Annotated in this window: 193 protein-coding genes (1 of these 193 running past the window's edge); 91 read left to right on the forward strand and 102 right to left on the reverse strand. The window is 58.5% G+C overall.

Annotated features, from left to right (window positions below; translation table 11 throughout):
• Nucleotides 1–1,508, reverse strand: partial view of a tRNA(Met) cytidine acetyltransferase TmcA gene (locus SIC15_RS18805; protein ID WP_412536665.1) — the 5' portion only. The gene continues 652 nt to the left of window position 1, outside the view; the window shows 1,508 of its 2,160 coding nt (coding positions 1–1,508); it begins with the start codon at nucleotides 1,506–1,508; its stop codon lies beyond the left edge, outside the window.
• On the reverse strand, nucleotides 1,508–1,885 hold the full coding sequence (locus tag SIC15_RS18810; RefSeq protein ID WP_412536666.1) for a DUF2237 family protein: 378 nt from the start codon (nucleotides 1,883–1,885) through the stop codon (nucleotides 1,508–1,510). The genes SIC15_RS18805 and SIC15_RS18810 overlap by 1 nt, the downstream gene beginning before the upstream one ends.
• A 38-nt stretch (nucleotides 1,886–1,923) precedes the next feature.
• Here SIC15_RS18810 and SIC15_RS18815 point away from each other — a divergent pair, with 38 nt between their 5' ends.
• The 3 genes from SIC15_RS18815 (at nucleotide 1,924) to SIC15_RS18825 (ending at nucleotide 6,171) form a co-directional block, all read left to right on the forward strand.
• The gene (locus SIC15_RS18815; RefSeq protein ID WP_412537635.1) at nucleotides 1,924–4,245 is read left to right on the forward strand and encodes an ATP-dependent helicase; all 2,322 of its coding nucleotides are present in this window, start codon (nucleotides 1,924–1,926) and stop codon (nucleotides 4,243–4,245) included.
• Between the two features lie 160 nt (nucleotides 4,246–4,405).
• Complete coding sequence (locus SIC15_RS18820; protein WP_412536667.1) at nucleotides 4,406–5,614, forward strand: OmpA family protein; 1,209 nt, start codon at nucleotides 4,406–4,408, stop codon at nucleotides 5,612–5,614.
• A gap of 98 nt (nucleotides 5,615–5,712) precedes the next feature.
• Complete coding sequence (locus SIC15_RS18825; RefSeq protein ID WP_412536668.1) at nucleotides 5,713–6,171, forward strand: DUF4124 domain-containing protein; 459 nt, start codon at nucleotides 5,713–5,715, stop codon at nucleotides 6,169–6,171.
• Here SIC15_RS18825 and SIC15_RS18830 read toward each other — a convergent pair.
• The gene (locus tag SIC15_RS18830; RefSeq protein ID WP_412536669.1) at nucleotides 6,128–7,402 is read right to left on the reverse strand and encodes a methyltransferase; all 1,275 of its coding nucleotides are present in this window, start codon (nucleotides 7,400–7,402) and stop codon (nucleotides 6,128–6,130) included. The two genes, SIC15_RS18825 and SIC15_RS18830, sit on opposite strands and share 44 nt — an antisense overlap.
• Here SIC15_RS18830 and SIC15_RS18835 point away from each other — a divergent pair.
• The gene (locus SIC15_RS18835; RefSeq protein WP_412536670.1) at nucleotides 7,401–8,129 is read left to right on the forward strand and encodes a tRNA/rRNA methyltransferase; all 729 of its coding nucleotides are present in this window, start codon (nucleotides 7,401–7,403) and stop codon (nucleotides 8,127–8,129) included. The genes SIC15_RS18830 and SIC15_RS18835 overlap by 2 nt on opposite strands.
• Nucleotides 8,130–8,254: 125 nt before the next feature.
• Here the strand turns inward: SIC15_RS18835 and SIC15_RS18840 are convergent, their stop codons facing one another.
• The gene (locus tag SIC15_RS18840; RefSeq protein WP_412536671.1) at nucleotides 8,255–9,526 is read right to left on the reverse strand and encodes a D-amino acid dehydrogenase; all 1,272 of its coding nucleotides are present in this window, start codon (nucleotides 9,524–9,526) and stop codon (nucleotides 8,255–8,257) included.
• 17 nt (nucleotides 9,527–9,543) lie between these two features.
• Nucleotides 9,544–10,377 (reverse strand): polyphosphate kinase, encoded by an 834-nt coding sequence (locus SIC15_RS18845; protein ID WP_136631172.1) that lies wholly within the window; start codon nucleotides 10,375–10,377, stop codon nucleotides 9,544–9,546.
• 129 nt (nucleotides 10,378–10,506) lie between these two features.
• Between SIC15_RS18845 and SIC15_RS18850 the strand changes: the two genes are divergently transcribed.
• The 3 genes from SIC15_RS18850 (at nucleotide 10,507) to SIC15_RS18860 (ending at nucleotide 14,207) form a co-directional block, all read left to right on the forward strand.
• Nucleotides 10,507–11,316 (forward strand): TatD family hydrolase, encoded by an 810-nt coding sequence (locus SIC15_RS18850; protein WP_136631173.1) that lies wholly within the window; start codon nucleotides 10,507–10,509, stop codon nucleotides 11,314–11,316.
• Nucleotides 11,313–12,521, forward strand: coding sequence for an HD-GYP domain-containing protein (locus SIC15_RS18855; protein WP_136631174.1), 1,209 nt, complete (start codon nucleotides 11,313–11,315; stop codon nucleotides 12,519–12,521). The genes SIC15_RS18850 and SIC15_RS18855 overlap by 4 nt, the downstream gene beginning before the upstream one ends.
• Before the next feature lie 69 nt (nucleotides 12,522–12,590).
• On the forward strand, nucleotides 12,591–14,207 hold the full coding sequence (locus SIC15_RS18860; protein WP_136631175.1) for a Na/Pi cotransporter family protein: 1,617 nt from the start codon (nucleotides 12,591–12,593) through the stop codon (nucleotides 14,205–14,207).
• On the opposite strand, the gene SIC15_RS18865 is transcribed toward SIC15_RS18860, so the two are convergent.
• The 8 genes from SIC15_RS18865 to SIC15_RS18900 all read right to left on the reverse strand — a co-directional run bounded on the left by SIC15_RS18865 (nucleotide 14,177) and on the right by SIC15_RS18900 (nucleotide 22,487).
• Nucleotides 14,177–16,456 (reverse strand): PhnD/SsuA/transferrin family substrate-binding protein, encoded by a 2,280-nt coding sequence (locus tag SIC15_RS18865; protein WP_153637402.1) that lies wholly within the window; start codon nucleotides 16,454–16,456, stop codon nucleotides 14,177–14,179. The two genes, SIC15_RS18860 and SIC15_RS18865, sit on opposite strands and share 31 nt — an antisense overlap.
• Nucleotides 16,453–17,412, reverse strand: a complete 960-nt coding sequence (locus tag SIC15_RS18870; protein ID WP_412536672.1) for an ABC transporter substrate-binding protein — start codon at nucleotides 17,410–17,412, stop codon at nucleotides 16,453–16,455. The genes SIC15_RS18865 and SIC15_RS18870 overlap by 4 nt, the downstream gene beginning before the upstream one ends.
• A gap of 103 nt (nucleotides 17,413–17,515) precedes the next feature.
• Nucleotides 17,516–18,424 carry a lysine exporter LysO family protein gene (locus SIC15_RS18875; protein ID WP_412536673.1) on the reverse strand — a complete coding sequence of 303 codons (909 nt, stop codon included), beginning with the start codon at nucleotides 18,422–18,424 and terminating at the stop codon, nucleotides 17,516–17,518.
• Between the two features lie 25 nt (nucleotides 18,425–18,449).
• The gene (locus tag SIC15_RS18880; protein ID WP_069182219.1) at nucleotides 18,450–18,818 is read right to left on the reverse strand and encodes a hypothetical protein; all 369 of its coding nucleotides are present in this window, start codon (nucleotides 18,816–18,818) and stop codon (nucleotides 18,450–18,452) included.
• A gap of 12 nt (nucleotides 18,819–18,830) precedes the next feature.
• Nucleotides 18,831–19,151 (reverse strand): DUF2288 domain-containing protein, encoded by a 321-nt coding sequence (locus SIC15_RS18885; protein ID WP_412536674.1) that lies wholly within the window; start codon nucleotides 19,149–19,151, stop codon nucleotides 18,831–18,833.
• A 97-nt stretch (nucleotides 19,152–19,248) separates the two neighbouring features.
• A complete protein-coding gene (locus SIC15_RS18890) occupies nucleotides 19,249–19,644 on the reverse strand; it encodes a response regulator (protein ID WP_069182221.1) in 396 nt (131 codons plus the stop codon).
• Complete coding sequence (locus tag SIC15_RS18895; RefSeq protein ID WP_412536675.1) at nucleotides 19,645–20,808, reverse strand: response regulator; 1,164 nt, start codon at nucleotides 20,806–20,808, stop codon at nucleotides 19,645–19,647.
• Entirely contained in the window at nucleotides 20,805–22,487 is a 1,683-nt protein-coding gene (locus SIC15_RS18900; protein ID WP_412536676.1) for a diguanylate cyclase, read from the reverse strand. Before SIC15_RS18900 ends, SIC15_RS18895 begins: the two co-directional genes overlap by 4 nt.
• Nucleotides 22,488–22,584: 97 nt before the next feature.
• Between SIC15_RS18900 and SIC15_RS18905 the strand changes: the two genes are divergently transcribed.
• Genes SIC15_RS18905 through SIC15_RS18915 form a run of 3 tightly spaced genes read left to right on the forward strand, consistent with a single transcriptional unit; the run spans nucleotide 22,585 to nucleotide 29,152 of the window.
• Complete coding sequence (locus SIC15_RS18905) at nucleotides 22,585–24,393, forward strand: ATP-binding protein (protein ID WP_412536677.1); 1,809 nt, start codon at nucleotides 22,585–22,587, stop codon at nucleotides 24,391–24,393.
• Nucleotides 24,368–27,199: a PAS domain-containing protein gene (locus SIC15_RS18910; protein WP_412536678.1), complete on the forward strand. Its 2,832-nt coding sequence runs from the start codon at nucleotides 24,368–24,370 to the stop codon at nucleotides 27,197–27,199. Before SIC15_RS18905 ends, SIC15_RS18910 begins: the two co-directional genes overlap by 26 nt.
• A 3-nt stretch (nucleotides 27,200–27,202) precedes the next feature.
• Nucleotides 27,203–29,152 carry an ATP-binding protein gene (locus SIC15_RS18915; protein ID WP_412536679.1) on the forward strand — a complete coding sequence of 650 codons (1,950 nt, stop codon included), beginning with the start codon at nucleotides 27,203–27,205 and terminating at the stop codon, nucleotides 29,150–29,152.
• A gap of 25 nt (nucleotides 29,153–29,177) precedes the next feature.
• Here SIC15_RS18915 and SIC15_RS18920 read toward each other — a convergent pair whose 3' ends face one another.
• The 5 genes from SIC15_RS18920 to SIC15_RS18940 form a co-directional block, all read right to left on the reverse strand.
• On the reverse strand, nucleotides 29,178–29,717 hold the full coding sequence (locus tag SIC15_RS18920) for a ferritin-like domain-containing protein (RefSeq protein ID WP_069182226.1): 540 nt from the start codon (nucleotides 29,715–29,717) through the stop codon (nucleotides 29,178–29,180).
• A 79-nt stretch (nucleotides 29,718–29,796) separates the two neighbouring features.
• The gene (gene acnA, locus SIC15_RS18925; RefSeq protein WP_412536680.1) at nucleotides 29,797–32,559 is read right to left on the reverse strand and encodes an aconitate hydratase AcnA; all 2,763 of its coding nucleotides are present in this window, start codon (nucleotides 32,557–32,559) and stop codon (nucleotides 29,797–29,799) included.
• Nucleotides 32,560–32,819: 260 nt separating this feature from the next.
• Nucleotides 32,820–34,340, reverse strand: coding sequence for a methyl-accepting chemotaxis protein (locus SIC15_RS18930; protein WP_412536681.1), 1,521 nt, complete (start codon nucleotides 34,338–34,340; stop codon nucleotides 32,820–32,822).
• Nucleotides 34,337–34,924, reverse strand: a complete 588-nt coding sequence (locus tag SIC15_RS18935; protein ID WP_412536682.1) for an SCO family protein — start codon at nucleotides 34,922–34,924, stop codon at nucleotides 34,337–34,339. The genes SIC15_RS18930 and SIC15_RS18935 overlap by 4 nt, the downstream gene beginning before the upstream one ends.
• A gap of 167 nt (nucleotides 34,925–35,091) precedes the next feature.
• Nucleotides 35,092–36,915, reverse strand: a complete 1,824-nt coding sequence (locus tag SIC15_RS18940) for an ABC transporter ATP-binding protein (protein ID WP_412536683.1) — start codon at nucleotides 36,913–36,915, stop codon at nucleotides 35,092–35,094.
• Between the two features lie 144 nt (nucleotides 36,916–37,059).
• Here SIC15_RS18940 and SIC15_RS18945 point away from each other — a divergent pair, with 144 nt between their 5' ends.
• A complete protein-coding gene (locus SIC15_RS18945; protein ID WP_412536684.1) occupies nucleotides 37,060–38,514 on the forward strand; it encodes a hypothetical protein in 1,455 nt (484 codons plus the stop codon).
• A 120-nt stretch (nucleotides 38,515–38,634) separates the two neighbouring features.
• Here the strand turns inward: SIC15_RS18945 and SIC15_RS18950 are convergent, their stop codons facing one another.
• Nucleotides 38,635–40,083, reverse strand: coding sequence for a rhomboid family intramembrane serine protease (locus SIC15_RS18950; RefSeq protein WP_412536685.1), 1,449 nt, complete (start codon nucleotides 40,081–40,083; stop codon nucleotides 38,635–38,637).
• Between the two features lie 323 nt (nucleotides 40,084–40,406).
• Between SIC15_RS18950 and SIC15_RS18955 the strand changes: the two genes are divergently transcribed.
• A complete protein-coding gene (locus tag SIC15_RS18955; protein ID WP_136631189.1) occupies nucleotides 40,407–40,847 on the forward strand; it encodes an OmpA family protein in 441 nt (146 codons plus the stop codon).
• Between the two features lie 83 nt (nucleotides 40,848–40,930).
• On the opposite strand, the gene SIC15_RS18960 is transcribed toward SIC15_RS18955, so the two are convergent.
• The 5 genes from SIC15_RS18960 to SIC15_RS18980 all read right to left on the reverse strand — a co-directional run bounded on the left by SIC15_RS18960 (nucleotide 40,931) and on the right by SIC15_RS18980 (nucleotide 45,121).
• Nucleotides 40,931–41,332: an MAPEG family protein gene (locus SIC15_RS18960; RefSeq protein WP_069182234.1), complete on the reverse strand. Its 402-nt coding sequence runs from the start codon at nucleotides 41,330–41,332 to the stop codon at nucleotides 40,931–40,933.
• Nucleotides 41,333–41,334: 2 nt separating this feature from the next.
• A complete protein-coding gene (locus tag SIC15_RS18965) occupies nucleotides 41,335–41,577 on the reverse strand; it encodes a GlsB/YeaQ/YmgE family stress response membrane protein (RefSeq protein ID WP_069182235.1) in 243 nt (80 codons plus the stop codon).
• Nucleotides 41,578–41,672: 95 nt separating this feature from the next.
• Nucleotides 41,673–42,371, reverse strand: coding sequence for a lysophospholipid acyltransferase family protein (locus SIC15_RS18970; RefSeq protein ID WP_412536686.1), 699 nt, complete (start codon nucleotides 42,369–42,371; stop codon nucleotides 41,673–41,675).
• 48 nt (nucleotides 42,372–42,419) lie between these two features.
• Nucleotides 42,420–43,010 (reverse strand): class GN sortase, encoded by a 591-nt coding sequence (locus SIC15_RS18975; protein WP_412536687.1) that lies wholly within the window; start codon nucleotides 43,008–43,010, stop codon nucleotides 42,420–42,422.
• Nucleotides 43,007–45,121: a marine proteobacterial sortase target protein gene (locus SIC15_RS18980; RefSeq protein WP_412536688.1), complete on the reverse strand. Its 2,115-nt coding sequence runs from the start codon at nucleotides 45,119–45,121 to the stop codon at nucleotides 43,007–43,009. The genes SIC15_RS18975 and SIC15_RS18980 overlap by 4 nt, the downstream gene beginning before the upstream one ends.
• Before the next feature lie 193 nt (nucleotides 45,122–45,314).
• Here SIC15_RS18980 and pdsR point away from each other — a divergent pair, with 193 nt between their 5' ends.
• Genes pdsR through SIC15_RS18995 form a run of 3 tightly spaced genes read left to right on the forward strand, consistent with a single transcriptional unit; the run spans nucleotide 45,315 to nucleotide 49,376 of the window.
• Nucleotides 45,315–46,016, forward strand: a complete 702-nt coding sequence (gene pdsR, locus SIC15_RS18985; RefSeq protein WP_412536689.1) for a proteobacterial dedicated sortase system response regulator — start codon at nucleotides 45,315–45,317, stop codon at nucleotides 46,014–46,016.
• A gap of 3 nt (nucleotides 46,017–46,019) precedes the next feature.
• Nucleotides 46,020–48,050 (forward strand): ATP-binding protein, encoded by a 2,031-nt coding sequence (locus SIC15_RS18990; protein ID WP_412536690.1) that lies wholly within the window; start codon nucleotides 46,020–46,022, stop codon nucleotides 48,048–48,050.
• An 18-nt stretch (nucleotides 48,051–48,068) separates the two neighbouring features.
• Nucleotides 48,069–49,376, forward strand: a complete 1,308-nt coding sequence (locus SIC15_RS18995; RefSeq protein ID WP_069182241.1) for a DUF3422 family protein — start codon at nucleotides 48,069–48,071, stop codon at nucleotides 49,374–49,376.
• On the opposite strand, the gene SIC15_RS19000 is transcribed toward SIC15_RS18995, so the two are convergent.
• Entirely contained in the window at nucleotides 49,377–50,168 is a 792-nt protein-coding gene (locus SIC15_RS19000; RefSeq protein WP_291904606.1) for an ATP-binding protein, read from the reverse strand.
• 83 nt (nucleotides 50,169–50,251) lie between these two features.
• On the opposite strand from SIC15_RS19000, the gene SIC15_RS19005 reads away from it, so the two are divergent.
• The 3 genes from SIC15_RS19005 (at nucleotide 50,252) to cysK (ending at nucleotide 54,694) form a co-directional block, all read left to right on the forward strand.
• Nucleotides 50,252–50,695: a methylglyoxal synthase gene (locus tag SIC15_RS19005; protein WP_104321209.1), complete on the forward strand. Its 444-nt coding sequence runs from the start codon at nucleotides 50,252–50,254 to the stop codon at nucleotides 50,693–50,695.
• A 109-nt stretch (nucleotides 50,696–50,804) separates the two neighbouring features.
• On the forward strand, nucleotides 50,805–53,678 hold the full coding sequence (locus SIC15_RS19010; protein ID WP_412536691.1) for a transporter substrate-binding domain-containing protein: 2,874 nt from the start codon (nucleotides 50,805–50,807) through the stop codon (nucleotides 53,676–53,678).
• A 44-nt stretch (nucleotides 53,679–53,722) separates the two neighbouring features.
• Nucleotides 53,723–54,694 carry a cysteine synthase A gene (cysK, locus tag SIC15_RS19015; protein WP_069182244.1) on the forward strand — a complete coding sequence of 324 codons (972 nt, stop codon included), beginning with the start codon at nucleotides 53,723–53,725 and terminating at the stop codon, nucleotides 54,692–54,694.
• A gap of 39 nt (nucleotides 54,695–54,733) precedes the next feature.
• Here cysK and SIC15_RS19020 read toward each other — a convergent pair whose 3' ends face one another.
• The 24 genes from SIC15_RS19020 to tssB all read right to left on the reverse strand — a co-directional run bounded on the left by SIC15_RS19020 (nucleotide 54,734) and on the right by tssB (nucleotide 85,794).
• Complete coding sequence (locus tag SIC15_RS19020) at nucleotides 54,734–56,044, reverse strand: glycerophosphodiester phosphodiesterase family protein (protein ID WP_412536692.1); 1,311 nt, start codon at nucleotides 56,042–56,044, stop codon at nucleotides 54,734–54,736.
• A 93-nt stretch (nucleotides 56,045–56,137) separates the two neighbouring features.
• A complete protein-coding gene (locus SIC15_RS19025) occupies nucleotides 56,138–56,395 on the reverse strand; it encodes a YdcH family protein (protein WP_069182247.1) in 258 nt (85 codons plus the stop codon).
• 118 nt (nucleotides 56,396–56,513) lie between these two features.
• A complete protein-coding gene (locus tag SIC15_RS19030) occupies nucleotides 56,514–57,368 on the reverse strand; it encodes a DNA ligase (RefSeq protein ID WP_412536693.1) in 855 nt (284 codons plus the stop codon).
• 76 nt (nucleotides 57,369–57,444) lie between these two features.
• Entirely contained in the window at nucleotides 57,445–57,873 is a 429-nt protein-coding gene (locus SIC15_RS19035) for a DUF4124 domain-containing protein (RefSeq protein ID WP_412536694.1), read from the reverse strand.
• A gap of 179 nt (nucleotides 57,874–58,052) precedes the next feature.
• Nucleotides 58,053–58,454: a PIN domain nuclease gene (locus SIC15_RS19040; protein ID WP_412536695.1), complete on the reverse strand. Its 402-nt coding sequence runs from the start codon at nucleotides 58,452–58,454 to the stop codon at nucleotides 58,053–58,055.
• Entirely contained in the window at nucleotides 58,451–58,645 is a 195-nt protein-coding gene (locus SIC15_RS19045; protein WP_412536696.1) for a type II toxin-antitoxin system VapB family antitoxin, read from the reverse strand. The genes SIC15_RS19040 and SIC15_RS19045 overlap by 4 nt, the downstream gene beginning before the upstream one ends.
• Before the next feature lie 203 nt (nucleotides 58,646–58,848).
• Entirely contained in the window at nucleotides 58,849–59,487 is a 639-nt protein-coding gene (locus SIC15_RS19050) for a hypothetical protein (RefSeq protein WP_412536697.1), read from the reverse strand.
• A 364-nt stretch (nucleotides 59,488–59,851) separates the two neighbouring features.
• On the reverse strand, nucleotides 59,852–63,268 hold the full coding sequence (locus tag SIC15_RS19055; protein WP_412536698.1) for a hypothetical protein: 3,417 nt from the start codon (nucleotides 63,266–63,268) through the stop codon (nucleotides 59,852–59,854).
• A gap of 15 nt (nucleotides 63,269–63,283) precedes the next feature.
• Nucleotides 63,284–64,045 carry a DUF4123 domain-containing protein gene (locus tag SIC15_RS19060; RefSeq protein ID WP_412536699.1) on the reverse strand — a complete coding sequence of 254 codons (762 nt, stop codon included), beginning with the start codon at nucleotides 64,043–64,045 and terminating at the stop codon, nucleotides 63,284–63,286.
• Nucleotides 64,017–66,122, reverse strand: coding sequence for a type VI secretion system Vgr family protein (locus SIC15_RS19065; RefSeq protein ID WP_412536700.1), 2,106 nt, complete (start codon nucleotides 66,120–66,122; stop codon nucleotides 64,017–64,019). The genes SIC15_RS19060 and SIC15_RS19065 overlap by 29 nt, the downstream gene beginning before the upstream one ends.
• 116 nt (nucleotides 66,123–66,238) lie before the next feature.
• Nucleotides 66,239–69,832 carry a type VI secretion system membrane subunit TssM gene (gene tssM, locus SIC15_RS19070; RefSeq protein ID WP_412536701.1) on the reverse strand — a complete coding sequence of 1,198 codons (3,594 nt, stop codon included), beginning with the start codon at nucleotides 69,830–69,832 and terminating at the stop codon, nucleotides 66,239–66,241.
• A 32-nt stretch (nucleotides 69,833–69,864) separates the two neighbouring features.
• On the reverse strand, nucleotides 69,865–71,304 hold the full coding sequence (tssA, locus tag SIC15_RS19075; protein ID WP_412536702.1) for a type VI secretion system protein TssA: 1,440 nt from the start codon (nucleotides 71,302–71,304) through the stop codon (nucleotides 69,865–69,867).
• Between the two features lie 34 nt (nucleotides 71,305–71,338).
• Entirely contained in the window at nucleotides 71,339–71,986 is a 648-nt protein-coding gene (gene vasI / locus SIC15_RS19080; RefSeq protein ID WP_222465615.1) for a type VI secretion system-associated protein VasI, read from the reverse strand.
• A complete protein-coding gene (locus SIC15_RS19085) occupies nucleotides 71,983–73,557 on the reverse strand; it encodes a sigma 54-interacting transcriptional regulator (RefSeq protein WP_412537636.1) in 1,575 nt (524 codons plus the stop codon). Before SIC15_RS19085 ends, vasI begins: the two co-directional genes overlap by 4 nt.
• 178 nt (nucleotides 73,558–73,735) lie before the next feature.
• Nucleotides 73,736–76,372 (reverse strand): type VI secretion system ATPase TssH, encoded by a 2,637-nt coding sequence (tssH, locus tag SIC15_RS19090; protein WP_412536703.1) that lies wholly within the window; start codon nucleotides 76,370–76,372, stop codon nucleotides 73,736–73,738.
• 10 nt (nucleotides 76,373–76,382) lie between these two features.
• Nucleotides 76,383–77,210, reverse strand: a complete 828-nt coding sequence (icmH, locus tag SIC15_RS19095) for a type IVB secretion system protein IcmH/DotU (RefSeq protein WP_412536704.1) — start codon at nucleotides 77,208–77,210, stop codon at nucleotides 76,383–76,385.
• Nucleotides 77,211–77,213: 3 nt separating this feature from the next.
• Nucleotides 77,214–78,548, reverse strand: coding sequence for a type VI secretion system baseplate subunit TssK (tssK, locus tag SIC15_RS19100; RefSeq protein ID WP_305966330.1), 1,335 nt, complete (start codon nucleotides 78,546–78,548; stop codon nucleotides 77,214–77,216).
• Nucleotides 78,548–79,081, reverse strand: a complete 534-nt coding sequence (tssJ, locus tag SIC15_RS19105; RefSeq protein WP_153634063.1) for a type VI secretion system lipoprotein TssJ — start codon at nucleotides 79,079–79,081, stop codon at nucleotides 78,548–78,550. The genes tssK and tssJ overlap by 1 nt, the downstream gene beginning before the upstream one ends.
• Nucleotides 79,078–80,394, reverse strand: coding sequence for a type VI secretion system-associated FHA domain protein TagH (gene tagH / locus SIC15_RS19110; protein ID WP_349342230.1), 1,317 nt, complete (start codon nucleotides 80,392–80,394; stop codon nucleotides 79,078–79,080). The genes tssJ and tagH overlap by 4 nt, the downstream gene beginning before the upstream one ends.
• 20 nt (nucleotides 80,395–80,414) lie before the next feature.
• Nucleotides 80,415–81,431, reverse strand: coding sequence for a type VI secretion system baseplate subunit TssG (tssG, locus tag SIC15_RS19115; RefSeq protein ID WP_412536705.1), 1,017 nt, complete (start codon nucleotides 81,429–81,431; stop codon nucleotides 80,415–80,417).
• Nucleotides 81,395–83,167 (reverse strand): type VI secretion system baseplate subunit TssF, encoded by a 1,773-nt coding sequence (tssF, locus tag SIC15_RS19120; protein WP_412536706.1) that lies wholly within the window; start codon nucleotides 83,165–83,167, stop codon nucleotides 81,395–81,397. Before tssF ends, tssG begins: the two co-directional genes overlap by 37 nt.
• 147 nt (nucleotides 83,168–83,314) lie before the next feature.
• Nucleotides 83,315–83,755, reverse strand: a complete 441-nt coding sequence (gene tssE, locus SIC15_RS19125) for a type VI secretion system baseplate subunit TssE (RefSeq protein ID WP_222465622.1) — start codon at nucleotides 83,753–83,755, stop codon at nucleotides 83,315–83,317.
• A 3-nt stretch (nucleotides 83,756–83,758) separates the two neighbouring features.
• Nucleotides 83,759–85,240 (reverse strand): type VI secretion system contractile sheath large subunit, encoded by a 1,482-nt coding sequence (gene tssC / locus SIC15_RS19130; protein ID WP_412536707.1) that lies wholly within the window; start codon nucleotides 85,238–85,240, stop codon nucleotides 83,759–83,761.
• A 56-nt stretch (nucleotides 85,241–85,296) separates the two neighbouring features.
• Nucleotides 85,297–85,794: a type VI secretion system contractile sheath small subunit gene (gene tssB, locus SIC15_RS19135; protein WP_412536708.1), complete on the reverse strand. Its 498-nt coding sequence runs from the start codon at nucleotides 85,792–85,794 to the stop codon at nucleotides 85,297–85,299.
• Nucleotides 85,795–86,071: 277 nt separating this feature from the next.
• On the opposite strand from tssB, the gene SIC15_RS19140 reads away from it, so the two are divergent.
• Together SIC15_RS19140 and SIC15_RS19145 are read left to right on the forward strand one after the other, a co-directional pair.
• Complete coding sequence (locus tag SIC15_RS19140) at nucleotides 86,072–86,332, forward strand: acyl-CoA-binding protein (RefSeq protein ID WP_069182250.1); 261 nt, start codon at nucleotides 86,072–86,074, stop codon at nucleotides 86,330–86,332.
• 133 nt (nucleotides 86,333–86,465) lie between these two features.
• Nucleotides 86,466–86,783, forward strand: a complete 318-nt coding sequence (locus SIC15_RS19145) for a site-specific integrase (RefSeq protein WP_153634070.1) — start codon at nucleotides 86,466–86,468, stop codon at nucleotides 86,781–86,783.
• A 9-nt stretch (nucleotides 86,784–86,792) separates the two neighbouring features.
• On the opposite strand, the gene SIC15_RS19150 is transcribed toward SIC15_RS19145, so the two are convergent.
• On the reverse strand, nucleotides 86,793–87,254 hold the full coding sequence (locus tag SIC15_RS19150) for a hypothetical protein (RefSeq protein WP_305966326.1): 462 nt from the start codon (nucleotides 87,252–87,254) through the stop codon (nucleotides 86,793–86,795).
• A 110-nt stretch (nucleotides 87,255–87,364) separates the two neighbouring features.
• The gene (gene greB / locus SIC15_RS19155; protein ID WP_412536709.1) at nucleotides 87,365–87,880 is read right to left on the reverse strand and encodes a transcription elongation factor GreB; all 516 of its coding nucleotides are present in this window, start codon (nucleotides 87,878–87,880) and stop codon (nucleotides 87,365–87,367) included.
• Between the two features lie 299 nt (nucleotides 87,881–88,179).
• Here greB and SIC15_RS19160 point away from each other — a divergent pair, with 299 nt between their 5' ends.
• The gene (locus tag SIC15_RS19160; protein ID WP_412536710.1) at nucleotides 88,180–88,461 is read left to right on the forward strand and encodes a hypothetical protein; all 282 of its coding nucleotides are present in this window, start codon (nucleotides 88,180–88,182) and stop codon (nucleotides 88,459–88,461) included.
• Here SIC15_RS19160 and SIC15_RS19165 read toward each other — a convergent pair.
• From SIC15_RS19165 to ftsY, 8 genes are all read right to left on the reverse strand, one after another.
• Nucleotides 88,455–89,945, reverse strand: coding sequence for a sensor histidine kinase (locus SIC15_RS19165; RefSeq protein WP_153634074.1), 1,491 nt, complete (start codon nucleotides 89,943–89,945; stop codon nucleotides 88,455–88,457). The genes SIC15_RS19160 and SIC15_RS19165 overlap by 7 nt on opposite strands.
• Nucleotides 89,932–90,612, reverse strand: coding sequence for a response regulator transcription factor (locus SIC15_RS19170; RefSeq protein ID WP_008175694.1), 681 nt, complete (start codon nucleotides 90,610–90,612; stop codon nucleotides 89,932–89,934). Before SIC15_RS19170 ends, SIC15_RS19165 begins: the two co-directional genes overlap by 14 nt.
• A gap of 103 nt (nucleotides 90,613–90,715) precedes the next feature.
• Entirely contained in the window at nucleotides 90,716–91,495 is a 780-nt protein-coding gene (hyi, locus tag SIC15_RS19175; protein ID WP_412536711.1) for a hydroxypyruvate isomerase, read from the reverse strand.
• A 7-nt stretch (nucleotides 91,496–91,502) separates the two neighbouring features.
• A complete protein-coding gene (locus tag SIC15_RS19180; RefSeq protein ID WP_412536712.1) occupies nucleotides 91,503–92,414 on the reverse strand; it encodes an NAD(P)-dependent oxidoreductase in 912 nt (303 codons plus the stop codon).
• 242 nt (nucleotides 92,415–92,656) lie between these two features.
• On the reverse strand, nucleotides 92,657–93,517 hold the full coding sequence (gene rpoH / locus SIC15_RS19185; RefSeq protein ID WP_412536713.1) for an RNA polymerase sigma factor RpoH: 861 nt from the start codon (nucleotides 93,515–93,517) through the stop codon (nucleotides 92,657–92,659).
• 192 nt (nucleotides 93,518–93,709) lie between these two features.
• On the reverse strand, nucleotides 93,710–94,717 hold the full coding sequence (gene ftsX / locus SIC15_RS19190) for a permease-like cell division protein FtsX (protein WP_069182259.1): 1,008 nt from the start codon (nucleotides 94,715–94,717) through the stop codon (nucleotides 93,710–93,712).
• Nucleotides 94,707–95,399, reverse strand: a complete 693-nt coding sequence (gene ftsE, locus SIC15_RS19195; protein WP_136630885.1) for a cell division ATP-binding protein FtsE — start codon at nucleotides 95,397–95,399, stop codon at nucleotides 94,707–94,709. Before ftsE ends, ftsX begins: the two co-directional genes overlap by 11 nt.
• A 29-nt stretch (nucleotides 95,400–95,428) precedes the next feature.
• On the reverse strand, nucleotides 95,429–96,622 hold the full coding sequence (gene ftsY, locus SIC15_RS19200) for a signal recognition particle-docking protein FtsY (protein ID WP_069182261.1): 1,194 nt from the start codon (nucleotides 96,620–96,622) through the stop codon (nucleotides 95,429–95,431).
• 161 nt (nucleotides 96,623–96,783) lie between these two features.
• Here ftsY and rsmD point away from each other — a divergent pair, with 161 nt between their 5' ends.
• Complete coding sequence (gene rsmD, locus SIC15_RS19205) at nucleotides 96,784–97,434, forward strand: 16S rRNA (guanine(966)-N(2))-methyltransferase RsmD (RefSeq protein WP_412536714.1); 651 nt, start codon at nucleotides 96,784–96,786, stop codon at nucleotides 97,432–97,434.
• Nucleotides 97,435–97,505: 71 nt separating this feature from the next.
• Here the strand turns inward: rsmD and SIC15_RS19210 are convergent, their stop codons facing one another.
• Nucleotides 97,506–98,684, reverse strand: a complete 1,179-nt coding sequence (locus SIC15_RS19210; RefSeq protein WP_069182262.1) for a fatty acid desaturase — start codon at nucleotides 98,682–98,684, stop codon at nucleotides 97,506–97,508.
• Nucleotides 98,685–98,824: 140 nt separating this feature from the next.
• Between SIC15_RS19210 and mutM the strand changes: the two genes are divergently transcribed.
• From mutM to SIC15_RS19245, 7 genes are all read left to right on the forward strand, one after another.
• A complete protein-coding gene (mutM, locus tag SIC15_RS19215; protein WP_412536715.1) occupies nucleotides 98,825–99,637 on the forward strand; it encodes a bifunctional DNA-formamidopyrimidine glycosylase/DNA-(apurinic or apyrimidinic site) lyase in 813 nt (270 codons plus the stop codon).
• A gap of 137 nt (nucleotides 99,638–99,774) precedes the next feature.
• Nucleotides 99,775–100,104, forward strand: a complete 330-nt coding sequence (locus tag SIC15_RS19220; protein ID WP_069182264.1) for a hypothetical protein — start codon at nucleotides 99,775–99,777, stop codon at nucleotides 100,102–100,104.
• Between the two features lie 95 nt (nucleotides 100,105–100,199).
• Nucleotides 100,200–100,889 carry a GMP/IMP nucleotidase gene (gene yrfG, locus SIC15_RS19225; protein ID WP_412536716.1) on the forward strand — a complete coding sequence of 230 codons (690 nt, stop codon included), beginning with the start codon at nucleotides 100,200–100,202 and terminating at the stop codon, nucleotides 100,887–100,889.
• A 41-nt stretch (nucleotides 100,890–100,930) separates the two neighbouring features.
• Nucleotides 100,931–101,338, forward strand: coding sequence for a ribosome-associated heat shock protein Hsp15 (hslR, locus tag SIC15_RS19230; RefSeq protein WP_136630890.1), 408 nt, complete (start codon nucleotides 100,931–100,933; stop codon nucleotides 101,336–101,338).
• 68 nt (nucleotides 101,339–101,406) lie between these two features.
• On the forward strand, nucleotides 101,407–102,261 hold the full coding sequence (hslO, locus tag SIC15_RS19235; RefSeq protein WP_069182267.1) for an Hsp33 family molecular chaperone HslO: 855 nt from the start codon (nucleotides 101,407–101,409) through the stop codon (nucleotides 102,259–102,261).
• A 172-nt stretch (nucleotides 102,262–102,433) separates the two neighbouring features.
• Complete coding sequence (locus tag SIC15_RS19240; RefSeq protein WP_069182268.1) at nucleotides 102,434–103,969, forward strand: phosphoenolpyruvate carboxykinase; 1,536 nt, start codon at nucleotides 102,434–102,436, stop codon at nucleotides 103,967–103,969.
• An 86-nt stretch (nucleotides 103,970–104,055) separates the two neighbouring features.
• Entirely contained in the window at nucleotides 104,056–104,334 is a 279-nt protein-coding gene (locus SIC15_RS19245; RefSeq protein WP_136630892.1) for a hypothetical protein, read from the forward strand.
• 21 nt (nucleotides 104,335–104,355) lie between these two features.
• On the opposite strand, the gene SIC15_RS19250 is transcribed toward SIC15_RS19245, so the two are convergent.
• Together SIC15_RS19250 and SIC15_RS19255 are read right to left on the reverse strand one after the other, a co-directional pair.
• On the reverse strand, nucleotides 104,356–106,419 hold the full coding sequence (locus tag SIC15_RS19250; RefSeq protein ID WP_412536717.1) for a TRAP transporter large permease subunit: 2,064 nt from the start codon (nucleotides 106,417–106,419) through the stop codon (nucleotides 104,356–104,358).
• Between the two features lie 26 nt (nucleotides 106,420–106,445).
• The gene (locus tag SIC15_RS19255) at nucleotides 106,446–107,510 is read right to left on the reverse strand and encodes a hypothetical protein (RefSeq protein ID WP_412537637.1); all 1,065 of its coding nucleotides are present in this window, start codon (nucleotides 107,508–107,510) and stop codon (nucleotides 106,446–106,448) included.
• A gap of 295 nt (nucleotides 107,511–107,805) precedes the next feature.
• Between SIC15_RS19255 and SIC15_RS19260 the strand changes: the two genes are divergently transcribed.
• Nucleotides 107,806–108,078 carry an HU family DNA-binding protein gene (locus SIC15_RS19260; protein WP_412536718.1) on the forward strand — a complete coding sequence of 91 codons (273 nt, stop codon included), beginning with the start codon at nucleotides 107,806–107,808 and terminating at the stop codon, nucleotides 108,076–108,078.
• A 42-nt stretch (nucleotides 108,079–108,120) separates the two neighbouring features.
• Here SIC15_RS19260 and SIC15_RS19265 read toward each other — a convergent pair whose 3' ends face one another.
• The 8 genes from SIC15_RS19265 to gshB form a co-directional block, all read right to left on the reverse strand.
• A complete protein-coding gene (locus SIC15_RS19265; protein ID WP_370686081.1) occupies nucleotides 108,121–109,086 on the reverse strand; it encodes a putative solute-binding protein in 966 nt (321 codons plus the stop codon).
• A 285-nt stretch (nucleotides 109,087–109,371) separates the two neighbouring features.
• Complete coding sequence (locus tag SIC15_RS19270; protein WP_069182273.1) at nucleotides 109,372–110,676, reverse strand: dihydroorotase; 1,305 nt, start codon at nucleotides 110,674–110,676, stop codon at nucleotides 109,372–109,374.
• Nucleotides 110,673–111,686: an aspartate carbamoyltransferase catalytic subunit gene (locus SIC15_RS19275; protein WP_069182274.1), complete on the reverse strand. Its 1,014-nt coding sequence runs from the start codon at nucleotides 111,684–111,686 to the stop codon at nucleotides 110,673–110,675. Before SIC15_RS19275 ends, SIC15_RS19270 begins: the two co-directional genes overlap by 4 nt.
• 27 nt (nucleotides 111,687–111,713) lie before the next feature.
• The gene (pyrR, locus tag SIC15_RS19280; RefSeq protein WP_136630896.1) at nucleotides 111,714–112,223 is read right to left on the reverse strand and encodes a bifunctional pyr operon transcriptional regulator/uracil phosphoribosyltransferase PyrR; all 510 of its coding nucleotides are present in this window, start codon (nucleotides 112,221–112,223) and stop codon (nucleotides 111,714–111,716) included.
• 7 nt (nucleotides 112,224–112,230) lie between these two features.
• The gene (ruvX, locus tag SIC15_RS19285; protein WP_412536719.1) at nucleotides 112,231–112,653 is read right to left on the reverse strand and encodes a Holliday junction resolvase RuvX; all 423 of its coding nucleotides are present in this window, start codon (nucleotides 112,651–112,653) and stop codon (nucleotides 112,231–112,233) included.
• Nucleotides 112,646–113,212, reverse strand: coding sequence for a YqgE/AlgH family protein (locus SIC15_RS19290; protein ID WP_069182277.1), 567 nt, complete (start codon nucleotides 113,210–113,212; stop codon nucleotides 112,646–112,648). Before SIC15_RS19290 ends, ruvX begins: the two co-directional genes overlap by 8 nt.
• Nucleotides 113,209–114,075, reverse strand: coding sequence for an energy transducer TonB (locus SIC15_RS19295; protein WP_069182278.1), 867 nt, complete (start codon nucleotides 114,073–114,075; stop codon nucleotides 113,209–113,211). Before SIC15_RS19295 ends, SIC15_RS19290 begins: the two co-directional genes overlap by 4 nt.
• Before the next feature lie 48 nt (nucleotides 114,076–114,123).
• Nucleotides 114,124–115,077, reverse strand: a complete 954-nt coding sequence (gene gshB / locus SIC15_RS19300; RefSeq protein ID WP_412536720.1) for a glutathione synthase — start codon at nucleotides 115,075–115,077, stop codon at nucleotides 114,124–114,126.
• Between the two features lie 297 nt (nucleotides 115,078–115,374).
• Between gshB and pilG the strand changes: the two genes are divergently transcribed.
• The 12 genes from pilG (at nucleotide 115,375) to SIC15_RS19360 (ending at nucleotide 132,214) form a co-directional block, all read left to right on the forward strand.
• Complete coding sequence (gene pilG, locus SIC15_RS19305; protein WP_008175635.1) at nucleotides 115,375–115,767, forward strand: twitching motility response regulator PilG; 393 nt, start codon at nucleotides 115,375–115,377, stop codon at nucleotides 115,765–115,767.
• 32 nt (nucleotides 115,768–115,799) lie between these two features.
• Entirely contained in the window at nucleotides 115,800–116,162 is a 363-nt protein-coding gene (gene pilH, locus SIC15_RS19310; RefSeq protein ID WP_008939836.1) for a twitching motility response regulator PilH, read from the forward strand.
• A 20-nt stretch (nucleotides 116,163–116,182) separates the two neighbouring features.
• On the forward strand, nucleotides 116,183–116,728 hold the full coding sequence (locus SIC15_RS19315; protein ID WP_069182279.1) for a chemotaxis protein CheW: 546 nt from the start codon (nucleotides 116,183–116,185) through the stop codon (nucleotides 116,726–116,728).
• A gap of 91 nt (nucleotides 116,729–116,819) precedes the next feature.
• Nucleotides 116,820–118,895: a methyl-accepting chemotaxis protein gene (locus tag SIC15_RS19320; RefSeq protein ID WP_412536721.1), complete on the forward strand. Its 2,076-nt coding sequence runs from the start codon at nucleotides 116,820–116,822 to the stop codon at nucleotides 118,893–118,895.
• 27 nt (nucleotides 118,896–118,922) lie between these two features.
• Nucleotides 118,923–119,822, forward strand: a complete 900-nt coding sequence (locus SIC15_RS19325; RefSeq protein ID WP_069182281.1) for a CheR family methyltransferase — start codon at nucleotides 118,923–118,925, stop codon at nucleotides 119,820–119,822.
• An 11-nt stretch (nucleotides 119,823–119,833) separates the two neighbouring features.
• Nucleotides 119,834–127,429 carry an Hpt domain-containing protein gene (locus tag SIC15_RS19330; protein WP_412536722.1) on the forward strand — a complete coding sequence of 2,532 codons (7,596 nt, stop codon included), beginning with the start codon at nucleotides 119,834–119,836 and terminating at the stop codon, nucleotides 127,427–127,429.
• Nucleotides 127,429–128,481, forward strand: a complete 1,053-nt coding sequence (locus SIC15_RS19335; RefSeq protein ID WP_412536723.1) for a chemotaxis protein CheB — start codon at nucleotides 127,429–127,431, stop codon at nucleotides 128,479–128,481. Before SIC15_RS19330 ends, SIC15_RS19335 begins: the two co-directional genes overlap by 1 nt.
• 11 nt (nucleotides 128,482–128,492) lie before the next feature.
• Nucleotides 128,493–128,954 carry a chemotaxis protein CheW gene (locus SIC15_RS19340; protein WP_069182284.1) on the forward strand — a complete coding sequence of 154 codons (462 nt, stop codon included), beginning with the start codon at nucleotides 128,493–128,495 and terminating at the stop codon, nucleotides 128,952–128,954.
• Nucleotides 128,955–129,034: 80 nt separating this feature from the next.
• Nucleotides 129,035–129,526: a Fur family transcriptional regulator gene (locus tag SIC15_RS19345; RefSeq protein ID WP_412536724.1), complete on the forward strand. Its 492-nt coding sequence runs from the start codon at nucleotides 129,035–129,037 to the stop codon at nucleotides 129,524–129,526.
• Nucleotides 129,519–130,316 (forward strand): zinc ABC transporter ATP-binding protein ZnuC, encoded by a 798-nt coding sequence (gene znuC, locus SIC15_RS19350; RefSeq protein WP_412536725.1) that lies wholly within the window; start codon nucleotides 129,519–129,521, stop codon nucleotides 130,314–130,316. Before SIC15_RS19345 ends, znuC begins: the two co-directional genes overlap by 8 nt.
• Nucleotides 130,303–131,115 carry a metal ABC transporter permease gene (locus tag SIC15_RS19355; protein WP_069182287.1) on the forward strand — a complete coding sequence of 271 codons (813 nt, stop codon included), beginning with the start codon at nucleotides 130,303–130,305 and terminating at the stop codon, nucleotides 131,113–131,115. Before znuC ends, SIC15_RS19355 begins: the two co-directional genes overlap by 14 nt.
• A gap of 91 nt (nucleotides 131,116–131,206) precedes the next feature.
• A complete protein-coding gene (locus tag SIC15_RS19360) occupies nucleotides 131,207–132,214 on the forward strand; it encodes a PAS domain-containing protein (RefSeq protein ID WP_412536726.1) in 1,008 nt (335 codons plus the stop codon).
• On the opposite strand, the gene SIC15_RS19365 is transcribed toward SIC15_RS19360, so the two are convergent.
• Together SIC15_RS19365 and SIC15_RS19370 are read right to left on the reverse strand one after the other, a co-directional pair.
• On the reverse strand, nucleotides 132,211–132,459 hold the full coding sequence (locus tag SIC15_RS19365; protein WP_153634095.1) for a CDGSH iron-sulfur domain-containing protein: 249 nt from the start codon (nucleotides 132,457–132,459) through the stop codon (nucleotides 132,211–132,213). The genes SIC15_RS19360 and SIC15_RS19365 overlap by 4 nt on opposite strands.
• A 63-nt stretch (nucleotides 132,460–132,522) precedes the next feature.
• Nucleotides 132,523–133,605 (reverse strand): patatin-like phospholipase family protein, encoded by a 1,083-nt coding sequence (locus SIC15_RS19370; RefSeq protein WP_412536727.1) that lies wholly within the window; start codon nucleotides 133,603–133,605, stop codon nucleotides 132,523–132,525.
• Nucleotides 133,606–133,800: 195 nt separating this feature from the next.
• Between SIC15_RS19370 and SIC15_RS19375 the strand changes: the two genes are divergently transcribed.
• Complete coding sequence (locus SIC15_RS19375) at nucleotides 133,801–134,868, forward strand: sensor domain-containing diguanylate cyclase (protein WP_069182291.1); 1,068 nt, start codon at nucleotides 133,801–133,803, stop codon at nucleotides 134,866–134,868.
• A gap of 24 nt (nucleotides 134,869–134,892) precedes the next feature.
• Here the strand turns inward: SIC15_RS19375 and SIC15_RS19380 are convergent, their stop codons facing one another.
• A complete protein-coding gene (locus tag SIC15_RS19380; RefSeq protein WP_222465642.1) occupies nucleotides 134,893–135,813 on the reverse strand; it encodes an alpha/beta fold hydrolase in 921 nt (306 codons plus the stop codon).
• Nucleotides 135,814–136,002: 189 nt separating this feature from the next.
• Here SIC15_RS19380 and folE point away from each other — a divergent pair, with 189 nt between their 5' ends.
• The 12 genes from folE to SIC15_RS19440 all read left to right on the forward strand — a co-directional run bounded on the left by folE (nucleotide 136,003) and on the right by SIC15_RS19440 (nucleotide 149,652).
• The gene (folE, locus tag SIC15_RS19385; RefSeq protein ID WP_227514428.1) at nucleotides 136,003–136,578 is read left to right on the forward strand and encodes a GTP cyclohydrolase I FolE; all 576 of its coding nucleotides are present in this window, start codon (nucleotides 136,003–136,005) and stop codon (nucleotides 136,576–136,578) included.
• A 24-nt stretch (nucleotides 136,579–136,602) separates the two neighbouring features.
• Nucleotides 136,603–136,977: a dihydroneopterin triphosphate 2'-epimerase gene (folX, locus tag SIC15_RS19390; RefSeq protein ID WP_064229586.1), complete on the forward strand. Its 375-nt coding sequence runs from the start codon at nucleotides 136,603–136,605 to the stop codon at nucleotides 136,975–136,977.
• A 23-nt stretch (nucleotides 136,978–137,000) separates the two neighbouring features.
• Nucleotides 137,001–137,438 carry a CoA-binding protein gene (locus SIC15_RS19395; RefSeq protein ID WP_069182293.1) on the forward strand — a complete coding sequence of 146 codons (438 nt, stop codon included), beginning with the start codon at nucleotides 137,001–137,003 and terminating at the stop codon, nucleotides 137,436–137,438.
• Between the two features lie 105 nt (nucleotides 137,439–137,543).
• Nucleotides 137,544–138,860, forward strand: coding sequence for an HD-GYP domain-containing protein (locus tag SIC15_RS19400; RefSeq protein WP_412536728.1), 1,317 nt, complete (start codon nucleotides 137,544–137,546; stop codon nucleotides 138,858–138,860).
• Between the two features lie 55 nt (nucleotides 138,861–138,915).
• A complete protein-coding gene (locus tag SIC15_RS19405; RefSeq protein ID WP_412536729.1) occupies nucleotides 138,916–141,183 on the forward strand; it encodes a putative bifunctional diguanylate cyclase/phosphodiesterase in 2,268 nt (755 codons plus the stop codon).
• 50 nt (nucleotides 141,184–141,233) lie between these two features.
• Nucleotides 141,234–141,545: a hypothetical protein gene (locus SIC15_RS19410; protein WP_069182295.1), complete on the forward strand. Its 312-nt coding sequence runs from the start codon at nucleotides 141,234–141,236 to the stop codon at nucleotides 141,543–141,545.
• A gap of 261 nt (nucleotides 141,546–141,806) precedes the next feature.
• Nucleotides 141,807–142,250 carry a MerR family transcriptional regulator gene (locus SIC15_RS19415; RefSeq protein ID WP_069182296.1) on the forward strand — a complete coding sequence of 148 codons (444 nt, stop codon included), beginning with the start codon at nucleotides 141,807–141,809 and terminating at the stop codon, nucleotides 142,248–142,250.
• A gap of 6 nt (nucleotides 142,251–142,256) precedes the next feature.
• On the forward strand, nucleotides 142,257–144,878 hold the full coding sequence (locus tag SIC15_RS19420) for a heavy metal translocating P-type ATPase (protein ID WP_412536730.1): 2,622 nt from the start codon (nucleotides 142,257–142,259) through the stop codon (nucleotides 144,876–144,878).
• Between the two features lie 126 nt (nucleotides 144,879–145,004).
• Nucleotides 145,005–145,454, forward strand: coding sequence for a DUF411 domain-containing protein (locus tag SIC15_RS19425; RefSeq protein WP_412536731.1), 450 nt, complete (start codon nucleotides 145,005–145,007; stop codon nucleotides 145,452–145,454).
• Between the two features lie 155 nt (nucleotides 145,455–145,609).
• Entirely contained in the window at nucleotides 145,610–147,328 is a 1,719-nt protein-coding gene (locus tag SIC15_RS19430; RefSeq protein ID WP_412536732.1) for a diguanylate cyclase, read from the forward strand.
• A 73-nt stretch (nucleotides 147,329–147,401) separates the two neighbouring features.
• The gene (locus tag SIC15_RS19435; protein WP_412536733.1) at nucleotides 147,402–149,387 is read left to right on the forward strand and encodes a ribonuclease R family protein; all 1,986 of its coding nucleotides are present in this window, start codon (nucleotides 147,402–147,404) and stop codon (nucleotides 149,385–149,387) included.
• A gap of 61 nt (nucleotides 149,388–149,448) precedes the next feature.
• Complete coding sequence (locus tag SIC15_RS19440; protein WP_349342204.1) at nucleotides 149,449–149,652, forward strand: hypothetical protein; 204 nt, start codon at nucleotides 149,449–149,451, stop codon at nucleotides 149,650–149,652.
• A gap of 10 nt (nucleotides 149,653–149,662) precedes the next feature.
• On the opposite strand, the gene SIC15_RS19445 is transcribed toward SIC15_RS19440, so the two are convergent.
• Complete coding sequence (locus tag SIC15_RS19445) at nucleotides 149,663–150,556, reverse strand: acyltransferase (RefSeq protein WP_412536734.1); 894 nt, start codon at nucleotides 150,554–150,556, stop codon at nucleotides 149,663–149,665.
• Between the two features lie 219 nt (nucleotides 150,557–150,775).
• On the opposite strand from SIC15_RS19445, the gene SIC15_RS19450 reads away from it, so the two are divergent.
• Entirely contained in the window at nucleotides 150,776–151,927 is a 1,152-nt protein-coding gene (locus SIC15_RS19450; RefSeq protein ID WP_412536735.1) for an alpha/beta fold hydrolase, read from the forward strand.
• 148 nt (nucleotides 151,928–152,075) lie between these two features.
• Here the strand turns inward: SIC15_RS19450 and SIC15_RS19455 are convergent, their stop codons facing one another.
• The gene (locus SIC15_RS19455) at nucleotides 152,076–152,747 is read right to left on the reverse strand and encodes a haloacid dehalogenase type II (protein ID WP_412536736.1); all 672 of its coding nucleotides are present in this window, start codon (nucleotides 152,745–152,747) and stop codon (nucleotides 152,076–152,078) included.
• Between the two features lie 133 nt (nucleotides 152,748–152,880).
• On the opposite strand from SIC15_RS19455, the gene SIC15_RS19460 reads away from it, so the two are divergent.
• From SIC15_RS19460 to SIC15_RS19480, 5 genes are all read left to right on the forward strand, one after another.
• Nucleotides 152,881–154,104: an alpha/beta hydrolase gene (locus SIC15_RS19460; RefSeq protein ID WP_412536737.1), complete on the forward strand. Its 1,224-nt coding sequence runs from the start codon at nucleotides 152,881–152,883 to the stop codon at nucleotides 154,102–154,104.
• Between the two features lie 33 nt (nucleotides 154,105–154,137).
• Nucleotides 154,138–155,049, forward strand: a complete 912-nt coding sequence (locus tag SIC15_RS19465) for a LysR family transcriptional regulator (protein ID WP_069182311.1) — start codon at nucleotides 154,138–154,140, stop codon at nucleotides 155,047–155,049.
• Between the two features lie 236 nt (nucleotides 155,050–155,285).
• Nucleotides 155,286–156,506, forward strand: a complete 1,221-nt coding sequence (locus tag SIC15_RS19470; RefSeq protein WP_209399463.1) for a Bcr/CflA family multidrug efflux MFS transporter — start codon at nucleotides 155,286–155,288, stop codon at nucleotides 156,504–156,506.
• A 70-nt stretch (nucleotides 156,507–156,576) separates the two neighbouring features.
• Nucleotides 156,577–157,074 (forward strand): thiol peroxidase, encoded by a 498-nt coding sequence (gene tpx, locus SIC15_RS19475; protein ID WP_136630924.1) that lies wholly within the window; start codon nucleotides 156,577–156,579, stop codon nucleotides 157,072–157,074.
• A 221-nt stretch (nucleotides 157,075–157,295) separates the two neighbouring features.
• Complete coding sequence (locus SIC15_RS19480; RefSeq protein ID WP_412536738.1) at nucleotides 157,296–158,633, forward strand: MATE family efflux transporter; 1,338 nt, start codon at nucleotides 157,296–157,298, stop codon at nucleotides 158,631–158,633.
• Here the strand turns inward: SIC15_RS19480 and SIC15_RS19485 are convergent.
• On the reverse strand, nucleotides 158,619–159,044 hold the full coding sequence (locus SIC15_RS19485) for a thioesterase family protein (RefSeq protein ID WP_349342195.1): 426 nt from the start codon (nucleotides 159,042–159,044) through the stop codon (nucleotides 158,619–158,621). The genes SIC15_RS19480 and SIC15_RS19485 overlap by 15 nt on opposite strands.
• Nucleotides 159,045–159,419: 375 nt before the next feature.
• Between SIC15_RS19485 and SIC15_RS19490 the strand changes: the two genes are divergently transcribed.
• The 4 genes from SIC15_RS19490 to SIC15_RS19505 all read left to right on the forward strand — a co-directional run bounded on the left by SIC15_RS19490 (nucleotide 159,420) and on the right by SIC15_RS19505 (nucleotide 164,186).
• Entirely contained in the window at nucleotides 159,420–161,057 is a 1,638-nt protein-coding gene (locus SIC15_RS19490) for an MBL fold metallo-hydrolase (RefSeq protein WP_412536739.1), read from the forward strand.
• A gap of 191 nt (nucleotides 161,058–161,248) precedes the next feature.
• Nucleotides 161,249–162,634 (forward strand): succinylglutamate desuccinylase/aspartoacylase family protein, encoded by a 1,386-nt coding sequence (locus SIC15_RS19495; protein ID WP_412536740.1) that lies wholly within the window; start codon nucleotides 161,249–161,251, stop codon nucleotides 162,632–162,634.
• A gap of 45 nt (nucleotides 162,635–162,679) precedes the next feature.
• Nucleotides 162,680–163,648 (forward strand): DMT family transporter, encoded by a 969-nt coding sequence (locus SIC15_RS19500; protein ID WP_412536741.1) that lies wholly within the window; start codon nucleotides 162,680–162,682, stop codon nucleotides 163,646–163,648.
• The gene (locus SIC15_RS19505; protein WP_153634102.1) at nucleotides 163,641–164,186 is read left to right on the forward strand and encodes a carbohydrate-binding protein; all 546 of its coding nucleotides are present in this window, start codon (nucleotides 163,641–163,643) and stop codon (nucleotides 164,184–164,186) included. Before SIC15_RS19500 ends, SIC15_RS19505 begins: the two co-directional genes overlap by 8 nt.
• 16 nt (nucleotides 164,187–164,202) lie before the next feature.
• Here the strand turns inward: SIC15_RS19505 and SIC15_RS19510 are convergent, their stop codons facing one another.
• The gene (locus SIC15_RS19510) at nucleotides 164,203–165,387 is read right to left on the reverse strand and encodes a MalY/PatB family protein (RefSeq protein WP_412536742.1); all 1,185 of its coding nucleotides are present in this window, start codon (nucleotides 165,385–165,387) and stop codon (nucleotides 164,203–164,205) included.
• A 210-nt stretch (nucleotides 165,388–165,597) separates the two neighbouring features.
• On the opposite strand from SIC15_RS19510, the gene SIC15_RS19515 reads away from it, so the two are divergent.
• Nucleotides 165,598–166,485: an AEC family transporter gene (locus SIC15_RS19515; protein WP_153634104.1), complete on the forward strand. Its 888-nt coding sequence runs from the start codon at nucleotides 165,598–165,600 to the stop codon at nucleotides 166,483–166,485.
• Nucleotides 166,486–166,528: 43 nt separating this feature from the next.
• The gene (locus SIC15_RS19520; RefSeq protein ID WP_412536743.1) at nucleotides 166,529–167,419 is read left to right on the forward strand and encodes a prenyltransferase; all 891 of its coding nucleotides are present in this window, start codon (nucleotides 166,529–166,531) and stop codon (nucleotides 167,417–167,419) included.
• Here SIC15_RS19520 and SIC15_RS19525 read toward each other — a convergent pair.
• Nucleotides 167,409–169,052, reverse strand: a complete 1,644-nt coding sequence (locus SIC15_RS19525; RefSeq protein ID WP_412536744.1) for a methyl-accepting chemotaxis protein — start codon at nucleotides 169,050–169,052, stop codon at nucleotides 167,409–167,411. The two genes, SIC15_RS19520 and SIC15_RS19525, sit on opposite strands and share 11 nt — an antisense overlap.
• A gap of 221 nt (nucleotides 169,053–169,273) precedes the next feature.
• Here SIC15_RS19525 and SIC15_RS19530 point away from each other — a divergent pair, with 221 nt between their 5' ends.
• Together SIC15_RS19530 and tsaA are read left to right on the forward strand one after the other, a co-directional pair.
• Nucleotides 169,274–171,781, forward strand: a complete 2,508-nt coding sequence (locus tag SIC15_RS19530; RefSeq protein ID WP_412536745.1) for an acyl-CoA dehydrogenase — start codon at nucleotides 169,274–169,276, stop codon at nucleotides 171,779–171,781.
• Nucleotides 171,782–171,796: 15 nt separating this feature from the next.
• Nucleotides 171,797–172,279: a tRNA (N6-threonylcarbamoyladenosine(37)-N6)-methyltransferase TrmO gene (gene tsaA / locus SIC15_RS19535; protein WP_412536746.1), complete on the forward strand. Its 483-nt coding sequence runs from the start codon at nucleotides 171,797–171,799 to the stop codon at nucleotides 172,277–172,279.
• Here the strand turns inward: tsaA and SIC15_RS19540 are convergent.
• A complete protein-coding gene (locus SIC15_RS19540; RefSeq protein ID WP_069182324.1) occupies nucleotides 172,273–173,232 on the reverse strand; it encodes a LysR family transcriptional regulator in 960 nt (319 codons plus the stop codon). The two genes, tsaA and SIC15_RS19540, sit on opposite strands and share 7 nt — an antisense overlap.
• Nucleotides 173,233–173,561: 329 nt before the next feature.
• On the opposite strand from SIC15_RS19540, the gene SIC15_RS19545 reads away from it, so the two are divergent.
• From SIC15_RS19545 to SIC15_RS19570, 6 genes are all read left to right on the forward strand, one after another.
• Entirely contained in the window at nucleotides 173,562–174,443 is an 882-nt protein-coding gene (locus SIC15_RS19545; RefSeq protein ID WP_412536747.1) for a DMT family transporter, read from the forward strand.
• Nucleotides 174,444–175,049: 606 nt separating this feature from the next.
• Nucleotides 175,050–177,104, forward strand: coding sequence for a penicillin acylase family protein (locus SIC15_RS19550; RefSeq protein WP_412536748.1), 2,055 nt, complete (start codon nucleotides 175,050–175,052; stop codon nucleotides 177,102–177,104).
• Between the two features lie 153 nt (nucleotides 177,105–177,257).
• Nucleotides 177,258–178,799, forward strand: coding sequence for an IS21-like element ISSpu5 family transposase (istA, locus tag SIC15_RS19555; protein WP_053114397.1), 1,542 nt, complete (start codon nucleotides 177,258–177,260; stop codon nucleotides 178,797–178,799).
• 11 nt (nucleotides 178,800–178,810) lie between these two features.
• Nucleotides 178,811–179,566, forward strand: a complete 756-nt coding sequence (gene istB / locus SIC15_RS19560) for an IS21-like element ISSpu5 family helper ATPase IstB (RefSeq protein ID WP_008170042.1) — start codon at nucleotides 178,811–178,813, stop codon at nucleotides 179,564–179,566.
• Between the two features lie 29 nt (nucleotides 179,567–179,595).
• The gene (locus SIC15_RS19565; protein WP_412536749.1) at nucleotides 179,596–180,204 is read left to right on the forward strand and encodes a penicillin acylase family protein; all 609 of its coding nucleotides are present in this window, start codon (nucleotides 179,596–179,598) and stop codon (nucleotides 180,202–180,204) included.
• A gap of 483 nt (nucleotides 180,205–180,687) precedes the next feature.
• On the forward strand, nucleotides 180,688–181,638 hold the full coding sequence (locus SIC15_RS19570) for a DMT family transporter (protein WP_136629915.1): 951 nt from the start codon (nucleotides 180,688–180,690) through the stop codon (nucleotides 181,636–181,638).
• Here the strand turns inward: SIC15_RS19570 and SIC15_RS19575 are convergent.
• The 10 genes from SIC15_RS19575 to SIC15_RS19620 form a co-directional block, all read right to left on the reverse strand.
• Entirely contained in the window at nucleotides 181,595–182,050 is a 456-nt protein-coding gene (locus SIC15_RS19575) for a hypothetical protein (RefSeq protein ID WP_136629916.1), read from the reverse strand. The genes SIC15_RS19570 and SIC15_RS19575 overlap by 44 nt on opposite strands.
• Before the next feature lie 151 nt (nucleotides 182,051–182,201).
• Nucleotides 182,202–182,786 carry a gamma-glutamylcyclotransferase gene (locus SIC15_RS19580; RefSeq protein WP_136629917.1) on the reverse strand — a complete coding sequence of 195 codons (585 nt, stop codon included), beginning with the start codon at nucleotides 182,784–182,786 and terminating at the stop codon, nucleotides 182,202–182,204.
• Between the two features lie 36 nt (nucleotides 182,787–182,822).
• Entirely contained in the window at nucleotides 182,823–183,446 is a 624-nt protein-coding gene (locus SIC15_RS19585; RefSeq protein ID WP_088826543.1) for a MarC family protein, read from the reverse strand.
• 115 nt (nucleotides 183,447–183,561) lie between these two features.
• Entirely contained in the window at nucleotides 183,562–184,515 is a 954-nt protein-coding gene (locus tag SIC15_RS19590) for a transglutaminase family protein (protein WP_291904757.1), read from the reverse strand.
• A gap of 10 nt (nucleotides 184,516–184,525) precedes the next feature.
• Nucleotides 184,526–186,952, reverse strand: coding sequence for a circularly permuted type 2 ATP-grasp protein (locus SIC15_RS19595; RefSeq protein ID WP_412537638.1), 2,427 nt, complete (start codon nucleotides 186,950–186,952; stop codon nucleotides 184,526–184,528).
• A gap of 167 nt (nucleotides 186,953–187,119) precedes the next feature.
• Complete coding sequence (locus SIC15_RS19600; protein WP_412536750.1) at nucleotides 187,120–190,422, reverse strand: DUF2126 domain-containing protein; 3,303 nt, start codon at nucleotides 190,420–190,422, stop codon at nucleotides 187,120–187,122.
• A 35-nt stretch (nucleotides 190,423–190,457) separates the two neighbouring features.
• Entirely contained in the window at nucleotides 190,458–191,396 is a 939-nt protein-coding gene (locus tag SIC15_RS19605; protein WP_136629921.1) for an alpha-E domain-containing protein, read from the reverse strand.
• Between the two features lies 1 nt (nucleotide 191,397).
• Nucleotides 191,398–192,858, reverse strand: coding sequence for a circularly permuted type 2 ATP-grasp protein (locus SIC15_RS19610; protein WP_412536751.1), 1,461 nt, complete (start codon nucleotides 192,856–192,858; stop codon nucleotides 191,398–191,400).
• A 14-nt stretch (nucleotides 192,859–192,872) separates the two neighbouring features.
• On the reverse strand, nucleotides 192,873–193,931 hold the full coding sequence (locus SIC15_RS19615; protein WP_412536752.1) for a putative zinc-binding metallopeptidase: 1,059 nt from the start codon (nucleotides 193,929–193,931) through the stop codon (nucleotides 192,873–192,875).
• Between the two features lie 115 nt (nucleotides 193,932–194,046).
• Nucleotides 194,047–195,630 carry a flavin-containing monooxygenase gene (locus SIC15_RS19620; RefSeq protein WP_412536753.1) on the reverse strand — a complete coding sequence of 528 codons (1,584 nt, stop codon included), beginning with the start codon at nucleotides 195,628–195,630 and terminating at the stop codon, nucleotides 194,047–194,049.
• Between the two features lie 230 nt (nucleotides 195,631–195,860).
• Between SIC15_RS19620 and SIC15_RS19625 the strand changes: the two genes are divergently transcribed.
• The 3 genes from SIC15_RS19625 (at nucleotide 195,861) to pntB (ending at nucleotide 199,579) form a co-directional block, all read left to right on the forward strand.
• Nucleotides 195,861–196,493 (forward strand): TetR family transcriptional regulator, encoded by a 633-nt coding sequence (locus SIC15_RS19625; RefSeq protein WP_412536754.1) that lies wholly within the window; start codon nucleotides 195,861–195,863, stop codon nucleotides 196,491–196,493.
• A gap of 104 nt (nucleotides 196,494–196,597) precedes the next feature.
• Nucleotides 196,598–198,175 carry a Re/Si-specific NAD(P)(+) transhydrogenase subunit alpha gene (locus SIC15_RS19630; protein WP_412536755.1) on the forward strand — a complete coding sequence of 526 codons (1,578 nt, stop codon included), beginning with the start codon at nucleotides 196,598–196,600 and terminating at the stop codon, nucleotides 198,173–198,175.
• A 12-nt stretch (nucleotides 198,176–198,187) separates the two neighbouring features.
• Nucleotides 198,188–199,579, forward strand: coding sequence for a Re/Si-specific NAD(P)(+) transhydrogenase subunit beta (gene pntB, locus SIC15_RS19635; RefSeq protein WP_412536756.1), 1,392 nt, complete (start codon nucleotides 198,188–198,190; stop codon nucleotides 199,577–199,579).
• Between the two features lie 29 nt (nucleotides 199,580–199,608).
• Here the strand turns inward: pntB and bamE are convergent, their stop codons facing one another.
• Both bamE and SIC15_RS19645 read right to left on the reverse strand, forming a co-directional pair.
• Nucleotides 199,609–199,914 carry an outer membrane protein assembly factor BamE gene (bamE, locus tag SIC15_RS19640; protein ID WP_412537639.1) on the reverse strand — a complete coding sequence of 102 codons (306 nt, stop codon included), beginning with the start codon at nucleotides 199,912–199,914 and terminating at the stop codon, nucleotides 199,609–199,611.
• 153 nt (nucleotides 199,915–200,067) lie between these two features.
• Nucleotides 200,068–201,180, reverse strand: a complete 1,113-nt coding sequence (locus SIC15_RS19645) for an NADH:flavin oxidoreductase (protein WP_136629928.1) — start codon at nucleotides 201,178–201,180, stop codon at nucleotides 200,068–200,070.
• 89 nt (nucleotides 201,181–201,269) lie between these two features.
• Between SIC15_RS19645 and SIC15_RS19650 the strand changes: the two genes are divergently transcribed.
• Together SIC15_RS19650 and SIC15_RS19655 are read left to right on the forward strand one after the other, a co-directional pair.
• The gene (locus tag SIC15_RS19650; RefSeq protein ID WP_136629929.1) at nucleotides 201,270–201,740 is read left to right on the forward strand and encodes a winged helix-turn-helix transcriptional regulator; all 471 of its coding nucleotides are present in this window, start codon (nucleotides 201,270–201,272) and stop codon (nucleotides 201,738–201,740) included.
• Between the two features lie 167 nt (nucleotides 201,741–201,907).
• The gene (locus SIC15_RS19655; RefSeq protein WP_136629930.1) at nucleotides 201,908–202,630 is read left to right on the forward strand and encodes an OmpW/AlkL family protein; all 723 of its coding nucleotides are present in this window, start codon (nucleotides 201,908–201,910) and stop codon (nucleotides 202,628–202,630) included.
• A gap of 137 nt (nucleotides 202,631–202,767) precedes the next feature.
• Here SIC15_RS19655 and SIC15_RS19660 read toward each other — a convergent pair whose 3' ends face one another.
• Entirely contained in the window at nucleotides 202,768–204,609 is a 1,842-nt protein-coding gene (locus SIC15_RS19660) for a hypothetical protein (protein ID WP_412536757.1), read from the reverse strand.
• A 224-nt stretch (nucleotides 204,610–204,833) separates the two neighbouring features.
• On the opposite strand from SIC15_RS19660, the gene SIC15_RS19665 reads away from it, so the two are divergent.
• The gene (locus SIC15_RS19665) at nucleotides 204,834–206,987 is read left to right on the forward strand and encodes a choice-of-anchor O protein (protein ID WP_136630285.1); all 2,154 of its coding nucleotides are present in this window, start codon (nucleotides 204,834–204,836) and stop codon (nucleotides 206,985–206,987) included.
• Between the two features lie 62 nt (nucleotides 206,988–207,049).
• Here SIC15_RS19665 and mrtJ read toward each other — a convergent pair whose 3' ends face one another.
• Together mrtJ and SIC15_RS19675 are read right to left on the reverse strand one after the other, a co-directional pair.
• Nucleotides 207,050–207,523 carry a JDVT-CTERM system glutamic-type intramembrane protease MrtJ gene (gene mrtJ, locus SIC15_RS19670; RefSeq protein ID WP_227549566.1) on the reverse strand — a complete coding sequence of 158 codons (474 nt, stop codon included), beginning with the start codon at nucleotides 207,521–207,523 and terminating at the stop codon, nucleotides 207,050–207,052.
• Between the two features lie 128 nt (nucleotides 207,524–207,651).
• Entirely contained in the window at nucleotides 207,652–208,977 is a 1,326-nt protein-coding gene (locus tag SIC15_RS19675) for a DEAD/DEAH box helicase (protein ID WP_136630286.1), read from the reverse strand.
• 332 nt (nucleotides 208,978–209,309) lie between these two features.
• Here SIC15_RS19675 and SIC15_RS19680 point away from each other — a divergent pair, with 332 nt between their 5' ends.
• Nucleotides 209,310–210,125 (forward strand): prolipoprotein diacylglyceryl transferase family protein, encoded by an 816-nt coding sequence (locus SIC15_RS19680; protein ID WP_412536758.1) that lies wholly within the window; start codon nucleotides 209,310–209,312, stop codon nucleotides 210,123–210,125.
• 38 nt (nucleotides 210,126–210,163) lie between these two features.
• Here the strand turns inward: SIC15_RS19680 and SIC15_RS19685 are convergent, their stop codons facing one another.
• A complete protein-coding gene (locus SIC15_RS19685) occupies nucleotides 210,164–210,619 on the reverse strand; it encodes a DUF302 domain-containing protein (protein ID WP_136630288.1) in 456 nt (151 codons plus the stop codon).
• A gap of 179 nt (nucleotides 210,620–210,798) precedes the next feature.
• Here SIC15_RS19685 and mltF point away from each other — a divergent pair, with 179 nt between their 5' ends.
• Together mltF and SIC15_RS19695 are read left to right on the forward strand one after the other, a co-directional pair.
• Nucleotides 210,799–212,181 (forward strand): membrane-bound lytic murein transglycosylase MltF, encoded by a 1,383-nt coding sequence (mltF, locus tag SIC15_RS19690; protein ID WP_227549565.1) that lies wholly within the window; start codon nucleotides 210,799–210,801, stop codon nucleotides 212,179–212,181.
• Between the two features lie 52 nt (nucleotides 212,182–212,233).
• Nucleotides 212,234–213,301, forward strand: a complete 1,068-nt coding sequence (locus SIC15_RS19695; protein ID WP_136630289.1) for a transporter substrate-binding domain-containing protein — start codon at nucleotides 212,234–212,236, stop codon at nucleotides 213,299–213,301.
• Between the two features lie 26 nt (nucleotides 213,302–213,327).
• Here the strand turns inward: SIC15_RS19695 and SIC15_RS19700 are convergent, their stop codons facing one another.
• On the reverse strand, nucleotides 213,328–214,854 hold the full coding sequence (locus SIC15_RS19700) for a flavin-containing monooxygenase (protein ID WP_136630290.1): 1,527 nt from the start codon (nucleotides 214,852–214,854) through the stop codon (nucleotides 213,328–213,330).
• Nucleotides 214,855–215,060: 206 nt separating this feature from the next.
• Between SIC15_RS19700 and SIC15_RS19705 the strand changes: the two genes are divergently transcribed.
• Together SIC15_RS19705 and SIC15_RS19710 are read left to right on the forward strand one after the other, a co-directional pair.
• Complete coding sequence (locus SIC15_RS19705; RefSeq protein WP_136630291.1) at nucleotides 215,061–217,694, forward strand: LuxR C-terminal-related transcriptional regulator; 2,634 nt, start codon at nucleotides 215,061–215,063, stop codon at nucleotides 217,692–217,694.
• 162 nt (nucleotides 217,695–217,856) lie between these two features.
• A complete protein-coding gene (locus tag SIC15_RS19710) occupies nucleotides 217,857–220,610 on the forward strand; it encodes a peroxidase family protein (RefSeq protein ID WP_136630292.1) in 2,754 nt (917 codons plus the stop codon).
• Between the two features lie 26 nt (nucleotides 220,611–220,636).
• On the opposite strand, the gene SIC15_RS19715 is transcribed toward SIC15_RS19710, so the two are convergent.
• Entirely contained in the window at nucleotides 220,637–221,197 is a 561-nt protein-coding gene (locus SIC15_RS19715; protein WP_412536759.1) for a YgjV family protein, read from the reverse strand.
• A gap of 144 nt (nucleotides 221,198–221,341) precedes the next feature.
• On the opposite strand from SIC15_RS19715, the gene SIC15_RS19720 reads away from it, so the two are divergent.
• Entirely contained in the window at nucleotides 221,342–222,376 is a 1,035-nt protein-coding gene (locus SIC15_RS19720; protein WP_136630137.1) for a histone deacetylase family protein, read from the forward strand.
• 1 nt (nucleotide 222,377) lies between these two features.
• Here SIC15_RS19720 and rlmE read toward each other — a convergent pair whose 3' ends face one another.
• Nucleotides 222,378–222,998 carry a 23S rRNA (uridine(2552)-2'-O)-methyltransferase RlmE gene (gene rlmE, locus SIC15_RS19725; protein WP_014578767.1) on the reverse strand — a complete coding sequence of 207 codons (621 nt, stop codon included), beginning with the start codon at nucleotides 222,996–222,998 and terminating at the stop codon, nucleotides 222,378–222,380.
• A gap of 156 nt (nucleotides 222,999–223,154) precedes the next feature.
• Between rlmE and SIC15_RS19730 the strand changes: the two genes are divergently transcribed.
• A complete protein-coding gene (locus tag SIC15_RS19730; RefSeq protein ID WP_136630136.1) occupies nucleotides 223,155–223,883 on the forward strand; it encodes a TrmH family RNA methyltransferase in 729 nt (242 codons plus the stop codon).
• Nucleotides 223,884–223,999: 116 nt separating this feature from the next.
• Nucleotides 224,000–224,668, forward strand: coding sequence for a transglutaminase-like domain-containing protein (locus SIC15_RS19735; protein ID WP_136630135.1), 669 nt, complete (start codon nucleotides 224,000–224,002; stop codon nucleotides 224,666–224,668).
• On the opposite strand, the gene SIC15_RS19740 is transcribed toward SIC15_RS19735, so the two are convergent.
• From SIC15_RS19740 to ahpF, 3 genes are all read right to left on the reverse strand, one after another.
• On the reverse strand, nucleotides 224,665–225,819 hold the full coding sequence (locus SIC15_RS19740) for an ABC transporter substrate-binding protein (RefSeq protein WP_136630134.1): 1,155 nt from the start codon (nucleotides 225,817–225,819) through the stop codon (nucleotides 224,665–224,667). The genes SIC15_RS19735 and SIC15_RS19740 overlap by 4 nt on opposite strands.
• Before the next feature lie 102 nt (nucleotides 225,820–225,921).
• Nucleotides 225,922–226,692: a hypothetical protein gene (locus SIC15_RS19745; RefSeq protein WP_069182357.1), complete on the reverse strand. Its 771-nt coding sequence runs from the start codon at nucleotides 226,690–226,692 to the stop codon at nucleotides 225,922–225,924.
• Between the two features lie 174 nt (nucleotides 226,693–226,866).
• Nucleotides 226,867–228,453 (reverse strand): alkyl hydroperoxide reductase subunit F, encoded by a 1,587-nt coding sequence (gene ahpF / locus SIC15_RS19750; protein ID WP_136630133.1) that lies wholly within the window; start codon nucleotides 228,451–228,453, stop codon nucleotides 226,867–226,869.
• A 258-nt stretch (nucleotides 228,454–228,711) separates the two neighbouring features.
• Between ahpF and SIC15_RS19755 the strand changes: the two genes are divergently transcribed.
• Both SIC15_RS19755 and SIC15_RS19760 read left to right on the forward strand, forming a co-directional pair.
• Nucleotides 228,712–229,467 carry a DUF3581 domain-containing protein gene (locus tag SIC15_RS19755; protein WP_136630132.1) on the forward strand — a complete coding sequence of 252 codons (756 nt, stop codon included), beginning with the start codon at nucleotides 228,712–228,714 and terminating at the stop codon, nucleotides 229,465–229,467.
• Nucleotides 229,448–229,924, forward strand: coding sequence for a peroxiredoxin (locus SIC15_RS19760; RefSeq protein WP_136630131.1), 477 nt, complete (start codon nucleotides 229,448–229,450; stop codon nucleotides 229,922–229,924). The genes SIC15_RS19755 and SIC15_RS19760 overlap by 20 nt, the downstream gene beginning before the upstream one ends.
• Before the next feature lie 77 nt (nucleotides 229,925–230,001).
• Here the strand turns inward: SIC15_RS19760 and ahpC are convergent, their stop codons facing one another.
• Complete coding sequence (gene ahpC, locus SIC15_RS19765) at nucleotides 230,002–230,565, reverse strand: alkyl hydroperoxide reductase subunit C (protein WP_069182361.1); 564 nt, start codon at nucleotides 230,563–230,565, stop codon at nucleotides 230,002–230,004.
• Nucleotides 230,566–230,686: the final 121 nt, after the last annotated feature.

Raw genomic sequence — 230,686 nt, forward strand, 5'->3', positions numbered from 1 at the left:
CGGAGCGCTTTCAGGGCAGCGGCTTCTGGATAGCCGCTGTGGCTGGCCAGTGACTGCGGCAGTAGATGGCCGCGAATTCGACGGGTCCCCAGACTGACTTGCTCCGCCAGCTCGGCCGAAAGCCCACCTTCGAGCGCACACCAGAGTATTCCAACCGTGCGTTCGCCAATTCTCGCCCGCCAGCTTCGGGCGGCCATATCATCCAGCCATTGCCGCAGATCAGCAGGACTGGTCCGGTAATGGGCATCCACCAGCAAACCAAAGGCGTTCGACAACGCCTCGTCGCTGGCGGTTGCCGGCTGCCAGGGCTCGATCACCAGTTCCCCGGCGCTGTTTTCAGTTTCCACGGCTGAACCACTGCCATCTGCTGCCAGCAGGAAGAGCTGGGTGATCAGGGTTTCCAGTGGATCCCCACGGGCCCAGCGCACCGGTTCGGTCAGCGTTGCCGCCTGCCATTGAGGCGTTGATTGCTCAAGTACCTGTCGAAAGCGTATGGCAAAGCCACGGCCGGCGCCCTCGTAACCATGCACCGTGGTGGCAAACGCTACCCTGGGCCAGCCCAGAAGGATCGATTTCAACAGAGGCGCGGGAAGAGCCGCTGCCTCATCCACCAGAATCACCTCGGCCTCCGGCCGCGAGGCCAGGAGTTCCTGAACCGGAACATACCTCAGGCGCGCGCCCGACCGGGTTGTCAGCGTACCAGCGCTGGCCTGATCCAGTTGATCCGAAAGGGCATCACGGGCGTGACGGAACAGGGTGTCCACATTCTGTTTTGACGGCGCAGTAACAACAATTTCCTGCCTGCCTTTCTTCAGCAATTCCGCGGCCGCCATACCCAGAGCGGCGGACTTGCCTCGCCCCCGGTCTGCCGTGACAACCAGTGGCCGGCGTCTTCGGCCCTGGCCAAAACGGACCAGGCGCTGGATCAATTGTTCCTGGTCCGGAGTTGTTTCAATCCGGAAGCTTTGCTCCGGTATCTGCGGAATGGTCAGCGAGGGCGTTTCGGCACGGCCCGGGGATATGCGGATCACAGCCTCATGGTCGGCAAGAATGTCGGCCATGCAGGCGGCGAAAGGATGCTCGCCACCATGGTCCAGGCCGGTTCTCGGGTAATCCGGGTCGGCAAACCGGCGCCATTCATCCAGCGGTGGCATCAGCCAGAACAGTATTCCGCCGGCGGTCAATGCCCCGGAGAGCGCCGCGAAGGCATCTGGAGGGTTTCCCTGCCAGCCGTCCCAGACAATCACGGAAACCTCACGGCCGAGCCATTTCCTGGCCTCAGTTGGAATAATCCCCGTCAGACGAGAATCAGGGCTCTGGTCTGCCGGGCCGGTCCAGACGCCGGTTTGAATGTCGAGCTCAGGTAGCAGGCCAGAAAGCCACCTGAGGTTGTTTTCCCGATTGCCCTCCAGCAGGACCAGACGGCGTTCGCCTCTGGCGGCAAGACTGGCTTGCAGGGCACGCCAGATTGCATGATCTGGCGCGGTATCGGGTTCAGGGTGGCTCATCAGCTGAGGTCGGCACCGAGAGCTTTGAGGTCGTCCAGGGCGCATTTTTCCAGAGCGGCCTGGTGGGTGGCGCGCAGGCGCACTCTCGGTGCGCAACCAGCCTCAAAGGCTTCCTGCCAGCGGCCGGCGCACAGGCACCAGCTGTCGCCTGCTTTCAGGCCTTCGAAGCCAAACTCGGGTCTGGGGGTGCTGAGGTCGTTACCCTGGGCTTTGGAGAATTCCAAGAAGTCGTCGGTGACTACGGCGCAGACGGCATGCAGGCCAAAGTCATCCGGGCCGACGTTGCAGCAGCCATCGCGGTAGAAGCCGGTCATCGGGTCTTTGCCGCAGGTTTCCAGTTTCTCGCCCAGTACGTTTACCGATTCGGACATTTCCATTTTTCTGACCCTTTAGCATTCAAGTTTTGATCGCAATTATGCGGCAGCGGTATCCGCTCTACCAGCGGGCCGTTACAATACCGGCCATGCCGACCGAACCCCAAATTTCTGATACCACCAACCTGCCGGATTACCTCACCGATGAACAGCGGGCGATTATTACTGCCGGCTATGAACATGCGGTGATTACTGCCGTGGCCGGCAGTGGTAAGACGTCGACGCTGGCGTGGCGGATTCGGTATCTGCTGGAACAGGGGCATGATCCGGATCGGATGCTGGTGCTGATGTTTAATCGCAGTGCCCGGGTGGATTTCGAGCGCAAGCTGCAGGAGGTTTGCGCCCAGCGCCGGCTGGCGCTGCCGGAGATTCGGACCTATCACGCCATGGGCCTTCGGCTGTACAAACGGTTTGTGCGGGAGGGCTATCTGCCGCGGTTTTCGGAGAAGATTCTGACCGAGCAGGAGATCAGTTTCCAGGCCTGGCAGTTGACGCGTCGGCTGGCGCCGGAGGACCTGGCGGATGAGATCAGGCGCAACAAGAAGGATTTCGTCGAGACGGCGACGGGGTTTATTGATCTTGTGAAGACCACCCTGTCGCCGGCGGAGATCGTGTTTGAGGAGTTGGGGTACTCGGACAAGCACAAATACCTTGTTGATCTGTTCCACAGTTTCGAACAGTGGCGCAAGAGCCAGGGTCGGATCAGTTATGCCGACATGCTGTATGAGCCGGTGATGGCCATTCACCAGAATCCTCCGTTGCAGAGGTTGGTTGGCAACAAGATGGATCTGATTCTGGTGGATGAGTACCAGGACACCAATGAGATCCAGCATCTGCTGTTGCGCTACGTGGCCGGGGACCGGGCCCGGGTGACGGTTGTTGGTGACCCGGATCAGACGATCTACGAGTTCCGGGGCGCGAAGCCGGAGTTTATCCTCAAACGGTTCAGCGATGAGTTCGAAAGCCCGCTGGAGCAGACTCTCAGCTACACCTTCCGGTACGGCCACCGGGTGGCACTGCTGGCAAACCATCTGATCTGCCACAACACGGGGCGCAAGGATGTGCTTTGCCACTCCCACCCTTCCACGCCCGGCACGGAGATCACCCTGCATCGGGCGGAGAGCGATGCCGATACCGTTTTGCAGATTCTGCAGGGTCAGTCGGAACCGGCTCTGGCAGGAACGGCGATTCTGTTCCGGGTCTGGAGTCAGAGTGTCCCTATTGAGCTGAAGCTGCTGGCCCGGCAGATTCCCTACCGGATTGATGCCGGCAAGGGCGCGCTGTTCAGCCGGGAAGTGCAGGCCATCACCGCCCTGCTGATGGTGGTGACCGGCAAGCTGGAAAACCTGCCGGACGAGGATCGGCTTGAGCTGGCACGGCAGTTGTTGCGTTTCCCCCACGTTGGCTTGAAAGAGCCCGAACTGGAGCAACTGGCACGGTTCCTGGCCGGGTTTTCCGGCGGCTGGCACGAGCGGTTGCTGGCCATGGATTTTGACGCTCTGGCACCGATGGCGGCCCGTAAGCTGCGAAAGCTTGGCGAGGTGCTTGCCCAGCTTCGCAGTTATGGGGGGCCGGTTGCAGGACTGATCAGTGTCTATGCCGAGCATACAGACCTCTATGAAGGCATCCGGAGCCTGGCCCTGACCCATGAAAGCGCTGAAGAGCGGATTGATACCGTGCAGGGATTCCGGCAATACCTGAAAAGCCTGGATGTCACCGCCGAAGGCGCCCTGGAGCATCTGAAGGCCCTGAAGCAACAGGCAGGTGAGAATCAGCAAGGTGGCGTTCTGCTCTCGACCATTCATCGCACTAAGGGGCTGGAATGGCCGACGGTGATCATTCCCGGCCTGCAGGAGAAATACCTTCCTTACAGCCCGCGTCCCCAGGACAATGCCCGAGGATTTCTGGAGAGTGAGCGGCGGCTGCTCTATGTGGCCATGACCAGGACCCGCCAGCAGCTCCATCTGATTACCCGCCCTGCCAGCAACCAGCCGCATCTGGACGGCGATCAGGGCCCGAGCCGTTTTGTGGAAGAATTCTGCTTTGAACTGGCCGAGGAGTTCGGACGCTGGCTGGATGAACGAAGTCCAGCCCAGTCCTCAACCATCCGGCTGACCGCCCCTCTCACGCCGGTTAGCCAACGCTATGCCAACCGGGAAAATGTCGCCATCGAAGGCAATGCGGCAACGTCTGCCAACTCGATGGAACCAATCTGGCATCAGAAACGTCTTAGCCACGCGATTTTTGGCCCGGGCTCGGTGGTTACCGAGGATGAAAGCTCCTTCGAAGTGCACTTCGATAACGGCGAAATCCTCAACTTCAGCAAAAAGAGCGCGCATCTGTACTTCACTGCTCTGGCCTGAAACGACTTCCGGCTCGTAATGGTCAACTGGGTACAATTGCGGAGGTAACAATCCGTATCATTTTTTTGTCTTTTTTGGCCTACTAGCCTAAATTCCGGGTATACAAGCACTTTTCATATAGAAGTGCGGTACCACAACGACAATGAACAGGAGGTTCTGCATGAACGTCATGCGTCCGATTTCCGCGGCTGTTCTCGCCGCCACCCTTGCAACTCCGGCCATCGCCGACCGTCAGGAAACCATCTATATCAACCCGTTTGCGGGTTTCCAGCTGTTTGACGACAAACGCGATCTGAGCGAAACCGGCACCTTCGGTGTTGGTGTGGAATACCGCTTCCGCCCGCACTGGTCGGTAGAAGCCCTGTATTCACGTGCCGATGCAGATCGGAAATACGTGCCCGGCGAATCCGAATTTGATGAAGTGCGGGTCGATGGCACCTACTACTTTGCCGGCCCGGACGAAGCCTGGAACCCGTATGTGTCTCTGGGCGCCGGCCATGCAGACTTCGGTTCCGATAACAGCGGTGTTCGCACCGCCGGCAGCAACCACGACGAAACGCGCGTGAACGTAGGCACCGGTTTCCGCTACAACATCAGTGACGCCGTTTCACTGCGCGGCGACCTCCGTGAGTTCCACGGCATTGATGAGAGCACCTTCGACACCCAGGTCTCCCTGGGCATCAGTTTCGCCTTTACCCGCACTGTGGCCCAGGCAGCCGCAGAGCCTGCACGTCCTACAGATGCTGATGGCGATGGCGTCCCGGACTCACGTGACCAGTGCCCCGGCACGCCGGCAGGCGCAACCGTTGACGGCAATGGCTGCGAACCGGATTCGGATCGCGACGGCGTTGCCGACAGCCGAGACCAGTGTCCCGACACCCCGCGCGGTGCGGAAGTAAACAGTCGTGGCTGCGAACTGGACAGCGATAACGACGGCGTAGTCAACAGCCAGGATCTGTGCCCGAACACCACCGCCGGCGCAGAAGTTGACGCAACAGGCTGTGAAGGTGTGACCGAGACGATCCAGACCTTCACCATCGAAGTGCAATTCCCGAGCAACAGTTCTGTGATCGGTAACGCTTACGATAGCGAGATCCGTCGCGTTGCGGACTTCATGCGGGCAAACCCGGAAACCATCGTTGAAATCGCAGGTCATACCGACAGCCTGGGTGCTGCCGACTACAACCAGTTCCTGTCCCAGCGTCGCGCTGAGGCGGTCGCTGGTCGCCTGACCGGCCCTCTGGGCATTGACCCGGCACGAGTAGAAGCCGTGGGTTACGGCGAAGAGCAGCCGGTTGCTTCCAACGAGACCGCAGCCGGCCGTGCCGAGAACCGTCGGGTTGAAGCGCGCATTCAGGTTCGCCGTTAATCGACGGTCTTGATCTGAGTGGATTGAAAAGGCGCCTACGGGCGCCTTTTTCGTGTGTGATCAATCGCGAGGAACCGATGATCAAAGGAATGGCTTTGATGCTGACCCTCTCTGTTCTGGCAGCGCCAGCACAGGCTCAGGTTTTTCGCTGCGAACAAGACGGCAATACCGTCTTCTCCGACCAGCCCTGTGGAGAGGATGCTGAGTCGGTTGAATTGCGGGATAACCGCATTGGCGGCAGCTTTGATCAGAACCTTCCGGCGCCGGAGCCTCCTGATTCCGAGGAACAGGCAGAGGAGTCGGAACCTGAGGAACAGGCCGGTACCTGCCGGTTTATCAACTCCACCGATCTGCGCCGTTATCTGGTTCGGGAGCAGGTGGTCCGCGGCATGACCCGAGAGCATGTTCGCCGTGCTTTCGGCAATCCACCGGAAACCTACACCAAACCCCAGGAAGTCTGGATTTACCAGACCCGTTATTACGGGGCGCTTTATGAGCTGACCTATGTGTACTTCAGGGATGGCTGTGTTGAACGGGTGGAGTACCGGAAGCCCTGACCGCATCGAGCAAAAGATTGCGCGGTGTCAGTGACCGGTCGCAGAACACCCCCAGTCTTACCCCGTATCCCTGCTCTTCCAGGAAGAGTGCGTAATCCAGCACTATCCAGAGTTCCATAGGACGCCGGAACAGGTGCCTGACCAGCTCATGACGGCGAACTTCCTGCAGCCGTCGCTCGCCATACGACAACCAGTAATCAAAGTCGACCGAATCCGGTAGTTCCAGCTGCTTTTTCTGCGCGGCCCAACGGCAAAAGGCGGGAAAGTCCCCATGCAGAAGGCGGGTCGGATGGGAGGGAACCGGCAGATAGTCATCTGCCCCTCGAAGTTGCCGTTGCAGCCCATCAAAACCCAGACGCCACTGGCTGACAAGCCGGGTCTGCTCCCTCACCCGGGCCGGTGCCGTCACGGTTTCCTGAACCGCCAGCCTCAGATCGTTCCGGCTCGGTTGCAGAACCCTTGGGCAAGCGGCTGCTCTCTCGGACAGGGGCCTGTACTGTTCCATACCGGTCAGGTGGTAGCAGCAGGGCGAGATACTCAGTCTCGGCAACCCCGCTTTGCTGCCTCTCTGCAGCAACTGACGGTGCAGGTCGCCGCAGGCATGGAGCGCAACACCGTGGTGATGCTCCGGAAGCGACAGATCCGCAGCCATGACATCCTGACAGCGGATCGACACCCTGTCTCCGAACTGCTGAGCCAGTCGGTTACCATCCCGGACCAGCTCCGGATTCCACTCGAAGCCCTGTATTTCATCGGGGCACAACGGTGCCAGCGTCCGCGAAAGATGGCCCTTGCCGCAACACCAGTCCAGGGCGGGGTATTCCAGCGGTGTCAGTGCCGCCGCAAAGGCCCCTGACTGCAAACGCTTCCGGCCGGGCATATCGGTGGCGCGCACTTCCGGCAGGGTCGCCTGCAATGCTTGCCCGTCTGAAGGCAAAAGCTCCGGCAGTTGCACCATGTCAACGTACGCTTGCAGGGATGGCAGCCAACGGGATGCTCGCGCCGCCAGTTCAACGGGGGTGTCATCCAGTTGCTGGCATTCATCATCGGTCAGCTGCGCCAACATTGCGGCCAGTTCCGGATAACGCCGCGTCCAGGCCGGTTCCGGCGTCATGAACGGCGCCGGTTGCCAGAGGCCGGAATGCTGAAGCAGCCAGTCGTTCAGCTCCTGCCATCGCTGGTAAAAAGATTCCGCGCCGTGGTGTAAACTCGCCGCCGGAGGTAACGTCATGCAACTGGCCTTTGTACTTGTTGAACCCAAGGTCCCGGAAAACGTCGGTGCAGCCGCCCGCGCCCTGTGCACTATGGGCTTCGGCGAGCTGTGGCTGGTCAATTCCGATCTTCACACCCGCCCGGAAGCCCACTGGCTGGCCCACGGCAGCGACCACATCCTGGATAATGCGCGCATTTTCCCCGATCTGGCAGCGGTAAGAAACTCCGTAGACCTGCTAATGGGAACCTCCGCCAAGACCCGGCATCAGCGCCAGGATTGGCACGGCCCCTCTGATCTGCGGAAGCTTCTGGCTACGAAGGGGGCGTCCGTCGCAACCGCAGCGCTGGTGTTTGGCCGGGAAGATCGTGGGCTTTCCAATGACGAACTGGCACTCTGCGATCTGCTGACCGGCATTCCCATGAAGGTCGCCTACCCCTCCCTGAATCTGGCCCAGTCGGTGATGCTCTATGCCTGGGAAATGTCCGGGCTTTCAGATTCTATGGATGACGAACCTGAGCCTGCCGATGAACATCGGCTTGGCGCCCTCCGCAACCGGCTCGAAACCCTGCTACCAGAACTCGATACGCCGCCTGAAGGGAAGCTGTCCCAGTGGGTTTTCGAGCGGCTGCCATTGCTGTCTGATCGGGATATCGGGTTTGTTCATACGCTTTGCTCGAACATCGAGCGCGTTGTGGAGTGCAGGTCTCAGCCGCGCTCGGACCCCGAGGAAAAACAGGACGGATAGTCCCTCCCGGGATACGCTGTAAATACGTCCATGTACGCTCGACGAAAACATCCATGTTTTCGACGATCCCGGGAGGGACTATCCGTCCTGTTCTCGGGCCTTTTGCGCGCATCGGTTTGTTTAAACTACTCCTGGAATCTTCCTGGGCGGAAGGCATCCAGACAAATGGTGGGTTCCTCCCCTTCGATTACCTGGGCGATGACATCGGCACTGCCGGCTGACAGGGTCCAGCCGAAGGTGCCGTGGCCGGTATTCAAATAGAGATTTTCTCTGGGACCGCGGCCAATAATCGCCGGGCCGTCGGGGGTCATGGGGCGAAAACCTGTCCAGGTTTCAGCGGCATCGAGGTCGGCACAGCCGGGGAACCGGGATTCGACCGACTTCTTGATAGTTGCCAGTCGGGCTTCAGGAATCTCCCGATTAAAATCGGCCAGTTCGACGAAGCCGGTGGCCCGTAAACGGTTGCCCAGACGGGTGGAGACGACTTTGTAGTTGTCGTCGTGAATGGTGGATGCCGGACCGCGCTCCGGGTCTTTCATCGGAACCGTCAGGCTGTAGCCTTTTACCGGATAGATGGGCAGTTCCAGCCCGAGAGGCTGAACCAGATGATTGGACCAGCACCCGGCGCTGATCACGAAGGCATCCGCCTCCAGGGTTTCCATCACCCCTTCGCCGGTTCTGAGTGAAATTGCACTGACCTTCTGCTCATCGGCAATGAGTTTTTCCGCTTCCACGTTGTAACGAACGACAACCCCTTTTTCCTCGCAGGCTTTCGCTAGCTCCCGGGAGAACTTGTGACAGTCACCGGTGCCATCGCTGTCGTAGCTGAGGGCACCATAGAGCGGGCCGTTTCCCACCATGCCCGGTTCCGCTTCGCGTACCTGGTCCGGCGTCAGTAACTGGGAAGGGATGCCGAGTTCGGTCAGAAGTTCATGGGTGGCCCGGTAGCCTTCCAGCGCCTCCGGGGTGCTGGCCAGGTGCAGCAGGCCCTGATGATCGCCATCAAAGGCAAGATCCAACTCCTTTTCCAGCGCGAGAAACCGTTCCCGGCTGTGGATGCCGAGGCGCAACATGGCACGGCGATTCAGGCCGAACAGGCCCGGCGACCAGGCGTAACGGAGGGTAGCGAACATGAATTTCAGGGTTTCCACCGACGGCGGAAAGCGCAGCTTCAGGGGGCCGTCCTGCTTGAGGATCCAGGGTATGGCCTTGAACACAATCGAGGGATCGGCCCAGGGGTAGACCACGCCGTAGGAGCGCTGGGCCGCGTTGGCCTTGCTGGTTTCGTTCCCGGCAATTGCGTGACGCTCCAGCACAGTCACCTGGTGGCCCCGGCGATTCAGTTCGTAGGCCGTGGTCATTCCCACCACGCCGCCACCGACTACAACAATGTGCATGCATTCCTCCGCTGTGTTTATTTCACGCCATTTTTTGCCAACAGGCGTCGGTATTCTTTCAGGACAGTCTCATCTTCTTTCGGATAATCCGGCGCCAGCCTTTGCAGTTGCTCTGCCAGTATCGCCGCAACAATGGCACGGGCCTGGGGTTTTCGGTCACCCGGCACAATGAACCAGGGGGACTGCTCCGTATGGGTCTCGGCAAGGGCCTCTTCGGCGAAGGCTTCGTACTGGCGACGTTTCTCCCACCCGTCGATATCCGACTTGTCGAATTTCCAGCGCTTGCGCGGTTTGTCCAGGCGCTTCAACAGGCGCTGCTGATGCTCGTCTTCAGACAGGTTGAGCCAGATCTTGATGATTGTGGTGCCCTCTTCCACCAGATGGGTCTCGAAGTTCCGGATGGAGCGGTAACGGTTCTGCCAGTTGTAGCTGTCGGGCTCATGGACCGGCCATACCCGCTCGGCGATCACAGCTTCGTGATGGCTGCGATTGAAGGCCACCATCTCGCCAAAGCCGGGCAAGAAGGGCGTGACCCGCCATAGAAAGTCATGGCGGGTTTCGGCACCCTTGGGCCGGCTGAATGACCAGGCGTGAAAGCCGGCGGGATCTGCAAAGGTTGCCAGTGTGCGGATCAGGCTGTCCTTACCGCTGGTATCCGGTCCGTGTGTGACCAGCAGCACCGCCCTTGCCTGATTTGCCCAGAGTCGGCGCTGGTATTCACCAATCTGTTCCAGGTTGGCCTCAAGGCCGGGCAGCTCCGTTTCATCGCTGTCCAGCAATGTCGGGTAGTCCCGGAATCTGGGTTTTCCGGGGTCGAAAAGAAAAGAGCTGGCAAACGCCGACAGCTTCATCAAAGTGCTCCGTGCAACTCCCTATGGATGTAATACAGGTCAACAATCGAACAAGCTGGTAAACTTGTGAGACTGAATTCACAGAATAGCAGCCTGGACGCAGGTTGCGATGGAGTGTAGTACCCGGCAATGAGTAAGAAACGTCGCGAGATTCCCGTATTCGATCACCCGATCATCGAGACCCACTGTCACCTGGATTACCTCAAGGACCGCCCGCTTGAGGAAACACTGGAACAGGCACAGGGGGTCAATATCGAGAAGGTGATCACCATTGCGGTGTCCCCGGACAACCTTGCAAGGGTACGCGAACTCAGCCAGGTGGCACCCTGGGTTTACGGTACCCAGGGAATCCACCCGCACGATGCCGAAAGTTATTCCGACGACGTGGAAGCGGAAATCCGCGCCCATGCCCGGGACGAAAAGATCGTTGCCGTGGGCGAGATTGGGCTGGACTACTTCTACGACAACGCCGATCGGGACGTACAGCGCGAGGTGTTCCGGCGTCAGTTGCAGATTGCCTGTGACACGGACCGGCCTGTCGTTATTCACAGCCGGGAAGCAGACGACGATACCATCGAGATTCTTGGCGAGTTTGAGGCCACCCTGAAGCGCCGCGGTGTCATCCATAGCTTCACGTCCGGCCCCGGCCTTGCGCGGTATGCCCTGGATCAGGGCTGGTGCCTGGGCTTCAACGGCATCACCACGTTCAACAAGGCAGAGAACGTCAGGGACATCGTGCGCATGGCACCGATCGATCAGATCCTGCTGGAAACCGATTCACCCTTCCTCACCCCGGTACCCTACCGCGGCAAGGAAAATGCACCGTTTTACCTGCCCTTCGTCGCCGAGAAAATCGCCGAGGTGAAAGAGCTGCCCCTGGACGAGGTGATTGGTAAGACTTATCAGAACAGCCTGAGGACGTTTTTCCCCGGCGAATGATAAAACGCGTCCCCATCTCCGCACTCAAGGTCGGCATGTACATAACCGACCTGAACAACGACTGGATTCCCCATAACACCCAGCGCAAGCGCGGTGTGATCAAAAAAGAGGAAACCATCGAGAAAATCCGCCGTATGGGGGTGGAGTTCGTTTATATCGACGCCTCGAAGGGACTCGATACCCAGGACTCGGAAACGGCCGCCGAAGTGGATCGCCGGAACGAGTCGGCCCTGCAAAAGGCGGGGGCATTGGCTCCGGCGCTGCAGCCCCATGTTCCGCTCGCGGAAGAAATCGTGATCGCTCAACAGATCCACAGCCAGGCCCAGAGCCTGGTGGGCGATTTCATGAACCACGCCAAAGTGGGCGGAGCCATTGATGTGGCACCCATCCACGAGCTGGCGGATGAGCTCCAGCATTCCGTGCTCCGGAATGCCAATGCCCTCAGTTGCCTCGGACGCATCCGGGAGAAAGACAACTACCTGCTGGAACACTCGGTCAATCTCAGTGTGTTGATGTCCCTGTTCGGCAATCATCGGGGTCTGTCTGCGGATGTGCTGCACCAGACTATCGTGGGCGCGCTGTTGCACGATCTGGGTAAAATCCTCACTCCCGACGAGATACTACACAAGCCTGGCCGTCTGACGCCGGAAGAGTTTGAAGTAATGAAGCTTCACGCTCGCCATTCACGAGACATTCTGGCTACCACCGAGGGCATTGGTGAGCTCACCGTCATCACGGCAGCGCAGCATCATGAGCGCCTTGATGGCACAGGCTACCCCGAGGGCCTGAAAGGCGACGAGATCTCGGAGTACGGTCGCATGGTCGCGATCAGCGATGTTTACGACGCCATCACAGCTGATCGGGTCTATCACAAGGGCATGACGCCAACCCAGGGCCTGAAGAAGCTCCTGGAATGGAGCGGCAGTCATCTGGATCCAGTTCTGGTCAAACAGTTTATCCGCTGCCTTGGGCTTTATCCGGTGGGCTCTCTGGTGCTGCTGGAAAGCGGTCGTCTCGGCGTGGTGGTCGAAGCCAACGAGAGCGATCAAAGACTGCCGACTGTGCGCGTTATGTACCACACCAAATTCCGTATGCCGATCACGGTGGACACCATTGATCTCTCGAAGCCGGGCACCCAGGACCGGATCCTCCGGGCCGTGGATCCGGAAACCTACAAGATCGATGTCCGGAAATTCCTCGCCTGAGTATTCGCCTCGTCCACCCCGGGCTCTGCTAATCTGAAAGCAACCCAGCTTCGAGTAACAAGTTCCGACATGACTGCAACTGTCTTTCAGATTCTCGGTGGCCTTGCCCTGTTCCTGCTCGCCATGGAGATGATGACCAATGGCCTGAAAAGCGCTGCAGGGCATCAATTACGCCATATGCTCGGACATTGGACCCGCAGCCCTCTCCGGGGGTTTGGGGCCGGCGTATTGATCACCGGCATCGTCCAGTCTTCAAGCGCGGTCACCGTCGCCACCATCGGCTTTGTGAATGCGGGCCTGCTCAGCCTCAGTCATTCTCTCGGGGTGGTTTTCGGCGCGAACGTAGGCACCACCATGACCGGCTGGCTGGTCAGTTTTGTCGGCTTCGGATTCAAGATCGAGGCGTTCGCCATGCCTCTGCTGGCAGCCGGTGTGGCCCTGAAGCTGCTGGCCCGGAGCCAGCGGAACCAGTCACTTGGTGAGGCCCTTGCCGGGTTTGCTCTGTTTTTCCTCGGGCTCTCGGTTCTCAAGGACTCCCTTGGGCAACTGACCGTCGGCCTTGATAGTTCTGAATTTCTCGACCAGGCCATCGCATTACCCCTTTTCGTTCTATTCGGGTTTCTGGCAACGGTGCTGACTCAATCATCCAGCGCGGCCCTGGCGATCATCCTCAGCGCCGCCGCCAGCAGTCTACTCTCCCTTGAAGATGCCGCAGCAGCAGTCATCGGCGCCAACCTGGGCACCACCTCCACCGCTGCCATTGCCGTACTCAAGGCCACCGCGAATGCCAGACGCCTCGCCCTTGGTCATGTCATGTTCAACCTTGTCACGGGCGCCATCGCCATTCTGATCCTGCCTTTGATGCTCTGGCTCATTGCCTCGTTAACCGACTGGCTGGACCTGGATACCAATGCTGCCCTGTCGCTCGCCATATTCCATACACTGTTCAACCTGCTTGGCGCAGCCATCATGCTGCCGCTGCTGAAACCATTCGCACGTATCCTCGGGCGAATGTTCCGAAGCAAGGAGGAGGACAACGCAGAACCCCGATTTCTGGATGACACCCTGATCAACACGCCGGAACTTGCGGTGGGCGCCGTTGATCAGGAAATGAAGCGACTGATTGGCCTGACTCGGGGGCTGCTGAGAGCCTGTCTTGACCGGGAGGATCTGGCTCCGGAAAAGATCAGGGCCACCATGGAAGCGGCGCAGAGTCTCAATAGTGCGATAACGGAGTACATCTCTCGCCTTCGTGCCGAGAAAATGCTACCTGCCACAGTCGATACCCTGACCCTGTCCATTCGCACCTGCCGATACCTTGCGGAAGCAACAGAGCTGGCTCCTGCGCTCCTGCGGCTCCGACAGTCAGGGAAACTCGTGCAAACGGCACCACTGAAAGGTGAGATGGACACCTATACTAATTTATTGCGCGAGTTGGTGGCGTCGGAAGTGGGATTGCCGGAAATCTTCGGGGAAACCGAGAAGATTTACCATATTCTGAAGTCGCGGATGCTGGCCATGATTGTCAAACGCGAGCTGCCCGCAGTTGTGGGGGAACGAACGCTGGATGACCTGAGTTCAGTTCGCCGGCTCTGTGACCAATGGACTAAATCCCTGGATTGGCGCCCCTCTTCAGAACTGCTCAATGGAGATTCTCAGGCCGAGAGCTCGGTGAACCGCACATAGCGATTTCTACCACAGCGCTTGGCCTGATACATCGCATGGTCCGCCTGCCGTAGAAGCTGGTCCCCATCCAGATCTTCGGCTTGAGGGAACAGCGTGTAGCCAATGCTGGCGGAGACCTCGACGCTGTGATCGGCTACCCAAACCGGAGTAGCCACCTGGTGTAGTAGCCGCCCCAACAGGCTCTCCAGAGCTGCTTCATCCTGCACGTTCATGATAATAGCCGCGAATTCGTCGCCCCCAATTCGCGCCAAAGAATCCTCTTCACGGAGTTCGGCGCGCATACGTGTGGCTACCTCAACCAGCAACTGGTCACCAGCTTCATGGCCAAAAGCATCGTTAACCGGCTTGAACTCATCGAGATCTATGTAAACTACCGCCAACTTCCCACTCTGTCGTTTGGTCAGCGCCATGGCCTGTTGCAAGCGATCGGCAAACAGGACCCGGTTTGGCATGCCCGTCAGGGCATCGTAATGCGCCATGATACGGAGCCTTCGTTCCTGCTCCTTGAGTCGGCTGACGTCACTGAAGATGCCTACAAAATGGGAGACTTCGCCATGATCACCACGCACACTGCTGAGGGTCACCGATAATGTTATTCCCTCGCCATCGTTTCTGCGGCTGGCGAACTCACCAGACCAGAAACCCTGAGAACGTGCACTGGAAAAAATACCGCTGCCCTCATCCACTGGCAGGGGGGGTAGGCGACCGATCGCCTTTTTGCGTGTCCGGCCGGTAATCGTAAGATAGGCGTCGTTTACGTCCAGGACCATTCCGTGATTATCGGTAATGAAAATGGCTTCGCGTGCGTACTCAAACACGCTTGCTGCCAGTCTTTGACGCTGCTCTGCTCGCTTTCGGCGGTTAATGTCATAGAGCGAACAAAGAATAAAGTCGTCCCTTCCGTCATCCGCATCGACCGGTGCCATGGTTAGCTCCACCCAGACTTCTGTGCCGTCAGAGCGATTCAATACCCACTCACATTGCTCCACCTGGCCACCCGCGACACGGGCCATCATGTGCGCGAGTTTCTGCCAGGAAATGAGTCCGTCTGGTTGGTACTCGGGTGAAAAAACCGATAGATCCTTACCAATGAGCGACTCTCTGGAGGCGTAGCGCAGCAGATCGACGGAAGCCGGGTTGGTGTCAACAAACCTCCCGTCTCGAATGATCAGAGCTGGCTGGGGCCAACCTCGGATGAGTTGACGAAGGCGACGCTGTTCGGAGGCAAGCTGACGTTTACTGCGGGCCAGCCACAAGGACGAAGTGATAAGCAGAGTGACCAGAATCAGGATCGTAAACACCCAGAGCCGATACTGCTGTAACGCATCAACCCAGGTCAGTTGGGGCACCTGATCATAGGGCGGGACACGCAGCGTCCGTGCCAGGTATTCAACGGACTGGTAATCCGCGGGCGGCGAAAAGCCGGCAATGCCAACGGCCAACGCAACCTCATCTTCTGGTTCTATTGCAAAAAGTGCCGAGGCGATCTTTCGCACAGACCTTTCGTTCACATGGGGCAGGGCCACCAGGGGCCACTCTGGATAAAGCCGGGTTGAGACCACGTACGGGAACCCTGAAAGCCGCTGACGATTCAGGACCTTTACCCGGGTAAACAGGTCGGGGTCGGCCTGCGCCATTTGCTCCAGAATGCTGGTGCGGATGAAACCGACGTCGGCATCGCCTGAAAGAACCGACCGAACAACCCGGTCGTGAGTGCCTAGAAAGCGAATCAGGTTCACTCTCCGGATATCAATGCCAGCGTCCAGCAGCTCCAGAACCTGGGTCTGATAGCCACCGAGAAAATGAACACCTGGCGAGGCGATCGTCTTGTTGCGTATATCGGCAAGATCCTGGATATCGTCGCGCTCGGCCTTGGCAAAGATCACGCCACCAAGACTCGTTGTGGAAGACTCGCCCGAGCGCCTGACCAGGGTAGCAAGCACCCCGGTCAAGCTGCGTTCGCTGCGGATGAGCAGAAAATGGCTGGGATTCGTGAGAAAAAAATCCAGACGGTTGGCAGCAATTGCCCGACTCATATTCTCCTGGTTGAGAATCTCCAGCTCTATCTGAATGCCCGTTTCCCGGGAAAGGTAGTCGGTCAGAGGCTGGTAGCGATCCTGCAAAACGCTATCTGGCCGATAAGCGAAAACGCCCAGGGTCAATGTTTCATCGGCATGGGCTGGTGCAATCGCGGTCAGCTCCGCGACCGTCAGCACGAATAAAAGGGTAGTTAACCGGAGAATACTCAAAGAATCCTCGCTGGCAGGAACGAAGGGTCAGATAAACGCTGGATTCCCGGTTTCTGGTCAATCATCCCTTCTGCCAACATAAGGAGAGACAGGGACTCGGCCATGTTTTCGATAGCGCCAGCCACCCTGAGGTAGCGTTGGTTTGCCGCCAGATCCGGTAGCATGACACTGGCCAGCGCTGCCCGGACCTCATCTGGGCTAATCCCCTGACGGGTCGCAATACGGTATACCGAGTCGTGCATGCTGCGCACCAGGTGCTGCAGGCCCCTGAAGTGCCCTGACACCAGGTCGCGAACCGCACGGGGATTTCTGTCTGCCGCTTCCCGGGTCACCACCAGCACATCAAATATGGTTTCCGGGATATCGCTGCTATCGAACAGCCTGACGCCACCAGCGTTCTCGATCATCGACGCTGTTGGCTCATAGCATACGCATGCATCCACTTCACCCCGCGACCAGGCTTGTGCATGCTGGCTTACTGGCAAATCCACTTTTGTCACGTCTTTCTGGCCAAGCCCCGCTAATTCAAGGATTTTAAACAGCATGATGCCCGAGACGCCGTCCAGCTCTACCGCAATTCGATGACCCTTGAGGGCACCAAGTTCAGTAATTGACGGCTTGACCATCAATACATCGGCGCCCGCAGACACGTCTGCAACAGCAACCGCAACCAGATCCAATCCCCTGGAACAGAGCCGTATGGTCTCATCCAGAGTCAGAGCAGCTCCATCAAGCGTACCCGCAACGAGTCCATCCATAGAGTTTTTTGCAGAGGTACCCGGCACCAGCGCAACCGTATCAGGCAGCCAGTTGAAATCATCGGCGAGGTAAAGCGGTTCATAGCCGACCCAGGGGTGGATACCGAATCTCAGCGGGCCGGAACCGCTGCAACCGGCCAATCCCGCGACGGACAGCCCGGCTGCGATCGATAAACCAAGGAATTCACGGCGTTGCATCAGGATCCGGACCGGGCTAGTACATTAACAATTGTCAATAAACGCTAGTTTACTGTTTCCCATACTACCCGTAAAACCGCAACTTGCATTGCACCGTGTCAATTTATCCCAAAGACAGGAACACCCCCATCAGCACCGGGGACAGAAAAGACAGCAGAAATCCGGAGGCAATCGCCACCGGCACACAGGGTAGCCCACCGCTGCTGCGGATCACCGGCAGCGTGAAGTCCATGGCGGTCGCTCCTCCGTAACCGATGGCCATGGCCGGCCGGCTGGCAATCAACAATGGAATAATGGCCAGCGCAACAATCTCCCTGAGCACATCATTGAGGAAGGCTACGCCGCCCCAGGCGGGCCCGAGGGCTTCGCCAATCACAATGCCGGACAGCGAGTACCATCCAAACCCGGAGGCGACCGCCAGGGCGTCGTGCCAGGGCAGCCCCAGCCACGGAATCAGAACGGCACCCGCAGCCAGAGAACTGACCGTCAGAGCCAGGGCGATACCCAGGCCCTGGCGGTTCATCAGCAGCTTGCGTAACGACAGACCGGCATTGCGCAACTGGAGGCCAATCAGGAAGAGCAGGAACATCAGCGCCCAGGTAGCCAGTTGCTCGGCCATTGGCATGTCAGGCAGGAGATAGTAGCCGGCCAGCAGACCGGCAATGACCGCCACCAGAGGCTTCAGGCCCGCAAGGAACAGCCTGCGGTAACCCGGGCTGACACTGCCCTCTACCGGCTCGACCGACATTGGCTGCCACCGATGAAACAGAAAGAGGCCGATCATGTTGGCAACGAAAAGCACCAGCACCAGTGCCAGTACCTGGGCCGCCATGCCGCCAAGCTGTGCCGCCAGCCCGTCCATCTGGCCGAGCCCCAGACCGAGCAACAGCAGGATGAAGTAGACCAGTCCCTCCACCGTATAATGAATCACGGTCATGGCCCTGCGATTCTCCAGGGCAATGGCAAACCCCAGGAACAGGGGCGCAAGAATGAGCAGGGCTCCGGTCAGCATGGTGTCCTCAAAGAAAGGGAGGTTGTCAGATCAGGGGTTTGAACTGGTCGGGGTCGGCCTCGGAGCTGGCCTGTTCAGCCCCTGGGGCTCCAATGGTGCGGGCAAGGCGCTGGGCAGTCACGGACCAAACCGCGTAGTCGCCTGGCTTCGGATCGTAACCCTTTCCCATCATAGTCCCGGCGATACTACGCAATACCGATTCGGCACTGGCAACGGTCCGCCAGGGACCACGCAGGAATTGGCCACCGGGGCGACCCTGGTCAGGGCCGGAGAGCGCCACCAGACCCCAAAGACCATCGCCAACTGGCCGGATGTGGAGCTCGATACGCTGATCCTCGCGAAGCATTACGAGATCTTTCAGTGGGCCCCGGCCGTGAAAATAATGCAGCTTCATAGAACCCTGCGCTTAGTGAAGCACATGACCAGAACGGTCCTGTACCAACACCCAGGGCGCAACGACAACCGCCCAAAGCTCTGCATTGCGGTCGTACCAGGCCTGGGCCGTTTCGGGCGCTACGTCACCAACCTGCCCCTTCTCCATCCATTGGGCAAACCGTTGTTTATTGTCCGCAGCCAGTTCCGCGGCCACATCCAGCAAATCGAGATCCGGGGACACGCGAACCACCTGCCCTCGCGCAAAGTAGGTCTGCAGTTCATGCCAGTGAACACGGGAGGTTTCCAGATTGAGCTTTGCTTTCAGCTCATCCCGGGAAGGGGAAGACGACATCAAGGGGCCTCAAATACCGAAAAAGACCGCTACAGGTTAACCGAATCAAGCGCCGCAAAACCACCAGCCGTCAAAATTTCAGGGCCTGGCCAATGGTTCAATCGAGCTTTTCCCAGATTTCCCGAATCTGGTCCGAGAGTGTCATCGGGTCGAAGGGCTTCGGAATAACGTCCACGGCTCCCAGGGCCAGATAGCCCTTGACCTCATCTGGCTGCACCTTGGCCGTCATAAAAACAGCGGGGGTCTGGGCGAACTCGGGTTTTTCGCGGATAGCCCGCAGTGTGCTTGGCCCATCCATGGTTGGCATCATTACATCCAGAAGGATTAGCTGCGGTCTGAAACCATCAAGATTCTCAAGAGCGTTGGCACCCGAATGACAGGCTTTCAGGGTGAACCCGCCGACCGCTTCCAACGCCAACTCGGCCACTGCCCGAATGTCTTCTTCATCCTCGACCAACATGATTTTTTCTAAAGGCATTCCAGACTCTGACATCTACCCACTCCCCGTATCCGATGTTTTTTTCCTGGACTCCAGCCAGTCCTCCAGCCCGAGATGCCTGAGAAGCCTGGAACACTCCGGGTTTTCCGCCTGCCCTCCAGCAATCAGACCAGCCACCCGCATAATGAGCAGGTTCTGCCTGACATCCTCCCGTGCGAGATAATGTACCGCACCGGACATCTGCCGGATGGCCAGCGGCAGCCGCCACTGTACCTTCAGCGTGTTGCCATACTGCTTTGCCCATTCGCGAAGCCCGTTTTCAATATCCCCTTCAGTCAGCTCACCGCCTTGCTGAACAAACTGATCCATCACATTCAGCACGGCCAACTCGCCCATTCGGCTCAGCAATCCAGCGGTCTGAAATTCGAGCGCCTTTTTGCCCAATACGAGGGCGAGCTTCTGGGCTTCCGACCCTACAGCTTCGGCCTGAGCCTGGTGATGTCTGGCGCTTTGCGCCAGAGCAGGAGAACGGAAGGAGGACCCCGTATCCAGAGCCAAAGCCAGGGCCTGACTCAAAGCCATGGGCACTCCCATTACCGAAATGGCATCACGGACAGTCGCAACGGGCTCTCCAGTTCGCCGGAACGAGGACCGGTTTGCCACCTCCAGCAGTCTGGCACACAGCGACGCTTCTTTTTGCCAACGTTCGGCCAGTTGGCCGCCAGAGAGGTCCTGAGCCCGCTCCATCAAACCAAGAATGCCGGAAACATCCATACGGGTAGGTATCTGCAAACCGGATTCCAGTTTCCGCGATAGCATCTCAGCCAGTGTTTCGACGCTTGTATCCTCGGGCAAAACCGCCTTGAGCATGCCGGAAAGACGCTCATGCAGCATTTCCACACTGAACGGCTTGCTGATGTAACCGCTGATTCCGTAATGGGCTGCTTTGAGAATGGAATCGCGATCTGCCCGGCCCGTTACCATTACGACTGGCATGTTTTTGTCAGCTGCGCGGATTTTCCTGAGAACATCCAGACCGGTACCATCTGGCAATGACCAGTCGATCACGAACAATCCTGGTGCCCTGCTACGCCACAAATCCAGAGCTTCGCTGACCGTGAACGCCTTGAATACTCTCAATGCAGGATGAAGACCCGCAACCACGGTCTCCAGAGGATCCGCCATCAAGTCGTCATCTTCGACGATTATCACATTCATCCGGGTTCAGACTCCTTCTGGGCCCTATCCAGATCACCAATCGAGGTGACACCGTTCCTGCCGGCGGCTTTGCGAGCATAGAGCGCTCTATCAGCGGCCTCTATCGCGTCTTCAGGCTTTTCATAGTCCTCAAGAGGCGCCATACCGACACTCAATGTCACGGAAAACGTTCCATCGGAACCGCTAAACTCGATCTTCGACATCTGCTCGCAGACCGCTTCCATCGATCTACGCGCGTTTTCAAGCGTGCAGTTCGGCAGTGCGACAATAAACTCCTCGCCACCGTAGCGACCGATCACATCGGTTTTTCTCAGGCGATGCCGAAGGAGGTTTGCAAGGCCCTTTATCACAAGATCACCAACTCTGTGTCCATGCCGGTCATTCACCTGTTTGAAATGGTCAAGATCAAGCATGGCCACCACGGAGGGATAGTCGAGTCTCTGGCAACGGCCATGCTCTTTCCCGACTTCCGACTTGGCCAGCGAATGCTTCAGTAACCCGGTCAGGCTGTCCCGCGAAGCCAGCTTGTCCAGTTGCCTGGCCCGATAGCATCGGACTCTGGCCGCCTGCAACAGGATCCTGTCAGACACGGGCTTGGTGAGAAAATCATCGCCACCCTGGGACAGGGCATCAAACTGGAATTCACTATCCTCCTCGGAGGACAGGAAAATGATGTGCAGCCCCACCCACTCGGGATCAAACCGGAGCATTCGTGCCAGGGTAGTACCGTTAAAGTTTCCCATCTGGACATCCATCAGAATGATGTCCGGCCGAAACTCTGACAGTGCGCTCAGGACAGTTGCGGGAGAGCTTACCCTTCGAACCTCGAACCCCCCCCCTTCCAGAATCAGGCTGTAACGTTCCAACAACTCCGGGTCATCATCAATTACCATCACCCGGCCGGAACCGAACTCCATTTTTTCATTGATGAGCCGTTCCATATAATCCGCCAGCACCGGTACATCGACAGGCTCGCTGACAAACCCATCCACGCCCAGCGCCGCAATCCGATATCGTTCATCAAACGCATCACTGGAACCAATGCAAATGATGGGGGGGCGGTCTTGTGAAGGCCATGGAATCTGTTCCTGCGCAATCAACACATCATCACGGATGAGCACAACGGAAATCCGGGACAGATCCTTGGAAAAAAGTTCTCTTGGGGTCGCGCATTGGACGGAAAAACCATGGGGTACCAGCAGATTCGCCAGGTATTCACCGGATGTTTGTTCGGGTTCGATTATCAAGACCTCAGGCTGGCCGGCACTGTCGGTGTTGCTGTCCTTGGGGGTTTCTGTGGCTTCCCCTTCGCTTTCTTCGACGGCGAGCAGACTCTCCAGGCCGCGAACCCTGCCAATGAAGTTCTCGTTCAGAAGCATTTCGTGAATCTCGGACAGGTCCCCGGGAGCACCCGCCTCACTCTCCAGGTAGGGTTTGAGGACGAGCTCCAACGCCCTGACTTCCTCTCCAAGCGCCCGAAAACCAAACGTGCCGGCCGAGCCGGCAAGTCGGTGCAGAACCTGGTAGGCGCGCCTGACCTCTTCCTGCCCGCCCCGTCCAGCTGCGGCATCCATTGCCATCAATTCGATCAGATTAATATCCCCTGACGCCTTTTCCCTGAAGCGCGTTTTCAGGACATCAAGCTTGCGTAAAACGTCAGCCGCTTTCTCGTCAGACATACATCACTCAATCCGATCTGCACTTCAACTGATTTATGCCATACTTCCGCTGAAATACTTGCATCATTTTTTTCAGAGTACCACCGGGGAAATCGTTTTGCCGTCACTTTCGCTCGGGACCCGCCTGGCCATAATCGTGATTGTTGGATCCGTTTTAACCGTTGGGGCGGTTCTGGCGGTTGCCTACAATGCCCTGGTGGACGACTTTGAGGCGCTGCTGACTGAGCAACAGCTCATCGAGACGCGAAGAATCGCCTCCGAGGTAGAACAGCGCCTGGAACTGAAACTCGATGTGCTGAATGAATCGGCGGCGATGATGAGTGATGGAAACTCCCTCCATTCGCTCCGCGAAATAAATAACCAACTCAATCGACAGAGTCTCCTGCGGTCGCTGTTTCCGGACGGTCTGATCGTTTTTGACGCAGAAGCAACGGCCATTGCCGAGGATATTCATGTACCGGGACGTATCGGTACTAACTATTCTGACCGAAACCATTTCCGGCGCGCTATCCAAAACAGAGTTCCCGTTGTCAGCCGGCCCATTATTGGCCGCACAACCGGCGTTCCCTTGCTGTCGTTTCTCGCGCCAATAGAGTCGGATGAGGGTGACCTCCTGGGACTTCTCGGCGGCACCGTCAATATTGGCAAGACCAGCCTGATTCCAGCCGATATGCTAAAGCGGCTTCGGGATGATCAGGATCGCTTCAAAGTGATCGATGTCGAGAACTTTCTATACATCGAGGGCGGCCCGTCACCCGGCAAGCGAGTGCAACCCCTGCCAGAGCCGGGAAAGGACCCCCTGGTTGACGCAGCCCTGTCCGGCATCACGTTCGGAACCGTGACGGACAACAGCGGGCAACAACTGATTTACGCTTCCAGCCATCTCGAAGACCTTGGCTGGATGTTCGTCCGTTCAGTGCCCTACGAAAGGGCCACCGCGCCGGCAAACGACTCGTTCCTCAATTTTCTGTGGATCAGTATTGCCATCAGCCTGGTCATCGCCCTGCTGGGATTCTTTGCCAGCCGTTCCGCCGTAAGGCCACTGGACAGGATGACCGAGACCATAGAGCAAATGGCCCAGAGTCCTTCCAGTGGACAGAGACTGGATGGAAAAGGGGCCAGTGAGACCCGCAAACTGGCCGCCGCCTTCAATCAACTGATGGCCGAGCGGGACGCCATCAGTACCATGAAGGAAAATTTTGTCTCCAATGTCAGCCATGAGTTAAGAACACCGCTGACATCACTGAACGGGGCACTTCGTCTGATGGCGTCCGGGGCGGCCGGCCAACTGCCAGAAAAAGCGGAAGAAATGGCCCAGCTCGCCCTGAGGAACGGCAATCGCCTGCATCTGCTGATCTCGGACCTTCTCGACTTCAGCAAACTGACCGCCGGCCAGATGAACGTGACGCTGTCTGCTCTCCCGCTGGCGCCCGTAATTAAGGCGGCCATCTCCGGCAATACCGCGCTTGCAGCGGAGCACAACTTGTCTCTGTCCACCGAAGGCCTGGGCGAACAGACGGTTTTTGCGGACGAGCACCGCCTCCGGCAGGTTCTCGACAACTTTATCAGCAACGCCATCAAATTCTCGCGGCCAGACCAACCCATCACCATCTCGGTCCAACCGGCTGCCCCGGGGTTCACCCGCATTACCGTCTGCGATCGGGGCGATGGCGTACCAGAGCAGTTTGAAAACGAACTCTTCGAGCGTTTCTCCCAGGCGGAGGTTGGCACATCAAAATCCATAAAAGGCACCGGCCTGGGCCTGGCTATCTGCCGGGAGTTGGCGCAACTGATGAAGGGTCGGGTCGGCTACTTTTACGACAACGGCGCCAACTTCTGGATAGAACTACCTAATAACAAAATCGAGGACATCACCATCGATGAAAGCGCCGGACCTTCCTCCTGAGGAGCTTGAGCGCCAGGCGGCGCTTGAACGTACAGGCCTGCTCGATACCGAACCCGAAGAGCGTTTTGATCGTTTCACGCGGATGGCCTGCAACGCGTTTCAGGTACCCATTGCGCTGGTCAGCCTGGTGGACGAAAACCGGCAATGGTTCAAATCCTGTCAGGGACTGTCGGCCTCCGAAACATCTCGCGGTATATCCTTCTGTGGTCACGCCATTCTCAACTCCAGCCTTTTGGTGATCGAAGATGCGTCGCTTGATCCACGGTTTTCAGACAACCCGTTGGTCACCGGCGATCCACACATACGCTTCTATGCAGGCGCGCCCCTACACAACAGCGAAGGGTTCAGATTAGGCACCCTCTGCCTGATTGACAGGGTACCGCGCACGTTTGGTGAAGAAGACGAATCCCTGCTGCGGGAAATCGCCGACTGCGTGGAACGGGAGATTAACCTTCAGGCCGCAGCGGAATTTTATAGGGACCTGAAACACAGCGAGCGCAGGGCCAGGGCAATTATTGATGGCACAAGGATCGGTACCTGGGAGTGGAATGTACAGACCGGTGAAACCGTCTTTAACGAGCGTTGGGCCAACATCTGCGGCTACACACTTGAGGAGCTGGAGCCAGTTAGCATCCAGACCTGGCTGGGTCTCGCGCACCCGGATGATCTTCCGGAATCGGAACGTTTGCTTAACGCTCACTTCGTTGGCGAACTACCGGAGTACGACTACCGATGTCGCATGAAACACAGGGATGGCCATTGGGTCTGGGTTCACGACCGGGGCCAGGTGTTCGAATGGACGCCGGACGGCAAGCCTTTGATGATGTACGGCACCCACGCCGATATCACCCAGGAGATGGACAACCTGAACAAGATTAAGCACCAGAACGAGGCACTGAGCATACTCAGCGATCTGGCTCTGGATGCCGAACCCAACGACGGCAGACGCATTGAGAAGGCCCTTCGTCTGGGAGCGGACTACCTGGATCTGCCTCTGGGAATCGTCAGTGAAATACACAGCAACGTCTATTCCATCCAGTGGTTTGTCGCTCCGGAAGGCTCTGGCCTCGAACAGAAAGCCAGCTTTCCGCTGAAAGACACCTATTGTTCAATGCTTCTGGGGTCCAGAGAGAGCCTCGCCATTGCCCACATGGCCAAATCAAGCTATCGCGGCCATCGCTGCTATGACAAGTTTGGTCTGGAAAGCTACCTGGCGGCTCCTATTTTTATCCGGGACCGTTTGTATGGAACGCTCAACTTTTCATCCCCCGACCCACGCGAAGAGGACTTCACAGAAACCGAGGTTACCTTTGTAACGCTACTGGCACGTTGGGTCGGCGCCCTTATCGAAAGACAGATCAGCGTCCGGATGATCACCAAGCTGGTAGAGCAGACCCCAGGGATGCTCTACCAGTATCGGCTCTGGCCAGATGGCCGTGGCGCGTTTCCATACAGCAGCCCGAGCATTAAAGACATCTATGGTGTCACCCCCGAGGAAGTGCAGGAGGATGCTTCTGCATGCTTCACGAGAATTCACCCGGACGACCTGCCCAAAGTGGCTGCCAGCATCGACGAATCCGCTCAGACACTCTCGATCTGGCATTGCCATTATCGGGTCGACAATGGCCAATCCGGCTGGCGCTGGGTGGAGGGTAAATCCTCGCCCGAACGGATGCCGGACGGCAGCATTATCTGGCACGGGTACATCGCTGATATTAATGAGGCAAAACAAACTGAGCTTGCTCTCCAGGAAAGCGAAGCCCAGCTCCGCGGGTTTTATGAGCTGTCACCGATCGGCATCGCTTTGAACGATTACCTGACCGGCGCCTTTCTCGATGTTAACGATGCGCTCCTAAGGCCAACAGGGTACAGCCGTGACCAGCTCATGGGCCTGGGTTATGGGCAACTCCTTCCGCCGGAATTTGAAGACCAGCAGCAACAAATCATCGCCGAGCTGCAACAGGACAAGCATTTTGGGCCCCATGAGGTCGAGATTATGCGGGCGGATGCTTCCACCTATCCTGCCATCGTGCGCGGCATGAGAATCAGCAGTCCCTCGGGACAACCGCTGATCTGGACGCTGATCGAAGACATCTCTGAGCAAAAGAAAGTTGATCGGATGAAAAGCGAGTTCATCTCGACCGTCAGCCACGAACTCAGAACACCGCTCACTTCCATATCAGGGTCTCTTGGCCTGGTCGAAAGCGGCACGCTTGGCGCACTCCCGGAAAAGGCAGAGCGCATGGTGTCGATCGCCCACCGTAATACCGAGCAACTGAAGGAACTGGTTAATGACCTGCTGGATATGGAAAAACTTGTTTCCGGCAAAATGACCATGAACCTGCAGCTACACGAGCTTGGTCCGGTGATAGAGGAAGCAGTGGAGCGCCTTGGAACCTATGCCCTGGAGAGTGGCGTTACTGTCAGAGTCCAAAGCAGCTCTCCAAAAATCGTGTCGAAAATCGATCGCTCGCGCCTGGGTCAGGCCTTCACCAACCTGCTGTCCAATGCCATCAAATTTTCCCCTCCTGACGGACAGGTCCTGGTGCAAATAAAGGTTGAGGACAGCCGTGTTCGTATTCGGGTAATCGACCAGGGGCCAGGTATCCCCGAGGGGTTTCGCGGTCGGATTTTCCAGAAGTTCGCCCAGGCAGACAGTTCCGACACCCGGGGCAAGCGCGGAACGGGCCTGGGCCTGGCCATCACCAAAGAAATCATGACCCAGATGGGTGGAAATGTGGGATTCCAGTCCCGGGAAGGTGACGGCTCAACGTTCTGGCTGGAGCTGGAGCAGGCGAAGGCATAAACGATGATCAAAACTCGAAGCAAGGCCATTTTTGCCCTTGTCTGGTTGGCGCGAGTCGCGGTCCTCGCGCTTCTGATCGCGGTGGCACTGGTACTCGACAGTACCGCAACCCAGAATCATCGGAGCGATGTTCGTCAGGAATGGCAAGCCAGGCTCAACGATAAGAGCCTCAAGCTGCAGAGTACTATTCTGCAGAACGTTCAGACCGTGTGGGGGCTTGCGGCCAATGTCTCTGTGCAGCCAGCAATTTCCGAAGCCGATTTCCAGAAGCTCGCCGCAGTGATATTTGCTTTGGCACCGCAACTGCGGAACATAGGCCTGGCCCCTGACCTGACCATCCGTAATATCTATCCACTGGAGGGCAATGAGGCGGCCCTGGGGCTCGATTTAACCAGTCAAAGCCTCTCTCCAACCCAGGTGGCGGCGCTCAAGGACTCGCGAAGGGCGCTGTTCAGTGGCCCGATCAACCTTGTCCAGGGTGGCCAGGGGATGGCGGCCCGGATTCCCATCTTCGAGAATGAATCCGGTCAGTTCTGGGGGGTCATCTCCGTGATACTCGATCTCAATCGCCTGTATAAAGCCGTGGAAATGACGCTTTCAGAACCCGGTCACCTGGCGCTTTTTCGAACGTCCGACCTGGCCCGGGAAGGTGATCCATTTTTCGGTGATGCCTCTACTGACTGGCAGGCCCCCGTTTCCACTGAACTCAGTATGCCCGGCATTCGCTGGACACTCATGGCCCAACCTCTTCAGGGCTGGCCTGAGCATCCGGAATCGCCACTATTCTTTCGATTCCTGTTGTTGCTGGTAGGTTCACTAATATTTGCGGGCACCCTCTGGCTCACCAGCCTTCTGCTTAGGGACTATCAGATGCAGCGACGTTTCTGGGGCCTGTTTGAGCTGGCTCCCTTTGGCATTGGGCTATACGCAACTCAAAATGGAAAGCTTCTGCGCGCCAACAACAGCTTTGCGAAACTCTTCGGAAACAGGGCGAATTCACTGGGGTTCTTCAACGACGTCTATGACCACACAAGCCGGATGGTCACGGACAAGCCCGATATCTCCGATCTGCTAAAACGAGATATGCGGTTCACCGGATTGGAGGGTTATTTTCCAGACGCAAACAATAAACTGAGCCCTGTGCTTCTCCACGGCCTAACCTTGGACGAGCAGAACGGCGACTCGGTTATCTGGCTGATCGCCGAAGATATTTCAGAGCAAAAAAAGGCTGATCGGGCGAAAAGCGAGTTCATTTCGATTGTCAGCCACGAATTGCGAACGCCACTCACGTCGATCGCTGGCTCCCTGGGCCTTATCTCGAACAACGCTGCGGGTGAACTGCCTCCAAAAGCATTGAGGCTGGCGGGAATCGCTTACAGGAACACCCGACAGCTGACGTTTTTGATCAACGACCTGCTTGATATCGAAAAGCTGGTTGCCGGCAAGATGGCTTTTCACATGGCTGAGTGCCATGTGGCAGAAATAGTAAAGGAGTGCCTGGAAAGCATCGAAAGCTTTGCAGCAGACAGGCAGGTAACGCTGAAGACGAGCCATCTGGAGGATGCCTGTATCAGGGCCGATCGCGGGCGGCTTTGTCAGGCGCTCAACAACCTTCTGTCCAACGCCATCAAGTTTTCACCAGAGCAGTCAGAGGTGACGGTTTCTTGTGAGCAATCTGGACAAACCGTCCTGATCTCCGTGTGTGATCAGGGGCCGGGTATTCCAGAAGAGTTCAGGGACCGGATATTCCAGAAGTTCTCGCAAGCTGACTCTTCCGATCGTCGCGCCAAGGGGGGCACGGGACTGGGTCTGGCCATAACACGGGAACTGATGCATGCGATGGGCGGGGACGTCGGCTTTGAATCCGAGGAAGGTAAAGGGGCCAGCTTCTGGCTCAGCCTGCCGTTAACCGGACCGGCAATCGAGAGCGCTACCTCAACGGCAGCGCCCTGACTCAATTCATGTCGGTTCGACAGGCTCAGCTATCCAGCCCTTCAAGCAAGCCGGCCATATCGTCGGCGTGCTCCTCTTCCTGGGCCAGGATTTCCTCGATAATCCGCCGGGAAGTGGGGTCCTGGTCACCCAGATAGCGGGCAATCTCGCGGTAGCTGTCGATCGCGATGCGCTCGGCTACCAGATCCTCGACCACCATGTCCCGGAGCGTTTCGCCCTCAACGAACTCGGCGTGCGATCGGGTCAACAGGCCTTCCGGTGAAAAGTTGGGCTTGCCACCCAGCTGCACGATGCGTTCAGCCAGCCAGTCGGCATGCTGCTGCTCCTGGTCTGCGTGCTCCAGGAATTCCTGGGCAGCAACATTGGCGTTGATGCCATCGGCACGGAAGTAGTGGCTTTTGTAACGCAGGGTGCAGACAATCTCGGTGGCCAGCGCCTCGTTCAGAATCTTCACGACATTGTCGCGGTTGGCGCCATAGCCTTCCGTCAGAGCCCCCTCTTCAATGTGTTTGCGGGCTCTTTCGCGGAGGGTTTTAACGTCCGTCAGAAACGGTTGATCGGTCATAAGGTCTCTCTCGTTTCTCTCATGTATTTCTTGAATTCGGCATGGCGGAAGCCCGCCATGCCATGTTCGCCCCGTCCATTCAGGCAGTGCGCAACATTTCCCGCACCACGTAATGGAGAATGCCACCGTGCTTGAAGTAAACGGCTTCATTGGCGGTATCGATCCGTGATTTCAGCTCACAGGTCTCGGTGGAACCGTCCTTGTATTTCACCGTCATGGTCAGCGTCTGGCCCGGCTTGATCTCGCCAGACAGGCCTTCGATGCTGATGGTTTCTTCACCGGTGAGTTTCAGGCTCTTGCGATCGGTGCCTTCCGGGAACTGCAGCGGCATCACGCCCATGCCGATCAGGTTGGAGCGGTGGATACGCTCGTAGGATTCGGCAACCACGGCTTTCACACCCAGCAAACGGGTGCCCTTGGCCGCCCAATCCCGGCTGGAGCCGGTGCCGTATTCCTTGCCGGCAATGACTACCAGCGGCGTGCCCTGCTCCTGGTATTTCATGGCAGCATCGTAGATGGCCATCTGTTCACCCGTGGGCACGAACTTGGTGAAGCCGCCTTCCACGCCGTCGAGCATTTCGTTCCTGATACGCACGTTGGCAAAAGTGCCGCGCATCATCACCTCATGGTTACCCCGGCGGGACCCATAGGAGTTGAAGTCTTTCGGCTCAACGCCGTGCTCCTGCAGGTATTTGCCGGCAGGGGTGTCCGCCTTGAAGGAACCGGCCGGTGAGATGTGGTCGGTAGTCACCGAGTCGCCCAGCAGTGCCAGTATGTTGGCATCCTTGATATCGTCGATCGCGTCCGGTTCTTCCTTGAGCCCTTCGAAGAACGGCGGATGCTGGATATAGGTGGACTTGTCGGACCACTCGTACACCTTGCTTTCCGGCACCTTGATGGACTTCCAGGTGTCATCACCGTCGAAGACCTCCGCGTACTCCTTGCGGAACATGTCAGTTTTCACCTTCTCCACGGCTTCCGCGATTTCCTGCTGGCTGGGCCAGAGGTCTTTCAGGTACACCGGGTTGCCATCCTTGTCGTTGCCCAACGGATCTTTTGAGAGATCCAGGCGCACGTTGCCTGCCAGCGCATAGGCAACCACCAGGGGCGGCGATGCCAGCCAGTTGGTTTTCACCAGCGGATGCACCCGGCCTTCAAAGTTACGGTTACCCGAAAGGACAGAAGCGACCGTTAGATCACCATCTGCGATGGCTTTCTCTACCTCTTCGGGCAGCGGACCCGAGTTACCGATGCAGGTAGTGCAGCCGTAACCCACCAGGTTGAAGCCAAGCTTGTCGAGATCGTCCTGGAAACCACCGACCCGCAAATAATCGGTAACCACCTTAGAGCCCGGCGCCAGGGAAGTCTTGACCCAGGGCTTAGTGCTCAGTCCCTTCTCGACGGCTTTCTGGGCAATCAGGCCCGCGGCCATCATCACGCTCGGGTTGGAGGTGTTGGTGCAAGATGTAATTGCGGCAATCACCACCGCGCCAGGATCCAGCCGGGACTTCTCGCCGTTCATATTGAGCGGTTGGCTGGACGGATGCTCAAAGTAGGCGCTCTGCGCGCCAACAGCCGTACCGCCACCCTCAGATTCGAGCTTGCTCTCACGAACTTCCGCCGGCCCTTCGGCCGTTTCCATCAGCAGCTCAAAGGACGACTTCATGTTCTTGAGGGCAACCCTGTCCTGCGGCCGCTTGGGCCCTGCAAGGCTGGCCTCGACATCGCCCATATCGAGTTCCAGGCTGTCGGTGTATACCGGCTCATGGCCAGGCTCACGCCAGAGTCCCTGAGCCTTGGCGTAGGCTTCCACCAGCTCCAGCTGCTCTTCCTCGCGGCCGGTCAGGCGCATGTAGTTGATGGTCTGCTCGTCCACCGGGAAGAAACCGCAGGTAGCGCCGTATTCCGGCGCCATGTTGGCAATGGTGGCCCGATCCGCCACTGGCATATCTTTAAGGCCATCACCGTAGAATTCCACGAACTTGCCGACCACACCTTTCTTGCGCAGCATCTCGGTGACCGTAAGCACCAGGTCCGTCGCGGTAATGCCTTCACGGAGCTTGCCGGTAATCTTGAAGCCCACCACCTCGGGGATCAGCATCGAGACCGGCTGGCCCAGCATGGCGGCTTCCGCTTCAATACCGCCGACACCCCAGCCAAGAATGCCCAGGCCGTTGATCATGGTGGTGTGAGAGTCGGTACCGACCAGGGTGTCCGGATAGGCGATGGTCTTGCCGTCCTGATCCTTCTGCCAGACGGTCTTACCCAGATACTCCAGGTTCACCTGATGGCAGATACCGGTGCCCGGCGGCACCACACGGAAATTGTCGAACGCTTGCTGACCCCAGCGCAGGAATTCGTAGCGCTCCTGGTTGCGCTCCATCTCGATGGTGACGTTGTCTTTGAACGCTGATGGATCACCAAACTTGTCCACCATCACCGAGTGGTCGATGACCAGATCCACGGGCGACAGCGGATTGATCATGGCCGGATCCTTTCCGGCGGACTTGACCGCCTCTCGCATGGCGGCCAGATCAACCACCCCGGGTACGCCGGTGAAATCCTGCATCAACACACGGGCGGGACGGAACTGGATCTCGGTGTCGGAACGGCGGTCTTTCAGCCACTGGACCATGGCATCAATGTGGCTTCGATCAACAGTGGAGTCGTCCTCATTGCGCAGCAGGTTCTCCATTAACACTTTCAGCGAGAACGGCAAACGATTGAGGTCCCCGAGGGTGTCTGCAGCCTTGGGCAGGCTGTAGTAATGAAAGGTTTTACCGCCAGCATTAAGGCTGGAAAGGGTATTCAGGCTGTCTTTGCTGAGACTTTCGTTCGACATATGGTGCCTCCTTTTTCGTCGTTATCCGCGTATTCCGGAAGGCTCTTTCGAAGCCCTTTCAGCAACGCATCGACCGGGAAAACGATCAAGAACCCGTCCATAGCCTGATGAAAGGACTCCACAGCGTGAAGTCACCTTTAACTATTGCAGCAATTAACGAGAGTTCAACCGCGAGCCAATGAATGTTCGGCATCATTACGGTGAATATCAGACCAACGTCGGAGAGCCCGGGGACTCTCCAACGTCAGCCTTTGGAAAGGTTAGATGCGATAAAGCTTGACCAGTTCATCGAGTTTTTCGGTGACTGACTCAAGCTCCGTGGCCATGGTCCTGACCCGCTCGGCCTCGGACACCACATCGTTGTTGCGGGTAGCAACGGAATGAATACTCTCGTTGATCTGGAGTGACGTGGCCGCCTGTTCTTCCGAGGCAGAGGCGATTTGATAATTCATCCTGGACACTTCGCTGATGGCGGCCTCAACTTCCCGTATCGCTTCGCCGGTGTCGCGCATTGCCCGTGTGGACTCCGCCGATCGGGTACGCCCCATCTCCATGGACGCCTTTGTGGCTTCAGAGATTTCGCTCAGTTCACCGATGGTCGTCCGAATCTGGTCGGTAAACTCCTGAGTTCTCAGGGAGAGCGCCCTGACCTCATCCGCCACCACGGAGAAGCCACGGCCATGCTCGCCTGCCCTGGCTGCCTCAATGGCGGCGTTCAAGGCCAACAGATTGGTCTGTTCTGAGATCGCGTTGATCGAACCGACCACAGAAGTGATGGATTCAATTTTTTCGCCCAGCTCATCGACCCTGCTGGCACTACTTTCAAGCGCCTCGTCAGTGGCTTCGGTCAGCTTTGCCGCATTGGCCATCGCTTCGCCACCACGGGTAGCAGCGCCGGAGGCACTGCTGGCCGCGTCGGAGGCCAGCTGTGCGTTGCTGGCGACTTCCTGAACACTGGCCGACATTTCATTGATGGCTGTCGCCGCCTGATCAGTCTGCACCTGCTGCTCGTTGGCGATCTGCGTGGTGGTATCGCTGACACTGGTCATTTCATCGGCATTGGAACGAAGTTGCTCCGACAATTCTCGAAGTCTGGCAATAAGCTCGACGAACCGCGCCAGCATCTTGTTGAAGGAAGTGGCCGTAACGCTCTTATCGGCGTCATCGAGACGGGCGGTGAGATCGTTGTCACTGTCGAAGCCACGGACAATCTCAATAATCTGGATTGACTGTTTTTGCTCCGCGCCCATTCGAATCGCGAAGAACACGAGGATTGCCGCCTCAAACACCACAAAAGCCGCGTGCAGAAACGCCATCGACCAGCTGCAATCATAGTTGTAGATCATCAACGGCATGTCACCAAGAGATGCCCCGCCCAGCTGAAGACCCGTTAACGCCAGGTGATGCACAGCAATAGTACCTGCCGCCACCACCACCGGGAGCCAGTCTCTGTAAATGATTACCAGGGCAAGAGCAGCGAAAATGTGAAAATGCATTTCTATCCGCCCCATTTGGGCCTGGATCATGACGGCAGAAAACAGCATCAGACAGACCGCATACAGGCACGAGAGAGCCCGTGTTCCTCGCATGGTGGCGTACCCGCCCGCCGCCAGGCCGCCGACCAGCAAAGACGACACCAGAGCAAAGGTGGTAGTGCCATAACCCATCGGTACAAGTAACCCGACCACCGGAATATGAGCCAACAAAATGTAGAGCACCTGTCGATCGGTGCGCTCCCGGATTTCAACTTCATAAGACTGACTGTTTACCGCTGAAGTCATATAGGACTCTCACTATTGCTTTCTTTCAACAAGCGGCGAATATCCTGTTCAACCAGCTCAAGGTTCAGATCTGGCGTGGTGTAAACCAGCCTTCTTCGGAAATCTCCCGTGACCACATGCAAGTTGGCACTGTGGGCGATGAGGTCTTTGGTTGTGCCTACCTGTTTAACGGCAAAATCGTTGTACGCTGAAGCGAGTTTTTGCGCGGCCCGGTGATTTTCCGGCCGGTAGGCTCTGAATGCTTCGCCGAGACTCACGGCCGTCTGATCCAGCGCCTCCGGACCATCGTTCTCCGGGTCAAGGGTGACGAACACGAACTCAACGTCCGCCCCTTTCAAACGCTGGCTCAATTCCAACAAATTGACCAATTGAGCGGGGCAAACGGTTCCGCACTGACGATAACCAAAGAAAATAAAGGCGAGCCCATTCCGGGGTGGTTGATAGTCATTCAGGCGCTCACCCGGCTCATCGAGAGCCATGCCGTAGAAGCCACTGTGATTCAGCAGCGACGGCATTACAGGAAGTGCTATGGCCAGCAGAAACGCTGCGGCAAACAGCAGAATGCTTGTGGTTTGTCTGTTCACGTGTACCGTCCGTAAAAATCGCCGCAAGTTTGCTGGGAAAAGTGAAGCCACGCTATAGGTGCATTACACCGCACCAGCCCAAAAACTTGCATGTGGGGCATATTACGGACGCTAAAAGCGACAGATCAGTATTTGTTGTAATGAATAGTTAACTTTTCAGGAGTGACTCACATCTGCCGTTCGCCATAAAGCTGGGCGTAGAGCCCTTCCCTGGCAATAAGCTCGTCGTGATGACCCTCTTCAATAATGCGTCCATCCTCGAAAACGCAGGCTCGATCTGCCTGTTTAACGGCACTGAGTCGATGGGCAATGATCAGGGTAGTGCGCTGCTTCAGGAACGCTTCCAGATCGCGATGGAGCTGGAATTCGGTTTCCGCGTCCAGTGCCGAGGTGGCTTCATCCAGTATGACCACCGAAGGTTCCGAGAGGATCATCCGCGCAATGGCCAAACGCTGACGCTGGCCGCCAGAGAGGCGAACCCCCTGGCGGCCGATCACCGTATCAAGCTGATCATGCATGGCCGCAACCGTGGCATCCAGTTGGGCAATGCGCAGGGCCTCCCACAGTTCGGCGTCGGGCTTCTCCCGCCCCAGGGTCAGATTCTGGCGAACGGTATCGTTAAACAGCGCCGGGTGCTGGAGCACCGTCGCCACATGCTCGCGCAGGCACGGCAGGCCGAAACGCTGAACAGGCACGCCATCAATCAGCACCTCACCCTGTTGGGGCGTATACATGCCAAGGATCACCTGGATCAGGGTCGATTTGCCGCCGCCACTGGCTCCCACCAGCGCCACCTTCTCGCCCGGTGCCAACTCCAGATTAATGCCCCGCAGCACCTCTTCTTCCCCGTAGGCAAAATGGATATTCCGCAGGCTCAGTCCTACGGTTTGACGGTCGCGGAAGGGGTTCTCAAGCGCCGGATAGCGTGGCTCTTCTTTCAGATCCAGCAATCGGTTAATCCGTGCCAGGGCCGCATTGGCGGCAAACCAGGCATACTGCATGTTCAGCATCTCCTGAACTGGCGTCAGCATGAACCAGAGATAGCCGAAAATAGCGAACATCATGCCGATGCTCAGGTCGCTGAACAGCACGGTGATCATGGCCGCGGCCCGAAAGGCATCGACACCGAACTGGAACAGGGCAAAACTGGCCCGGCTGGCGGCGTCGCTGCGCCACTCAAACTGAATCGCGTGGTCACGTACGTTGCGGGCGCGATCAATCAGCTGGCGCAGGTAATGTTTTTCCCGGTTGGCCGCCCGCAACTGGTGAATGGCGTCCAGGGTTTCCGTAAGGTCACCCTGAAACTCCTCGTAAGCACTGTTCTCCCGACGCTTCAGTTCCTTGACCCGCTTGCCAATCAGAATCGTGGCGAAGATCACCAGCGGGTTGAACAGCAGAATCAGAAGGGCCAGCTGCCAGTGCACCCAGAGAAGTACAAGGGCGGTACCGAATACCGTAAGGCTGGCCACCAGAAACCGGCTGATGGTGGTCCCCAGAAACTGGTCGACGGTATCAAGATCGGTAATAAAGTGGCTGCTGATCCCGCCGGAGCCACGGGTTTCGTACTCCGACATGGCCACGCGCTGCAAACGCCCGAGCAACCGGGAGCGGATACGGAACACCACATCCTTGGAGACCTTGGAAAACTCCCGGGACTGCAAGACATTGAACGACAGTGCCGCCACCCGGAGCAGAAACGCGGCCAGAACCATCAGCCCGATATAAACCACCGGTGTTTCCCAGCTGCCCGGCAGTATTGAATCCATGACCGGTAACACCGGGCCAGGCTCGTCCAACAGCACTTCATCCACGAGAACCGGAAGCAGCAGGGGCACCGGCACACTCATGACGGTGGCCATGATCGCCAGCAGATTGGCGCGCACCAGCCTGGGCTTGTGCTTGAGCGCAAGCCCGAAGATATCCCGCCAGGTATACGGCTGTCGGGCTTCACGGGTGTCGATACCGGTTACGCTGTTCTGCGGGTGTTCCAAATAACCTCCGGAAAATGAAATCTGCCCGGTTGGATACGCCCGGGAACTGACAATAGTCTACCTGTTAACTGGTTTGCTGCGATCAAAACCGACATCTGTCATGATGAGCCAACGATTTTCTGATGGACCAGGACACAAGCACCTGTGAAACACGATTGCCACTACCATCCCGGCGACCCCGCAAAATGGCACTGCGGCGAGTGCCAGATCCACTACTGCAGCCGCTGCATGCCCGACGCCGACACTCGCCAGCGCCGCGCGCTGTGCCCGCACTGCAGCAAGGCCATGCGATACCTGGGCGCCGCCACCGAAGTGGTCCCGTTCTGGCAGCGACTCGGCGCGTTCTTCCGCTATCCGTTCCATACCGATCCGCTGATCGTCATTGCCATCTGTACCCTGGTGCCGGTCGTTGCACCTGCCAACCTCATCGGCATCCTGATCTGGCTGGTGCTGGCGCTTGCGCTCTTCAAATACACCTATGCGGTGATTAACCACACCGCCGAAGGTCACCTGAAACCGCCCGCCGTGTCCGTCGCCTTCACCGGCAGCGGGTTCGATATTGTCATCCTGCAGCTACTGGTGTTCGTGTTGATGGGCGGGCTGGTCGGCGCTGCCGCCATGCTCGGCGGCCCGATCCTGATGCTGTTGGCGCTGGCGTTTGTCATTCTGGCATTGCCGGCAAGCATCATGGTGCTGGCCATGGAGCGCTCAGTGGGCGCGGCGGTAAACCCAATGAATCTGGCGGTGCTGATCTCGCGAATCGGCACCCCCTATTTCCTGCTCTATGGCTATCTGATCCTGCTTACCCTCGCCTCTGGCGCGGCCCAGGACTTCGCCGTCAATCACTTTCCATTCTGGGTGGCCCAGCCCCTGGCCGGTTTCCTGAACAGTACCTTCACCCTGATCCTGTTCCACATGTTGGGCTATCTGCTGTTTCAGTATCAGGAAGAGCTGGGATTTGCCTCGGACATCCAGGATGAAACCGCCGGGCAGGACACCCACCAGCGCGACCGCAGTGCCCGCTTCGATGCCGATATCGACATGAACCTGAAAGACGGCAACTACGACCGGGTGCAGAGCATGTTGAAGGAAGCGCTGAAGCGGGATCGGGACAACGCACTGAGAATCGGCCAGTTGTACCAGCTACTGACGGCCCGCCAGGACACCGACGAACTCTACCGGTACCACCCACGCATCCTGGGCTGGCTGGCCGACCGCAACGATGGCGAAGGCATCGCTGGTGTGCTGAACACGATTCAGCAAGCAGAACCCGGCTTCAAACTGGAGGATCCGGACCTGTCGGTACGCTGCGCCCGGGCCCTGTACCACCGGGGCCAGTTCAAGCCTGCCTTGCGAGTGCTGCAGGATTTCCACAAGCGCTTCCCGGACAGCGAACAACTGGCTCCCGCCTACCTCCTGGTGGCCCAGACCCTGGCCAACGGATTATCCCAGTGGGAAAAGGCGACGGCTTTCCTGACGTTTATTCAGAAGAAGTGCGTGAACCATCCGCTGCATGAGCAGATTACGGTTTATCTGGAGCAGGCTCAGAATAAGGAGCCATTGAAGGGACCGAAAGCAACGTTTTCTGTCCAGGACTGACGCAGGGTGTGGGAGGGGCTTCCCAAAACCGTGCGGAGCCAGGGATGGCGGAGCCGAGCGAACAGGGACGTATTCACAGCGTGTTTTGGGAAGCCCCTCCCATACCCTGCTCCCCCGAGGCTAGCCGGCCTGAAGAAGTTGGCGATAATGACGAGCTTTGGGCGCCATCTGCCGCTTTTCGAACTCTTCCGCCAGCAACCGACAGGCCTCGGTGGTCAACATATCATCGCCGGTGCTTTTCAGCCGCTCGAAGGCTTTCTCAGCGGCTTTCAAATCGTGCTGCTTCAGGCTGGTAAACAACACCCGATTATGGTCCTCCGCCGCTAACGGCTGATAGCTCTCCCCCTTGCCCAGGTATTCCTGCCAGATAGCAAGCATCTGCTCCGGCTGTCGGCGGCTGAGGGCATCGTTCATAAGCTCTTTGGCCCGATCCCGGTACTCTGGCAGATCCGGCCGGAGCTTGGCCAAGTGGTAAAGATGTTCCAGCAGAATATGGCGTTCCGGGTAATGCTCGCGCAGGGCCTCGAATTGCCGTCTCGCCAGATCGAACTCCATCCGGCCCAGGCTGGCCATGGCCTGGGCGTAACCACTGGTGAACCGGGCGTCCTGCTCTTCCTCTTCCGGCTCGAAGAACTCTTCGCGCACCTGCAACCAGCTCTTGCCGAGCAGCCAGACGAGTCCTGCGCCAGCAATAAGGCCGCCGGCATGTGCCATGTAGGCGATACCGGTGGCGCCGGCATACCAGTAATCGTAGATTTCCTTGCCCACCCATACGGGCAGCAGGGCGATGGCGGGGGCCCGGAAGTAGTTGAAATAGACGCCCAGAAAATAGAAGAAACGGATTTTCTGTAGCCCGTAGATGGCCACATACATACCCATGAGGCCAGAGATCGAACCGGACGCGCCCACCAATGGCACGTAGCTGCCCGCCGAGAATGCAGTAAACATCAGACCGGAGAGGGCGCCGCACACCAGATAGGCAATCAGGTACCGACCGGGCCCCAGCGCCTTCTCGACGGTAAAACCGAGCAGGAACAGGAAGATCAGGTTACCAATGATATGGCCCCAGCCGCCGTGCAGAAACTGGTAGGTAATCAGGGTGTACAGCGACAGATCCGCCGGCACCAGACCAAGCTGGTTGGCACTGAGTTTCTGGAGGTAGTCCTGCTCGATGATGCTGCGTTGTTCCTGCCAGTGCGCCCGCTCCGCCGGCGCCCAGATAACATCGCGATTCTGTAGGAGGTACTGGTAGAACTCCCGATCCATCATCAGGTTGATGGCCAGCCAGAAATGTTCGTTCTCTTCCCGGAGTTGCTGGAACTGCTGGAGCTCGTAGACCCGGCTCTCCTCGCCCTGGAACTGGATTTGCCGCTGCAGGTAGTCCTCGTACGCAGGTGCCTCCAGCTCGTGAAGATCGGCGGACAGGTATTGTTCAACGGCCTGTTCGAGTTTGCGGCTGTCACCGCCCTGATAGAACAGGAAAACCAGCAGGCAGGCCATGATCAGGCCAAGGGTCACCCACGGCGGGCGTTTCCAGTTGATGGCGTTTTCAGCGGGGATAATCAGCATGGGCGGTCACAATTCATCACAATCTGTCCCTGAAACTCTGCTTTTTACCACAGCCCGGCCTTCTTTTCGCGCTCAAATGGAATCCAGCGCAAAGGTCGTACCGGGTCAATCCCGGAAATGTGGCACACCCCACAGAGTCGGCAAAGCCCGTGACACTGGCCCGGCTGTCATTCGGATGTCACACAAATGACATTCAATCGGTTTCATCGAGAGAGTGGACCGGGCCACATATCGACCTTTCGCCAATTGCCGTTGTTCCTGCTCCAGCCAATAGTGATCAGGAATAACAAGAAAAACCGGACACCGAACCAAGGATTTTTCAGATGACCGTACTCGTATTGGATAACCCGGAGCTGATAGCCAATGCCGCGATAGCTGCCGGCTTTACCACGGCCAACTTCGAAGCCGGAACCAGGCGCCCGCACCGCATGAAGTTCCATTACGGCTTCAACAAACACGCACTGGGCAGCGACGACGTTGCTTTCCTGCGACAGCACGCAAGCTACCTCAGGAACCATCCTGCCATCTCCGTCAGAATTCACGGCCACTCCGACAACTTCGGTTCGGAAGACTACAACCGGTTTCTTTCACGACTGCGCGCCAATGCGGTCGCCCGGTTCCTGATGCAGGAAGGTGTGGCCGAATCCCGGATTTTCATGAGTCACTGGGGCTCAGCTCGACCTCTGGCAACGCCGGAAGACCGGGCAGCCAATCGCCGCGTGGAACTCGAATACCTGACCATGGATGTGGCCCGAGCACTCTGAACTGGCATTACAGAAACCAGTTTGCACTAAAAAGGGGGCCAGGCCCCCTCTTCGTTTACTTCTTTGACTTATCTTAGCACTGTTCAGCCATAGACCTGCCAAACATTCCACAGCAGCAACAACGCAGCCACCAGAATCGACAACCAGGTAAGCAGTATGCCGATCATCCGGGCCCAATGGGTGCCGCCCCGCCCGTTGATCATGCCGAAGGCATGAAGAATACGGCCAACCACCAGAGCCATGCCGGTCCAGTAAATCAGTCCGCTGGCAACGCCATTGAGTTCTGCAATAGCGAGCATGATCAGACCAATCGGGGCATACTCCACCAGGTTGGCGTGGGCCCTTACCGCCGCCTCGAAATCCCGGTCATCGGTTACACCCAGCCCCTTCTTGTACTTCAGACGAAACCTGACGACCTGGGCCGACAACACCAGCAAAAGAATGCCGATAACGGCGGCAAACACTCCAGTTACGGGTACGATCATGCTCAGGCCTTCTTGATTGCACTAACAATAGCGAGAAGTAACACTGCGCCGACCGTCGCCGTTACCAGCTCACCGACAGCACCCTGGGCCGCCAGACCCAGAAGACGGAAAACAAAACCGCCGACAAACGAGCCAACAATACCAATACCGATGTTGGCCAGAACGCCGAAGCCACGGCCTTTCATGATCAGACCAGCCAACCAACCGGCTACACCGCCAATAATCAGAAACAGAATCAGATTCATCTCTTGCCTCTCCCTGAGGGTCGTTGAACGAAACGATCAGTCCCGCAAGACTGCCCTGTTTGCCATGGTGCTTCAAGCACTTCCAGATCCGACAATTACAGTGTGGCAATCGTTTCCGACATTTTTCGGTGGCAACGTTCGATCAGCTCCGGAATATCCTCAGCAGTGAGGCCCTCGGTTTCAATGGGCGGCAGGATCCGAATAGACACCGATTCACGGCGGCCAGTCCAACCGACGGCCTCATCGGCATATTCCTGAACACAGACCATCGTGATCGGCGCACCCGATGCCACCGCTGCATGAAATGCGCCTTTCTTGAATTTCTGCAATCCTCGCCCCCTGCTACGAGTGCCTTCGGGGAACACCCAAAGACTTTTGCGATCCCGAGCAATGGCACTGCTGGTGGCCTTCATAACCGCAATGGCCTTGTGGGAACGCCCGCGGTTGAGGATAACGTTGCCGCCGAGCCAGAACACCTGGCCAAAGAAAGGCACCCAAACCAATGACGATTTACCAACCGTGACGGTGCGCGGCGGCAACAGGTCGCCCAAAACAAACAGATCGTCATTGTGCTGGTGATTGGCAATGACGACGGTGGGCCGATCCTGCGGCATATTTTCCCAGCCTTCCAAAAGCCGCTCCATACCCAGGAATGCACGCCCGAAACGAGCCACAACCCACGCAAGATAACGGTTGTTATCCGGATTGAAGGGCCTTGCCGCGTAGAACACCAGCGCGAACAGGCAGATGATCGGCACGCTCAGCCAAGCCAGCAGTTTTCTGATAATACCCATGCAACCAAACTCTGCAGCACAATTTTGGCGCACAAGTGTACGCCAACTCTATATTCCGGCAACAGTGTCAATTTGTTCCGTTTGTTTACCCCTTGCCGAGGCCCTGACGACGTACCGCAGTGGCCCCCCGGCGTCGACACTGTCGAACGGGTAACAGGTCACCAGTAGAAGCGTCCCCTCCGGCAAACTTTGGGTATCGATAAGCTCTGAACGGCTGTCGACCACCCGGGCCCCTTCCACCAGGTAGCTTTGCCAACGACCATCCCGGGCCTGCAGACGGACCTCATTGCCGGTTTCCAGCGCTTTCAGACTCCGAAAATGGGTATCCCGGTGCCCCGCAATGATCACGGCTCCGCCGGTATTGTCTCCGCCGGTCAACCGACCTGGCCCGAAGGCGAGGCTTTCGCCATGGGTATTGGCCAGCACAATCATGGAATCGTTCAGCTCCGGAATAGCCAGTCGACCGACCGGCCAGGTGTCTGCCCAGGGCCAGGGCCGCGATTCCGTCTGGCGGGCCTGGCTTTCCGCCCAGGCAACCTCTAGCAATTCCTGGGCAATCACCGCCTTTAGGGGAATCCATAACCCGAATACCAACAAGGTAGCAGAGCTGGTCAACAACAGGAGCAGGAGCCTGGTCATGCGAATGCCCTCCTCTGCAGCAGCACGAGCGCCAGGCAAAACATCAGACCGACCACACCAAGCGCGATCAGCAACGGCGCCGACGTTGCCGTCTGTGGGTAGCGCAGCATGCCGGCCTGGCTTCCCGCTGGCAGGAGGGTGGGCAGATTATCCGAGACCATCGGCGTTTCTGTGCTGCGGGCCGGTGTGGAATCCACGGCGACAAAACTGGTATAGGCAGACATCAGTCCGTGCTTGACCGCCAGCCCGGTAATGCCGGCCCTGTCTGGCTCCCGGCCCGCCACCTTCGCCTCATCCTCCAGACTGTCGATCTTCTCTCTGGCCCAATGCCGATGAAGCCCGGTTGCGGAGGCAGCCTGTTGCAGATCCAGTGTCCTGTTCCAGTCCTGGCCACCTGGCAGGCGCCCCGACACCTTCAATTCCCCCATGGCCGGGACGCCCCGGACCACATGAATCAGGGGTTCGCCCTGGAACAGATCCCCCGGGCGTGCCGGGAAGGCCTCCCTGCCGGTTTCCTGGCCGGGCCAATTGACCCGGATATCCGTCAGAACCGGCGACTCCATGGCTGAAAACAGGGCCTGCAGAGGTCCGTCTACATCGGAAGGCGACTGGATCGCCGTATAGGTCCCCCGGCCCCAGCGGGCGGCCTCACGCATGAAATGCCGGTTGGGCGCAGAGCCAATAGCCACGGTAAACAACCGCTGGCTGCCCAGCTGCTCGCGAATCTGCCGAAACAGCGCAGCCTCATTGCCCACTGCGCCATCGGTGATGAAAATCACCTGACGCACGCGCGCTCCCGCTTCAGTCTCCACCCCACTGTCCAGCGCCCTGGACAGGGCCGACGCCATTTCCGTTCCGCCATCAGCCCGAAGGCGATCCACGTACTGACGGGCTCGGGCAAGATTATTGCCGGTGGCCACTTCCGGCTGCATGAACAGGGAGTGCGTCTGGCTGTTGAACTGGATCACGTTGAAACGGTCCCGTGGTGTCAGTGTGTCCAGCCCCGCCTGAAGCGCACTTCGAGCCTGTCGGATCGACTCCCCCGCCATGGAACCGGAGGTGTCGATTACAAACACCAGATCCCGCGGCAGCACCATTGAACCGTTATCACCCGGCACCAGCATGGCCATCAAATAGTCCTCCCCCTGCCAGGACTGATGAAAGACCGCTGCGGAGGGTTCCAGCCCGGCAACCGGGCGCCACCGCACCACAAAATCGCGGTTCATAAGGATTTCGCCACCCTCGGGACTAACACTGAAGGTCTGGCCATCCTGGCGGCTAGCGAGACGGTGCGACGGACTGGAAACGCTCTCCAGCGGCAGCCCGGAATCAATCACCAGTTCAATGGAGGCACGATGGCTGTCTGTCGCCACATCGGTCGGGTTAACGGTAAACGGGCTGATCGCACTGGCATCCGGCACCTCGGTCGTGGGCAGCGCCCACCCACCTTGCCACTGATCCGGTGCCTTGCTGACCGGCCGTCCCGGCATGTATCGGGGCGTCAGCGTGGTGGGAACCGTGAGTTCGAACACCCCGGCCTGATACTGCACCGGCTGCTGGTATTTCAGCTCCACCGATACCGTCTCCCCCGGCGGGATATTGGCTACCCGGGCGGTAAACAGGTTCGGACGCTGCTGCTCCACATTCGCCGCATGCTGCCCGGCCTGTTTTGCCTTCTCATAGGTCTTACGCGCCGTTTCCTTCGGCTGCACCTTGCCCTCGATGGTCCGCTCCCCCACTTTCATGGTCAGGCCGTAGACGCTGGCCTTCTCCGGCAACGGGAACACAAACACGCCCTCCCGCCACTGGTCGCTGGTGTTCCGAAAACTCCTCAGAAGTCGGGAATCGGCGATCAACCCGCTGACGCGCACGTCGAAATCGCTCTCAAGCACCAGGGCCGGCTCCTGCCAATGGCCCTGGCCATCGACAAAGTGCAACTGGCCGACGTTGTCGGCCTCATTTGCCTCGGCATACAGCGGATGAACAAACAGCATTAACAGAACCGACAGCCACAAGCTGACGTCCTCCAGAATGCGCTTGAACCGGAATCGCTGGCGCCTGGAAGCAGCGGCTGGCGCGTAAAGCCTGAGAGAAGAACTGGAAATAATCATGAGAGAATCCTTTTGACTGCATGACTGTGCGAGACACCGCCATTTCAGCAATCCGGAAAGGAACTCCCATGACAGATTGCGACAAACCGCCCTCAAAAAATGATGAATTGTGGCAACAAGGCCCTTCGAACTTGTTATCACCCTCTGCCGTGGTTAAATAGGCACACACCGGCAAGGGGAAGCAGCCGCCACCATGAAGAAACACGTTGTACTGATCGAAGACGAACCCGCCATCCGCGACAATTACCGCGCCGCGTTCGAGCGCCGTGGCTATCGTGTCAGCGCCCATGGCGACCGGGCATCAGCCTGGCAGGTGCTGCGTCAGTCACTGCCCGATCTGGCCATCATTGATGTCGGCCTGGGCGACGAACCGGAAGGCGGTTTTGCCCTTTGTCAGGATCTGCGGTCACTGTCCCAGACCCTGCCGATTATCTTTCTGACCGCCCGTGACAGCGACATTGATTCCGTTCATGGCCTGCGCCTTGGGGCCGACGACTACGTCACCAAAGACATGAGCCTTGACCATCTGCTGGCCCGGGTCACCGCTCTCCTTAGACGGGCCGATGCCTGGGCCGAGGCCCTCCAGAAGCCGGACGAAGTTCTCCAGCGGGGCAAACTCACGTTGAATGTAGATCGCATGACGGTTGCCTGGGGCGAGACGCCCATCGACCTGACCGTCACTGAATTCTGGATGCTCCACTCCCTGGTACAGCACCCAGGCCATGTCCGCAGCCGTGAACAATTGATGGAAGCCGCCAGCACGGTGCTGGATGACAATACCGTCACCTCTCACATCAAACGTATCCGCCGCAAGTTCCTGCAACTGGATGAGACCTTCGATGGCATCCAGACCGCCTACGGCATGGGTTATCGCTGGAATGCCCGTGAGGTCTGAACCTTGAGTCTCAAGCGCCAGCTGTTCGTCGCCAGTTTGCTGATGCTGCTGATTCCCTGGGCAGGCCTGCAGTTTGTCCTTGAACTGGACGACGCCCTCCGCCAACAGGCCCGGCAGCAACTGCAGGCCCAGGCCGGGAGGCTGGCGGAAACCGCCGGCGATCAAATCATTGGTGCAACCGTCATCACACCCGAGGAGCCAGCCATCTATGTTGAGCCGCTAACGGGTAGCCTGAATCTGGATGGTTATGGTGCTGACTGGCCGGGCTTTGACGAAGAAAATCAGGACAGAAACTGGCAAGGCCAAACCCACAGCCAAACCGGAGAGCACTCTCTTCAATGGCAGGCCATGACCGACCGGCGGCACCTGTTCCTGCTGATCCGCGTTAACCAGCGACAACCGGTGTTCTTCAACCCGGGCAGCCCAGACCAGGCCCATGATCGTCTCAGGCTGTGGCTGGAGCCGGCTGCGGGCAACCTGACTCCCGGTGCGCAACGGACATCCTGGCTGCTGCGCACGCCGGCTCCGGGTCAGCTGTATGGTCTGGAAGAAGCCAGCCAACTGCCGGACTACCGTATTTCCGGATTCATGCAACAAACCGGCAGCGGCTGGCAACTGGAGCTGAAGTTACCCATGCCTGCAAACCGCAGCCGCCTGGGTTTTGCGGCATTGTGGGGCAATGACCAGGAAGCCGGCGTTTCTACGCCGGTCGATCCGCTGCCGGTTCTGGTCGGTCGCAATCTGGCCCTTGAGCGCCAAATGGAACCGCAGTTGAACCAGGGCCAGCGGGTACGCCTGGTTGAACCGGCAGGCTGGGTGATCGCACGGCAGCATTCGGACACTGCGTCGCAAGCGCCGGATTTCGACAGCCTGAGCCCGTTGCAGGTGGTCGAGCAGATCAGTCTCAACGCCCTCCGGGGCCTGGTGCGCCTCTACCAGCCGGAGCCCACCGCCATTGAAACCGGCACAAACCGTGTGGCTATCGAGGCTCTCCCGGAGGAAGGCCTCGTTCGACACGAGGATGACAGCGTCTGGCTGCTAACCACGAGGGAGGTTTTCGGTGGTCGCACACTGATCCTCGAGCAGTCACTGGACCAGCTCCTGACTCTTTCCGGCTCTGCCCTGGGCTCGGTCATTGCCCGAAGCACACTCATCATTGTCGCACTGACCCTGGTTCTGCTCGGCTACGCCAGCTGGCTGTCATGGCGAATTACTCGCCTGCAGCGCGCTGTCAGCGCAAGCATTGACGAAGATGGCCGGATTACCGGCCGGGTGCCGGATGCCCGAAGCAACGATGAACTGGGCCAACTGCAGCGGCACTTCAGCCTGATGGTGGACCGGCTCCACGGCTACAACCGCTACCTGGAGAGCTTCTCGAGGCGACTGTCCCATGAGCTGAAAACCCCTGTCGCGGTGGTTCGTTCCTCGCTGGAAAACCTGAACCACAGCGACTCGGAAGAAGAGCAAAGGCAGTACATTGAACGGGCTGCTTCAGCCACGGAACGTCTCCGGCAGATACTCCATGGCATGAGCGAAGCAGCGCGGCTTGAACAGAGCCTCGACCATGCGGATAAAGAACAGTTTGATCTGGCCGCAGTGGCCGCCGAAGCCACGGCCGCCTACCAGGCACTTGATCCCAGCCATCAGATTCGCTATTCGGGGCCCGATGCGGGCTGCATGATCACCGGCTCTCCGGAGCTCATGGTGCAGCTTCTCGACAAACTGGTGGACAACGCCCGTGATTTCACACCACAGGAAGGCCTGATCGAGATAGCCCTGGACTCAAGTTCAGAAGGCCTGTGCCTATCCGTTTTCAACCAGGGCTCGGCGCTGCCAGAAGACACCACAACGGACATTTTCAGCCCGTTTGTCTCGATGCGGGACGGCCAGGAACAGGGCCACCTGGGGCAGGGTTTGCTGATCGTCAGCCTGATTGCCGACTACCATGGTGCCCGGGTGGAAGCCCGCAACCGCACCCAAGGTGGCATTGACGGCGTGAGCTTCCGGGTTATTATCCCTGCCATCCATTCTTGAAAACAGGAACTGCCCGCCGTGAGCGCACGCCTGGACTCCCTTGATATCCACCCGCTTCGGAACGATCTCTACAACGAGCTCCATTCACGACCGTTCCAGGTGTTGCCGACACCGGCGCGGGTCACCCAGATGGCGGTGTTGACCACGCCCGAGCAGCGGGAACAGCAATTCCGGCATCTGCAGGAGCTCCATCGGCTGATGGGGCACCCGGTGCCCGAAAAAGAAGTGGGCTGCTTCGAGCACACCTTTGGTTCTTTGCGGGTTCGGCGCGAGATGCACATGGAGTTTGCGTCTTACACCTTCATCAATCTGGACGCGGGCGATGAAGCACCATTTACCGAGACGGGTATTACGCCGCTGCCGGCAGGTTGGCTGGAACAGCTGACCGGCACAGTGATTGCTGCCTTCCATCTGGAAGTCCGGCCCGCCGCTGATGGCACCGAAGGCGACCTGGATTATGTCCGCAAGCACTTCGAAGGCATGCGACTGGTCGGCTCCAGCCCCCAGGAAGGCGCCGCCCGCGTGTGGGGCACCTTTCGGCTGCATAGTGACGGTTTTGGCCGCTTTATGGTGATGAACCACCACATGTCAGACAGCCAGCTGGGACGCCTGACCCAGCGCCTGATGGAAATTGAAACTTACCGCCTGATGTCACTGCTGGCGCTACCGGTTGCCCGGGAAATCACGCCATCCCTGAACGATATGGACGAGAAACTGGCAGTGATTACCCGATCACTGGCCGAAAACGAAACGGTGGATGAAGAAAAGCTCCTGGCCCAGCTGACCAACATCGCGGCCCGTATCGAGGCCTTCCGAGCCCACTCCACGTTCCGGTTTTCCGCCACCAGAGCTTACCATCAGCTGGTACTGACCCGCCTGGAAGAACTGCGGGAAGACGAACTTTCAGGCCACCTGACCCTGACCGAATTCATGACCCGCCGGCTGACACCGGCGGTGAAAACCTGCGAGGCGGTCAGTGAGCGGCTGGAAGATCTGTCACGCCGGATCGACCGGGCGTCAGACATGATGCGCACCCGGGTGGAACTGGCCATCCAGAGCCAGAACCAGCAACTGCTCAGCTCCATGGACCGGCGCTCCAAAATTCAGCTGATGATGCAGCACACGGTGGAAGGTTTCTCCGTGGTGGCCATTACCTATTACCTGATTGGCCTGCTGAAATTCGGGCTGGATTCGGTTTATGAAGCTGGCGTGGCCTTCAACAAAACCTTGGTTCTCGGCATCGCCATTCCGGTGGTGATGACCCTGGTGTTTCTCGGGGTTCGTGTGGTCCACCACCACTTTATCAAGATGGCAAAACGGCAGTAGCTACTTCAGTTTGCCCAGCTCCCGCTCGCCGGCAAACTGCCGGTAGAACTGCTGGGCCGTTCGGCCGTTGCGCACGCCCTTGGCGGTGGCGAAGCGAATGGCCTCCCGGTGCAGGCCTTCACGGTCATCAAATTGCGGGAAAAGTGCATCCACGGCCTGTAGGAAGACGTCCTGCGAGAAGGCATAGAATGATAGCTGCAGACCGAAGCGGTCCGCCAGCGAGACCTGCTCTTCGATGGCCTCCGCCGGGTGCAGCTCCCCGTCCCGCATCTCGCTCTTGAGGTTGTCAGACATGAACTCCGGCATCAGGTGCCGGCGGTTGGAGGTGGCATATACCCGCACGTTCTCCGGCGGCAGTTCCAGGGAACCCTCAAGCACACTTTTCAGGGCCTTATAGCTGGACTCGCCCACGTCGAACGACAGATCGTCGCAGAAAATCACGAATCGGAACGGCAGATCGCAAATGTCGTCAACAATCTCTGGCAGATTGACCAGATCGTCCTTGTCCACCTCAATCATCCGGAGCCCGCGCTCCTTATATCGATTCAGCAATGCCTTGATCAGGGACGACTTACCCGTGCCCCGGGAGCCCCAGAGCAAGGCGTTGTTGGAGGGTTCACCAGCAAGAAAGCGCTCGGTATTGCGGGCCAGGGCTTGTTGTTGCCGGTCGATACCCTTCAGGTCCTGCCATTGCACCGGATCGAGTCGGCGGATGGCACGAAGCCCTGAACGATGGCGACGCCAGACCGCCGCCGGAGTGGATTGCCAGTCAAAGGGTGCATTCGCAGACATAAACCTCTTTCCTATTCCGTCCTGGGCCAGCCTGTGAAACACTGACCCTGAAAAAACCTTGATAACAGGAGACTTTACCCCAAATGGCCGTAAAATCCGTCGCTTTGGTGGCACACGACAACAAGAAAAAGGAACTGGTGGACTGGGTTGCCGAAAACCGCACCCGCTTTGCCCCACTAAAACTCTACGCCACCGGCACCACCGGACGGCTGCTACGGGACAACCTGGAGCGGGATGACATCCATTGCCTGCTCAGTGGACCCCTGGGCGGCGACCAGCAAATCGGCGCAAAAATTGCCGAGGGCGAAATCGACCTGCTGGTGTTCTTCTGGGATCCACTCGAACCCCAACCCCACGACCCGGATATCAAGGCCCTGCTGCGGATTGCCGCGCTGTGGAACATCCCGGTGGCCTGCAACCGGGCAACGGCCGAATTCATTCTGACCTCAGCCTACATGACCGACGACCAGCACCAGCCGAAAAAGCCCGACTTCTCCGATTACACCGGTCGCTCGGTCAGCGCCTGAATAATGTTCAATCGGGCCGCTTACAGCTACACTAAAAAAGAAGCTGTAAAGGAACGCCGGCCTGCCGATGAAAACTCGCGCGACTCACAAAAATAGCGGATGCTGGAGGGTGGCCGCTGCATTTCTCTGGGGCTTTTATCTTTTGCTGACAGCCCCATTGGCGTTTTCCGAGCAGCCCGACGAGACCATTACCGTCGGTATCGTTGGCGACAACAAACCCTACTCGTTCGATGATGGCCCCGGCGCCTCCGGCTTTTCTGTGGATGTTCTCAGGGAGGTGGCCCGACAGTCGGGCCTGAACTTCCGGTTCCGGGCCGGCAGCTGGCCGGAAATCTACGATGCGTTTCTGCGCGGTGAGCTGGATGTTATTGATGGCATTTCTTTCAGTGCCGAACGCTCGGAAAAAATCCTGTTCACCGAGCCCTATCATCTGCGCCAGACCTATCTGATGCATAACAGCCAGGAGCCGATGGGGCAGATAAGCTCGCTGGCGGACCTCGAAAACAGGCGTGTAGGCGTCGTACGCGATGTCTATTACCGTGACGCTCTTGAGGAACACGGGCTGTCCATTACCAGCTACGATTCTGTTCACAGCATGATTCGTGCCCTCGCGTTTGGCTGGGTTGATGTCATTATCGGCCCAAGACTGACCCTTCAATATTATGCCAACCAGGCCGGCTTTGGTTTTCTTGAAATCGCTGGGACCGCCCCCCTTGGAGATCTGGCAACCGAGGATTTTCGCATTGGCGTACTCAAATCCAATGAGGGCCTTTACCAGAGAATCACTGAGGGCCTGGAGCGGATTCCAGTCGAGCGCATCAACGAGCTGCTCAACCGTTGGCAGGAACTGGGCGGAAATAGCCTTTCCAACGGCGTCAGCTTTACCCTGACGCCAAGGCAACGCGAGTTTATCGCCGAGACCGGCCCCGTTCGCGTTGGCCTGATGCGGGACTACGCGCCCTACAGCTTCGAGAGCGCAACCCGGATTCACGGGTTGAGCGTTGATGTGCTCGGCCGAATATCAGACCTGACCGGGTTGCAGATCATCCCTGTGGAAGGCCAATGGATCGAACTGCTCCCGCTGTTCAGAGACGGGGAAATCGATGTATTGGCCAACATGTCATACCGACCCGAGCGCGAGGCATTTACCCGATTTACCCAGCCCTACCATACGATTCCCAACGTGGCGTTTACCCGGGACCCTGCCCTGAGAATCAACAGCCTTGAAGACCTGAAGAGCCAGCGCGTGGCTCTGGGCTCTGGCATCTACTACGAAGAACCGGTGCGCAATGCACTCGGTGAGAATGCGAGGATCTTTACCACCCAGGACACCATGTTCCAGGCACTTGCGAGAGATGAGGTGGATGTGGTGCTCGCGGCCCTGCCCAACGGCAACTTCTGGGTGCGTGAGATGGGCATAACAGGCGTGAGAATCGCCGGCGAGCTAATCATCGACGGCCAGAGCGGGGAGGATCTGAGGTTCGGTGTCAGACCTGGTCTGGCACCGTTGGTGGACACCCTGAATCAGGCATTGTCAGCAATCACCCCGGAAGAGATGCACGCCATTGAAACCCGCTGGCTGGGTGCCAGTGTCGACCTGGAAGTGCAGGCAACGGGAGAAGTGACCCTGAATGCTGCAGAGCTGGCCTGGCTCGAGTCCCACAACCACCAGATCAACACCTGCATCGATCCGGATTGGTTTCCACTTGAAGGCCTTGATGCAGAGGGTAAGCATGCCGGGTTATCGGCGGAAGTAGTCCGCTTGTTTTCAAAACGGACGCCCATTCAATTCGAACTGGTTCGCACCGACACCTGGACAGAATCCATTCTCAGCATGAAGAGGGGCGAGTGCGATATCTTCACGATGGCGATGCAAACGCCAGAGCGGCTGGATTACCTGAACTTTACCGACCCCTATCTTGAGGTGCCCACGGTTGTCCTTGGGCGGATTGAGGCTCCGTTTATCGAACGTGTTGGCGATCTGCGAGGCCAGCGAATCGGCATTGTTGAGGGTTACGCCTTTGAAGAACTTCTGCGAAGCCGCTACCCCTCAATGAACCTGGTTGAAGTCGCCAACGAGCAGGCAGGTCTGCGTAAATTACAGAGCAACGAGTTGGATGGGTACATTACAACACTGGCAACCGCCAGCTATTACATGCAGGAACTCGGGCTTGCCGACTTGAAAGTCATCGGCCGTATTCCGGCAGACTGGTCACTGTCGGTAGCTACTCGCAAAGAGGAGCCCGTGGTTTTTGGCATCATGCAAAAGCTGGTATCCAGCCTGACTTCTGAAGAGCGGAAAAATCTCGAACGGCAATGGCGCAATATTCAGATTGAGGAATCCGTGGACTACACGCTGATCTGGCGTTTATCCATCGCCGCGATACTCATAGCTGGCCTTCTTGTCTTCTGGAACCGAAAACTCGGTCGGCTAAACAGGGATCTGTCCCACGCCAACGAAACCCTCGCCCGGCTGAGCGTTACCGACGACTTGACCAAGCTGGGCAACCGAAGCTATTTCGACCAGGAATTCCGCAAGAGTTTCCAATGGTGCCAGCGCCACGGTTCGGGCTTTGCTGTCGCGATGGTGGACGCCGACCATTTCAAGATGATCAACGATAATTACGGCCACGAGGCGGGGGATGTCTGCCTGCAAACACTGGCTGGCCTGATGCGTGAACACTTCCGCCGCGAAACCGACAGGCTCTCCCGCTTCGGTGGTGAAGAGTTTGTTATTTTTGCCAGCTACGAAGACAGGAACGAGATCAGGAATCGCCTCGAGACTTTCCGCAAGGCCGTACAGAAAAGCTGCTCGGTGTGCGGCGAACACGAAGTCAACCTGACCATCAGCATTGGCCTCGCCACAGGCATTCCCGGACCCGACGACTCGCCAGCGGAATTTCTGCGGCAGGCTGACCAGGCGCTCTATCAGGCCAAACAGAATGGCCGCAACCGCCTCGAAGCTCGTTCGGTGGGCTCCTGAGTGGTGCTAGACTAGAATAAAAACAAAGCTACAAGGAGAACACCATGGCACGTATTTACGAGGACAACTCCCTGTCCATCGGCAACACCCCGTTGGTCAGACTGAACCGCGTCAACGATGGCGCCACCATCTGGGCCAAGATCGAGGGCCGCAACCCGGCCTATTCGGTCAAATGCCGGATTGGCTCAGCCATGATCTGGGACGCCGAAAAACGCGGCACCCTGAAACCCGGTATGACCATCGTGGAGCCCACCAGTGGAAACACGGGCATCGCCCTGGCCTACGTGGCAGCCGCCAGGGGCTATAAACTGATCCTGACCATGCCCGCTTCCATGAGCCTGGAGCGTCGCAAGGTGCTCAAAGCACTCGGTGCAGAGCTGGTACTGACCGAACCAGCCAAAGGTATGCCGGGCGCCATCGCCAAGGCTGAAGAAATCTTTGCCAGCGATCCAGACAATCATTTTCTGCCTCAGCAGTTCCAGAACCCGGCCAATCCCCGAATTCACGAGGACACCACCGGCCCGGAAATCTGGAACGACACGGATGGTGAGGTCGATGTCTTTGTGGCCGGGGTTGGCACTGGCGGCACACTGACCGGTGTTTCCCGCTACATCAAAGGCACCAAGGGCAAGAAGATTGCCACCATTGCCGTCGAACCCGCCGACTCGCCCGTGATTACGCAGGTGATGAACGGTGAGGACCCCAAACCATCCCCTCACAAGATTCAGGGCATCGGGGCTGGCTTCGTACCCAAGAACCTGGACCTGGAAATGGTCGATCAGGTGGAGACTGTCACCAATGAAGACGCCATGGACATGGCCCATCGACTGATGCAGGAAGAGGGCATTCTCTGCGGCATTTCCTGCGGCGCGGCGGTGGTGGCTGCAGTTCGAATCAGCAAGCAGCCGGAATACCAGGGTAAGAATATTGTGGTGGTGCTGCCGGATACGGCGGAGCGTTACCTGTCTTCGGCACTGTTCGCCGACCGGTTTGGTGAACTGGAAAACGTTCAATAGTTGTGAAAAGGCGCAGCATGTTGCTGCGCCTGTTTAGCCTCAGTGCCTGGCCAGCCCCATGCAGTTGGCATAGAACGTAGTGGTTGCCGGCCAGTCCGAGAAAATACCAATCACACCCACCTCACGGGCCAGAACATCAATCACGGTCAGCATATCGCCGTCGTTGTTAATGGCATCGGTCACTGTCTGGTAATACCAGCCGCCTCCGTTTTCCAGTGGGCCGCTGCGCTCAACCGTCCAGGCGATCAGGTCCAGACCCGCGGTACGGGCATTTTCGGCGTACTCTGACGGAACAATCGCACCATAGCTATCAAGCGTCAGCATCGTCCAGAGGGCCGGAGCCAGGATATTCACGCCTTGTGCCTTCAGGCTTTCCGTGTAGGCTAGCGAGGTGTTTTCCGGCGTAGGGGCCGACTGATCGAGGAACACCGCCTGCCGGCCAAAGCGGGGTGTCTCGTCTACCCAGAACAGCACATCGTCCAGATTGAATGACTGGGGCCATACATCCCTCGGCCTGACGCCCGCATCGATGTAATCCTGGATCATCTGGCGGGCATAGTCCTGCTGGCTATAGTCACCCTCAAACGGCATATCCACCACCGGGGTTTTCAGCTCCGGGGTGAACTTGACGCCCAGAGCCTTGAAAAGCTCGATGCTCTCTTTATGGGTCATCAACGTGCCACGACTGGCATAGAGGTCTGTACGCCAGTCGGCCGTGCCAGCAAGATACTCCTCCGGCGTGGTTGCCATGGGGTTATAGGCGTCCATCTTGCCCTTCAGGGACTTGAACTCTGCGAGGGTAATATCACTGGTTCGGCACTCGGCACGGGCCGGTGTGCCCGATGCCGGATCGGCCGGTACAAACGGCTGGGTGCACTTGGCGTTCAGCTCCGGGACCGCGACGATGTTCGTTGTGGTGTGCAGGTCGTTCTGGGCGTGCCGGCAAACCAGTTCACGGTCCTTGGTGAATGCCACATCACACTCCACAATCCCCGCGCCCATCTGCGCTGCAGCAACGTAAGACTCCTTGGTGTGCTCGGGAAACTGCAGAGGGGCGCCACGGTGGCCGATAGAAAAATCCGAGCGCTTTAGATGGCGGGTATTGCAGGACTGCAGGCGCTCCTTCAAGGGGCCCTCATCCATATTATCGACCAGCCAGAACGGCCGAGGCCCCAGGTGGATCGGCTGCTTGTCCGCCGCGCGCTTATGCCAGGATTGGGCAGGCACATCTTTCCAGTCGTCCAGACCGGGCGGCACCCAGGATTCAGGATGGGACTTACCCGGCGCGGCCTGCGCCACAGAGAGGGCGGCCGAGCAGAGCGACAGCCCGAGGATCGTGCGTAACTTCATAACCAGCTCCTTGTGAAATGAATGATACTGCATCACCAGTGTTCACAAGGAGGGTTACGACGGTAAGACGTTTCCGTGAAGGCGGCGTGATACTCAGCTGGCCGTTGAGGCCTCGTATTCACGTATCATTGCGAACAACTGATCCTTGTGGTTCAGCCGTTTCTTTTTTAGCGTTTCCAGATAGTCGTCGGACGTGTTCTCAGCGCCCGTTTCGATGCGATGCACCTCATGATCCAGCTCATGATATTCATCAAACAGCTTGGCGAAGTGAGCGCTGTTAGTTTTCAGAAGGTGGATGGCCTCTTTGTATTCCGGCAGTTCGTGAATCAGATCGTGCTTTTCCAGGGACATTCGTGCAGTCTCCATGACTGTGGGGGATGAGATTAAATTCACTGATCCCACCAGTGTATGGCTCGCTGGTGTGGTCGGTCTTGATCCCCGTCAAGGGGCAGAACGCCTGCACACTCAATTACCGCACAGGTTCATCGTTCCGGATACGAAGAAAGCTGGCAAAGCGAGGCAAACCGGTGGCTGTGAGGCCATAGTACTTGAACGTGATCGTGGTTCCAGGGTCAGGAGGCGAGGCTCTCTCTCCATCGGTGAACCCCGAACCGATCCGGAATTGCCTGCCATCTTCCAGTTCCACCAGCAGTGACCCCATCAGCCCCTCGAATTTGCCCTGGCCCGGCAGGTGACGGACCACTACTGCTTCGGCATCCTGGTACTGTTTCACTTTCAGCAGATCGTTCGAGCGCCCGCTGCGGTAACCACTGCCCCCCAGCCTCAGCATTAACCCCTCTGCTCCGCCGTCGACCGCCTCATCCAGCCGCTGCATCAGCTTCTCATGGGTGCTTGCCCGTTGTTGATCGACCAGCGCCATGTACGGTGATCCAACCTCCTCAATTAATACACGTAGCCGTGCCAGGCGTTGATCGAAAGTTGCCTCCCTATCCGGAAGATCAAACACCATGAACCGAATCCGCTGCCAATCGTCGTCATCTGGCACTTCCCGACGCACCGCCCCCGACAATTCGGCAAAACGGCCACGCCCCATCCAGAGCTCGCCGTCCAGAGGGTGATCCGGAAACCCTTTGGTGAACCATCCTGGCGCCCGGTACTCATAACCGCCACGGGAAAGAAACCGCTCGCCGGTCCAGTATGCGCGCACCCCATCGAGCTTTTCACTGACCCAGTAGCCATCCAGCGACATGCCTTTTTCATACACGTTGGCGAGTGTCAGCTCGGGCGGTTTCGCTGCCGCAATGGGGCAAAACAGAAGGGAAATCAGCACCGGCAGCGCGGCGCTGAACAATCGAAACAGCATGGCAATTCCTTTGCACTCAGTTACCTTTTCCGCAGAGGCCAGACTTTCCTTTCCGGCCCCGATCATCAGCGCCGCGTTATTCGTTTCCGCAAGTGCTTCTCACCTTCTTCCTGAAATCCTCACGAATGCGGGTGTTCTCGGCCTCATTCACATAGACCCGCTCGCCCTGATCGTTGATGTTGTAAAAGGTGGAGACGCTGGCCAGGTGCTTGAGGCGCGCCCGAAGCTTCCTGCACAGTTCTGCTTGCTTCTCCGCTTTCTCTTCTGCCTTGGCACTAGCGGCCTGCCGGGCCTCACGCTCTTCCTGCTGTTGCTCCAGAAACTCGGTCATCTTCTGATGCCGTTCCCGTGCTCCCGCATCCACACTGGCCGGAGCGGCCTTCACCGAGACTTCACTTGGTGCCGCCTTGGCCGGGGGACGGTCTCCGAAATGGGTCTGGCCGTTGGCATCGACCCATTTGTAGACGCCGGCGTTAGCTGAAACCGGGATGAAACAGAGGAGCATTAAAACTACGAATCCTTTCACAGGGTATCCTTTTCCAACTTATTGCTTCCATGGTGCCTTCACGAACGAAGGACTTCTACGCAACTCAAATTTTTATCACCGCAGAGCCCGCTAGCTCCATCAGCCACTGAACAAAAGGCGCCACTAGAGATGTTTTCAGGAATGGGAAGCTCCAGGAGCTATGTTCCTCTCAAGGCAGGCCGAAGTCCAAGGTGGTCAACGAAAGGGATGAAGTCGCGATCAAGAAACAGTAGGGGCAGCTTCTTCTCTATGCAAAATGTCGCGATAATCACGTCAGCAGTCTTTCTAATTGTGATGCCCTTTTTCCGAAGCGCTCGGTAATTGTCGGCGCATTTGGCTGCCATGTCTTTGCCAAACATCTCATACTGCTCAAGCGCCAGGAGGCTTTGTTTCGTCTGGCGATATTGCCTGTCGTTGCGGATGCCTTGCAAGATTTCCAGAAAAATGAGGTCTCCAATAGCGACAGATCCCTGAACTATCGAGGCATCCAGCAAGTCAGTTTGCGGGTTTTTCACGCCTTTGAAATAGTCTATCCATACGCTGGTATCCACCAGTATCATCGGGCGCTCCGCATTTCATCCAGATCGCCTTCCCACTTGATTTTGCCACGCAGCTTCCGAATCTCCTGCTGCTTGCTGAGCTGAACCAGGAGTTTCAGACCTTGCTCAACGGCTTCTTTTTTGGTTTCGCAGCCGGAGGCTTTAAGGGCCTCGGACATTAACTGATCATCAATAACAATGTTGGTTCTCATGCCGCACCTATGTGTATACCTCCAACCATCTATACACAAACTACCATTCCATAGAGAACATAACAATCGCCTTTAAAGCGACCGATTTCCCGTCAATTCAAGGCTCAAAACCGACCCTCGCAAATGGTTTCAACCCGGTTTTAATCCAGTTTTGGCGTAAAGCCTGGCAACTTTGCTTTGCCGATCAGCCAGATCTTTGAGACCTACACCATCGCGGCCTCGTTCAGATTCGGAACGCTGTACTGCATCTGGTCTTCCAGCCTGTCCCATGGGAAATTCCGGATTTTTTCCATATGGGCGGGATAGCCCTCTTTCTCCCACCGCTCCAGGTCCAGAGTAGCCCAGTAGTCGGCAGGGCGTTGGCGTTTGCCCGCCGCGTCGTACTCGGCGGTGGTGGGATCCAGGTGGCGGTAGGGTTCCAGGGCCGGAATGTCTGGCAGAGGCTGGCTGACATCCATGTAGCGCTGCAGTTCGTCCCAATGGGCGTAAAGTTCCACTTTCTGGGTGCTGTGCACTTCGGCAACCGCCGTCTGCCAGCCGCTGTAACGATGACGAAGCTGTAGCTTGTAGCTCACAGGGCCTTTGGGCTGGACGTGGTAGGAAATGTAGGGATCGAACTCGATAAACGGCGCCTCAAAGGTTTCCTCGCGCCAGGTTCGGAATTTGACCATGCCGGTGGGGCGGAAGAAGCCGCAGCCCAGGTCTTTGACGATGAAGTCCGGGTTACGCTGTAGGAACCAGGCGAAGGGGTAGCGGAAGAAGAGATGGAGACACACAACGGCAACGATCGGAAAAGTGCCATGAACCAGTCCGTCAACAATGCCAGCCTTGAGTACAACCACCAAAAATGTAGCAATTGCGCAAAAAAGCCAAAATTTGAACATTGATGAATCAGCGAATCCACCCGCTAGCATTAATAGCATCTGCCAGCGGCTCTTAATCAAGTCTTTCGGTTTTTTTTGATGTGTCCATGACCGATTTTCAGGTAGCTTTTTGCCACTACTAATTTTCTCTTGAAGGCCTTGGACATACTTAGGGCGCTCGTGAATATTGAGATAGCTGTACTGCCCCCATGGCAGCCGCTCTACTAGATCGCTCCCTTCAAGCGCCTTCACAAACCCACCTGGATTCTCCAGCGGTCTCTGGCGGGGGATTCTGAACGACCTAAAAGCTGACTGGCTGTAACTGCTCATTTCTTGTGACTGACTAGCGTTGCCACTCAACGTCGAGATCCTCCATGATATGGGCTACTTGCTGCTTTTCGTAGGTTTCGCTTCCTCGCCGCCAGACATCAACGTCGAAGATCAGAGAGAGACGCTTCACCGAATAATGCGTAACAATTCTTTCGTGTCGGCCACCAAGTACCAAGTCTGACAATTGCGTACGACCAATCATAAAGTCGATAGCGTTACGCTTTTCGTCGAAATCGTGTTCAATCCCGCTGATCATCCGACCAGATCGACTGCCAAGATGCAGCTTCATCAGGCCTCCCGCCGGATTCTTCCCCACAATCCGGAAATGCTCTTGCTCCCAACTGAGTTCCATTTCAATTTCCGCAGGCTCACCTGTTATCGCTAGGGCAGGACTAGCAAAAGTCAGAATACTTTCCGCTTCATTCTGCCATTTTGACAGACCATGGTTATCAAGCCAGTCGTTTAAACCTTCAGTCGGTAGTCGTTGAAATGAGACCGGCGTCATAGCTTTGATGAGTTCAATGTAAGCCACGGTTTCAGATTCAAGCGTCGGCTTCTGATCCGCCGAATCGCCAGAAAAGGGGCCGGAGCGAAGCCATCGGCTCACGGCGTCATCACTCAACCGGTAATAAACGGCCTCACCTATCACATAAATCCCAAAGCCCAAGGCTGTTACCCAACCAGAGGCAACAGTGCCCGTCCAGCGAGCTGCTGCTGGTATCAAACGACCTAGCGCATTTCGTGCAGCTAGCATAGTGGAACGCCGCATTGCTCGAGTCGCCGCGGGTGTCAACAAACGCGCGGCAATCACATCTGAACTGGTCATAGTGGCAACGCCGCCAGCTTTAACGAACTGTGCAACCCCTAGGCCATGACGCCCATTAACGAAAGAGAACACCGAATCGACAACCATCAGGGTAACAGTGAACATACCGGCCACCCAGCCATAAGCCTGGAGCTTACTGCGAGTTACTTCCTCTGCGGTCTCATCTGCCACATTGACCGTATTGGTAATTGCGGTGAACCACTTGGCTTCGCTTTTCAAGTTTTTAATCTCAGCTGCGATCCGAGCAGAGCGCTGCGGCACAAGCGCTGCCAACTGCGCAGAGCTCACTCCCAAGTCTGCAAAGGCACTCAAGAAACCTGTCACATTACGCGTATTAACGTTATCCAGTGCTTCAACACTTCTCCACAAGTTCCAAAGGTCAAAAACCACCAATACCCCAGGCAATCCCCCCGGATGCGTCGTCACCTGATGCATAAACCGCTTGACCGGTTGGTGCTTTACAACACCATCAAACATGTCGACATCACTCACCTTCAATGCCGCACCAACTGCAGCCCCGGAGGTCAGTGTATTCCCCTGTTCGTCCAGCACCTCCAGAACAATGTAGGTGCGCCCTTGGTCCGCTCCTTCCAGCTGCAACGTGGTTCTACCGGGAATGGCTGCTTCGGCAAATCCTTCAAAGGCACTCTTGATTCGATTGATGTCAGCTGTGAATGCTGCCCCCCGCAGTGTCAGTTCAGTTTGAACCTGGGTGAGCCACCACTGGGAAATTTCACCGGCAACGCTGGAGAAAGCCGAAGTCCCACGGCCAACAAAGCCCGCTATCGCCTCACCATCCGGCGCCCTGGTTTGCGCCTGGTGATCCGCCATGCTGCGCAGGACATTGGGTTCCAGCGCTCGCATATCCTGGCTGCGGTCCTCGAGAGCCTCGATCAGGGATTTCAGATTGAGCAGGGTCGCGTCTCCAACCCGGCATTCGTCCGATCGGCTTTGGAACGGCAGTAACATGACACCCAGAGGATGCTCGCCTGTCGCAATCTTCAAAGCCGTTGAGGCTGCTTCGTCGTTTCCGTTCGCACCCGTTTCCTGCGGAAGGACCAGTGGGTCGGCGCGGTGCGCTGGCAACGAGAGCACCTGCAGCAACGGCCCGGTCTGGACATACCCCGCGGCCGCATTGCCCGATTCCAGCGCAAACAGATCCCGCAGGGTGGCAGTCAGGTTTTGCGGACGCTCGTCGTTCAGCAAGCGCAATAACGCGGCTTGAGCTTCTGAGAGAAACTCCCGCAAAGCCGCTCTTTCGACGTCATAGAGTGTCCGCTTGAGTCGACCGTCCTCACTATCGTCGATTCGGTTGTCAAACCAACCACTGTCAAAATAGAGAGGGTTGGCTGAACCATCGGGGAGAGTTTCGCGGCGGAAGTTGTTGTGGAACAACTCAGCAGTGACACCAAACGGGCGTTTCTTGACGTTGTCTACCAGCGCCAGCATAAGCGCCAGTGCGGCGTTCATTTGCTGGGCCAGATGGCGGGCCCCCTGTAGGGTGTCTCTGAGGTGTAATGTGATCAGATGGCGATCCCGAAGCGGCCCGAAAACATCGGTGCCAGGCTGTATTGTCGGCAATGGCTCATTTTGCAAATGAAGTTGGCGCCAGCGCGGATAGAGCGATGGCGTTTCAATGAAGTAGTCTGCGTCCACCACGGGCTCATCGGCTTCGATGGCATCACGCTGCGCAGTGAGCGCCTCTTGCGCCTGCTGTAACTTAACGCCACCAACGTCGTGTAACCATTGTCCCGGGAAGGTAACGTCCGATTCTATCGCACTGTCACGGGCTCGCATGGCCGGCATGTCATCCAGACGCTTCCAGTCGCCGTCCAGGTTCGGCTGGCCCTCGAGAAAGGCCCGGATCGCCCTGGCGGAGCGGCAGCGTGTTGCAATCAGACCGGCATCCCGCTCCAGCGCCCTAATGTATTCCCATGACCACTGCGTTTCGCTGAACGCAAGATAAACCTCGCTGTAAACATCTGCACCATTCAGGCGAGCAGGCACGTGAATAACGTCCAACTCAGGGCCAATTGCTTTTCGGTCATTGGCCGCTTCAGGTGAGACTGCGCGAGCTTGTTCAACAGAGGTATCCCGCAAAACCGGTGCTGCAGACTCTCTGGTGACAACCGACAGTTCCCGCCAGAGGCGACCTCGGAAAAACACGTAGACCCACCCGGTTCGCAACGGTGCGCCGATGACTTCCTCATAGCCACTCATTGGCCGCGGATGTGTCAATTCTCCCGCATCGCAGAAAAGGGTGGGATGAAGCGACACCATGAGACTGTCCTGGTAACGCCTCTGAGGAGCTTTCAGAGCGTAAGGGCCGATAGACTCCCCGTCGATTATGGGCACGTTTATTGTCTCGTCCCCTGTCAGTCGAAGAACCAGCGAGCGTTTTTTAGGTTGTTCAACATGGCCCGCGAGAATCGGCCCCTTGCGGCCCGTGTGTTTCTGGCAGACCTCAAGAGGTGTGACAACGTCATTACCGCCTTCTCTGACTTCGCTCAGAACGTATTGGTGACTGGCAAGTGATTGCTGCCCCGTCAGTTCCAGCCAGAACGTCTTTGAAGGGGCGCACGAAGGCGCTTTAACAGCTGACATGCTTTGAAATCCCTTTCATGATGATTCGCGAAACGCTATCCATTGCGCCTCAAGCTCGCCTGATTGATCGTCCCAGGCCAACCCCGAGTGCCATTGATTGGCGATAAAACGAGTAAGCGTTGTGGCATCTGCCTGCCGATCCCCAGCTACATAATGCAAACAGGCAGGCCAGCCAGCGACCCAACTCAGCAGGCGCTCAAAATCCCGGCCGTAATGGTTTCTTGCCGGTTGAGCCGAGTCTGTTGCCTCGAAACCGGACCACTGCACACGGTTCTGGAGATCGACAGACCAGATCCAGGTACTTTCGGCCGTAATCAATTCCGCCATTTGCCCGGGCTGACAGGCGGATAACACCTGAAGAAATCGGGTGTCGTAAGGTCTAAGAAGGCAGGGGCCAGCCGTTTCCAGTTCAACCTTCAGCACTGAGCGCAAACTGGCAACGGCTTTATCAATGTCACTTTCGGTAAACAGAAACAGCAGCCCCTTTTCAGCCCAGTTTTTCAGGGCACGCCGACAGAAAGCACTGTCAGCCACCGTATCAATGACGATTGGCCCTGCATCTGCCAGGGGTTCTAGTGGACTGTTCTCAAACAACCAGCACCAGTCCGGATCATGGCATTCGGCATACAAGGCACTGGTAATTTCATGCTCCGAAAACTGGGCCGCATCAACAATTAAAAGGCAACGCTGACTCGGCTGAAGCTGCAACTCACGAATGACCTCCTGAAAGGTATCCAGGCATTCGCGGCTAGGCAACACAGGGGCAATGGTCGACATCGCAGCTTCCATCCTGTTTTTTCTGGCAGGTTTTTGTTGCTGGTGCGCGCTCTGCAGCCGCTGTCAGGACCGTGTTGCGATCCACTCGTTCGGCCATTGGCCGCTGCCTCACCTCCGCCACTTCAACCGGCGCCACAACCCCACCAGTCTCGCTCACCAACCCCGGCATCTCCGGCACCAACACCTTCTGACCACTCCCCTTACCCGGAGCACCTCCAGCATTCAGTTTGATCGCCGCGCCTCCCATGGCCACGCCACTGGGATCAATCTTCACGAAGCTGCCACCCGCCTTGAGAGTGATTTCAGCGCCGGCCTCAATCACGGCTTTCTGACCGGCCTTGATGTGCAGTTCGTTGCCCGAGTCGGTTAGCCAGGCGGTGCCGGCTTTCAAGTGCAACGTACCAGTGACGTTGAAACTGCGGTCTTTGGCGGTTTTTTCCCGTTTTTCACCGTCCACCTTGGCGTGGTCATTGCCTTTGATGTGAGCCCTCTGTTCGTTTGCCACGGTCAGATGGCTATCGTTCTTGATGACTTCAGTGCGGTTGTTTCTCGTGAGCAGTGCAAGGTCTTTCTGAGCGTGAACATAAATCTGTTCTTCGCCGGCTTCGTCTTCAAACCGCAGCTCGTTGCTGCCCTCGCCCTTGTGGGTTTTGGATTTCAGGGTGGTGCGGGTTTTATGCTCCGGCAGCGCATACGGTGGCGTGTTGGTGGCGTGCCAGGTTCGGCCGGTGATGATGGGCTGGTCCGGGTCTCCGTCCAGGAAGGAGACGATTACTTCATGACCGATCCTCGGCAATGCGGTGAATCCATACTGGCCGCCGGCCCACTCCTGGCTGACTCGAAGCCAGGCACTGCTGTGTTCATCGTTGGCCCCATAGCGATCCCAGGGAAACCTCACTTTCACCCGTCCGTACTGGTCACAATGGATTTCTTCGCCTTCCGGGCCGGTAACCATGGCCATCTGGGGCCCGTCCATCAGGGGTTTGTGCTCACACAGCGGCCGCCAGCTTCGGTCTGCGGGGATGGCGCTAAAGTGGTTGCCGTAGCGTGTCGGTTCGCTGCCACCCTCTTCTTCCAGGGCCTGAGGTTGAGAGCCGGTGTGGGTTAGCGCCGTGAGCAGCCAGTCGCGGTTCAGGATTTCATTGTCGTGGTCGGTCAGTGCCACCCGGGCACCAGGTGCAAAATCCGGGCGATTGCTTTCACCAAAGGCCGTGCTGACGTCACTGCGCAGGGCCTGAAGCCTGGTTTCAGTGAACGGCCGACCACTGGCGTCCTGTTTAAAGCGGCCAGGGTAGTCGTAGTGCTGGTAGTCCGCCCGGTGGAGGATCTGGTCGCCAGCTTGTTCATGCATCAGGGCGTAAGCTGGGTTTTTGAAGGTGTAATCCTTCATCGCGACCGAAGCGGGGCGCACCCGCTCCCGATACGCAAACCGGAACACACAGGGCCTTCGGGCACTCCCTCCTGCTTTTCCGTTGTATGGGGCAGCCTCAAGCCTGGGCGAATCGCGATGATGATCGGCAAAAATCAGTGCAGGTGGCTCCTGGCCATCCAGGCCACCATGCTGGTAGCGGTAGTGCCAGCCTTCCTCCGCAGCCAGGCGTTCGACAAAGGCCAGATCGCTTTCCCGGTGCTGGACGCAGTATTCCCGCTCCTCAGGACCGCGTTTAAGGTCGAAGACGGTATCGACGATCCCACGCTCCTCCAGCAGGGTACGCACAATCTCATCCGTGCCCCGGTTCTGGAAAATACGGCTGTTGTGCATCAGCGACAGGCGCCAGGGCGGTGGCCGAAACACCAGTTCGTAGCGGGTACGTCGATGGCCGGAATCTCCACGGGCGAATTCGCTGACTACACCGGTAAAACGGCGCAGTGGTACCCCATCCTGCCAGACCACCAGGTCCACCGGTTGCTCCAGCACATTCGAGGCGACAACAGATGGATCGGTACTGGCCAGGTCAATACGTCCCTGAAACAGCTCGGACAGTCGTTCTGTCAGCGCAAAGCCAACAACGGAAAAGTGATCAGAGGGGAATTCGCCTATGGTGGCGGTGAATTGCAGTCCGCTTGCCTGGGGCATGTCTTCGGTCCCTGAAGAAGAAAAAAGTCCGGGCTTTCGCACCATCCTGTGCGAAGGCCCGGCCCTGATGAAAACGTCCTGCTCTCATCAGGGCGGTCCTGATTTAATTCGAGAGTTTAATACAAGCTACGGGGTATGCGGTACCCCGCCAGTAGTGGCTGTGTGAACGGGTTGGTATTGCTGGCCGCATGCAGGCGATAACGCATATCCCCATCATCAACCCGGAACCGTACGTCCACCGCGCTGCTGCTCACGCCGGTAATGTCGGCTTTATCGAGCAGTCGGAACAGAGCCCAGGGGCCGCTTTCCGACAGGCTTCGGGGTGAACGGTTCACCTGGACAGGCACCAGAGTAATACGGCTCTCAACAGAGTCTCGCAGGGTGTTGGGCCAGACCAGGGGAATGCTCTGGCGCGGCCCGTGGCTGAATTCCACCAACTGGCCGTCCACGTTAACCACGCTGCGGCGCTTGTTGGCTGAGAGGTTGAGCGGTTCCAACGAGAACTCCACATCCAGGGAGCCACCCCGGGTAAAGTAGGCCCTTCTGATTCGGTCGGCATTTTCCAATGACGTCAGTACCGCACCGCGCACCAGTCCCGCTCGTCGGGCATCGCCTACCTGTTCGGGATGATCCTCAAGGAACAGTTTCAGGTTGTCTTGATAGAAGGCGTCCAATACGCCGCCCGGGGCAAAAAACCGTTCGAAGTCCTGCAGCGCAACATCCCGCCCGGAGTCCGGATTAAACGGATAATGGCGGGCCAGATTCTGCTGGAAGGGCTGATACACTTCCCGATACCACTCACGCTCCAGCTGCGCCACCGCCTGGTCCAGAACCACTCGCCAGCTTTCCGTGGCCAACCGGGTCAAAAGCCGATTTAGGGGCTCGGGCTGATTATCGGCCATACGCTGCAGTGTGAAGATCGGGTCCGCACCCTGCAGGCCCATACGGGCCCGGGCAGCGGCCAGTGCAGCCTTGCCCTTGTCTGGCGCTTCCTGGATGTTACGCATGTACTCGTGAAGCTCCCCGACCACCAGCATGATCTGTTCAAGTCCGGTTGGCTGATCCCCATTATCCCGGGTCAAATCGTTGAGCTCCGCAAACTGGCGTTCAATATCCTGCAGCATGCGGAAATGGGGCGACTGCTCCAGAAGCTCCCGGGCTGCGGCACTCTCCACTTCGGCGGAAGGCACAAGACGCGTGTTATGGCGAACCTGCCCGAGGAGGCTTGCCAGAGGCTCGTGGCCACTGGTCAGGCTCTCGAGAATGCGTACGCCGTGGTTCAGGTCCTCAAACCGCTGGATATCGATGCGGCTCAAGGCAGTACGCCAGGCCTCGGCGTAGTGCTCAGCATAGAGGGTCTGCAAACTGGCCAGCAGTCTGGCTTCATCCGCCTTGCTGAATTCAACGTTGTCCCTGCGACCCAAAACCCAGGCGTCCACAAGGGCCAGCTCCGTAACCGAGCCGGATTTACGCAGGAACCATTTTTCCAGCCCCTCCCGGGTCAGCAACGCGGGGATGGTCAATGGGTCTTCCTCCCCCGATCCGTCAGATACGACCGGCTCGCCATAGCCATCTACCCGGGTGAACACCGTGCTGAATGCCGGCCCGGATTCCCGGGCCAGTTCCAACGGTGCCCGGAATTCCTGTTCTGCTTCAATTTCCAGATCCCGGTAGACCCGTTCTGGCGTGGCAACCCGTCCAAGCTCATGCTGCGCCCATTGGACACTGCTGCGGAACGGCGCCAGGGTCATAACTGCAACCGCATCTCCCTCTTGGGTGAGACGCGCCAGATCGGTATGCGCCATGGCATAGTCCAAATGACCCATGAGCCTCTGCTGCAGGTCGCTCTGGCCGGGAAACGCCTGCTGCCAGTAGTTCTGCATGTATCGGGTCACAATATCGGTCCGACGACCACTGGCGTCATACAGCATGCGCAACACCCGCAGATGCTCCAGGCGCTCGGTGCTATTGTCCGGCGCCTGGCCCATCTCGGCCATCACACCGAACATCAGCGCCGGCAAATACTGGTAGGCCAGCATATCCAGGTAGGACTTCTCCACTTCCGGCCCCACCTCGTGGCCACGGTACAGACCCATATCACTGAACAACGGCCAGTTCCGGCGATGATCGCCAAAGGCCAGGGTCGCCTCACGAAGTTCGTCCAGCGGGCCGAGCAGGTTCCGGCCGGTGTTGTCCGGCTCAAAGCCCACCGGCTGCCAGTTATCGATGAATCCCTGAACACGGTTTTCCACAGCGGTCGCGGCCTCTGCATTCCTGATAAAGAAATGCTGCCAGCCGGCGGTCATACCCGCACCGGCACAAATGGCCACCACGGCGGCCACGGCCAGCCGGCGTTGCCGGGACTGAATCACCCGCCGGTTATCTCCGGCCAGGCCGGCCTCCGGGTAGATGATCTTGGGAAACAGTTCACGGGTAAACAGATTGGCGGACTGCCCTGACCGTTGAGCCGGCTGAATGGGCTCGGCAACCTGATAGTTGGCGGCGGCGGCTGAGACAAAGGCATCCTCCGGCACGCCTTCCTGCAACACCGACGTGAAGAAGGTGCCACGCACCATCGCTGGCGTCGAAAACACATCTGCCGACAGCAGGTCAGTCAGGAACTGCTCCAGAACAGGCTTCAGGCCGGCGAGCTGGCGGGTGAAGGAATAGGCCGCTGCCCGTTCCTCGGCATCCCGGGTATTGGCCAGAACATCCGGCAGGCGATCAGTAAGCCGCTCAACCAGGGCTGTGTATCGATCAACGAATTGGCTCAGCCAATCGTCACTGTCCATCTGATTTTCGAGGCTGAAGGTAAAGCCGAGGGCCCGGTCCTTCTCCTGCTTGCTCAGGGTCCGCACCAGCGGACCGAAACCGTAGAGCAGGTCCATCTTGGTGAAGGTGACATACACAGGCAGGCGCGAGCCGATCTGCTCCATCAGCTCCCGCAAGCGCGTACGCAAAAGGATGGCCCGATCCCGCCTCTGGTCAGGATCCGCAACGCTCAAACTGGCCAGATCGATCGTCAACACCACACCATTCAGGGGACGTTGCGGGCGATTTCGCTCAAGCCAGGCAATGAAATGATTCCAAAGACGCTGCTGGATCTCAGCGCCAGCGCCCTCACCCTGACTCTGGCTCAGCAGTTCACCATCCGGATCGATAAGCACGCCTTCATCGCCGATCCACCAGTCAAAACCGAAGGCATTGCGATCGCCCCGATTGTTGCGGGTGACATTGGTGAGCGTGTAGGTCTGTCCGGAGCGTTGAATCAGGCTGGTCTTGCCGGCATCTTCAAGCCCCATCACCAGATACCAGGGCAGCCGGTAAATGCCTTTGCGGCCCGGAAGGTTGCTCTTCAGGGCCGCCAGTTGTCGATCCAGCAGGCGCTGCTGCTTGCGCTCCATGGGCAGTATCGGATCTTCCTGTTCCTTCTGCGCCTCGGACTGTTTGACATTCACCTTGCGCAGACGGCGCGCCAGCACCATGCCCCACACCATCGCGACCACAAGGACAACGCCCAGGGTAACGAGGGCCCGCATCTGCCAGGCCGCCAATGGAAACTCACCATTCACCTGCCAGCGCGGCCCCAGCCACCAGGTGGCAGCCAGCAAGGCAATAACGCCCAGTGTCAGGGTGACCGGGGCTGCGTTTTTTAGGTATGGCAGAAGCCAGCGACCGATGAGTAAAGCTTTTCTCCACATGGTGTCCATTCCTGCTGTGATTCCTTGGTGTGTTCCGGGGATCAGCCCAGCTTTTCAAGCTGTCTGATCAGGGCGGGCTCCCAGTCCTCGAGAGCCAGCCCACGAACCTGCGTTTGCAGATCCTGAACCTGCTGCGTGGCCAGTGATTTCAGGCCCGCGTCTTTCATTAATCGGGCGCTGGCAAGGCGCCAGTAAAAGCGGTCTCTTGGCTCTCTCGCTTCCGCCAGCCCCTCTTCCAGGAGTTGCATCGCGGCAGCCAGTCCCTTTTGCGCGACCAGCTCCCGGGCCTTCTCGTAAGTCTGCTCCCAGGCGTTGGCGCCGCAGGCGGAACCACCGGTCGCTGGCACGGACCAGAGCCACTCTTCCGCCTCCCGGGAAAGGAACGGGGTGCCATTGTTGAATGTGAGCTCCGGCAACTGGGCAAGACGCTCAACAAACTCCTTTGTAGACACACGGATGGCTTCAGCACAGGCATGGTGGCCCAGGGCCCCGGCTACCCGGGCACTTAACCAATGGCCGTCGAGCCAGAACGGACTGACCGACAGGCTCTGCTCGATTTTCTGCCACAACGCCAGATCTGCTGATTTTTCCAGGGCTTCCCGATAATCGGCCACACGATCGGCACTTACGGCGGCAAGATCGGTCCGCTTTCCGTCCCGTGTCGGTGGCACCGTAGCGATGTTCTGCCAGATAGCGTAACGGCGAATCTGGTATCCCAGAGGCTGATCCGGCTCTGCCTCGGTAAGCATGTCCGCAACCTTCAGAAGACTCTGTCGGGTTGCCCTTTCGTCACCGGGATCCAGGGTGAGCGATCCCAGGGAAGGCTTTGGCTGTGCGGGCTTAGGCTCTGGCGTTTCCGTACCGGAATCCTGGTTGGCCTGCTGCCCTGCCGATGGACGGGGTTCGGGGGCTGACGTGGCGTCGTTCACCCTGGGCAGCTTTTCAACCGCCCGTCTGAGATCCTGCAGCGACTCGCCCGGCAATTCCAGGCTATCGGCCTGGTCCACCAGTCTGGCAAGAAGTTCAAGGCAAAAAGCCCGACCGTCGCCAACACTGCCATCGAACGCCAGGGCGTCTACACCCTTGCCGGCGCGCTGAAGCATCTGGGTGAACATCATCTTGCGGGCCCGCTTGCCCTTGTCCCCAGGATACGGCCAGGCCTGTTCCCACCACTCATCCAGGACGCAGTGCAGCAGGTACAGAGACAGGGCGAACCGTTCCCCGTCGCCTCCACGTTGCAGGGCGATCAGCAAAAAACCCAAAACTTTCAGATCCTTGCTTCGGTCTGAAAGAATTGTCAGCGCATCGCTTTCCACCTTGCTCCAATCGATATCGTTATGGGCCAGCGAGCCCACCTTCATGATCTCGTTTTCCAGAAACTCGAGCGTTGCATCGTCTCCGAGTGCCTCGCCGACACCGGAATCGCCGGGCAATGGTGAGACGACCTGTTCAACGTAGGGATGTTGCTCAATGATCTGCATGTTGCTGTCCTGAATCACTGTGTTCACCCGGGATCTACCAACCACAGGCCTCGCGTAGCGGTTCGATCGCCCGGCGGTATCCCGAGAGATCAAACAGCAGGCCGTCAACGCGGCTGTTGGGCGAGTCGATGCGGGCTTCTGTGCGGTTGATCATGGCTTTCACGGTACGAATGGCTGGCAGTCCCCGGCCGCCGCTGAGTACGAAACCGTTGTCCCGCACCCGCCAGACAGTCTGTTCCCGGCCAAATCCCAGTTGAACCCGCTCCTGGTCCATTGCCTTGGGCAGCATCAGCGTCAGTTCCGTGATGTTGTTGTGGCACTGAAGAGCCAGCAGCGGCCTGGGAGGTTGAACCCCCAAAGCCGGAACCGTCACCAGCTGGCCAGCGGCTTTTCCGGTATCCCGGTAGAGCACGCCAGCACCGGCATTCTTGCCATCAAGGCTGGCGTAAGCCTGCCGCCATCGCTCGGATCGGCGTGCATCCGGAGCGTTGAATTCCACGACGGCTGCCGCCAGGGGAGTGCCAAAGACCTCGTCAAAGCAGGCTAACCGTTCAAGTCGCTGGGGCTCACTGGTACAGGCCCGGGCATCTTCAAGCTGGCCAGCGCAGGCATGGGAGACCAGAAAAGCCAGAGCCCATGCCCCGACAACTCGACCGGTTAATCGCAGGTTGCGGTGACTCATGACTCTGCCACCTGATACTTCAGACACTTATGGGCAAGGGTCCGCTTTGGCAGACCGAGGCTTTCCGCCGCCTGGGCCCGGTTGCCACCATACTGGCGCAAACGCTCACGAATAATTGCCGCCTCAAAGGCCTGTGCTGCGGCTTTAAGATCCCGGATGTCTTCCACTGCGGGCAGATCAACGGGATTTCTGTCTCCGACATCCCATGGTGCGCTGGTCCAACCATCTGATGACTCTTCAAACAGGTCATTTATCCTCAGAACTTCAGGCTGGATATCATCTCCGCCCGGGGTCTGCAGACAGGCCAGTTCAATGATGTTGCGCAGCTCACGGACATTGCCCGGAAAATCGTATCCAGCCAGCAGGTGCAGGGCGTGGCTGGAAATTCCCATGGGCCCGCTACCCTCACGCTCGGTATACAGCCGAATGAAATGACGGCTCAGAGATTCGAGGTCGTCGGGGCGTTCCCGCAAGGGCGTCACCCTCAGCGGAAACTGGCTCAGGCGGTAAAACAGATCCCGCCGGAAGCGACCGTCTTCGATACCTGTCTGGAGCGGTTGGTGAGTGGCCGCTACCAGGCGAAAATCCGAATGCTGTTCCTTGCGGGCCCCGAGCGGGCGAAACTGACGGCTCTCCAACACCCGGAGCAGCTTCGACTGCAGGGCCATGGGCATGTCGCCGATCTCATCCAGGAACAGGGTGCCGCCGTTGGCCTGCGCCAGAAGCCCCTGTTTGTCCTGGTCGGCACCTGAAAACGCACCTCGGGTATGCCCGAACAGTTCGCTTTCCAGAAGGGTATCCGGAATGGCGGCGCAGTTGACCACCACCATCGGGCCCTCGGCCCGGTCGGACAATTCATGGATACCGCGGGCGACCACATCCTTGCCACATCCGGTTTCACCCTGCACCAGGACGGATAGCTGACTGCCGGCGGCCCGGACGATCTGGGCCCGAAGGCTGGTCATGGCCTGTGAGTTGCCGACCAGGGTTCGGGCCAGTTGTTCGCAGCGGGTGCGAACGCTTTCGGCGTCGTGCAGATGATCCAGTGACCGCTTGAGCAGGCGGCGTTGCCAGACCTGATCGCGGCTCTGAAGCTGGGTAATCCATTGATGAACGAGCAGTTGCCGCAAGCCTCCATACAGAGGTTGGCCGGTAATACCGTCCCAGTCGGGTTCGTCTCGACACAGAACAAGTATTCCCAGGGTTCGGCCATCATTGCCGGTGAGGGGCTCGAGCCACAGGGAGCGCGGCCGATCGCTGGCCTCGAACAGGGCCTGGAAGCCGACGTGGTCCAGGCGGTAACTGGCGGCACGGGTAAGTTCACGGGCTTTGCCGGTTTGCAGCACGTGGGCAAAGGGGTGGCTGAAGTCGCCGCAGTCGAATTCGCCGTGTTCTGCCAAATCGCTGCAGTGCAGGGTTCGGCCACTGAGGTCGAGTTCGAGCGCCCAGCAGCGGGTCAGCCCGAAGGCTTTTTCCAGCTGCTTTGTGGCGGTTTTCAGCAGGTCCGGCAGGTTGTCCTGCTGGATCAGGGCTACCGCCAGGTCAATGCCGGTGTGCAGTTCCATCTGCATCCGTCCCATGGTTCTCTTCCCTAAGATTTTTATGCTTTTGTGTTCGCCAACCGCACACCGTGCGGATTTGCTTTCCAAAACACGCCGTGAATACGTCCCTGTAGGCTCCGCTCCGCCATCCATGGCTCCGCAGGGTTTTGGAAAGCAAATCCCCACGCCGCGCTACTTTGGAGTGTCCCTAAACCACCATTCCCGTAAATCTGGCATCTTCAACACCCAACATGACCTTCGTAACCGACTCCCTCGCCGCCAGTTTCTCCAGCAACGCCAATGAAACCGGCGGCAAAAGCTCACCCTCTATGATCGACTCAAGCATCCTTGCGCCGTTTTCGCTTCTTGTCGCACGGCTACGGATGGCATCGATCAGGCCGTCCTGAAGTTCCACTTCGGTGTGATAACGGGCCTTGATCTGGTTCGCCAGGCGCTGGAGTTTGTCGCCAACGATACGGTTGAGGGTTTCCTCGCCCAGGGGTAAATAAGGCACCACTTCCATCCTTGCCAACAAAGCGGGCTTGAAGAAGTTGGCCAATTCCGGGTATAGGGCCTCTTCCAGACTGGCCGGGGACTCGGCGTGGTTGACGATGGTCTGGTAGCCGAGGTTGGAGGTAAGGAAGAAGACGACGTTTTTGCAGTCGATCAATCGGCCTTCACCGTCGGCCAGTTCGCCTTTGTCGAACGCTTGGTAAAACAGGTTGAGGACTTCCGGATGGGCTTTTTCGACTTCGTCGAGCAAGACCACGGAGTAGGGTTTCTGTCGGATGGCTTCGGTGAGGATGCCGCCTTCGCCGAAGCCAACGTACCCCGGCGGTGAACCGATTAGCCGAGAGACGGTATGTTTCTCCTGGTACTCGGACATGTTGATGGTGGTCAGGAACTGGCGGCCGCCGTAAAGCAGCTCTGCCAGTTGCACCACGGTTTCGCTTTTGCCAACGCCACTCGGGCCAACCAGCAGAAACGCGCCCATGGGGCGACCGGGCCGGCGCAGGTCGGCGCGGGCGGTGAGCAGGTGCTGGTGCAGGCAGTCGATGGCGGTGTCCTGGCCTTTGATGTGCTCCTGCAGATACGCCGGCAAATGGGTGATTTTTTCCAGCTCGTCGGTGGTCATGCGGTTGACCGGGATGCCTGTCCAGTCGGCGATGACTTCGGCTACCTGGCGCGCGTCGACGCGAGCGTGGACCAGCGGTTCGTCGGCCTGGAGTTCCAACAGCTCCTGCTCGATCGCCGCGGCTTCGCTCTTCAGATCCGGGCGTTCTTCGTGGTCGGCTTCGGCCAGCTCTGCGGCCTCAGTCGTTTCCACCTCGGAGTCTGTCTTTAGCAGGCGCTCACGAATGTCGACCAGTTGGGCGACCAGTTCCCGCTGGTCGTTCCAGCTCCGATCCAGGGCTTCGGCTTCGGCGGTCAGATCGCTCATCTTCTGTTCCAATGCCCGCTCGTGCTCGGCATCCACGCTCTGACCGAGGGCATGCTCCCGGTTCATCAGGTTCTGCTCCATCGCCAACTGGTGCAGCTGGCTGCGCACGTGGCTCAGGCGCCGGGGCGGCATACTCAGATTCAGGCTGACTCGGGCGCAGGCGGTATCGAGAACATCGATGGCCTTGTCCGGCAATTGTCGGCCGGCAAGATAACGGGCGGACATTTCCGAGGCGGCTCTCAGGGCGCTGTCGGTGATCAATACCTGATGGGCTTTTTCGTAGACAGTGCGAAGGCCACGGAGGATATGCACGGCCTCGCTCGGTGTCGGCTCGTCCAGGGCCACGGGCTGGAAACGTCTGCTCAGGGCGGGGTCTTTTTCGAAGTATTTCTTGTACTCGCGCCAGGTGGTGGCAGCGATGGTGCGCAGCTCGCCCCGGGCCAGAGCCGGTTTCAGCAGGTTGGCGGCGTCTGAGCCACCTTCGCTGTTACCAGCGCCGATCAGGGTGTGGGCTTCGTCGATGAACAGGATGATCGGCGTGGCGGAGCCTTTGACCGCTTCAATCACGCCTTTCAGGCGTTTCTCGAACTCGCCTTTCACCGAAGCACCGGCCTGCAGGGCGCCCATGTCCAGGGTCCAGAGCTCAACGTTTTTCAGGCGGTCGGGCACATCGCCATTGACGATGCGCAGAGCGAGGCCTTCCACCACGGCACTTTTGCCCACGCCGGCGTCGCCCACCACAATAGGATTGTTCTTGCGACGGCGGCAGAGGATGTCGATCATCTGGTCGATCTCGGCGTCACGGCAAACCACGGGGTCCAGTTTGTCCTCCCGGGCCAGTCTGGTGAAGTCGGTGGCGTAGCGGGTGAGCGGGGCCATATCGGCCTGCAGGGTCGGCTTGTCCGCGCCGTATTCCGCCAACTGCGGGCGTTCGACGGATCCGCTCGTCAGCCGGTCAAATTGCTTGCGCAACTGCTCACGGTTGATGTCCATCAGTGCCTTTGCCACCCGGGGCATCAGGTATCGGTCGGCATTCATCAGCAGGGCGAGGAATACCGCGCCGGAACGCAATTCGGTGTGGCCCAGTTCGGTGGAAGCAAGCAGCCAGGAATCCTGCATCAGCTCTACTAACAGCGGCGAGAAGGATGGATAGGGCTCAGCGCTTTGCGCCTCGCCGTGCAGGCTGTCGCCCACCAGCGGTTGCAGTTGCTGATGCTCAATGCCGGTGTGCTCCATAATCTGGCGCACGTCGGAGAACGGCGTTTCCAGCAGTTTGAACAGCAAATGGGCCGGGGTAATCTCGGCGCCCTGACGGCTGATGCACAGGGCGGCTGAGGCTTCCAGGGCCTGGCGTGAAATGTCGTTGAGGCGCCCGATCAGCGCCGGCAGTTCTACCCGAATCACGTGGATATCCTTATTTCGGTAGTTGGTCGAGTACGCGCAGTACGTCCGTGATGCGCTCGTTCAGTGCCATGTTGTAGAGGGAGTAGATTCCGGCCATGGCCGCCACAAACAGACCAGCGATGCCCCAGACGGGCATGCCGCTGCGCAACCGGTTCCGGGTTGGTGTCACGTTCGCCATGGCCTCCGATAGAGGCTCCAGGTCCTGCTCCTCCCTTAAAGCTCTAAGTTGTTCGTGCAGGCCCCGGACAATCTGGTCGTATTCATCCCGACCGTTTTCCATCACCTTGTACCGGCCTTCAAAACCCAGACAGAGACACAGGTAGATGAACGACAGCATGTCACGATAACGGGCCGGTTCCTGCTCCATCCGGGCAAGAATGGCAAACACCTTTTCCCCACCCCAGGTCTCGTTGTGAAAGCGGGACAGCAGCGAGTGCTGTGACCAGACGCTGTGGGCGCCCCAGTCAGTTCCCAGCACTGCCTCGTCGATGAGGGCGCAGAGGACATACCGGTAGGCGACAACAACCGGCCGATCGTAACCCTCCTCCACCAGTTCCCGATCGATGGCGCCAATCTCATCCACCACCTGCTGGTAGAGGGTTTCCACCGCGCGATACTCTGCCAACCTGCGTATCCTGATGACCAGGCCAAGCAGTGGTGTGGCCGCGTCAATCAGACGGTTATGTTCCAACCCTCTGAGCTGGAACTGCTGGTCGACCCGGCCGTCCCTGTTGCCCTCACCTCCTCTCTGGCTGTCGGCAAAAATCAGATCACTGAACACACGGCTGCCGGAATTCCTGCTGCCATTGGGTAAGTCCATTACCTGTGCATCTGCCATGATTTAGCTCCTGATTGCCCAGAACTGCATTTCCATGCCCGGGAAACTGCCGGCCACGTGGAACGCGAAGCCGCTGGCGTTGTCGAGCATTTGCCAAGCCTGGCTCTGGTCGTCCAGGCGGAAGTACACGAAGCCGGCGTGGTAAGGCAACTGCCGGGGTGCAACCGGTAACGCAGCGAGCGGAATCCCCGGCAGCTGCAGGCTGATGAGGTCGCGGATTTTTTCCACGGAGGCCACCTTGCACTGCTGGGTGAACTGTTTGCGCAGATCGTCCAGCGGCATGTCGGCTTTGACCGCAAGAATGAATTCCGCATCCCGGACCAGCTGGGCATCCTGAACAGGAGCAACGGTCAGGCCGAACTGGCGCTGCTGGAGCTGGATAGCCAGGGCCCTCGGTTCCAGCACCGTACTCAGGGACTGCCGCAGAACCTGCATGAGCGGGCTAAAACAATCCTCAGGCAGATCGTGGTCATAGGCCGGATACTCCCTCGGCAAGCGCCCTTCATCGGTGAAGGTCACCAGCTCACCACAAAGTTCAAGCAGGGCTTCGAACAGCCGCTCGGGATGCAACTGACGCAGACGGGCCAGGTGCATGAACCTGGGATGAGCCCGGTTCAGCATCTGCAGCAACATAAAGTCCGCCACGTCGGCAACGCCGCCTTGCCCTGGGGCTCCGACACGCTCGGCGATATTGCGTGCCCGCTCCCGCATCAAGCCTGCCATTTCACCGACGAATCGCTGCAGCCTGGGTGCGGCTCGCACACTCAGCATGGTGGGGAGGAAGTTCGGATCCATCACCAGGCTTCCGTCCGGGCGCTTTTCAAGAATCCGGCCGATCGCCAGGGCTGCATAGGCGCTACGATCTTCCCGCTCCAGCATCAGGCGGGGCGCCACTCGGCCCACATCAATGGTGTGGGCATCGCCGTCGATCGAATGCAGGTCCCGGATTTCCCGGGAATCTGCTCGGAACCGACCGGCTACAGGCGCGTCTGGCCATTCCACTTCCGCCAGGCTTTCACTGCCCAGCGGCAGCGCCAGATAGACGACCTGATTGGCCACTGAGGCATCGGTGATTTCCATCGGCTCCGGCATCACATCGTCCTGGGGAAGGCTGAAACGAGTGCCATCCGGGAATAGCCCGGATGCCCGAACCAGGCCAACCCGGCCGAAACTGAGGTACTCCGAGTTCAGTTCCAGGTCGCTGAAGCCGAACAGATAATCGGAGACCGCGAGCGCCCGCTCATTGATCTGGTGTTCCAGGTATCGCTGCTGTTGCTGGAAGTGTTGGGGCTTGATAAACAGGCCGTCACTCCAGACGACTCGATTGGTTACTGCCATCAGGTATCATCCGAATGCTTGAGTTGAACTTCCCGCTCCCGCAGGTTCACCAGCAGGTTGTAACGGCCCCCGATCGGATCCACCTTCACCACCTTTTTCCACTGGGACAGGTTGGGGTAGGCGTAAAAGGCAATGACGCCGATAAATCGGGTGTCCTCGCCAATTTCGAAGGGTTCGATGAACTTGAACTGGCCCGGCACCAGGGAATAATCGCTGTGGTCCACATAGTTCTGGCCCAGGGACGACTCCAGGTCGCTCAATAGCTGGTCGAAATCCCCGGCCATCAACAGTGAGCTGTCGCGCATCTCGATGATCTGAAAGGCAATGGGCGTGGGCGCCAGGGATTCATTCGGGTTTACATCCGGTTCAGCCACCATGGTCAGACCGACCCGGCTGGGCAGATCCTCAGGGTATCCAACCGGGATATCCGGGTCCCAGAGCACTTTTGCGGTTTTGGTGACCGCGTTATAGGGGGTGCTGCATCCGGCAAGCACGAATACGATGGCCAGCAAACTCCATTTGCAGGTCTTCACAACGGGTTCTCCCTCTGTAGTTGGCGCAGGTTCTGGTCGTAAGCCTGTTCGAACACTTCCTGGAACAAACGCTCGAATCCCTGCTGACGACTGGATTTCAACTCTCGGTAATAGTGCTGGTACATATCCCAGGCCCAGCGTCCCTCGTCCTCGTTCTGGCGTAGTCCCCGACGGTAACCATGGAAACGACGCAGCAAAGCCTCGGGAGAAAAGGCGTGCAGGATGGCCTCCAGCGCCTCGCTGATGGCGTCACGGGTTGCCTGCTGGTGCTGATTCAGGCTCTGCAGACTCTCCCGGACTGCTGCCGGCGCCGACAGGTGAACCGGGCTGCGGTGGCTGGCGAACAGGGTCTGCACGGTATCTTCGTAACCCTCACCCAACCGCAGTGGATTATCCTCAATGGGTTGCAGGCGGGTTCGCAGCGCCTGATGCCGGCTGTCTTCTCCCTGGTGCAGTGCCAACAGCCCTTCCACGGTCGCCTTCAGTGTCTGCCCCGCTTCCTCCAGGAACAGACGCATCTCATCGCTGTCGGCAAAGTCCAGCCCGGCTTCCATACCCCGCAACAGGGGAGCACCACTGATGTGTTTACTGCTCTTATCTGAAGGCTCCTGGCGACCAGCGCTCTTTGCAATCTCAGACATCCTGTCTTTTTCTCCTTTGCGAACGGGCAGGCCCATCGCTACGTCTCGGTTTTCACGGTACTCATCCGAAACCTCCCTTTCAGCGGCGCGCCAGGAGGTCTCGCTGGCCATCAGCGCGTCAGGATCCGACGTCTGTTCGTCCGGCTGATCGTTCCAGGGTGCCAACGGGTCATCACTGGCTGCCTCCCCGGCTACCCGGCCAAAATTCTGCAGCGGCTCCGGGTCTGGGGTCGGTCCGGTTGAGCTCTCAGCTCGCAGCAACGGTCCTTCATCGACATTAACCAGTTGCCCGGCCCGCTCTGCTTCACCTCTCTCCAGCAAAGGTTCACCAAAACCCTCGGCCATCTCCGCACGAAGTTGATAGCGGCCAATGCTGACGGTATCACCAGGATTCAGTCGTGCCCGACGGCCCCGGCCGACAGGCTGACTGGCGCTATTGATGTAGGTCCGGCCACTGCGATCGATCAGGCAGAAACCGCCATCCAGAAACCGGATTTCCGCGTGGCCGGGAACCGCACCCGTTCGATGAGAAGATAACCGCCAAGTATCACTGGCTGCGGTGCCGATGGAGCCGCCTCGAACGCTGAAACAGTGCTCTGCGGTAACCCCACCGCCGGCAACGGTCGGATTGGTGACGGTCAGTTTCAGGCCCTCGGCCTTTGGTTCATCCATGAATACCTTCCCTGCCGGAATTACCGGCGAATCTGAATCCGGACTGCCGGTCGGCGCCGGGCCCTCTCCGGTGTCACGAAAGAATTCCAGCCCAGCCGCACATCCTCGCCCAGCTCCATGGGGCGAACGTCCTTCGGACGCATCTGAAGCTCCAGGTCGTAGGCCAGTTGCTCCCGTGTAGCGAACTCCACGAGTTTGACCAGGCGCTGGTGGTCCTGGCCATTGGGCAGGAAATCCGCAAAACGCTGTCGGCTCAGATTCCTCAACCGGAGCACGAATTTGCCACTGCGATCCCGGATGGCCGATCCCACCAATGTGTTGCTGCCCAGACAGGCGTTGGCCTGGCCCAGTCGGGTCTGCTGATCATCGGCGATGGTCACCTTGCGCAGGACCCACTGTTCAACACTGACATCGTCCAGATCGAAGCAATGGGCGACGATACCGCTCACCACCTCCGGCGACCGGCTGCGACCGGCCATCAAGCCGGAATAGGCCAGCATCTTTGACCAGTTAACCGGTGTCGCCTCCCGCAACCGGCCGTCGCCGAGCCCGATCAGGGCAAAGATCAGCTCTGAAAAGCCATCCGAGGCACCCGGTTGAAACCGAACGTAGTAGCGATATTTGCGCCACGCCCGATGGAACAGCGTGACCAGGCGATGATTGAAAAAATCAAGAAAATGCCGCCGGATGCCCAGATTCTGCCCCGCTTCCCAGGCCAGATCTTCAAGGTAATAGCCCGGCAACGGCGACTGTGAGCCGTGCAACCCCAGAAAGCTGACTTCCATCTGATACGGCGCGTGCTCGTGCTCCGGCGAAAGCGCCGAAACCACATCGCTGCCGGGAAACCCCAGACCCGCAGAGGCAGAAAACCGGATCCGCTCCTGGCGGGGTTGGTCTTCGCTGTTTCGCTCCAGATCGTCCCCGTGGTGCCGGTGAATCAGATCCACCAGCTGAAAAAAACTGTAGCGTCGCGCATTGCCCAGGACGGGTTGCAGCTCGGCTACATAAGCGGCTGCTGACCTTGCTGTAACGTCCATGTGTACCGTTCCTGATTATCAGTGTTCACCACTTCCAGTTGGTGAAATGCGTTGATGCTGGCGTACAGGGCGAAGAACTGGCTGAGTACTGTGCCGAACAGGTACAGATCACCCTCCGATGCAAACGCCTGCTGATCCAGTTTCAGCACTGAGCGGATCCCCCGCACCGGCAGCCCCTTGACCATCCCGTCAACCGGAGCTGTCTCGATCCCGATAATGCCAGCCAGTCGTTTCTGGGACACCCGTTCTGCCTGGCGGTCCACCAGAGCCCGGAAATCGTAGACTCTAAGCACCGTGCGCAGGGCGTCCACATCCAGCATCGACAGATAGTTGAGGGACAGGTTCGAGATCAGCGTCCACAACAGGCTGCCGTCCAAGGTTGGCCGCAGCGTCGCGGTGGGCCTTGTGATGTTGCTGAATGTGGCGAAAGCAGGCGTGCTCTCGGTGGCCATGCAGATTTCGCCCACAGCCAACTGGCTGGGCAACTGGCGGTTGGTGCAGGTAAGCGTCAGGGAGATCGCTTCCTGCCGGCTCAGGCACTCGGACTCATCGCCCCGAACGAAAGCCATGTAGTGGTCAAAGCCGTCACCGCGCACACTGTCCCGTGCCCGAACCCGGTAGTACAGGGCGTTGCGGCCGCGATCCCGCTCCACCTCGTGCTGGAAGCTCTCGAATGCGGTGTAGATGCGCGGTTCACCGCGCCCGGACCGGCCCTCCAGCCAGCCTTCGACCTGCTCGATGCTGAACACCTCGTAGTGGTCCGGGGAGCGGCTGGACGGCGAGATGCGGTACTCGGTCTGGCGGCCGTTAAGATCCACCGGTTCGCCCTCGTGGGTAAACAGGTTGACCGCCGGCGTGCAGTAGAGCTGGAAATTCTCCTCCCGCACTTTCACATCCGGTGGCAATATCCGGCTGAAATGGAAACGCAGGCTGATTTCGTCCGCCTGTACTGCCGGCAGCCGTTTGGAAACGCCATGGATGTCCACGAAACGGAAGGCCTCAGGGAAGCTGAGGTATTCCTGCAAAATGCGGTAGCCGGGGTATGCGTTCTTTGGGTACGGCAGCAACGCTTCGTCATTGCCGAAGCCTACCGGCTGCAACAGTGAGGCAGGCAGGCGATAAACAGCGTCACCCACCACCAGATCAATGCGTTCCAGATAGTGGTTCAACCAGAGAAAAAGGGTTTCGGCGATATGACTCTCGCCGCCCAGATAAAAGCGCAGGCTGTCCATGCCCAGTGACGACAGAGGCTGATCAGTGTGCAGTGCCAGGTCCACGGTCACTGAGGACACTTCCCGTGAGTGCTCTGCATGGGCCGCGGCAACGCTCACAGGAAATACATCCACCGCCCGGCAAGTGCGGAACCGACACTGGGTCTGACGATTCGCATCGCCCAGCGGACGGCTCTTGATCTCGGTATGACGCTCTACCCTCTGGCGTTCACTGATTGCATGCAACTGCGGATCAAAGCGCATAATCGTACAACTGGGTACCGGCCGCAGATAGTTCGGCCACAGCATGTTCAGCAGGGAGTGGGTAATCTCAGGGAATTCGTCCTCCACCTTTTCCCGCAGCTTGCCGGTCAGGAAGGCAAAACCCTCCAGCAGTCGTTCCACATCCGGATCGGTGCTCTGCTCGGAGAGAAAGCGGGTGAGCTGCGGGTGGGCGTCCGCGAATTCCCGGCCCTGAAGCCTGAGAAAGCTTAATTCGTCTCTATAAAAGCGATTCAACTTCATACAACTACCCAATCCTTGGGAGTATGAGCCGGTCGGTATACTTTTCTTCCGGGAAAAAACAACTCGCTGCGCTCAGACATCTTTTTTCCCTGCAGAAAAGCATCCCCACCGACTCTCGCCATCCTTGGTGTTTACTGATCGTTTCCGTTACACCACCTGGTAGTAACGTTTGTCATCCAGAACCAAATCTATGGTTGTTTTGTCGTCTTTCGAACCGACGTTGAGATAGACCGTCACCTGAAACCGTAGCTGCAGCGGGTCGGGCCCCTGGGGCAGATTGACCACATCCACACGCTTCACCCTGGGTTCGAACTTCTCAATGCACTGCCGGATCGCGCCTCGGATCTGAACGCTCAGATCGTGGGTGCCGAGCGTGGCGTCGTTGAAGTCCAGCAAGCCCAGGTCCGGTACGCTGGCACTGTTGCCCGGGTGGGCGTTCAGCAGCCGAACCAGGTGGCGCTTGATGGATTCCACAACGTGGGTGACGTCTCCCATACTCTGGCCGGCCGGTTCGGCTGCCTGTTCCAGTCGTTCGAACAGGCTGCCGGTGCCGGCCTGCGATCCGTCGCTGGCCGGGTGCCGGAACACGGATCAGTCCTTGTCCAGCCGGCCAACCAGTGACAGTTCGAAGTTGGCACCCATGTACTTGAAGTGGGGACGCACGGCCAAGGACACCTGGTACCAACCCGGATCGCCTTCCACGTCAGAGACGGTAACCTGTGCCGCGCGCAGGGGGCGGCGGCTGCGAACTTCCGCGGGCGGATTTTCCTGGTCGGCAACGTACTGGCGAATCCATGTGTTCAACTCCCGCTCCAGGTCCTGGCGCTCTTTCCATGAGCCAATCTGCTCCCGCTGCAGCACTTTGATGTAGTGGGCCAGGCGGTTCACGATCATCATGTACGGCAGCTGGGTGCCCAGCTTGTAGTTGGTCTCCGCCTCCTTGCCTTCCTTGGTGTTCGGGAACTGCTTGGGTTTCTGCACCGAGTTGGCCGAGAAGAAGGCTGCGTTGTCGCTGCCCTTGCGCATGGTCAGGGCGATGAAACCCTCGTCGGCCATTTCGTATTCGCGACGGTCGGTGATCAGCACTTCGGTCGGGATCTTGGCCTCAAGCTGGCCGAAAGACTCAAACAGGTGCACCGGCAGGTCCTCGACGGCGCCACCGCTTTGTGGACCGATGATGTTCGGGCACCAGCGGTACTTGGCAAAGCTCTCGGTCAGGCGGGTGGCCAGCAGATACGCGGTGTTACCCCACAGGTAGTGCTCGTGATCGCCCGAGACGTCTTCCTTGTAGTTGAAGCTGCGCACCGGGTTTTCCGTAGGATCGTACGGCACCCGCAACAGGAAGCGCGGCGAAGTGAGGCCCAGATAGCGGGCGTCTTCGGACTCACGCAGGGAGCGCCACTTGGCGTATTTCGGGCCCTCGAACACGGCCTTCAGTTCCTTGATGGCCGGCAGTTCCTGGTAGCTGTCGACGCCGAAGAACGACGGAGCCACGGAAGACAGAAACGGCGCATGGGCCATGGCACCAACCGAGGACACGTACTGAAGCAGCTTCATGTCCGGCGTCGACGGGGTAAACGCGTAGTTGCCCACCACGGCGCCCACCGGCTCACCACCGAACTGACCATATTCCGTGGAATAGATGTGCTTGTAGAATCCGGTCTGGGTAACGTCCGGCGCGAACTCGAAATCTTCCAGCAGCTCGGTCTTGGTGGCGTGAAGGATGTCCACCTTGATGTTTTCGCGGAAATCGGTGCGGTCCACCATCAGCTTCAGACCGCGCCAGGAGGATTCCAGCTCCTGCAACTTTGGCGCATGCAGGATTTCATCCATCTGGGCGCTGATCTTGCGATCCAGCTCGACCACCATCTGGTCCACCAGAGCCTTATTGACCGGCTGGCCTTTTTCGTCGCTTTTCAGCAGGTTGGCAATAAACGTTGCCACGCCCTTGCGGGCAACATTGTAACCCTCATCCGCCGGCGCCATGCGGCTGTTGGCCATGACCTGGTCCAGCAAGGACCCTTCGGCAACGGATTCGGAGGCAGCAGAGTGCTGCACAGCAGTATCAGACATACCACGTCCCTTTAGTACGTTTTGAATTCAATCGAACGTTATGAGTGCGCGTTCGCTTACTCGTTGCTGTCGGTAGCCAGTTCCAGTTCGGCCAGCAGCTTGTCCCGTGCGTCGTCGTTGTCCAGCAGTTCCTGCAGTTTGGAACGGAACGACGGTACGTTACCCAGTGGGCCTTTCAGGGCCACGAGGGCTTCCCGCAGCTCTATCAACTTATTCAGATCAGGCACCTGACGGGCGACACTGTCGGGGGAGAAATCATCGAGGGTCTGGAATTCCAGGTTAACCGGCAGTTCGTCGGCTTCCTCATCCAGTTTGTTGGTCACAGTGGTAGAAAGGGTCAGGCCGGCTTCTTTCATGACAGAACGGAAATTGTTCTTGTCAACGGAAATGGCCTTACGATCTTCGATGGGGGTTTCTTCGGCGTGTCCCTTGAAATCGCCAACCACGAACATTTTCAGCGGCAATTCGGTTTCGGCCTGCTGATCTCCGGTGGCGGGGACATATTTGATATTGATGCGCTCTTTAGGCGCGACGGAACCGTCTTTTGAAGACATGCGCTTGCTCCCTGTGCAAATCATTTGCAGTTGTTCAATCCCTTGTACGCACCTTCCTGGCACGCAACGCCAAAAACTGTACACAGATCATTTGTCTTTCTCAAGCAAAAACTGGCCAGCATTATTCCGGAATGTGCACCCGGGCAAGCTTTTGCCAGAACCCCGGCATTTCCCCTTCCGACAATGCCCTGGAAAGATTCAGTCAATGACGGAGCCGGCGGCTGTGGCTATACTCGGCCAACAAACAGGACCAAAGTAGAACCATACGGAGATCAACATGAGTGACCTGAAAACCCGCTTCGACGAAGCCGTCAACTACATCCAGACCGCCGAAGGCGACTTCAAGCCCTCCAACGAGATGAAACTGGAATTCTATGCGCTGTACAAGCAGGCCACCGAGGGCGATGTGTCCGGCAAGCGCCCGGGCATGATGGATTTCGTGGGCCGCGCCAAATTCGATGCCTGGGAGAAACTCAAAGGCATGTCCAGCGATGACGCCATGCAGAAGTACATCGACAAGCTCGAAGCCCTGAAGTAATCGGCCTTCCAGTCCAGACTCTGGTCAGAAAATGACCAGAGTCAATCTTCCTGAATAAAGCTTTGCGCTCGTAAATCTCTTGTCATAAGATGCGCCCAAAATAACAATACCAATTCATCAGCAAGAGTTATTTATGGACATCACAGAAGCGCTGGAACAGTCCCAGCCAGGCTTGGTGGCACGGGTCAAGGACGCCATTCATCAGCACAAGCTCAATCAACGCTCAGAGCAGACCTACCTGCACTGGATCACCCGATTCGTGCTGTTCAGCGACATGAAAGATCCCGATGCACTGGCCAATGAAGACCGCCAGAAGTTTTTGGACTACCTGAACGAACGCATGCGGGTATCCCGGGCGCGTTTCAATCAGGCCAGCCAGGCGCTGACATTTTTCTACGAAGATGTACTTGGTAAGACGCCCGCGGGGGACAACGGCTGCGCAGCAGCCTGAACGCCTGTCTCAACGCTCGTTCATATTGATGTTCAGCGCGTCGTAGGTGCGGTTCTCGGGTGGGCGGATCACGTAGTTGTTGCTGTGAGTCTGCCCGGGAATGGATTTTGGATTGCTGAAACGGAACTCCACCGGGATCTGTGAGCGGCCAAGGTCAGTGCGGCTGTCACCGGGGCGAAGACCAAGCGGATCGAGGTAAAAGTCGTCTTCGACCCTTGGTTTGAGCGGTACGCCCGCAGCCGGAGCTGTCAGACCACCTTCAATGACCGTATTGGCCAGAGTTTCCTCCTCCATGGAATTCAGCTGGATGGTGTGAATGGTAGAGCGCTCTTCATACTTGAAAGCGCTTTCCTGATTGTCGCTCTGGGCAAACACCCCACCTGCAACGGCCCACGCCGCGACAAGCCCCGCCAACACTAACGGCCTGCTTACCCTGCGCTGAACGATTCCGACTTTTCCACGCTTACCCATGGCATTTCCCCGGCAGACGATCCTGTCTGCGACCAGTTGCGACAAATTTTGATCAGTTTATCGACAAATCCGTCAAGCTGCCCGGGCACTCGCCAATTTTGTGACATCATTCACTTGTCGTCTTCAGGCGCCTGGTAGCGAATACCCACCACGAACACCGACTTCCAGCCTTCGGGGGTGCGAACGCTCACCTCGTCGTCCAGTCGTTTGCCAATCAGCGCCCGGGCCAGGGGGGAGTTGATGCTGAGATAGCCTTTGGTCAGATCGAACTCATCCGCGCCGACAAGACGATAGGTCTGTTCCTCACCGTCTTCGTCTTCCACCGTCACCCAGGCACCAAAGAACACTTTTTCCCGGTCATCCGGCAGACGGTCAACCACGGTCAGCTCTTCAAGGCGTTTGCTCAGGAAGCGGACCCGGCGATCGATTTCCCGCAACTGCTTCTTGCCGTAGATGTATTCCGCGTTCTCGGACCGATCGCCAAGGGCAGCAGCTTCACGTACGGCCTGGGTAACCTCCGGGCGTTTCACCTTCCAGAGATACTGCAATTCTTCCCGCAGGGCCTGTTCGCCCTCGGGCGTGATGTATCTGGGGCGCGGGCCACCATTACCGGGAACCTGAGTCATTGGTCTTGTAACGTCCTCTGCAGCTGGAAATCAGAAAAATTCAGGGCATAAAAAAACCCCGTAAAAACGGGGTAAGGCTAGCGCTGTGCTGGAGGCAGAAGCAAGCAACAAATCTGCAGGCTTCCAAAGCTACAGTTTCAATTATGCACACCGTTGGTTACACCATCGTGGCCGAGGAATTACCTTTTAGTCAGGGTATCGATGAACGCTGGCACCCGGAATTAGGTTGCAGACTCTAGGAACGAAGCATAGCGTTGGCGTTATACGTTTTTGCAGATTCCACTTTTGGAGAAATCAACATGAATACCGAAACGCTGCTGAATATGGCTCTCAATGGCGTGGATGTCCTTGGCTATCGTCTGGATAAGTACGGAATCACCGGCAAGGTCAACCGGCACAACATCGCGGCTTTCCTGGCGGCAGAACAGAAGCATCTGGAAGGCGAATGGGACAGCATTCAGGTACGGGTAAATCGTCGCCGTTCGCAATTTGAGAAGATTACCCACGAGATCGAATCCCGCAAAGATGCGCTGATCGGCCCGGTGCTTTCGAAGATCAACCGGTTCCGCGCCAGTCAGTGAGTCTTCACGCCGGTGGATTGAGAGGCGGCTTGGGTTTCCCCGGCCGCTGAATCTGCCGACTGCTCAGCCTGGGTCGCTCGAATGCGTTTTCGGGCCTCGCTAAAGGCAGGGATCTTTACAGCCACAGTCAGCCCCGGCGACTCTTCTCCCGGATGAGTATCGCTCAAAACGATCCGGCCCTGGTGGATCTCCGCAACAGCGCTCACCAAGCTCAGGCCCAGCCCGTTCCCCGGTAACGAACGGCTCTTGCCCACTCGATAAAAGCGCTGGAAAACCTGGTCTTTCTCCGCATCGGGAATACCGATGCCACTGTCGCGAACTTCGAAGACGGCTTCCGAATCTTCCCGCCGAACCGAGACGCCTATAACGCCGTGTTCAGGCGTGTATTTGATGGCATTATCAATCAGGTTGCTGACCATCTGGAACAGGAGGTCCCGGTCACCCTCGATCTTCACACCGCTTTGCAGATCCTGTTCAAACGATTGGTCTTTGTCCTCGGCCAGGGCTTCATAGAGTTCGCAGGCATCCGCAACCAGCTCGTCCAGAGGCACAGGTTTCATGTCCGCGGTATTGCCGCGGGTTTCCAAACGTGCGATACGCAACAGAGCGTTGAAGGTGGCCAGCAACTGGTCGGCTTCCGCCACTGCGCGGCCCGCCTGCTCCCTTGCTTCATCGTTATCCACCGACATCAGTGTGTTTTCCAGCTGGTTGCGCAGTCGGGTCAGGGGGGTACGCAAATCGTGGGCAATGCTGTCGGAGACGTGCCGGATGCCTTCCATCAGGTACACAATCCGGTCCAGCATCTGGTTCAGGTTTTCCGCCAGCTGGTCAAAATCATCGTCGGTGCCACGAGTTGGAATTCTCAGGGACAGATGGCCGTTCATGATCCGGCGGGAGGTGTTGTTGATAACCTCGATGCGCCGGGTCGTACTTCGGCTCATCAAGAAACCACCGAGTAACGCCAAGGCAAGGGTGATTCCCATTCCCCAGTTGATGGCGGTTTCGATCACCCGCTTCAGGTTGGTAAGTTCGTCGACATCGCGCCCCACAAGCAAGCGCATGCCACCCTGCACCTCGAAGATGCGGGCTCGGGCCAGACGCTCGGGCCCGTTCCAGCCCACCGATTCGTTCAGGGTGAAATTGATCCAGCCACTTTCGGAACGACTGCCTTCCGGCCAGGTTTCAATATTGCCGGCTAGCTTGAGGAAATCGTCGGTCGTCAGCAGGTAGATGGATTTGGCGTTGGGGTCGCGGGCAACACGCTCACGGATAATGGTGATCAGGCCGTTCACACCACGGCCACGATACTGCTCCGCCAGACCGGCGATTTCCGCCTCGATGGTTTCGTCGGTCTGGGCGGTCATGAAGCCCGCCGTACGCCAGTAGATAAAGGCCAGTAACAGGAATACCGAGGTGGCAAACACCACCATGTACAGCAGGGCTAGCTGGAAGGATGATGTCCTGAGCTGGCTAAGCAGTTTCACGTAACATGTACCCTGCACCCCGGATGGTCTGCAGTAAGGGTGTATCGAATTCCTTGTCGATCTTGGCTCTCAGCCGGCTGATGTGCACATCAATCACGTTGGTCTGGGGATCAAAATGATAATCCCAGACCTTCTCCAACAGCATGGTCCTGGTCACCACCTGACCGGCATTACGCATCAGGTACTCCAGCAAACGGAATTCCCGGGGCTGGACATCGATATTCTGTCCGGCCCGCTTGACAGTCCGCGCCAGAAGATCCATTTCCAGATCCGCCACCCGCAATACCGTTTCGGTCTCTGCGGACTGGCGATTACGACGAACCAGGGATTCGATCCGAGCCAACAGTTCGGTGAACGAAAACGGCTTGGTCAGGTAATCGTCGCCACCGCCTCGCAAACCTTCAACACGGTCGTCTACATCACCCAGGGCACTGAGAATCAAAACCGGCACCTGGTTTCCAGTCGCCCGCACGGTCTTGATAATGGAGAGACCGTCCATGCCGGGAAGCATGCGATCTACAATCATGATGTCGTAATCTTCGCTGGCCGCCATCATCATGCCTTCCTTGCCATCGGCCGCATGGTCGACCACGAAGTCGGATTCCTTCAGCCCTTTGACAAGATAATTTGCAACGTCCTGATCGTCTTCGATTACCAGCGCTTTCACCGGTTATCCTCCCGATAGCGGATTACAGATAGGACAAGGGTACGAAGAAGTTGGCAACCCGGCCAGTTACGATCTTGTAAGAGGGTGTCGCCAATGGCGACGGTCAGAGCTTGCCTGAAAACCAGCCAAGACTGTCGCCCGTTGCCCCGGTAGGCCGGTATTCCGCGCTTACCCAGCAGTCATACCCCATGGCATCGATGGCCGCAAAAACATTCGAAAAGTTAATCTCCCCGGTACCGGGCTCGTGTCGGCCGGGGTTGTCGGCAAACTGAATGTGGCCGATCCAGGGCAACAGGCACTCCATGGAGCGCACCAGGTCCCCTTCCATAATCTGCATGTGGTAAAGGTCGTACTGCAGGCGCACGTTGTCCGCATCCACTTCCTCAATCAACGCAAGTACCTTGCCGGAGGTATCCAGAACAAAGCCTGGCATGTCCACGCGCGAATTGATGGCTTCCAGACACAGGGTGATACCCTCCTCCGCAAGCCTGGGGGCTGCCCAGGCGACATTGTTCACCAGCGTGTTCCAGGCAACCTCATCTGAGACACGGTAGGGTTTCAGGCCCGCCAGGCAGTTCAGCCGCCGACAGCCCAGGGCTTTGGCATAGTCGATCGCCTGATCAACGCCGGCCTGGAACTCCTCAACCCGGTCCGGCAGGCAGGCGATGCCCCTCTCCCCAGCATCCCAATCGCCGGGCGGCAGGTTGAACAACACCTGGGACAGTTTGTTATCGTTCAAAAGGTCTCTGAGCAGGTCTTTGGGGTAGGCGTAAGGGAACAGATACTCCACCCCCTCAAAACCGGCGGCCCGGGCCATGGCAAAGCGCTCGGGGAAATCCACTTCCGTGAACAGCATAGACAGGTTGGCAGCAAAACGGGGCATGGCGTGATTACTCCTTCGGGCCGCGGCCAAGGGAGCCAAGCAGCGCACCGTTCAGATGCTCCAGCTCCAGCAACAGGCCGCTATGGTCGACATCACTGTGGCCATTCGCCACCAGCGACAGGTACTCGTTGTGAGTCTGCTGGGCCAGGGGCAGGGTCAGCCCTTCCGCCCGGGCCTCATCCAGGATCATCCGCATGTCCTTGAGCTGAATGCGTGCTGGCGCACCGGGGGCAAAGTCACGGTCAATCATGCGCTGCCCATGCAGCTCCAGAATCCGGCTACCAGCAAACCCGCCCAGCAAGGCCTCCCGCACGGCCGCAGGATCCGCACCGCCTTTCGCCGCAAGCAACAGGGCCTCGGACACGGCACCAATGGTGATTCCAACAATAGCCTGATTGGCCAGCTTCGCCAATTGCCCTGAACCCACAGGCCCGATACGGGTGCATTTGCCGAGCGCTTCAAACACCGGCCGGGCACGATCGACATCGGCTTCGGAACCACCCGCCATAATACTCAGACGAGCTTCCGCAGCACCTACAGTACCTCCGGACACCGGCGCATCCACATACCCAGCACCCCGCTCCGCCGCCAGCTCAGCATGCCGCCGGGCCACAGAAGGCTGGATGGAGCTCATATCAATCACCAGCGCCCTCGGCTTCAGTGCCTCAAGAGCCCCCTGCTTAACCAGCACCTGCTCCACCACATCGCTGTTCTCCAGCATGGTGATCACCACATCGGCATTGGCAACCGCCTCCGCCGGGGATTTGGCAATGGTTGCTTCAGAGGCAAAGGGCTCGCACTTGCTATACGTGCGGTTCCACAAGCTCATCGGGAAACCCGCGTTTAGAAGGTTACGGGTCATGGGCGCACCCATCAGGCCGATGCCGAGAAATGCGATATGGGGTTCAGTCGAGGTCATGGTTTGCTGGCCTTACTAAAAGGTTCGGGACGCGGTTGGGTAGCCCCTCCCAAAACTGTGCGGAGCCAGGGATGGCGGAGCCCAAGCGTCACATGGATGTGCCGCAAGGAGCGTGTTTTGGAAGGGGCTACCCAAGCGCGTCTTCCACGGAAGTCAGATAAAAGATTATACAAACAAAAACGCCACCAACCGGAACCGGTGGTGGCGTTTTAACGACTCAGTCGCGGGATTGGGCCGCCTGGTCAGGCCGCCTCAACCATCTTCATGCGAATCTTCTTCATCGCATTTTTCTCAAGCTGCCGGATGCGCTCCGCCGACACGCCGTATTTGTCCGCCAACTCATGCAACGTCGACTTGCTTTCGGACAACCAGCGCTCCCGAAGAATATCCTGGCTGCGCTCATCCAGCTGCTCCAGAGCCTGCATCAGCCTGCCGTTGGAATCGTCGGACCAATCGGCGTTCTCCAGTTGAGTGGCCGGATTGCTGCGAGCATCTTCCAGATAATACGCCGGTGCCTGATAAGCGTTATCGTCATCGTCGTCCTGCGGACCATCGAACGCCGTATCCTGGGAAGCCAGTCGGCCTTCCATTTCACGGACCACCCGTGGCTCGACACCCAGATCTTCGGCAACCGCGTTCAGCTCATCATGGCTGAGCCAGGCAAGCTTCTTCTTCTGGCTGCGCAGATTGAAGAACAACTTGCGCTGGGCCTTTGTAGTGGCCACTTTCACAATCCGCCAGTTGCGCAGAATAAACTCGTGAATCTCTGCCTTGATCCAGTGAACGGCAAAGGACACCAGGCGCACACCGTATTCCGGATTGAACCGTTTGACCGCCTTCATCAGGCCAACGTTACCTTCCTGAATCAGATCCGCCTGAGCCAGACCATAACCCGAATAGCTCCGGGCAATGTGAATCACAAAGCGCAGGTGAGACATAACCAGCTGACGGGCGGCCTCTACGTCGCCCTCATAATGGAGCCTTTCAGCCAGCTCCCGTTCTTCGTCCACTGTGAGCACCGGGATGCGGCTCGCAGCCTGAATGTAAGACTCGAGATTCTGACCCGGAACCAGTCTGTCAACCAGTTGTAAACTCGTACCCATGCTCTAACCTCCGAACCCGACGGCCCTTAAATATACCAACTACTTTTTGGACCGCCAAGAACTCTGAAAGTTCCCGAAATCTCCAGTAAAACGTTCTAAATCAACTACCTGAAAATTTCACCTTGGCTTTGCTGGCTTCGAAATTACGCCAGCAGAAGCTGTTTCTTCAATACGGTTTTCCCGCTATCCGGATCATCCGCCTCCGGCAATATCACCCGGCTCCATGTCATCCAGATGACGTTTCACAGCGACCCAGGCGCCCAGCCAGCCTAGCAGCATCGCAACAATTATCAACGCCAGTGCCCCATCAAACTGCAAACCGTCGAGGGAAAAATCACTCCGATACAGCCCTGCCAGCCGCTCTATGGGCCCGCTGAGCCACCACAGAGACAACTGCAACAGAATCAGCGCCACAATCCCGCCACCGAGCCCAAACCATGCGCCGGTGTACAGAAAGGGCCTGCGGACAAAGCTGTCCGTTCCGCCCACCAGTTTCGCAACCAGAATTTCGTCCCGGCGACTCTCAATCGAAAGACGGACCGTGTTGCCGATCACCAGCACAACCGCAGCAGCCAGCAGAATCGCCAGTGCCCAGACCGCACGGGCCAGAAGATCCGTCATGGCGTTCAGACGCTGCAACCAGCCGAGGTCCACCTGAACCCGCTCGACGCCTTCCATGCCTTCAATAAACCGAACAAGGCCTTCCACCCCCTCGGTGGAACGGGCGCCTTCCTCAGGGGTAATCAGCAGGGTATGTGGCAGAGGGTTGTCTTCGAGATAATCCAGGGCATCTTCCAGGCCCGATGAGGCCCGAAATTCTTCCAGGGCCTGGTCCCGATCAACCAGCTCGACACCGGCCACCCGGCCGTCGCTGGCAATGTCACTGCTCAACACCCGTGCCCGCTCAAGCGGCACAGTCAGCTCAATGTAAGCGGTCACCCGGGCACTGCTTTCCCAGCCCGCACTTACGCCCTGGAGACTGGTGAGCAGCAACAGCAGCGCCACCGGCAAGGCCAGGGCAACGCCCATCACGGTCCAGGTCATCAAACTGGCCACCGGATTGCGCCAGAGACGCCGGGCACTATCCTCGGCAACCTTGCGATGATGGGTGAAATAGCTCTCAGCCTGCTCACGCCAGGGCGACCGGGCCTTGTTGGCGCCTCGTGCAGGTTGCGGCTTTTTACGCGGATCAGCGGCCACTGACACCTCCGCCAATAACCGAGGTGCCGCCAGCAACCAGGCGACCATGATCCAGCTTCAATGTTCGCCGCCCCATCTCATTGATCAGGGCAATATCGTGGGTTGCGATCAACACGGTAACGCCCACCTGGCTGAACTGCCCGAACAGATTCATGATGTCGGCGGACAGCGCCGGGTCCAGGTTACCTGTCGGCTCATCCGCCAGCAGTACCGGGGGTTTGTTGACCACCGCCCGGGCAATACCGACGCGCTGCTGCTCACCGCCGGAGAGCTGCATCGGGTTCATTTTTTCCTTCTGCAACAACCCGACCTTGTCCAGCGCTGCGCGCACACGCCGGCCGGTGTCTCTGGGTGAAGCACCCATGACTTCAAGGGGCATGGCGACGTTGTCGAAAACGGTGCGATCGAACAACAACTGGTGGTTCTGGAAGACCACGCCGATATGGCGTCGGATATAGGGAATCTGGCGGCGGGGCAAGCGGTTCAGAACCTGTCCACCTACCACCACCTCGCCGGCACTGGGGCGTTCCATCACCATGATCAGTTTCAGCAGGGTACTTTTACCCGCACCGGAATGGCCGGTCAGAAACGCCAGCTCGCCGCGCTCCAGGCCAAAGTTGACCTGACGCAGGGCTGTATGATCACTGTCGTAGCGCTTGGTGACCTGGCGAAACTCAATCATGGGCGGTTTCCGCGCGGCTGGATTCCGGGCTATTCGTCAAACAGGGCATCCACAAAGGTTTCGGCATCGAAGCTGCGCAGATCATCCACCTGCTCACCAACACCAATAAACCGGATCGGCAACTGCAACTGACGGGCAATGGCAAACACAATACCGCCTTTGGCCGTGCCGTCCAGTTTCGTCAATGTAATGCCACTCACGCCCACAGCCTGCTGGAACACCTGCGCCTGGCTCAGGGCGTTCTGGCCGGTGCCCGCATCCAGCACCAGCATGACTTCGTGGGGCGCAGATTCGTCCAGTTTCTTCATCACACGGACCACCTTCTCCAGCTCCTGCATCAGGTTATCCTTGTTCTGCAGACGACCGGCGGTATCGGCGATCACGACATCTACGCCACGGGATTTGGCTGACTGGATGGCATCGAAAATCACCGAGGCACTGTCAGCACCGGTGTGTTGTGCCACCACCGGCACATTGTTGCGCTCACCCCAGACCTGCAACTGCTCGACCGCCGCAGCACGGAAGGTATCGCCGGCGGCCAGCATGACCGATTTGCCTTCGTTCTGGAATTTCTTGGTAAGCTTGCCGATGGTGGTGGTCTTGCCCACGCCGTTCACGCCCACCATGAGGATGACGTAGGGGGTCTTGCCGGAGTCGATTTCCAGGGGCCTGGTCACATCCTTCAGCAGCCCGTGCAATTCATCCCGTAACGCCTGTCGCAGGGCCTCACCGTCCTTGAGCTGATTGCGCTCAAGTTTGTCGGTGAGCGATTCAATGATCTCAGAAGTGGCGGTAACGCCAACATCCGCCATTAACAGCGTGGTTTCGATTTCCTCGAGCAGGTCCTCATCAATTTTCTTGCTCAGGGAGAACAGGTCTGACAGACCACCGGTCAGGCTCGCCCGGGTCTTACCCAATCCCTTTTTGATGCGTTCGAAAACGCTGACCTGAGGCTCGGGTTCCGGTGCTTTCTGGGGCTCTTCTGCGGGCTGAGGCTCCAGGGCCGGCTCTGGTTCAGCCACCGACTCTGGTTGCGGCTCGGGAGTGGCAGGCGTTTCGCTCTCGGCTTTTTCCGGCTCCGGTGCCGCCCCTCTGGCAACCTCTGGCTTGCGCTGCGGCACCGGCTTCGGGCGCGGTGCCCGGCTGCGGTTTCCGGCGATATCCAGAACAAATACAAGCACAAGAAGGGCCAGAAGGCCGATTGAAATCCACTCTGCCGTCATAAAAGTCAATCCATCAGTCTGAATGGGCGGGACAAAGAAAGCCGACATTCTAGCAGACTGTCCCGATGAAGTGAGGGCCACCCGGATTATCGCGCGAGGCCCGGTTTCCGGTAAGATGCGCGCAGATACCCAGAACCCCGCACAGTCCCGGAGCTGCGACGATGGCGCGCCGAAAATCCACCAGCCACAGCATTTCGAAAAGAAACCCGACCGGTCGCGGTACCGGGGCCGCACCCGCTAATAACAGCACCGGCGAACTGCGCATTATCGGCGGTGACTGGCGCAGCCGGAAACTGCGTTTTCCGGATGCTGGTGGTGTGCGACCAACCCCCGCCCGCACCCGGGAAACCCTGTTCAACTGGCTTAACTTTCACCTGGCAGGCAGTGATTGTCTCGACCTGTTCGCCGGCTCCGGCGCGCTTGGCCTGGAAGCACTGTCCAGAGGTGCCGCAGGTGCCACCCTCGTGGATCACACGCCTGCGCTGGCCAAGGCACTCAGAGACAACCTCCGGGTACTGAAGTCTTCAGCTGGAGAAGTGGTGTGCTCAGATGTCGAGAGCTACCTGCGTCAGAGAAACCGGCCGCCGTTCGACATCGTTTTCATGGACCCACCGTTCCGACAGGGCTGGCTGGAGAAATTGTTTCCATTACTGGATGAGCAGGGCTGGATCAAATCCGGCGGCTGGGTTTACGTGGAACACGAGAGCGAATTGCCAACACCGGCAGTGCCTGGGTCGTGGCATCTGCATCGGCAAAAAAGCGCGGGGCAGGTCACCTACTGCCTTTTCCGAAAAGCCATAGACCCGGAATAGCAAGGGGCCTGAAAGAAAAAAGGGCCAGGTGAACGCGCTCACCCAGCCCCTTGTTCAGCGACCTGACTGTCTCAGACAGCAGGGCGCAGCGAGTAGGCCCGAAGGTGCTCGGCGAACTCCTCAAGATACCGGATACCGCTGGCTTCCGCCTCCCGGCACCACTCCATCAACGCGTTGAGCTTGTCCTGGGGCTTGAGCCCACGCTGACGCCAGAGCGCCTGCAGTTCATGGCTCTTCTCGTAGATCTGGCGCAGCACCGCGTTGCGCTCCAGTACCGATTCAAGGGTTTCTTTTTCCTTGGGGTGGATCAGCGTAATCTCACGAGAAAGCAACTGCTTGAGCTTCCGATACCGCGGCCGAATCTCGTCGTCCATCAGAGACTTCTGCTGACGCAACACCGGCTCCATGACGCGCTTGCGGTACTGGCGCATGATGTCGAACCGGTTGTTGGCAATCGCCTGAACGGTTTCTACGTCAACCTCGAGTTTACCCGGCACATGATGAGCAATGGGACGATAGCCCTTGGGCTTGGCCATGCCGAACAACTGGAACAGACGGATGTAGCCCCAGCCAATATCCACCTCAAACCAGCGACGGGACAGCTTCGAAGAGTTCGGGTAGGTGTGGTGGTTGTTGTGCAGCTCTTCTCCGCCAATCAGCAGGCCCAGCGGACTGATGTTGCGGGCGTTGTCGGCGCACTCGTAGTTCCGGTAACCCATCCAGTGACCAATTCCGTTAACAACGCCGGCCGCCCAAACCGGGATCCACATCATCTGTACTGCCCAGATCCAGATACCGTGAACACCGAACAGGGCAAGGTTGATGACCGCCATCAAAGCGATGCCCAGCATTTTATGGCGGCTGTATACGTTCCGCTCCACCCAGTCTTCCGGGGTGCGCTGGCCGTAGCGTTCGAGCGTTTCCGGGGTCGCGGATTCGGCGTAGAGCTCGGCGCCCTGGAACAGAACCTTGCGAATACCCAACACCACCGGGCTATGGGGATCTTCTTCGGTTTCGCATTTGGCGTGGTGTTTGCGGTGGATAGCCGTCCACTCCTTGGTGTTCTGAGCGGTGGTCAACCACAGCCAGAACCGGAAGAAGTGCTTCAATACCGGGTGCAGGTCCAGCGAGTTATGCGCCGAATGGCGATGCAGATAGAGCGTTACACTGACAATCGTGACGTGTGTCATTCCGAGGGTGACCAGAATGAGCTGCATCACCGACAGGTCAAGAAGACCATTAAACCACATAGCTAATCCTCAAAATCATTATCTTTGGCCGATGGCCAACTCAGCCACTTTAGCTTACAGCTGTAAGCCACAACAACAGCATTTGGATGCAAAATTGTTACTGATTACACTTATGCGTTTTCCACCGGAGATTCCCGTCCGTGCCAGAATTGCCAGAAGTAGAAACCACCCGTCGCGGCATTGCACCCTATTGCGAGGGCGAGACCATCACCCGGGTTACCGTGCGCAATGGCAGCCTGCGCTGGCCTGTTCCTGCCGATCTGGCAGAACGCCTGGAAGGCCAGCGCATAGAGAATGTTGATCGGCGTGCCAAATATTTGTTCCTTAATATGATGCAGGGCACGGTCATTGTTCACCTCGGCATGTCGGGCAGCCTGCGCATCATCACCGACAACACACCACCGCTGACCCATGATCATATCGATCTGGCATTACAATCCGGGGTAATCCTGCGATTCAATGATCCCCGAAGGTTTGGCTGCTGGCTCTGGGCCGACTCTGCCGAAGAGCACCCGCTGATCAGCCATCTCGGCCCCGAACCCCTGGCTCCCGAATTCAATGGTGCGCACCTGTTCCGCCTCTCCCGCGGCAAGAACACGCCAGTCAAGTCTTTCATCATGGATAATCAGGTCGTGGTTGGCGCAGGCAACATCTACGCCAATGAAGCCCTGTTCAAATCCGGCATCCATCCCCGCCGAAAAGCAGGAAGAATCAGCCTCGACCGCTATCACAGGCTGGCCGAAGCCATCCGGGAAACGCTCAGTGCCGCTATCCTGATGGGCGGAACCACCCTGCGGGACTTTGTGAACAGCGACGGCAAGCCCGGCTACTTTGCCCAATCTTTGTTGGTCTACGGTCGCGGCGGACAGCCCTGCAAAGAGTGCGGGACGACGTTGAAAGAAATCCGAATGAACAACCGATCCACTGTTTACTGCCCACGTTGCCAGCGCTGAACGCTTACGAGAAGGCACATTCAGCAACGAAAAATCGTTTGAAAATACGCAAATATGATTCATAGTTAACAGAGGATTTACGCCCAAGGTATACAATGGGGCGGTATTTAGGGCCAAAAAGCTCAGGAGACAGTACGATGACCCGCAAGATTTCACGCACTCTGGTGGCCACTGTGGCGGCCTGCCTGATGGCATTCTCTTCTCTCGGACACGCCCAGGCCGTGGATGAAACCCCGTCAGCGCTGGCCATGACCGGCGATGCGATTTTTGTTCGTCCGGCCCTGCTGGCAACCACCATTGTGGGCGGCGCTGTCTACCTGGTATCCCTGCCCTTCTCCCTGCTGGGCGGCAACGCCGACGAAGCCGGTGAGGTTCTGGTCATGGGGCCTGCCAAGGCGACATTCGTGCGCTGCCTGGGATGTACCCGCACCGGCAAGAAACCCGAAACGGTACAGACCAGCAACTGATCCGACTCCATCGGGCGCGCCTCCGTACTATCACGGCTTGCCCCGACGAGAGAACTGCGGCAGCCTGAAGCAAATTCTTCAGGCTGTTTTTGTTTATGGTTGACTGGTCCTCGCTTAACACCGTGTTCCTGGATATGGACGGGACACTGCTGGATCTGCATTTCGATAACCACTTCTGGCTCGAGCACCTGCCGGCCAGGTACGCCCAGCACTATGACCTTCATCCCCAGGAAGCGAAAGACAGACTGATCCCGATGATCATGGCCGAGCGCGGCTCACTGAACTGGTATTGCACCGATTACTGGAGCGAGCGCCTGTCCCTGGACATTACCGGGCTGAAAGCAGAGGTGGGCGACCGGATCGGATACCGTCCTCACGTAACGGATTTTCTCGATGCCCTGAGGCAATCCGGGCTTCACTCGGTGATTGTCACCAACTGTCACCCCGACCCTCTGGCCCTGAAGCTGAAACGAACCGGCCTGGACACACGGGTGGATGCCATAGTCTCCAGCCATCAGCTAGGCAAGCCCAAGGAAGACCCATCATTCTGGCAGGATCTCCAGAAGGTAACGCCCTATGAGGCCGACAGCACCCTGATGGTCGACGACAGTTTCCCGGTATTGGAAAGTGCCCTGGCAGCCGGCATTGCCCAGTGCCTTGCGGTACTGGCGCCGGACAGTCAGCAGGAGGCCCGCCAACGGCACCCGGAAATCCCCTGCATCCATCACTTCGACGAAGTTCTCCCGGCCCTTCGCCAGCGGTCACCCCTGCCATCCGGCCGATGACAGGGTTATAATTGGCGTATAAGCCCATCAGGTGAGGAGACATGACGGCATCAACTGCTGACGACCAAAGGGTAAGACTGGATAAATGGCTCTGGGCCGCCCGCTTCTACAAAACCCGCTCCCTGGCCAAGGAAGCGATCGAAGGAGGCAAGGTCCACTACAACAGCCAGCGCTGCAAACCCGGCAAGCTGGTGGAAGCCGGCGCGAAACTCACGCTGCGTCTGGGTTGGCAGGAGAAGGTTGTCATTGTCGATGACATCAGCGACCGCCGCCGTGGCGCGCCCGAAGCCCAGAAGCTCTACCACGAGACGGAAGAGAGCGCCAAGAAACGCGAAGAAATGGCCTGGCAACGAAAAACTATGCAGGCAGCGCAACTCCCTCCGGCCAGACGCCCTTCAAAGAAAGACCGAAGGGATATCCAGCGCTTCCGCGAACAGAACGGCCTCTGAACACTTTTTAACACCCCCGCCCTCAGTCAACTTGCAACGACCGGCATTCAGCATTCAGGAGAGACAACATGGCATCCCGCGACCAGTTCCAGCGCTTTATTTTTGAACACAGCCAGGTGCGGGGAGCCTGGGTGCGGCTGGCCGACAGCTACCAGGAAATCGGCAGCCAGGCGCCCTATCCGGACACGGTCCGCGAGCTCCTCGGCGAAGCCCTGGTGGCGAGCATCCTGATGAGCAGCACCCTGAAATTTGAGGGCACGCTGTCCGTTCAGGCGCAGGGAGAAGGCCCGTTACGCACTCTGATGGCAGAATGCAGCCACGACCGGCACATCCGTGGTCTGGCCCGTTTTGACGAGCACGCCGTCAGCGAAGACAGTTTTCATAATCTGCTCGGTGAAGGCCGGATGGCCATTACCATTACGCCGAACCGGGGTAATCGCTACCAGGGCGTCGTGCCCCGGGATCAAGAGACACTTGGCGGCTGCCTGGAGGAATACTTCGAACGCTCGGAACAGATTCCCACCAGCCTGTTCCTTTTTGCCGATGAAAACGGCGCCGCTGGCCTGATGCTCCAGCGCCTGCCGGGCGCCTCCGAGGAAGACGAAGATCTCTGGGATCGGGTTAACCACCTGGCGCGGACCGTGGAAGCCGCCGAGTTGCTGGAACTGGATAGTGAAACCCTGCTCCATCGACTGTTCCACGAGGAAACCGTTCGATTGTTCGACGCCGAACCGGTCGCCTTCCGCTGCAGCTGCTCAAGGGAGCGCACCCTCGGCGCCCTGGAGGCCATTGGCCGCGAAGAATGCTACAGCATTCTGGAAGAACAGGGATCCATCGAGATGGACTGCCAGTTTTGCCACGCTCACTATCGCTTCGATAGAAATGATATTGATCATCTTTTCACCGGTCATACGCTACACTAGAAGCACGTTCGATTGGCCGGGAAACCGCTGATAGCAAGGGGTTCAGGGCAGTCGTTTTTTACCGGCGTCTCTGGCATAATAGCGCGCCTGAATTGACCCGATTGCTCAGATTTCCGTCAATTTTGGGGGGCGGCCTGAGCAATCACTAAGACATCCCGAGGGCGAGGTCGAAGTGAGCAGCACTTATAATGATCTGAGTACAGCACGACTGGTTGAGGTTGCACTGGCACGTGAAGAAGGCCAGCTGGCATCCAACGGTTCCCTGGTTGTAAAGACCGGTGACCGTACAGGCCGGTCTCCCATGGACCGCTATATTGTCGAGGAGCCCAGCACCTCGGACGATATCCACTGGGGTCCGATCAACCGTCCTTTCGACGCCGAAAAGTTCGACGCCCTCTGGGACCGTGTTGAAGCCTACATCGCCGAAAAAGACCAGTTCGTGTCTCACGTTCATGTCGGCTCCGACCCCGAGCACTACCTGCCGGTCAAAATGACCACCGAGACCGCGTGGCAGAACCTGTTCGGCCGCAACCTGTTTATCCGACCGGAAAGCTATAACCCGGCCGACAAGCAGGAGTGGCAGATCCTGAACGCCGCCAACTTCGAGTGCGTGCCCGAGCGCGACGGCACCAACAGCAATGGCTGCGTGATGATCAACTTTGCCAAGCGCAAGGTTCTGCTGGCCGGCATGCACTACGCCGGTGAAATGAAGAAGGCCATGTTCTCGGTGCAGAACTTCCTGCTGCCAGAGAAGGACGTGCTGCCCATGCACTGTTCCGCGAACGTGGGTGAAGACGGCGAGACCTGCCTGTTCTTCGGTCTTTCCGGCACCGGCAAGACCACTCTCTCTGCCGATCCGCACCGCTACCTGATCGGCGATGACGAGCATGGCTGGGGCCCGGGCACCGTGTTCAACGTCGAGGGCGGTTGCTACGCCAAGTGCATCGATCTGTCCCGCAAGAACGAGCCGATCATCTGGGATGCCATCCGTTTTGGCGCCATTGTCGAAAACGTGGTGATCGACCCGGAAACCCGCGAGCCAGATTACACCGATGTATCGCTGACCGAAAACTCCCGTTGCGCCTACCCGCTGGACCACGTTGAAAAGCGCGTGCTCGAGAACCGTGCCGGAGAGCCCTCTCACATCGTATTCCTGACCTGCGACATGACTGGCGTGCTGCCACCTGTGTCCATCCTCAGCCGCGAAGGTGCCGCTTATCACTTCCTGAGTGGCTACACCGCACTGGTTGGCTCCACCGAGATGGGTTCTTCCTCGAAGCTGAAGTCCACCTTCTCCACCTGCTTTGGTGCGCCCTTTTTCCCGCGCCCGGCCGGCGTTTACGCCGAGCTGCTGATGAAGCGCATGGACGAGTTTGGCAGCAAGGTCTTCCTGGTTAACACCGGCTGGACCGGTGGTCCTTACGGCGAAGGACAGCGTTTCAGCATTCCGACCACCCGCGCCATCATCGCCGCGATCCAGAACGGTGACCTGGACGATGTCGAAACCGAGCACCTGCCAACCCTGAACCTGGATGTGCCCAAGCATGTGCCAGGCGTGGATACCGAGCTGCTGAACCCGCGCAACACCTGGGTGAGCCCGGACTACTACGATGGCAAGGCCCAGGAACTGATCGCGCAGTTCGTCGAAAACTTCAAGAAGTTCGACGTGGCGGATTCCATCGTCGAGGCCGGCCCGAAGCTGAGCTAAGTCGATTCCTGAACGTAAAAAAGCGCCCTGCGAAAGCACGGCGCTTTTTTTGTATGATGGGGCAACACATTCAAGGAAACGGCTTCATGAAACAGCGTCTGCGCCAGCTTTTCTCGTTTATTCTCAAACCACTGGAATCCGGACAGGTTGGGCCCAGCTACAAGGATTCGCATCGCACCGTACTTAAACTCGTGGGTGTCCTGTTCCTCGTTCTGGCGACGGTGTCTATCGGTGCACTGGTATACACCGGCAAGGTCGGCGCGCTGATTCCCGCACTGGTGTTTCTTGGCGTTGGCGGGACATGCCTGGTTGTGGGGGCGCTGGGCTCGGATGTCGCCGTATCGAAGATGTGGGGCAACCGCTAACGGCCACCCCGCATGCTGTAATCAGGCGTAGAATATAAGTGGCACAAAGGCCACCAGCAACAGCGAAATCCCCATGGCAATCAGCGGCATAATGATACGCTCGTGGCGCTGGTAGAAGGTCCCCGTTTCCTGTTGCGCCGCGAGCACCTCTGCCTCTCCGACTACCTGGCGGGTCAACAGATGGTTCAGGGCGACCGGCGGACTCAGGTAGCCCAGTTCAAAGGCCACCAGGGTCACCATCCAGAAATGGATGGGGTGTATGCCGCTGGAGTAGGCAATCGTGGCAACGGTGGCTGTCACCAGGATCACGGCACCGAACGCGTCCATGATCATGCCCAAAATCACCAGAATCACCACCATCAACAGCATGGCCGACCAGGCACTTTCAAACGATTGCGGGAAAGCCTCCATCAGGTGCGCCCGCTCGATTACCCCACCGATACTGACCGACAGACCGAGCAACAGCAGTAATGCGCCAATTTCCGCCGTTGTGTCGTTGGTGGCACCACGGAGACTTCGTTCGAGCCCCTGATGGTTGATCTCCCCAGAGGCTTTGCCCTTCCGGTTTTTCAGGCTGACATGCTCATAGACAAGGATGGCCAGCATGATCACCGGCAACAGTCTTGGCGCCGAGAATTCGTCCATCCCCACATCCAGTGCCAGACGGTAGAACAGGACCACGGCAGCAATTACCAGGACATAGGGAATCAAAGGTTTGAGCGCCTGGGTCATGGCCGGGAAGGCCTCGGCAGAGGGCGCCAGGTTGAACTGGCTCTGGCGATTCACGCTCAGGGCCACAATCGCAAACATGGTGGCAGTGAGCACAAATACCCAGATCCCCCAGCCGAACAGTTCGTCGGTGGTGACTTCCCGGTTCAGGTAGGCGATGACCACCACCAGCAGACAGGGCCGCAACACCACGCCCAGCGAGCCGGACATGGCGGTGGCTGCCAGAGCCAGATGCCGTCGGGCACCGGCCGCGCGCAGCTCGCTATAGATAACCGCGCCCGCCGCGATCACAAAGATGCCGGACGCTCCGGTGTAGGCCGTGGGCACGGCGGCAACCAGAACTGCTACAACCGCCAGCATTTCCGGCGGCATGCGCCAGGGCCGGAAGACATTGAACACCAGGGTGGCAAGACGGGTCTGCTTCAGCATCATGCCCACCCAGACGTACAGGCCGACATTCAGGAACATGTCGGACAGTTCCATCATCTTGCCGAGATAGATACCAATCCCGGAGGCGTGTCCGATCAGAGCGAAATAGGTGCCAGAGATCAGGCACATCACGGTATACAGGGGAACAGCCAGGAAAGCCTTGTTCAGGCTGCCGCCCTCCTGAAGGTCATCGGGAACCCGGAACAGCCGGTACAGGCTGGCCAGGGTCAGGCAGGCGAAACCGATAATCCAGAAATTGTGCAGCAACAGTTCTTCCGATGAGACCGCCGTGTCCGAGCCAAGGCTGGATTGTCGGAAGATCGCACTCGAGCCCAGCAACATGGCGTTGGCAATGGTTTGCAGGGTATGAGAGACGGTGTAGTCCAGCCGTGTCTCCATGGCGCGCATGGCGATATGATGCCGGGTCAGGGTGGCTGTTACCGCACACAACATGACCAGGATGACCAGAATGAAGCGCTGGGACTCCAGACCAAAGGCAATCAGGTCGGCAATAAAGAGTTCAACGGCCCGATAGGCTTTCACTCCCGGTGTCAGTTGGTCCCTGAGGTTCTCAAAATTTCGGTGGGCCTCACGGCAATCCGCAACCGCCCGTTCGATGGCGATTCGGACATCGTCCGGATCTTTCTCCTCGGCCCCCAGCAACGCTGCCATGGGGTCGTCCGCGGAATCATCGGCGGCCATTTCCGCCGCGACCGCTGCCTCAATATCACGGTTTGGGTCACAGGTCGGTTGAACCGGGTCCATCCGCAACTTGTAGTAGCCACTCCAGAGCTGCTCGCCTCCGCGCAACATCTGGTTATGGATATCACTGCTTGTGGAGAAGATGACCACCGCAAGCAACAGCAGACAGGCCGGTAGCGATGAAAACCACTCCAGCCCGCTCCGATGAAAACCGCCCTTCGACATAACTGATTACTCTGGGTAGGAAGTGATTACAGCAGATCGTCCAGATCCATGGTTTCAACCTCTTCCTGCTGGTCATCCCAGAAGGTACCGAGCTGACCCATAGGCGTGCGGTGCCCGGTATTCTCAACCCACAAACGATCAGACACCGCGACGATCATATCGGTGGCCATCGCATCCACGAATCGCCAGTCATCGTTGGACGGAGTATTCTCGACGGATTCTGCGTGTTCCCTGATTACCTCCCGAACCATCGCCTCGTCCCCCTTGTTCAGGGCCGCGATAGCATGGAAAACATGAGGCAGGCGAACGCCCGCAGCTTTACCCTGTTCGTCGGCAATGGCCAGCCGTTCAAAGGCATCCTCACCGTCTGGCTGGGCACCGGGAATCATGGCCCAGACCGTTGCCCTCAGAGCCATGGGCGCACCCCACCATTTCTCGTTATCAAGGCAGCTGGTAGCACGGGCAGCAATGGAACCCACGTTTGCCGGCACGCCGATGGAGGAGGTGGACTGAATCTGGGCGTTGAGAGCCTGAAGACCGGAAAGCAGGCCGGCCATGTAGATAAACTCATCCATGTCGTCATCGAAATCCGGGCATTCGCCATCTGCAGGATTTCCGTAATGGGCATTGTGGTGTTGCCAGGCCGTGTAATAGCGCTGCGCGGCGAGGGTATGGGCCCGCTTCTGACGGATCATGGCATCTTCAGCGGCATTCCCGTTCATGGCGTGCAGAGCCGCAAGGGCAGCAAGCTCATGTTCCCGGGCCTCTTCCTCGGCACAGCCGCCGGCAGAGAGGTAGAGCATCACCGCAAGCTGGTCCGGCTCATTGGTGACTCGGCCAAAGGACATCAACAATGGCGCGGTCGCCTCGCTCATGGCGCACCCCATGGCCAGGTCGTTACTCTCCATCAGGAAGGGTACCGTGTGACTCCGCGAGAAGCCCTGCATCACATCACCGGTGGTCTTGTACATCATGTGATTGACCATACTACAGCCGCTCAGAACCACGCTGGCCGTGAACGCTGCCACGAGATTTCGGACACGGCGCGCCGTCAAAAGCGCCTTTTGGGAGGGATTCCGGAAATGGGTCATACCTTCTTCACCTTTTGCGTTTTTGTTCTGATGCAGTTCTGCGCCGATCCCGCGGGCCAGACTCCGTCGGATAAACCGGTTTGTTACAGACTGTAACCAGGTGGGCATTATGGCCCAGGAGTCCCGGCTTTTATGCGACCGATGCCGCAAATGACGCTAAATTAAACACACCGATGCCGCCCGGAGGTTTGCACAATGGGACGGAAGCCACTATAGATTGCAGCAACCGTGAATCGTTGTGATTCCGGCCAGGACAGAGACTGAAACAGCAGAAATACAATAAAAGGAGTATCCGATGCGCAAACCTGAACTCGCCGCGGCCATTGCCGACCGAACCGGCCTCACCCGGGACAAGGCCAGCGAAGTGATTACCGCGTTCACCGACCAGGTGTCGGCCGCTGCCTCCCGGGGCGAAGATGTCACCCTGATCGGCTTTGGCACCTTCAATATCCGCAGTCGTAAGGCGCGGGACGGACGCAACCCTCAAACCGGCGAGACCATTCGCATCCCGGCCAGTAAAACCGTGGGTTTCAAGGCCGGGAAGGCACTGAAAGACGAAATCCGCTAGTCAGCCGCAGGCCCGCTCATGCGGGCCTGATTCACTCCAGTGTCAGGTACCGGCGACGGAGGCACACTCGGAACGGGTGGCATCTACCCGGCACCGAATCGCCTTCATCAGCTTGATGGCCCGCTCATCGTAAACACCGTCTTCCAGTAACGACAGCCGCACCTTGCGCAGCATCTTGTCGTATTCGGCGGTATCTTCCCGCGGCAACTCCATCCACACGTCTTCAGGAATCTCCGCCTCTGCCTGGGCAATGATTTCATACGCCTCATCAATGCGCTTGATCGCCTGGTCCCGGACCATCTGGCCGGCGGAATCGGGGAACCGGTCGCGGTGGATGATCACCTGGAAGTTCATGTAGCCCAGGGCATATTTGACCACGGCCCCGTTGGGCTGGACGCCCTTGTATAACTCCAGCGGGGTATAGGCGACGGCCGGGGCGTAAGCCAGGTCAACGCTGCCGTTATTGAACTTACCGGCAAAGTTCGCGGAATTGGACCCCACCACGGAGGCGCCGACATGGCGAACCATCCGGACCGATGCCTGATCATAGTCCAGGGTGGCAATCCGTTTGCCCTGAAGCTTTTCGACCGAATCGATACTGCGGTCCCGGGTGTGAAGGTAAATGGCGCCGCCAGGGAACACGCCGGCCACTTCGTAGGGGCCGTCAATCAGAAACGGCCGGGCCTTGGGCTGGCTCAGGGTGTTGTACAGCAGGCGCATTTCTTCTTCGCCAGGCACGGCGCCCATGGCTTCAAGGCTGCCGGTGAACTTGTTGAATTCCCGGGCACGGGTGCCGGTGAGCAGAACAGCATCGCACTGCCCCGCCTTGAAGTCCTCGGCAGCCACCTTTTCATCGGTATAGGCGCGAAGATCCAGCTTGATGCCATTTTTCAGGGCAACCGGCTGAAAGGTCTTGGTGATGGCAAACAGGGGGCCATTGGCACCAACCGGGTCAAAAACGCAAAAACTGCGTTCCAGAGGCTCATTCTGTGCCTGCGCCTGGCCCATTGAGGGAAAGACCAGACTGGCACAGAGGGCAGCCGCCATGGCTACCCGCTGGGGGAAGTTTGCTGATTTCACGGGATGACTCCTGGTTATTATTGTCGGGCGCCGGTCTGGGTTTCTGGACCGGCCAGGCCACGCTTTCCTTGGTCGACCATAGGGCGACGGCTACAAGAATACGTTGGCACAGGTGCCTGCCATCAAGGGTTTTTCAGCAACAGGGGGAGATTCTGTGATGGTGTCGACAGAGGTTTCGCAACCTCTGCCGCACTTTCAGACAGTTCGCCGGGATCAGATCACCGGCTGGGGCCAGGCCTTTCGACCCTCACTCAGGGTGAGCCTGATCACACCTGGCAGTTCGCGGTCCGTCACCGGCGCGTGACGGCCTGCCGATACCAGTGTTTTCGCGCTGGGCGTCCAGAAGGCATCGGGATCGAACAGGCAAATATCGGCGACTTCGCCCTCCGCCAGACGCGCAGTCCGGCCAAGCACGGAGGCCGGACCGGCAGTCAGAGCCCGGATCAGGTCGGGCAACGCCAGCTCATTCATTTCCACCAGCTCCAGACCCAGCGACAGCACGCTCTCGATGCTGGACAGCCCCGGCTCGGTAGCAGCCATGGGCGCCTGCTTTGCAGCGGTATCATGAGGCTGATGCTGGCTGACGATAGCATCAATTACCCCTTCCCGGACACCGGCTATCAGCGCCTTGCGATCGCTCTCGCCACGCAGTGGCGGGCGGACGTGGAAGCGGCTGTCAAAACCGGCAAGCGCCTCCTCCGTGAACACCAACTGATGCATGGCCACATCGGCGGTGACCGCAATACCCCGGCGGCGGGCATCGGCCAGCATTTCAACACTGCGACCGCAGGAGAGCTGGCTGAGGTGCAAACGTACCCCGGTTTCCTCGGCCAGTAACAGCATCTCCATCACCGCAGCGGTTTCCGCCACTTCCGGAATACCAAGCAGGCCCAAACGCGAGGTCACCAGGCCATCATGGGCGTAGCCGTCGGCGGCCAGGGCCTGGTTCTCGGGGCTGAACATCACCGTCAAACCAAACGTCTGGGCGTAGGCCATACACCGGCGCAATATGCGGGCATTGCGCACGCCCCGGGAACCATTACCCACGGCAACACAGCCGGCTGCGGCCAGGCCAGCCATATCACTGAGCAGATCGCCCTCAAGGCCCCGGGTGATAGCGCCAATGGGCAAAACCCGGATGGGCGAACGGCTGGCAGCACCATCACGGATCAGGTGGGTGACGGCACTGGAATCGTTTACCGGCGAGGTTTCCGGCGAGGCGCACACGGTGGTAAATCCGCCGTGGGCCGCGGCAAGGGTCTCCGAAGCGATGTTACCTTTCTGACCGTTGCCCGGCTCACGGACATTACAGCAAAGATCGACAAACCCCGGTGTGATTATGCCGTTGTCTGCGCTGATGGTCTCGTCGGCTGTCTCCCGGGCGGCGGCTTCGCCCATCGCAACAATACGGCCATCCCTTATCAACAGTGCGGTATTCTCCTGCTCTGCGCCCTGGCCATCGAACAGGCGGCCTCCGGTGATTTTCAGACTGCTTCCGGATGTATTGACACTGCTCATGCCTGGCCCCTCTCACTCAGTTTCTGCTGGCGCTCGGCGACCTGACCGCCCATGGCCATGGACATGACCGCCATCCGGATGGCAATGCCGTTAGTGACCTGGTTCAGAATCACCGATTGCGGCCCGTCGGCCACCGCCGACTCAATTTCAACGCCGCGGTTGATGGGCCCCGGATGCATGACGATGCATTCCGGATGCGCCAGCGCCAGTTTCTGCTGGTTCAGTCCGTACAGCCGGTAAAACTCCCGCTCGCTGGGCAGCAAAGCGCCTTCCATCCGCTCTTTCTGAAGCCGCAGCATGATCACCACATCCAGGTCCCTCATGCCCCGGTTCATATCGTATTCAACCGTGCAGCCAAGACTTTCCACGTCTTTGGGAAGCAGCGTCCCGGGAGCAATGACCCGTACCTCTTCGGCACCCAGCTCGTTGAGGGCCCTGATCTGGGAACGGGCCACCCGGGAGTGCAGGACGTCTCCGACGATAGCGACTTTCAGTCCCTCGAACCGTCCCTTGTGCTGGCGGATCGTCAACATATCCAGCATGGCCTGGGTCGGGTGGGCGTGACGGCCATCACCGGCGTTGATAATGGCGACGCCGGGGGTCACGCTCTCGGCGATAAAATGCGGCGCACCACTCTGGGAGTGGCGGACCACGAACATGTCGCTGGCCATGGCTTCCAGATTGAGCAGCGTGTCAGACAGGGATTCGCCCTTGGAGGTGGCCGAGGTACTAATGTCCAGGTTAAGCACATCCGCAGACAGTCGCTTGGCCGCCAGCTCAAAGGTACTGCGGGTGCGGGTACTGGATTCAAAAAACAGGTTCACCACGGTCCGGCCCCGGAGCAGCGGCACTTTCTTGATGGTGCGCTCCCCCACCTCGATAAAGGAATCCGCCGTGTCGAGGATGTCGGTCAGCAAGGCGCGATCCAGGCCGTCGAGAGTAAGGAAGTGCCGCAACTGACCATCCCGGGTCAGCTGCAAGTGGTGCGGGGAAGAGTCGTTCGCGGTCATGGGTCGCCTGTTATCTGATTCGGAGGTTTATTGTCCGGCTTCCTGGAGCTCGATGCGGAGCGGGTCGGGGCCACGCAGTTTGACTCGCTGATGGGATTCCAGCGCCATCGTCTTGCCAGCCACGTCGGGCTGGATGGGCAGTTCCCTGGCGCCGAGGTCAATCAGGGTGGCCAATATGATACTGGCTGGGCGGCCATAATCGAAGATCTCATTCATCGCGGCGCGGATGGTCCGGCCGCTCATGATGACATCGTCAATCAGGATGATGTCCCGACCCTCGGTATCGAAGGGCAAGCTTGAGGGTTTGACCCGGGGATTCAGGCCAATGCGGCTGAAATCGTCGCGGTAGAAGGAAATGTCCAGTTCGCCGAACGGCTCATCGATACCCAGGCGCTTGCTGAGCACATCCGCCAGCCAGACGCCACCGGTACGGATACCGATCAGAACCGGCGATTCCACGCCCCTTTGCTCCAGCGTCTGACGCAGCCCTGACTCCATCTGGTCAAGCAACTGATCAATATCAAGCAATGCCGTCATTCGGTCCTCACTGTTGAAAAAAGGTTTCCAGGATCAGCACCGCGGCCCGGTCGTCGACTCCGTGACGTCCAAAATCACGACTGCCCCCGGCGGCCATCACTTCGCCCTTGGCTTCGAAGCTGGTGAGCCGCTCGTCCACCATCTCGACCGGCACGTGGTAACGCCCGTGCAGGCGCTTGCCGAACTTGCGCGCCCGGGCACACATATCGTTTTCGGTGTCGTCCATGTTCAGAGGCAGGCCAACCACCACCAGGTCCGGGCGCCACTCCTCAAGCAGGGATTCAATCTGTTGCCAGTCCGGAATACCGTCGCGAGCGGGAACCAGCGCCACTGGCTGGCCGGACCCAAGCAATTCCTGGCCGACGGCAACGCCAATCCGGCGGGTACCAAAATCAAACGCCATAACCCGGCGACTGGTAGTCTCAAGCATGGCCGACCGATTCACTGAGCTGGTTGAGATCTATGCCGATCAGTTTGAGTACGGCCTTGTAACGTTCTTCCCAGGGGGTACGAAACAGGATCTCCGTGGTGGCCGGGCAAGTGAGCCAGGCGTTACTGCCCAGCTCCTCTTCCAGCTGCCCCTCGCTCCAACCGGAGTAGCCCAGGGCCACCAGATATTCCTCGGGGCCCTCACTACGGCCAATCCCTGCCAGTATGTCGCGGGATGTGGTCAGCAGAACATCTTCTGTGACCTTTGCCGTATTCTGCCAACTGGTTCCGGGGGGATGCAGCACAAAGCCCCGCTCCGGCTGCACCGGACCACCGCTGAATACCGGCAGATCCAGTTCGCCCCCTGGCATGTCCAGTTGTTCCAGAATCTCGCCCAGGTGAATGTCCAGCGGGTGATTGATCATCAAGCCCAGAGCACCGTCGTCGGAATGCTCACAGATATAAATAACGCCGCCATGGAAACGGGGATCCGCGAGATAGGGTGATGCAACCAGAAAATGGTGCCGCAAGCTGTGGGGAGAGTGTTTTGATGCTGTCATCCGGATGTCAGCCCCCGTCGCTGGAAGGACCAGGTACGTATGATTTCGAGTTCATCCACCTCTTTCCGCATTTCGTCCGGAAACGGTGCAAAAGGCGCGGCCATCCTGACAATGCGTATTGCTGCATCATCCAGCACGGTGCTGCCGGAAGACTGAAGGATAGCCACCTCTTTAATGGTGCCGTCTTTCTTCAGCGACACCAGCAACCTCAGTGTGCCATAGATTCCGGCATTGCGCGCCTCGGTGGGGTAATTGATGTTGCCCACCCGGGTTACCTTGCTGACCCAGTTCTGGACATACCAGGCGTTGGTAGACTTGAGCGTGGAGGCAGCGGTAACACGCATCACCCTGGGTTTGCGGGCATAGGCCTGCTGCTGGGCATCGAAGCGGGCCTCCAGGCTGGCAATTTCAAGGCTACGCTCCATCAGGCTCTTTTTCTCCCGCACGGGCAGGGGCTCTTCTTCGGGCGTGGTGCGTTCCTCAGGCGCCTGAACCTTCTGACTGGACGCGCTCTCGGTCTGCACCACCTGTTTTTCCTGGCGCGGCTGCGGCTGGGTCTGGGACGGCGGCTCGGGCTGAACCTGAGCCACTTCAGGCTGACTGACCTCCGCCGGCTGGGGCGTGGTCATTTCCCGAACCTCTTCCTGGGTACCGCTGCCCTTCTGACTGGTCTGGGCCAGAAAATCCGCTTTCTCGGGAGCTTCTTCGTCGTCGAACTGGGACAGGGTGATCTCCATGGTCTGAGCCGAGGAACGGGGCGACTCAGGCGCAAAGGTGATACCCAACACCACAATGGCGTGCACTGCCAACGCCATGAAAAGGGTGAAGGAAAACCGGTCGAAGTCGCTTACCTGAACTGCCATTCCTGATACGGATCCTGTCGTTAAACCTGCCCGGTGACCACTACCGGATTAAGCCTGGCCCAGGCGTTTTGCGATTGCATCCATCAACAGACCACCAATATCGATCCCGAAGGCGGCATCGAGTTCCCGGATGCAGGTCGGGCTGGTGACATTGATTTCGGTAAGATAATCACCGATCACGTCCAGGCCGACAAATATGAGGCCCTTCTCTTTAATCACCGGCGCAACGCGCTCGCAGATCTCCCGATCCCGGGCGGTCAGTTCCCGACCTTCGCCGCGGCCGCCGGCGGCAAGATTGCCCCGATTCTCCCCTTGGGATGGGATTCTCGCAAGGGAATAGGGTACCGGCTCACCGTCGATCAACAGGATACGTTTGTCACCATCGCTGATTTCCGGAATGTACTTCTGGGCCATGGCCTGGTGAGTGCCATAGTTGGTGAGGGTTTCGATAATGACCCCGAGGTTGAAATCGTTTTCGCGGATCCTGAAGATCGAATGACCGCCCATGCCATCCACCGGCTTCATGATGACATCGCCGTGCTTGGCATAGAACTCGCGGAAACGGGTTGCCGAACGCGAGACCAACAGAGGTGGCGTCAGGTCCTCAAACTGCGTGGCAAACAGTTTCTCGTTGCAGTCGCGAAGCGTGGATGCCGGGTTGACCACCAGGGCACCCTGCTGCTCCGCCGCCTCCAATATATAGGTGGCCATCAGGAACTCACGGTCCACCGGCGGATCCTTGCGCATCAGGATGACATCCAGGTCCCCCAGCGCCCGGTCCTGGCTGGGCCCGAAGCTGTACCAGTTCTCGGGATCCATGTGGACGGTCAGGTCGCGGGTGTGCGCCATGGCCGTGCCACCATCGAGATACATATCCGGCAGCTCCATGTATTCGATTTCCCAGCCACGTTTCTGGGCAGCCAGCAACATGGCCAGTGAGCTGTCTTTCCTGAAGTGGATATCTTCAATCGGATCCATCACGATCCCGAGTCTGACGGTCATGAGCGTTCCTGCAGTCCTGAGGGTTAAAAACACGAACCGGTCTGCAGAGCGGACCGGGCATTAAGTGCTATGCTGTGAAATCAGATGGTATTGTACCCGAGCTGCAAATGCATCCGGAGAAATCCTCAGTCAGTTACGTGACGTTGCGGGCAGAAGTACATTTGGTCACAAACTAATACTTTTTATCCGGCCATTGATAATCTATAAATGAGCGGGGTTTATAGAAGAACCTTAAGGTTTATGTTAAAACCCCCGTTTTAAAATAACGACAGTCGCTGAGCGCAAGGCAGTTGGACAATGGATGACAACTTCGAGAATTTGAAGATCATGGTGATCGACGACAGTAAAACCATACGTCGCACCGCAGAAACCCTTCTGAAAAAGGTCGGCTGTGAGGTCATCACCGCGACTGACGGCTTTGACGCTCTTGCAAAGATTGCCGATTCCCAGCCGGACATCATTTTTGTCGATATCATGATGCCCCGCCTGGACGGCTACCAGACCTGCGCACTTATCAAGAACAATTCCTCCTTCAAAAAGACGCCGGTTATCATGCTCTCCAGCAAGGACGGGCTGTTCGACAAGGCCAAGGGCCGGATCGTCGGCTCGGACCAGTATCTGACCAAGCCGTTCAGTAAGGATGAGCTACTCAATACCATCCGCCAGTATGTTCCACAGGCGGAACAGTAAACCTGCTGACCCCAAGAACTTTCGAGGAAACCATGGCCCGCATTCTGATTGTTGACGATTCCCCTACCGAGGTTAAGAAAATTTCCACGATCCTGGAAAAACACCAGCACGAAGTGCTGACCGCCGATAACGGTGCCGACGGTGTTGCCAAGGCCCGTGCCGAAACCCCGGATCTGGTTCTGATGGATGTGGTTATGCCCGGCCTGAATGGCTTCCAGGCAACCCGCCAACTGACCCGCGCACCGGAAACCGCCTCCATCCCGGTGGTCATCGTAACCACCAAGGATCAGGAAACTGATCGCGTATGGGGCACCCGCCAGGGCGCCAAGGGTTACCTGGTCAAGCCGGTTAACGAAGACGACCTGATCAAAACAATCAACAGTCTGATTGCCTGATCCCCAACCGTGGAGTACGCATGTCCGCCCAGGCCGCCCCTTTTGCCGTTCTGACGGATATCGCCGAGCGCAGCCGGTCTCTGGCTGCCGGCCTGCCGGAGCAACAGGAAGCCGTTGAACTCTGGAACGGCATCGGTTTTGTTCTCGCAGGTGAACGCTACGTTGCCCCCATGGGCGAAGTCACTGAAATCCTACATGTCCCCAGGTTCACCCACATACCTGGGGTTCGCCCGTTTTTGCTTGGCGCCGCCAATGTTCGTGGCCGCCTCCTGCCTCTGGTTGATCTCGCCGGCTTTTTCGATATTCCCCGCTCTTCCCGCAGCCAGCGGGAGCGGCGAGTGCTGGTTGTTGAGCAGGGCGATATTTTCAGCGGGCTGGTAGTCGACAGTGTCCTGGGTATGCAGTACTTCGCAACTGACAGTTTCAAGGATTCGCCCGAGGGCGTACCTGAAAACGTTCAACCGTTTGTCTCAGGCGGATATGAACGCAACGAGGAAGTCTGGAAAGTGTTTTCGGCCGTCGACCTGCTCGAGGACGAACGATTTCTGGACGTCGCACAGTGGTAAGGGTGGTGACAATGGCAGGAACATCACCCTGACCGCCTGAAACCCGAAAAAACAAACTTGCCAATTTCTTGAAGAGGCCGGGAGCCAGAAAATGAAGAACAGAGCCGGAAGACTCAGTATGGGACAGGGAGGCAACAAGCTGGTTGCCGGCCTGATCGCCGCGCTGATCGCACTCACCATCCTGCTCGTTGTCGTGCTGTTCATTATCAATCAGGACAGCCAGAACGATCAGGAGTACATCGCCAACACCGCCGAGCTAAGGGTACTCTCTCAGGAGATCGCGAAGAACGCGACCGAGGCTGCCGGCGGTACCGCCGAGGCCTTCAACCAGCTGCGCCGCTCCCGTGACGAATTCCAGCAGCTCTGGACCAACGTAACCGAGGGTAATCCGGAAACCGGTCTGCCGCCGAGTGAACTGGCCCAGCAGAGTGGCGTTCAGGAAAACTGGAACACCGTGCGGGAAAACGCCGACAGCATCCTCTCCACCCAGGATGCGGTACTCGGCCTGCACGAGGTAGCCCGGACCCTGAACGAAACCATCCCGCAGCTGCAGGTTGAGTACGACGATATCGTACAGATCCTGCTCGACAATGACGCGCCTGCCGAACAGATCGCACTGGCCCAGCGTCAGTCGCTGCTGGCGGAGCGGATTGTTCGCTCGGTCAACAACGTACTCTCCGGTGACGAAGACGCGGTTATTGCCGCTGACCGTTTCGGTCGCGACGCAAGCCTGTTCGGTCGAGTGCTCGAGGGCCAGCTGAACGGCAACCCGGCGATGGGTATCTCTCAGGTTAATGACGAAGACGCCATCTACGGCCTCGAAGCGGTCGATGAACTGTTCCAGTTCGTTTCCCAGAACGTAGACGCGATCCTTGAGGCCTCTCCCGACCTCTTCAAGGTTCGTACTGCTGCCAGCGACATCTTCCAGAATTCCGAGAACCTGCTCTCCGAACTCTCTGTACTGGCCGAGAACTTCCGGACCCAGTCCGGCTCGCGCCTGGTCAGCCCGACCCTGGCCTTCGCGATCCTGGCCGCCATGGTTGCCATTGTTGTGTTTATCGGTCTGGCCCTGTACCGCGAAGCCCAAGCCCGACTGGCTGCCACCCAGGAGCAGAACGAGCAGAACCAGAACGCGATCCTGCGACTGCTGGACGAACTGGCCGACCTCGCTGATGGTGACCTGACCACCGAGGCCACGGTTACCGAGGACTTCACCGGCGCCATCGCCGACTCCATCAACTACGCGATCGACCAGATGCGCGGATTGGTACAGGCCATTCGTGGTACTGCGGTACGGGTAGCGTCAGCGGCCCAGGAAACCCAGGCTACGGCCATGCACCTTGCTGATGCTTCCGAGCACCAGGCCCAGGAAATTGCCGGCGCCTCCGCCGCGGTTAACGAGATGGCTGTGTCCATCGACCAGGTATCCTCGAACGCTGCCGAATCCTCTGCGGTTGCGGAGCGGTCGGTTGCGATCGCGAAGAAAGGCGCGGAAGTGGTACAGAACACCATCCGCGGCATGGACAACATCCGTGAGCAGATCCAGGAAACGTCCAAGCGGATCAAGCGCCTGGGTGAGTCTTCCCAGGAAATCGGTGACATCGTATCCCTGATCAACGACATCGCCGACCAGACCAACATCCTGTCCCTGAACGCCGCGATCCAGGCCTCCATGGCCGGTGACGCGGGCCGGGGCTTCGCGGTGGTTGCGGACGAAGTTCAGCGACTGGCGGAACGTTCCTCCGCGGCTACCAAGCAGATTGAAGCGCTGGTTAAGACGATCCAGTCTGACACCAACGAAGCGGTTATCTCCATGGAACACACCACCGCCGAGGTGGTCCGTGGTGCCCGTCTGGCCCAGGACGCGGGTATCGCACTCGAGGAAATCGAGAACGTATCCATGTCTCTGGCGGAACTGATCCAGAACATCTCCAACGCCGCGCGTCAGCAGTCGTCGTCGGCCGCGCACATTTCCAACACCATGAACGTTATCCAGGAAATCACGTCCCAGACCTCCTCGGGTACCAATGCGACCGCGAAGTCGATCGGTAACCTGGCAGAAATGGCGTCCGAGCTGCGGTCTTCCGTTGCCGGCTTCACCCTGCCGGAAGAAGACGTGGCGGAACAGGAAGAAGAGGAAGACAGCGACGTTCCGGTGGTGGGCTGATTTCCGTTCCAGGGCTGTTGACGGTTTATGGCGCAAATGCATAACAACCTGTCACCTGCCGAGGGCATATGGTCACTGCGCCGACTCCCGGATATGGACGAGGCGCAGTTCAGCCAGTGGCAAACCCTGCTGGAACACCGAACCGGCATAACCCTGTCCGCGGAACGCCGTTCGTTTCTGGAAACGAACCTTGGCATCCGAATGCGGGAGATCGGCTGCAGCAGCTATCAGGCCTACTACGAAAAAATCGTATCCGGGCCCGATGCAATCCGGGAATGGTCAACACTGGTCGATCGGCTCACGGTTCAGGAAACCCGGTTTTTCCGCGACCCCGACGCCTTCCGGCTGGTTTCCGACTACGTCCTGACCCGGCCTCGGGAGCAGCTGAAAAAGCGCCCCCTGGAGGCCTGGAGTGTCGGATGTAGCACCGGAGAGGAACCGTACACTCTGGCCATGGTGCTGAATGAATGCATGAGCCAGCTGGCGTTGCAGCCGCTGTTCGGTGTCACCGGCTCTGATATCAGCAAGCCGGTGATCGAGAAAGCCCGGAACGGTCAGTTCAATCCCCGCAAACTGCTGGGAATGGATGAAGACATGAAAGCCCGGTATTTCCGCCCGGCCGAGCGGAATACCGTAGAAATTGTGAACAGCATCCGTGACAGGGTGTGCTTTACCAGACTGAATGTTCTGGATCTTGATAAAGCGCCCATGCACGGGATGAACATCATCTTCTGCCAGAATCTGCTGATTTATTTCCGTCGCTGGCGCCGGCGGGAGATTGTCAAGCGACTTGCAGAGCGGCTGGCGCCCGGGGGGTTGCTGGTTCTGGGCCAGGGAGAGCTGACCGATTGGCAGCCTCCCGGGTTACAGAGAGTCCCCTCGGAACATGTGCTGGCGTGGATCAAACGCCAGACTGACGAAGAATAACCGGAGTGGTTATGGGCAATCACCATGACAGCATCGCCCTCGACTGGGTTCGGGGAGAGATACAGGACACGCTGACCCAGGGTCAGCATGCACTGGAAGCGTATGTCGAGAATCGTGACGACACCGCGCGCCTGCGCTTCTGCCTGAATTATCTCCATCAGGTACACGGCACCTTGCAAATGGTCGAGCTCTACGGTGCAGCCCTGCTCACCGAGGAGATGGAAAAGCTCACCCAGGCCGTACTCAACGAAACCGTTGCCAATACCGACGAGGCGGTTGAGGTCCTGATGCAGGCCATCCTGCAGCTGCCCCAATACCTTGAGCATCTGGCCAGCAGTCAGGACGATTTTCCGATGGTGCTGCTGCCACTGCTTAACGACCTTCGGGCCGCCCGTGGCGAATCCCTGCTGTCTGATACTTCATTGTTCAAACCGGATCTGGCGCCCTCACGAATCACAGTAACCGGCAAGGTATCGCAGCGCCTGCAAGACCCCACCGTTCTGGGCCACATCCGCAAGCTGCGCCAGATGTACCAGTTTGCGCTGGCCGGCGTCATCCGGGAAGCGGATCTCGATGCCCATTTCGAGTACATGCAGAAGGTGATCCAGCGGCTGATCCGTTTGTGCCAGAAAACGCCCCGGGGTGAGCTCTGGAAAGCGGCCAGTGCGTTCGTGGAAACACTGCAGGCACACGTCAATCCGGTGAACGCAGCAGTGAAATCCCTGCTCAGGGAACTGGACAGTGAAATCCGCCGGCTTACCGACGAACATGCGGATATCCTCCAGCAACCGGTACCGGAAGCGCTGCTAAAACACCTGCTCTATTACGTTGCCCGTGCCCGGGATCTGGATTCGCCTCAGGTCAGCGCCCTGCGGGAGGCCTACCAGCTGAACCAGGCACTGCCATCGGAAGACGATGTTGATGCCGCCCGAACCCGGGTATCTGGTCCGGGCCGGGACGCCATCCATTCGGTGGTGGGTGCGCTCAACGAAGAGCTGGCCAAGCTCAAGGACCAGCTGGACTTGTTTGTTCGCTCAGAGCTGCGCCAGAACAGTGAGCTTGAGGACCTGCTCCCAGGTTTGCGCCAGGTGGCCAATACCCTGGCCGTGCTGGGTCTGGGGATACCGCGAAAAGTGGTGACCGAGCAGGTCGAACTGGTAGAAAACCTGAGCGCCCAGTCCGAACAGGTTGATGACGGCACCCTGATGGACATCGCCGGCGCACTGCTTTACGTCGAAGCCAGTCTCGCTGGCCTGGACAGTGACGGACAACAGGAGTCGTCCACAGAGGAGGCCTCCGATGCTCCGGTGAACCTTGGCTCACGTGAGCTGGGTGAAGCCAGTGGCGCGCTGCTCCGCGAATCCCGCAACACCCTGGAGCAGGTTAAGTCCGCCATCGTGAATTTCATTGCCTCGCAATGGGATACCCGGGAAATTGAACACGTCCCGGGCCTGCTGCACAGCATTCGCGGCGGCCTCAGCCTGATCCCGCTGGATCGGGTTGCCGGCATGCTGGCCTCGGCAGAGCGCTACATCACTGACGTGTTGTTGGGCAGCAAACAGGTTCCGGACTGGAAACAGCTGGATATTCTGGCCGATGCCGTCACCAGCATCGAGTATTACCTTGAACGTCTGGCCGAGGGTATTGGCGAAAACGACTCGATTCTCAGAGTTGCCGAGGACAGCCTCGCATCCCTCGGGTTCCCGGTCGGCGCAGAGCCCACCTGGACCGAAACTGCCGCAGAGGACGTGCCGGTTGTTGAACCGGCTGAAGAGCAACCGGAAACCACCGTTACGGCTGCCCCAGAAGAAACCAAGAGCTCGGATTCGGAGCTTCTGGACGATGAGATTCTCGGCATTTTCGTTGAGGAAGCCGAAGAAGTTCTCGAAACCATCCACGAATTCTATCCCCGGCTGCGCCAGAACCACGATGACCGTGAAGCGCTGACCGAGGTTCGTCGTGCCTTCCACACGCTCAAGGGGAGCGGCCGACTGGTTGGCGCCACCAGTATTGGCGAACTGGCATGGTCTGTTGAAAACCTGTTGAATCGTGTGATTGACCAGACCATTCGACCCACCGACGACATGTTTACCCTGGTGGACGAGGTCAATGCCCGCATTCCCTCGCTGATCCGTGAGTTCAAGGAAGGCCAGACCGCTGGCGACGTTGAAACACTCATCAGCCGCGCCGAGGCCATGGCGACAACCCGCCGCACCGACGATGAAGCCGTCGAGACACAGGAAGTTGCCGAGGTGGAAGACACAGCGGTCGATGCGCAAGAAGAGACCCTGGAAACAGAGTCGTCCGTCGAGAAAAACGACACCGCCGAGGCCGCACCTGAAACGTCTTTCGATGAAGACGACCTGATCGACGATGAAATACTCGAAATTTTTGTTGAAGAAGCCGGCGAGGTGCTGGAAACCATCCGCGAATACCTGCCGATGCTTCTGCGTCAGCACGATGACCGCAGCGCCCTGTCGGAAGTTCGCCGTGCCTTCCACACGCTGAAAGGCAGTGGCCGCATGGTCGGCGCATTGGTTGTCGGCGAATTGGCTTGGTCCGTTGAAAACATGCTGAACCGCGTGATCGACGGCAGCATTTTCATGAACGATGACATTGCCAGCCTGCTGGAAGATGTCACCGCCAACCTGCCGGCCCTGGTCGAAGATTTTGAAAAACGCCGTGCGCCGTCGGTCGACACGTCCAACCTCGAAGCCCGTGCCAACGCCCTGGCCAACGGCGAAATTCCCGATGCCAGCATGATGCCGGTGGCGGAGTCCGATGGCTCGGAAGCCATGGCTGAAAGCGAATACGCAGCGGCTGAGGAAGAGGCCGGGAGCACAGACGAAGATGCGGTCGACCCGGTATTGCTGGATATTTTTGAAAGCGAAACCGAGACCCACCTGCAAACACTGAAGGACTTCCTGTCGGCAGCAGGTGACAAAACCACGGTTGCCTATACCGATGATCTTTCCAGGGCCCTGCACACGCTCAAGGGCAGCGCACATACCGCCGGCATCGGCCCGATCGCAGCGGTGATCACGCCTCTGGAACGATTCGTCAAGGAATCCCGGGCTCAGAACAAGCGTGCCAATCGTGACGTGCTCTCACTGATCGAATCCGCCTGCGACTTCCTGACCCAGGGACTTGCCCAGATTCGTGAAAATCCGCAGGCCTCGCTCCCAGGCACCGAAGCGTTCCTTGGGAAGCTGGATCAACTGACGGAGGAAACGCTCCGCAGCCACAGCGAGGAGGCGCCAAGCCAGCATCCGGAGCAGGCACCTTCGCAGCTGGTCCAGCTGTTCCTGAACGAGGGTCTCGACATTGTTCTTGATGCCGACCGGATCCTGGATCACTGGGCTGACAACCCCGGCGAAATGGCGTCGTTGAATCCACTACGCTCCGAACTGGAACAGCTAACCTCTGGCGCTTCCGAAGCCGGTCTCGGCGAAGTCGCCGCGCTCTCGGGTGCATTGAAGGAAACCTATGACGAGGCTGCACGGCGCGACCAGGCGCCGGACCAGACTTTCTTTGAAACTGTCCGCGCCGCTCATGAACAGCTGATCAACATGATGGACCAGGTGGCAGCCGGTCTTGCCACCGAATCCAGCGAGGATATGGTCGCCGCCCTCGAAGGCCTGAAGCAGGTCCAGATCCCGGAAAATCAGGAACCGGACGCCTTCGACCAGGAATTCACCGGCGACCTCGAGGAGATCGATCTCAGTCTTGAGATGGATGAGACCGAGACACCAGCCAGTGAAGACGCCCAAACCGCAGAGCAACCGCCGCTCCCGGAAACCACTGAATCCGACGACGAAATGGATGAGGAACTGGCGGAAATCTTCCTGGAAGAAGCCCGCGACCTCATCGACAGCACAGCCGAAGCGCTCCAGAACTGGAGCGAGAATACGGCCAACCTTGATATCCTGCGCCTGCTTCAGCGGGACTTGCATACCCTCAAGGGCGGTGCACGGCTGGCAGACATCCCGGCCGTCGGTGATCTCTCTCACGAACTGGAAAACCTGTTTGAGGGGCTGACTGAACAGCGGTTGTCGATCAACGACGAACTCTCGGACTTGCTGTTCCGCTGCCACGATCGTCTGGCAGGCATGGTCGAAAACCTGGAAGCCAAGGAGCTTCCGCGTCCTGCGCCGGATCTGATCGCTGAAATCCAGGCCTACATGGACAACGCCACCGGAACGCGGCCGGTTACCAGCGTAGCCAGCCCCGATGAAGAATCTGCTCCGGCTGAAACGGAAGAAGAACAGGCGCCGCTCCCTGACGTGGAAGAACCGGAAGATAGTGATGTTGCCGGAACCGATGAAGGTGCCGAGTCGGAGGAAGGCGTTGCCGATCTCTCTCACCTGGATCCGGAGCTGGTCGGCATTTTCCTGGAAGAAGCCTACGATCTGATCAACTCCACGGGCAGCGCGCTGCATACCTGGACCGAAGATCCCTCGGATCGAAGCATTGCCGCAGAACTCCAACGGGATGTTCACACCCTGAAAGGCGGCGCCCGGATGGCCGGAGTAGAGGCCATCGGCGACCTGACACATGTGCTGGAAGACCTGTTCGAAAAGGTTGCGGAAGGTCAGCTGGAGGCCAGCGAGTCCATGAACGACCTGCTGTTTGCCTGCCATGACCGGTTGGCGCAGATGGTCGAACAGGTGGCTACCCAGAAGCCGTGCCCGCCGGCCAATGAGCTGGTCGCCCGGGTCCAGTCCATCTTGCGGGGCGAGGCAATGCCTTCAGATGCCCGCGACGAGGAGCCGGAACAACCGGCAGAGACTGAGCAAACTGTATCACCGGCCGAGGAAGTGCCGGAAGCCGCCAGCCTCAGCGAGACTCTGACCCAGGCCAGTGACGACGATCTGATTGGCATCTTCCTGGACGAAGGTCTGGAAATCTACGATGCCATCAGCGAATGTCTCGACCAGTGGCGCGACGAGCCGGAAGAACTGACCGGCCTGACCGAGCTGCAGCAGGAACTGCACACCCTCAAGGGCGGCGCACGGCTTTCCGACGTTGATCCGATTGCCAACATGGCAGAGGCCTGGTCAGACGCTCTCGACCCACTGATTTCCGGTTCCAACAACCAGAAGACGCTGCTAAGCCTCAGTGATCGCGCCCTGATCAGCCTCAAGGCCATGCTCAACACCCTGGAGGAAGGCAACAAGCCGGAACCGGATACCGGGCTTATTGAAGACTTCCGGGCCGCCCACGAGGTGGCAGCCGAAGAAACCGCTGCGCCCCGTGAAGAGTCCGAGCAGGAGGCCATTGACCCGGAAGTACTGGAGATCTTCCTGGAGGAGGCCGGCGAAATCATGGATCAGCTCGAGCAGCTGCTTGATGACTGGCGCAAGGAACCGGCAAACCACAACTTCAACCAGGAAGCCCAGCGGGCACTCCACACCCTCAAGGGCGGTGCCCGCCTGTCCCAGCTGACCGAGCTTGGCGACAAGGCACACGCCTTTGAAACCCGTTTGATTGATCTGGGCGGCAATGCCCCGGATGAATCACAGTGGCAGGCGATCACCGAAGACCACGACGCCATCATTGCCCTGGTTGCCGATATCCGTAAAGGCTATGAGTCCGGCTCGGGCGTGCCTTCACCGGCGAAGGCCGAAACACCGGCACCTGTCGCACCGGAACCCAAGAAGCCCGAAGCGCCGACACCGCCTGCCAAGGCGGAAAAGCCCGTAGCACCGGCGCCGAAGCCCGGAAAATCTCCGGCCAAGGCCCGCAAGCAGGCGGCCGAAGCGCAGCGCGCTGCCCAGGAAACCATCCGGGTCTCCGCACCGCTGCTGGATGACCTGGTCAACCTGGCGGGTGAAACCAGTATCACCCGTGGCCGACTGGAGCAGCAAACCAGTGATTTCGGCCACACCCTGGACGAAATGGCCGCCACCATCGAACGTCTGCGTGAGCAGCTGCGCCGGATGGAAATCGAGACCGAAGCGCAGATCCTGTTCAGTGCCGAGAAAGAACACGGTCCGGATTACGGTGACGACTTCGACCCGCTGGAAATGGACCGTTACTCGTCCATCCAGCAGCTGTCCCGCGCATTGACTGAATCCTCGTCGGATCTGGCCGATCTTCGTGAGACCCTGTCTGACCGGGTTCGCGACACTGAAACCCTGCTGGTACAGCAGTCCCGGATCAACACGGAACTCCAGGAAGGTCTGATGAAGACCCGGATGATTCCGTTCGCCTCCATGGTGCCACGTCTGCGCCGCATTGTTCGCCAGATCAGCGGCGAGCTGGGCAAGAAGGTGGATTTCGATGTCCGCAACGCCGAAGGCGAGATGGACCGGAACATCCTCGAGCGCATGATCGCGCCCCTGGAACACATGCTCCGGAACGCCCTGGACCATGGTATCGAGAGCCCGGCCGACCGGAAGAAAGTGGGCAAGCCGGAGACCGGCGAGGTGACCCTGTCACTGACCCGTGAAGGCGGCGATGTGGTCCTGCGCATGATCGATGATGGCGCCGGTATTCCCTCTTCGGTGATCCGCGACAAGGCCATCCGTCAGGGCATGCTGCGCGAAGATGAAGACCTGTCCGAACGGGAAATCCTGCAGTTTATCCTGCAGCCAGGCTTCTCCACCGCCCAGCAGGTCACCCAGATTTCCGGCCGGGGCGTGGGCATGGACGTGGTTGCCAGTGAAATCAAGCAACTCGGCGGCAGCCTGGACATCGATTCCGCCGTGGGCCGCGGTACCACCTTCACCGTGCGCCTGCCGTTCACGGTGTCTGTAAACCGGGCCTTGATGGTTTCCACCGGCGAGGATTTCTACGCGATCCCGCTGAACACCATCGAGGGTATCGTCCGGGTCAGCACCTACGAGCTCGAGGAGTATTACAAGCCGGATGCGCCGCTGTATGAATACGCCGGCCAGGAATACCGGCTCCAGTACTTGGGCAGCCTGCTGAACAGTGACCACCATCCGAAGCTGCAGGGACAGGCTCTGCCGCTGCCGGTAATTCTGGTGCGCGGTGCCGAGCAACCCATGGCCCTGCAGGTGGACAACCTGATGGGCAGCCGGGAGATTGTTGTTAAATCCCTCGGGCCCCAGTTCAGCTCTGTTCGCGGCGTGTCCGGTGCCACCATCCTGGGTGACGGTAACGTGGTTGTGATTCTCGACCTGCCGGCCATGATCCGTTCCGACATCCTGTCCGAACGCCAGCGCCTGGCCAATCTCGAGAAGGCTCGCGAGTCCGCCCGGTACGAGGAACAGGCCACCGTGGTCATGGTGGTGGACGATTCGGTTACGGTGAGGAAGGTCACCTCGCGGCTGCTGGAGAGAAACGGCATGGAAGTAATCACCGCGAAAGACGGGCTCGATGCGGTGGCACAGCTGCAGGACCACAAACCGGACATCATCCTGCTGGATATCGAGATGCCGCGGATGGACGGTTTCGAGGTTGCCAGCTTTGTGCGCCACGACGATAACCTGCGTGAAACACCGATCTGCATGATCACCTCCCGGACCGGCGAGAAACACCGCGAACGTGCGCTGGCCATTGGTGTCAACGAGTATCTCGGCAAGCCGTTCCAGGAAACCGAGCTGCTTGAGACCATTGAGCGGCTGACCGGAAGGCAGTGATGACCGGCCAATGTGGCCGGCCAAAGGTCGGGATCGTCTCGGATGTGGTCCTGCAGCGTCATCGGCTGCAGGCCGCCACATCCAAGTTCGGCCTCGAGGTTCGCTTTTCCGGGGATCCGGACCGGTTGCTGGGTTATCCCGAGTTTCCCGATGCCAGCCTCTGGCTGGTAACCCTCGAGGACGAGGCCGACCACCCGTTACTGTTCGATCACCTGCTTGAAAACACGGAAGCGCCGGTGCTGTTCGGCCTGGACGAAGCACCCAAGCCCGGGAGTACAGAGTACTTCCGGTGGGAGCGACGGTTGCTGGGCAAGCTGGAACAGCAACTGGGGCACCTGGAAGAGCTGGATTCGGAAGCCACACTGGCAGAGCTGGAGCAGGACACGCCGGCGGCGACTCCATCACCGGACCTGCCACACTGGATTCCTCCGGCTGCCCCCGGATCGGTCGCTGAGGAAGTCTGGATTCTCGGCGCCTCGCTGGGCGGGCCCGCGGCGGTCAAGACGTTTCTGGATCACCTGCCTCCGAATCTGCCCGTTGGCTTTATCTATGCCCAGCACATCGATGGCAACTTTACCGAGGTTCTGACCCGGGTGCTCGGGCGTCACGCCCACTATCAGCTCAAGCGGGCGGAAGAGGGCTACCAGGTCAAGAATGGTGACGTCGTGCTGATGCCGGTGGAGCACGAGTGGAAAGTGAGTGAACAGGGTACCCTGACGGAAACCAACACCGCCTGGCCAGGTCCCTACGGGCCCTCTATTGATCAGGTTTTGCTGAACGTCGCTGACCATTACGGCCAGCGCTGCCATGCTATTCTTTTTTCCGGCATGGGCAATGATGGCGCCATTGCGGCGCCGTTACTGAAAGCTTACGGTAGCCGGATCTGGGTGCAGGAAAGCACAAGCTGCGGCAACAGCTCCATGCCCGAATCCGTGGCCGCAACCGGTTGTGCCGGTTTTTGCGGCACCCCGGAGCAGCTGGCCCGGGAACTGGTTAAAACCATTGAAGAATCCTGCCTGCTCAAGAGCCGGCAGAAACGGGACTCCGCCTGAGGTAACAAGCAATGAATGACAACAGCCAATCCCTCTCCTGCGTCATGATTCCCATGAGCGGACGGCAACTGTTGCTGCCAAACGTCTCGATTGCGGAAGTGGTCGACTACGCCAGCTCTGACGCGGGCGCCAACACACCCGAATGGCTGGTTGGCTACCTGGACTGGCGAGGCCTCCAGCTCCCGGTGATTTCCTACGATGCGGCCAACGGCGGCGTGCTCACCGTCCCTGGTGACAACCGTGGCCGGATTGTTGTGCTCAACACCATCGGAGACCATCACAAGGAAATTCCCTTTATGGCCCTGGTAACCCAGGGCATTCCCAGCCAGGCCCGTTTGAGCGAGGAACAGGTCAGGAAACTGGAGGGTGAGCCAGGCCCGGCAGATCTGATGCTGGTTGAGGTAGAGGGTGAGAACGCCTGGATCCCGAACCTGGAATATCTCGAATCCCTGGTACTGAAATCCAGACACTGACCGGTTATCCGTTCTGCTGCCGGGCATGGCAGACATCCCTGCAAATGTTATAATGTTTCAAATTTTGCAGGATTTTGAACATGTCCGCCCGAGCCATTCCCTATCGGCCACACAACCACGACGCCTGTGTCAGCCAGGCCCTGACTGACGCACGGGCCATTTGCCAGCGTCAGAATGCCCGTCTGACCCCGATTCGGGAACGGGTGCTGGAACTGATCTGGCAGTCCCACAAGCCGCTGGGCGCCTACGATGTGCTGGCAGAGCTTTCTTCCGATGGTCATAACGCTGCTCCGCCCACCGTTTACCGCGCACTGGATTTCCTTCAGCAGCTTGGTCTCGTGCACCGCATCGCGTCGCTCAACGCCTTTATCGGCTGTACCCACGCGGGTGAAAGCCACACCGGCATGTTTCTGATCTGTCGGGCCTGCGGCAATGTTCTCGAACTGACCGCTCCCGAGGTGTCAACAGAAGTTCGCAAGGCCGCCTCCGGCCAGGGCTTCCTGGCCGAGAACACTACCCTCGAGATAGCCGGGCTTTGCCCCGGTTGCCAGGCGGAGCCGGAGCATGAGTGAACCTCTGGTCAGCCTTGAGAATCTCACCGTCCAGTTCGACTCACGGCCCGTGGTTGACCGGGTTAACCTCAAGATCCATCGAGGCGATATCATCACCATTATCGGTCCAAATGGGGCCGGCAAAACCACGCTGATCAAGGCAGTCCTGGGCATTCAGAAGGTGTCCTCAGGACAGGTGGCGGTCAAGAAGAACCTGGTCATCGGCTATGTTCCCCAGCATCTGACTCTCGAGGCCACGCTTCCCCTCAGCGTCAAACGTTTCATGCTGCTCAGCGGCCGGTCGCTCGGCGAATGTCAGACCGCGCTTGCCCGCACCGGTGTTGGCCACCTGCTGCACGCCTCGGTACACCATTTGTCCGGTGGTGAAAAACAGCGGCTGTTACTGGCCAGGGCCCTGGCCCGAAAACCGGATCTTCTTGTGCTCGATGAACCTGCCCAGGGGGTCGATATCAATGGCCAGGCGTCGCTGTATGAACTCATTCGCCAGCTTCGGGACGACCTGAACTGCGGTGTGATCATGATCTCCCACGACCTGCACCTGGTGATGGCAGCCACGGACAAGGTTATCTGTCTGAACCAGCATGTCTGCTGCAGCGGTTATCCCGAAGACATTTCCCATGACCCGGCGTTCATCGAGACGTTTGGCCGCCCGGTGGCAGAATCCCTGGCGGTTTACCACCATCACCACAACCACAGTCATGATCTGCACGGGAACGTGGTGGACAGCGAGTCTCAGAACGCCTCCTCCGGACAAGGCGGACACACGGAATGTAATCATGCCCATCATTAATGCCGTTCTGGACGATTTCTTCTGGCGTGCCTTGATTGGCGGCCTCGGCGTTGCCCTCGTGGCGGGCCCCCTGGGCTGTTTCGTGGTCTGGCGACGAATGGCCTATTTTGGCGATACCCTGGCGCATTCGGCACTGCTGGGGATTGCCCTGAGCTTTCTGATCAGCGTGCCACTGAACCTCGGTGTGATCATAACCTGCGTGGTCCTGGCTATGGCCCTGGTGTTGTTATCCCGAACGAGAGCCCTGGCAACGGATACGCTGCTCGGGATTCTCGCCCACAGTGCCCTGGCCATCGGCCTGGTGACCCTGAGCTTCATGCCGGATGTTCGCGTCGACCTGACCGGTCTGCTGTTCGGCGATCTGCTAGCCATGAGCCGCGAGGACCTGTTGTGGATCTATGGCGGCGCGGCACTGATCCTGTTCCTGTTGTCGGTACTCTGGCGCGGATTGCTGATGAGCACGATTCACGAGGAGCTGGCCCGGGTGGAAGGCGTTGCCGTCGAACGCCTCCGTCTGGTTCTGATGCTGATGTTCTCTCTGGTGATCGCGGTGGCCATGAAAATCGTCGGCGTGCTGCTGATTACCGCCCTGCTCATCATTCCCGCGGCCACCGCCCGGCGCCTGGCCCACAATCCGGAGATCATGGTGGCCATGGCAATCGGTTTCGGGTTTGTTGCGGTAAGCGGAGGCCTGAGCCTGTCATGGCATCTGGACACACCTGCTGGCCCGTCCGTTGTGGTGACCGCTTTTGCCGTTTTCCTGTTGGTTTATGGTGCTGCCGGAAAAGTCCGCAGTTGAGCATTTCCCTCTGTTCACGAGCTGGACTAGAGTATAGGGGTACAGTCGGCCTGATCCACAGGTACAGGCCTCGCCGCACAGGACGCCCGGCATGGAAAGCTCAGTTCCAGGCCGGTTCCGCAGACCGGTACTTTGGCCAGGGGTCTGGATCCCACTGCTTCTGGTCGCAGCCGGGCTGCTGGTAACCGGAATCACGGCAAATATCGAAGGACGGCGGGCCATGGCCCTGGCTGAAGCGCGCTACTACGCCCAGCATCAGGCCCTGGTCAATCACCTGCTGGCCAACGTGCCGAATCGTCCGGGCGCGGGCGACAGCAGCCAACCGGTCTCGGCCTGGCTCCAGGCTCTGTTCAGCGACACCCTGCCTGATTCCCTCGGCCTGCGTATCGATACACTCGAACGACACACCAAGACGCCACTGCTGGAGATACGAGCCAACGGTTCGGTGGACCCTACACGGGCATTGCGCACCGAAGTGTCACCGCTGGACCATCACTGGATACTCACCACCGTGCCCTCACCCAAAGGCCTGGAAGAGGTCGCCCGGGCTGCCTCGCAGACCGTCTGGCTCGCCGGTTTCGCGCTGTCCGTGTTTGCTGCCTCGCTTGCTCTGTTACTCAACCGCCGGCTTCATCTTCAGGCGCTCCATATCCGTGGCCTGGAACAGAGGGAAATCGGCGCTGACCATCAGATCGCCAACTTTCAGGTCGAGAAGTCGATATTGCGTCAGGCACTGAATGACAGTGAACAGCGAAGTCGCGATCTGGTAGCCCTGTCTGGGGCTGTGATCTGGGAACTGGATGAAAATGGCAGAATCGGCTTTGTTTCTACGCAAATCGCCGAACTTCTGGATCGAGCGCCCGCTGACCTGGTGGGTCAGCCACTGGAGGAACTGGTTGCGCCGGCCTTTCAAGACAATTTCAGGCGGGCCCTGGTGGCCGCTCGCAGTGACAGCTCCATTGAGCGGATTGATCTTCCTCTCCTTCACCGGGATCAGGATGCAGAGGTGCCAGTCGTGCTCAGGGTCCGGGCTTTGAAAGATCCGGTCCACGGACTGTCAGGTTTCCGGATAAGTACCCTGCAACGTATGACCCACTAATCGAGGGTCTTGTGGGTGCCGTCGCACAGGGGGGCATTGCCTGTTTGCTTGCATCCGCAGAACCAGACCCACTCTTTCTTTTCCGCCTCATACTTGACCGGCGTTATACCGGTACCCTTGTGGGAACCGTCACAGAATGGCTGGCTGTTACTGCGGCCACAGGCACACCAGAGGTAGTTCTTTCCTGCCTCCACCATGACGGAGTAAGGCGTCTTACTGGCGATCAACGGTTTCTCATCGGACATAATCTGTTCCTCGAGTCATGACTGTAGTCAACCAGTATAGCCACTCATGGAGAAACACTGCGCTCAGAGCGGCCTGACGATATCCGCAAGGCGCCCGGTCTCGATAAGCTCCATAAACTCGTCGCCCAGACGGTCACTTTCCGCGATCGCCGCCCGCCAGGCCCGTTCTCGGCCAGCATCATCACCCACATAGCGCTCAAAATCCTTACGGTCCGGTAGTTTGCGGTCAGGCAGGGATTCCAGATACTCCTTTGACGGTGCAATCAACAGTACATCCTGCAACCGGGTGGCGTCACCCCGCCGCCAGGGCAAGGACTTATCGAACCAGCCGGGCACCACCTTGTCGGTGAAGTGTGGGTATAGCACGATGCCCGGCTGCTGGTAGGGCAGATCCAGGTGATAATCCAGAAGCCCACCGTCACGATAGATGCCTTCTGGAGCACCGGGTATGTTGCGGACACCGGACATCACCAGGGGGATAGACGCAGAAGCCAGGAGGGCCGGCAGCAGGTTCTCCCGGGTAAAGGCGACCTCGTGGCTGGGGAAATCCACCAGCTTCGCCACGGGCGTTTTCAGACGGGCGTCGTGGATGATGCCCCGCTCCATGAAACGCCCCAGATGCCGGCGACTGACCATGTTGGCGCTGATCGCACCCATGAGGCCCAGCCCCAGGCGGCCTCGCGCATCCTCCGCCAGCATGCCAAGACTGCGAACCACCACAACGTTCAGCCGGTACCAGGGGTGATTCAGAATGGCGTCTTCCCGGCCACCCAGTAATTCTTCCAGGAACAGCACGCTCTTGCGGCTTACTTCAGCACTGCTGACGCCCTTGGCAAACCGCTGGGCGGTATAGAGTTCAGCCAGCCGGCCAAGCTGCTCTTTCGGGTCATCGGACGAGGCCACGGCGGCAAACCGCCAGCTGCCAATCGACGAGCCGATCAGCGATCGCTCCTGTGGAATCTGCGGCAGCCAGTCACCAAATATCGCTTTATCCAGGCCGCTGATTCCCAGAGCCTTGGGACCACCGGCAGCGCCCGGAATCACGTGCACGTCTTCCGGTGACAGCGGCTTTTCCTTGAGTCGTTGCATCGCGCGACGACCGGCCCGGATGGTCAAGGCCGGTTCTCGGGTGTGAATAGCAGTCATTGGGTGATCCCTGGGCGTGTCCCTGAAGTAATCTGGCGGAGTTTAGCGAAGTGGACGATGCCCGGCCAACTGAACAAAACTAATGGTGGTCATAAACAGCACTATCTGCTTAATTAAACCAATGGCCATGCTAGACTTCACTACACTCCCGACACAGGACGCGGGCGGATACGACTCTGACAGCAGGAGTATGCTGTGAATTTTTCGGTACCACCCTCTACCCTTGCAAGCAATCCGACGCTCGCGGTGCTCGGCTTCAAACGCCAACTGGTCTACCACCTGCACTTCTGGGCGTTCATCGCGGTAGCGCCGCTGGTCATGGTGCAATGGCAGCAATCCCACTACCTGCTGTCTTCCGTACTGGTGCTTTTTTGCGTCAATGCCCTTCTGGTGATCGCGTTTCTGCGGTTGCGCGGCACCTATTTCCTCAAAGGCCGATTATTCCCTCTGCTCGCGGTGGTTAGTGCCGCCTATTCGACACATATAAATGGCCACGCTGGCCTTTACTGGGCCTACCCTGCCGCTACGGCCCTGTTTTTCCTGCTGCCGCTGAGGGAAGCCATCGGCAGTAACATCGTCTTTGTGGTTGTGATGGCGGTCGTGTCGTTCCTCCGCTTTCCCGAAGCCGACTTTTGGAGAATCACCTTCTCCCTCGGCCTGACTTGCCTGTTTGCCATGATTTTTGCGTTTCTGGTGGGCAAACTTCAGCAAGAACTCACACGACTGGCCACCACCGACCCATTGACCGGCTGCCTGAACCGGTCGCAACTTGCCGATATTCTCAACGGCCAGATTCAAATGCGGGAACGGTATGAGCGGGTATCCAGCCTGATTTTGCTGGATCTAGATTACTTCAAGACCATCAACGATCAGTGGGGCCACCTGGCCGGTGACAAGGTTCTCACCGAAATGGCTCTGCGTTTGCGCAAACGACTTCGGGAAAGCGATCAGCTGTTCCGGATCGGGGGAGAGGAATTCATGATCGTGCTACCGGAAACCCGGCAGAAAGACGCAGATGCCCTGGCCCACCAGCTTCTGACCAGCATCAGTGCCCGGCCATTCCTTGACGATATCAAGGTGACTGCCAGTGCCAGTGTCGCTGAGGTCAGCAAGGGCGAGACCTGGTCGATCTGGCTGAACCGGGCTGATCAGGCCCTTTACGAAGCGAAATCCCGGGGTCGCAACCAGGTAGTCAATGCCGCTCGACCGCTTCCGGTTGTGGGTCGGGGTGCCGAGGACATGCCCGATTCAGCGTCGGGCTGAAGCACAGCACCTACCGTTTCGCCTTTACTGATCGCAGCGTTTACGAAATTCCCGGTAGGCGCTGAAAACCTCCCAGGGGCACTCAAAATGAGGGTAATGCCCGATGTTCCTCAGGGTGACCACATCGCCCTCCGGTATCAGTTCGCGATACCGACGCGCCATGCCGGCGCCAGAGACGGGGTCGGCCGTACCTGAGATCAGCCGCATCGGTTGCGTCGCCTTCTGCAGAGCGCCAACCCAACGATTCCGATGACATCGACGTTCCTCCATGAACTGTATCAGCTGGTGCAGGATGCCCCGACCATTGTTGTAGGTCAGCAGGTGCCAGAAGTCTTCCATGTCCTGACGATCCGGCGGATTCTGGCTGCCGAACAGGCGGCGAAAGTTGCGCTCGAAACTGCGCCGGGTCAGACCACGGCTGATCAAGCCGCCAAAGGGGCTTCTCAATAGCTTCTGAATCAGCAACGGATTATGAACTTCCGGGAAAAGGGCACCATTGAGAAAGCAGACACTGGCAATCCGGAAAGGCAGTCCGTCTTCCTGCTCCCGGGCCAATAGCTCCTGGGCCACACTGCAACCGTAATCGTGAACCAGCAGATGCACCGACGGCAGGCCAAGCCCCTCGATCCAGCCCTGGAACAGATCGGCCTGGTCTTCAATACTGTAGTCGTAGTTGGAGGGCTTGTCCGAAAAGCCGAAGCCCAGCATGTCCAGCGTCAAAACGTTGTTGTGCTGCACCAGCATCGGCCAGACACGGTTCCAGTCCCAGCTGGCGGTAGGAAAGCCATGGATCAGCACCAGCGGTTCCCCCGAGCCCGCCATCCGACTGAAAATGGCATGTCCCTCAAAACTGAACCACTTACCTCCCTGTTGCCACCCTTCAAGGGTGCCTTCCACGCGCGCTGCGGCGGAACCCCCACCGACGGTGGGCATCACCTCTTCCATGTATTGTCCCCGGCGAACATTTACAGCCTGAAACTGTAGAACAAAGCAGCCCCCACTGCCATAGCCGTACTGCCCAGACCGCCGGGCGGGTCAGCCAGAGTGGTCTTTTCCTGCAATGACGTCGTAAACGTAGAGATGGTGGGCAAATTGCCTTAAGCTTTGGCCCTCGTAAGACACTGCTAACCGGAAATGACTATGAGCAAACTCCTTGACGACCTCTCCGGACACTTTCGTGCCATTATTGATGGCCTGGGCGAAGACCCGGACCGCGAGGGTCTGCAAGACACTCCAATGCGCGCCGCCAAGGCCATGCAGTTCCTCACCTGCGGTTACAATCAGGATCTGGGCGACCTGGTGAATGATGCGGTATTCGAGTCGGCCATGGACGAAATGGTCGTGGTACAAGACATCGAGTTGTACAGCATGTGCGAGCACCACATGTTGCCGTTCATCGGTAAGTGTCACATCGCCTACCTGCCCGCTGGCAAGGTGCTGGGACTTTCCAAATTCGCTCGCATCGTCGATATGTACGCCCGTCGCCTGCAGATCCAGGAAAACCTGACCCGGCAGATTGCCGAAGCCGTCGAGAGCGTAACCGGCGCGAAGGGTGTGGCGGTGGTTATCGAGGCACAGCACATGTGCATGATGATGAGGGGCGTGGAGAAACAGAATTCCCGCATGAAGACGTCGATGATGCTGGGGCAGTTCCGTAAATCCCAGGCAACTCGCACCGAGTTTCTGACCCTGATCAGTAACAACCGCTGAAGCACCTGACCACTGGGAGGCCGCATGACAGACGTTCACGGGAATCATCTCGCAAAGGTCCGCATCAAGGATCTTCTTTTGAGAGCCTACATCGGCATCAAGGAAGAGGAAATCAACAATCAGCAGGACGTATTGATCAACGTTGCGCTGACGTACGATGCCTCTGAGGCGGTGAACCGGAACGAAATCTCGGCCGCCCTGAACTATCGCACCATCACCAAGCAGATCATCCATCATGTGGATGGCAACCGGTTTGCCCTTCTCGAACGCCTGACCCACGAGGTTCTGACAATCGTTATGGAGCATGAGGCAGTGCAGTGGGCCGAAGTGGAAATCGACAAGCCTCACGCGCTACGCTACGCGGAGTCCGTGTCTGTATGTCTTCAGGCACACCGTTAATTCAAAGAGGCTCTGCCAGCAACATGCCCAGCAACACCCCGGACCAGATTCGCGACATCCTGACGACGGTCAAAACCATTGCCCTGGTTGGCGCCAGTGAGAAGACCAGCCGCCCCTCTCACGAAGTTATGGAGTTCCTTCAGAACCAGGGTTACCGGATCCTCCCGGTGAATCCCCGTCTGGCAGGCAAGACGCTACTCGGTGAAACCGTGTACGCCGACCTTCACGGTCTGCCCGAACCTGTAGACATGGTTGATCTTTTCCTGGCACCGGAACGCACCGACGCCGTCATCGACCAGGCCATCGAACTCAACATCCCGGTGGTGTGGCTGCAGATTGGTGTGATCAATGACGAGGGTGCAGCCCGGGCAGAGGCTGCGGGGCTGAAGGTTGTAATGGATCGCTGCCCGAAGCAGGAAATCCCCCGTCTGGGTATTCGCAGGGTTGCCGAACAGCCCTGAAACCTGATCTGAATCAGGAACTACGTCACACTTCCGGCACTCTTCTGTAACCGGTCTGTCAGGTCTGACATAATCACCGGACATAAACAGAAGACTGGTAGAGCCATGTGGTTCCGACGTAAATCCAGCAAACAGCACCGGCCCCAGGTATCGGCGCCATTGGCGCTCGCTACCCATTCTGACGCCCCTGTCTCGACCCTTCAGCGGGTGAGACTGCCTGTAGACCTTCTTCAGCCCGGAATGCGCATTGTCAGCCTGGACAGGCCCTGGACCCAGGTACCGGTCCTGTTTCAGGGGTTTACCCTCACAGATGACAACCAGGCGCAGATTCTGCGCCAGTACTGTGAGTGGGTGCTGGTGGAGGATGAGGAAACGCGCCTGAATCCCGTGCTCGATCAGATTTCCGTACTCAAGCGACGCACCAACGAACCGCTCCCGGAAACCCGCTCCTTACCGCAGGAACTACCCAGGGCTCAGGCAGCCTGGAGCAGGACCCAGGCCTTTGTCGAGGAGGTCACCCGACAGATCGAGGCCGGCAACGACCTTAATCTGCAGAGCGCCCGCCCCATCATCCGCGAATGCGTGGACAGCGTGAAGGCCAATGCCAGCGCCATGTTCTGGATGAGCCGCATCAAATCTCGGGACGCCTACACCGCCGAACATTGCCTCAGGGTGGCTATTTTCTGTGTCGCCTTTGCCCGCTTTCTGGGGATGCCTGACGAGGATCTGGAAACCGTTGGTATGTGTGGCCTGCTGCACGATCTGGGCAAACTCAAGGTACCGGACGAGATTCTCAACAAGCCCGGGGCGTTGACGCCGGAAGAACACGGCATCATGCGCCAGCACACAACCCTCGGTTATGAACTGCTGAGTGGCGACCCGCATCTGGATCCGATCATCAGTGATGTTTCCCGACACCACCATGAACGCATGGATGGCCGTGGCTATCCGGAACAGCTGGCCGAATGGCAGATCAGCCGGTTTGCTCGCCTGGTTTCCATCGTTGACGCCTACGATGCCATCACCAGCGACCGATGCTACCGGGACGGACTGCCGGCTTCCGAGGCCATCCGCATCCTTTTCAGGAACCGGGGCCAGCAGTTCGACATCACCATGGTCGAAGCATTTATACGCATGATTGGTGTATACCCGCCGGGCAGTCTGGTAGAACTGTCAACGGGCGAAGTCGCGATTGTGGTGGCGACGCACCCGGGAAGAAAGCTGAAACCCAGGGTGGAAATTTTGCTCGACGGTGACAAACGTCCAGTGACGCCCCGTGTCATGGATCTGGGAGCCTCCGATTCGGGGCCTGGTAGGGCGACACCGGATATTGCCCGGCCACTGCCGGACGGTGCCTTTGGAGTGTCACTTCGGGGCCGGATCAAGCAACTGATGGCGGTAGCCGATACATATGCCTCATAATTGCGTAGGCGTTGCCAATTGTTTGGCATTACCGTTCAAACTCACGGAGTAACCTGTGGATCAACCTGCATCACCCCCTAAAGCTGTGGTTTCGGGCCTATTGAGCCCGGCGTTTCCGGTGGTGATTTTCCTGGTTTTCCTCGGCCTCGCAGCCGGCCTGCGCTATGGCCTGGTACAACAGGACAGGAATCAGGTTGAGGCAAACCTTGCCAACGAAGCCAGGGCCATGGCCAATCACCTTGAACGGGAATTCCTTATACACGCCGAAGCAATCCGGCGCATGGCCAAACGCCTGGAGACAGACCCTTCCAAAACCGAACAGGAATGGCGACGGGATGCCCGCAACTACCTCGACGATTTCGGCGTCTACCAGGCCATCGAGTGGATTGACTCCGATTTCATCATTCGCTGGCTGGAGCCAGTCACCGACAACGAAGAGGTCATTGGCTACAACGTCGCCTTCAACGAGGAGCGACGCCAGGCACTGGAGCGGGCAAAGCAGTCCGGCACCTGGGATCTTTCCGGTGTGATCAATTTGCGCCAGGGCGGCAAGGGCATGGTCATCTATGCGCCGGTGGGTGCCGGCCCCGAGAACAACGGCTTCATGGCGGGGGTATTCCGAATGGAAGTGCTGGCCCGCCAGCTTCTCACCGAACGGGTGCTGGAGTCTTTCCGGATCGAAATCCTCGAAGCCGGACAAGTGAGCTATGAGCTGAATGCGTCGCAGCCGGTCAGTGGCGATTTCTCTCGAGAACAGGCGGTTGATCTGCCAACACTGGACTGGACCCTGACCCTGCGCCCGTCCACCGAATGGGTGGAAAGCCAGTACAGCCACTGGCCAGCGCTGACCTTTACCACGTTTCTGTTAATGGGCCTGCTGACCAGCCTGACCACACTGCTGGTGCAACTCATCCTGAAACGCAACCGGGCCCTGTTGAAGACCCGCCGGGAGCTGGACCAGGAAATCGAGCAGCGCACGGCCATTCAGAAGGATCTGGCGAGGCTGGAATCCACCGATACTCTCACCGGGCTGGCCAACCGTCGGTTCTTTATGGAGGACCTGTCCCACACCCTGAACATTGCCGACCGCCAGATGCGCCAGGTTGCCCTGGTGATGCTGGATCTGGACCGGTTCCAGACGCTCAACGACTCCCTCGGCCACCAGTTCGGGGATGAACTGCTCATCAAAGTGTCCGAGCGCCTGAACCGTCTCAGCAACGAACGCCTGCTGGTGGCCTACTCCGGGGGCGATGAGTTCATGTTCTGTCAGCAGCAGGTAGACGACATTGACGACATCATTCACCTGCTGGGCCAGATCAAACAGTGCTTTGACCAGCCCTACGAGGTCCAAGGCCAGTCCCACAGCATTACCGGCACCATGGGCGTGGCGGTGTATCCCCAGAGCGGTCTGGACGCGGATACGCTGTTGCGCAATGCCGACATTGCCCTGTATCGCGCCAAGGAGCAGGGCCGGAATACCTACCAGTTCTATACCGAAGGCATGCAGGAACGGGAAGTCATGCGTCTGGAGCTGGACAAAGATCTCAGCCAGGCCCTGGCCAACAACGAATTCGTGCTCTTCTATCAGCCCCAGCTGAACCTGAACACCGGTGAAATCCAGAGCGTCGAGGCGCTCATCCGCTGGCGCCATCCCCGCCGCGGGCTTCTGCCGCCGGTGGAATTCATCCCGCTGGCCGAGGAGAGTGGCCGAATCACCGATATTGGCCGCTGGGTGGTCCTCGCGGCCTGTCGGCAGCTGGCAGCGTGGAGAGGCACGCCGCAGGAGAACTTGCGCATTGCGGTCAATCTTTCCGGCCGGGAGCTGGACGACGAAGATCTGGTCGACCACATTCGGGAAGCCCTGGCGGCGGAGAATGTGCCGGCCGATCGTCTGGAGGTTGAGCTTACCGAGGAGATTTTCATCCAGAATATCGAGCACAACCTGAATCAGCTGTCCCGTCTGCACCAGTTGGGAGTGCACCTGGCTATCGATGACTTCGGTGTGGGCTATTCGTCCCTTGGTTACCTGAGGGATTTCCCGGTCGATCTACTGAAAATCGACCGGTCGTTTATCACGGAAGTCACGGAGCGCCATGACGACGCAGTGATCACCAGGGCAGTCATCAACCTGGCTCATAACCTGGGTATTGAGGTGGTGGCCGAGGGGGTTGAAACCGAGGAGCAGCTGAATTTCCTCAAGAGCTACCGTTGTAACTTTGCCCAGGGTTACCTGATCAGCCGACCGATTCCGGTTTCAGACCTTGAAAAGGCGCTGGCCTCGGGCGTTCTGGTGGCAGATATTACGGCCGATTCCGGATTGTAATTGCTGCGGCCCGTCCCCAAGATACGGGTAAATCATTCTGGTGAAATTCTATGGCTGCCCAATACCTGACTCCGGAACAGGACGAGAAGATCCGCCAGTGGGAACGCTGGAACCGGAACTATTTCATTTTTGCGTTTGTGGCGCTGACCATCATTCTGGTGTTCAGCAGTCAATTGGGGTTGTCCAGTGGTGAAAGCTGGGGCCCTCTGGGCGTTCTGATCGCTGCCCTGATCACGCCGATCATTGTTCTGCAGCTGAAGCTGGCCTGTCCGGCCTGCGGCCAGAAAATTGGCTGGCAGGCGAAGTTGATGGCGCCGGATCAGTGCAAGACCTGCGGGACGTTTTTGCGCTCCCGGGATTAATAACCCTTCCTCCATTTTTCTCCGAAGAAAACCTTTGACCTGTGAGTTGCTCACAGGTTTTAGTCTAATCTTACTGGTTTGGAGTTTGCCGTGCTGAGGTGGATACGGCTTCCGAAAACCGCTGTGAATACGTCCCTGTACGCTTGCTCTGAACCTTCCCTGGTTCAGAGCATTTTCGGAAGCCGTACCCACCTCAACACTCCGCTGACTTCAGTCTTTGGTTCCTGAAGCCACTATTTTTGGCACGTTGAGAACAAGACGATGAAAGTAAAAGAGATTGCAGAAGCCGCCGGCGTTAACCCGGATACGGTTCGGTTCTACACCCGCGAGAACCTGCTGAAACCGACCCGTAACCCTGAGAATAACTACCAGCAGTTTGATGCCGAGGATCTCCGGCGGCTTCGATTTGCCCGGAAAGCACGGCAGCTGGGATTTTCCTTGCCGGAGATTCGACAGATTCTGGATCAGGCGGACGATCATCATTCGCCATGCCCGATGGTTCGTGATGTATTCCAGCACCGGTTGGCGGAAGTTGAGCGGGAGATTCGGGAGCTGCAGCAGTTGCGCAAGCGGATGACCGCCGCGCTGGCTGCCTGGCAGGACATGCCGGATGGCACGCCCGATGGCCATACCATTTGCCGGTTGATCGAACACTGGGATGATCCGGCGCCCTGTTGCGGGGCAAGCGAACAGAACGAGGAGTGATTCTGGATGACTGACACACCTGTTTTGCAAACCACGCTGAGCATTTCCGGGGCTTCCTGCCAGGGCTGCGCCAAGAAGATTCGCAATGCGCTCGAGCCGTTGACCGGCGATACCGAGCTGGTTGAAGTGGACCTGGAAAACCAGACGGTGGCCTTGCCGGAGGGAGTGGATGCCGCTGAGGCGGCGCGTATTGTTACCGAGACCGGCTATCCTGCCGAGCCTTTCGAGGAAGATGCCCAGCCAGCCAGTTGCTGTGCTTCCGGGAACAAGAGCGAGAACCTTGCCGGCGACGATTCCGAAGACCATGCAGTGACCGAAGAATCGGTTCAGTCGAGCCCTGAATCGGCAACAGCGGCCGACGGGCAGGTTCATCTGTCGGTGACCGGTGCCACTTGTGCCTCCTGCGTCAACACGATTGAAAAAGCCCTGATGTCCGTCTCGGGTATTCACCATGCCCATATGAACCTGGCAGACAATACCGCCACGGCCACAGGTGATGCCGACCCTGAGGCACTGGTGAAAGCAGTGGAAAGTGCCGGCTATGGCGCCAGCGTCATCGAAGACGAGGACGAAGCCGACGACCGGAAGCAGGAGGAAGACCGCAAGCAATACAGGTCACTGCTGGTGAAGATGGCGGTCAGTCTGGGCCTGGGGCTTGGGCTAATGGTCTGGGGTATGGGCTTCGGCACCATGATGGTGACCGACGCCAATCAGGGTACCTGGCTCGGTCTGGGTGTGCTGACATTGATCGTGATGGCCGCCACCGGCGGGCATTTCTATACCGGCGCGTGGAAGGCGTTCCGGCACCACAACGCCAATATGGATACCCTGATTGCCCTGGGTACCGGAACCGCCTGGCTCTATTCCATCGTGGTGGCCAGTGTTCCGGGTGCGTTGCCGGAGATGGCCCGTCATGTGTACTTCGAGGCCTCGGCCATGATCATCGGCCTGATCAATCTGGGGCAGGCGCTGGAGCTTCGGGCCAAAGGCAAAACCTCGGAGGCGGTGCGCCGGTTGCTGGATCTGCGGGCGAAAACCGCCCGGGTGATTCGCAACGGGGAAGAGCGGGACATTCCGGTCGAGGAGGTCCGCAAGGGCGATCGTATCCGGGTCCGGCCCGGGGAAAAACTGCCGGTGGATGGCCTGATCGCCGAAGGCTCGACCCGCATTGACGAGAGCATGCTCACTGGCGAGCCGATGCCGGTCAGCAAGTCGGAAGGCGATGAAGTGTCCGCCGGCACGCTGAACACACACGGTTCCATCGTCTATGAGGCCACTCGGGTGGGCAGTGAAACCGCGCTGGCCCAGATCATCAAGCTGGTGAAAAAAGCCCAGGGTTCAAAGCCCGCTATCGGACGTCTTGCGGACAAGATTTCCTCGGTATTCGTGCCGACGGTCATGCTGATTGCTGTCGTGGCGGCGCTGGTCTGGTACAACGTCGGACCAGAACCTGCGGTGGTTCATATGATGGTGGCCGCCACCACGGTGCTGATCATTGCCTGCCCCTGCGCTCTGGGCCTGGCGACACCCATGTCGGTGATGGTCGGCGTTGGCAAGGCCGCTGAATACGGCGCGCTGATCCGCCAGGGTGATGCCCTGCAAACCGCGGGCAAGCTGGATCTGGTCATTCTGGATAAGACCGGCACCATTACCGAGGGCCATCCGGCGGTTACGCGGCTTCACGCCAGCGACGGTGACGAGAAGCGCCTGCTGACCCTGGCGGCCGGGCTGGAACAGCACTCAGAACACCCTCTGGCCGAAGCCATCCTGGCGAAGGCCAAAGAGAAGCAGGCTGATCCCGAGAAGGTAACCGATTTTAAAGCCCTGAACGGCAAGGGCGTACAAGGCGAATTCGAAAGCAAGCCACTGCGCCTGGGCAACCGGCGGTGGCTGGAAAGCGAGGGTGTGGAACTTGCCGACCTTGCAGGTGCTGCCCGCTCGATTACCGAAGAAGCCGGCACGCCCCTGTTCCTGGCATTGGGCAATGAGGCTCTGGGCGTCATTGGAGTGGCCGATGCCATCAAACCGGACTCCAAGGCGGCCATCCAGCGTCTTCACGACGCCGGCATCAGGGTGATGATGGTGACCGGCGATGTCGACGCCACCGCCAAAGCCATCGCGAAAAAGGCCGGCATCGATGACTATCGCGCGGAAGTTCTGCCTGAAGACAAGGCCGAGGTGGTCAGTGAAATGCGCGGCAAGGGCCACACAGTCGCTATGGTCGGCGACGGCATCAATGATGCGCCGGCCCTGGCGGCGGCAGACGTCGGCTTTGCCATCGGCACCGGCACGGATGTCGCCATTGAGAGCGCCGGTATCACTCTGATGCGAGGTTCGCTCCACGGCGTTCCCGATGCCATCGAGATTTCCCGCGCCACTGTGAAGAACATTCACCAGAATCTGTTCGGCGCATTCGTATACAACACAATGGGTATTCCGGTTGCCGCCGGCCTGCTCTACCCTGTTTGGGGAATACTGATGAGCCCGATACTGGCCGGCGCTGCCATGTCCCTGTCTTCGGTCACCGTAGTCTCGAACGCCAACCGCCTGAGATTGTTCCGGACCAGTCACCGCCCGGAACGGAGCGACAGCGACAGTGATCCAAAACAGCAACAGGAGCGGAACTGATGGAAACACTACTGGTCAACGTCGGAGGTCTTGCCCTGATGGCAGCCATCGTCTGGTGGTTCTGGCTTTCCGGTTCTGACGACACAGGCTCAAGTTAACATCAACATCACCACTGAGGTACTTGCCATGAAAAAACAAACCCTGGCTCTTGGCCTGATGGCTGCACTGGGATTCAGCACCACCACGGTGGCGGCCGGCGCTGCCCAGAGTATCCACGTCTACAAATCCCCCACGTGCGGCTGCTGTGAAGACTGGATTGATCACCTGGAAGACAATGGCTTCGAGGTGGAGGCGACCAACACCAACGATATGGGCAGGATCAAAGCCGACGCAGGTCTGCTTGCCGGTCTTGGCAGTTGCCATACCGCGTTTGTCGGCGATTACGTCATTGAAGGCCATGTACCGGCCGATGACATCAAACGCCTGATCAGCGAAGCTCCCCGGGCCACCGGCCTGAGCGTACCCGGGATGCCCATAGGGTCACCCGGCATGGAGATGGGCGACCGGAAGGATCATTACAAGGTCATCCTGTTCAACGAGGCGGGACAGACCCGAATCTTTTCCCAGCACAATTAACGGGAATCACCAGACAAGGGCCGGCATTTACCGGCCCTTACTACCGCTTTTTCCTTCCGGTTTACACCTATCCCTGTCTGTTTTTCCTACACTCTGGTTAACCAGTGTTCTATCATTGGCGCCCAGAAACCCGGAAAATCCGAGAGGGATACTCGTTGAGCCTTAAAACCCGCATCCTTGGTCTGGCTGCCACTCTCATCATCGTGGCTTCTGCGGCTTCGTGGCTGGCCTATCGGGAGCTGTCCGAGAGCATCATCGAACGCTGGGGCCAACAGGTCGCGGAAATACAGGTGCGCTACGACACCGCCCGCCTGCTGCAATCCCTGGAGCGGGAAATCGGCTTGGCCAAACAAATGGCAAGCTCGTCCGCCCTGATCAACTGGGCCGCCAATCCGGATGACGCCGCGCTCCAAGCGGAAGCCATCCGCCAGATGGAAAGTTTTCGCTCCAATTTCAGGGACAACAACTACTTCGTTGCCCTCGTCCAGAATGGTCACTATTACTACAACAACGAAGAGAACGAATACGCTGGCAACCAGTTCCGGTATGTTCTCGATGAAGAAAAACCCGATGACGCCTGGTTCTTCCAACTCATTGAGGAAGGTCGCGACTTTCACCTCAACGTAAACCCGGATACGGAGCTGGGTGTCACCAAACTCTGGATCGATGTGCTGATGCGCGATGAGGCTGGCCAGATCGTCGGCATGGTCGGCACAGGCCTTAGCCTGGACGCTTTCCTGCAGGATATTGTCGACATCGGTCAGGATGGCATCACGACCCTGTTCGTGGATTACAACGGCGCCATCCAGCTGTACCGCGACCGGAACTACATCGACTTCGCCAGTATCATCAAACCCGAAGGCCAGAAGAACACCGTCGATCTGCTGTTCGATGATCCCCAGGACAAGCAGCAGATTCTCGGCATGCTGCAGTTGCTCAAGAAGCGGGGCGACCAGGCGGGCCAAGTGGAGAGCGGCTTTGTGACCGTGGATGGCCGAAAGCATCTGGCCGGCGTTGCCTTCCTCCCGGCCATTGGCTGGTTTGAGATCACCCTGCTCGACCTCAACACCCTCCTGCCAACCAGCTATCTGTGGCCGCTGGTAGCCGTGTTCCTGGGCACCTTGCTGATCACCCTGGTACTGTTCCACCTGATTATCCAGACCCGGATTCTCAAGCCCATCATGAGTCTGGAGCACGCCGTGGAAAAAGTCCGGGAAGGCAGCTTTGATCTGCCACGGTTGGATAAGCCGGATAATGAGATCGGCTGGCTGGCCGATCACTTCGAGAAAATGACCCAGAGCCTGGGCCACTCCACCCGGGAGCTTGAGGAAAAAGTTGCGCAGCGAACCGATGAGTTGAATCGACTGGCCCGGATTGATCCCCTCACCGGTCTGAAAAACCGTCGCGGCCTGGACGAGGTGCTGGATGAGGAAATCCAGCGGGCCCGCCGCCAGGAGTCCAGCTTTGGCGTGATCTGGCTCGACATTGACCATTTCAAGAGCATCAACGACAACCTTGGCCACCAGGCCGGTGATCAGATCCTGTGCCGGGTTGCCCTGTGGCTGAAAGCCGGCGTTCGCCCCTACGATCATCCCGGACGCTGGGGCGGCGACGAATTTGTGGTTCTGCTCTCACCCTGCGACCCGGAGACCCTGGGCCATATCGCCCGTCGTATCCGCGAATCCGTGGAACAGGAAAGCCGCAAAACCGGGACTGCCGTCACTGTGAGTGTTGGTGGTTACTTCGCCCTGCCCGGCGATAACAGTGACACCATTCTTCGTCACGCGGATCGGGCCCTCTATCAGGCCAAGCATGAGGGACGCAATCGGGTCTGCATCACCGTCTCGGAAGACCCGGAGATTAACCCGGCGTAACAGGTCTGACTCATACCGCCATAACCGTTATACTCCGCCCCATCATTCATTTTTCTACCAGCCAGGTTACTTCATGCTCAATGCCGACGCCCTCAGCCAGTTGCGCCAGCTGAAATCGGATATCAAGGACAATAAGGTGGTGTTTCCCGGGACGGTCAAAGCCACCAATGGCCGCTTCGGATTCGTTGCGCTCGACGAGGGCCGGGACGTCTTTCTGCCACCTGAGGAAATGCAGAAAGTGCTGCCCGGGGACCGGGTGAATGTCACCGAGCAGGAAGTTGAAAAAGGCAAAACCCAGGGCGTGGTGGACGAATTACTGGAAACCCGCCTGAACACGTTTGTCGGGCGCTATCTGATCAAGGGGAAAGGGCATTTCGTGGTACCCGAGACGCCGGGTATCAACCGCTGGATCTTCATTCCCCCCAAGGAACGGATGAACGCCCAGCAGGACGATTACATTTACTGCCAGATTCACCGGCATCCGATCAAGGACGGCAAAGGCCAGGCCAGGGTCCTGCGGGTGATCGGCAAGGCCGGGGAACCCGGTATCGAACGTTCCTTCACCCTGGCGACGTTTGATCTGGCAGACACCTGGCCCGATGCGGTGCGCGCGCAGGCCGACAGCCTCAGTGACAGCGACATTGAATCCCGGGAAGCCGGGCGGGAAGATCGCACGGACCGACCCTATGTGACCATCGATAGCCCGGGCACCCAAGACATGGACGACGCCCTGCTGGCCGAACCCAACGCCACCGGCTGGACCCTGTCGATTGCCATTGCCGACCCGACCGCCGTGATCGAGACCGACAGCCCGGCGGAGCAGGAAGCGTTCAATCGCGCCACCGCCATTTACTTCCCGGGCGAGCCCCTGCCCATGCTGCCGGACAGCATCAGCACCCGACTGTGCTCATTGATGCCGGATATGAAACGCCTGGCTCTGGTGTGTGATCTGCAGGTCAACAACGATGGCAGCCTGGGCGATTACAGCTTTCACCAGGCGGTTATCCGGTCCAAGGGCAAGCTCAGCTACGAGTTGGTCTCCAACCTGATTGAAGGCCGGGAAGACGATGAGATCAAGGCGCTCCCGGACGCCGTTGCCAACAGCCTGGATCAATTGCACCAGGCAGCGACAGCGCTCAGGAAATGGCGCAGCGAGCATGCGTTGCTGAGCGGCGACCGGCCGGAATTCCGGCTCCGCCTGGATGAAAACAAGCGTATCCGGCTGATCGAGCCGTCTATTCAGAACGAAGCCCACCGCCTGGTGGAAGAGTGTATGGTTGCTGCCAACCGCTGCGCCGCGGATTTTCTTGCCAACCAGACAGCGGGCTTGTTTATCCAGCACCCCGGGCTTCGGGATGATCGCGCCGAGAACATCCGGGCGCTGCTCGACAGCCACGCCCCACATCTGGCCGGCGTTGATGCCCATCAGGCCGAGGGCTTCCGCAAACTGATGAAAGAAACCGACGCCCTGGAGGCCGAGGTGCCGGTCAAGGCCATACTGTCCCGCCAGCTCGCCCGGGCCGAGCTGAGCTTCAAGCCGGCTCCGCACCAGGGAATGGGCCTGGATGCCTACACCACGTTTACCTCGCCGCTGCGAAAGTTCTCGGACTTTTACGTGCACCGGCTGATCAACTCGGCGCTGTGGGATACTCCCATGAAACCCTTGACCGAGGATCAGCTTGAAGCCCTGCAAGCCGCCCAGATCCGCGCCCGCCAGGCGGCAAACAGCCTGGAGGCCTGGCTCAAGAGCGACTTTGCCAAGACACTGAGCGAAGAACCCATGACCGGGGTGATCAGCCGCACGGTACCCGCCGGCTTCTTTGTGCGGTTGGACACCAACGGGCTGGAGGGGTTTGTCAGCTGCAAGGACCTGGATGGCAAATACAGCTTTGACCCTGTCACCCTGCGCCTGATCCATAACAAGAACGGGCGCATCTTCCAGCTGGAGCAGCCGGTGACGGTTTGCTTTGCCGGGGTAGACGAAGAACGCAGGCAGATCAATTTCAAGCTGGTGGAAGCGCAGGAGATAGCCACCGGATCCAGTTCCAAAGACGGTTAAAAAACCACGCTGGCGGGCGCATCGTATCATTCAGGACATGTTCCTTTGATGGAGGTGCGCCATGCCCATCAGCCCTGACGAATTTCTCAGAAAGTACGGTTTCGACAAGGAGGAGGAAGAACGGGACCACAGCCTCCGCCACAACGCCATGGAGCACGCCAAACACCTCCGCCGGCCCCATGCGGGAACGCCTCATGACTGGGAAGAGTGGGAACGCTACAAGCGGGAGCATCCGGATGAAGTAGAGGACGATTCCGACAGCTGATGCCCGGCACTTACCGGGCCAGCATGTCCTCCAGCCGTTCATCCTTCGCCTGCCACTTTTCTCCAATCCAGGTCTTCACGTTTCGGCGGTGCTCCGCATCCGTTGAGTAATCCCGGCCTTTCAGGTGGTCCGGGATATCAACGGTGTGGATTTCCAGTTTCACTTCCTTCACCCGGCCACAGATAAACTCCCAGAAGGTGGGTGCGCCACCCGGATAGGCGATGGTCACATCCACCAGCGTCTGGATAGAGTCCCCCATGGCGTCGAGTACGAAAGCGGCGCCGCCGGCCTTGGGTGTCAGCAGGTGCTTGTAGGGCGACTTTTGCTTGTCGTGTTTGGCCTGGGTGAACCGTGTGCCTTCCACAAAGTTCATGACGCTCACCGGGGTATAGCGGAACTTCTCACAGGCCCGGCGGGTTGAACGAAGGTCCTCGCCCCGCTTCTCCGGGTGCTTGATCAGATATTCCCGGGTGTAGCGCTTCATGAAGGGGAAATCGAGGCCCCACCAGGCAAGACCGATGACCGGTACCCAGATTAGCTGCTGCTTGAGGAAAAATTTGAGAAACGGCGCCCGGTGGTTGAACACCCGCTGCATGGCAAAGATATCCACCCAGCTCTGGTGATTAGCCAATACCAGGTACCAGCTTTCCCGCTTCAGGTTTTCGGCCCCTTTCACGTCCCAGTTCGTGCCATGGGTCAGCTTCATCCAGCCGGTGTTGCAGGCCACCCAGGCCTCGGCAATCCAGATAATCACCTTGGTGCACAACACCCGGAAGCCGGTGATGGGAATAATCAGTTTCAGGATGGCCGGGATGTAAAGCAGGATGCACCAGAACAGGGTGTTGATTCCCAGCAGGATGGAATTGATGACACCAATCACGGGGGCGGGTAGAAAGCTGAGCATGGCGATCCTGTTTTCTGGTTATTCTTTGCAAATGGGGGCTAATGATAGCAACCCCGGGGCCCCTTGGGCAGTGGCCTGAAGTGACCGGTTTGCCCTTCGCTTTGGACACTTCTGCCATGGTGATTTCCGCCTCACCATGGATAATCCCGGTTTGCAACCTGCAAGACCAGGTCTTCAGAAATCAGTAAAGTGTGCTTCAAATTCCCCATGGACACCCCCATGCCCAATCTCTTCAAATCAGCTGCTGACCGCGCGGCAGGCGTTACCCGGCAAACGGCCCTCTATGCCGGCAATGCCTTCGACCGTATCTTCCGAGCCGCCAGTCTGGTCCAGGCCGGACAGACGCCGTTTGAGACGCTCCATACCGATGGACTTGTCAGCCTGCGCTACTATCCGCCGCTGGCCGAGGATTTCATCGAGCTGGACGGTGAGACCATTGCGGTGGAGAGGACAGCCCACAAGACCCCGATTGTGATCGTGCCGCCACTGGCGGTAAACATGCTGATTTACGATCTGTTCCCTCAACGCAGCCTGGTGCGATTTCTTCGCGCCAAAGGGTTCGAGGTCTATCTGATTGACTGGGGCATGCCAACGCGGGAGCACAGTCACTACAACCTGCATACCTATGTGGCGGAGCTGTTACCGGCGTACCTTAACCGGGTTCGGGAGCACAGCGGTGAGCAGGAGCTGTCGCTGCATGGCTGGAGCATGGGTGGCATGTTTACGTTGTTCTATTCGGCGCTCAGCAACGATCAGCACGTGCGCAACGCCATTGTGCTGGGCTCGCCGATTGACAGTCACGCGTCGGGGATTCTCGGGCTTTTGAACCAGCGTATGGCGGACGTGGCCGGCTTTGTCCGCAAGCGCACCGGGTTCCGTCTTCACGATGTGAAACCGCACTGGTTTCATACCCCGGGCTGGGCCAACACCATCGGGTTCAAACTGACCAATCCGATTGCCAGCGTAATGAGCTACTGGGAGCTGATTATCCGCCTGGGTGACCGTGAGTTTGTCACCAGTCACGCGACCACGTCGGCGTTTCTGGACCGCATGGTGGCCTATCCCGGCGGGATCATTCAGGACACGGTGGTGCGGGTGTGGATCGACAATCAGCTGTCGAAAGGTGAGATCCAGATTGGGGAGGATATCGCCAGGCTGGAAAATGTAAGTGCCAACTTACTGGCTATCGCAGGTGGCGACGATACGCTCGTGACGCCGGGTGCGGCCAAGCGGGTGATGGATCATGTGAGCTCTACGGACAAGACGTTCAGGGTCGTTCCGGGTGGGCATATGGGCATTCTTGCGGGGAGCAAGGCGCCTCGTCAGAGTTGGCTGGAGTTGGCGGAGTGGTTGGCTTTGCGGTCGGACTGAGTTTTTGAGCTTGGAGCTTGCCGGCACGTATTGGGGGCAGCATTCCAAAACACGCTCCTTTCGGCACGTCCATGTGACGCTTGACTGTCGCCATCCTTGGCGACAGACAGTTTTGGAATGCTGCCCCCAACACGCGCCTCCTCTAGCTTCAGAGTGTCGTCAGTGCTGAAGGTAATTCAGAAAGGCTCTTGATCACAGCGGACGGTTGAATACCCCAATCTTCAAAAACCTTTTCCGGATCCCTCTTTACCCAGATGGCGAGTAATCCCGCAGCTCGGGCACCGATGACATCCCAGGCATTGCTCGAAACGAGACACAAAGGTTTTTCCCAACAGCCCGTGGCCCTACGGGCATAGGTGTAGACAGCCGGATCGGGTTTGAAGGTTTTGATGTCATCTACTGACACCAGGCCTTCAAACTGGTCCAACAGATCGTTATGGCCTAATACCTTTTCCAGCGCGGGATAGCTTCCGTTGGAAAACGCGAACAGCGGATACTGCCCTTTCAGTGTTTTCAGTGCCGGCAAGGCATCGTCGAACGCAGGCAGGGACAGGTAGGCCGCCATCAGGGCGTTTTCGCGTTCTTCGGACAGGGTCAGTTTGTGGGTGGCCATGGCGTAGCGCAGGGCTTGGCGGGTGCAGACACCGAAGTCTTCGTAGACTTTCATCAGGCCCTTTCGGAATGAGAACTCCAGCTGTTTCTCCCGCCACAGTGCGGCTACGGCTTCTGCCCTGTCGCCGGCGTCCTCCGCCAGGAGGCGGGACATGCCCATGGGGTCGACCAGGGTTCCGTAAACGTCGAAAGCGAGAGTCATGCTCATCGGTGGGGCTCCTCATCCGGAAGGGGGTTCGGGGTCGTATACTGAAGTCACATTATCGGGATTTGAACGATCACTCAACACTGTCTCCAATGACGACGGATCAAACGAAAGGAACGAATCTGACTCGCATGCTATGACTATCCTCAGGAATCTGCTCGTTTTACTGGTGCTGGGCACCACCGTCGCCTGCGCCACCAGCACGCAACTCTACACACCAGGGCCATCAACATTAGGGGCAGAACCGGTTGCTGATTTCGATCGCTATGTGGCGTCGGTCAAAACCTACGTCGATAGCAATCTGGTGCCGGTGGAAGGGTTTGAACGGGAACAGCAGGTATTATGGAACCTGCCATACAGGCTGTCGCCGGCAGCCGAATGCAACTCCGGAAATCGCACCGGGCTGTTGCTGGTGCACGGCCTGAGCGATTCGCCTTTTGTGTTCAGGGATCTGGCCCGTTACCTGGCGGATCAGTGCGTGGAAGTCCGAACCCTGTTGCTGCAGGGACACGGTACCCGTCCCGGGGATATGGTGACGGCCAGCGCCGACGTCTGGCGCGATCAGGTACGCAATCACTTCCTCGCCTTGTCGCAGGATGTGGACCGGGCATTCATTGGCGGCTTTTCACTGGGCGGGGCCCTGGCCACCGATTATGCCCTTTCGGAAACCGGGCCCAGACCTGCGGGCCTGGTTGCGGTCGCACCCGCCTGGCAGCTCAACGGTCTTCGGGACTACCTCTGGCTGGCGCCAATCGCCGACGTGTTTGGTGACTTTGTGGAGAAAGAGCCGGAGCTGAACCCGGTAAAGTACGAGTCGTTTTCCTTTAACGCCGGCAGTCAGATCGGCGATGTTATCTCCTCGGCCCAGGGCCGCATCGTCCAGCAGGAGACCATTGATATGCCATTGTTCCTGGCTGCGACAGAGGCCGACTCGGTAATCAATCTCGAGTATCTGGTCACTCAGTTCCGGGAACGGTTCCGCCAGCCCGGGAACGCCATGATGATTTTTCGGGATAGCCGCACCCCGTGGCCCGACGCACAGGCTGATGAACGCATCCGGTTTATGAACAGCTACCTGCCTGATGCCAATATTCTGGAATTCTCTCATCAATCCCTGCTGATCTCGCCTGACAATGAGCTCTATGGTCTGGGGGCGCCGCTGCAACGCTGCCTGGAACCGAACAATATTTCCCTCGAGGGTTGCCGCCGGCTGCCGGAGCAAGACCTCTGGTTCAGTGCCTGGCACGACACGGAACGCCCGGTATACACCAGCCGGTTGACCCACAACCCCTGGTTCGATGATCTGGCAGAGGCGATTGGGGCATTTATTCATTCACACGCTTCAGCCGAGAGGCCGTAGCGCCACCTCGGGCATCGGGTTACACTGCCATTCATGAACCCCATTGATACATTCAACCTGGATTTCCGGGCCCTGAGCACGTTTCTGGCAGTGCTTGATGAAGGCAGCGTGTCCCGCGCTGCGATTCGGCTAGGCGTTACCCAGTCCGCGGTGAGCCACACCCTGGAACGCCTCCGCCAGGCATTGGGCGATCCGCTGTTCGTGAAGTCGGGGCGGGGCATTGTGCCAACCCGCTACGCGCTCCAGGCAGGCCCACATGTTCGCCAGATTCTGGACGACCTGCAGTCGCTGTCTTCTGGCCCTCCGTTCAGTCCTGCCACGGCCGAGTTCACGTTCACAATTGCTGCCAATGACTACCAGCGAGATCTTCTGCTGCCCGGTCTCGTGCGTACGTTGCGGCAAGAGGCCCCGGGTATCAGTCTGCAGGTTATTCCTTCTGGCATTCCCCGGGCTGACCTGTTGCGGAAGGATGTATGCGATCTGGTGATTTCGCCCCACGCGCCGGAGGCGACGGACATTATGCAGCGGGGTCTGATGGCCGACCGGATGGTGGTGTTCTATGACCCTGAATACCGGAAACCGCCAGTGGATCTGCCGGAATACCTGAAGGCAGACCACATCGCCCTGTTATTCGCTACCGGCGAGAAACCCACGGTGGAAACCGCGATTGAGGCGCGTGGACTGGTTCGTCGCAATGTGGTGACGGTGTCCAATTTTTCGGGTCTGCCTGAGTTTCTGCGGGGTACCGACATGCTGGCGACGGCGCCTGAAGGCATGAGCAAACACTTACTTCGCGACTTCGCCTGGGTTCCCCTGCCCTTTGATTTCAAGCCGTTCACCTTGCTTATGCTGTGGCATCGCCGCAATCAGAATGACCCTGCCCACAAGTGGCTGCGCAATCAGGTGAATGCCGTGGCCGCTACGCTAAACGGTCTGAAAAGTTAATCAATTAGTTTTGCTCATAGGTTGTATGAGCCTTCTTGCCGTTATCTTCCATCTCCTTCTGCCCTAGACTGCGTTTACTCCCGTGTCGGCCGGGTCGGGTAGGGCTCTCCAAAACACGCTCCTTGCGGCACGTCCATGTGACGCTTGACTGTCGCCATCCATGGCGACAGACAGTTTTGGAGAGCCCTACTCGACCCGGCCTGTTGGACTTTTTGAGATAACACATCAGGAAAACCATGCTGACTTTAACCAGTGTCTGGACAACGATACTTCTCGCCGCCGCTGTGGCCCTTGGGCCGCTGGCGACGGATATGTATCTGCCGGCGCTGCCACAAATCGGTTCAGACTTCGGCACCGGTACCGATCAGGTTCAGCTGACGCTGAGTCTTTATTTGGTGGGGTTTGCCATTGCTCAGCTGATTTGCGGTCCGTTGGCCGACCGTTTTGGTCGCAAGCCGATCATGATTGGCGGTTTTGTGCTGTTCGCCATTGCCAGTATTGGCTGTGCCCTGGCGACCAATATTGAAACCCTGATCCTGTGCCGTTTTCTGCAAGCGCTTGGTGGTTCTGCCGGGCCGGTTCTGGGTAGGGCGGCGATTCGAGATATTTACACGCCCCGCGAAGCCGCGAAGATCCTGGCGATTCTGGCCAGCATCATGGCCCTGGCGCCGGCCGTGGCGCCGACCATTGGTGGTCTACTAACCGCCAGCCTTGGCTGGGCTTCTGTGTTCCTGGCGTTGGGTGGCTATGCTCTGGTCATGGCGTTGGTAGTGGCCTTCGGCATTCCCGAGCCCATGCGCCCGGAGCATCGGCAATCTTTGAAGCTCTGCAGTCTGCTGCGGAACTATCGGACTATCGCGAAGGACATCAGCTTCGTGGGCTACACCCTGACCAATGCGCTGATTTTTTCCGGTCTGTTCGCCTTCCTGTCTGGTTCTTCGTTCGTCCTGATCGATTTCCTGGGCGTGCCAACCGAGCAGTTCGGTCTTTACTTTGCGTGCATGGTGGCCGGGTACATCGTAGGAAACCTGACTGCCGTCCGTCTCGGCCGTCGCCTGTTGCCGGACCAGATCCTGATGCGGGGACTAATCATTGCCGTGGCTGGCGGCAGTCTGATGGCCGTGTTGGCACTGAGTGAAGTGTTCAACGTCTGGGCGGTGATCCTGCCCCAGGCCCTGTTCATGATCGGAACCGGGATGGTGCTGCCCCAGACCATGGCCGGCGCCCTGGCCAACTTCCCGAGCATGGCGGGCTCCGCTTCTGCCCTGTTCGGCTTCACCCAGATGGCCGTCGCCGCCATCGCTGGCATGCTGGTCGGCCATCTGCACGACGGCACCTCTCTGGTCATGGCCCTGATCATTGCAGCCTGCGCCGCCATCGCCATGGGCTGTTATCTGGTGCTGGTTCAGCGTTATCCTGCAAAAGGTTTCGAGCCACAAGGCGCGACCGGCAATTAAGGCAAAATCATCCAAAGTGGTCTACACAGAGTACTTAACACTCTAAACCAGACACCGAGGAGCAAAGACTATGAGCAGCGTTAACCTGGACGGCAATCCCATTGAACTGAGCGGCAAATTTCCCGAAACAGGCGACAACGCGCCTCCTTTTACCCTGACCAACAGCGGCCTGGAAGAAGTCAAACTCGACAACTGGGCCGGCAAGCGCAAGATCCTGAACATCATCCCCAGTATCGACACCGGCGTCTGCGCTGCGTCTACCCGGAAATTCAACGAAAAAGCCGGCAGCCTGGACAACACCGTGGTACTCGTCGTCTCCGCCGATCTGCCCTTCGCGGCCGCCCGCTTCTGCGGTGCCGAAGGCCTGAAAAACGTCGAAACCCTCTCCACCTTCCGGAACTACAGCTTCCAGCAGGACTACGGCGTCGCCATCCAGGACGGCCCGTTAGCCGGCCTCTGCGCCCGGGCGGTGGTTGTACTGGATGAAAACAACAAGGTAATCCATAGCCAGCTGGTAGATGAGATCAAGAACGAGCCGGATTACGATGCGGCGCTGAAGGTGCTTTAAGCGCTCGAACTAAAGCTCTGCAGTTGGAAAGACCACCAAAAGTTGGGACGAAGGTGCCGGAGCGGCCCGCCAGGAGTGTCATTGCCATGGATGGCAATGCCAAGCCCCCAGGGATGGGTTTACGGCGTCTCCTGGCGGGTCGCTCCGGCACCTTTGCTAACACCAAAAGCCAGACCTGTTAGAATCTCGCCTCCCAGCCAAACCCAAGGCATCAAAAACCAGTGCAGACCACCACCCAGAACCCATCCCTGGCCCGCCAGCTCTACAGCATGACCTGGCCCATGCTCTTCGGGGTACTGTCCCTGATGACCTTCCAGCTGGCCGACAGTGCCTTCGTGGGTCAGCTTGGCCGTGATCCTCTGGCGGCCCTGGGCTTCACCCTGCCAATGCAGCAACTGATCATCGGCCTTCAGGTAGGACTGGGGATCGCCACCACAGCGATCGTTTCCCGCACACTGGGGGCCGGAGATGAGCTTAGAGCCTATCGCCTGGGCGGTCTAATCATTACCGTTGGCGGCAGCCTCGTTTTTGTTATCTGCGTGGCTCTGTGGTTTCTACAAAGCCAAATCATGACCGCCCTTGGCGCGGAAGACTCACTGCTGCCGCTGATCCGCCAATACTGGGTGCCCTGGCTGATGGCCGCCTGGACGGGGGCCTTCCTGTACTTCGGCTACAGCGTTTGCCGATCCCACGGAGATACCAAATTACCGGGGTACATGATGGTGGCTACCAGCCTTACCAACATCGCCCTGGACCCGCTCTATATCTTTGTTTTCGGCTGGGGCCTGCCCGGTGCCGCCTGGGCCACCATTACCTCTTTTGGTATCGGCAGCCTGGTGATCTACCCGAAACTCCTGAAACGCCACTGGGTTCGGTTCGATCTTCAGGAGCTTGCGCTCTGGAAGGCACTGAAACAGCTCAACGGCATCATGGCGCCGGCCATGGTCAGCCAACTGATGCCGGCGGTTTCGGCGATGCTGGCGACGGCCCTGGTAGCGGGATTCGGCTCGGCCGCGGTGGCCGCCTGGGGCCTGGGCACCCGCCTGGAATTCTTCTCGATTGTGGTGGTACTGGCACTGACCATGTCGATGCCGCCGATGATTGGCCGCATGCTGGGCGCCGGCGATATCGAGCAGATCCGGAAACTGGTTCGTCTGGCCGTGCGTTTCGTGGTGGTCTGGCAATTGGCCATTGGCCTGGCCTGGGTGGTGGCATCGGGGTTGGTGTCCGAGCTGTTCTCCAGCGACGGTGACGTTCAGGAGGTTCTGGCCGGCTATCTGTTGCGGGTGCCACTCAGTTACAGCGGTCTGGGCGTGTGTATGCTGATGGTGTCAGTGTGCAATGCCCTGGGGCTGGCAATGCGGGCCCTGTTGGTGTCCACCCTGCGCCTGTTTCTGTGCTTCCTGCCTCTGCTCTGGCTCGGCAGCCAGATCAATGGCATCTATGGCCTGATGAGTGGTGCGCTGGTCGGCAATCTGTTTGCCGGCGCCATGGCGTACAGCTTTTACCGGTCCGGCATGGCGCGCTTGAAGGCCGAGGTGGCCTCAGGCAAAGCGTGAACGGAAGTTTTCGGGTATTGGCACCACTTCTTTGCGGTGGTAGTTGAAGAAGACGAAGCCGTATTTCGCCAGGGCCACGGGCTGGCCGCTTTCGGCCTTGGTGACCCGGAATACGAAATCCCCGCCATACTTGTTGAAGTCCATAACGCCCACTTCAAACCTGAGCATCTCCGGAAAGAAGGATTCGGACTGGTACATGGTGGCCAGGTCGGTGACGATGATGCCGGTGCCATCCTTGCTGGCTTCCTGAATGCCATAACTGACCAGGAACTGGGCCCGGGCTTCGGACAGCATGGAGATCAGGGCGTCGTTGCCAAGGTGGTTGGCGCCGTTGATGTCGGTGATTCTGACCGGCATTCTGGTTTCGAAGCAGAAGACGTCGTCCGGGAAGGAGAGTTTTATTCGGGCCACGGGGGTTCCTGTTTTCGTTTCGTATCTTGGGGCGAATCATACGCTGTTCGACTTTAGTGTTCATCTCAAGACGCCCCGTCCCAAATCGGTTATCTTGCTATGAGATCTCCGCGCCGTTGGTTTTGGTGGAACGACGGCAGGGAAGGGCTTTCCAAAACACGCTCCTTGCGGCACGTCCATGTGACGCTTGACTGTCGCCCCTCAGTGCTAAATGCTCCTGCGTCGCACTGAGGGTCCGGGGCAGGCCATCCGTGGCCAGCCCGTGAAGGGCTTTCGCCCTTCACCCATGGCGACAGACAGTTTTGGAAAGCCCTTCCCTGCCATCGTTCGTATCACTCCCGCGCACTGGCAATAAATATTTGAAGATGGAGTCTTATGGAAATTCGTCCTGCTGCCACACTGGTTCTGGTTCGTGATACTTCCGATGGCCTTGAGGTCCTGTTGCTGCAACGCACTTGGGACGCAGTGTTCATGCCCGGCTATTTTGTGTTTCCTGGCGGGCGGGTCGAGGAAGACGAGACTCATGGCCAGGAGCATGTGATCGGGGCCGGAGACGCCGAGATCAGTCAGATCATGAGCGTCGATGAAGGCGGCGCGGACTATATGCTGGCGGCGGTTCGGGAATGTTTTGAGGAGTCCGGGGTTCTGGTTGCCGTGGATAAACAGGGGAATCCCATATCCGGCGATCATCCTGTTCACGCTGACCGGAAGTCGGTGTTCGACGGCGAGCTTTCTCTGGCCAATCTGTGTGAAAAGTATGGGTTGGCAATTCCGCTGGACAGGCTGGCTTACCTTGGCCACTGGATCACGCCGCCGGGGCCGCCACGGCGTTTCGATACGCGGTTTTTTGTGACGCCCGCGCCGGAAGGTCAACTAGCCGGTCACGACGGGGTGGAAACGATTGATCATGTCTGGATCCGCCCGGAGCAGGCCCTTGAGGATCATCGGAATGGCCAGCGGTTACTGGGGTTGCCGACGATCCGGACGCTGCGGGTGCTCAGTGATTTCGACACCACTGAGGCGCTGATGCGCTACGCCCATGCCAATCCGCCGGAGCCCTACCCGAGTCAGCCCTGGCCGGCCCTTAAAAAGGGCAAGGCGGTGACGCTGGAACCGGGGGCGCCAGCCTATGATGAGGCGGCGAAGCTGGATCCGGAAGGTGAAGGCTCAACCCGGGCAGAGATTATTCCCGGTGATGCCGTTGAAGTAGCGGCCCGGGTGATACGGCTGACGGCGCCCAATCCGGGCATGATGACAGGGCCGGGCACCAACACCTATATCCTGGGCCATGAGCGTTTCACGGTGATTGATCCAGGTCCCGCCAACGATTCTCATATCGAGCGGATTCTGGAGGTGACCGGTGGCGTGGTTGATCAGGTTCTGGTGACCCACACGCATCAGGACCATTCGCCGGCCGTAGCCGCCCTGAAAGAGCGCACCGGCTGCCGGGTGTTCGGTTGGCCGGCGCCCGAAGGTGCGGGGCAAGACCAGACCTTCCGTGCCGACGACGAGCCGGAGCACGGCGATCTGATTGTCACCGAGGCCGGGATTCTGAAGGTGCTGCATACCCCGGGCCATGCGTCGAACCACCTGTGTTTTCTGCTGGTCGACCAGCAGCTGCTGTTTTCCGGCGATCACATCATGCAGGGCTCAACGGTGGTGATTAATCCGCCGGACGGCGACATGAAGGCGTATATCGAGTCGCTTTACGAGTTGCTGGCCGAGTCCGTTCGTTACATTGCGCCAGCACACGGTTTCCTGATGGGGCATCCCGAGGCGGTGATCGATTTCCTGATTACCCATCGATTGTCCCGTGAGCACAAGGTGGCCCGGGCGCTGGAGGCCCTGGCTCCAGCGGATCTGAAAACCCTCACAGCGAAAGCCTATGACGATGTTCCGGCCGCCATCCATGGCCTTGCGGCGCGGTCAGCACTGGCGCATTTGCTGAAACTGGAGGCCGAGCACCGGGCGTTCCGGGAGCACGACCTGTGGCACGCCGTACACGACAGCTAACGCGGCAGTAACGAAAGCACACCGGATTTCGCAAAATAACCATATAGTTGATCGCTTTTGCGGCGTATAACTGTTGCCGATATCACTTGCCCGGATTTCATGAAAGTGGCATTAAACCTTTGTCACAGCAGTATTCATGACCGCCAGAGGCACTCTATCCTTGAGCGCACACTGACGAACCGTGAGGAAATATGCTGTTTGAGCGGCTTCAAAAACCGTCCCACCGGACCCTGCTGATTGCCCTGGTTATTCCCTGGCTCTCGGCCCCCCTGTTTGCCGAAACCGATTCGAAAGAAGCCGGCAAAAAATCCGAGGTGCTGATTGCGGAGCTGGCCGAAGACGAGAGCGTCGAGGATGTCGAGCATTCGGCTCCGCTGCAGCGGGACGGACAGAAAGAAAAAGCGCCGAAACCAAAAACCTCACGGGGCGGTGCCGGTATTGATACCCCCTCATCAGCTTCCCGCAAGGTGGCTCCGAACATCGATCTGAAAGAGGTGGCGCCACCACCCGAGGCGCAGGCCTCTGCGCCGCCTGAAACCGATGCGGACGCTGCCGAATCCGAGGTCATGGCAACGGAAGCGTTGGCTGAACCCGAGCCGCAACCCGAGATTCGCGAGGGCAAGGTGTTTACCCTGCTCGACAACGATGTCATGCCTGGCACCTCTACACGCCTGGCGTGGACACCCGGCATCCAGATTGCCGGTCTGTCCCAGACAACCCCGGTTCTGGTGGTCAACGGTATCAACGCCGGCCCCACCCTGTGCCTCACCGGCGCCATCCACGGGGATGAATTGAATGGCATCGAGATCATCCGCCAGACCATGTATGACCTGAAACCCGAAAAACTGTCGGGTACGGTCGTGGGTGTGCCGATCGTGAACCTGCCGGGGTTCCAGCAAGGCAGCCGGTATCTGCCCGATCGTCGCGATCTCAACCGGCATTTTCCGGGCAGCCCCGACGGCAGCCTGGCCGACCGAATTGCCCATTCGCTGTTCGAGAACGTGATTCGCAAGTGCGACATGCTGGTGGACATCCACACCGGCTCATTGAAGCGCACCAACCTGCCGCAACTTCGTGCCGACATGAACAACCCGGACGTGGCGGAATTCACTCGCGGCTTTGACCGCATGGCAGTGGTGCACAGCACAGGTTCGGCAGGCATGCTGCGCACGGCCGCCGTGGAAGCCGGGATTCGAACGGTCACCCTGGAAGCCGGCGAGTCTCACCGCATCCAGCAACACCAGATCAGCGCCGGCGTGAACAGCCTGACCAGCCTGATGGAGCGCCAGGGCATGATTTCCCGGATGTTCGTCTGGGGCGATCCGGAGCCGGTCTATTACGATTCCGACTGGATTCGCGCGGACCACGGCGGAATCCTGTTCAGCGAAATTGAGCTGGGGGCAAACGTGGCGGAAGGGGAAATCCTCGGTTACGTCTCCGACCCGATCACCAATGCCCAGCACCCGATTCGGTCCACCAGCGATGGCCGGGTCATCGGCATGGCCGTGGACCAGGTGGTGATGGCCGGTTTCGCCGCCTACCACATTGGTACGGAGGCAGAAGTTCCCGGAGAGTAGTATGCTAGGCTTTTTTCGGGCACCACCAACCCCACAGGAGCCTTTGTGTCTTCCGAGAACGCCGGAGTCTTGTCGCGTATTCCCGGCCTGGCCTACATTGGCCTGGTTCTTACCCCCCTGTTCTGGGCCGGCAACGCGGTTGTGGCCCGGGGCACGGTAGAGAGCATACCGCCACTCTCCATGTCGTTCTGGCGCTGGGTTATCGCCCTGGCTATCCTGCTGCCTTTCGGGCTTCCGGGAATCTGGCGCCACCGCGAGGTTATCCGCCAGCGCTTCGGCTCCATGCTGGCCCTGGCGACCTTCAGCGTTGGCGCGTTCAATACCCTGCTGTATCTGGCGGCCACCACAACCACCGCCACCAACATTGCCCTGATCAACGCCACTATTCCCATTTTCGTGGCACTGCTGGCGTGGATTCTGCTCGGAGACCGCACCCGTCCGACACAGGCCTTCGGGATAGCCCTGGCCATTACCGGCATCGTTACCGTGATCGCCCGGGGTGACCTCTCGGTGCTGACCAGTCTTGAAGCCCAGCCGGGGGATCTGATCATGGTGGCGGCGGTATTCAGTTGGGGACTGTTTTCAGTGCTGTTGCGGCGACAGGCAGTGCCTCTGCCTGCGTTGACCTTTCTGACCACGCAGATCCTTCTGGGAACCCTGGTTGTACTGCCGTTCTACCTGACCGATCTGATTTTCTTTTCCGGTGGCTTCGAGCTTTCCCGGAGCACGACACTGCCACTCCTGTATTTCGCAATCTTCCCGGGGATCCTGGCCTATGGATTCTGGAATCATGGTGTGCATAAAATTGGCCCGGCCCGAGCGGCCATCTTCATGTACCTGACGCCTGTCTTCGCCTCGATTCTGGCGAGCATTTTCCTGGCCGAATCCCTCGGGCTGTTTCACATTATTGGAGGTGCGCTGATTCTTGCCGGGCTGGTGCTGGCCACGCAGACCCGAAAACGCACCCACTACCCAACCCCAGAACAGTCAGCAAAAGGAGACCCCAATGATTAGATCTATCCCAGGAAACGCTCACAGCTTCTTTTGCCTGGTTCTGGTCCTTCTGGCCGCCGGCCTGTCTTTGCCGGCTGCCGCAGAACCCTGCGATCCTGAAGAGTCCAAGTGGGTACCCAGCCGCTACTACCCGGCAGGCTCCGCAGTGTTTCACAAAGGCAACTGGTACGAATCCCGCGAACTGCATCAGGGGCTGGAGCCAGGCATTACCTTCGACTGGAAAGAGCTGGATTCTGTGCCGGACTGCGAGGGCCGTAAGCAAGCGGTTGAACAGTCCCAGACCGAAGAAGGTCAACAGGGACCCGAGGCCGGTACCAGCCAGACTGCCGGCAAGAGCAAGCGGGGCGAGACGGCTTCCGGCATGTGCGTCCGGCCCGATCCATGGCTCTTCTCCAAAAGCTACACGGTTGGCAGCCTCGCTACCCATGGCGGTCAGATCTGGGAGGCCATTCGGCCAACCAATGGCGATATGCCCGGCATGAACAAGCCTCCGCGCTGGAAACTGGTGGAGGATCACTGTTCCATGGAGCGACAGTAACCATACTGGCCAGTAGTCAGAGAGCCGCTTCTATCCGGCCGATAACCTCTTCCAGAACCGATCGCGGGCAGCCGATGTTCAGGCGCATAAAGCCGCTGCCCGGGTCGCCGAAGGAGATTCCCGGGTTCATGCCCACCCCGGCTTGCCGGACGAAAAAGCGTTTCAGGCCTGCATCGTCCAGGCCCAGCTCGCGACAATCCAGCCACATGAGGTAGGTGCCCTCGGGAGCGGATACGCGAATGCCGGGCAGTCGCTGGCCAACAGCTTCCACCACATAGTCCCGGTTTGCCTGCAAATAGACCATGAGGTCGTCCAGCCACGGGCCGCCGTGCCGATAGCCGGCCTCAAACCCGGCAATACTGAACGGATTGCACTGGGGCAGATGCATGGACTCGAACACTGTCTTCATCGCCTTGCGTCGGTCCGCATCGGGGATCACAAGGGCTGACAGACCCAACCCTGGCATATTGAAACTTTTGCTGGGTGCGACTGCCGTGACCAGTGCGTCGTCAGGGCCTGCCAGGTTCGCCAGCATCGTCTGGCGGGGTTTGTCAGGGAACGTCAGGTCGCAATGGATCTCGTCGGACACCACCACCAGCTGGTGTCGTCGCGCAATATCGAGAACTGTCCCCAGTTCCTCCTCCGACCACACCCGGCCAACCGGGTTATGGGGCGAACACAGCAGCAGCATTCGGGCATCGGGGCGGGCCGCACACTGCTCCAGGTGATCCAGATCCATGCGGTAATGACCCGTATCTCCGGTATCCGGATCTTCCGGCACCAGCGGGTTCTCGATCACCACCCGGCCACTGTGCCGCACCGAACTGAAAAACGGCGGGTAGACCGGGGGCTGGATGATGACCCCCTCACCGGCCCCGGCGTAAGCCATGCAGGCCGCGTTGATCGAGGGCACCACGCCGGGCGCCATCAGTATCCACTCTCGCTGGATTTCCCAGCCATGGCGACTGGCGAACCAGTCAATCATCGACTGGTATAGACTGTCCGGAAACAGCGTGTAGCCATAGACCGGATGTTTGGCCCTCTCCGCCAACGCCTGGGTGACAGCCTCCGGTGCCGCGAAATCCATATCGGCTACCCAGACCGGAATCACATCCTCGGTGCCAAATACCGCCTTGCGGGCATCAAATTTGACGGAACAGGTATGTTCCCGGCGAACGAGGTGATCAAACGGGCTGGACACAAGCACTCTCCAGGGCAGATAACGTGGTAAAAAACGATATTGTGGTGGGCCCGTGCCACCATCGCAACTGTCGTCCAGAGATGTCGTCAACGTGTTCATATCCGGCTTTGGTCGAACATCGTCGATAAACACTTGCCCAGGCAGGGCAATACTTGCGAACCTAACGGTTTATCCAATAACAATGCCGAATTTTCTCCCGGAGCCTTTTTAATGATTGGCCAGATCCTGTCCACCATGTTGCCGGTATTCCTCATCGCCGGTTGCGGCGCCCTGTACGGTCGCTATCGGACGCCCGACATCCAGGGGCTGAACGTACTCAACATGGAGCTGTTTGTACCCATGCTGGTCTTTGCCGTGCTCGCAGATCAGCAGGCCCCGCTGCAGGAGTATGCCAGGCTGGCATTGGCCGCCACGGTGGTTGTACTCGGATCGGGGATTGTCCTGTATCCACTGGCCAAGGTTCTGAAGCTGAACCTGAAGACCTTCCTGCCACCGATGATGTTCAACAATTCCGGTAACATGGGCATTCCGCTGCTGGTTCTGGCCTTCGGTGATGAGGCCCTGCCGGCAGCCATCGTGCTGTTCATAGTGGAAATGCTGCTGCACTTTTCGGTGGGGTTGTACATGCTCGACCCCCATACCTCCATCATAAAACGCCTTAAGCTGCCCATTGTCTTTGCCAGTATTGCCGGGCTGTCGGTCAATCTCGGCGGCGTGCATTTGCCAGAGTGGCTGCTGGAAACCCTGAACATGCTCGGTGGTGTGTGCATTCCGCTGATGCTCTTTGCCCTCGGTGTGCGCATGCTGGATATCGATTTCAGCGACTGGAAAATGGGCATGCTGGGGGCCATTGCCTGCCCTGCCAGCGGCCTGCTACTGGCCTGGCCAATGATTGCGATTCTCGATCTTCCCGGGTTGCAGGTGGCAGCGCTCTGGGTATTCGCAGCCTTGCCTCCGGCGGTGCTCAATTACATGGTGGCGGAACAGTATCGTCAGGAGCCACACACGGTCGCCTCGCTGGTATTATTAAGCAACCTGGGCAGTCTGGTGGTGATGCCCGTTGTGCTGGGCCTGGTGTTTGCCGCGGGCTACGTGTGAACGCCTGCCCGGTGAACGGCTCTGTTAGCTGAGGAAAGAACGGATGTCTGAAACCGTTGCGGTGGTGCGCGCCTCCCGACCCAATTTTCTGGTACTCGCACCCCTGTGCGCCGGCCTTGGCGTGGCGGTAGCCTGGCACCAGGGCGAACCACCCACCCTGATCAATACTCTCCTGGTTCTGATTGGCGCCCTGCTGGCTCATGCCGCCGTCAATCTGCTCAACGAATACGAGGACTTTACCTCCGGGCTGGATCTGATGACCCGCCGCACCCCGTTCTCCGGCGGCAGTGGGGCCTTGCCGGAAGTGCCCTCGGCCGCCAGACAGGTTTTGCTGGCCGCCTTTGGCACCCTGGGACTGGTGATAGCCATTGGCCTCTACTTCCTCTGGCTCCGGGGTCTGCCCATGCTGGTGTTAGGCGCCGCCGGCGTGGCACTGGTGCTCACGTACACCCGCTGGATTACCCGTTCTCCGCTGATTTGCCTGCTGGCTCCGGGGCTGGGCTTCGGCCCGGTCATGATTCTCGGCAGCCTGATCGCCCTGGGGGCACGGTTGGATGCAACTGCCGTGACTGTGTCTGCCATCGGCCTTTTGCTGGTCAGCGAATTGCTGCTGATCAATCAGATTCCGGACGCCGACGCCGACCGGAAAGTCGGCCGTCGGCATCTGGTTATTACCCTGGGGCAGCCAGCCGCGGCCCGTCTGGTAGCGCTCCTGTTACTGAGCAGCTACGGCCTTCTCGAGGCTGCGATCTGGATCGGCTGGTTGCCGGTGTGGGCCACTCTTGCCCTTGCACCTCTGCCGGCAGCGATCTGGGTAAGTGTCAAACTGCCAGGTGCGCTCGCCAACCCGGTACAGCTGAATACCCTCCTGGGGATCAACGTCGCGGTGCTGCTCGCAACCCTGGCGCTGTTGATCTGCGGGCTCAGCCTTTAAACCGGAACACACTGACCCGGCTACGCAGTTGCCCGGCCAGCACCGCCAGATCCCGGCTGGCCCCGGCCACCTGCTCGGAGCCGGCTGAAGTTTCCACCGTGGCATCGTGAATGCGGCTGATATTGCGGTTAACCTCTTCCGCCACGGAACTCTGCTCTTCCGACGCACTGGCAATCTGAGCGTTCATGTCGTTGATGGCGCCGACCTCGCTGCGGATTCTGGCCAGGGCAGCCTCCGCCTCACTGGTCTTGTCCACCGTGGTGCGCGCCAGTTCCCGGCTGCTTTCCATAACCTCGGTCGCCTCGCCGGCACCGGCCTGGAGGTTTCCAACCATTTCCTGAATTTCCCGGGTGGAATCCTGGGTCCGGGATGCCAGGGAACGGACTTCGTCGGCTACAACGGCGAAGCCCCGGCCATGTGTACCGGCCCGGGCCGCCTCGATTGCAGCATTCAGGGCCAGCAGGTTGGTCTGTTCGGCGATGGCGTTGATCACCTCGATGATCTTCTCGATGTTCGCACTGTCCTCCGACACCCGCTGTACGGTCCGGGTTGCCTGCTCCAGGGTCTCGGCCAGCTCTCCGATGGAAGCAGCGGTTTCCTGCACCACGCGATTGCCACTTTCTACTTCGGTATCGGCTTTCTGGGTGGCGGTTGCAGCGCTGGCGGCGAATCCGGTCACTTCGTTCACCGTGGCCGCCATCTGGTTCACGGCCGTGGCCATCTGTTCCGCCTCGCTGGCCTGCAGACGGATCTGCTGGCTGTTGTTGTCCGAGGTGTTTTCAAGTTCAGACGAAGAACTGGATAGCTCTTCGGCCGCCGACCGGACTTCCCGGATAATGCCGCCCAGTCGCTCAACTGTATCCTGCAACGCGCCCATCACGCTGTCGGGATATCGGGTTTGAATATCCTGGTCCAGCTCCCCGTCAGCCAGTTGGCGAATGGCCCGTGCAACATCCTCCGGCTCACCGCCAAGAATCTTCTTCAGTCGGCGGATGATCACCAGGGCTACCAGAGCACCGAGAACCACCGCAAGACCGGTCACTGACAGGTTCAAGGCATTGAATGTACTGGCCGCCTCCCGTACTTCATCGACGCCGGTGGTGACCACGTCTTCCTGATAATCGATAAAGGCGTTCACCCGCTTCAGCCACTCAGAGTAGGCGCCGGACACATCGCTGAGCAGAAAAGCCCTGGCCTGGTCGATGTTGCCGGCCAGTCTGAGATCGAGGAGTTCGTCGGTCAGAGTCAGGGCCCTGATCTCTATCTCTTTGATCGCGGCCAGCAGTTCCTTTTCCCGGCTGGTTGCGCCTTCTTCCCGGAACATCTTATCCATCGGGCCCGCGGAATCCCGGTAAAACGCTTTCAGCCGCTCGATGTCGGCGAGGTGCCGTTGCAGATCCCGGTCGTTCTCCACCAGCACCGCATCGCGGATGGCGATGGCCCGATCGTGGACACTGCCGCGAAAATTGATCGCGTATCGCTGTTTCACGGCAGCGCCATCGCCCACGTCGGTGAGGGTCCGGTCGATAAAACCGACCCGCTGGTTGCCAATCAAACTGACCGCAATGACCAGGGACAGAATCAGACCAAAGCCAAGGGCGAGGCGTTTCGCAACGGTGAGCTGGCCAAACATGTTTACACTCCGGACACTTTTTATTGAATGAAGCTATGTGTTCTCTAAAAGTTGCAGTCTGGATCAATCAATAACCTCTTCAGCCCGGTTTTTTGACAAGACTTTTCATTACTGCAATCAATCTTTACACACCGCCCCCGAACCCCTTGCAACCGCATGGACTTTGACCGATGGTTAAAGTTGATTCTGAGCGATTGCATTCACGATACGGAGGTCTCCCCATGAGTGTTCTTCTCCTGCTGGTCAGCGCCCTGGTGCTGATCTATCTGGGTATAGGGGGCAGCACAGCCGCTGCCGTCATGTCCATTGCCACCGTTGTGGGCCTGTTCCAGGATGGATGGCACCTGATCAGCATTCTGTGCGGCGGCGTTCTGCTGGCCCTGGCGCTGATACTGGTGATTCCCGGCGATTTGCGCCTCGACAAGCTCAGCCGCCCCCTGCTTGGCTGGGTTCGCAGCCGGCTCCCGAAACTTTCCGACACCGAAGCTGAAGCCCTGAAATCCGGCTCGGTGGATTGGGACGGCGAACTCTTCTCCGGCAAGCCCAGGTGGAACAAGCTGCTGGACGCCAAGCCGGCACACCTCACCAGCGAAGAGCAGGCCTTTCTGGACGGCCCGGTGGAGAAGCTCTGCGCCATGCTCGACGACTGGAAAATCACTCACGAGCAATACGATTTGCCAGACAAGGTCTGGAAGTTTATCCGTGAGAACGGCTTTTTCGGTCTGGTGATCCCAAAAGAAGACGGCGGCCTGGGTTTCTCGAACACCGCCCATTCCGAAATCGTGATGAAGATTTCCACCCGGAGCGTGTCAGCGGCGGTTACCGTGATGGTGCCCAACTCCCTCGGCCCCGGTGAGTTGCTGATGCATTACGGCACTGATGAGCAGAAACAGCACTACTTGCCCAGACTGGCCGGTGGCGACGAGATTCCCTGTTTCGCACTGACTTCACCAGTGGCCGGCTCCGACGCCGGCGCCATTCCGGACAAGGGCATCGTCTGCAAGGGCCAGTGGAACGGCAAGGAAGTGCTGGGGCTGAAAGTCACCTGGAACAAGCGCTACATCACCCTGGCCCCGGTGGCGACACTGATCGGCCTGGCCATCAAGGTCTACGACCCGGACAAGCTGCTGGGTGAGTCTGACGAGATCGGCGTTACCTGCGTGCTGGTACCAAGGGACACCGAGGGCGTCAATGCCGGTGCCCGCCACCTGCCCATGAACACTGTCTTCATGAATGGCCCGACCTGGGGCAACGACGTGTTCATTCCCATGGAACAGGTGATCGGCGGACAGGACATGCTCGGCAAGGGCTGGACCATGCTGCTGGAATGCCTCTCCATCGGCCGGTCCATCTCCCTTCCCGCCCTCGGCACCGGAGCCGGCAAGGTGGCCAGCCTGGCCACCGGTTCCTATTCCTACACCCGGGAACAGTTCGGCCGTACCATCAGCCAGTTTGAGGGCGTGCAGGAAGCCCTGGAGCCCATCGCCGGCTACACCTACATGATGGACGCAGCCCGGCTGCTGACCTCCGGCATGCTGGACCGGGGCGTGCGCCCGTCGGTGCCCTCTGCCGTGCTGAAATACCGCAATACCGACCTGATGCGGGAAGTCATCAACCACGCCATGGATGTGGTCGCCGGTCGGGGCGTGATCACAGGGCCTCGCAATTTCCTGGCCCGGGCTTACCAGGCGGTGCCCATCGGTATCACCGTGGAAGGCGCCAATATCCTTACCCGAAGCCTGATGATCTTTGGCCAGGGGTCCATCCGCTGCCATCCATTCATTGTTGAAGAAATTGAAGCCGCGGGTATGGAAGATGAGGACAAGGCGGCCAAAAAATTCGACGGTATCTTCTATCGTCACTTGGCCCACACCACCCGCAATGCCCTGCGAGCATTACTGCTGGGGCTGACCCGGGGCTGGATTGAATCGGTGCCACGGCAGGGCGATATCAAGCCCTGTTACCGGCAACTGGCCCGGTTCTCTGCGGCTTTCGCCCTGATGACCGACGTTACCCTGTTGACCGTTGGTGGCGGCCTCAAGGCCCGCCAGCGGCTCTCCGGTCGGATGGCCGACTGCCTGGTACAGCTTTACTACGCCACCGCCGTCATCAAGCAGTGGCATGAGGAAGGCTACCCGGACGACCAGCGGCCGCTGGTGGAATGGTGCCTGAAGACCTGCCTGAGAGACCTCCAGGACTCCATGCGCGAGGCCATCATCAACTTCCCGGTACCGGCCCTGCGCTGGCCCTTGCGCCTGCTGGTGTTCCCGCTGGGCGCCACCGGCCTGAACGGTCCGGATGACAAGCTCGGCGCAAAGGTCGCGGAATCCATCGTCAAGGACACCCCGGTACGCCAGCGCATCAGTCGCGGCGCCTTCACCACCATGGAGCCGGACGATCCGCTCGGCCGCGTACTGAACGCCTACAAACTGGCCAACGAAACGGCGGACATGCGTCACCGGCTCCACGATGCCATGCGCAACCGCGATGAGGACGAACTGGGCGGCATTGACCTGTTGATGGGCCATCAGCGCAAGGAACTGGTGGACTGGGCCTGCGCCCAGGGCGTGGTCAAGGCAGACGAATGCGACAAACTGCTGGAAGCACTGGAGGCACTCTACGATGTGATCCGCGTGGATGCGTTCGATGCCGATGGCCTGAAAGCGCTTTCACGCTGCGCCAAGGGCAAGCGCAAGGTCGTCGAACGTCCGCCACGGGAAGAGAAATAAGGTGCAGATCAGCCCATGACCGACCCCGGAGATCTGCGACCCAACGAGGAGGCCGTGGAACTCGAACCGGCCTCCGATGCCTCGCTTCGCTTCATCGGCACCATCCGCACGCCCTGGCGCGACCGCAAAGACTGCCCGCGCCAGGGCAACATCGATGGTCCGGAATGCCAGCTGGTGCTGGACCCGGTCTGGCACCAGGCCCTGGAGGGCCTTGAAAACTATGACACCATCGAAGTGCTCTACTGGCTCGACCAGAGCCGCCGGGATCTGATCCGGCAAAGCCCGAAAAGCGACGGCCGGACGTTTGGCACCTTTGCCCTGCGATCGCCGGTTCGGCCCAACCCGATCGGCACCTCCATGGTCAAACTGGTTCGCGTCGAAAAAGGAACGCTGGTTGTGCGTGGCCTGGACTGTCTGGACGGAACGCCACTACTTGATATCAAACCAGACCGGTGCGCCTTCAGCCCGAAGGCGCCGGATAAGCCGGGTGTTTACTGAGATACCTCTTCCGGACGCAAACCTGAACTGATCGCCTCTGCGACCAGCCACCGGCGAAGGAGCTGAATCCCCCTTTCACGGCGGCGGCTGGTTTTCCACGCAAAGTAGAAAATGTCGCCCGTCATGACGGAGTGGCAGGGCAAGCGCACGAAGTCGCTGGAATCCTTCCGGGTACTGAGCATGTAATCGTTGGTCAATGCGATTCCCTGGTGGAAGCGCGCGGCTTCAAGCGACAGCAGCATATGGCTTGAATGCAGTAAACGGCTCGATCGGGGCAGCTCCAGGCCCGCCTCGCGGTACCAGGCTTCCCAGTCCCCGCCCTGCCGGTCATAGATACTGTAGGTCGATAACAACGGAAACTCCGCCACCATTTCCGGCGTCAACGAGACCGATGACGGGTCACCAGCCACTTCCTCCAAGTCCAGTTCCCGACGAATCTTCTGCCAATAGTCCTGACTGCACACCGGGAACAGACGCTCCTCGTAAAGCAGCTCATAGCTGAACGCCGGCGACGTGGGTTTAACGGTAACAAAGCAATCCGCCACCCGATCCGACAACACCGGATTCTGACTGCTCATTTCCAGCGACAGATCCAGCTGAGGATGCAACCGCTTCAGATCCGGCAGCCTGGGCACCAACCACCGAACAGCAAATGAGCTGAACACCGACAGCCGCAGCAAGGACTCCTCATGGCCCAGCAACTGCTCACTGGCTCGCTCAATCTGCAGCAGCGCTGAGCTGACTGCATCCAGATACTGCCGCCCCTCATCGGTCAACGACAGCGTTCGCCCACTGCGCCAGAACAACTGCTCCCCCAGATAGGTTTCCAGCTGTTTTATCTGGTGACTGACCGCACTCTGGCTCACCGCCAGCTCTTCGGCAGCAAGGGAAAAGCTGTTGAGACGGGCAACGGCTTCAAATACGGGCAGGGCTTTCAGGGGTGGCAGCTTCATTATCTACTTTTCTAATAAGTCGTGAATAATGATCATTTTATCGGATATTAAAGCCCAAATAGAATGCCTGAGCCAGTGTCATTCCAACTTGAGATTGAGATTCGATCTCATGATACGTGGGATTACTCAAGCCCAGAGCTACCAAGGCTTCAGCCACTGTTTTAGCCGTCTCTGAAAAAGTGCCTCACAACCTTAACGTGAGACTCCGGTCTCCCAACGTCCTTTTGGCACTTGTCTTTAGGGTCTGGCATTGAGCGGTACTAAACGAAATTCACCTAGGCGCGAAGCGGACTTAAAGCCGTCGACGCCGAAACTTTAAGGGAGGCACCATGTCAGGAAAAACCGTCAATAGCGCCATACTGTTACTGGTCATCGGCAACGCTATGGCGATCATTTCCGATGTCTTTATCAAGCTACTGGAACCCGATGCCCCGATTTTCCAGTTTGCCTTCCTCCGCTGCGTCCTGACTCTGTTCATGCTCCTGCCGCTGATTGGCAAACTGAACAGGAAACACTTGTTTGCAGGTCTGAAAATCCACGCCCTTCGCGCACACATCCATCTTGCTGGCATGCTATGCATGGTAGTAGCCCTGGGCAACCTGCCCCTGGCCACGGCCAACGCGGTGTTTTATGCCGCTCCGATACTGGTGATGGTTCTGGCGGCACTGGTCTTCGGCGAACGCCTCACACCTATGAGCGTAACCGCAGTGTTCAGTGGGTTCCTGGGCATCGTGTTGATACTGAGGCCTGTCGAATTTGACTGGGCAGCCATTGCCGCACTGGGCTCAGCTTTTACCCTGGCCATCAATGCGGTGATGGTGCGCAAACTACCCAGGCAGCAGTCAACGATTCACAAGCTGTTTCTGAACTACCTGCTGATTGTTCCAGCCGCAGCGGCGTTGGCACTTTGGGAAGGCGCCAGTTGGGACGGCTCAATGCTCATTAGTGCATCAGGCTCAGCACTGTTCATCCTGGGCTACAACATGACGGTCCTGCTCGCGTACCAGCAGGTGGATGCAAATCAGGTCACCAGCGCTGAATACACTGGTCTGATCTGGGCGGTGTTGATCGGATGGGTAGGTTTCCATGAGATGCCCGACCTCTGGTTCGCCGTGGGCAGTGCCATGATCGTGGTGCCGTTACTTTTGATTGGGTTGCGTTCGCGTCAGCGAAACGATCGGATGTTACGGGCTCATCCGATGAATGGTTGAAGCCCGTAATCAAACAGTAGCGAGCGTTCGCAAAGCTGAGATGCAGCCATGTGAAAGTCTCTCGTATCAGGCTTAAATTTCCCGTTAATAGCAAGCTACTCAAGAGAGCCTGACCCTGACCCCGTATTAGGTCCACCCAGAGTTGGAAAAATCCGGCTCCAACTGCTTCGGTTTTCTTCGTGAAACCGCTTGTTCTTTACGACTACGACTTGAATCCGACGTCACAAGTAGATCACCACCTGCCTTTGGCTACCCTCTCGCAGACCAAAAAGTTATATGGATTATCTATATTCTATTTCGATATAGATGAATCATATCCCAGATATCTAAATCAAATATTTGTTCTCTCCCCCCGGCCAAGCACATGATTTTCTGCACAATTTGATGCAACCTAATTAATGATTAAAATCAACATTTTTAACCACCTATGAAAATCATATCCACCCTATTAACCCCCTAATAGTCTGTTTTTACTAGCTTTGAAATGATACAGAAAACGGTTTTTTATGAAAATTTGAGAATCGTCAATTTCGGTGCTAAATCTTGGTTACCTGTTTGCTTAGACAGGGAGCGACCTACCATAAAGACAAAAAAGGAAGAAGATTTATGACTTATCTAGGAAGGGGTAATTCATCATGGCTGCTAGCAGGGGCGGTTGCATTGGCATTAACAGGGTGCAATGACAGCGACTCCCCTGTGAGTCCACCGCCGGATGAAACCGAAACTTCGAACACCACGATTAAAAGAGACAACTACGGTGTTCCGCACGTTTACGCGGACAGCACCTATGGCCTTTATTACGGCTACGGCTACTCGCTTGCACAAGACCGACTGTTTCAAATGGAGATGATCAAACGATCTGTTCTTGGCACAGTTTCGGAAGTATTAGGTGCAGATTATCTGCCTCTAGATCGGTCCTCACGCTCAGGATTTGATCCAGATTCGATCAAGAGTCAGCTGCAAGAGCTCTCCGAAGAAGATCTCGATATCTTCAAGGGCTACGCTGACGGGTTTAACAAGCGAATCGAAGAGGTCAATGCGAACCCTTCAGAGCTACTTCCTAAACAGTTTACAGATTTTGATTTTACGCCGGAAAAATGGACAGCTTTCGACGTAGCCATGCTCTACGTTGGGACCATGGCAGGGCGTTACTCTAATAGCTCCAGTGAAATTCGAAATTTGTCATTACTCAAAGAGTTACAAGCCGAATTAGGCGATTCAGATGGGCTCGCCATGTTCAACCAGCTTCGCTGGCTTGAAGACCCTCTAGCTCCCACCACAGTTCCGAGACAACCAGGTGTGAACAGTTTCGGAAGTGCTGAAATTGAAGAAAACGAAGAACTCATGTCCTCCACCGAGGGAGTGCAAGAACGCCAAGCAGTTTACGACTCTCTGGCTCCGGTCTCAGAAAGCCTTCTTACGGCCTCCAGCCTCCAAGAAGCAGCATTCAAGGGGATTGTCGCCCCCGAAGATAGACCAGTGGCCAGCAATCTTTGGATCATAGGCCCTAATCGAACCGCAGACGGTTCGACCATATTTAATAATGGTCCACAGTTCGGTTGGTTCAATCCAGCATACACGTATAGTATCGGGCTGCATGGAGCTGGTTATGACGTCACGGGAAATACCCCTTTCGCCCTCCCTGTTATCTTATTTGGAACAAACAACCAGATCACTTGGGGCGCAACTGCTGGTCCATTGGACGTGAATGACTATTACCAATTGGAACTCAACCCATCCAATCAGTATCAATATTACTTTGATGGCGAATACCTCGACATGGACAAGCGAACCGAGGTGATTAGAGTAAAAACTGATGAAGGGTTTGAAGAGGAAACGCTAGATATCTATTACAGCGTTCATGGTGTAGTCACCAGTTTCGACTCAGATAACAATACTGCCTATGCATTTAAGCGCAGTTGGAGTGGGTATGAAATTCAGTCTCTCATGGGCTGGATTCATTCTATGAAAGCTCAGAACTGGGATGAGTGGCTCGCCGAGGCCGAAGACGTCGCCACAACCATTAACTGGTACTATGCTGATGTCGAGGGAAATATTGGATATGTCTCCCCTGGCTACCTCCCCATCAGGCCGGAAAGTCAGGATATTCGGCTTCCAGCCCTAGGTGATGGATCCATGGAATGGCAGGGCATTCGTCCATTCGATGAGGTACCGAAGACTTATAACCCTGGTCAAGGCTACATCGTAAACTGGAATAACCAATCCACCCCCGGTGAAGTAGGACTTGGCGATGGTGCCAACTGGTCTGCCGTGGATCGAGTGAATGAGTTTATCGATCGCATTGAGGCAAAACCTGTATTGACGCCAGACGAGGTCTGGGATCTGAACCGGCAAACAGCTCTGTCCGACACCAATGCACGTTACTTCATTCCGTACATTGTCGAGTCAGTTCAGGAACTGCCAAATGATGATCCAGTGAGGCTGGCAGCAGACTCACTTTCTGAATGGTCCATGCTAAACACCAATCCGGATTTTGATGGCTTTTACAACGAGCCTGAAGCAACACTGTTCCGAAAATGGCTAACAATCGCTTATGACGCCGTTCTCGCTGACGACATCCCGCAATTCGCATATTCATCTAATCCAGGGTATCCAGTAGAGACCGCTGGGGTGCGTATTCCAGACCAAGGTTGCCACTGATTCCAGACGAAGCCTGCCACCCATTCCACGCGAAAGCTGCCACTGATTCCACGGCAAAGCTGCCACCCTGGCAGGCTGCCTGATTTCCCCATCAAAACGTCCGGCGCGGGATAACTAACGGTACTCTGCTCCTTTTCATCCGGAGAGGGCCAGATGCCAGCGATGAGGTTATCCATGCGTAAAATCAAAGAAGTCCTTCGCCTCAAGTGGGAGCGAGGGCTGAGTAACCGGCAGGTTGCCGCAGCCTGCGGCATCAGTCGCCCCACTGTGAGCGAGTATCTGCGGCGTGCTGCTGAGGCGGAGCTTGGCTGGCCGCTGCCAGAGGATCTGAGTGAAGCCCAGCTGGAGCAACGGCTGTTCCCGCCACCACCGGATCTGCCGGCACAGGCCCGAGGCATTCCGGATTGGAAGCGAATCCACGATGAACTCCGGGGCAAGAACGTCACCCTGTTCCTGCTCTGGCAGGAGTACCGGGAAGCCAATCCGGATGGCTACCAGTACAGCTGGTTCTGCGAGCACTACCGGGCCTGGCAGGGCAAGCTGGATCTGGTGATGCGTCAGGACCACCGAGCCGGTGAAAAGCTGTTCGTGGACTATGCTGGGCACACGGTGCCCGTCATTGATCGCACCACCGGTGAGATCCATGAGGCGCAAGTCTTTGTGGCGGTGATGGGTGCGTCCAATTACACCTACGCCGAGGCCACCTGGAGCCAGACCCTGCCGGACTGGATCGGCTCTCACATCCGAGCCTTCGAGTTCCTGGGCGGCGTGCCGGAACTGGTGGTTCCGGATAACCTCCGTTCCGGCGTCAGCAAGGCCCATCGCTACGAGCCGGATCTCAATCCGACCTATCAGGATATGGCTAGCCATTATGGCGTGGCCGTTGTCCCCACACGGGTTCGCAAGCCCCGTGACAAGGCCAAGGTGGAAGGTGGCGTATTGATCGTTGAGCGCTGGATCCTGGCGGCCCTGCGCCATCGTCAGCACTTCTCCCTGGGGCAGCTCAACGCCACCATCCGTGAGCTGTTGGAGAAGCTCAATAGCCGCCCCTTCCGCAAGTTGCCCGGGTGCCGGCTTGATCACTTCAAACAGCTGGACCAGCCGGTTCTACAACCGCTACCCGCCGAGCCGTATGTCTACGCCGAGTGGAAAAAAGCCCGGGTACACATCGACTACCACGTGGCCATCGATGGGCACTACTACTCGGTGCCCTACACCCTGATCAAGAAAGAGGTGGAGGTCCGGATCACCCACAACACCATCGAATGCTTCCACCGGGGCAACCGGATCGCCAGCCACCGGCGTTCGGATCAGAAGGGTCGGCATAGCACCATCGCCGCTCACATGCCGGAGTCCCATCGCCAAGCCGGCGAGTGGACCCCAGAGCGACTGACCGCCTGGGCAGCCAAGACTGGACCGGCAACTGAAAAGCTTATCCGTACCGCGCTGGGGGCAAGAAAGCATCCGCAACAGGCCTATCGGTCCTGTCTGGGCATTCTCCGGCTGGGCCAGAGCTACGGCGAGGCACGATTAGAACGTGCCTGCCAACGCGCCCTGATGCTGGGCAGTTGCCGATACAAGAGCATCGAATCCATCCTCAAGCACCGCCTGGATGAGCAGCCCCTGGAAGAGCAACAAGAACTGGCCTTACCCGACACACACGACAACATCCGTGGCCCCGCCTACTACCACTGAAGGAACCTGACATGCTGAAACATCCCACGCTGGATAAGCTCCACGCCCTCAAACTGACCGGCATGGCCGCCGCCCTGGCGGATCAATCGGCCACCCCCGACATTACCGACCTGAGCTTCGAGGAGCGCCTTGGCCTGCTGGTCGACCGGGAAATGACGGAACGGGACAACCGACGCATGAGCAGCCGCCTGCGCCGGGCCAAGCTGCGACACGCCGCCATCCTCGAAGACATTGATTACCGGAACTCACGGGGCCTGGATAAAGGGCTTGTCCAGAGTCTGGCCAGCTGCCAGTGGGTGAAGGAACACCTGAACGTGCTCATCACCGGCCCGACTGGCGTCGGGAAAACCTGGTTGGCCTGTGCTCTGGCACACAAGGCCTGCCGGGAGGGTTACACCGCCCAGTACGTCCGCCTGACCCGGCTGCTACGAGAGCTGACCATCGCCAAGGGCGATGGCCAATACTCAAAGCTCCTGACCAGCCTGGCCAAGGTCGACGTGCTGATCCTGGATGACTGGGGGCTGATGAAGCTGAGCGCGGAGAACCGGCGGGACTTGCTGGAGGTGCTGGAAGACCGACATGGCCGGCGCTCCACCATCGCCACTAGCCAATTACCCATCGAGGAATGGCACGGCATCATCGGTGACGCCACTCTGGCAGATGCCATCCTGGACCGGCTCGTACACAACGCCTACAAGATCAATCTGCGGGGCGAATCCATGCGAAAACAGCAGGCAAAGTTGACGGGCACTGAGACTTCGGAGTAAGAAGAGAAACCCCGCGTCGCTACGCTCCGATGGGTGGCAGCCTTGCTCCGGTCCGGGTGGCAGGCTTCACGTGGAATGGGTGGCAACCTTCAGCGGTTTACGCAGCTGGGGGGAGCGTTCGCCCCGGGCAAAGTAGTAAATACCTATATAACGCCTTACTCGGTGAAGATGCGGGGGTTACACAGACTTTCGATTTCTTTAATGGAGCAACTTATGACGAAAAACTCACGATCGTAAGGGAGTCGCTCGTAGAGGCAATATCTCAGCTGGAACAGGAATTTGGCACGGACCGAGCCACTTGGCTCACGCCTGCGGCCGTTCATCGTTTCAGTACTCGTAACTTCTTGGGTGTGCCTCAAGCTAACCAGTCCGAACAGTTGGAGCTCCCAACGTACATGAATCGTGGTACCCAGAATCATCAGGTAATATTCGATGACTCGGGCAATACCGAGATGTGTACAGTTGCACCTCCAGGTCAAAGTGGCTTCGTTGCACAAGATGGCACCAAAGGCCCGCATTATGATGATCAGCTGATTCTATTCCGGGATTGGGGCTGTAAGGCTGAATACCTGAACCCTCAGGGTGTCGACGAAAACAAAGAATCAGAAATACAGCTTGAGGTAAGCCGCGTTCAATAACGTTTAGCTCACTCAACGTACTAGATTCTTTAAGATCCGGAAGGGGCTCCATAGATTTGGGGCCCCTTCTTAATTACTGTCACTCCGAACTTAAACATCCACAGGTAACACAATTAACGCTTTACCTCCCTTCTTTTCGGTGCTAAACCTGCCTCCTTGGCTCGATAAGCTGATGTTTTAATTTATCTTTTTCGGAAAATCTCATGCTATCCGTGGAAAACCATGAGAAATCTCGCCTAATCATGGTCACCTCAAATTCAATTTTTGGTGACCCCACCGCAAGTATCTGATTTCAAAGACCTCTTATTCTCACCTTAGCGTTGGACTGACATTAGGGGAGCCCGGGCAGCAAATGGCTTCCGAAAATGCTCGGAGCCATGGAAGGCGAGGAGCAAGCGTACATGGACGTACTCGCAGCGGTTTTCGGAAGCCATTTGCTGACCGGGCTCGTGCACCCAGAGTCGTAGAATTGAGGAGAAAAACATGTCAGGAAAAACCGTAAACAGCGCCATCCTTCTGCTGGTGATCGGCAACGCCATGGCATTGATCTCTGACGTATTCATCAAACTGCTTGAACCCGGCGCCCCGGTGTTCCAGTTTGCTTTCCTGCGCTGCCTGATCACCCTGGCCTTCCTTTTACCGCTGGCCAAACAACTGGACCGGAAAAACCTGTTCGCCGGCCTGAAAATCCACACCTTCCGGGCCCACGTTCACCTGGCTGGAATTCTGTGCATGGTGATCGCCCTGGGCAACCTGCCCCTGGCGACTGCCAACGCCGTGTTCTATGCAGCGCCCATCCTCGTGATGGTGCTCTCGGTATTCCTGTTCCGGGAAAAGCTGACTCCACTGAGCGTCACCGCTGTGTTCAGCGGCTTTGCCGGCATCGTGCTTATCCTTCGGCCGGTGGAATTCAACTGGGCGGCCGTGGCGGCACTCGCCTCAGCCTTTGCCCTGGCCATCAACGCCGTACTGGTGAGGAAACTGCCGAAACAGCAGAGCACCGTCCACAAACTATTCCTGAACTACCTGCTGATTCTGCCAGCGGCTGGTGCCCTGGCCTGGTGGGAAGGTGCCGAATGGGATTCGGGCATCCTGATCGGCGCCATGGGCTCGGCGCTGTTCATTCTGGGCTACAACATTACCGTGCTGCTGGCCTACCGGCAGGTGGATGCCAACCAGGTTACCAGCGCCGAGTACACTGGTCTGATCTGGGCCGTGGGGATTGGCTGGATCTGGTTCGGGGAAGTGCCCGACCTGTGGTTCCTGGCGGGCAGCCTGATGATTGTTGTGCCGTTGCTGCTGATCGGGTTGCAGCACCGGCGCAGGGAACCGCCCAGGGGATTCAATCCGGCCCCTGAGCAACAGGAACCCAGGGGCCGGGAGGCGTCATTCAGTGCCGGGAAGATTCGATTAGCACATGAGTGTCGTGAATGATACGACCGATCCTGGCCTCCGGTGGCAATCCGTCACCGTAGCCCAGCTTGATGCGGTAATGGCCCGAATGGTGGCGATGCCAGTCACGCCGGCGGTCATAGCGGTCACGATAGACATCGCGCTTGTGTTTCTTGCCCCAGTGACGCTTGTCAGCGTGATGTCTGTGGCGTTTGTGGTACTTGCGGTCCCACTTATGCTGCTTGTGGTGCCGGGGCTTGTGATGATGCCGATCATAACGGTCGTCGCGGTAATGGGCCTGCAGAAACTTTCTCTGTTGGCCCGGGGGCAGGGCATTGCCCCGCTCATGGTGCTTTTGCCAGCCATGACCACGGCGGTCATCGTCGTCGGCCATCACCGGAGCAGATCCCATCAGGAAGGCCGTTATCAGACTTCCGATCAACAATCGTTTCATGATGATTCTCCCGTTCGGTTAAGAGACGGATCTTGCAACCGGACCCAGTGCCGGATGCCTCTGAACCCAGATTATCGAACCAGGAGAGAATGTCAGTGCCCCGGGGCGGGCTTTGCAGGATCTTTACGAAATGCCCGATCTGCTTGACGTTCTAGTGTCCCTTCGTGTCGTTTTCGAAGGCAGACTTCAGGTGGGATTCAATGGCAAAGGTGTGGGGACAATCGGCACCAAGGGCGCGGAGCGATTCAGCGAGCCGTAACAGATACTCGGCATTGGGACCACTGGGCCCCGAGGCAGAGGCTATTTGTCTGGCAATATCGGCGTCCGGCGCATGGCCTAGGAAGGCTTCGTTGTCTTCGGTGGCAATGTACACCAGACCCTCGGCATGGCTGCCATCATCGAAGGTAAGCCGGGTGCTCAGGCGCAGATACCCGTTCTTTTCCCGGACATCCAGATGTTCGAACACATTGGGCGACACCCGGAACGCCATACCCTTGCAGACGGCCTCCGGCGTTTCTATGAGGGTTACCACCCTTCCAGGCGCTTCGGGGGTTCCCCGGTGATCGTGTGACCCCTGCCAGAACCGCCGCTCCCAACCCCGAATCGACGCCGGGCGCTGCTCAAGAAAAGGAAAATCGACCTTATAGATCAGGGAACCATAGCCGAACAACCAGACCGACTCGACACCGGAAAAATCGTGCCTTTTGCGATTATGTTCAATGGTATTGGCAGACATCAGACATCCTGCAGCAAAAACGGACCGCCGAATACTTTAGGTGGAGGCAATAAAACCGGCAATACCCGTCAGGACAATTTCCGCAGCCATGGCCGAAAGAATCAGACCACTGATCTTGGACATGATGTTCAGGCCGGTTTTACCCAGAACTTTCTCAAGGTAGCCGGACAGGTGCAGCAGAACCGCCAGGATTAGCAGGCTGGATACCAGCCCCAGGAGCCCGCCTGCCACTTCGGATACCCGATTGAGCTCGGCGCCATACACCATGATCGCACCAATGGTGGCCGGACCAATCATCACCGGAATCGCCAGAGGCACGACGGCAATGTCATCGCGATCTTCATCGGGCAGCCCGGTGGCGTGATTCCGGGTACCACTGGTCACCAGGCTGATGGCGGTCAGGAACAGCAGGCTACCGGCACCGATCCGGAACGAATTCAGGGTAATGCCGATGGCGCTGAACAACAGCGGGCCGGCAAAAAACAGAATCACGCCCATCAAAAAGGCCGAAACGCAGGCTCGGCGAATAATCGATGTCTTCTCGGTTGCTGGCAGCCCCCGGGTCAGCGCAAGGAACATGGTCACCACGAAAAAAGGCGCCAGCAGGAACAGGAAGCGAATGGTGCTGCTGATGTAAGTCGAGAAAAACGTTTCAATCATTCCGTGTCGTCCGGGTGCCATCGAAAGCCAGCAAGCATAGCTTGCTACGCGGCACTCTGCCGTAAGGAAGTGAACGTATGGATAAGCTTAACCACAGCCGGACGGGTGAATTCGGTTAAGTCGACAGTTCTTCCAGATAGGTTTCGCCGTCGCCGTACAGTGAGGCGAACTCTTCCTCGGGCACCACGGTCACGGCAATCTCCGGTTCATGTTCACCGCCGCCCAGCAGCACGCCCCGCATCGGTGTGATATCGGAAAAGTCACGGCCCCAGCCGAGGGTGATGTGTTCCAGATCCGGCCTCAGGGCATTGGTGGGATCCAGCTCCAGCCAGCCAAAATCCGGTACGAACACAGCCACCCAGGCATGGGTGGCATCGGCGCCAACCAATCGCTCCTTGCCCTCGGGCGGATGGGTGAGGATATAACCACTCATGTAGCGGGCAGCCAGGCCTACCGATCGCAGGCAGGCAATCATGATGTGGGAGAAATCCTGGCAAACGCCTCGACGGGCCTTGAAGGCCTGTTCCACCGGGGTAAAGGTTTCCGTTGCCGAGGCATCGAACTTGAAGTCCCGATGGATCATCCGCATCAGGGCATCTGCCGCCTCCACCAGGGGCCGGCCCGGAAGAAAGGCCTCTCGTGCGTAGGCGGCATACTGGGAATCAATGGGCACGTTGGTGGAGACAAATCGGAACGCCGTGGCCTGAAGATGGTCCGGCGGGAACTTCCTGTCTGCACGGTACCGCAGGCTATCGCGCACGGCCTCCCAGGGCACCTTGGCAGCCGCAGCCGAGGGCTTCGGCCGGTCGCGCAATTCCACCCAGAACTCGCTGACGATCTCCAGGTACTCGTGGTCACCGGTGAAATGAATCTTGGTGATCCGGTTGCCGAAGCAGTCGAGAAACGAGCGCCGTGCCGACGGCTCCGGCGAGATCGCCAAGTGGTGCTCAAGGTTTCTCTGCCACGGAAGCGCCCGTGGCGTCAGCCTCAGCAAATGATGGGACTCCCCCACCACCTGGTCGTACTGGTACAGGGTCTCATGACGCACATGGTAACGGACAAATGTCATGACAGCCCCCTCAATCCGGTTTCACAGGCCGGTCCGAATACCGGGTGTGAATGAAACACTGCCGCTGGATTTCATCCGATACACGATAGGCCTCCGACCGGATCTCGTACAACAAATCCGCCAGAACCTCGCAGGCTTTGTCCGGTCGTTTACGCTCAAATGGATGCAGATCAAGTGCCTGGAGACGCTGAAGTGATTCGTTCAGGTCCGGGGGGAAGAGTTGGCCGGTTTTCCGGCTCATCTCCGGCAGATCCTTCTGTAGCTGCCGCAGCTGGAACATCACCGAATGGGGGTTGCTCGCGTCGATCACCAGGGTATGAATAACGCCCAGCAACTCCGGTGTCCGACGGTATCGGGTCCGATAGGTCACTTCCGAGTTGGCCACTTCCAGCAGCCACTCCAGCATCGCCTGACGGCTGAATCTGTCGCTCAACAACGGCACGCAGATCAGGGTACAGAGATTGGCAAGGCGCTCCAGGCGCCGACCGATCACCAGGAAAACCCAGCTGGCATCCCGTGTGATGTCATCCATGGCGAAGCCGGCCAGGGAGATACAGTCCAGCAACACCAGATTCAACGCCCGGATGGACTGGTCCGGGGTGGTTGGCGCCGGTCTCAGGGGCTTACCCACCCGATTAAGCGTGTGCCAGTTGTCGGAGGACAGCCGATCCCGAACCTGGCTGGCATTGAACAGCAGCGCCTGGAGGATGGCCGCGATCGAACCAGGGGATGTCACGTCGCTCACCGCCCTGAGCAACACGTCTGGAAGCGGCTCGGGTACCGCGTCTTCTTCAGGTTCCGGGAGAGTTCCAAACTGCTCGGCCGCCTGCTGGAGCCCGAGCAGGGCTTCCTCGCTGGCCTGGTCGTGCCCCGACAGGCGGTTGAAAGCCGCCCGCAACAACCGGGCGGTACCCTCCGCCCGCTCGGAGTGCCGGCCCATCCAGAACAGGTTTTCGCCCACCCGCGAGGGCGTGTCCCGCTCTCCGTCCAGCAGGTCGGAAACCTGCAGACGTTTCTTGATAAGCGATTTGGAGGGTGCCGTATAGCGAGCCTGCACCCAGGTATCCTTTGAAAGTCCACCCCGCTGCATGGAGATGACTTCCACACCCTCATCCATGGCCACCCGGGTCAGCCCACCGGGCATGACCCGCCAGCCCGAAGGCGTGGCTGCCGCGAACAGCCGCAAGCCGATAGACCGGGTTTCCAGTGGCTGGTTCGGGTCTCCCTTCCAGACCGGTGCCTGCGACAGGTGCACCAGTTCCTGCCCGACGAAGGCATGGGGATGGGCGTGCATCTTCTTGATCAGCGCCTCCCGCTCGGCACCTTTCACCTGATAGCCGAATACCGGTTCCATGCGCATGCTCGCGAACGCTGGCTTGATCACCAGTTCGTCCAGGTGCTCGATCACATAGTCCAGGGCCGGTTTCTCACCACACCACCAGGACGCCACCGATGGCATGACAAGAGACGAGCCCAGCAATTTCTTCGAGATCTCGGGCAGGAAGCCGAACAACGCGGCACTCTCGAGAACGCCTGATCCCAGGGCATTTGCCATCAGCACCTTGCCTGCCCGCACCGCACCCAGCAGCCCGGGAATACCCAGCACCGAATCGGCGCGAAGCTCCAGCGGATCACAGAAACCGTCGTCCAGCCGGCGATAGATGGCATGCACCCGGCGCAGGCCCTGGAGGGTTTTCAGGTAGACGGTGTCATCACGCACGGTCAGATCCTGGCCTTCAACCAGGGGGAACCCCAGATAACGGGCCAGGAACACGTGTTCGAAATAGGTTTCGTTGAACCGCCCGGGGGTCAGAAGCACGCAAAGCGGCGATTCGGTTCCGGCTGGCGACATACCCGCCAGGCTGTTCTGAAAGCCCTGGAAAAACTCAGAAAGGTTGGTCACCGGCAGGTTGTGGAACGGCGCCGGGAACGCCCGGGAAATCACCAGCCGGTTCTGAAGCGCGTAACCAGCCCCGGAAGGCGCCTGGGTTCTGTCCGCCATCACCCACCAGCCACCGTCCGGCGCGCGCGCCAGATCCACGGCGTACAGGTGCAGGAAACGGCCACCCGCAGGCTGGATACCCTGGCAGGGCCACTGGAAGCCCGCCTGTCCATAGACCAGGGCCGGAGGCATAAGCCCTTCTTTCAGAAGCGACTGTTCGCCATAAAGATCGGCCAGAACGCTGTCCAGCAGCTCCGCCCGCTGGGCGACGGCTTTCGAAAGCCATTGCCATTCATGAGAACCCAGCACCAGCGGCAGCAGGTCCACTTCCCACGGGCGGGTATCGCCACGAGGGTCTTCGTAGACGTTGTAAGTTACGCCATCCTCGGCGATGGCGTTGGATACTGCCTGGGCCCTGAGGTTGAGGCCGGCTACTGACTCCAGGTTTAGCTGCTGCAACAATGGCCGCCAGTGGGATGGCGGCACGGAGCCCATGGAGCCAAGCTCATCGAACCGATGCGGCACCGGGTGGTACTGGCGGAGGATGTCAGTTACTGCGCGCTGCTTCGCCACCGTGAATTCAGGCTCCGTTGGTCAGTGAGCTGGAAGCATAGCCGCTTTACAGTCCCCTGAGCCAGTATCAAACGGTAAGTTCCCACATGTTATTTGTGATACCGCAAATCCAGGGTGAACGGGAACTCTCGGTGCTCCGGCACCGGCCGCAGGGGTTGCTGGCCTGAGCTGTGGCCCATCCGGAAGAAACGGGCCATACGGCGGCCTTCAGCTTCGAACGAATTCACCGGCAGCGTCTCGAAATTCCGGCCACCGGGATGGGTCACGTGATACTCACACCCGCCCAGGCTGCGTTCATTCCAGGTATCCACGATATCAAACACCAGCGGCCCATCTACCCCGATGGTAGGGTGCATGCACTGCGACGGCTGCCACGCCCGGTAACGGACACCAGCAACCGATTCACCCACCATGCCGGTAGGCTGAAGTGGCAGAGGCACCTGATTGCAGGTGATCTGGTAGCGATCCGGCGCGGCGCCGCGCACCTTCACCTGCAAACGCTCCAGTGAGGAATCCACGTAACGGGCAGTACCGCCAATTGCGCCGTGCTCCCCGGTGACGTGCCAGGGTTCCAGGGCCGAACGCAGCTCAAGGGTGATGCCCTTGACCTTGTAATCGCCGATCCGGGGGAACCGGAACTCGAAATGGGGCGCAAACCACTCGCTTTCGAGTGGGTAACCACGGGCCTTCATATCGTCGATCACATCTTCGAAGTCCTGCCAGACATAGTGGGGCAGCAGGAAACGGTCGTGCAGTTCGGTGCCCCAACGCACCAGCCCTGGCGGCTTGTAGGGTTGCTCCCAGAAGCGTGCCACCAGCGCGCGCAACAGCAGCTGCTGGGTCAGGCTCATGCGGGCATGGGGCGGCATCTCGAAGGCACGCAGCTCTAGCAAACCGTGACGCCCGCCCGGACCGTCCGGGGAATAGAGTTTGTCGATACAGAACTCGGCTCGATGGGTGTTGCCCGTGACATCCGTGAGCAGATCCCGGAGCAAGCGGTCCACCACCCAGGGCGCGACTTTCTTGCCCACCGGGCAGAGCCGCTCCATCTCCTTGAAGGCCAGCTCCATTTCGAACACATGGTCGTTACGGGCCTCGTCAATCCTGGGGGCCTGGGAGCTGGGGCCGATGAACAGGCCGGAAAACAGGTAGGACAGACTGGGATGGTTATGCCAGTAGCTGATCAGGCTACGCAACAGATCCGGGCGCCGCAGGAACGGAGAATCCTCGGCCTTTTGCGAACCCAACACAAAATGGTTGCCGCCACCGGTGCCGGTATGACGGCCGTCCATCATGAACTTCTCGGACGTGAGCCGGCATTCGTAGGCGTCTGCATAGAGCGTCTCGGTCTGTTCAACCAGCTCATCCCAGGTCTTGACCGGCTGTACATTCACTTCGATCACCCCCGGGTCCGGCGTGATGCGGAAATGACTCAACCGTGGGTCGGAGGGTGGCTCATAGCCTTCCAGCAAGACCGGTTGCTTGAGCTCTGCGGCGGTCTTCTCGATGGCCGAGACCAGCGCAAGATAAGGCTCAAGCTCCGCCAGCGGCGGCATGAAAACGCGAAGGATGCCATCCCGGGGCTCCACACAAAGGGCCGTTCGGACAATCTCGGGTGCTGACTTGCCTTTGACAGGTGGCTCCAGCTCCGAAGACGGCTGGCCAGCCTGGCTGTGGCTGTTCCACTGACGGATCTGTTCGCTGACAGGCAAGGGCCCGCGAGGGGCAAACGGGTCCTGTTCGTGGATCCAGGGGTAATCCGCTTCTTCCACCCAGGGTTGACTGTCCAGGGGCAGCCGGTGGCCCATGGGGGAGCCGCCCGGAATCAGGTAGCAACGCTCACTGCGCAGGAACCAGGGTCCGGTCTCCCAGGCCTTCTCCTTTTCGGAAACACGCAGTGGCAGCACGTAGCCGACGGGCTCATCCAGACCCCGGCTGAATATCTGCTGAAGCTGCTTCCGCTCAAGGGCATTCTCAAGCTTGGCATCAAAGGGATCGACGTTGACCGGCAGCCGTCGTTCCCGCCAAAGGTAATAAAAGGCATCCTCGAACCCCGGGAACAGGTGCTTTTCATCGACACCCAGTTCCGTCGCCAGGGCCGACAAAAACCGGTGAGCATCTTCCGGGCCTGCCTTGCCTTCCGTGCGTTCGTCCGCCAGCCAACGCTCGTCATGCCAGATCGGCTCGCCATCCTTGCGCCAGAAACAGTTCAGTGACCACCGGGGCAGCGGCTCTCCCGGGTACCATTTGCCCTGGCCGAAATGCACCAGCCCACCGGCACCATAGCGGTCCCGCATCCGGTGGTAGAGCTCAATGGCCTTCTTGCGCTTTGTGGGGCCCATGGCCTCGGTGTTCCACTCAGGCTCATCACGGTCGTGATTGGCCACGAAAGTGGGTTCACCGCCCTGAGTCAGACGCACATCGAGCTCGGTCAGGCGCTGGTCCACCTCATGCCCCAGATCCACAACGCGTTGCCACTGCTCCTCGGTGTAGGGTTTGGTCACCCGCGGCGCTTCCCAGATGCGCTGGACGCCCATCTGATGCTCGAATTCGACCTCGCAGTCTTCCACCATGCCGGATATGGGCGCGGCCGAAGACGGATCCGGGCTGCAGGCCAGCGGAATGTGACCTTCCCCGGCAAACAGGCCAGACGTGGGATCCAGTCCCACCCAACCGGCGCCGGGCAGGAAGACCTCGCACCAGGCGTGCAGGTCAGTGAAGTCTTCCTCCGCGCCCGAGGGGCCATCCAGTGCTTTCAGGTCCGCCTTGAGCTGAATCAGGTAACCGGAGACGAACCGCGCTGCCAGCCCAAGGTGCCGAAGCGTCTGGACCAGCAACCAGGTGGAATCCCGACAGGATCCGGAGCCTTTTTTCAGGGTCTCTTCCGGCGTCTGCACGCCCGGTTCCATCCGGATCAGATAATCAATCCGGTTGGCTAGCCGCTGGTTTACGCCCACCAGGAAATCCACGCTGGGCGTTTCCTTGCGGTCTATGGTGGCCATCCATTTCCGGAATTCCGGTGTTTCCGGCAGTTTCTGCAAGTAAGGCGCCAGCTCCGCCGTCTGCCATTCCTCATACTCGAAGGGAATGGTCTCCGCCCGGGGTTCCAGGAAGAAATCGAACGGGTTGATCACGGCCATCTCGGCAACCAGGTCCACCGTGATCTTCAGCTCGTCCGTCTTTTCCGGAAACACCAGCCGGGCCAGATAATTGGCCTGCGGGTCCTGCTGCCAGTTCAGAAAGTAACCTTCCGGCTCAACCTTCAGTGAGTAACTGAGAATTCGGGTTCGCGCATGTGGACAGGGGCGCAAACGAACGATCTGCGGCCCCAGGGTGATGGGCCGCTCGTAGCGATAGTGAGTGGTGTGGCTCAGGGCAACGTGAATCGACATGGAACCTATCTCGCAGGCGAATAGTGTTGGGAGTTTCAGGCTGTCTCGTAGACAGGAAACCAGGTCTCTGCAATGTCGTCGTGAAGCTCACCGATCTCCAACTGCAGGTTCTCCAGGAAAAGGATCACGTCCTCCTTGCGGATCAACGCATCCACGTCGCCTTCACGGGTGTGACGGACCGCCTGCAGCGCCGTGCGCAGCGGAATCTCGTTCCTCGGCAGGCGGTCCAGGGCACCGGCGACCTCACTGAGACTATGCAGCACAGATCTCGGGAACGGCTCGTTCTGCAGCAGGAAGCGAATAACCAGGGGCCCGCTGACCTTGCGCCGCACGTTATGGCGGTACATCTGGAAGGCACTCTGGTAGCGCAGAACGCTGGTCCACAGCAGCCCGCCATAGGTTTCCGTACCGTCCCAGCCATCGAGGAACTGCAGGGCGCCCACTTCAATCTGACGGGTGGCCATGTCTGCCCGCTCAAGGTTGCGACCCACCCGGATGAAGTCGTAGCCCTCGTCGTGACTCATGCAACCGGCCAGCAAACCATTGAGCATCTGGCAGCGACCGACGATCTCGTTCAGGAACTCGTACCGCGCCCGTTTCCCCACCCCCTGGTCGATGTGCTCCTGGATGTAGCGGTACAGTTCATTGATGACTTCCCAGGCGTCGGTCGGCACCTGGTCCCGGGTGGTGCGCACATTCTCCCGGGCAGCCTTGATGCAGGAGGCGATGGAACTCGGGTTGTAACTGTCGGCCATCAGAAACTTCACACAGTTGCGCTCATCGGCCTTCTGGTGGTGCTGGTCAAACAACGCGCCCATGCCCGTTACCGCCACCAGCCCCTTCCAGGACAGCTGGGTCTCCTTGGGCATATCCAGCGCCAGGGAATTGAAAGCCATGATCATCCGGGCGTTGTTCTCGGCCCGTTCAAGGTATCTGGCCATCCAGTACAGTCTTTCCGCTACACGTGACAGCACATCAGTTCTCCTCGTCCACGATCCAGGTATCCTTGCTTCCACCGCCCTGGGAGGAATTCACCACCAGGGAGCCCTTGCGCATCGCTACCCGCGTCAGCCCGCCGGCCGTTACATAGGTTCGCACGCCCTGCAACACGAACGGCCTCAAATCCAGATGCCGTGGCGCCAACCCCTCGTCGCACAGGGTGGGCGCCACCGACAGGCTCAGCGTGGGCTGAGCGATGTAATTGCGCGGGTTCTTCTTGATCAGGCGGGCGAACTCGGTGCGTTGCTTCTTGGTGGAATGCGGCCCCACCAGCATGCCGTAGCCCCCGGATTCGTTCGCCGGCTTCACCACCAGCTCGTCGAGGTGCTCAAGCACATACTCCTGATCCTGCTTGTTCACGCACATATAGGTGGGCACGTTCGGGATGATCGGCTCCTCATCGAGGTAGTAGCGGATCATGTCCGGCACGAAGGCGTAGATCACCTTGTCATCGGCCACGCCGGCACCGGGCGCATTGGCAAGACCAACCTTGCCGTTGCGCCAGGCCCGCATAAGCCCTGGTACACCAAGAGTGGAATCCGCCCGGAACACCTCGGGGTCCAGGAAGTCGTCATCAATTCGGCGATAGATCACATCGACACGCTCCAGTCCCTCTACCGTGCGCATGTAGACACAATCGTCCTCACCCACCACCAGGTCGGCTCCCTCCACCAGTTCGGCGCCCATGCGCTGGGCCAGAAAGGAGTGCTCGAAATAGGCGGAGTTAAAAATACCCGGCGTGAGCACCGCAATCCTGGGATGGTCCTGTGGCCGGGGCGAAATGGACGCAAGCATGTCGAACAGCTGGTTGGTGTAGTCATCCACCGGCAGGATGCTGGTGTTGTCGAACAGCTCCGGGAACACCCGCTTGGTCAGTTGGCGGTTCTCCAGCATGTAGGAAACGCCCGAGGGAACCCGCAGGTTGTCCTCCAGGACATACACCTTGCCGTCCTTGTCCCGTACCAGGTCCGATCCGCAGATGTGGGCCCAGACCCCCAGGGGTGGCGTAAAGCCCCGGCACTGCTCGCGAAAGTTCTTGGAGTTGGCGAACACGTACTTGGGGATCACCTTGTCCTTGACGATGTTCTGATCGTTGTAGATGTCGTTGATGAACATGTTGAGGGCGGTCAGGCGCTGGGCAAGTCCCTGCTCAATGATCTCCCACTCGCGGAGCGAGATCACCCGGGGAATGATGTCGAACGGCCAGGCCCGGTCGATATTCTCGCCCTCACTGTAGATGGTGAAGCTGATCCCCATCTCCAGTATCGCCAGCTCGGCCGCTTGCTGGCGTGCCTGGATTTCCTCTGAACCGAGATTGCCCAGGTAGTCGGTAATCGCCGTGGCCGCGCGTCGGGGCTTCCCCTTTGCAGCGATCAGCTCATCGTAGAAGTCATTTGGATCGTAATTTTTCCAGTCTATCGATTTGTTCTTTTTCATTTGGGGTCCTTTCGTTAACCACCGCGTGCTATTCGGTGCACCAGACGGAGCTTTTCGACCACCGGAGCTGCCAGCACGAAGGGGTAGGCGTCCTCGTGCCCCATGCTCCGGTTCAGGCTGTTGAGTGCGAGCGTGAGGGGAAACCAGTGCTTGATCAGCGCATCGAAGTCGTCTGCCTGATAGGGATCAAAGGCAGGATCAAGTTCACTGCGCGTCGGGCTCTGTTCGGCATGCAGTCGCAGGCCGAACTGCCAGGCCGTTTCCAATGTGTCCACCATATGCAGGTAGTGTGCCCAGGTCTCGGCCCAGTCTTCCCAGGCATGGCTGCTGGCGTAGGCGCTGATGTACCAGCTTTGCCAGTCACCCGGCGGACCGTACTGGTAATGCTGGTCCATCGCCTGTTTATAGTCTCTGGTGTCATCGCCAAACATCTCCCGGACCGGCCCGAGCCATGGCCCGGACCGGACCAGCAGATCCCAGTAGTAATGGCCGGATTCGTGGCGGAAATGCCCCAAAACGGTGCGATAGGGTTCAGCCATCTGGCTGCGCATCCGTTCCCGTTCCACCGGGTCCGCCTCGGCAATGTTCACAGTGATCACGCCATTGGCATGGCCGGTTTTTACCTTCGACCGCTCGTCAAACATCGCCGGCTGGTCGGCCAGAAAATCGAATGCCATGCCGTACTGATCTTCGTTCCTGGGTTCGCAGGGCAGCTTGAGACGCAGCACGGAATACACCAGGCGCCGTTTTTCCTTCTCAAGACGGCGCCAGAGATCCTGATTTTTGGGGACACTGAGATCGGGAATAGTGCGATTCAGGCGGCAGGCAACACAGAAAGCGTGAGGGTCGGTCAGAGGGATCAGCCAGTTGCAGGTGCCCTGGCTCTGGTAGTTGCCACAAAGCCGGTAAAGATCGCCCCGGGCGACTGCCGCCCAGGTGCCATCATCTTTTGGCTCGATAGCCAGCAAGTCCATAACATCGGGTGCAAAGCCGAGGCCAGACCCGCAACTGGTACAACGACAGTTTTCAAAATACAGCAGGTTGGCGCATCGGCCGCAGTGAAACAGCTTCATCGGGGGACATCCTTGGCCGATACCGGCAAGACCATTGCTTCAAGTATTGGCCATTCGGGCCAAAACGCAACTTAACTACCGCGAAACCCGACCGGATGCCCCCGAAAATCCGACGCTAGACAGCCATGGCAGTCTCAGTTCCGGAAACGCTGTCACTCGCGCCTTTACACAGGTATTGCTCTGAGTCGAAGCGCCGCGTCTGGTTCCGGAACTGCCACGTAAAGCCCGGCCACAGTGTGGTGTTCTTACCGTTTTCATTCACGTACCAGCTCTTGCAACCGGTTTGCCACACGGAGTCGCCCAGCCTGGCATGAACAGAGGCGTTGTAACGGCTCTGGGCATCCGGTTTCACGTCGATGCTGGTCCACTGCTGCCGGCGCATCTGTTGGAGGGCATCCAGCACATACTGGATCTGACTCTCGATCATATACACCATGGAGCTGTGGCCCAGACCGGTGTTCGGTCCCATCAGCATGAAGAAATTCGGGAAGCCACTGACGGTGGTGCCCTTGTAGGCTTCGGCACCGTCTTTCCAGGCATCGAGCAGGTCCTGGCCGTTTCGGCCAAAGATCATGCCTGAAGGAATCGGGTCCTGGGCGCGGAAGCCAGTGCCGTAGATGATGCAATCCACCTGCCGCTCATTGCCCTGACCGTCGATCACGGTGTTGCCCCGCACCTCGCGAATACCGTCTGTCACCACCTCCACATGATCCTGTGCCAGCGCCGGATAGTAGTTGTTGGAAATCAGTACCCGCTTGCAGCCAAAGTGGAAATCCGGGGTAACCTTCCGTCGCAGCGCCTTGTCCGGGATCTGGCTACGGATATGCCGGCGGGCCTGCAGCTCACCCAGTTTCAGAATCCGCGGGTTGCCCACAAAGCCCAGCACCCGTGCCTCAAGCGACCAGTAGATACTCTGGCGGAAGGCGTTGAGTGTTTGCGGGAACACCCGGAACAGCCGCTTCTCCAGCGGCCGGATGGCCCGATCCGGCTTGGGCATGATCCACGGCGGCGTGCGCTGGTACAGGTCCACCCGTGCCGCCTGCTTTGCCACTTCTGGAACAAACTGGATGGCCGAGGCACCGGTGCCGATCACCGCCACCCGCTTGCCGCGCAGATCGTAGTCGTGGTCCCAGTCCTGGGAATGAAAGCGCTTGCCGGTGAAGGACTCGATTCCCTTGATCTCCGGATAAGCTGGTGTACTCAATCCCCCCATCCCGGAAACAAGGATATCCGCCTTCAACGTGCTGAATTCGGGCAGCTTTTCATCGGTGCGATCCAACCGGTCTCCAGGCTTCATACCCTTGTCCTGCATATACGCCCACAATGCTGGGCCATCACAGGTCTCAAGGGTCCACCGCTGTCGGTTTTCGTCAAATCGCGCCCCGGCCACATGGGTGTTCAGGCGGATGTGCTTCATCAGGCCGTATTTCTCGGCACAGTGCTTCAGATAGGCCTTGATCTCGTGCTGCTGGGCATACATCCGGCTCCAGTTGGGGTTCTGTTCGAAGGAAAAGGAGTAGAGTGCAGACTGCACGTCACAGGCACACCCCGGGTAGTGGTTCTGGTGCCAGGTGCCGCCAATGTCGTCACTCTGCTCCAGGATCACGAAGTCGTTGTAGCCGGCTTCCTTGAGTTTGATGGCCATGCCCAGGCCGGAGAAGCCGGTGCCGATGATGGCGATCTGTGTGTTCTGTTCCATTGCTGCACTCCTGTGTTGGCCTGCCTGGCCTTGTCTGTTGTTGTCTAGTTGGTCATGATGACTGGTAGACACATGTATACACAGATTGGTAGACAACCGTATACTCCTGGATCGGTGATTGGCCTCGGTTGACTGGTAGTTGGCCTTTACGGCGGGCTCTGGTTGGGGGGCTGGCCGTTTGTGGGAAGGTGGCCCCGACAGCCGCTCTTGCACCCCACCAAGAGGAAAAGATGAACGGATTAACCGGCGGAAAACTGAAACTCATTCAGGCGGCGCTTCGGCTGATTACCGAAACCCGGAGCCTGACGTCGCTGGGACTGCGGGAGCTTGCCCGTGAGGCGGGGCTGAATCCGAATACGTTTTACCGGCACTTCAAGAGTCTGGATGAATTTGGGCTGACGGTATTGGGCTACATTGCCGAAGAGATGAAAGCCGGCGTCCGGGATTTGCGGCAGATGGCGGACTCGTCCGAACAGGCATCGCGAGATACGGTGGCGTTCGTGTATCACTACTTTCTCGCCAATCCGGCGGCAACTACGGTGGCTGTCCGGGAACTCCACGGCCCTTCCCCGATACTTCGCCGTGCCCTGGAATCACAACTTGAAGCCAGCGCCCGGGAAATGGCCGAGGATATTATCGAGCGACAGCTGGTCACCGCCGTGCCGCCCGAAACCATTCACGAAATCTCCCGCATGACGATCCGCTACATCCTGTTCCGGGCCATGGATTACATCGAGAAACCCGCCCAGCGGGAAGCCATCCAGACCGAAACCGAGCACTTCATCAATCGGCAGTTCCGCGGGGCGATGCTTGATCACCTGTCGCAGACAGAAGTCGAAAGCCTCGCCCTGAAACAAAGCTGAAAAACCTCCGACAACTCCGCTTTCCGGGCAGATCTGGCAACCTGCACTAGTATGTAGATAACCAGAACAAGTGATTGATCGGGAAATCCGGAGGCACTCCAATAATGAAAATCGGTATCCCCAAGGAAATCTTTGAGGACGAGCGGCGAGTAGCCGCGACGCCACCTTCTGTTCACAAGTTAATCGGGCTCGGCTATGAGGTGATCGTTGAAAGCGGCGCCGGCGAAGCCGCGAACTACTCCGATGCTGCCTATGAGAAAGTCGAGGCAGCCATCGCAACGGATACCAGCTCTCTCTGGAAAGAGGCCGACTTTATCCTGAAGGTTCGGGCGCCCATGGAGAATCCGGCACTGGGCAAGCACGAAGCGGATCTGATGAAGGAGGGCGCATTTCTGGTGAGCTACATCTGGCCGGCGCAAAACCCGGAGTTGCTGGAAAAGCTGGCGGCCAGAAAAATTACGTCTTTCGCCATAGACAGCCTGCCCCGGATCAGCCGCGCCCAGAAAATGGACGCTCTCAGTGCCATGGCCAACATTGCCGGCTATCGGGCGGTGATTGAAGCGGCCAACCACTTCGGGCGATTCTTTACCGGGCAGGTCACCGCCGCAGGCAAAGTGCCTCCGGCGAAAATCATGGTGATAGGTGCCGGGGTTGCAGGCCTCGCAGCGATCGGCGCCGCCAACAGCATGGGCGCCATCGTGCGGGCTTTCGATACCCGTCTGGAGGTGAAGGAACAGGTTGAGAGCATGGGGGCCGAGTTCCTGGTGCTGGACTTCGAGAATGAGGACGGCAGCGGCAGCGGCGGTTACGCCAAGCAGATGAGCGACGAGTTCATCAAGGCGGAGATGGCGTTGTTTGCCGAGCAGGCGAAAGAGGTGGATATCATCATCACCACTGCGCTGATTCCCGGTAAACCGGCGCCGAAATTGATCACCGCCGATATGGTGAAATCCATGAAGCCCGGCAGCGTGATCGTGGATCTGGCGTCCGAGCGGGGCGGCAACTGCGAACTCACCGAACCCGGCAAGGTGGCGCATCATCATGGTGTTACGCTGATCGGCTACACCGACCTGCCCAGCCGCATGGCCAAGGTGGCCAGTGAACTCTACGCCACCAACCTTGTGCACCTGCTTACCGAGCTGACCCCCGAGAAAGACGGCAAACCCGTAGTGAACATGGACGACGAAGTTATCCGCGGCCTGACGGTGGTGCACGAGGAGGACATTACCTGGCCGCCGCCAAAACCGGAATCGCCGGTCAGCCCCAAGCCTGCGCCTGGCACCGAGGAACCCTCGGCCGCTGACAAGGCAGCGGCCAAGAAACACGCCGATCGCAAGAGCCTGATTGGCAAAACCGCTCTTCTGGTTGTAACTGCCCTCGCCCTCTACGGCGTTGGCGCTCACGCGCCGGAGAGCTTCCTGCAACACTTTACGGTGTTTGTTCTGTCCTGCTTCATCGGTTGGCAGGTCATCTGGAACGTCACGCCTTCCCTGCATACGCCGCTTATGAGCGTCACCAATGCCATCAGTGGCATCATCGTGATCGGTGCCATTCTGCATCTGGCCCAGGCGGAGAATATTGCCGTCGGCATCATGGCGTTTGTCGCGGTGCTGATCGCCAGCATCAACGTGGGCGGCGGCTTCCGGGTCACCCATCGCATGCTCAAAATGTTCCGCAAGTAGGAGGCGCCCGATATGAGCACAGGACTGGTGAGCGTGGCCTACGTGGTCGCAAGCATTTGTTTCATTCTCAGCCTGGGTGGTCTCAGCCACCAGGAATCGGCACGGCGCGGCAATCTTTACGGAGTCGCCGGCATTATCATCGCCGTGGGCGCAACCCTGGCAAGTGTTGACAGCGGTATCGTTTCGATCGTGATTGCAGTGTTGCTGGGTGCCGGCATCGGCATTGCCATCGCCAACAAGGTGGAAATGACCCAGATGCCCCAACTGGTGGCCCTGCTGCACAGCTTTGTGGGCGCAGCCGCGGTGTTTGTGGGCTTTTCAGGCTACATCGAGCCACTGATTGCCACCTCCGGCGCCGAGCACACCATCAAACTGGTGGAAGTCTTCGTTGGCATCTTCATTGGCGCAGTGACCTTCACAGGCTCTCTAGTGGCCTGCGGCAAGCTCGATGGTCGCATCGACAGCAAGGCCCTGACCCTGCCCGGCCGGCATATGATGAACCTGGTAGCTGTTATTGTCTGTGTGTTCCTCGGCGCCTGGTTCCTGGGTACCGACAGCATGGCCCTGGGCATCGTGGCACTTGTCCTGATGACCGCGATTGCCTCGGTCCTCGGTATTCATCTGATCATGGCGATCGGCGGTGCCGATATGCCGGTAGTGGTCTCCATGCTCAACAGCTATTCCGGTTGGGCGGCCGCCTCCATCGGCTTCATGCTGGGCAATGATCTGCTGATTGTAACCGGTGCCCTGGTGGGCAGCAGCGGTGCCATTCTCAGCTACATCATGTGCAAAGCCATGAACCGCTCGTTCATCAGCGTCATCCTGGGCGGCTTCGGCCAGACCAGCAGCAGTTCGGCGTCCGCCGATGCTGACCAGACCGTCCATGAATCCAGCGTGGATGATGTCTGTGAAGAGCTGCGCAATGCCCAGTCAGTGATCATCGTGCCCGGTTACGGTATGGCGGTAGCCCAGGCCCAGAATGGTGTCAGCGAGATGACCAAGATCCTTCGGGATAAAGGCGTGAACTTGCGTTTTGGCATCCACCCGGTCGCCGGTCGCCTGCCCGGGCACATGAACGTGTTGCTGGCCGAAGCCCATGTGCCCTATGACATCGTGCTGGAAATGGATGAGATCAACGATGATTTCCCCGATACCGACGTGGTACTGGTGATCGGCGCCAACGACACGGTGAACCCGGCCGCCGCCGAAGACCCCGGCAGTCCGATCGCCGGTATGCCGGTGCTGGAGGTCTGGAAGGCTCACCAGGTGGTTATTCTCAAGCGGGGCATGGCCACCGGCTATTCAGGCGTGGAAAACCCCCTGTTCTTCAAGGATAACGCCCGCATGCTGTTCGGCGATGCCAAGGAAAGCATCGACAAGCTGGTGTCAGGTCTGCGGGGCTGAGCCAGCCCCGCGCCTGTTTACCTCGGTGATTACTCAGTCGTGTTGTAAACGTAAGACGAGACAGTGCCGTCCTGGTTGAATCGAACGACCAGGTCGGTGGTTTCGGCATCACCGAAGGCAGACCACTTGTACTTGCCATAGGTCCAGGTGCGTTTGCCGTCTTCGATACCGGTACGCCACGGCTCGCCGAACATCTCCTGGATATCGGCGCGCGTGGTTTCACCAATCTGAATCTGGTCGACATTGTGGGTGGCGAAGTCTTTGCCAACGGTCGCACAGCCCACCATGGCAGCCATCACAAGTGCCACAGACAGCGCTTTCATCGAACCAATCATCGACATACTGACCCCTCATATTCGGGTGAATTTCACCCATCATAACGTGTCTCTGAGCAGACGCGATTACGAAGACGACAGGTTCAGCGGATAAAAAAGCCGCAGGCCCGAAGGGACTGCGGCAAGTGTCGATCGTCCGATCGAAGGGGATAATCAATACAGCTTGGCGAGAGACTTCTTGGCGAAGGATTCCACTTCGTTCAGGCGGCCTTCTTTCACCTTGATCAACCATTCAGGGTCCTGCAACAACGCCCGACCAACGGCGATCAGCTCGAACTCGTGGTTGTTCATCCGCTCCACCAGTTCATCGATACCGGCCTTCTCGACCGCTTCCTGCTTGCTGGCGAAAGTGCCGCTGATGAAATCCTCGGTCAGCCCGACACTGCCTACAGACATGGTGGGCTTGCCCGAAAGCTTCTGGGTCCAGCCAGCGAGATTCAGGTCAGAGCCCTCGAATTCCGGCTCCCAGAAACGGCGGGTGGATGCGTGGAAAATGTCCACACCGGCTTCCACCAGAGGCTTCAGGAACCGCTCGAGTTCCTCAGGGCTATGGACCAGTTTGGCTTCGTAATCCTGCTGCTTCCACTGGGAGAAGCGCAGCATGATCGGGAAGTCGGGGCCGACCCGGTGACGCACTGCTTCAACAATCTCGACCACAAAGCGCAGGCGATTTTCCAGGCTGCCGCCGTACTCGTCATCGCGCTGGTTGGTGCCCTCCCACAAGAACTGGTCCAGCAGGTAACCATGGGCGCCATGGATCTCCACGCCGTCAAAACCGAGGGCTTTGGCATCCTGGGCTGCGTCGGCAAACGCGGTGATCACGTCCTCAATATCTTCTTTGGTCATGGCCTTGCCGTTGGGCTTGCCCGGTGCGAACAAACCAGACGGGCTGTAGCCCGGAACCGACGGATCCGGCGGTGTGCCTTCCTTTCTGACCGCGCCCACGTGCCACAGCTGCGGGAAAATCGCACCACCGGCCTCGTGTACCGCATCTACCACGTTCTTCCAGCCTTCAAGGGCCTCAGATCCATGGAACGCCGGTACGTTCGGATAGCCATTGGCAGCCGGGTGATTCACGGTTGTGCCTTCTGTGATGATCAGGCCCACACCGGCTTCGGCACGGCGGCGATAATAGGCCACCACGTTTTCCCCCGGAACACCATCCGGCGAGAAGTTGCGGGTCATGGGCGCCATGGCCACACGATTGCGCAGTTTGAGGTTGTGGAGTTCAAACGGTTCGAAAAGCGGTCCAAGATTCATGCTCATGGTAATGTGCAACCTCATCAATTTGGTTTCGTAAAGCAACCCTATTGAATCTGGTTTTAAAATGCAACCCTATTCGGTACACTCCGGGCATGGCCAGAAAACGTTTTGATGATTCCAGCTGTTCCGTCGCCCGCGCCCTCAATGAAGTGGGTGACTGGTGGTCCCTCCTCATTGTGCTGCACGCCATGTATGGCACCCGGCGCTTCGTCGATTTCCAGCAGGAGCTTGGCATTGCCAAGAATATCCTGTGCGATCGTCTGGCGCGGCTGGTGGACAATGACGTGTTGCGCAAAGTTGACGTGGGCGAGCATGGATCACGTTTCGAATACCGCCTGACCGAAAAGGGCCGGGACCTCTTTCCGGTGGTTATTGCCCTCCGTCAGTGGGGGGATAAATGGAATCCGGCTCCAGACGAGGCCCCCCTCGACCTGCGCGACCGCGCCACCGGTCGACCGATTCACACGGTGGAAGTTCAGGACGCCGACGGCCAGGCCCTTTCTATTCGGGATGTGTTTGTACCGGAAGAGAGCCTGCCAGCAGGGAAAAAGCGCTCGGCCTGACCATCCGCAACACCCGCAGTCAAAGCACCACCGTCTGTTTTTTTGAGTTGAATCAATCCGCTGATCAAACCAGTGCAACTGCCCGGGCATTCTTGCGCTAAATCAAGTTTCCATTTCCCGATGTCATTAATCTGCAGTCATCAACGATTCAGGTTAAGGAGATGGATATGTCCCGTACATTCAAACTTGGTGTTCTGGCTGCAGCGGTTATGGCGGCAGCTCCGGCTGTTCAGGCGTACGAAGCCGGTGATTTTGTTGGTCGCGTTGGTGTGGCAACGGTTGATCCGGATTCCTCCAGCAGCAACTTGAACTCCAACGCTCTCGGCGAAATTGATGGCGCCAAGGTGAGCGTCGATTCCAACAGCCAGTTGGGCCTGACCGCAACCTACATGCTGACTGACCAGATCGGTGTTGGCGTGCTGGCGGCAACTCCGTTCAAACACGACATCAAGGGTGATGGCGCAGCTCTGGGTGGCACTGGCAAGCTGGCAGAAACCAAGCACCTGCCGCCCACCATCACGCTGCAGTACTTCCCGATGCCCAGTGGTAGCAAATTCCAGCCCTACGTTGGCGCCGGCGTAAACTACACCAACTTCTTTGAAGAGAAGACCACCCAGACGCTGACCACCACCTATGATGCGGTGGCAGGAAACCCGGGTATCAATGGCACCGACATCGAACTGGATGACAGCTTTGGTCTGGCCGCCGAGATTGGTCTTGATTACATGATCACCGAGAATGTGGGTATCAACGCGGCGGTCTGGTGGATCGACATCGACACCGAAGCCACCATCAACGCCTACGCAGGCAATGCCGTCGCTGACACCAGCACTATCGACGTGGATATCGACCCCTGGGTCTACATGGTAGGCGTGTCCTACAAGTTCTGATCCCCGTGCCTCCGCCAGTCGCCACGGTCTGTTGGCTGGCGGAAGGTGCGCTTTCCTATGCGGGGCTTCTCCGGCCCCGCCTTTTTTTGCCCACTCGCCACCATTAAGCCGCTCTTCCCTGAGCCTCTTAATCGGTCCTACTGAACCTCGAAACTCAGCTCAGCCACCACCTCCGCGGGCGGTGGGTTCAGCCTGGCAATCGTCTGGAACTCGTCAACCCATTCGTGCTCACCGTGCAAACCGTCGATAAACGTAGGGCGGATGGCCTGGTAGTAAAGCGTTGTTTCCACCTGCAGAGGCAACGCCAGTGACGTGCCCACGGGAATGCGATATCGGATTGTGTCACGGCCCTCATTGGAGGCGTTGAAATCACTGTCGCCCTGAACGCCAACCGGGCGGACATCGTCCGGTACTGTGGCACTGTCAAAACCGCGGGGCGGGATACGGTTGTCTTTCAAGAGGGTCGAGGCATAAAGCAGAATATGGGTTATATCCCCGGTCGTGGAGCCCAGTACGGCCTCGTAGACGGGTACATCCTGTTCGGAACGGACTTCACTGACATGCCCGAGATAACAGGCCTCCGAATTGAAACCGGGAGGTTTCTTGGCTGCCAGACAGGCCTCCGACGTGAATTCCTCATCCATGGGTAAACGGAAGCTGTTGTCTGGTTCACCGTTTGCAAACACCACCGCACCATTGGCATCAATCACTCGGGCTCCCACCCAGACCCTCCGTGACGGGAAACTGGTGGGCAGTTTATGGCCACTTTCATTCTGGATCGTCAGATCAAAAACCAACTCACGGCTTGCTATGCCTACGCCGGTGACCGAGAGGGTCGCAGCGGTTTTCAGGAACTCGCGGGTCAGTTCCGCCGTGGCCGCAAACTCGCCTTCCTCATTGATTGAATCGCGCCCGAGCTCCTCCCGAAACAACTCGAGCGTTTCCAGCAACCAGGTATTTCCGCCCAGCATAACGTGTGGTGAATAAGGCTGGCGCTCGGGCCAGTTTGCATTCACGCTGCCATCCGGCCTCACCGCCAGCCGGGTCAGGAAGTTCTCCCCGATATCTTCCCGCGCCATATGGCACTGCTGGCAGGAAAGGATGTTGCTGCCACTGGGGCCGAAATCGCTGCTTGCCCATTCCGTGAAAGGTGTCTGCTCAGGGAAGTCCTCACCGTTGGGCTGGTCCGTTTCCATATCAATGGTCGGGGTATACAGCTCATGGCAACTGGCGCAGAGCCGCGAATCCTGGATCTGTTGGCCGTACGCGGGCACGAAACCAACCTGATTCTGCATCGCCTGTCCCTGAGGGTTTTGATAGGGGCCATGGATGGTGAATGCGCCTGGCTCGCCCGCTGCCGGAATCTCATAATCTCCGGAATGCACGCCGTCCGGGTAGGCATTTCCGGTCAGGACAGAATCGGTGATCTGGTGACAGGCAGTGCAACTAATCCCCTCCCGGGCATGGGGGTCTACCAGGGCCTGCTCTGCCCGATAAAAGCCATCCTCAAGCCCTACTCCCGTCTGATGCGCGTGGGTTCTGGCCATGGGGCTGTGGCAGGTAAGGCATTTGTCTTCAATAAAACCGGCCAGATGCGGGAAGGTTTCCGCCTCATGCATCATGTTGGCCCGAAAATACGGGTCAGTGAACGCATTGGCCATGACGCTGCTTTTCCAGTCTGCAAAAGGGCTGATATCCACGCCACCCGGTGACGGCTGCACCGCAGATACTTGCGGGTCCGGAGCCCTCAGCACTGCCGGGCTATCGCCAGGATTGCTGGCCGTATGGCACTGGCCGCAGTCCGCCGCCGCCAAGAATACACCTGTCAGACTCCAGTGCTCGATCTGGGTTGCCAGTGACGGCAGAACGTCCTCGGGTGGTTCGTTCGGCTCGATGTCATCGCCAGCGTTCCCTGCCGACCCGCCACCATCACTGCAGGCGGTCAGAACGATTACCAAAAGTGCGACATATCGCCGCATAAATGCCCCATGCCGGCTGAAAGCTTTCATAGCTACCTCGAAAAATTTCCCGTTTTTCAGACTGATACACACCCAGAACCCTGGTTTTGACCCTGATCAAATTTCCGTCAGAACAAATTTCAACCAGTAGCCAAGCTTTGCAATTAGGTTATAACCTAATAACTAAAGGCAATCGAATTCAAGCAGTGGCAGAACGATTTGAAAAGAGAACGTGGAGTCTGAGAATGAAAAAAACCCTTCTTGCTAGCGCATTGATCACGGCGGTCGGTTCATCGGGGATGGCCTGGGGAGCAACAGGCCTGAGCTTTGGCGACACCGTGCAACTGAGCGCCAATGGCGGAGCCAATAAAACCAAACTGGTTCGGATGACCAATGGTCGGCTGGTTTCCGTGTATGGTGACTATCTCGATCCCAACGACAACATCGTTTACGACGTCAAAGCCCAGGCCGAAAGGCCGGCGCGAGATCTTTTCGCCCGGTACTGCGACTCAGATTGTGATGACGTTGCCAACTGGTCAACCCCGGTCAATATCTCCGGCACCGCAAGCCAATCTTCCATCGATACAGACTGGACCGGCGATGGCAGCCGAACGCCTTTTGCGGGCGATTCCGACAAGCCCAATATCTTTAACAGCGGCTCCCGGATTATCGTGTCCTGGGTTGATAAATACTGCGACGGTGGCGCTCAGCGGACGGTAACGTATCTGACACGGGAAAACCGGGAAATTCCGTTCAGCTGTGCCTATGCGGTGACGAGTGCCAACAACGGAGAAACCTGGTCCACTCCGGTGCAACTCTCCACAGGTGAGCGCGATGCCAAACAGGACGTACACCGTGGACTGGGCACTGGTGAGTGGGCCATTACCTGGCAGGAAGATCCGCTAGGCCTGCAGCTCGGTGAGGCAGACGGCCCGGGTGACGGCGCGTCAGGCGCCAACGTCAGCCATGGCACCGACATCTGGTACAGCTACGCGGTGGCTGGCTGGACAGCTCAGGACAACGGCATCTGGGCTACCCCGGTGCGGGTAACCGACAACTACGATACCCAGAATGCCTCCGGCAACTTTGATGCGATCAAGGACAGCGCCGGAAACGTGGTTGCAGACGATCAGATTGAGGGAGGCACCGCTGGAGCATCCCGAGCCAACCTTGCGCTTCAGTTCGGATCACTGGATTTGGTACCCCAGGTCATTCTGGCCTATGAGGAAACCAAAGGCTCCAGCGGTCTCGATGAAGGCAAGTACGTTCGCTACCACACCTTCGACTGGAACACTCCAGGCGAGGAAGCTGGCTGTATCATCAGCAATCCGGCTCTGAATGCGCGCCGGGTACGCTTTGTGCCGCAAAAAGAGGCTGGTAGTGCCAGCGGGCTTCGCTTGGGTATTTTCTGGAAAGAAGGTGAATTCACCCAGGGTGGCCCCTCCGACATCATGCTGCGTAAGGGTGTCGTCAATGGCGGAAACGGCTTCTCAGCTGCAGAAATGGTTCCCGCTGTGGATGCCAACTGCGCGGTATCCGACTATGCGTCCGCCATCGTGCTGAACAATCAGCCTGCCTTGAACATGAGCAGCCGCACGGAAGACGCACAGGCGACCACCGATGCCAATATCGCCAACTCAACCATCTCCGATGACACGTATCAAAAGGTTGAGGAAAACGCGATTGCCCACCGTGGCCTGCTGCGGAGCGACGATCTCTACATCGGTTACACCTACACCCCGGTGCTGGCGGAACTGTTGTACACCAACACCAAGAACTACAACTTCTACATCCGGCATTACGATGCGGTGGCAGGTACCTGGTCTGCACCGGAAAACCTGAGCAATATTGACGATACCGGTATCAATGTGCGCGAGCCCCGACTCGTGGGCACACCAGGAACCAACACCACCAAGTGCCCGACGGATCCGGAAGAATGCCAGGACAAGACCCGGTTCTATGTTGCCTGGGGCACCCAGACCAACGTCTCCGAATGGAGCCTGGAAGAACCAAGCGAACTGGATCTGTTTGCCGCACGTGCCGAGGATAAAGGCGCCTATGTGACACCGGTGGTTCGTTTCGCTGGCGAGGCAGAGGATGTGGAAGACTTCGAGTCACAGATCCGGATGACACCCGCCGGCAATGAACTGTTCGTGGTCTGGAACGAAAATGATCCGTCAGGGACCCATGCCCTTTACCGTGAGGCAGTCACCATTGACCTTCCCGATGATGGCGGTGATGACAATGACGACACCCCAACCACAACCAGCAGCAGCGGTGGCGGTACGGTATTCGGCTGCAGCTACAACCCGGGTGCTCCCTTCGACCCGACGCTGTTCCTGCTCACTGCTCTGGCCATTGGCGGTCTGACCATGCGCAGGGTCAAAGCCCGGGGTTAAATTCGCGGAAACCACTGAACCCCGGCCGGGACTATCCGGCCGGGGTTTTTTAATGCCAGGGATTAAAACAGATACCAGCCGGGCAGAAGCGAGGCATTATAGGCGGCGTGAAGAATGACACAGGGAACCAGGGAACCGTGCCGGTCCCGGAAATAACCAAAAACGAGGGCCGGAATGAATACCAGCCAGGCCATCAGATCGGTTCGATAGACCAGGTGCCAGGCGGTGAACAACAGGGCCGCGATAAGATTGGAACAGGACAGACCGGCAAAACGCCTTTGACCCACTTGCGTCGTCGACAGCCAACCCTGCACCACGCCGCGAAACGCCAGTTCTTCGATGATTGGCGCCCAGAGCACCAACGAGAGAATGGACAGCAGATCCGCATCCTGCCAGCCACTACCTCCGGCAAGCACCGTCAGCAAAACGCCTATCAGACAGCCGACAACCAGAGCGAGCAAAAACTGACCATCGGCCAGGGACCGCGTTGGTCGGTTCAGGCCCAACAGTGCCATTAGAGAACTGGATTGATGCATAAGCGAAGACATCCTGGCCGAACCGGATTCAGACCCTGAATACTAGAGCATCCCGCCTTGAAAAGTCAGGGCGCCAGAAACAGAAAAGCGGAGCCGAAGCTCCGCTTTTCCAGGGATATTGACCGGACTCAGGCGCTCTGACGCTGACCCGACCGGCCCCGATTATGACCACCAGCACTCTGGCTACGTCCACCGCTGCGACCACCGGGCCTGGCACCGAAGCTCTTCGGTTTTCCGCCGGGACGACCATTGCCACCGCCGTTACCATTACGGTTGCGGGCGCGGCTGGGATCGGCCTTTGCCTTCGGCTTGAGCGGCAGGTTGTTTTTCGGCTCAAAACCTTCCACTTCCTTGCGCGGCAGCTGCTTCTTGATCAGCTTTTCGATGCCCGCCAACAACTTGCCCTCATCGGCACTGACCAGCGACAGGGCGTGACCACTTTCACCGGCACGACCGGTACGGCCGATACGATGCACGTAATCTTCCGGCACATTGGGCAGCTCAAAGTTCACCACCTGGGGCAGCTGCTTGATGTCCAGGCCCCGGGCGGCGATATCTGTCGCCACCAGGACACGCACTTCGCCGGCCTTGAAGTCCGCCAGCGCGCGGGTCCGGGCACCCTGTGACTTGTTGCCGTGGATTGCAGCCGCGGTGATGCCATCCTTCTCCAGTTTCTGGGTCAGGCGGTTCGCTCCGTGTTTGGTGCGGGTAAACACCAGCACCTGATCCCAGCTGTTGTCTCGCACCAGCTTGCTAAGCAGCGCCGTCTTCTGGCTCTGGTCTACCGGGTACACAGACTGCTTCACTTTCTCCGCGGTGGTGTTGCGGGCGGCAACTTCCACCTGAACCGGGTTATCCAGCAGGCCTTCTGCCAGGGTCCGGATCTCGTTGGAGAAGGTGGCGGAGAACAACAGGTTCTGACGCTTGGCCGGCAGCAGCGCAAGGATCTTGCGGATGTCGCGGATAAAGCCCATGTCCAGCATGCGGTCGGCTTCGTCCAGCACCAGGATTTCCACTTCGTTGAAGCGCACAGCGTTCTGCTGGTAAAGGTCCATCAGACGGCCGGGCGTTGCCACCAGTACGTCCAGGCCTTTGCGCAGCTTCATCATCTGCGGATTGATTTTTACACCACCAAAGACCACGGCAGCCTTCGTCGGGATGTATTTGCTGTAAAGATTCACGCTGTCGTGAACCTGCGCCGCCAGCTCACGGGTGGGCGTCAGGATCAGGGCGCGGGGGCCTTTGCCAGTACGTGGGTTTTCACCCAGACGCTGCAGCAGAGGCAGAGTAAAGCCGGCGGTTTTGCCGGTGCCGGTCTGGGCTGCTGCCATAACGTCCCGGCCGGAGAGCACGGCAGGAATGGCCTGGGCCTGGATAGGAGACGGGGTTTCGTAACCCTGGTCAGACGTGGCACGAACCAGCTGCTCGGACAAACCGAGTGAAGAAAAACTCATATAAGATCAACTCTTGATTATTCTGCCTCCACGACCACCGTTTTCGGCGAATGCGGGCAGATGCCATGAACATTCATGGAATAAAAGACGACTACGGTCACGCGCCGTTATCGGGGTGACGTCCTCTGACAGGTCGTATGGATAGGTCGCACGGGCTTGAAGCCTTAAACTGCGGAATCCCTAGAGGCAGGATGCGGGAACAGTAACAGAGCCCCGGCCAATTAGCCATAGGTGATTATAATAAGCATCCGAAGGAACCTGGCAGACTTCCTCTAGTCAGAGTGTTCTGACCAACACAACCCGTCACGGATCTGTACAAGGAAATTACAGGAATGAGCGTCAGCATCGGCCCCTTGAGCCTGTCCATCGGCCACCTGCTCCTGGTTATCGCCTTCGGCCTCGCTTTGCTGGTTGGCGGTTTACTGGGCCGGAAATACCGCGTACCAGTGGCTGGATCCGTGGCCGATATTTTTGTGGTAGCGATGCTGAGCGCACGAATCGGTTTCGTGATCAGCTACTTCGAGCACTACCGAAACGACCTGCCGGGCATCATTGATATCCGGGACGGCGGTTTCGATGTGCTCTGGGGCGTCATCGGCGCCATCCTCTTTACCGGCTTTCTGATGTGGCGCAGGAAAGCACAACGCAAGCCACTGGCCACGGCCGCGTTAACCGGCGCCCTGTTCTGGGCCGGCACCGCAGGAAGCATTGCTCTGATCGAACAGCAGGCCCGCGGCATGCCGGACGTTGCGCTACGCTCGCTCAATGGCGAAGCCGTCAGCATGGAGCAGTTGGCGCCGGGCAAACCCATGGTCGTGAATCTCTGGGCAACCTGGTGCCCGCCCTGTATTCGGGAAATGCCGGTGCTGGAAGAGGCACAGCAACTCTATCAGCACGTCACCTTCGTTTTTGCCAACCAGCGGGAACAGCCCGAAACCATCCGTTCCTTTCTCGAAGAAAACCGCCTGAACCTGAACAACCTGTACCAGGACGATAAAGCCCAGCTGGCCCGGGCGGTGGGCAGCAACGGCTTACCAACCACGCTTTTCTACAATGCCCAGGGGCAGCTGATCGATTCCCACATGGGCGAGTTGTCACGGGCAACCCTGGCCAGGGGCTTGGAAAAGATACGCACCTCCGAAGAATAAGCCCGACTCCGCGCACCTGATGATGCACGGAGGTTTAATTACTCGGTGGCGGCTTTGGCAAAATTCCCCAGTGCCGTGCTCACTTTCCCGAGTACTTCATCGCATCCTTCAATGTTATGGCGACTCTTCAGGTATTGTGGGTCGTTATACCCCAGCCAGACATCCCCGTTTGCATCCTCCCAGATCAGGGCTTTCTGGGGCAGGTCAATGGCGACACTCTGTGTGCACTGCATCAGCGGTGTGCCAACTTTGGGGTTGCCGAAAATAACCACTTCGGTCGGACGCAGTTCCAGTCCTGCTTTTTCGGCGCCCTGCTGATGATTGACGCGCGCCATGACCGTCATGCCCTTGTCTTTCAACACAGACTCGAGTTTGTCCGCCGTCGCTCTGACATCGTGGTTGCTTTTAACTGCGACTAATCCGTCTGCTGCCTGTGTGTGCATTGCGAACAGCAGAGTTGATGTCATCAGAGCCAGTCTGAAGATAAAACGCATAGTGTCCTCCGGAGGGTTTGCGGAAAACTTCAGCATAGAACAACGCTCGGTACGGCGCTTCCGGGATCAACATTAGTCAAACCAAAAAGGATAAGAAATCCGGAACGGCAAATAGCGAGTACTATAATTGGGAGATACGCGTTTATACGTAGAAGTCATCCCAAAACAGGAAACTCCTGATGATGTCCCGATGGAAGTTCGCCCACGGTCCTCTTGTACTGGCGCTTTTTCTGACCGGCTGCAGTGACAACAACAGCCAAGCCCAAAACCAAAACCAAAAAGAGGAAAGTCTCATACCGCCGTCGGAAACCGGGATACTCAAAGTCGCTACCCGCAACGGGTCCACCACCTATTACCTGGATCGACATGAAAATCCTGTCGGCCCCGAGCACGCGCTGATCAGCGCCTACGCCGAACAGCGAGGCTGGGAGGTGGAATGGACCATGCTGGAATCCACCAGCGAGGTGCTTGCGGCACTGGAGTCTGGCAACACGCACCTGGCGGCAGCCGGGCTGACCCACCTGGCCTCACGGGATGAACGTTTTGCTCGTGGCCCCGCCCACACCGAGATTACCGAACAACTGGTGTGTCATCGCGATTCCCGGCCCCTGCCCCGTAAATCCGAAGATATTCCCGGCACCGATATCGTCGTGACCGCGGGCTCCAGTTACGTTGAAACCCTGAACAAACTGAATGAGCAACACCCGGGGATCGGGTTTGAGGAGGATGCCGATCGCACCACGGAAGTGATTCTCTCGGATGTTGCCGAACAGGAGGTGGGCTGCACCGTCGCGGATTCCAACATTGTCCAGGTGATGCGACGGCATTTCCCGCATCTGGAGGTCGCCATGACGCTGACGGAAGGCCGGAACCTGGGCTGGTACCTGCCCAAAAGCCATCAGGCGCTTGGCGACGATGCCCACGAATGGATGAACAGCGTCGATGGCGATGAAGCCATTGGCCTGATGGAGAACCAATACTATTCCTACATCGGCGACTTCGATTTCGTGGATCTGCGGGCGCTGAACCGCCGGATAGAGGACCGGCTACCCCAGTTTATTGATGAATTCAGGGAGGCAGAGGCCAAAACCGGCATGCCCGCCGACCTGCTGGCTGCGCTGGCTTACCAGGAATCCCACTGGGACCCGGCCGCAAAATCCCCCACCGGCGTCCGGGGCATCATGATGCTGACCCGGCGAACCGCCGAATCACTGGGTGTGACCAACCGTCTGGACCCCGAAGCCGCTATTGATGGCGGCGCTCGCTACCTGGCCGATCGGCACCGCCGCCTGCCGGAGACGATTCCGGAGCCGGATCGCACCTTCCTGGCTCTGGCCAGTTACAATATTGGCCGTGGGCACCTGCTGGATGCCAGGGAGCTGGCCCGGAGCCTGAACAAGAATCCGGACTCCTGGGAGGATATGACCGAGGTGTTACCCCTCAAGGCGGACAAGCGATACTATCCAAGCACCCGCTACGGGTACGCCCGGGGCTATGAACCCGTGCACTATGTTCAGCGGATCCGGAATTATCGGGATGTGATACGAACCGCCTTTGAATAACCTATCGATCAACAAGAAGGAGCGCTGCCCAAAACCGGAGCCGCATACAGCTATGGCACAACGGATTCTGCTTTGGTTTTTTCTGCTTGCCCTGCCAACCGCCACCCAGGTCCATGCCGAGAGCAGCCCACTGAAAGTCGGCATCACCGAGGTTCCACCCTTTGTCATGCAGGCCGGAGACGGGCGCTGGGAGGGCATCAGTATTGACCTCTGGCGAGAAGTGGCGGAAGGAATGGACCGGGAGTTTGAATGGGTCCCCATGAGCTTCAACGAACTGCTGAGCGCCACCGAGAATGGCGATATCGATGTAGCCGTCGGCGCTCTGACCATGACCGCGGACCGGGAAAGCCGGTTTGATTTCAGCCATCCTTTCTACCAGACCGGGCTATCCATTGCGGTTCCACCGGTACCGGAGCAGAGCCTCCTGGGTAGCCTGAGAGCCATGGTCAGTTGGCAGTTTGTAAGCGTGGTACTGGCCCTCGGCGCCCTGCTCCTGGCCGTCGGTTTTCTGCTCTGGCTGGTTGAGCGTCGCCGCAACCCGGAACAGTTCGGCGGTTCCGCTGCCGAAGGGATCGGTTCAAGCTTCTGGTGGGCGGCGGTCACCATGACAACTGTTGGTTACGGCGACAAGGCTCCGGTTACGTTCCGGGGCCGGTTGATTGCGTTGGTTTGGATGTTTGCCGGCTTGATCATGGTCGCCAGTTTTACCGCAGCAATCACCTCTTCTCTGACCGTGAGCAACCTGCGCACCGGTATCGAGGGCGTTGGTGACCTGCCTGGGAAAATTGTTGCCACCATTGGCCAGACCGCCAGCCAGCGCTATCTGGAAGAAGAGCGCATTCGCTATCAGACCTACCCCGACCTCACCGCTGCCATGACCTCGGTTGCCGACGGCGAGAGCGATGCCATCGTTTACGACCGGCCTCTGATGCAGTACCGCAACCAGCAACTGGGCGAGAAGCGACTGACTATCCTGCCGGGGGTATTCGCAGAGCAACTTTATGCATTGGCCCTGCCGGAAGGCAGTCCAATTCGGGCACCGGTTTCCCAGGAGATACTGCGAGTGACCGAATCCGAGGATTGGGATGCCATTCAGGCCGCGTACCTTGGCAAGGAATGACGTAACAGTCTGAACGGCTTCCGCGCTCAGGCTCCGAACAGGGCCGAGCGCAGGGGCCGCAGGAAACCACCAGATTCCCTGTTACTGGCGTGGGTCCGCTTGCCGTCGAATTCCAGGTAGCCGTCCTCGATCGGTTCGAATCGCAGGATCTTCACATCCTCCAGGTAGTTCTGGGACGATTTCCAGGGCCCGTGAGTACCCTGGCGGGGCAGGCGATCGGCAGCCCGGCGAATATAGCCGGCATCGAGGGAACCAAGGACGGTGTCCTCGCCGCGACTGTTTTCGGTATCCCGGGCCACCACGGTACGGTAGCCACGCCTGTCCATCAGGTTCATCAACCGGCACAGGTACTCGGCGGCAATATCCACCTTCAGGGTCCAGGAGATGTTGGTATAACCGAAGATCATGCCGGCATTGGGCACGCCCTCCACCATCACGTTCTTGTAGATGATCTTGTCTTTCATCACCACTTCCTCACCATCCACGGTTGGCTGGATACCGCCCAGCATCTGGATATCCAGACCGGTTGCCGGAATGATGATGTCTGCTTCCAGCTCCTCGCCCGATTTCAGGCGGATGCCGGTTTCCGTGAATCGGTCGATATGATCGGTGGCAATGGAGGCCTTGCCCGCTTTAATCGCCTGGAAAAGATCTCCGTCCTTTACCACGCACAGACGCTGGTCCCACGGGTTGTAGTCCGGGGTGAAATGGCGCATGTCGGCGGTTTCGCCAACCTTCCGCTTGATAATGCCCAGGAACAGCCGGCGCATGAACTGAGGACTCTTTCTGGAGCGTTTGTACAGCAAACGGGAAATGGAAATATTCCGGGCCCGGGTCAGCCGGTAGGCGGTTTTCTCGGGCAGGATTTTCTGCAGGGCCAGAGTGACCTTGTCGGTTGAGGGCAAGGGCATCAGATAGGTGGGTGAACGCTGGAGCATGGTCACATGAGCGGCTTGCTCCGCCATGGTCGGCACCAGGGTGATCGCGGTTGCGCCGCTGCCGATGACCACGACTTTCTTGCCCGTGTAATCAAGATCCTCGGGCCAGTGCTGCGGATGGACGATCTGGCCACGGAAATGACTTTCACCCGGAAAATCCGGTTTATAGCCGTGATCATAGTTGTAATAACCGGTGCAGCCGACTATGAAATTGGCGGTGTAGTGTTCAGTTTCGCCGGTTGCCTCGTTCAGAGCCGAGAGCTTCCAGCATTGGTCGATACCCGACCAGTCTGCCGTTTTAACCGCCAGACCAAAGCGTATATGGCGCTCGACATCGTGCTCCCTGGCAGTCTCCGCCAGATAATTCTTGATCGACGCACCATCCGCCAGCACCTGGCCACCGGTCCAGGGGCGAAAGTTGTAGCCGAAGGTGAACATGTCAGAATCCGAACGGATCCCCGGGTAACGGAACAGGTCCCAAGTGCCACCCAGGGACTGACGACGCTCAAGGATGGCAAACGACTTTCCGGGGCACTCGCGCCTCAGGTGACACGCCATGCCAATGCCGGAAACGCCGGCGCCGATGATAAGGACGTCATAATGTCGTTCGTTCATGCGAGAAATCCCTTCTTTTGTCTTTATTATTGAAGAATGCTCATGGTACACCCGCAACCTCGGGCTCAAATTGGCCCGATTAGCTCTGTTCTCGGGCACCCGGGACAAAATCTAATGGTACACGTTGTGAGGGTCTCCATTGCTCCTCATCGAACCGCAACCCTGGCCGAGGACCGGTCGGTACAATAAAAAAACAGCTCCTACTGATGGAACCAGTAACCTTCAACGGCATCCCATCGCTTCTGGAAAGATCGCCACTGCTGCATAAGCTGCAGGAGGGCGTGTCCGGACCGCTGACCTTGATCACCGCGCCAGCCGGTTATGGCAAAACAACACTGATTCGGCAATGGCTGGCTTCTCAGCCGGAGGCTGCGGCTTGCATGTTGGCCCTGACCGAGAGAGATCGCGACCAGGCACGTTTTTTCGGGCGGCTGGGGGAAACCCTTCGATCCGGAGTTGATGGTTTCGATGCCTCGGCGTTCACGCCTTTCGATGCCGGCAACAATGAAAATCCGTCAGCAATCGCTGACGCCCTGCGCCGGGGCCTGGGCGGTGTCTGCGAGCCCATGGTTCTTGTCATCGACGACTTCCAGCACCTGACAGGAAACACCCTGATTCTTGAGACTTTCAACGACCTGATTCAGACCCAGCCACGATACCTGCAACTGCTCATCGCCAGCCGCTCGGAACCGCAGCTTCGGCTGAGCCATTTAAGACTGCAACACCAGCTCACCGAACTCACCCGGGAAGACCTGCGCTTCAGTGCGACGGAAACCCGGCGACTGTGTAACGCTCTCGACCAGCCGGAAGTCTCCCAGAACACCCTGGACCACCTGATGCAACTGACCGAAGGCTGGGTAACCGGCCTGAGACTCGCCCTGCTGGCGGCACGCCGTAGTGGTGAAGAGGCACTGGAAACGTTTGCCGGGCACCAGCCCGATGTAATGGCCTACTTTGGTGATATGGTTTTGCGCGGCCTTTCGGATTCTCTTCGGGATCTCTGTCTGCAGAGTTCACTGTTCGACCGGATGAACGGCCCTCTGTGCGATCAGGTGCTCCGGCACTCCGGCAGCGCACTAATGCTGGAGAACCTGGCCCGCCAGCAACTGTTCCTGATGCCGGTGGAACGGGATGCCGGCTGGTACCGGTTCCACCCTCTGTTAAGAAGCTTTCTGAGAACACGCCTTGAGCGGGAAACACCGGAACTGGTGCCCGTGTTACATCGCCGTGCAGCAGCCTGGTTTCTGAAAGCCGGCGATTTCCATCAGGCGTTGAAACATGCGGAAGCCAGTGAACAGCCCATGCTTTCGGGCGATGCCCTGGAGGCAGCCTTCACGCTGTGGGCCCGAGAGGGCCAGTTCTCGAGCATCCTTTTCTGGGAGCACCGCCTGCTGGGAAGCGCCCTGCTGCAGCGCACAGCCATTGCCGTGCCGCTGATCTGCACACTGATTCTGTCCGGCCGCTTCGACCAGGCCCGGCCCATGCTGGACAGTTTTCGGCAGAGCGGCCCGGGAGATATCGCAGCAGACCACCATCGGGTGCTGGTTCGATTCCTGGAGCTTTATCTTGAACTGTTCCAGGACGACACACGGTTTATCAACCGCAGGGACTACGACGAACTGATCAGTCTGAGCCGGCATTACGACATCTATCCGCTGAGTTTGTGCATGGGTGCCTATCACCATCTGCAGCATGCGCGACCGGAACAGGCACTGGATTACGCTCGCCAGGGAAAAGAAGCCCTGAAACAGTCCGGGCACCATTTTATGGCGGACTATGCCGGGCTGATCATTGCTCTTTGCCACCGAAGCCTGGGCCGCCCCGGTGAGGCCATGAGGGATGTTGAGGATGCATGGCGTGCCATGCCCGCCCACGGCGCCACACGGATTCTGCGTGGCACCGCAATGGTGGTGGCTCTGTACGATCAGAACCAGCTTACCGAAGCCGCCAATCTGTGTAACGACCTGCTACCCCGGCTGAACCGGACCTCGGCTATTGAAGTTACCGCAACGGTCTATCTGACCTATGCCCGTTGTCTTTGGGAAACCGGCCAGACCGAAAAGGCCACTCATTTCCTCGCCAGGCTGGAACAGATTCTGGAGCCGGCGCGGAACCAGCGGTTTCTGAGCCACCTGCTGGCTGAACGCCTCCGTCAGACCTGGTTGGCAGGCAACAAAGCGCGTTCCGATGAACTTGCCCGAAGAGCGGGGCTTGCCGAATTTCTCAACGCGGGTGCCTGGGATCAGCCCAAAGGCTACACAGAACAGCGGGAACGCCAGGGTCTTGCCACCGTTTACTGGTTACGGGCCACCGGACGCCCATCCACGGCCGCACGTATTCTACGGGTCCTGGCACTGGAGCTCAGAGATACCCGGCTGGTGAGCCGGTCCCTCGTGATTGATGCCAACCGTCATCTCTGCGAGGGTGTCGGGGCAGAACAAAGCCGCCGGGTGATCAGCCAACTGATACAGGATTATGGCTTGCATAACCTGACCCGCAACCTGTTCGACGAGGCTCCCGGCATGGCCAACCTGTTGTCCGCCGCAACCGGCCAGGGCCTGGATTTACCCGACAGCTACCGTTCGCTGTATGGCGATCTGCTCAGTCCTGACGCATCCGCCAGCCCCGTCTCCATGGCCCTGCTTACCGCCCGTGAACGGGTGATATACGAGCTGTTGCTCGATGGTCGCAACAACCGGCAGATCAGCGATCAGACTGGCAACACCCTCTCCACCATCAAATGGCATCTGAAGAACATCTACGCCAAGCTCGGTGTCTCCAATCGAACCGAAGCCGTCCTGCTGACTACCGGTAAAGACCGACCCGGGCTTGACGGCTGAGGCGGCAACCAAAGCACCCACCGGTTCACATTTTCAGACACTGAACAGAAAATCCCCTCCCGCCCCCTCCTTTGGTAGGGGGCATTTTCCTGCAAGGTCCGCGACTCTCACCCCTGCTCCAACAACCACAATAACCTCAAGCAGGAAACAAGGAGAGGGATCATGAGTATCACTCCATGGGTCACCTGGCCCGCACTCACCAAGTTCGGCACCATCGGTATTATCGGTGGCCTGCTGACACTCGGTATTGAGCGCACCGAACTGCTCAACAACAACATGTTCGATGTCGAAGACTGGGACCGGCTGAACGCGGGCATTACCTGCGATGAACGCAGCCTCACCGCACGAACCGAAGATGGCACCTGTAACATTCTGGAGAACCCCGCCGAGGGATCCGCCTTCAGCCGTTTCGGTCGCAACGTCGATACCGAGCTGACCTACGCGGAAACCGAGAACGACACTCTGTTGGTACCGAACCCCAGGGAAGTCAGCAATGTGTTGATGGCCCGGGGCGAAGAGATGAAACCGGCCACTATCGTAAACTTCGCAGCCGCAGCCTGGATCCAGTTCATGGTTCACGACTGGTTCGATCATGGCCCGAGAGCCGAAGGCAACGACATTGTGTTCCCGCTGCCACCTGGCGACCCCCTGGGTTCTGGCACCATGAGCGTCCAGCGCACCCAGCCTGATCCGAGTCGCGCGCTGGCGGAAGCCGGCCGCCCAGCCACCTATCAGAACACCAACACGCACTGGTGGGACGGTTCGCAACTGTATGGCAGTGACAAGGAAACCAGTGACAAGGTACGCGCCTTTGTCGACGGCAGGCTGAAAGTGGAAGCCGACGACACACTGCCCACCGAATTCATCAGCGGCAAACCGGTCACCGGCTTCAGTGAGAACTGGTGGGTCGGCCTCAGCATGCTGCACCGCCTGTTCACCCAGGAACACAATGCCATTGCGGCCCACCTGAAGCAGCAATACCCGAACGCCACCGACCAGTGGCTGTATGACAAGGCCCGGCTGGTAAATACCGCCCTGATGGCCAAGATTCATACCGTGGAATGGACCCCGGCGATTCTCGACAACCCCATTCTCAAGCGCGCAATGTACGCCAACTGGTGGGGCATAGGCGGCGACCGCGAGAACCGTGAATTCTTCCAGGACGCACTGGATGAGTTGACCAATAACGTTTCCGGCATCACCAATCTGTTCCGCCTGTTGGGCATCGACAGCGATATCGCCAACATGGAACCGGGAGTGATCGATCATGCCCTGGGCGGACTCGTGGGCTCACGTGCTCCGAACAACTACGATGTACCCTACACCCTGACCGAAGAATTCGTGTCGGTGTACCGCATGCACCCGTTGATGCGGGATGACATTGAGGTGTATGACGTTGGCTCCAACGTCGTGAGCGAGCGCATTTCCATTCCGGACACTCGTAACGGCGATGCGGAATATGTGTTGGATAACGTGGGCGCCGACCGCCTCTGGTATTCATTCGGCATCACCCACCCTGGCGCACTGGTGCTGGAAAACTACCCTGAATTCCTCCGCAACCTGTCGATGCCGCTGATCGGTGACATCGATATGGCCGCCATCGACGTTCTCCGGGACCGTGAGCGCGGTGTGCCCCGATACAACGAATTCCGTCGGGCCATCGGCCTCAAACCCATCACCAGTTTCGAAGACCTGACCTCAGACCCGGAACTGCTGGCAAACCTCAAGCGCCTGTATAACAACGACATCGAGCTGATCGATACCCTGGTAGGCTCACTGACGGAAGAGACCCGTCCGGACGGCTTCGGCTTTGGTGAAACCTCGTTCCAGATCTTCATCCTGAACGCTTCCCGCCGACTGATGACCGATCGCTTCTTCACCACCGATTACACTCCGGAGGTGTACACACCGGCAGGCATGGAGTGGGTCGAGAACAACACCATGGTTGACGTTCTGAAGCGCCACCACCCGGCTCTGAGCAGCGCCCTGGCTGGCATGGATAACGCCTTCAAGCCATGGGGCCTGAACATGCCCGCCGAGTATGAAAGCTGGAGTGCCGAGCAAAAGCAGATGCACCTGTGGGTGAACGGCGCCGTGCGTACCGAGTATAACGAGGGAGAACTGCCCGCCCAGCAGGACGTGGATATTGGCGGTCTGATCAGCAAGGTGCTGTGGGACAAGGTGAAAGTCGAGTCTGACGTGGCCCCGGCCGGCTATGAAAAACCGATCCACCCGCAGGCCGTGATGGGAAGGGTGCAGTTCAACGCCACCTCCGGCCACGGATTTACCGGCCTGTTTGAAGGCGCAGACCATGGTTTGGTTCGACTGTCAGTGACCGGCGATCCTGCGGAACGCGGTTTTGCCCCTGGCATGGCTCTGAAACTGTTTGTGGATGGCCAGCCGTCACGCAACGTATCAGCGCTCTATACCCTGTCCGGTCAGGGCAATAATCACAATTTCTTCGCCAACGAGCTGTCGAACTACGTGTCGCCAGAGGTGAACGACTCCCTTGGCAGCACCATCCTCTTCTCCCTTGTGACCACCAAGCCCACGCGACTGATGGTGAACGACTTTTCAGAAGTGAAGCAGAATGGTCAGGCTGTGGACTATCCAAGGGCACCCACCCAGGTGTACTTCGTACCCAACCCGGACCTGAAGGCCAGCCTTCCCAGCGAGCCCCACGATTTCCGGCAAAGCCTGATGACACTGACCGAAGGCACCAAACTGTATGACGTGTATGCCACGGACGCCTACATTCGTACCTCGATCTTCCCATCCCGCAACCGCAGGCTGGCCGAAGAACGCCGCAACAGCGCACGCAAGGTTGGCGAACTGGTTCTGACGTCCGACATGATTGCGTCACAGTTCGGCGATTCAGGCGTGTTCTTCAAACACGAGCGTTACGAAGACCGTTAAAAACACCCCGTGATTTGATTGGAGCATCATTGCCCCGGCCGAGGCCGGGGCTTTTTTTGTGAATACTTTTTTTGCAGCCGGTAAAGCCGGAAGATCGTGATCACATTGGTGACCAGCACCATGCCCTCGGCCAGAGTGCCACCGACCGAGCCGATCACGATGTTGTTGAGCATCCACGCCAGGGCAGCCAGCCCAAGGACAATACGCAAGGGAATACCCCGGAGCATAAACATGCCCACGGTGCCGAAAACGGCGGCGGCGAGGGGGAACACGTCAGTGATCGATTTCCAGGTCGCCCAGGCGGCTACCAGGTTCACCGCCAGCATGGCCAGCATGATGGGCCAGTTGCCCTGGTATTTGCGGGCCAGGGTAATCCGCACGATCACCAGAACGGTGAGCGCCGACGCCGTCCAGCTCTCGAAAAAAGCGAACATCAGGGCGAAGGCAACGTTGGCAGAGATCAGCAGGACCATCAGCCGGTCGTCGTTCTTGTTGGCAAAGCCGGCGATGCAGAATCCCAGGGCCACCAGACCACACACCTGGCCCATCACTTCAGCGAGAGACATCGTAGCGATCGACTCAATCATCCTTCACCGGTTTATTGCTCGCCGCCATAACGGTAATCCCCTCTGCCCGCAAAAGCGTTCAGCCTGCCACAATCAGGGCCTTTGAGCCATGAAGCTCCCTGTGCCACAGTGCTCACGTCATTCAGCAAGGACCCAACCAGGACCATGAAAACCGTATTCTCCCCCCTGCACAGCCGCCGCCATGTCAAAACCGAACTGGACGGTGGGCTGCTGATCGAACCCCACGAGAAGCCTTCCCGTGCCGAAACCATCCTGGCAAGGGTAAAGGATCAGGCGCTGGGCGAGATTCTGGAACCGGAAGAGTTTGGCCTGGAGCCCGTGAAACGGGTGCACACGGCAGATTATGTAGCTTTCCTGGAAACCTGCTGGCAAGACTGGCTGGAGGCCGGCAAACCGGGCGAAGCCATCCCGGCGGTCTGGGCCGGACGCGGCATGCGCCACCGGCTGCCGAGAGACATCGACGGCCGGCTGGGCTACTACAGCTTTGCGGCGGAGACCTCGATTTCGGACGGCACCTGGGAAGCAGCCCGGGCCTCCGCCAACGTGGCCCTGACCGCCCAGAAACTGGTGGCCGAAGGCGAACGCGCCGCCTTTGCCCTGTGCCGCCCGCCGGGGCACCACGCTCACGCCGACCTGTTCGGTGGCTACTGTTTCTTCAACAATGCCGCCATCGTGGCCCAGGCCTTCCGCGACCAGGGTTATGGCAAGGTCGCGGTCCTGGATGTGGACTTTCACCACGGTAACGGCACCCAGGCGATTTTCTATGATCGCAACGACGTGCTGACCATCAGCCTGCATGGCGATCCAGACCTGGTGTTTCCCCATTTTCTGGGCTTCGAAGACGAGATTGGCGAGCGCGCAGGCGAGGGCTACAACCTGAACATTGTCTACCCGCCCAACACGCCATACCGTGTCTGGAGTCAGGGGCTGGAGAAGGCCTGCGAGCGCATCCAGGCATTCCAGCCCGATGCCCTGGTGGTCGCGCTGGGTGTCGACACTTTCGAGGAGGACCCGATCTCTTTCTTCAAACTGACCTCCGGCGATTATCTGACCCTGGGCCAGCGCCTCGCACAGCTTGGACTACCAACGGTATTTACCATGGAAGGCGGTTACGACGTCGACGCCATCGGCGTCAATGCGGTGAACGTGATGCAGGGATTCGACCGGGCTGCAGGCTGAATCAGCCCTTGAAGCCCTTGCCGAGGATATAGACTTCCCGGGAGCGGGAGCGGGAGGAATCCGGCTTTCGCACCACCACCTTGTCGAAGACGGCGCGTACGGATTTCAGGTACTCGTCGTACCCCTCGCCCTGAAACACCTTGGCCAGGAAACTGCCCTTGGGCTTCAGCACCTGACTTGCCATGTCCAGCGCCAGTTCCACCAGGTACATGGACGAGGCCTGGTCGGCAACGGTCACGCCGCTGATGTTCGGCGCCATGTCGGAAATCACCACGTCGACCGGGTCATCGCCCAAGGTGGCCATTATCGATTCAAACACGTCGTTCTCGGTGAAATCACCCTGGATAAAATCGACGCCGGCAATGGCATCCATGGGCAGGATATCGGAGGCGATGACACGGCCCTTGTGGCCCACCAGTTTGGCCGCCACCTGGGACCAGCCACCGGGGGCGGAGCCCAGATCCACAACCACCATGTTGGGGTGGATCAGCCGATCCTTCTTGTTGATCTCAAGTAGCTTGTAACTGGCACGCGAGCGGTAGCCATCCACCTGCGCCTGCTTCACGAAGGGGTCGTTGACGTGCTCTTCGAGCCAGCGGTTACTGCTTTTGGATCGGGCCATGGGGTCTCTTCAGAACGGGAAAGCCAAGCGCTTATTGTACGTGCCGCGCCGGGCCGCGGCAAAACCCTGACAACCGGGCTGGCCACACGTACAATCCGGCCAGCATTCTGTGATTTTTCAGAACCGACCAAGCCCACCTCACCGGAGACTCCCCTCGTGAATCTGGCCGACATCAAAAAGCTGCACCAGAAAAAATACCGGCAGTCGTTTGGCCACTACCTCGTTGAGGGTGAACACCTGATTCTTGAGCTGCAGAAAGCCTTTGCCAGCCAACCTGCTCTGAAGGCTTCGGAACTGTACGTCACCGGTGCCTATGAGCACTGGCAGAGCCCATTCCGAACCCATGTCATCAGCGATCGCCAGATGGCACAGCTTGCCGACACCCGAACACCGCAGGGGATTCTGGCGGTGGTCCCCATGCCGGAACGACCGGCTGAACCGGTATCCGGGGAAAAAGCGATTTATCTGCATGAGGTTCAGGACCCCGGCAACCTGGGAACCATACTGCGCACTCTGGCCTGGTTCGGCGGTTTCGGGTGCCTGCTAAGCCCAGGCAGTGTCGACCCCTTCAACCCGAAGGTGGTGCGTGCCAGCATGGGCGCGATCTTTCACGTGCCTCTTGAGACCGACGTTAATCTGGCTAGCCTTGCCGACCGCTACCAGAGCCTCGCCTGCCTCGATCTCAATGGCGGTTCGATGACATCGCAGGCTTTCCGCCAGCACGACTGTTATCTGTTTGGTAACGAAGCCCGGGGTGTGCCGCGCGAAGCTCTCGACCATCTAAAGGCGGCGCCCTACAGCATTCAAGGCCAGGGCCAAATCGAATCCCTGAACCTGGCTTCAGCGGTTAATATGTGCACCTACGAATTAATGCGGGAGCTTTAGACTGCAAACCCCATGCTCTGAGCACTTTCGGCAATGGTTCTGGTGGATTCCGCCATTGCCTGACGATTGCCAATTGAGCACGATCAGAGGTTGATCCCCAGACCGGACTGATGACTATGGAACGCTATCTCCAGCCCACCGTCTTTTTTGACTATGACCATCCCCGGCTGGCCGCCTGGATTGAGTCTCAGCTGGAGGGTGTGCCCGATGAGCCGGTGGAACAGGTCAAGGCGCTCTATCTCGCCGTTCGTGACAGCATCAGCTATAACCCTTACGTGTTCCGGACTGATGCCAACACGTTCAGTGCCAGTTATGCCCTGGAAAGCGGCGAAACCTACTGCATCCCCAAGGCCGTTCTTCTGGGCGCAGCAGCTCGCTCGATTGGCATTCCCAGCCGGCTTGGGCTGGCCGATGTGCGCAATCATCTCTCAAGCCCGAAACTGATCGAATGGCTGCAGTCGGACATCTTCCGGATGCATGGGTACATCGAGCTGTTCCTGAACGGCCAATGGGTCAAGGCGACCCCTGCGTTCAACCGGCAACTGTGCGAGCTGATGAAGGTGGAACCGCTGGAATTCGACGGGGTGCACGATTCCATGTTCCAGGAGTACACCGAGGACGGTCACGCGCACATGGAATATGTGAACGACCACGGCCTGTTCGACGACGTGCCCCACGAATTCATCGTCTCCGGTGTGCGTGAGGCCTACGGCCATCTCTTCGAGGACGAGGAAGAACCTGACATGCCCAAGGGGAGTCTCGAGCAGGATATATCGAGGCCCTAGAGCCTGCTCGCTACCGAGCCCGTTTCCTGCCTTGTCAGCGCTCCAGTGATCGCATCCAGCACGGCATCAGGGTCAGGCACGGCCTTCGCAGTCTCAGACTCGCCAACACGGCTGAACTGTCGGAAATCAACACTGCCCCAATTCTCCGGATCCGCAATGCGCTGTACCTGGTCGATATTGTCACGGGTTGCCGGTTCCAGCTTGTAGCGGAACACATAGTCCGGTGACATATCATCGAAGTCCCGGCCATTGTGGTAGTCATGCAGGAGGAGCAAGGCAAGCCCACCACCCATGAAATGCCGCCCCAGGCTGACCAGTAACTCCCCGGACCGGATTTTATCCAGGGCTTCGGGTTGCCAGTCGACACTGCCCACCAGCAGATCCTGCCCCGGGACCCGGCCGGCATTCCGGGCAGCTTCAATGGCCCCCAGTGCCATGCCATCGCTCGCGCTCCAGACAGCGGCAGTGTTCGGATAGCGCTCCAGCAGGACTTCTGTTTTTTCCCTGGCCAGCTCACGACTCCAGTTGGCGTATACCAGCTGCAGGAGCTCACTGCGCTGCTGGACGGCAGCCGCCAGTAACCCCCGATCCCTATCCTTGGCAGCAGAGGAATCCAGCGTTCCCGAGAGGGCCACCATGGGGATGCTGGTTCGGGGGGCGAGCGCCAGTTGTTCGGCCTGTTTACCCAGCAGCGTTACCAGTGTGCGGCCGGCAGCAATATTGTCCGGAGAGAGATGGCCCAGCCAGCCTGGCAAGACGGTTCGCGGCATACCGATGCTGGCTCGGGCAGCGTCAGGCACATCGGTATTGAAAGTGAACGCCTTTACCCCCGCCCCATCCGCGAGCCTGAGCATGGGTTCGGTGACATTCTCCTTGCACATGAACAGCAGGTAGTCCGGCTTTTCGTCACGGCCCAACACGTCCTTCGCCATGCGAAGATAGCTGAATCGATGACTCTCCCGGTCGTACTGAACCTCCAGATCTACCTCGAGATCCTCCGCCACCGCCTCCATGAAACCGGCCACCAGTTGCCAGAAACGGGAGTCGTCCGGAGACAGAAAAACAACACTGGGTCTGAGACTGGCGTTTGCAAGAGGAGCTGCAAGCAGGAGCAGGAAACTGATCAACAAGCGGGCTGGATAAGACCTCATGAAACAAATCACCCTCTGGAGGATCTGCCTGGGTTGGCTTTCGTGGAGCCTAAGCTACCGACCTGCCGTGTAACAGACAAGCGGAGATGCGTAACCGAAGTCTCAGTTCAGGGAAGAAGGTTCAGCCGCGGCGGCCGGCTCTTCAAATTCGACATAGAGCTTTCCGGCCAGTTGTTCATAGACGCCGGCGTTTTTCAGGCGCTTCATCTCGGCCGACAGGCTTCTGAGGAATTGCCGGTTGGCTTGTGTGTTGTGACAGGTTAGCCGGTCATAACTTTCAAGCAGCGGACTTGCAGGATCGTAGCTGAGCTTGTCCAGGAACGGACGCACATCGGGAACGGCAGCGATCATAGCGCCAAATCGCTGATGCTCAAGCATGGCCAGATTCTGGGCATCACTCTTGGACCAGACCACATCGACATTGTGAGCCTCCAAAACCCCATCCAGATAGGTCTCATGGCCAATGACCGCCCCTACGGTTTTGCCCTCCAGTTTGGACAAAGCACTGACGGGCTCGTCACCCGGCGGGGTAAACAGATAGTAAGTGAACTTGCCGAGGGGAAAACTCGCGACAACGGCGTCTTCCCCCAGCCGCCGCTCGAGAACTTCGGTAAAAGAATAGATGCAGTCGGCGCCCCGCTGCTCGAACACCAGCATCGCCCGTTTGTAGGGATAGAACTCTTCACTCACTGTGACGTCCAGACCATCCAGGGCCCGATAGAGGATTTTCTGGTAAACCCCGTCGCCGTTTTCGGTCAGCAGACTGGTGATGTCCGGAACCGCAATCCGAACGGCCGGATCGGCCACTGCAGGGGCGCTCAGGATGCTTGCACCAAACAGTAACGCAAGGATAGACAGGAGGAAGCGTTTCATACCACGCGCATCGGTCCATGACGGTAAAAGTGACTATTTTTCATACAGGACTGGAAGTATGACAACGACGTTTCACTTGTGCCAGAAAAACCTTGTTAAACCTGTGGGTTTAGCCATAAAAAAAGCACCGGATCGCTCCGGTGCTTCTCTCTCATCAGGCGGCTGTTTTCTGGTTTACGCCGCTTCGTCTTCGCTTTCATCCACGGAGTTGCGGATCAGGAAGTCAAAGGCGCTCAGGGCGGCCTTCGAACCCTCACCCATGGAGATGACGATCTGCTTGTAGGGCACGGTGGTCGCGTCGCCCGCCGCAAAGACACCCGGTATGGAGGTTTCATTGCGATCGTTGACGATGATCTCACCGTGCTGGCTCAGTTCGATGTCACCCTTGAGCCATTCGGTGTTGGGCACCAGGCCAATCTGCACGAACACACCTTCCAGGGAGATGTGGTGCTGCTCACCGGACTTACGGTCGGTGTAGTTCAGGCCATTTACCTTGCCGTTTTCACCGGTGATCTCCGTGGTCTGTCCGGAGGTGATGATTTCCACGTTCTTAAGGCTGCGCAGTTTCTTCTGCAGGACCTCATCAGCGCGCATTTCGGCACCGAACTCAATCAGGGTCACGTGGCCCACGATGCCGGCCAGGTCGATGGCGGCTTCCACACCGGAGTTACCACCGCCGATTACGGCAACACGCTTGCCCTTGAACAGCGGACCGTCACAATGCGGGCAGTAGGCCACGCCCTTGTTACGGTACTCTTCCTCTCCCGGTACGCCCATCTGGCGCCAGCGAGCTCCAGTGGACAGAACCAGACTGCGCGCCTTGAGGGTGGCACCATTTTCCAGACGCACTTCGTGGGGCATGCCCGGGCGCGAGGCTGGAATCAGCTTCTCGGCGCGCTGCATGTTCATGATATCGACGTCGTACTCTTTGACGTGCTGCTCCATGGCCGAGACCAGTTTCGGGCCTTCGGTATAAGGTACGGAGATCAGGTTCTCGATGCCCATGGTGTCAGCCACCTGGCCACCGAAGCGCTCGGCTGCGATGCCGGTAGAGATTCCCTTACGGGCTGCGTAGATGGCCGCAGAGGCGCCGGCCGGCCCGCCACCAATCACCAGAACCTCGAAGGTGTCCTTCTGGTTGATCTTCTCGGCGTCTTTCTCACTGGAGCTGGTGTCCAGTTTGGCGACAATCTCTTCCAGGGTCATACGGCCCTGGCCCCAGGGCTCACCGTTCATGTAAACGCTGGGCACCGCCATGACTTCGCGCTGCTCCACTTCATCCTGGAACAAGGCTCCGTCGATGGAGGTGTTCTTGATGTTCGGGTTCAGCACGCTCATAAGATTCAGTGCCTGAACCACATCCGGGCAGTTCTGGCAGGACAGGGAGAAGTAGGTCTCGAACTCGAACCGACCTTCCAGCGACTGAATCTGCTCAATCACATTCTGGGAAGCCTTGGAGGGGTGGCCGCCCACCTGAAGCAAGGCCAGTACCAGCGAGGTAAATTCGTGGCCCATGGGAATGCCGGCAAAGCGAACGCCAATATCGGTGCCTACACGGTTAATGGCGAAGGAAGGACGACGCACATCATTGGATTCTTCGGTGCGCAGGCTGATCTTGGAAGACATGGGTTCCAGTTCTTCCAGCAGTTCCCGGAGTTCCTGGGACTTCTTGCTGTCGTCATAGGCCGCAACCAGCTCGATCGGCTGCTGCAGCTTGTCCATGTAGGCCTTGAGCTGTTCCTTGATATTGGCATCCAACATATTCCGACTTCTCCTTTAAATTTCGAAACTAAGTATTTGAAAAAATACGGTGGTCAATTGAAGTTGGTGCAAAGATACGGTCCGGCTACCCGATGCTCAAATTAATTGACCCAAACTGTTTGATAGAACTTTGCTATACCTTGAGACTTGCCTCTGCCCGGGACTTGACCAATAGCGCATATCCACCGAAAGCCTGCCGCAGTATGATGTTGTCATAATGTCGCAACATCATTCTCCGGTACCCAGAATAGGCAACGCATGTTTCTAGACCGTTTCCACTCCGTCCAGGACGGACACGTCGTAATTTCCGCTCTGCAAGCCAGCCAGTTCGCCAAGGAAATCGCCGGGGATTTCAATCCCATCCATGATCCGGATGCCCGCCGTTTCTGTGTTCCAGGCGACCTGCTGTTTGCTATCGTGCTGGCCCGCTTCGGACTGTCGGAAAACATGACCTTCCGGTTCCGCAGCCTGCTCGGAGAGAATGTACCTCTCAAATTCGTCGAAACCGAGGATACGATTGAGGTCTGCGACGATGCCGGCAAGGTCTATATTGAAGTGGACCGCAGTGGCGCCACAACAAACGACCAACAGCTGATCGAGGCCATTACCCGCGCCTATGTGGCGGCCTCGGGGAAGAATTTCCCCCACACCCTAAAACCATTGATGGAGTCGAACGGGGTGATGTTCAATCCCGATCGCCCCATGGTGATGTACGAGAGCATGAGCCTGGCTCTGGACAACCTCGATCTTCCGTCCCCTGAGCTCGAATTGCACAATGCGACACTGGAAGAGGCCGGCAAGCGCGGCAATGTCTTCCTGGAATACCGCCTTACCGCTAACGGCAAACCGGTGGGCGAAGTGACCAAACGGCTCGTATTAAGTGGTCTGCGACCGTATTCCGAAGAGGCGATGGCCGGCGTGATTGAAGAGTTCTATCGCCTCAAGGCCCGCGGCGCCGACTATTTCAACAAGAACAACCGTGGAGACCAGAGCAATGCCAATTCAGCCGGGTGATACCCTGCCAGATATCGAACTTCAGGTAATGGGCGAAAAAGGGCCGGAGAAAATCCGCACCAGCGAGCTTTTTGCCGGTAAGAAAGCGGTACTTTTCGCCGTACCGGGTGCGTTCACACCGACCTGTTCAGCCGCTCATTTGCCTGGCTTTGTGGTGAACGCCGACAAGCTGCGCGCGAAGGGCGTGGATACCATCGTGTGCACCTCGGTCAACGACGCCTTTGTGATGGACGCCTGGGGCAAGGCCCACAATGCCGACGAGATCGTCATGCTGGCCGATGGCCTGGCAGAATTCGCCAAGGCTCTGGACCTGACCCAGGACCGCACCGCCAACGGCATGGGCATTCGCAGCCAGCGTTATGCCATGATCGTCAACGATGGCAAGGTGGAGCTGCTGCACGTAGACCCGCAGGGGTTGGACCTCACCAGCGCCGAGACCATTCTCGAGTCGCTCTGAGCGATACCTTGTATCCAGACACAAAAAACCCCGGAAAATCCGGGGTTTTTCGTTCATAAGCTATCCGGAAGGAGAGCTTAGATCTTGCCAACCAGGTCCAGAGACGGAGCCAGAGTTTCTTCGCCTTCTTTCCACTTGGCCGGGCATACTTCGCCAGGATGCTTGCGAACGTACTGGGCCGCTTTGACCTTGCGCATCAGGTCGTCTGCATCACGGCCAATACCTTCGGCAGTGATTTCCATAGCCTGGATAACGCCGTCCGGATCGATCAGGAAGGTGGCGCGGTCTGCCAGGCCCTGGCCTTCACGCATTACACCGAAGTTGTTGGTGATGGTGCCGGTCTGGTCGCCTACCATGTAGTACTGGATCTTGCCGATGGTCTCGGAAGCATCGTGCCATGCCTTGTGGGTGAAGTGAGTGTCGGTGGACACAGAGAACACTTCAACGCCCAGCTTCTGCAGCTCTTCGTACTTGTCTGCAACGTCGCCCAGCTCAGTCGGGCAAACGAAAGTGAAGTCGGCCGGGTAGAAGAAAAATACTGCCCACTTGCCTTTTACATCGGCTTCGCTGATCTCAACGAACTCGCCGTTTTTGAAGGCGGTAGCGTTGAACGGTTTGATCTCGCTGTTAATGATGCCCATTAAAGAACTCCTTGTTGATGGATTCATAGGTTAATGAATTTGTGGCGCCCACAATACGGATATCGGCGATGCGGATAAAATTGATAATTCCCAAGCCAGGGATAGAAAAAACCTATCTCTG

The organism is Marinobacter sp. MIT932201 (genome assembly GCF_047123295.1).
Lineage (GTDB): Bacteria > Pseudomonadota > Gammaproteobacteria > Pseudomonadales > Oleiphilaceae > Marinobacter > Marinobacter salsuginis.

Bases quoted from the DNA above. Each gene is read 5' to 3' on its own strand.
- SIC15_RS18810 (WP_412536666.1), bottom strand. From the start codon at position 1,885: ATGGAAATGTCCGAATCGGTAAACGTACTGGGCGAGAAACTGGAAACC.
- SIC15_RS18815 (WP_412537635.1), top strand. From the start codon at position 1,924: ATGCGGCAGCGGTATCCGCTCTACCAGCGGGCCGTTACAATACCGGCC.
- SIC15_RS18820 (WP_412536667.1), top strand. From the start codon at position 4,406: ATGAACGTCATGCGTCCGATTTCCGCGGCTGTTCTCGCCGCCACCCTT.
- SIC15_RS18825 (WP_412536668.1), top strand. From the start codon at position 5,713: ATGCTGACCCTCTCTGTTCTGGCAGCGCCAGCACAGGCTCAGGTTTTT.
- SIC15_RS18835 (WP_412536670.1), top strand. From the start codon at position 7,401: ATGCAACTGGCCTTTGTACTTGTTGAACCCAAGGTCCCGGAAAACGTC.
- SIC15_RS18830 (WP_412536669.1), bottom strand. From the start codon at position 7,402: ATGACGTTACCTCCGGCGGCGAGTTTACACCACGGCGCGGAATCTTTT.
- SIC15_RS18840 (WP_412536671.1), bottom strand. From the start codon at position 9,526: ATGCACATTGTTGTAGTCGGTGGCGGCGTGGTGGGAATGACCACGGCC.
- SIC15_RS18845 (WP_136631172.1), bottom strand. From the start codon at position 10,377: ATGAAGCTGTCGGCGTTTGCCAGCTCTTTTCTTTTCGACCCCGGAAAA.
- SIC15_RS18850 (WP_136631173.1), top strand. From the start codon at position 10,507: ATGAGTAAGAAACGTCGCGAGATTCCCGTATTCGATCACCCGATCATC.
- SIC15_RS18855 (WP_136631174.1), top strand. From the start codon at position 11,313: ATGATAAAACGCGTCCCCATCTCCGCACTCAAGGTCGGCATGTACATA.
- SIC15_RS18860 (WP_136631175.1), top strand. From the start codon at position 12,591: ATGACTGCAACTGTCTTTCAGATTCTCGGTGGCCTTGCCCTGTTCCTG.
- SIC15_RS18870 (WP_412536672.1), bottom strand. From the start codon at position 17,412: ATGCAACGCCGTGAATTCCTTGGTTTATCGATCGCAGCCGGGCTGTCC.
- SIC15_RS18875 (WP_412536673.1), bottom strand. From the start codon at position 18,424: ATGCTGACCGGAGCCCTGCTCATTCTTGCGCCCCTGTTCCTGGGGTTT.
- SIC15_RS18880 (WP_069182219.1), bottom strand. From the start codon at position 18,818: ATGAAGCTGCATTATTTTCACGGCCGGGGCCCACTGAAAGATCTCGTA.
- SIC15_RS18885 (WP_412536674.1), bottom strand. From the start codon at position 19,151: ATGTCGTCTTCCCCTTCCCGGGATGAGCTGAAAGCAAAGCTCAATCTG.
- SIC15_RS18890 (WP_069182221.1), bottom strand. From the start codon at position 19,644: ATGTCAGAGTCTGGAATGCCTTTAGAAAAAATCATGTTGGTCGAGGAT.
- SIC15_RS18895 (WP_412536675.1), bottom strand. From the start codon at position 20,808: ATGAATGTGATAATCGTCGAAGATGACGACTTGATGGCGGATCCTCTG.
- SIC15_RS18900 (WP_412536676.1), bottom strand. From the start codon at position 22,487: ATGTCTGACGAGAAAGCGGCTGACGTTTTACGCAAGCTTGATGTCCTG.
- SIC15_RS18910 (WP_412536678.1), top strand. From the start codon at position 24,368: ATGAAAGCGCCGGACCTTCCTCCTGAGGAGCTTGAGCGCCAGGCGGCG.
- SIC15_RS18915 (WP_412536679.1), top strand. From the start codon at position 27,203: ATGATCAAAACTCGAAGCAAGGCCATTTTTGCCCTTGTCTGGTTGGCG.
- SIC15_RS18920 (WP_069182226.1), bottom strand. From the start codon at position 29,717: ATGACCGATCAACCGTTTCTGACGGACGTTAAAACCCTCCGCGAAAGA.
- acnA (WP_412536680.1), bottom strand. From the start codon at position 32,559: ATGTCGAACGAAAGTCTCAGCAAAGACAGCCTGAATACCCTTTCCAGC.
- SIC15_RS18930 (WP_412536681.1), bottom strand. From the start codon at position 34,340: ATGACTTCAGCGGTAAACAGTCAGTCTTATGAAGTTGAAATCCGGGAG.
- SIC15_RS18950 (WP_412536685.1), bottom strand. From the start codon at position 40,083: ATGCTGATTATCCCCGCTGAAAACGCCATCAACTGGAAACGCCCGCCG.
- SIC15_RS18955 (WP_136631189.1), top strand. From the start codon at position 40,407: ATGACCGTACTCGTATTGGATAACCCGGAGCTGATAGCCAATGCCGCG.
- SIC15_RS18960 (WP_069182234.1), bottom strand. From the start codon at position 41,332: ATGATCGTACCCGTAACTGGAGTGTTTGCCGCCGTTATCGGCATTCTT.
- SIC15_RS18965 (WP_069182235.1), bottom strand. From the start codon at position 41,577: ATGAATCTGATTCTGTTTCTGATTATTGGCGGTGTAGCCGGTTGGTTG.
- SIC15_RS18970 (WP_412536686.1), bottom strand. From the start codon at position 42,371: ATGGGTATTATCAGAAAACTGCTGGCTTGGCTGAGCGTGCCGATCATC.
- SIC15_RS18975 (WP_412536687.1), bottom strand. From the start codon at position 43,010: ATGACCAGGCTCCTGCTCCTGTTGTTGACCAGCTCTGCTACCTTGTTG.
- SIC15_RS18980 (WP_412536688.1), bottom strand. From the start codon at position 45,121: ATGATTATTTCCAGTTCTTCTCTCAGGCTTTACGCGCCAGCCGCTGCT.
- pdsR (WP_412536689.1), top strand. From the start codon at position 45,315: ATGAAGAAACACGTTGTACTGATCGAAGACGAACCCGCCATCCGCGAC.
- SIC15_RS19000 (WP_291904606.1), bottom strand. From the start codon at position 50,168: ATGTCTGCGAATGCACCCTTTGACTGGCAATCCACTCCGGCGGCGGTC.
- SIC15_RS19005 (WP_104321209.1), top strand. From the start codon at position 50,252: ATGGCCGTAAAATCCGTCGCTTTGGTGGCACACGACAACAAGAAAAAG.
- cysK (WP_069182244.1), top strand. From the start codon at position 53,723: ATGGCACGTATTTACGAGGACAACTCCCTGTCCATCGGCAACACCCCG.
- SIC15_RS19020 (WP_412536692.1), bottom strand. From the start codon at position 56,044: ATGAAGTTACGCACGATCCTCGGGCTGTCGCTCTGCTCGGCCGCCCTC.
- SIC15_RS19025 (WP_069182247.1), bottom strand. From the start codon at position 56,395: ATGTCCCTGGAAAAGCACGATCTGATTCACGAACTGCCGGAATACAAA.
- SIC15_RS19030 (WP_412536693.1), bottom strand. From the start codon at position 57,368: ATGCTGTTTCGATTGTTCAGCGCCGCGCTGCCGGTGCTGATTTCCCTT.
- SIC15_RS19035 (WP_412536694.1), bottom strand. From the start codon at position 57,873: ATGCTCCTCTGTTTCATCCCGGTTTCAGCTAACGCCGGCGTCTACAAA.
- SIC15_RS19040 (WP_412536695.1), bottom strand. From the start codon at position 58,454: ATGATACTGGTGGATACCAGCGTATGGATAGACTATTTCAAAGGCGTG.
- SIC15_RS19045 (WP_412536696.1), bottom strand. From the start codon at position 58,645: ATGAGAACCAACATTGTTATTGATGATCAGTTAATGTCCGAGGCCCTT.
- SIC15_RS19055 (WP_412536698.1), bottom strand. From the start codon at position 63,268: ATGTCAGCTGTTAAAGCGCCTTCGTGCGCCCCTTCAAAGACGTTCTGG.
- SIC15_RS19060 (WP_412536699.1), bottom strand. From the start codon at position 64,045: ATGTCGACCATTGCCCCTGTGTTGCCTAGCCGCGAATGCCTGGATACC.
- SIC15_RS19065 (WP_412536700.1), bottom strand. From the start codon at position 66,122: ATGCCCCAGGCAAGCGGACTGCAATTCACCGCCACCATAGGCGAATTC.
- tssM (WP_412536701.1), bottom strand. From the start codon at position 69,832: ATGGACACCATGTGGAGAAAAGCTTTACTCATCGGTCGCTGGCTTCTG.
- tssA (WP_412536702.1), bottom strand. From the start codon at position 71,304: ATGCAGATCATTGAGCAACATCCCTACGTTGAACAGGTCGTCTCACCA.
- vasI (WP_222465615.1), bottom strand. From the start codon at position 71,986: ATGAGTCACCGCAACCTGCGATTAACCGGTCGAGTTGTCGGGGCATGG.
- SIC15_RS19085 (WP_412537636.1), bottom strand. From the start codon at position 73,557: ATGCAGATGGAACTGCACACCGGCATTGACCTGGCGGTAGCCCTGATC.
- icmH (WP_412536704.1), bottom strand. From the start codon at position 77,210: ATGGCAGATGCACAGGTAATGGACTTACCCAATGGCAGCAGGAATTCC.
- tssK (WP_305966330.1), bottom strand. From the start codon at position 78,548: ATGGCAGTAACCAATCGAGTCGTCTGGAGTGACGGCCTGTTTATCAAG.
- tagH (WP_349342230.1), bottom strand. From the start codon at position 80,394: ATGGATGAACCAAAGGCCGAGGGCCTGAAACTGACCGTCACCAATCCG.
- tssG (WP_412536705.1), bottom strand. From the start codon at position 81,431: ATGGACGTTACAGCAAGGTCAGCAGCCGCTTATGTAGCCGAGCTGCAA.
- tssF (WP_412536706.1), bottom strand. From the start codon at position 83,167: ATGAAGTTGAATCGCTTTTATAGAGACGAATTAAGCTTTCTCAGGCTT.
- tssC (WP_412536707.1), bottom strand. From the start codon at position 85,240: ATGTCTGATACTGCTGTGCAGCACTCTGCTGCCTCCGAATCCGTTGCC.
- tssB (WP_412536708.1), bottom strand. From the start codon at position 85,794: ATGTCTTCAAAAGACGGTTCCGTCGCGCCTAAAGAGCGCATCAATATC.
- SIC15_RS19140 (WP_069182250.1), top strand. From the start codon at position 86,072: ATGAGTGACCTGAAAACCCGCTTCGACGAAGCCGTCAACTACATCCAG.
- SIC15_RS19145 (WP_153634070.1), top strand. From the start codon at position 86,466: ATGGACATCACAGAAGCGCTGGAACAGTCCCAGCCAGGCTTGGTGGCA.
- SIC15_RS19150 (WP_305966326.1), bottom strand. From the start codon at position 87,254: ATGGGTAAGCGTGGAAAAGTCGGAATCGTTCAGCGCAGGGTAAGCAGG.
- greB (WP_412536709.1), bottom strand. From the start codon at position 87,880: ATGACTCAGGTTCCCGGTAATGGTGGCCCGCGCCCCAGATACATCACG.
- SIC15_RS19160 (WP_412536710.1), top strand. From the start codon at position 88,180: ATGAATACCGAAACGCTGCTGAATATGGCTCTCAATGGCGTGGATGTC.
- hyi (WP_412536711.1), bottom strand. From the start codon at position 91,495: ATGCCCCGTTTTGCTGCCAACCTGTCTATGCTGTTCACGGAAGTGGAT.
- SIC15_RS19180 (WP_412536712.1), bottom strand. From the start codon at position 92,414: ATGACCTCGACTGAACCCCATATCGCATTTCTCGGCATCGGCCTGATG.
- rpoH (WP_412536713.1), bottom strand. From the start codon at position 93,517: ATGGGTACGAGTTTACAACTGGTTGACAGACTGGTTCCGGGTCAGAAT.
- ftsE (WP_136630885.1), bottom strand. From the start codon at position 95,399: ATGATTGAGTTTCGCCAGGTCACCAAGCGCTACGACAGTGATCATACA.
- ftsY (WP_069182261.1), bottom strand. From the start codon at position 96,622: ATGACGGCAGAGTGGATTTCAATCGGCCTTCTGGCCCTTCTTGTGCTT.
- rsmD (WP_412536714.1), top strand. From the start codon at position 96,784: ATGGCGCGCCGAAAATCCACCAGCCACAGCATTTCGAAAAGAAACCCG.
- SIC15_RS19210 (WP_069182262.1), bottom strand. From the start codon at position 98,684: ATGTGGTTTAATGGTCTTCTTGACCTGTCGGTGATGCAGCTCATTCTG.
- SIC15_RS19220 (WP_069182264.1), top strand. From the start codon at position 99,775: ATGACCCGCAAGATTTCACGCACTCTGGTGGCCACTGTGGCGGCCTGC.
- yrfG (WP_412536716.1), top strand. From the start codon at position 100,200: ATGGTTGACTGGTCCTCGCTTAACACCGTGTTCCTGGATATGGACGGG.
- hslR (WP_136630890.1), top strand. From the start codon at position 100,931: ATGACGGCATCAACTGCTGACGACCAAAGGGTAAGACTGGATAAATGG.
- hslO (WP_069182267.1), top strand. From the start codon at position 101,407: ATGGCATCCCGCGACCAGTTCCAGCGCTTTATTTTTGAACACAGCCAG.
- SIC15_RS19245 (WP_136630892.1), top strand. From the start codon at position 104,056: ATGAAACAGCGTCTGCGCCAGCTTTTCTCGTTTATTCTCAAACCACTG.
- SIC15_RS19250 (WP_412536717.1), bottom strand. From the start codon at position 106,419: ATGTCGAAGGGCGGTTTTCATCGGAGCGGGCTGGAGTGGTTTTCATCG.
- SIC15_RS19255 (WP_412537637.1), bottom strand. From the start codon at position 107,510: ATGACCCATTTCCGGAATCCCTCCCAAAAGGCGCTTTTGACGGCGCGC.
- SIC15_RS19260 (WP_412536718.1), top strand. From the start codon at position 107,806: ATGCGCAAACCTGAACTCGCCGCGGCCATTGCCGACCGAACCGGCCTC.
- SIC15_RS19265 (WP_370686081.1), bottom strand. From the start codon at position 109,086: ATGGGCCAGGCGCAGGCACAGAATGAGCCTCTGGAACGCAGTTTTTGC.
- SIC15_RS19270 (WP_069182273.1), bottom strand. From the start codon at position 110,676: ATGAGCAGTGTCAATACATCCGGAAGCAGTCTGAAAATCACCGGAGGC.
- SIC15_RS19275 (WP_069182274.1), bottom strand. From the start codon at position 111,686: ATGACCGCGAACGACTCTTCCCCGCACCACTTGCAGCTGACCCGGGAT.
- pyrR (WP_136630896.1), bottom strand. From the start codon at position 112,223: ATGACGGCATTGCTTGATATTGATCAGTTGCTTGACCAGATGGAGTCA.
- ruvX (WP_412536719.1), bottom strand. From the start codon at position 112,653: ATGCTTGAGACTACCAGTCGCCGGGTTATGGCGTTTGATTTTGGTACC.
- SIC15_RS19290 (WP_069182277.1), bottom strand. From the start codon at position 113,212: ATGACAGCATCAAAACACTCTCCCCACAGCTTGCGGCACCATTTTCTG.
- SIC15_RS19295 (WP_069182278.1), bottom strand. From the start codon at position 114,075: ATGGCAGTTCAGGTAAGCGACTTCGACCGGTTTTCCTTCACCCTTTTC.
- gshB (WP_412536720.1), bottom strand. From the start codon at position 115,077: ATGACCGTCAGACTCGGGATCGTGATGGATCCGATTGAAGATATCCAC.
- pilG (WP_008175635.1), top strand. From the start codon at position 115,375: ATGGATGACAACTTCGAGAATTTGAAGATCATGGTGATCGACGACAGT.
- pilH (WP_008939836.1), top strand. From the start codon at position 115,800: ATGGCCCGCATTCTGATTGTTGACGATTCCCCTACCGAGGTTAAGAAA.
- SIC15_RS19315 (WP_069182279.1), top strand. From the start codon at position 116,183: ATGTCCGCCCAGGCCGCCCCTTTTGCCGTTCTGACGGATATCGCCGAG.
- SIC15_RS19320 (WP_412536721.1), top strand. From the start codon at position 116,820: ATGAAGAACAGAGCCGGAAGACTCAGTATGGGACAGGGAGGCAACAAG.
- SIC15_RS19325 (WP_069182281.1), top strand. From the start codon at position 118,923: ATGGCGCAAATGCATAACAACCTGTCACCTGCCGAGGGCATATGGTCA.
- SIC15_RS19330 (WP_412536722.1), top strand. From the start codon at position 119,834: ATGGGCAATCACCATGACAGCATCGCCCTCGACTGGGTTCGGGGAGAG.
- SIC15_RS19335 (WP_412536723.1), top strand. From the start codon at position 127,429: ATGACCGGCCAATGTGGCCGGCCAAAGGTCGGGATCGTCTCGGATGTG.
- SIC15_RS19340 (WP_069182284.1), top strand. From the start codon at position 128,493: ATGAATGACAACAGCCAATCCCTCTCCTGCGTCATGATTCCCATGAGC.
- SIC15_RS19345 (WP_412536724.1), top strand. From the start codon at position 129,035: ATGTCCGCCCGAGCCATTCCCTATCGGCCACACAACCACGACGCCTGT.
- znuC (WP_412536725.1), top strand. From the start codon at position 129,519: ATGAGTGAACCTCTGGTCAGCCTTGAGAATCTCACCGTCCAGTTCGAC.
- SIC15_RS19355 (WP_069182287.1), top strand. From the start codon at position 130,303: ATGCCCATCATTAATGCCGTTCTGGACGATTTCTTCTGGCGTGCCTTG.
- SIC15_RS19360 (WP_412536726.1), top strand. From the start codon at position 131,207: ATGGAAAGCTCAGTTCCAGGCCGGTTCCGCAGACCGGTACTTTGGCCA.
- SIC15_RS19365 (WP_153634095.1), bottom strand. From the start codon at position 132,459: ATGTCCGATGAGAAACCGTTGATCGCCAGTAAGACGCCTTACTCCGTC.
- SIC15_RS19370 (WP_412536727.1), bottom strand. From the start codon at position 133,605: ATGACTGCTATTCACACCCGAGAACCGGCCTTGACCATCCGGGCCGGT.
- SIC15_RS19380 (WP_222465642.1), bottom strand. From the start codon at position 135,813: ATGGAAGAGGTGATGCCCACCGTCGGTGGGGGTTCCGCCGCAGCGCGC.
- folE (WP_227514428.1), top strand. From the start codon at position 136,003: ATGACTATGAGCAAACTCCTTGACGACCTCTCCGGACACTTTCGTGCC.
- folX (WP_064229586.1), top strand. From the start codon at position 136,603: ATGACAGACGTTCACGGGAATCATCTCGCAAAGGTCCGCATCAAGGAT.
- SIC15_RS19395 (WP_069182293.1), top strand. From the start codon at position 137,001: ATGCCCAGCAACACCCCGGACCAGATTCGCGACATCCTGACGACGGTC.
- SIC15_RS19400 (WP_412536728.1), top strand. From the start codon at position 137,544: ATGTGGTTCCGACGTAAATCCAGCAAACAGCACCGGCCCCAGGTATCG.
- SIC15_RS19410 (WP_069182295.1), top strand. From the start codon at position 141,234: ATGGCTGCCCAATACCTGACTCCGGAACAGGACGAGAAGATCCGCCAG.
- SIC15_RS19415 (WP_069182296.1), top strand. From the start codon at position 141,807: ATGAAAGTAAAAGAGATTGCAGAAGCCGCCGGCGTTAACCCGGATACG.
- SIC15_RS19420 (WP_412536730.1), top strand. From the start codon at position 142,257: ATGACTGACACACCTGTTTTGCAAACCACGCTGAGCATTTCCGGGGCT.
- SIC15_RS19425 (WP_412536731.1), top strand. From the start codon at position 145,005: ATGAAAAAACAAACCCTGGCTCTTGGCCTGATGGCTGCACTGGGATTC.
- SIC15_RS19435 (WP_412536733.1), top strand. From the start codon at position 147,402: ATGCTCAATGCCGACGCCCTCAGCCAGTTGCGCCAGCTGAAATCGGAT.
- SIC15_RS19440 (WP_349342204.1), top strand. From the start codon at position 149,449: ATGCCCATCAGCCCTGACGAATTTCTCAGAAAGTACGGTTTCGACAAG.
- SIC15_RS19445 (WP_412536734.1), bottom strand. From the start codon at position 150,556: ATGCTCAGCTTTCTACCCGCCCCCGTGATTGGTGTCATCAATTCCATC.
- SIC15_RS19450 (WP_412536735.1), top strand. From the start codon at position 150,776: ATGCCCAATCTCTTCAAATCAGCTGCTGACCGCGCGGCAGGCGTTACC.
- SIC15_RS19455 (WP_412536736.1), bottom strand. From the start codon at position 152,747: ATGAGCATGACTCTCGCTTTCGACGTTTACGGAACCCTGGTCGACCCC.
- SIC15_RS19460 (WP_412536737.1), top strand. From the start codon at position 152,881: ATGACTATCCTCAGGAATCTGCTCGTTTTACTGGTGCTGGGCACCACC.
- SIC15_RS19465 (WP_069182311.1), top strand. From the start codon at position 154,138: ATGAACCCCATTGATACATTCAACCTGGATTTCCGGGCCCTGAGCACG.
- SIC15_RS19470 (WP_209399463.1), top strand. From the start codon at position 155,286: ATGCTGACTTTAACCAGTGTCTGGACAACGATACTTCTCGCCGCCGCT.
- tpx (WP_136630924.1), top strand. From the start codon at position 156,577: ATGAGCAGCGTTAACCTGGACGGCAATCCCATTGAACTGAGCGGCAAA.
- SIC15_RS19490 (WP_412536739.1), top strand. From the start codon at position 159,420: ATGGAAATTCGTCCTGCTGCCACACTGGTTCTGGTTCGTGATACTTCC.
- SIC15_RS19495 (WP_412536740.1), top strand. From the start codon at position 161,249: ATGCTGTTTGAGCGGCTTCAAAAACCGTCCCACCGGACCCTGCTGATT.
- SIC15_RS19505 (WP_153634102.1), top strand. From the start codon at position 163,641: ATGATTAGATCTATCCCAGGAAACGCTCACAGCTTCTTTTGCCTGGTT.
- SIC15_RS19515 (WP_153634104.1), top strand. From the start codon at position 165,598: ATGATTGGCCAGATCCTGTCCACCATGTTGCCGGTATTCCTCATCGCC.
- SIC15_RS19520 (WP_412536743.1), top strand. From the start codon at position 166,529: ATGTCTGAAACCGTTGCGGTGGTGCGCGCCTCCCGACCCAATTTTCTG.
- SIC15_RS19525 (WP_412536744.1), bottom strand. From the start codon at position 169,052: ATGTTTGGCCAGCTCACCGTTGCGAAACGCCTCGCCCTTGGCTTTGGT.
- SIC15_RS19530 (WP_412536745.1), top strand. From the start codon at position 169,274: ATGAGTGTTCTTCTCCTGCTGGTCAGCGCCCTGGTGCTGATCTATCTG.
- tsaA (WP_412536746.1), top strand. From the start codon at position 171,797: ATGACCGACCCCGGAGATCTGCGACCCAACGAGGAGGCCGTGGAACTC.
- SIC15_RS19540 (WP_069182324.1), bottom strand. From the start codon at position 173,232: ATGAAGCTGCCACCCCTGAAAGCCCTGCCCGTATTTGAAGCCGTTGCC.
- SIC15_RS19545 (WP_412536747.1), top strand. From the start codon at position 173,562: ATGTCAGGAAAAACCGTCAATAGCGCCATACTGTTACTGGTCATCGGC.
- SIC15_RS19550 (WP_412536748.1), top strand. From the start codon at position 175,050: ATGACTTATCTAGGAAGGGGTAATTCATCATGGCTGCTAGCAGGGGCG.
- istA (WP_053114397.1), top strand. From the start codon at position 177,258: ATGCCAGCGATGAGGTTATCCATGCGTAAAATCAAAGAAGTCCTTCGC.
- istB (WP_008170042.1), top strand. From the start codon at position 178,811: ATGCTGAAACATCCCACGCTGGATAAGCTCCACGCCCTCAAACTGACC.
- SIC15_RS19565 (WP_412536749.1), top strand. From the start codon at position 179,596: ATGGGTGGCAGCCTTGCTCCGGTCCGGGTGGCAGGCTTCACGTGGAAT.
- SIC15_RS19570 (WP_136629915.1), top strand. From the start codon at position 180,688: ATGTCAGGAAAAACCGTAAACAGCGCCATCCTTCTGCTGGTGATCGGC.
- SIC15_RS19575 (WP_136629916.1), bottom strand. From the start codon at position 182,050: ATGAAACGATTGTTGATCGGAAGTCTGATAACGGCCTTCCTGATGGGA.
- SIC15_RS19580 (WP_136629917.1), bottom strand. From the start codon at position 182,786: ATGTCTGCCAATACCATTGAACATAATCGCAAAAGGCACGATTTTTCC.
- SIC15_RS19585 (WP_088826543.1), bottom strand. From the start codon at position 183,446: ATGATTGAAACGTTTTTCTCGACTTACATCAGCAGCACCATTCGCTTC.
- SIC15_RS19590 (WP_291904757.1), bottom strand. From the start codon at position 184,515: ATGACATTTGTCCGTTACCATGTGCGTCATGAGACCCTGTACCAGTAC.
- SIC15_RS19595 (WP_412537638.1), bottom strand. From the start codon at position 186,952: ATGGGCTCCGTGCCGCCATCCCACTGGCGGCCATTGTTGCAGCAGCTA.
- SIC15_RS19600 (WP_412536750.1), bottom strand. From the start codon at position 190,422: ATGTCGATTCACGTTGCCCTGAGCCACACCACTCACTATCGCTACGAG.
- SIC15_RS19610 (WP_412536751.1), bottom strand. From the start codon at position 192,858: ATGAAAAAGAACAAATCGATAGACTGGAAAAATTACGATCCAAATGAC.
- SIC15_RS19615 (WP_412536752.1), bottom strand. From the start codon at position 193,931: ATGAAGCTGTTTCACTGCGGCCGATGCGCCAACCTGCTGTATTTTGAA.
- SIC15_RS19620 (WP_412536753.1), bottom strand. From the start codon at position 195,630: ATGGAACAGAACACACAGATCGCCATCATCGGCACCGGCTTCTCCGGC.
- SIC15_RS19625 (WP_412536754.1), top strand. From the start codon at position 195,861: ATGAACGGATTAACCGGCGGAAAACTGAAACTCATTCAGGCGGCGCTT.
- SIC15_RS19630 (WP_412536755.1), top strand. From the start codon at position 196,598: ATGAAAATCGGTATCCCCAAGGAAATCTTTGAGGACGAGCGGCGAGTA.
- pntB (WP_412536756.1), top strand. From the start codon at position 198,188: ATGAGCACAGGACTGGTGAGCGTGGCCTACGTGGTCGCAAGCATTTGT.
- bamE (WP_412537639.1), bottom strand. From the start codon at position 199,914: ATGATTGGTTCGATGAAAGCGCTGTCTGTGGCACTTGTGATGGCTGCC.
- SIC15_RS19645 (WP_136629928.1), bottom strand. From the start codon at position 201,180: ATGAGCATGAATCTTGGACCGCTTTTCGAACCGTTTGAACTCCACAAC.
- SIC15_RS19650 (WP_136629929.1), top strand. From the start codon at position 201,270: ATGGCCAGAAAACGTTTTGATGATTCCAGCTGTTCCGTCGCCCGCGCC.
- SIC15_RS19655 (WP_136629930.1), top strand. From the start codon at position 201,908: ATGTCCCGTACATTCAAACTTGGTGTTCTGGCTGCAGCGGTTATGGCG.
- SIC15_RS19660 (WP_412536757.1), bottom strand. From the start codon at position 204,609: ATGCGGCGATATGTCGCACTTTTGGTAATCGTTCTGACCGCCTGCAGT.
- SIC15_RS19665 (WP_136630285.1), top strand. From the start codon at position 204,834: ATGAAAAAAACCCTTCTTGCTAGCGCATTGATCACGGCGGTCGGTTCA.
- mrtJ (WP_227549566.1), bottom strand. From the start codon at position 207,523: ATGCATCAATCCAGTTCTCTAATGGCACTGTTGGGCCTGAACCGACCA.
- SIC15_RS19675 (WP_136630286.1), bottom strand. From the start codon at position 208,977: ATGAGTTTTTCTTCACTCGGTTTGTCCGAGCAGCTGGTTCGTGCCACG.
- SIC15_RS19680 (WP_412536758.1), top strand. From the start codon at position 209,310: ATGAGCGTCAGCATCGGCCCCTTGAGCCTGTCCATCGGCCACCTGCTC.
- SIC15_RS19685 (WP_136630288.1), bottom strand. From the start codon at position 210,619: ATGCGTTTTATCTTCAGACTGGCTCTGATGACATCAACTCTGCTGTTC.
- mltF (WP_227549565.1), top strand. From the start codon at position 210,799: ATGATGTCCCGATGGAAGTTCGCCCACGGTCCTCTTGTACTGGCGCTT.
- SIC15_RS19695 (WP_136630289.1), top strand. From the start codon at position 212,234: ATGGCACAACGGATTCTGCTTTGGTTTTTTCTGCTTGCCCTGCCAACC.
- SIC15_RS19700 (WP_136630290.1), bottom strand. From the start codon at position 214,854: ATGAACGAACGACATTATGACGTCCTTATCATCGGCGCCGGCGTTTCC.
- SIC15_RS19705 (WP_136630291.1), top strand. From the start codon at position 215,061: ATGGAACCAGTAACCTTCAACGGCATCCCATCGCTTCTGGAAAGATCG.
- SIC15_RS19710 (WP_136630292.1), top strand. From the start codon at position 217,857: ATGAGTATCACTCCATGGGTCACCTGGCCCGCACTCACCAAGTTCGGC.
- SIC15_RS19715 (WP_412536759.1), bottom strand. From the start codon at position 221,197: ATGATTGAGTCGATCGCTACGATGTCTCTCGCTGAAGTGATGGGCCAG.
- SIC15_RS19720 (WP_136630137.1), top strand. From the start codon at position 221,342: ATGAAAACCGTATTCTCCCCCCTGCACAGCCGCCGCCATGTCAAAACC.
- rlmE (WP_014578767.1), bottom strand. From the start codon at position 222,998: ATGGCCCGATCCAAAAGCAGTAACCGCTGGCTCGAAGAGCACGTCAAC.
- SIC15_RS19735 (WP_136630135.1), top strand. From the start codon at position 224,000: ATGGAACGCTATCTCCAGCCCACCGTCTTTTTTGACTATGACCATCCC.
- SIC15_RS19740 (WP_136630134.1), bottom strand. From the start codon at position 225,819: ATGAGGTCTTATCCAGCCCGCTTGTTGATCAGTTTCCTGCTCCTGCTT.
- SIC15_RS19745 (WP_069182357.1), bottom strand. From the start codon at position 226,692: ATGAAACGCTTCCTCCTGTCTATCCTTGCGTTACTGTTTGGTGCAAGC.
- ahpF (WP_136630133.1), bottom strand. From the start codon at position 228,453: ATGTTGGATGCCAATATCAAGGAACAGCTCAAGGCCTACATGGACAAG.
- SIC15_RS19755 (WP_136630132.1), top strand. From the start codon at position 228,712: ATGTTTCTAGACCGTTTCCACTCCGTCCAGGACGGACACGTCGTAATT.
- SIC15_RS19760 (WP_136630131.1), top strand. From the start codon at position 229,448: ATGCCAATTCAGCCGGGTGATACCCTGCCAGATATCGAACTTCAGGTA.
- ahpC (WP_069182361.1), bottom strand. From the start codon at position 230,565: ATGGGCATCATTAACAGCGAGATCAAACCGTTCAACGCTACCGCCTTC.